The organism is Henriciella mobilis (assembly GCF_003576285.1).
In the GTDB taxonomy this organism is placed as follows: Bacteria; Pseudomonadota; Alphaproteobacteria; order Caulobacterales; family Hyphomonadaceae; genus Henriciella; species Henriciella mobilis.
In genome coordinates this window covers 284,126-514,025 of the sequence record NZ_QWFX01000005.1, presented here as the reverse complement: position 1 = coordinate 514,025, position 229,900 = coordinate 284,126, and the positions used below count along the sequence as shown (strand labels likewise).

General features: G+C 62.4%; 203 protein-coding genes and 1 pseudogene (2 of these 204 cut by a window edge). 85 read left to right on the top strand and 119 right to left on the bottom strand.

The features are described 5' to 3' along the window. A protein-coding gene (locus tag D1223_RS19240) for an enoyl-CoA hydratase/isomerase family protein (RefSeq protein ID WP_407646931.1) crosses the window boundary here: on the top strand, positions 1 to 233 show its final stretch. 310 nt of this gene lie to the left of the window's left edge; the window shows 233 of its 543 coding nt (coding positions 311-543); its start codon lies beyond the left edge, outside the window; it ends in the stop codon at positions 231 to 233. Between the two features lie 312 nt (positions 234 to 545). Here D1223_RS19240 and D1223_RS02390 read toward each other — a convergent pair whose 3' ends face one another. The 5 genes from D1223_RS02390 to paaG form a co-directional block, all read right to left on the bottom strand. Beyond that, positions 546 to 1,355, bottom strand: a complete 810-nt coding sequence (locus D1223_RS02390; RefSeq protein WP_119374801.1) for an N-acyl homoserine lactonase family protein — start codon at positions 1,353 to 1,355, stop codon at positions 546 to 548. A gap of 19 nt (positions 1,356 to 1,374) precedes the next feature. Then, positions 1,375 to 3,765: a TonB-dependent receptor gene (locus D1223_RS02385; protein WP_158588371.1), complete on the bottom strand. Its 2,391-nt coding sequence runs from the start codon at positions 3,763 to 3,765 to the stop codon at positions 1,375 to 1,377. A gap of 48 nt (positions 3,766 to 3,813) precedes the next feature. Continuing rightward, positions 3,814 to 5,844, bottom strand: a complete 2,031-nt coding sequence (gene paaZ, locus D1223_RS02380; RefSeq protein WP_119374799.1) for a phenylacetic acid degradation bifunctional protein PaaZ — start codon at positions 5,842 to 5,844, stop codon at positions 3,814 to 3,816. Positions 5,845 to 5,936: 92 nt separating this feature from the next. Beyond that, positions 5,937 to 6,236 carry an EthD family reductase gene (locus D1223_RS02375; RefSeq protein WP_119374798.1) on the bottom strand — a complete coding sequence of 100 codons (300 nt, stop codon included), beginning with the start codon at positions 6,234 to 6,236 and terminating at the stop codon, positions 5,937 to 5,939. A 27-nt stretch (positions 6,237 to 6,263) separates the two neighbouring features. Beyond that, entirely contained in the window at positions 6,264 to 7,052 is a 789-nt protein-coding gene (gene paaG / locus D1223_RS02370) for a 2-(1,2-epoxy-1,2-dihydrophenyl)acetyl-CoA isomerase PaaG (protein WP_119374797.1), read from the bottom strand. 339 nt (positions 7,053 to 7,391) lie between these two features. Between paaG and D1223_RS18975 the strand changes: the two genes are divergently transcribed. From D1223_RS18975 to D1223_RS02360, 3 genes and pseudogenes are all read left to right on the top strand, one after another. Then, a complete protein-coding gene (locus tag D1223_RS18975; protein ID WP_233353007.1) occupies positions 7,392 to 7,535 on the top strand; it encodes a hypothetical protein in 144 nt (47 codons plus the stop codon). A gap of 28 nt (positions 7,536 to 7,563) precedes the next feature. Continuing rightward, positions 7,564 to 8,508 (top strand): annotated as a pseudogene (locus D1223_RS02365) (dihydrolipoyl dehydrogenase family protein); the annotation flags it as partial. A gap of 89 nt (positions 8,509 to 8,597) precedes the next feature. Next, on the top strand, positions 8,598 to 9,200 hold the full coding sequence (locus D1223_RS02360) for a TetR/AcrR family transcriptional regulator (RefSeq protein ID WP_119374796.1): 603 nt from the start codon (positions 8,598 to 8,600) through the stop codon (positions 9,198 to 9,200). Positions 9,201 to 9,206: 6 nt separating this feature from the next. Here D1223_RS02360 and paaE read toward each other — a convergent pair whose 3' ends face one another. The 8 genes from paaE to paaK all read right to left on the bottom strand — a co-directional run bounded on the left by paaE (position 9,207) and on the right by paaK (position 15,939). Continuing rightward, positions 9,207 to 10,286, bottom strand: a complete 1,080-nt coding sequence (gene paaE, locus D1223_RS02355; RefSeq protein ID WP_119374795.1) for a 1,2-phenylacetyl-CoA epoxidase subunit PaaE — start codon at positions 10,284 to 10,286, stop codon at positions 9,207 to 9,209. Positions 10,287 to 10,296: 10 nt separating this feature from the next. Further along, positions 10,297 to 10,722, bottom strand: coding sequence for a 1,2-phenylacetyl-CoA epoxidase subunit PaaD (paaD, locus tag D1223_RS02350; RefSeq protein WP_119375252.1), 426 nt, complete (start codon positions 10,720 to 10,722; stop codon positions 10,297 to 10,299). A gap of 20 nt (positions 10,723 to 10,742) precedes the next feature. Next, complete coding sequence (gene paaC, locus D1223_RS02345) at positions 10,743 to 11,513, bottom strand: 1,2-phenylacetyl-CoA epoxidase subunit PaaC (protein ID WP_119374794.1); 771 nt, start codon at positions 11,511 to 11,513, stop codon at positions 10,743 to 10,745. Continuing rightward, positions 11,513 to 11,797 (bottom strand): 1,2-phenylacetyl-CoA epoxidase subunit PaaB, encoded by a 285-nt coding sequence (paaB, locus tag D1223_RS02340; RefSeq protein WP_119374793.1) that lies wholly within the window; start codon positions 11,795 to 11,797, stop codon positions 11,513 to 11,515. Before paaB ends, paaC begins: the two co-directional genes overlap by 1 nt. Continuing rightward, positions 11,797 to 12,792, bottom strand: coding sequence for a 1,2-phenylacetyl-CoA epoxidase subunit PaaA (gene paaA, locus D1223_RS02335; RefSeq protein ID WP_199288184.1), 996 nt, complete (start codon positions 12,790 to 12,792; stop codon positions 11,797 to 11,799). The genes paaB and paaA overlap by 1 nt, the downstream gene beginning before the upstream one ends. 56 nt (positions 12,793 to 12,848) lie before the next feature. Continuing rightward, positions 12,849 to 14,054 carry a 3-oxoadipyl-CoA thiolase gene (gene pcaF, locus D1223_RS02330; RefSeq protein WP_119374792.1) on the bottom strand — a complete coding sequence of 402 codons (1,206 nt, stop codon included), beginning with the start codon at positions 14,052 to 14,054 and terminating at the stop codon, positions 12,849 to 12,851. Beyond that, positions 14,051 to 14,509 (bottom strand): PaaI family thioesterase, encoded by a 459-nt coding sequence (locus D1223_RS02325; RefSeq protein ID WP_158588370.1) that lies wholly within the window; start codon positions 14,507 to 14,509, stop codon positions 14,051 to 14,053. The genes pcaF and D1223_RS02325 overlap by 4 nt, the downstream gene beginning before the upstream one ends. A 152-nt stretch (positions 14,510 to 14,661) precedes the next feature. Further along, positions 14,662 to 15,939: a phenylacetate--CoA ligase PaaK gene (paaK, locus tag D1223_RS02320; protein WP_119374790.1), complete on the bottom strand. Its 1,278-nt coding sequence runs from the start codon at positions 15,937 to 15,939 to the stop codon at positions 14,662 to 14,664. Between the two features lie 333 nt (positions 15,940 to 16,272). Between paaK and D1223_RS02315 the strand changes: the two genes are divergently transcribed. Next, positions 16,273 to 17,190, top strand: coding sequence for an SDR family NAD(P)-dependent oxidoreductase (locus D1223_RS02315; RefSeq protein ID WP_119374789.1), 918 nt, complete (start codon positions 16,273 to 16,275; stop codon positions 17,188 to 17,190). A gap of 407 nt (positions 17,191 to 17,597) precedes the next feature. Here D1223_RS02315 and D1223_RS02310 read toward each other — a convergent pair whose 3' ends face one another. Genes D1223_RS02310 through D1223_RS02290 form a run of 5 tightly spaced genes read right to left on the bottom strand, consistent with a single transcriptional unit; the run spans position 17,598 to position 22,863 of the window. After that, a complete protein-coding gene (locus D1223_RS02310; RefSeq protein ID WP_119374788.1) occupies positions 17,598 to 18,527 on the bottom strand; it encodes an alpha/beta hydrolase in 930 nt (309 codons plus the stop codon). Positions 18,528 to 18,532: 5 nt separating this feature from the next. Beyond that, the gene (locus D1223_RS02305; RefSeq protein WP_119374787.1) at positions 18,533 to 19,579 is read right to left on the bottom strand and encodes a glycoside hydrolase family 43 protein; all 1,047 of its coding nucleotides are present in this window, start codon (positions 19,577 to 19,579) and stop codon (positions 18,533 to 18,535) included. Between the two features lie 3 nt (positions 19,580 to 19,582). Then, positions 19,583 to 21,100, bottom strand: a complete 1,518-nt coding sequence (locus tag D1223_RS02300; RefSeq protein ID WP_119374786.1) for an alpha-N-arabinofuranosidase — start codon at positions 21,098 to 21,100, stop codon at positions 19,583 to 19,585. A 54-nt stretch (positions 21,101 to 21,154) separates the two neighbouring features. After that, positions 21,155 to 22,150, bottom strand: coding sequence for an AraD1 family protein (gene araD1, locus D1223_RS02295; protein ID WP_119374785.1), 996 nt, complete (start codon positions 22,148 to 22,150; stop codon positions 21,155 to 21,157). Next, the gene (locus D1223_RS02290; RefSeq protein ID WP_119374784.1) at positions 22,147 to 22,863 is read right to left on the bottom strand and encodes a FadR/GntR family transcriptional regulator; all 717 of its coding nucleotides are present in this window, start codon (positions 22,861 to 22,863) and stop codon (positions 22,147 to 22,149) included. The genes araD1 and D1223_RS02290 overlap by 4 nt, the downstream gene beginning before the upstream one ends. A 109-nt stretch (positions 22,864 to 22,972) precedes the next feature. On the opposite strand from D1223_RS02290, the gene D1223_RS02285 reads away from it, so the two are divergent. The 6 genes from D1223_RS02285 to yjfF are packed head-to-tail and all read left to right on the top strand — an operon-like array spanning position 22,973 to position 29,956. Next, a complete protein-coding gene (locus D1223_RS02285) occupies positions 22,973 to 24,706 on the top strand; it encodes an IlvD/Edd family dehydratase (protein ID WP_119374783.1) in 1,734 nt (577 codons plus the stop codon). 11 nt (positions 24,707 to 24,717) lie between these two features. After that, positions 24,718 to 25,479 (top strand): SDR family NAD(P)-dependent oxidoreductase, encoded by a 762-nt coding sequence (locus D1223_RS02280; RefSeq protein ID WP_119374782.1) that lies wholly within the window; start codon positions 24,718 to 24,720, stop codon positions 25,477 to 25,479. Between the two features lie 32 nt (positions 25,480 to 25,511). Continuing rightward, on the top strand, positions 25,512 to 26,471 hold the full coding sequence (locus D1223_RS02275; RefSeq protein ID WP_119374781.1) for an ABC transporter substrate-binding protein: 960 nt from the start codon (positions 25,512 to 25,514) through the stop codon (positions 26,469 to 26,471). Positions 26,472 to 26,475: 4 nt separating this feature from the next. Continuing rightward, positions 26,476 to 27,978: a sugar ABC transporter ATP-binding protein gene (locus D1223_RS02270; protein ID WP_119374780.1), complete on the top strand. Its 1,503-nt coding sequence runs from the start codon at positions 26,476 to 26,478 to the stop codon at positions 27,976 to 27,978. Further along, positions 27,975 to 28,988, top strand: coding sequence for an ABC transporter permease (locus tag D1223_RS02265; RefSeq protein ID WP_119374779.1), 1,014 nt, complete (start codon positions 27,975 to 27,977; stop codon positions 28,986 to 28,988). The genes D1223_RS02270 and D1223_RS02265 overlap by 4 nt, the downstream gene beginning before the upstream one ends. Beyond that, positions 28,985 to 29,956 (top strand): galactofuranose ABC transporter, permease protein YjfF, encoded by a 972-nt coding sequence (yjfF, locus tag D1223_RS02260; protein WP_119374778.1) that lies wholly within the window; start codon positions 28,985 to 28,987, stop codon positions 29,954 to 29,956. The genes D1223_RS02265 and yjfF overlap by 4 nt, the downstream gene beginning before the upstream one ends. A 7-nt stretch (positions 29,957 to 29,963) precedes the next feature. Here yjfF and D1223_RS02255 read toward each other — a convergent pair whose 3' ends face one another. Then, on the bottom strand, positions 29,964 to 30,833 hold the full coding sequence (locus tag D1223_RS02255) for an SMP-30/gluconolactonase/LRE family protein (protein WP_119374777.1): 870 nt from the start codon (positions 30,831 to 30,833) through the stop codon (positions 29,964 to 29,966). Positions 30,834 to 30,835: 2 nt separating this feature from the next. Next, positions 30,836 to 32,986 carry an alpha-glucuronidase family glycosyl hydrolase gene (locus D1223_RS02250; RefSeq protein ID WP_119374776.1) on the bottom strand — a complete coding sequence of 717 codons (2,151 nt, stop codon included), beginning with the start codon at positions 32,984 to 32,986 and terminating at the stop codon, positions 30,836 to 30,838. A gap of 174 nt (positions 32,987 to 33,160) precedes the next feature. Between D1223_RS02250 and D1223_RS02245 the strand changes: the two genes are divergently transcribed. Continuing rightward, a complete protein-coding gene (locus D1223_RS02245; protein ID WP_119374775.1) occupies positions 33,161 to 35,887 on the top strand; it encodes a glycoside hydrolase family 3 C-terminal domain-containing protein in 2,727 nt (908 codons plus the stop codon). Between the two features lie 55 nt (positions 35,888 to 35,942). Here D1223_RS02245 and D1223_RS02240 read toward each other — a convergent pair whose 3' ends face one another. The 6 genes from D1223_RS02240 to D1223_RS02215 all read right to left on the bottom strand — a co-directional run bounded on the left by D1223_RS02240 (position 35,943) and on the right by D1223_RS02215 (position 46,179). Then, positions 35,943 to 37,445, bottom strand: coding sequence for a tryptophan halogenase family protein (locus D1223_RS02240; RefSeq protein ID WP_119374774.1), 1,503 nt, complete (start codon positions 37,443 to 37,445; stop codon positions 35,943 to 35,945). A 7-nt stretch (positions 37,446 to 37,452) separates the two neighbouring features. Beyond that, positions 37,453 to 38,502, bottom strand: a complete 1,050-nt coding sequence (locus tag D1223_RS02235; protein ID WP_119374773.1) for a cupin-like domain-containing protein — start codon at positions 38,500 to 38,502, stop codon at positions 37,453 to 37,455. Beyond that, entirely contained in the window at positions 38,499 to 39,239 is a 741-nt protein-coding gene (locus tag D1223_RS02230) for a SapC family protein (protein ID WP_119374772.1), read from the bottom strand. Before D1223_RS02230 ends, D1223_RS02235 begins: the two co-directional genes overlap by 4 nt. A 178-nt stretch (positions 39,240 to 39,417) precedes the next feature. Continuing rightward, the gene (locus D1223_RS02225) at positions 39,418 to 42,432 is read right to left on the bottom strand and encodes a TonB-dependent receptor (protein WP_199288183.1); all 3,015 of its coding nucleotides are present in this window, start codon (positions 42,430 to 42,432) and stop codon (positions 39,418 to 39,420) included. A gap of 349 nt (positions 42,433 to 42,781) precedes the next feature. Further along, positions 42,782 to 43,798 (bottom strand): SMP-30/gluconolactonase/LRE family protein, encoded by a 1,017-nt coding sequence (locus tag D1223_RS02220; RefSeq protein WP_119374770.1) that lies wholly within the window; start codon positions 43,796 to 43,798, stop codon positions 42,782 to 42,784. Continuing rightward, positions 43,795 to 46,179, bottom strand: a complete 2,385-nt coding sequence (locus D1223_RS02215; protein WP_119374769.1) for a glycoside hydrolase family 3 N-terminal domain-containing protein — start codon at positions 46,177 to 46,179, stop codon at positions 43,795 to 43,797. The genes D1223_RS02220 and D1223_RS02215 overlap by 4 nt, the downstream gene beginning before the upstream one ends. Positions 46,180 to 46,422: 243 nt before the next feature. On the opposite strand from D1223_RS02215, the gene D1223_RS02210 reads away from it, so the two are divergent. From D1223_RS02210 to D1223_RS02195, 4 genes are all read left to right on the top strand, one after another. Further along, the gene (locus D1223_RS02210; RefSeq protein ID WP_119374768.1) at positions 46,423 to 47,790 is read left to right on the top strand and encodes a GntT/GntP/DsdX family permease; all 1,368 of its coding nucleotides are present in this window, start codon (positions 46,423 to 46,425) and stop codon (positions 47,788 to 47,790) included. Positions 47,791 to 47,853: 63 nt separating this feature from the next. Beyond that, on the top strand, positions 47,854 to 49,014 hold the full coding sequence (locus D1223_RS02205; protein ID WP_119374767.1) for a fumarylacetoacetate hydrolase family protein: 1,161 nt from the start codon (positions 47,854 to 47,856) through the stop codon (positions 49,012 to 49,014). Further along, positions 49,014 to 50,798 (top strand): IlvD/Edd family dehydratase, encoded by a 1,785-nt coding sequence (locus D1223_RS02200; protein WP_119374766.1) that lies wholly within the window; start codon positions 49,014 to 49,016, stop codon positions 50,796 to 50,798. Before D1223_RS02205 ends, D1223_RS02200 begins: the two co-directional genes overlap by 1 nt. 24 nt (positions 50,799 to 50,822) lie before the next feature. Continuing rightward, entirely contained in the window at positions 50,823 to 52,340 is a 1,518-nt protein-coding gene (locus D1223_RS02195; protein ID WP_119374765.1) for an aldehyde dehydrogenase (NADP(+)), read from the top strand. A gap of 50 nt (positions 52,341 to 52,390) precedes the next feature. Here D1223_RS02195 and D1223_RS02190 read toward each other — a convergent pair whose 3' ends face one another. From D1223_RS02190 to xylB, 4 genes are read right to left on the bottom strand one after another with little or no spacing between them, the layout of a single operon-like run. Next, positions 52,391 to 54,334, bottom strand: coding sequence for a sialate O-acetylesterase (locus D1223_RS02190; protein WP_119374764.1), 1,944 nt, complete (start codon positions 54,332 to 54,334; stop codon positions 52,391 to 52,393). Between the two features lie 15 nt (positions 54,335 to 54,349). Further along, the gene (gene fsa / locus D1223_RS02185) at positions 54,350 to 55,000 is read right to left on the bottom strand and encodes a fructose-6-phosphate aldolase (protein ID WP_119374763.1); all 651 of its coding nucleotides are present in this window, start codon (positions 54,998 to 55,000) and stop codon (positions 54,350 to 54,352) included. A gap of 10 nt (positions 55,001 to 55,010) precedes the next feature. Continuing rightward, positions 55,011 to 56,354, bottom strand: a complete 1,344-nt coding sequence (gene xylA / locus D1223_RS02180; protein WP_119374762.1) for a xylose isomerase — start codon at positions 56,352 to 56,354, stop codon at positions 55,011 to 55,013. Between the two features lies 1 nt (position 56,355). Continuing rightward, complete coding sequence (gene xylB / locus D1223_RS02175; RefSeq protein WP_119374761.1) at positions 56,356 to 57,810, bottom strand: xylulokinase; 1,455 nt, start codon at positions 57,808 to 57,810, stop codon at positions 56,356 to 56,358. A 337-nt stretch (positions 57,811 to 58,147) separates the two neighbouring features. On the opposite strand from xylB, the gene D1223_RS02170 reads away from it, so the two are divergent. Beyond that, positions 58,148 to 59,569 (top strand): sugar porter family MFS transporter, encoded by a 1,422-nt coding sequence (locus D1223_RS02170; protein WP_119374760.1) that lies wholly within the window; start codon positions 58,148 to 58,150, stop codon positions 59,567 to 59,569. Positions 59,570 to 59,782: 213 nt separating this feature from the next. On the opposite strand, the gene D1223_RS02165 is transcribed toward D1223_RS02170, so the two are convergent. The 3 genes from D1223_RS02165 to D1223_RS02155 form a co-directional block, all read right to left on the bottom strand. Then, positions 59,783 to 62,200 carry a glycoside hydrolase family 3 N-terminal domain-containing protein gene (locus D1223_RS02165; protein WP_119374759.1) on the bottom strand — a complete coding sequence of 806 codons (2,418 nt, stop codon included), beginning with the start codon at positions 62,198 to 62,200 and terminating at the stop codon, positions 59,783 to 59,785. Positions 62,201 to 62,278: 78 nt separating this feature from the next. Continuing rightward, positions 62,279 to 63,310: a LacI family DNA-binding transcriptional regulator gene (locus tag D1223_RS02160; protein ID WP_119374758.1), complete on the bottom strand. Its 1,032-nt coding sequence runs from the start codon at positions 63,308 to 63,310 to the stop codon at positions 62,279 to 62,281. Between the two features lie 160 nt (positions 63,311 to 63,470). Continuing rightward, positions 63,471 to 64,610 carry an endo-1,4-beta-xylanase gene (locus D1223_RS02155; RefSeq protein WP_233353005.1) on the bottom strand — a complete coding sequence of 380 codons (1,140 nt, stop codon included), beginning with the start codon at positions 64,608 to 64,610 and terminating at the stop codon, positions 63,471 to 63,473. A 139-nt stretch (positions 64,611 to 64,749) separates the two neighbouring features. Here D1223_RS02155 and D1223_RS02150 point away from each other — a divergent pair, with 139 nt between their 5' ends. The 5 genes from D1223_RS02150 to D1223_RS02130 all read left to right on the top strand — a co-directional run bounded on the left by D1223_RS02150 (position 64,750) and on the right by D1223_RS02130 (position 73,076). Further along, positions 64,750 to 66,465, top strand: a complete 1,716-nt coding sequence (locus tag D1223_RS02150) for a glycoside hydrolase family 43 protein (RefSeq protein ID WP_119374756.1) — start codon at positions 64,750 to 64,752, stop codon at positions 66,463 to 66,465. A gap of 215 nt (positions 66,466 to 66,680) precedes the next feature. Next, a complete protein-coding gene (locus tag D1223_RS02145) occupies positions 66,681 to 69,146 on the top strand; it encodes a glycoside hydrolase family 3 protein (RefSeq protein ID WP_119374755.1) in 2,466 nt (821 codons plus the stop codon). A gap of 7 nt (positions 69,147 to 69,153) precedes the next feature. Then, positions 69,154 to 70,080, top strand: coding sequence for an aldose 1-epimerase (locus tag D1223_RS02140; protein ID WP_119374754.1), 927 nt, complete (start codon positions 69,154 to 69,156; stop codon positions 70,078 to 70,080). Further along, a complete protein-coding gene (locus tag D1223_RS02135) occupies positions 70,077 to 71,294 on the top strand; it encodes a Gfo/Idh/MocA family protein (protein WP_119374753.1) in 1,218 nt (405 codons plus the stop codon). The genes D1223_RS02140 and D1223_RS02135 overlap by 4 nt, the downstream gene beginning before the upstream one ends. Before the next feature lie 192 nt (positions 71,295 to 71,486). Next, a complete protein-coding gene (locus tag D1223_RS02130) occupies positions 71,487 to 73,076 on the top strand; it encodes a sodium/sugar symporter (RefSeq protein WP_119374752.1) in 1,590 nt (529 codons plus the stop codon). Between the two features lie 49 nt (positions 73,077 to 73,125). On the opposite strand, the gene D1223_RS02125 is transcribed toward D1223_RS02130, so the two are convergent. Genes D1223_RS02125 through D1223_RS02110 form a run of 4 tightly spaced genes read right to left on the bottom strand, consistent with a single transcriptional unit; the run spans position 73,126 to position 78,080 of the window. Next, on the bottom strand, positions 73,126 to 73,470 hold the full coding sequence (locus D1223_RS02125) for an ArsR/SmtB family transcription factor (protein WP_119374751.1): 345 nt from the start codon (positions 73,468 to 73,470) through the stop codon (positions 73,126 to 73,128). Further along, a complete protein-coding gene (locus tag D1223_RS02120) occupies positions 73,467 to 76,733 on the bottom strand; it encodes an efflux RND transporter permease subunit (RefSeq protein ID WP_119374750.1) in 3,267 nt (1,088 codons plus the stop codon). The genes D1223_RS02125 and D1223_RS02120 overlap by 4 nt, the downstream gene beginning before the upstream one ends. Then, the gene (locus D1223_RS02115) at positions 76,730 to 77,719 is read right to left on the bottom strand and encodes an efflux RND transporter periplasmic adaptor subunit (protein WP_119374749.1); all 990 of its coding nucleotides are present in this window, start codon (positions 77,717 to 77,719) and stop codon (positions 76,730 to 76,732) included. The genes D1223_RS02120 and D1223_RS02115 overlap by 4 nt, the downstream gene beginning before the upstream one ends. A gap of 1 nt (position 77,720) precedes the next feature. Further along, positions 77,721 to 78,080 carry a rhodanese-like domain-containing protein gene (locus tag D1223_RS02110; RefSeq protein WP_119375250.1) on the bottom strand — a complete coding sequence of 120 codons (360 nt, stop codon included), beginning with the start codon at positions 78,078 to 78,080 and terminating at the stop codon, positions 77,721 to 77,723. 145 nt (positions 78,081 to 78,225) lie between these two features. Here D1223_RS02110 and D1223_RS02105 point away from each other — a divergent pair, with 145 nt between their 5' ends. From D1223_RS02105 to D1223_RS02090, 4 genes are read left to right on the top strand one after another with little or no spacing between them, the layout of a single operon-like run. Then, complete coding sequence (locus tag D1223_RS02105; protein ID WP_119374748.1) at positions 78,226 to 79,509, top strand: NAD(P)/FAD-dependent oxidoreductase; 1,284 nt, start codon at positions 78,226 to 78,228, stop codon at positions 79,507 to 79,509. Next, positions 79,506 to 79,967, top strand: coding sequence for a thioredoxin TrxC (gene trxC / locus D1223_RS02100; RefSeq protein WP_119374747.1), 462 nt, complete (start codon positions 79,506 to 79,508; stop codon positions 79,965 to 79,967). Before D1223_RS02105 ends, trxC begins: the two co-directional genes overlap by 4 nt. Before the next feature lie 20 nt (positions 79,968 to 79,987). Further along, the gene (locus D1223_RS02095) at positions 79,988 to 80,191 is read left to right on the top strand and encodes a YgaP family membrane protein (RefSeq protein ID WP_119374746.1); all 204 of its coding nucleotides are present in this window, start codon (positions 79,988 to 79,990) and stop codon (positions 80,189 to 80,191) included. Further along, positions 80,188 to 81,468 carry a TolC family protein gene (locus D1223_RS02090; RefSeq protein ID WP_119374745.1) on the top strand — a complete coding sequence of 427 codons (1,281 nt, stop codon included), beginning with the start codon at positions 80,188 to 80,190 and terminating at the stop codon, positions 81,466 to 81,468. Before D1223_RS02095 ends, D1223_RS02090 begins: the two co-directional genes overlap by 4 nt. A gap of 63 nt (positions 81,469 to 81,531) precedes the next feature. Here D1223_RS02090 and D1223_RS02085 read toward each other — a convergent pair whose 3' ends face one another. Beyond that, entirely contained in the window at positions 81,532 to 82,782 is a 1,251-nt protein-coding gene (locus D1223_RS02085) for an acetyl-CoA C-acetyltransferase (protein WP_119374744.1), read from the bottom strand. Between the two features lie 108 nt (positions 82,783 to 82,890). Further along, positions 82,891 to 83,700 (bottom strand): 4-hydroxy-tetrahydrodipicolinate reductase, encoded by an 810-nt coding sequence (gene dapB / locus D1223_RS02080; protein WP_119374743.1) that lies wholly within the window; start codon positions 83,698 to 83,700, stop codon positions 82,891 to 82,893. Between the two features lie 148 nt (positions 83,701 to 83,848). Between dapB and D1223_RS02075 the strand changes: the two genes are divergently transcribed. Further along, positions 83,849 to 84,478 (top strand): hypothetical protein, encoded by a 630-nt coding sequence (locus D1223_RS02075; RefSeq protein WP_119374742.1) that lies wholly within the window; start codon positions 83,849 to 83,851, stop codon positions 84,476 to 84,478. A gap of 93 nt (positions 84,479 to 84,571) precedes the next feature. Then, positions 84,572 to 85,246, top strand: a complete 675-nt coding sequence (locus D1223_RS02070) for a dienelactone hydrolase family protein (RefSeq protein WP_119374741.1) — start codon at positions 84,572 to 84,574, stop codon at positions 85,244 to 85,246. Between the two features lie 6 nt (positions 85,247 to 85,252). On the opposite strand, the gene D1223_RS02065 is transcribed toward D1223_RS02070, so the two are convergent. Further along, complete coding sequence (locus D1223_RS02065; RefSeq protein WP_233353004.1) at positions 85,253 to 86,128, bottom strand: peptidylprolyl isomerase; 876 nt, start codon at positions 86,126 to 86,128, stop codon at positions 85,253 to 85,255. A gap of 74 nt (positions 86,129 to 86,202) precedes the next feature. On the opposite strand from D1223_RS02065, the gene D1223_RS02060 reads away from it, so the two are divergent. Both D1223_RS02060 and D1223_RS02055 read left to right on the top strand, forming a co-directional pair. Further along, positions 86,203 to 87,063 (top strand): 50S ribosomal protein L11 methyltransferase, encoded by an 861-nt coding sequence (locus D1223_RS02060; protein ID WP_119375248.1) that lies wholly within the window; start codon positions 86,203 to 86,205, stop codon positions 87,061 to 87,063. Positions 87,064 to 87,108: 45 nt separating this feature from the next. Then, complete coding sequence (locus tag D1223_RS02055) at positions 87,109 to 88,920, top strand: aminopeptidase P family protein (RefSeq protein ID WP_119374740.1); 1,812 nt, start codon at positions 87,109 to 87,111, stop codon at positions 88,918 to 88,920. A 13-nt stretch (positions 88,921 to 88,933) separates the two neighbouring features. Here the strand turns inward: D1223_RS02055 and ligA are convergent, their stop codons facing one another. From ligA to D1223_RS02040, 3 genes are read right to left on the bottom strand one after another with little or no spacing between them, the layout of a single operon-like run. Beyond that, positions 88,934 to 91,036 carry an NAD-dependent DNA ligase LigA gene (ligA, locus tag D1223_RS02050; RefSeq protein WP_119374739.1) on the bottom strand — a complete coding sequence of 701 codons (2,103 nt, stop codon included), beginning with the start codon at positions 91,034 to 91,036 and terminating at the stop codon, positions 88,934 to 88,936. After that, positions 91,033 to 92,733, bottom strand: a complete 1,701-nt coding sequence (locus D1223_RS02045; protein WP_119374738.1) for a DNA repair protein RecN — start codon at positions 92,731 to 92,733, stop codon at positions 91,033 to 91,035. Before D1223_RS02045 ends, ligA begins: the two co-directional genes overlap by 4 nt. A 51-nt stretch (positions 92,734 to 92,784) precedes the next feature. Next, positions 92,785 to 93,591: an outer membrane protein assembly factor BamD gene (locus tag D1223_RS02040; RefSeq protein ID WP_119374737.1), complete on the bottom strand. Its 807-nt coding sequence runs from the start codon at positions 93,589 to 93,591 to the stop codon at positions 92,785 to 92,787. 189 nt (positions 93,592 to 93,780) lie between these two features. Here D1223_RS02040 and D1223_RS02035 point away from each other — a divergent pair, with 189 nt between their 5' ends. After that, positions 93,781 to 94,248 (top strand): helix-turn-helix domain-containing protein, encoded by a 468-nt coding sequence (locus D1223_RS02035; RefSeq protein ID WP_119374736.1) that lies wholly within the window; start codon positions 93,781 to 93,783, stop codon positions 94,246 to 94,248. A 58-nt stretch (positions 94,249 to 94,306) separates the two neighbouring features. Here the strand turns inward: D1223_RS02035 and lpxC are convergent, their stop codons facing one another. The 6 genes from lpxC to D1223_RS02005 all read right to left on the bottom strand — a co-directional run bounded on the left by lpxC (position 94,307) and on the right by D1223_RS02005 (position 100,591). Then, entirely contained in the window at positions 94,307 to 95,227 is a 921-nt protein-coding gene (gene lpxC, locus D1223_RS02030) for a UDP-3-O-acyl-N-acetylglucosamine deacetylase (protein ID WP_119374735.1), read from the bottom strand. 151 nt (positions 95,228 to 95,378) lie between these two features. Continuing rightward, positions 95,379 to 96,794 carry a cell division protein FtsZ gene (gene ftsZ / locus D1223_RS02025; RefSeq protein ID WP_119374734.1) on the bottom strand — a complete coding sequence of 472 codons (1,416 nt, stop codon included), beginning with the start codon at positions 96,792 to 96,794 and terminating at the stop codon, positions 95,379 to 95,381. 92 nt (positions 96,795 to 96,886) lie between these two features. Then, positions 96,887 to 98,182, bottom strand: coding sequence for a cell division protein FtsA (gene ftsA, locus D1223_RS02020; RefSeq protein WP_119375247.1), 1,296 nt, complete (start codon positions 98,180 to 98,182; stop codon positions 96,887 to 96,889). Positions 98,183 to 98,189: 7 nt separating this feature from the next. Beyond that, on the bottom strand, positions 98,190 to 99,059 hold the full coding sequence (locus D1223_RS02015; protein ID WP_119374733.1) for a cell division protein FtsQ/DivIB: 870 nt from the start codon (positions 99,057 to 99,059) through the stop codon (positions 98,190 to 98,192). Beyond that, entirely contained in the window at positions 99,047 to 99,955 is a 909-nt protein-coding gene (locus D1223_RS02010) for a D-alanine--D-alanine ligase (RefSeq protein WP_119374732.1), read from the bottom strand. The genes D1223_RS02015 and D1223_RS02010 overlap by 13 nt, the downstream gene beginning before the upstream one ends. A gap of 141 nt (positions 99,956 to 100,096) precedes the next feature. Next, the gene (locus D1223_RS02005; RefSeq protein ID WP_158588369.1) at positions 100,097 to 100,591 is read right to left on the bottom strand and encodes a YbjN domain-containing protein; all 495 of its coding nucleotides are present in this window, start codon (positions 100,589 to 100,591) and stop codon (positions 100,097 to 100,099) included. 240 nt (positions 100,592 to 100,831) lie between these two features. On the opposite strand from D1223_RS02005, the gene D1223_RS02000 reads away from it, so the two are divergent. After that, positions 100,832 to 102,889 carry a TonB-dependent receptor plug domain-containing protein gene (locus D1223_RS02000; RefSeq protein ID WP_119374730.1) on the top strand — a complete coding sequence of 686 codons (2,058 nt, stop codon included), beginning with the start codon at positions 100,832 to 100,834 and terminating at the stop codon, positions 102,887 to 102,889. A 51-nt stretch (positions 102,890 to 102,940) separates the two neighbouring features. On the opposite strand, the gene murB is transcribed toward D1223_RS02000, so the two are convergent. Then, entirely contained in the window at positions 102,941 to 103,894 is a 954-nt protein-coding gene (gene murB / locus D1223_RS01995; protein ID WP_407646930.1) for a UDP-N-acetylmuramate dehydrogenase, read from the bottom strand. Position 103,895: 1 nt separating this feature from the next. Next, positions 103,896 to 105,329, bottom strand: a complete 1,434-nt coding sequence (gene murC / locus D1223_RS01990) for a UDP-N-acetylmuramate--L-alanine ligase (RefSeq protein WP_199288182.1) — start codon at positions 105,327 to 105,329, stop codon at positions 103,896 to 103,898. Between the two features lie 155 nt (positions 105,330 to 105,484). Here murC and D1223_RS01985 point away from each other — a divergent pair, with 155 nt between their 5' ends. Further along, complete coding sequence (locus D1223_RS01985; protein WP_119374727.1) at positions 105,485 to 105,937, top strand: DUF3291 domain-containing protein; 453 nt, start codon at positions 105,485 to 105,487, stop codon at positions 105,935 to 105,937. On the opposite strand, the gene D1223_RS01980 is transcribed toward D1223_RS01985, so the two are convergent. The 10 genes from D1223_RS01980 to D1223_RS01935 are packed head-to-tail and all read right to left on the bottom strand — an operon-like array spanning position 105,934 to position 117,158. Next, on the bottom strand, positions 105,934 to 107,037 hold the full coding sequence (locus D1223_RS01980; RefSeq protein ID WP_119374726.1) for a UDP-N-acetylglucosamine--N-acetylmuramyl-(pentapeptide) pyrophosphoryl-undecaprenol N-acetylglucosamine transferase: 1,104 nt from the start codon (positions 107,035 to 107,037) through the stop codon (positions 105,934 to 105,936). The genes D1223_RS01985 and D1223_RS01980 overlap by 4 nt on opposite strands. Next, positions 107,030 to 108,184: an FtsW/RodA/SpoVE family cell cycle protein gene (locus D1223_RS01975; protein WP_119374725.1), complete on the bottom strand. Its 1,155-nt coding sequence runs from the start codon at positions 108,182 to 108,184 to the stop codon at positions 107,030 to 107,032. The genes D1223_RS01980 and D1223_RS01975 overlap by 8 nt, the downstream gene beginning before the upstream one ends. Further along, positions 108,181 to 109,605 carry a UDP-N-acetylmuramoyl-L-alanine--D-glutamate ligase gene (gene murD / locus D1223_RS01970; RefSeq protein ID WP_119374724.1) on the bottom strand — a complete coding sequence of 475 codons (1,425 nt, stop codon included), beginning with the start codon at positions 109,603 to 109,605 and terminating at the stop codon, positions 108,181 to 108,183. Before murD ends, D1223_RS01975 begins: the two co-directional genes overlap by 4 nt. Before the next feature lie 10 nt (positions 109,606 to 109,615). Further along, a complete protein-coding gene (mraY, locus tag D1223_RS01965; RefSeq protein WP_119374723.1) occupies positions 109,616 to 110,809 on the bottom strand; it encodes a phospho-N-acetylmuramoyl-pentapeptide-transferase in 1,194 nt (397 codons plus the stop codon). After that, positions 110,799 to 112,286, bottom strand: a complete 1,488-nt coding sequence (locus tag D1223_RS01960) for a UDP-N-acetylmuramoyl-tripeptide--D-alanyl-D-alanine ligase (RefSeq protein ID WP_119374722.1) — start codon at positions 112,284 to 112,286, stop codon at positions 110,799 to 110,801. Before D1223_RS01960 ends, mraY begins: the two co-directional genes overlap by 11 nt. Further along, entirely contained in the window at positions 112,283 to 113,716 is a 1,434-nt protein-coding gene (locus D1223_RS01955) for a UDP-N-acetylmuramoyl-L-alanyl-D-glutamate--2,6-diaminopimelate ligase (protein ID WP_119374721.1), read from the bottom strand. Before D1223_RS01955 ends, D1223_RS01960 begins: the two co-directional genes overlap by 4 nt. After that, a complete protein-coding gene (locus D1223_RS01950) occupies positions 113,713 to 115,365 on the bottom strand; it encodes a peptidoglycan D,D-transpeptidase FtsI family protein (RefSeq protein ID WP_119374720.1) in 1,653 nt (550 codons plus the stop codon). Before D1223_RS01950 ends, D1223_RS01955 begins: the two co-directional genes overlap by 4 nt. Continuing rightward, positions 115,358 to 115,675, bottom strand: coding sequence for a cell division protein FtsL (ftsL, locus tag D1223_RS01945; RefSeq protein WP_119374719.1), 318 nt, complete (start codon positions 115,673 to 115,675; stop codon positions 115,358 to 115,360). Before ftsL ends, D1223_RS01950 begins: the two co-directional genes overlap by 8 nt. Next, positions 115,672 to 116,664 (bottom strand): 16S rRNA (cytosine(1402)-N(4))-methyltransferase RsmH, encoded by a 993-nt coding sequence (rsmH, locus tag D1223_RS01940; RefSeq protein ID WP_119374718.1) that lies wholly within the window; start codon positions 116,662 to 116,664, stop codon positions 115,672 to 115,674. Before rsmH ends, ftsL begins: the two co-directional genes overlap by 4 nt. Beyond that, positions 116,664 to 117,158 carry a division/cell wall cluster transcriptional repressor MraZ gene (locus D1223_RS01935; protein WP_158588368.1) on the bottom strand — a complete coding sequence of 165 codons (495 nt, stop codon included), beginning with the start codon at positions 117,156 to 117,158 and terminating at the stop codon, positions 116,664 to 116,666. Before D1223_RS01935 ends, rsmH begins: the two co-directional genes overlap by 1 nt. A 50-nt stretch (positions 117,159 to 117,208) precedes the next feature. Between D1223_RS01935 and D1223_RS18695 the strand changes: the two genes are divergently transcribed. From D1223_RS18695 to D1223_RS01890, 10 genes are all read left to right on the top strand, one after another. Beyond that, a complete protein-coding gene (locus D1223_RS18695) occupies positions 117,209 to 117,472 on the top strand; it encodes a hypothetical protein (RefSeq protein ID WP_147372641.1) in 264 nt (87 codons plus the stop codon). 47 nt (positions 117,473 to 117,519) lie between these two features. After that, positions 117,520 to 118,974, top strand: coding sequence for a TrkH family potassium uptake protein (locus D1223_RS01930; RefSeq protein ID WP_233353002.1), 1,455 nt, complete (start codon positions 117,520 to 117,522; stop codon positions 118,972 to 118,974). A gap of 74 nt (positions 118,975 to 119,048) precedes the next feature. Then, entirely contained in the window at positions 119,049 to 120,335 is a 1,287-nt protein-coding gene (locus D1223_RS01925; RefSeq protein WP_233353001.1) for a glutamate-5-semialdehyde dehydrogenase, read from the top strand. A 15-nt stretch (positions 120,336 to 120,350) separates the two neighbouring features. After that, a complete protein-coding gene (nadD, locus tag D1223_RS01920) occupies positions 120,351 to 120,971 on the top strand; it encodes a nicotinate (nicotinamide) nucleotide adenylyltransferase (protein WP_233353000.1) in 621 nt (206 codons plus the stop codon). Positions 120,972 to 121,010: 39 nt separating this feature from the next. Further along, positions 121,011 to 121,418, top strand: coding sequence for a ribosome silencing factor (gene rsfS / locus D1223_RS01915; protein ID WP_119374715.1), 408 nt, complete (start codon positions 121,011 to 121,013; stop codon positions 121,416 to 121,418). 23 nt (positions 121,419 to 121,441) lie between these two features. Continuing rightward, on the top strand, positions 121,442 to 121,906 hold the full coding sequence (rlmH, locus tag D1223_RS01910) for a 23S rRNA (pseudouridine(1915)-N(3))-methyltransferase RlmH (RefSeq protein WP_119374714.1): 465 nt from the start codon (positions 121,442 to 121,444) through the stop codon (positions 121,904 to 121,906). Positions 121,907 to 121,912: 6 nt separating this feature from the next. Then, positions 121,913 to 122,953, top strand: coding sequence for a hypothetical protein (locus tag D1223_RS01905; protein ID WP_119374713.1), 1,041 nt, complete (start codon positions 121,913 to 121,915; stop codon positions 122,951 to 122,953). A gap of 74 nt (positions 122,954 to 123,027) precedes the next feature. Further along, positions 123,028 to 123,840, top strand: coding sequence for an SDR family NAD(P)-dependent oxidoreductase (locus tag D1223_RS01900; RefSeq protein ID WP_119374712.1), 813 nt, complete (start codon positions 123,028 to 123,030; stop codon positions 123,838 to 123,840). Between the two features lie 157 nt (positions 123,841 to 123,997). Beyond that, entirely contained in the window at positions 123,998 to 124,678 is a 681-nt protein-coding gene (locus tag D1223_RS01895; protein WP_233352999.1) for a TorF family putative porin, read from the top strand. Positions 124,679 to 124,813: 135 nt separating this feature from the next. Next, the gene (locus tag D1223_RS01890; protein ID WP_119374711.1) at positions 124,814 to 126,565 is read left to right on the top strand and encodes a cation:proton antiporter domain-containing protein; all 1,752 of its coding nucleotides are present in this window, start codon (positions 124,814 to 124,816) and stop codon (positions 126,563 to 126,565) included. Positions 126,566 to 126,634: 69 nt separating this feature from the next. Here D1223_RS01890 and D1223_RS01885 read toward each other — a convergent pair whose 3' ends face one another. After that, complete coding sequence (locus D1223_RS01885) at positions 126,635 to 127,159, bottom strand: GcrA family cell cycle regulator (RefSeq protein ID WP_119374710.1); 525 nt, start codon at positions 127,157 to 127,159, stop codon at positions 126,635 to 126,637. A 229-nt stretch (positions 127,160 to 127,388) separates the two neighbouring features. On the opposite strand from D1223_RS01885, the gene D1223_RS01880 reads away from it, so the two are divergent. The 3 genes from D1223_RS01880 (at position 127,389) to D1223_RS01870 (ending at position 130,878) form a co-directional block, all read left to right on the top strand. After that, on the top strand, positions 127,389 to 128,228 hold the full coding sequence (locus D1223_RS01880) for an ABC transporter permease (protein WP_119374709.1): 840 nt from the start codon (positions 127,389 to 127,391) through the stop codon (positions 128,226 to 128,228). A 47-nt stretch (positions 128,229 to 128,275) separates the two neighbouring features. Next, positions 128,276 to 130,093: an ABC-F family ATP-binding cassette domain-containing protein gene (locus tag D1223_RS01875; protein ID WP_119374708.1), complete on the top strand. Its 1,818-nt coding sequence runs from the start codon at positions 128,276 to 128,278 to the stop codon at positions 130,091 to 130,093. Between the two features lie 68 nt (positions 130,094 to 130,161). Continuing rightward, positions 130,162 to 130,878, top strand: coding sequence for a PAN/Apple domain-containing protein (locus D1223_RS01870; protein WP_119374707.1), 717 nt, complete (start codon positions 130,162 to 130,164; stop codon positions 130,876 to 130,878). A gap of 3 nt (positions 130,879 to 130,881) precedes the next feature. Here D1223_RS01870 and D1223_RS01865 read toward each other — a convergent pair whose 3' ends face one another. Beyond that, positions 130,882 to 131,115, bottom strand: coding sequence for a BolA family protein (locus D1223_RS01865; RefSeq protein ID WP_119374706.1), 234 nt, complete (start codon positions 131,113 to 131,115; stop codon positions 130,882 to 130,884). A gap of 74 nt (positions 131,116 to 131,189) precedes the next feature. On the opposite strand from D1223_RS01865, the gene D1223_RS01860 reads away from it, so the two are divergent. Beyond that, the gene (locus D1223_RS01860) at positions 131,190 to 132,158 is read left to right on the top strand and encodes a M20/M25/M40 family metallo-hydrolase (protein WP_158588367.1); all 969 of its coding nucleotides are present in this window, start codon (positions 131,190 to 131,192) and stop codon (positions 132,156 to 132,158) included. 86 nt (positions 132,159 to 132,244) lie between these two features. Then, a complete protein-coding gene (locus tag D1223_RS01855; RefSeq protein ID WP_119374704.1) occupies positions 132,245 to 132,748 on the top strand; it encodes a thermonuclease family protein in 504 nt (167 codons plus the stop codon). Positions 132,749 to 132,802: 54 nt separating this feature from the next. On the opposite strand, the gene D1223_RS01850 is transcribed toward D1223_RS01855, so the two are convergent. Both D1223_RS01850 and purL read right to left on the bottom strand, forming a co-directional pair. Continuing rightward, positions 132,803 to 134,671 carry a M2 family metallopeptidase gene (locus D1223_RS01850; protein ID WP_119374703.1) on the bottom strand — a complete coding sequence of 623 codons (1,869 nt, stop codon included), beginning with the start codon at positions 134,669 to 134,671 and terminating at the stop codon, positions 132,803 to 132,805. Positions 134,672 to 135,000: 329 nt separating this feature from the next. Then, complete coding sequence (gene purL / locus D1223_RS01845) at positions 135,001 to 137,250, bottom strand: phosphoribosylformylglycinamidine synthase subunit PurL (protein ID WP_119374702.1); 2,250 nt, start codon at positions 137,248 to 137,250, stop codon at positions 135,001 to 135,003. Positions 137,251 to 137,378: 128 nt separating this feature from the next. Here purL and D1223_RS01840 point away from each other — a divergent pair, with 128 nt between their 5' ends. Together D1223_RS01840 and D1223_RS01835 are read left to right on the top strand one after the other, a co-directional pair. Continuing rightward, positions 137,379 to 137,987 (top strand): hypothetical protein, encoded by a 609-nt coding sequence (locus tag D1223_RS01840; RefSeq protein WP_119374701.1) that lies wholly within the window; start codon positions 137,379 to 137,381, stop codon positions 137,985 to 137,987. A gap of 95 nt (positions 137,988 to 138,082) precedes the next feature. Further along, positions 138,083 to 139,204, top strand: a complete 1,122-nt coding sequence (locus D1223_RS01835; protein WP_119374700.1) for an FAD-dependent oxidoreductase — start codon at positions 138,083 to 138,085, stop codon at positions 139,202 to 139,204. Positions 139,205 to 139,224: 20 nt separating this feature from the next. Here the strand turns inward: D1223_RS01835 and D1223_RS01830 are convergent, their stop codons facing one another. After that, positions 139,225 to 140,460, bottom strand: coding sequence for a DUF3089 domain-containing protein (locus tag D1223_RS01830; RefSeq protein ID WP_119374699.1), 1,236 nt, complete (start codon positions 140,458 to 140,460; stop codon positions 139,225 to 139,227). 159 nt (positions 140,461 to 140,619) lie between these two features. On the opposite strand from D1223_RS01830, the gene D1223_RS01825 reads away from it, so the two are divergent. Next, positions 140,620 to 141,795, top strand: coding sequence for a hypothetical protein (locus D1223_RS01825; RefSeq protein WP_119374698.1), 1,176 nt, complete (start codon positions 140,620 to 140,622; stop codon positions 141,793 to 141,795). Here the strand turns inward: D1223_RS01825 and D1223_RS01820 are convergent. After that, complete coding sequence (locus D1223_RS01820) at positions 141,721 to 142,917, bottom strand: DUF418 domain-containing protein (RefSeq protein WP_119374697.1); 1,197 nt, start codon at positions 142,915 to 142,917, stop codon at positions 141,721 to 141,723. The genes D1223_RS01825 and D1223_RS01820 overlap by 75 nt on opposite strands. Positions 142,918 to 142,986: 69 nt before the next feature. After that, a complete protein-coding gene (gene purQ / locus D1223_RS01815; protein ID WP_119374696.1) occupies positions 142,987 to 143,649 on the bottom strand; it encodes a phosphoribosylformylglycinamidine synthase subunit PurQ in 663 nt (220 codons plus the stop codon). Positions 143,650 to 143,776: 127 nt separating this feature from the next. On the opposite strand from purQ, the gene D1223_RS01810 reads away from it, so the two are divergent. The 3 genes from D1223_RS01810 (at position 143,777) to D1223_RS01800 (ending at position 145,593) form a co-directional block, all read left to right on the top strand. Continuing rightward, entirely contained in the window at positions 143,777 to 143,926 is a 150-nt protein-coding gene (locus D1223_RS01810; protein ID WP_119374695.1) for an entericidin A/B family lipoprotein, read from the top strand. 75 nt (positions 143,927 to 144,001) lie between these two features. Then, positions 144,002 to 144,940, top strand: a complete 939-nt coding sequence (trhO, locus tag D1223_RS01805) for an oxygen-dependent tRNA uridine(34) hydroxylase TrhO (protein WP_119374694.1) — start codon at positions 144,002 to 144,004, stop codon at positions 144,938 to 144,940. After that, the gene (locus tag D1223_RS01800; protein ID WP_119374693.1) at positions 144,940 to 145,593 is read left to right on the top strand and encodes a glutathione S-transferase; all 654 of its coding nucleotides are present in this window, start codon (positions 144,940 to 144,942) and stop codon (positions 145,591 to 145,593) included. Before trhO ends, D1223_RS01800 begins: the two co-directional genes overlap by 1 nt. Positions 145,594 to 145,602: 9 nt before the next feature. Here D1223_RS01800 and alaS read toward each other — a convergent pair whose 3' ends face one another. Both alaS and recA read right to left on the bottom strand, forming a co-directional pair. Beyond that, positions 145,603 to 148,254 (bottom strand): alanine--tRNA ligase, encoded by a 2,652-nt coding sequence (alaS, locus tag D1223_RS01795; protein ID WP_119374692.1) that lies wholly within the window; start codon positions 148,252 to 148,254, stop codon positions 145,603 to 145,605. A gap of 172 nt (positions 148,255 to 148,426) precedes the next feature. Further along, positions 148,427 to 149,524, bottom strand: coding sequence for a recombinase RecA (gene recA / locus D1223_RS01790; RefSeq protein WP_119374691.1), 1,098 nt, complete (start codon positions 149,522 to 149,524; stop codon positions 148,427 to 148,429). Positions 149,525 to 149,705: 181 nt separating this feature from the next. Here recA and D1223_RS01785 point away from each other — a divergent pair, with 181 nt between their 5' ends. From D1223_RS01785 to D1223_RS01760, 6 genes are all read left to right on the top strand, one after another. Beyond that, positions 149,706 to 150,455, top strand: a complete 750-nt coding sequence (locus tag D1223_RS01785; protein ID WP_119374690.1) for a hypothetical protein — start codon at positions 149,706 to 149,708, stop codon at positions 150,453 to 150,455. A gap of 37 nt (positions 150,456 to 150,492) precedes the next feature. After that, positions 150,493 to 150,714, top strand: a complete 222-nt coding sequence (locus D1223_RS01780) for a DUF2093 domain-containing protein (RefSeq protein WP_119374689.1) — start codon at positions 150,493 to 150,495, stop codon at positions 150,712 to 150,714. Positions 150,715 to 150,729: 15 nt separating this feature from the next. Further along, on the top strand, positions 150,730 to 151,632 hold the full coding sequence (locus D1223_RS01775) for a M23 family metallopeptidase (RefSeq protein WP_119374688.1): 903 nt from the start codon (positions 150,730 to 150,732) through the stop codon (positions 151,630 to 151,632). A 114-nt stretch (positions 151,633 to 151,746) separates the two neighbouring features. Next, entirely contained in the window at positions 151,747 to 151,962 is a 216-nt protein-coding gene (locus tag D1223_RS01770) for a dodecin (RefSeq protein WP_119374687.1), read from the top strand. Between the two features lie 64 nt (positions 151,963 to 152,026). Then, a complete protein-coding gene (locus D1223_RS01765; protein ID WP_119374686.1) occupies positions 152,027 to 152,473 on the top strand; it encodes a cupin domain-containing protein in 447 nt (148 codons plus the stop codon). 91 nt (positions 152,474 to 152,564) lie between these two features. Continuing rightward, a complete protein-coding gene (locus D1223_RS01760) occupies positions 152,565 to 153,068 on the top strand; it encodes an MgtC/SapB family protein (protein ID WP_119374685.1) in 504 nt (167 codons plus the stop codon). Here D1223_RS01760 and D1223_RS01755 read toward each other — a convergent pair. Then, positions 153,058 to 154,029: a quinone oxidoreductase family protein gene (locus D1223_RS01755; protein WP_119374684.1), complete on the bottom strand. Its 972-nt coding sequence runs from the start codon at positions 154,027 to 154,029 to the stop codon at positions 153,058 to 153,060. The two genes, D1223_RS01760 and D1223_RS01755, sit on opposite strands and share 11 nt — an antisense overlap. 52 nt (positions 154,030 to 154,081) lie before the next feature. On the opposite strand from D1223_RS01755, the gene rnhB reads away from it, so the two are divergent. The 4 genes from rnhB (at position 154,082) to D1223_RS01735 (ending at position 158,830) form a co-directional block, all read left to right on the top strand. Then, positions 154,082 to 154,648: a ribonuclease HII gene (rnhB, locus tag D1223_RS01750; protein ID WP_119374683.1), complete on the top strand. Its 567-nt coding sequence runs from the start codon at positions 154,082 to 154,084 to the stop codon at positions 154,646 to 154,648. A gap of 107 nt (positions 154,649 to 154,755) precedes the next feature. Beyond that, positions 154,756 to 155,190: a GIY-YIG nuclease family protein gene (locus D1223_RS01745; RefSeq protein WP_119374682.1), complete on the top strand. Its 435-nt coding sequence runs from the start codon at positions 154,756 to 154,758 to the stop codon at positions 155,188 to 155,190. A gap of 91 nt (positions 155,191 to 155,281) precedes the next feature. Further along, positions 155,282 to 156,913, top strand: coding sequence for an acyl-CoA synthetase (locus D1223_RS01740; protein WP_119374681.1), 1,632 nt, complete (start codon positions 155,282 to 155,284; stop codon positions 156,911 to 156,913). Positions 156,914 to 157,111: 198 nt separating this feature from the next. Next, complete coding sequence (locus D1223_RS01735) at positions 157,112 to 158,830, top strand: alpha/beta hydrolase (RefSeq protein WP_158588366.1); 1,719 nt, start codon at positions 157,112 to 157,114, stop codon at positions 158,828 to 158,830. Between the two features lie 3 nt (positions 158,831 to 158,833). On the opposite strand, the gene D1223_RS01730 is transcribed toward D1223_RS01735, so the two are convergent. Further along, positions 158,834 to 159,631 (bottom strand): winged helix-turn-helix domain-containing protein, encoded by a 798-nt coding sequence (locus D1223_RS01730; RefSeq protein WP_119374679.1) that lies wholly within the window; start codon positions 159,629 to 159,631, stop codon positions 158,834 to 158,836. 135 nt (positions 159,632 to 159,766) lie between these two features. On the opposite strand from D1223_RS01730, the gene D1223_RS01725 reads away from it, so the two are divergent. Both D1223_RS01725 and ttcA read left to right on the top strand, forming a co-directional pair. Next, positions 159,767 to 160,900, top strand: a complete 1,134-nt coding sequence (locus tag D1223_RS01725) for a LamG domain-containing protein (protein WP_119374678.1) — start codon at positions 159,767 to 159,769, stop codon at positions 160,898 to 160,900. A gap of 111 nt (positions 160,901 to 161,011) precedes the next feature. Next, on the top strand, positions 161,012 to 161,890 hold the full coding sequence (ttcA, locus tag D1223_RS01720) for a tRNA 2-thiocytidine(32) synthetase TtcA (protein ID WP_119375243.1): 879 nt from the start codon (positions 161,012 to 161,014) through the stop codon (positions 161,888 to 161,890). 2 nt (positions 161,891 to 161,892) lie between these two features. Here the strand turns inward: ttcA and D1223_RS01715 are convergent, their stop codons facing one another. Together D1223_RS01715 and D1223_RS01710 are read right to left on the bottom strand one after the other, a co-directional pair. Then, a complete protein-coding gene (locus D1223_RS01715) occupies positions 161,893 to 162,924 on the bottom strand; it encodes a serine protease (protein ID WP_119374677.1) in 1,032 nt (343 codons plus the stop codon). Positions 162,925 to 162,935: 11 nt separating this feature from the next. Next, positions 162,936 to 163,472 (bottom strand): tetratricopeptide repeat protein, encoded by a 537-nt coding sequence (locus tag D1223_RS01710; protein WP_158586581.1) that lies wholly within the window; start codon positions 163,470 to 163,472, stop codon positions 162,936 to 162,938. Positions 163,473 to 163,616: 144 nt separating this feature from the next. On the opposite strand from D1223_RS01710, the gene D1223_RS01705 reads away from it, so the two are divergent. Beyond that, complete coding sequence (locus D1223_RS01705) at positions 163,617 to 164,834, top strand: permease (RefSeq protein ID WP_119375242.1); 1,218 nt, start codon at positions 163,617 to 163,619, stop codon at positions 164,832 to 164,834. Between the two features lie 3 nt (positions 164,835 to 164,837). On the opposite strand, the gene D1223_RS01700 is transcribed toward D1223_RS01705, so the two are convergent. The 4 genes from D1223_RS01700 to D1223_RS01685 form a co-directional block, all read right to left on the bottom strand. Beyond that, entirely contained in the window at positions 164,838 to 165,794 is a 957-nt protein-coding gene (locus tag D1223_RS01700) for a serine protease (protein WP_119374675.1), read from the bottom strand. A gap of 108 nt (positions 165,795 to 165,902) precedes the next feature. Then, positions 165,903 to 166,130: a helix-turn-helix transcriptional regulator gene (locus tag D1223_RS01695; RefSeq protein WP_119374674.1), complete on the bottom strand. Its 228-nt coding sequence runs from the start codon at positions 166,128 to 166,130 to the stop codon at positions 165,903 to 165,905. 3 nt (positions 166,131 to 166,133) lie between these two features. Continuing rightward, a complete protein-coding gene (locus tag D1223_RS01690) occupies positions 166,134 to 166,556 on the bottom strand; it encodes a hypothetical protein (RefSeq protein WP_119374673.1) in 423 nt (140 codons plus the stop codon). Between the two features lie 271 nt (positions 166,557 to 166,827). Then, positions 166,828 to 167,766 carry a serine protease gene (locus tag D1223_RS01685; protein WP_158588365.1) on the bottom strand — a complete coding sequence of 313 codons (939 nt, stop codon included), beginning with the start codon at positions 167,764 to 167,766 and terminating at the stop codon, positions 166,828 to 166,830. Positions 167,767 to 167,944: 178 nt separating this feature from the next. On the opposite strand from D1223_RS01685, the gene D1223_RS01680 reads away from it, so the two are divergent. From D1223_RS01680 to D1223_RS01670, 3 genes are read left to right on the top strand one after another with little or no spacing between them, the layout of a single operon-like run. Next, positions 167,945 to 170,032 (top strand): amidohydrolase family protein, encoded by a 2,088-nt coding sequence (locus D1223_RS01680; RefSeq protein ID WP_119374671.1) that lies wholly within the window; start codon positions 167,945 to 167,947, stop codon positions 170,030 to 170,032. Between the two features lie 2 nt (positions 170,033 to 170,034). Then, the gene (locus D1223_RS01675; protein ID WP_119374670.1) at positions 170,035 to 171,162 is read left to right on the top strand and encodes an FG-GAP repeat domain-containing protein; all 1,128 of its coding nucleotides are present in this window, start codon (positions 170,035 to 170,037) and stop codon (positions 171,160 to 171,162) included. 7 nt (positions 171,163 to 171,169) lie between these two features. Continuing rightward, complete coding sequence (locus D1223_RS01670) at positions 171,170 to 171,631, top strand: YaiI/YqxD family protein (protein WP_233352997.1); 462 nt, start codon at positions 171,170 to 171,172, stop codon at positions 171,629 to 171,631. 147 nt (positions 171,632 to 171,778) lie between these two features. Here the strand turns inward: D1223_RS01670 and D1223_RS01665 are convergent, their stop codons facing one another. Together D1223_RS01665 and D1223_RS01660 are read right to left on the bottom strand one after the other, a co-directional pair. Further along, the gene (locus tag D1223_RS01665) at positions 171,779 to 172,411 is read right to left on the bottom strand and encodes a class I SAM-dependent methyltransferase (protein WP_119374669.1); all 633 of its coding nucleotides are present in this window, start codon (positions 172,409 to 172,411) and stop codon (positions 171,779 to 171,781) included. Positions 172,412 to 172,483: 72 nt separating this feature from the next. Then, positions 172,484 to 173,635 carry an alpha-hydroxy acid oxidase gene (locus D1223_RS01660; protein WP_119374668.1) on the bottom strand — a complete coding sequence of 384 codons (1,152 nt, stop codon included), beginning with the start codon at positions 173,633 to 173,635 and terminating at the stop codon, positions 172,484 to 172,486. A gap of 104 nt (positions 173,636 to 173,739) precedes the next feature. Here D1223_RS01660 and D1223_RS01655 point away from each other — a divergent pair, with 104 nt between their 5' ends. Both D1223_RS01655 and D1223_RS01650 read left to right on the top strand, forming a co-directional pair. After that, complete coding sequence (locus tag D1223_RS01655; protein ID WP_119374667.1) at positions 173,740 to 174,177, top strand: VOC family protein; 438 nt, start codon at positions 173,740 to 173,742, stop codon at positions 174,175 to 174,177. A 70-nt stretch (positions 174,178 to 174,247) separates the two neighbouring features. Further along, positions 174,248 to 174,613 carry an SH3 domain-containing protein gene (locus D1223_RS01650; protein ID WP_119374666.1) on the top strand — a complete coding sequence of 122 codons (366 nt, stop codon included), beginning with the start codon at positions 174,248 to 174,250 and terminating at the stop codon, positions 174,611 to 174,613. Between the two features lie 160 nt (positions 174,614 to 174,773). Here the strand turns inward: D1223_RS01650 and mutL are convergent, their stop codons facing one another. Next, positions 174,774 to 176,672 carry a DNA mismatch repair endonuclease MutL gene (gene mutL, locus D1223_RS01645; protein WP_119374665.1) on the bottom strand — a complete coding sequence of 633 codons (1,899 nt, stop codon included), beginning with the start codon at positions 176,670 to 176,672 and terminating at the stop codon, positions 174,774 to 174,776. Between the two features lie 121 nt (positions 176,673 to 176,793). On the opposite strand from mutL, the gene D1223_RS01640 reads away from it, so the two are divergent. Continuing rightward, on the top strand, positions 176,794 to 177,339 hold the full coding sequence (locus tag D1223_RS01640; protein ID WP_119374664.1) for a GldM family protein: 546 nt from the start codon (positions 176,794 to 176,796) through the stop codon (positions 177,337 to 177,339). Positions 177,340 to 177,400: 61 nt separating this feature from the next. Here D1223_RS01640 and D1223_RS01635 read toward each other — a convergent pair whose 3' ends face one another. From D1223_RS01635 to D1223_RS01585, 11 genes are all read right to left on the bottom strand, one after another. Then, positions 177,401 to 178,927 (bottom strand): M16 family metallopeptidase, encoded by a 1,527-nt coding sequence (locus D1223_RS01635; protein ID WP_119374663.1) that lies wholly within the window; start codon positions 178,925 to 178,927, stop codon positions 177,401 to 177,403. After that, positions 178,924 to 180,291, bottom strand: a complete 1,368-nt coding sequence (locus tag D1223_RS01630) for a M16 family metallopeptidase (RefSeq protein WP_119375240.1) — start codon at positions 180,289 to 180,291, stop codon at positions 178,924 to 178,926. The genes D1223_RS01635 and D1223_RS01630 overlap by 4 nt, the downstream gene beginning before the upstream one ends. 52 nt (positions 180,292 to 180,343) lie before the next feature. Then, positions 180,344 to 180,811, bottom strand: a complete 468-nt coding sequence (locus D1223_RS01625) for a DUF3035 domain-containing protein (protein WP_119374662.1) — start codon at positions 180,809 to 180,811, stop codon at positions 180,344 to 180,346. Positions 180,812 to 180,837: 26 nt separating this feature from the next. After that, positions 180,838 to 181,395, bottom strand: coding sequence for a signal peptidase II (gene lspA / locus D1223_RS01620; RefSeq protein ID WP_119374661.1), 558 nt, complete (start codon positions 181,393 to 181,395; stop codon positions 180,838 to 180,840). After that, the gene (gene ileS, locus D1223_RS01615) at positions 181,395 to 184,448 is read right to left on the bottom strand and encodes an isoleucine--tRNA ligase (protein ID WP_119374660.1); all 3,054 of its coding nucleotides are present in this window, start codon (positions 184,446 to 184,448) and stop codon (positions 181,395 to 181,397) included. Before ileS ends, lspA begins: the two co-directional genes overlap by 1 nt. A gap of 215 nt (positions 184,449 to 184,663) precedes the next feature. Then, complete coding sequence (gene ribF / locus D1223_RS01610) at positions 184,664 to 185,584, bottom strand: riboflavin biosynthesis protein RibF (protein ID WP_119374659.1); 921 nt, start codon at positions 185,582 to 185,584, stop codon at positions 184,664 to 184,666. 8 nt (positions 185,585 to 185,592) lie between these two features. Further along, positions 185,593 to 186,024 (bottom strand): MaoC family dehydratase, encoded by a 432-nt coding sequence (locus D1223_RS01605; RefSeq protein ID WP_119374658.1) that lies wholly within the window; start codon positions 186,022 to 186,024, stop codon positions 185,593 to 185,595. 55 nt (positions 186,025 to 186,079) lie between these two features. Then, positions 186,080 to 186,934 (bottom strand): TIGR01459 family HAD-type hydrolase, encoded by an 855-nt coding sequence (locus D1223_RS01600; protein WP_119374657.1) that lies wholly within the window; start codon positions 186,932 to 186,934, stop codon positions 186,080 to 186,082. A 47-nt stretch (positions 186,935 to 186,981) separates the two neighbouring features. Next, complete coding sequence (locus D1223_RS01595) at positions 186,982 to 188,211, bottom strand: EAL domain-containing protein (RefSeq protein ID WP_119374656.1); 1,230 nt, start codon at positions 188,209 to 188,211, stop codon at positions 186,982 to 186,984. Positions 188,212 to 188,517: 306 nt separating this feature from the next. Further along, positions 188,518 to 189,288, bottom strand: a complete 771-nt coding sequence (locus D1223_RS01590) for a hypothetical protein (RefSeq protein WP_147372639.1) — start codon at positions 189,286 to 189,288, stop codon at positions 188,518 to 188,520. Beyond that, positions 189,281 to 190,135 (bottom strand): fumarylacetoacetate hydrolase family protein, encoded by an 855-nt coding sequence (locus tag D1223_RS01585; protein ID WP_119374654.1) that lies wholly within the window; start codon positions 190,133 to 190,135, stop codon positions 189,281 to 189,283. The genes D1223_RS01590 and D1223_RS01585 overlap by 8 nt, the downstream gene beginning before the upstream one ends. Positions 190,136 to 190,251: 116 nt before the next feature. On the opposite strand from D1223_RS01585, the gene D1223_RS01580 reads away from it, so the two are divergent. Continuing rightward, a complete protein-coding gene (locus D1223_RS01580) occupies positions 190,252 to 191,934 on the top strand; it encodes a DUF262 domain-containing protein (protein WP_119374653.1) in 1,683 nt (560 codons plus the stop codon). 24 nt (positions 191,935 to 191,958) lie between these two features. On the opposite strand, the gene D1223_RS01575 is transcribed toward D1223_RS01580, so the two are convergent. Continuing rightward, on the bottom strand, positions 191,959 to 192,522 hold the full coding sequence (locus tag D1223_RS01575) for a hypothetical protein (protein ID WP_119374652.1): 564 nt from the start codon (positions 192,520 to 192,522) through the stop codon (positions 191,959 to 191,961). Between the two features lie 189 nt (positions 192,523 to 192,711). Between D1223_RS01575 and pip the strand changes: the two genes are divergently transcribed. Next, positions 192,712 to 193,668 carry a prolyl aminopeptidase gene (gene pip / locus D1223_RS01570; RefSeq protein ID WP_119374651.1) on the top strand — a complete coding sequence of 319 codons (957 nt, stop codon included), beginning with the start codon at positions 192,712 to 192,714 and terminating at the stop codon, positions 193,666 to 193,668. 74 nt (positions 193,669 to 193,742) lie between these two features. On the opposite strand, the gene D1223_RS01565 is transcribed toward pip, so the two are convergent. The 10 genes from D1223_RS01565 to D1223_RS01520 form a co-directional block, all read right to left on the bottom strand. After that, entirely contained in the window at positions 193,743 to 195,158 is a 1,416-nt protein-coding gene (locus D1223_RS01565; RefSeq protein ID WP_119374650.1) for a sodium-dependent transporter, read from the bottom strand. A gap of 81 nt (positions 195,159 to 195,239) precedes the next feature. Beyond that, entirely contained in the window at positions 195,240 to 196,412 is a 1,173-nt protein-coding gene (rodA, locus tag D1223_RS01560; protein WP_119374649.1) for a rod shape-determining protein RodA, read from the bottom strand. Next, positions 196,412 to 198,334, bottom strand: coding sequence for a penicillin-binding protein 2 (gene mrdA / locus D1223_RS01555; RefSeq protein WP_119374648.1), 1,923 nt, complete (start codon positions 198,332 to 198,334; stop codon positions 196,412 to 196,414). The genes rodA and mrdA overlap by 1 nt, the downstream gene beginning before the upstream one ends. Continuing rightward, the gene (locus tag D1223_RS01550; protein ID WP_119374647.1) at positions 198,331 to 198,897 is read right to left on the bottom strand and encodes a hypothetical protein; all 567 of its coding nucleotides are present in this window, start codon (positions 198,895 to 198,897) and stop codon (positions 198,331 to 198,333) included. The genes mrdA and D1223_RS01550 overlap by 4 nt, the downstream gene beginning before the upstream one ends. After that, entirely contained in the window at positions 198,898 to 199,791 is an 894-nt protein-coding gene (gene mreC, locus D1223_RS01545; protein WP_119374646.1) for a rod shape-determining protein MreC, read from the bottom strand. An 87-nt stretch (positions 199,792 to 199,878) separates the two neighbouring features. Continuing rightward, positions 199,879 to 200,919, bottom strand: coding sequence for a rod shape-determining protein (locus tag D1223_RS01540; RefSeq protein ID WP_119374645.1), 1,041 nt, complete (start codon positions 200,917 to 200,919; stop codon positions 199,879 to 199,881). Between the two features lie 276 nt (positions 200,920 to 201,195). After that, entirely contained in the window at positions 201,196 to 201,549 is a 354-nt protein-coding gene (locus D1223_RS01535) for a hypothetical protein (protein ID WP_158588364.1), read from the bottom strand. Positions 201,550 to 201,680: 131 nt separating this feature from the next. Further along, complete coding sequence (locus D1223_RS01530; RefSeq protein WP_119374643.1) at positions 201,681 to 203,213, bottom strand: 2-isopropylmalate synthase; 1,533 nt, start codon at positions 203,211 to 203,213, stop codon at positions 201,681 to 201,683. Between the two features lie 164 nt (positions 203,214 to 203,377). Beyond that, a complete protein-coding gene (locus tag D1223_RS01525) occupies positions 203,378 to 204,121 on the bottom strand; it encodes a TVP38/TMEM64 family protein (RefSeq protein WP_119374642.1) in 744 nt (247 codons plus the stop codon). A gap of 79 nt (positions 204,122 to 204,200) precedes the next feature. Next, a complete protein-coding gene (locus D1223_RS01520) occupies positions 204,201 to 205,028 on the bottom strand; it encodes a class I SAM-dependent methyltransferase (protein WP_158588363.1) in 828 nt (275 codons plus the stop codon). Positions 205,029 to 205,213: 185 nt separating this feature from the next. On the opposite strand from D1223_RS01520, the gene D1223_RS01515 reads away from it, so the two are divergent. From D1223_RS01515 to D1223_RS01495, 5 genes are all read left to right on the top strand, one after another. After that, a complete protein-coding gene (locus D1223_RS01515; protein WP_119374640.1) occupies positions 205,214 to 205,810 on the top strand; it encodes a tetratricopeptide repeat protein in 597 nt (198 codons plus the stop codon). Between the two features lie 5 nt (positions 205,811 to 205,815). Further along, complete coding sequence (locus tag D1223_RS01510) at positions 205,816 to 206,193, top strand: VOC family protein (protein WP_119374639.1); 378 nt, start codon at positions 205,816 to 205,818, stop codon at positions 206,191 to 206,193. 76 nt (positions 206,194 to 206,269) lie between these two features. Then, a complete protein-coding gene (locus D1223_RS01505) occupies positions 206,270 to 207,058 on the top strand; it encodes a GGDEF domain-containing protein (RefSeq protein WP_119374638.1) in 789 nt (262 codons plus the stop codon). Between the two features lie 64 nt (positions 207,059 to 207,122). Continuing rightward, positions 207,123 to 208,142: an LLM class flavin-dependent oxidoreductase gene (locus D1223_RS01500; protein ID WP_119374637.1), complete on the top strand. Its 1,020-nt coding sequence runs from the start codon at positions 207,123 to 207,125 to the stop codon at positions 208,140 to 208,142. A gap of 71 nt (positions 208,143 to 208,213) precedes the next feature. After that, the gene (locus D1223_RS01495) at positions 208,214 to 209,134 is read left to right on the top strand and encodes a DMT family transporter (protein WP_119374636.1); all 921 of its coding nucleotides are present in this window, start codon (positions 208,214 to 208,216) and stop codon (positions 209,132 to 209,134) included. Here the strand turns inward: D1223_RS01495 and eda are convergent, their stop codons facing one another. The 5 genes from eda to D1223_RS01470 all read right to left on the bottom strand — a co-directional run bounded on the left by eda (position 209,135) and on the right by D1223_RS01470 (position 214,659). Further along, positions 209,135 to 209,776, bottom strand: a complete 642-nt coding sequence (gene eda / locus D1223_RS01490) for a bifunctional 4-hydroxy-2-oxoglutarate aldolase/2-dehydro-3-deoxy-phosphogluconate aldolase (RefSeq protein ID WP_119374635.1) — start codon at positions 209,774 to 209,776, stop codon at positions 209,135 to 209,137. Continuing rightward, on the bottom strand, positions 209,773 to 210,753 hold the full coding sequence (locus tag D1223_RS01485; protein ID WP_119374634.1) for a glucokinase: 981 nt from the start codon (positions 210,751 to 210,753) through the stop codon (positions 209,773 to 209,775). The genes eda and D1223_RS01485 overlap by 4 nt, the downstream gene beginning before the upstream one ends. Before the next feature lie 5 nt (positions 210,754 to 210,758). Next, on the bottom strand, positions 210,759 to 212,591 hold the full coding sequence (gene edd, locus D1223_RS01480) for a phosphogluconate dehydratase (protein WP_119374633.1): 1,833 nt from the start codon (positions 212,589 to 212,591) through the stop codon (positions 210,759 to 210,761). After that, positions 212,588 to 214,057 (bottom strand): glucose-6-phosphate dehydrogenase, encoded by a 1,470-nt coding sequence (zwf, locus tag D1223_RS01475; protein ID WP_119374632.1) that lies wholly within the window; start codon positions 214,055 to 214,057, stop codon positions 212,588 to 212,590. Before zwf ends, edd begins: the two co-directional genes overlap by 4 nt. 179 nt (positions 214,058 to 214,236) lie before the next feature. Beyond that, complete coding sequence (locus tag D1223_RS01470) at positions 214,237 to 214,659, bottom strand: DUF3617 domain-containing protein (protein ID WP_158588362.1); 423 nt, start codon at positions 214,657 to 214,659, stop codon at positions 214,237 to 214,239. Between the two features lie 180 nt (positions 214,660 to 214,839). Between D1223_RS01470 and D1223_RS01465 the strand changes: the two genes are divergently transcribed. The 3 genes from D1223_RS01465 (at position 214,840) to D1223_RS01455 (ending at position 216,916) form a co-directional block, all read left to right on the top strand. After that, positions 214,840 to 215,502 (top strand): hypothetical protein, encoded by a 663-nt coding sequence (locus tag D1223_RS01465; protein ID WP_119374630.1) that lies wholly within the window; start codon positions 214,840 to 214,842, stop codon positions 215,500 to 215,502. 138 nt (positions 215,503 to 215,640) lie between these two features. Next, positions 215,641 to 216,306 (top strand): hypothetical protein, encoded by a 666-nt coding sequence (locus D1223_RS01460; RefSeq protein WP_119374629.1) that lies wholly within the window; start codon positions 215,641 to 215,643, stop codon positions 216,304 to 216,306. Between the two features lie 115 nt (positions 216,307 to 216,421). Further along, on the top strand, positions 216,422 to 216,916 hold the full coding sequence (locus D1223_RS01455) for an Hsp20/alpha crystallin family protein (RefSeq protein WP_158588361.1): 495 nt from the start codon (positions 216,422 to 216,424) through the stop codon (positions 216,914 to 216,916). Between the two features lie 72 nt (positions 216,917 to 216,988). On the opposite strand, the gene D1223_RS01450 is transcribed toward D1223_RS01455, so the two are convergent. The 6 genes from D1223_RS01450 to miaA form a co-directional block, all read right to left on the bottom strand. Further along, complete coding sequence (locus tag D1223_RS01450; RefSeq protein WP_119374627.1) at positions 216,989 to 218,689, bottom strand: phosphatidylglycerol lysyltransferase domain-containing protein; 1,701 nt, start codon at positions 218,687 to 218,689, stop codon at positions 216,989 to 216,991. 16 nt (positions 218,690 to 218,705) lie between these two features. Further along, positions 218,706 to 219,725 (bottom strand): ketol-acid reductoisomerase, encoded by a 1,020-nt coding sequence (gene ilvC, locus D1223_RS01445; protein WP_119374626.1) that lies wholly within the window; start codon positions 219,723 to 219,725, stop codon positions 218,706 to 218,708. 47 nt (positions 219,726 to 219,772) lie between these two features. Further along, positions 219,773 to 220,324 (bottom strand): acetolactate synthase small subunit, encoded by a 552-nt coding sequence (gene ilvN / locus D1223_RS01440; RefSeq protein WP_119374625.1) that lies wholly within the window; start codon positions 220,322 to 220,324, stop codon positions 219,773 to 219,775. Beyond that, positions 220,321 to 221,013: a hypothetical protein gene (locus D1223_RS01435; protein ID WP_147372637.1), complete on the bottom strand. Its 693-nt coding sequence runs from the start codon at positions 221,011 to 221,013 to the stop codon at positions 220,321 to 220,323. Before D1223_RS01435 ends, ilvN begins: the two co-directional genes overlap by 4 nt. 25 nt (positions 221,014 to 221,038) lie before the next feature. Beyond that, positions 221,039 to 222,817, bottom strand: a complete 1,779-nt coding sequence (locus D1223_RS01430; RefSeq protein ID WP_119374623.1) for an acetolactate synthase 3 large subunit — start codon at positions 222,815 to 222,817, stop codon at positions 221,039 to 221,041. Positions 222,818 to 223,017: 200 nt separating this feature from the next. Next, positions 223,018 to 223,947: a tRNA (adenosine(37)-N6)-dimethylallyltransferase MiaA gene (gene miaA / locus D1223_RS01425; RefSeq protein WP_119374622.1), complete on the bottom strand. Its 930-nt coding sequence runs from the start codon at positions 223,945 to 223,947 to the stop codon at positions 223,018 to 223,020. Between the two features lie 51 nt (positions 223,948 to 223,998). Between miaA and serB the strand changes: the two genes are divergently transcribed. Then, positions 223,999 to 224,928 (top strand): phosphoserine phosphatase SerB, encoded by a 930-nt coding sequence (gene serB, locus D1223_RS01420; protein WP_119374621.1) that lies wholly within the window; start codon positions 223,999 to 224,001, stop codon positions 224,926 to 224,928. Positions 224,929 to 224,975: 47 nt separating this feature from the next. Here serB and D1223_RS01415 read toward each other — a convergent pair whose 3' ends face one another. Beyond that, complete coding sequence (locus tag D1223_RS01415) at positions 224,976 to 225,833, bottom strand: prephenate dehydratase (RefSeq protein WP_119375239.1); 858 nt, start codon at positions 225,831 to 225,833, stop codon at positions 224,976 to 224,978. 240 nt (positions 225,834 to 226,073) lie between these two features. On the opposite strand from D1223_RS01415, the gene D1223_RS01410 reads away from it, so the two are divergent. Further along, positions 226,074 to 226,868 carry a c-type cytochrome gene (locus D1223_RS01410; protein WP_158588360.1) on the top strand — a complete coding sequence of 265 codons (795 nt, stop codon included), beginning with the start codon at positions 226,074 to 226,076 and terminating at the stop codon, positions 226,866 to 226,868. Positions 226,869 to 226,874: 6 nt separating this feature from the next. On the opposite strand, the gene D1223_RS01405 is transcribed toward D1223_RS01410, so the two are convergent. From D1223_RS01405 to D1223_RS01390, 4 genes are all read right to left on the bottom strand, one after another. After that, the gene (locus D1223_RS01405; RefSeq protein WP_233352995.1) at positions 226,875 to 227,672 is read right to left on the bottom strand and encodes a C40 family peptidase; all 798 of its coding nucleotides are present in this window, start codon (positions 227,670 to 227,672) and stop codon (positions 226,875 to 226,877) included. 73 nt (positions 227,673 to 227,745) lie between these two features. Next, positions 227,746 to 228,120: a MarR family transcriptional regulator gene (locus D1223_RS01400; RefSeq protein ID WP_233349795.1), complete on the bottom strand. Its 375-nt coding sequence runs from the start codon at positions 228,118 to 228,120 to the stop codon at positions 227,746 to 227,748. A gap of 113 nt (positions 228,121 to 228,233) precedes the next feature. Continuing rightward, a complete protein-coding gene (locus D1223_RS01395; RefSeq protein WP_119374617.1) occupies positions 228,234 to 229,703 on the bottom strand; it encodes a Do family serine endopeptidase in 1,470 nt (489 codons plus the stop codon). A 75-nt stretch (positions 229,704 to 229,778) separates the two neighbouring features. Next, a protein-coding gene (locus tag D1223_RS01390; protein ID WP_119374616.1) for a DUF2065 domain-containing protein crosses the window boundary here: on the bottom strand, positions 229,779 to 229,900 show its 3' portion. Its footprint extends 76 nt past the window's final position; only the last 122 of its 198 coding nucleotides appear in the window; its start codon lies off the right edge, out of view; its stop codon occupies positions 229,779 to 229,781.

Genomic DNA, 229,900 nt, shown 5'->3' with positions numbered 1-229,900 from the left:
AGGTTGTGCCAGCTGCCGAGCTCAAGGAGCGGGTACGAGAAGCAGCAATCGCTTTGAGGGATGCAAGTCCCCGAGCGCTAGGGGCTGTGAGAGCATTGTTGCTCTCGAGCTTTTCAACAACGTTGGAGACTCAGCTTGAGCTTGAAGTCCGTGCGATTTCACCGCTAACCATATCGCCGGATGCAAAGCGGCTATCGGCGAATTTCGCAGCAAAGCGAACTCGGAAAAGCTGAAATTTCTTTCCCGCCGGTCGACTCTGGCGCCTCATCTATTTTTTGGGGATGTCACCGTCCAAAAGGTTGAAGTGGAACCTTAATCCGCAGACGCTGCGGAGGAGGAGTTATTTTGTCCTGGGTAGGCACGGCCGGTGTCGATATGTAACGAACTAAATAGCTAATGCTGGCGTCTCCTCTTATGAAGACGCTAGTGGTCTAACTTAGCTGTGTTGTGGTCGCGGATATCGGAAAGTGTGAGCTTACCCTATATCGCGTATGCTTATATCCGCGACCTTTTCTAAAGCGCTTGAGGCGCACATAAACATCAGACTAGGTGCGCTTGATCCGGGCATTCGGTGTTTTGGCCACATCGATTTCCTCAAGTGCCCCGTCTTTTCCGGCCCATTGCGATGGATCATGTCCAAATATGAGAGCGCCTCCGGATGCCTGAAAATCACGGAACCGATGCATGGTGCACAACATCTCATCCGGATCCTCGAGGAAGCCTGGTGGCAGGCGCATTTCGTCAAGCGACTGGCACAAATAACAGGCGTCACCCGTAAGCATGACCTCACCTTCGTCCAGTTTCAGTTTCAATGACTGATGCCCGGTCGTGTGCCCATATGTTGGAGTACAGACTACCGATCCGTCGCCGAAGACGTCATATTCACCATCTGGTTTGATCACATCGTGTCCGAGATCGAAGAGCCGCTTCCGATAGTAGTGCTTTTCATAACCCTCGTCCGCGAAGGCAGCCGTATGTTCACGCTGCTGCACAACCCACCGCGCATTTGGCAGCAATGCGTTGCCGCCGGCGTGGTCGAGGTGCAAGTGAGAATTGATCATGAAGTCGATTTTTGAGGGATCTCGTCCTGCGGCTTCGAGCCTGGCGGCGATATCCTCATTGGGTGTGAAGTCGACTGTTGTAACCGGAGCAAGCGGACCTAAGGCTTCTTCTCGATCGCAGTCGCTTTCATGAAGTTGCGGTTCTAGCCCAGTATCGAAAACAACCGTGCCTCTAGGATGTTCAATCAAATAGCTAAGTATGGGTGCGGTGATGTCTCCCTCGGCGCCATCTACCAGAAAGCCTTTTGGCATCGTCATGTATCCACACACCATGCCGTAAAGTTTGATACTCATATTGTATCCTCCTCCGGATCTAGAAATTATAGCTGAGCGTGAAGTCGATCGTGCGTGGCATTTCCGTGTAGGCATTCACTACGTTGCCAACGATCGTTGCAGATACGAAGCCATTCGTAATTTCGACCTCGTCTTCAATGTTCTTGATGTTAAGCGCGGCTGTCCAACGCTTATCAGCACTTTCAAAGACCGCCGACGCGTTGAAACGGGTGCGAGGTTGCGTAGCGGTTGAGTCAAGATTGTATGGAGTCCAATAGACTTCGCTCGTATAGGCGACTTCGCCTCGAAGGGTTAAATCTCCCTTTGGAGTGAAGAACGTGTAATTAGCCCCCAGCAATCCAGAAAGTTCGGGAGATTGCGGTAGTCTGTTGCCTTCCAGGTTAAAGGCAGGCGCTCCAAACTCGTCGAAAGTTACTCCGTCTCCTAGAGGCCGGGCATTGTCTGCGCTTACATATTCAGAGAATTCAGTGTTCAGATAGGAGCCACTAAAGTCTATTTGGATCGCATCCGTTGGCCTGAAGGCAGTTTCAACTTCGAGACCGTAGATCTCGGCCGTTGCCGCGTTCTCAAGGATAACGCTTTGGTCTTTGACCTTGTTCACCTGCAAGTCTTCGTAATCATAGAAGAAGCCCGACAGATTAAAGCGGAGATGGTCGTTGAAGAGCGTCGACTTCATCCCGGCCTCATAGTCCCATATCTTTTCTGGATTGACCGGTGGTTGGGCAGTTCCAAGGTTGTAGACGCCGCTCTTGAACCCCTTCGATGCAGACGCATAGACTAGTATCGAGGGCGTTACTTGGTAATCGAGGCCAATTTTCGGTGTGAAAGAATAGAAAGACTTCTCAGGCACGCAAGGAGTTGTGCCAAAGCCAATAGTGGGAAGTCCCTCTGCACACTGTAGATTGAATGTCGAGGGGTCGGGCATGTTCAGGAATGCCGTCTCGCTGAATGGATTAGCGAGATCGAAGGCGCCCTGATTGATCGCAGACTTGTCTTCGATGCTGTAACGCGCGCCAAGCGTAAGGCTCAATCTATCCGTCAGATCCTGTGTGTATTGTCCGAAAACGGCATAAGCGTCGGTTTCAACGATTGTGCCTGCGTAGTAGCCTTGCACTAGAGTACCTGGAGGTGCAATGGGCGCGAATCCAAGTGGATCCAGAATAAGCGTGTTCAGGCCAGCGGAATTATGCCCGCGATCTCGTTCATGGAAGTAGTATAGACCTGCAATCCAGTTGGAGTTATCGCCCTGGTGCGATATCTGAAACTCTTGGCTCAGCTGGCGGGAGCGGTCAGCGAGGACAACTGGCGCGAAGACTGCGCTGGTCTGATCCAGATCCCCAACGGCCAACGTATTCGAGCCTCTATAGGCCGATATTGACTTTAAGTCGATTGGGCCAAGAGCCCAATCGATTGTGATCGAAGTTCCCCAGAATTCATTGTCACGATAAGGCTCAAGATCGCTAGAGATATTACGAACGTCCGATGGCAGAATGCCCCCAACATCAACTGGGTCAAAGGGCGCGAAGCCGCTGGGCATTAGAACTCCCCATGGCGGCGTTCCAAGTGGTGTTCCCCCATAGTGCGGTGTCTGATGATCGTCGGCCTTGGCATAATCTGCCTCAAACATTACAGACAATGCATCGGTAGCATTCCACAGCAGCTTTGCGCGAACCGCGCGCTCCTGATTGTCGTCAATTTCTTGACCAGTGAATTCGTTTTTCCCCCAACCATCACGTTCGTCGGTACGAAAGGACAGTCGGAAAAGAAGTTTGTCTTCTATAATGGGGCCACTGATGGCGCCTTCAAACGCAACGTGGTCATAGTCTCCGTAGGTGAACTGACCATAGCCAGAGAATTCCGAAGTTGGATCGGCAGTAATCATATTGATTGAACCGCCTGTGGTATTGCGTCCGTAGAGCGTGCCCTGGGCCCCTCTGAGCACTTCCACCCGTTGCATATCGTAAAAACCGCTCAGCACAGCCGCCGGACGAGCAACAAATACACCGTCAATGTGAAAGGCGATTGGGTTCTCAGCACCGAAATTAACTGCGTTGAGACTGATGCCGCGCAACGAAATATTGGCAGAACCGTAGCTTTGTCCAATCTGGAGGCCAGGCACCAGTGTGGCCAGTGCATCGATGTTTGCAATCCCGGCGTTTCGCAGCGCATCTCCGCTGACGGCGGTGATAGCAAGCGGTGTATCTTGAAGTGATTCCGAACGCTTCTGGGCGGTGACGATAACTGTTTCGAACCGGGCCGTATCTGTTGCGTCCGGGTTAGTCTCCAGCTCAGAGAGCTCAGGCCTGTCACCTGCTAGAGGGATATCTGCCGATGTTTGAGCCAAAGCAGCGCCCGGTAGCAGTGCTGCAGATGCAAGAAGCGAAAGCAATTGATTGTTGCAATGTCCCATAAATTTCCTCCCCATTTAAGGAACTTGAATATGTCTCGCAATGTCCTACTACTTCGCATTCATGGTAAGTAGGGTGTATCTGGCAACCGGCGCATCTTCCTGATTTGTGACCAGAACATCCCACTCGACTTCGCCATAGTCAGCATTCCGGGATTTCTTGGATTTCGCAGTGAGACGTACCTTGATCGCATCGCCTGGCGAAACGGGCTTCTCAAAACGGAGCCCCTCCAGACCGTAGTTCGCAAGGACAGGACCAGGCTCGGGAGACACGAACAAGCCTGCAGCGAACGACAGAATGAGATATCCATGCGCGACCCGGCCTGGAAAGAACGGGTTCGCCTTCGCCGCTTCCTCATCCATGTGGGCGTAGAACGTGTCGCCCGTGAAGTGGGCGAAATGCTCGATATCCTCCAGCGTGATGGTACGCGCCTCGGTCTCGACCGTCTTACCGATCTCCAGCTCACCGAACTTCAGGCGGAACGGGTGGGGCGCCGCTGAATCGACAGGCGCGCCCGGCTGCCAGGTTCGCGTGACGGCAGACAGCATTTCCGGCGTCGCCTGAATCGCGGTGCGCTGCATGTAATGCTTCACGCTGCGAATACCGCCCAGTTCTTCGCCGCCCCCTGCCCGCCCAGGTCCACCATGCACAAGAACAGGCAGCGGGGATCCGTGTCCGGTCGATTCCGCTGCATTGTCCCGATTGATGAAGGCAATCCGACCGTGAAAGGCACCCGCATTCATGACGACATCAGCAGCGACTTCATTGGATGCTGTGAAGACGGACATGACGAGAGAGCCTTTGCCGAGTTTGCAGTACTCGATCGCCCCCTCCAAAGTGTCATAGGGCATCACGGTCGACACCGGACCGAAGGCTTCAACGTCATGAATGTACTTAGCTGTTGCCGGCGTTTCGCAGCGCAGGAGTATCGGCGACAAGAACGCGCCTTTTCCAAGGTCGGCACCGAGCACATCCACGGTTTCAAGGGAGCCATAAACCAGTTTGGCGTCCTGCATCAGCAGTTTCACCTTCTCACGGACATCCTCGCGCTGAGCGAGACTGACAAGCGCACCCATCCGAGTCTCTTTCTCGGACGGGTTTCCTACCTGGACTTTCGCGAGCGCGGTGGCAATGGCGGCTTGGACCGTATCCAGAAGTGCCGCTGGCACAAATGCCCGCCGGATAGCCGTGCACTTCTGCCCAGCTTTGACCGTCATTTCCCGAACGACTTCCTTCACGAAGAGATCGAATTCCGGGCTGTCAGGTGTCGCATCCGGCCCCAGAACGCAGGAGTTCAGCGAATCCTGCTCGGCAACGAAGCGCGTTCCTTCCGCGATCACACGGGGATGGGTTCTGAGCTTTCCTGCGGTCGATGCGGAGCCGGTAAAGGCAACCACATCCTGCCCAGTGACATGATCAAGAAGATCGCCGGCAGATCCGGCAATCAGCTGTACGGCCCCTTCCGGCAGAAGTCCCGTTTCAAGCATGATACGAACGGCCTTCTCGGCCAGATATGCCGTTGGCGTAGCCGGCTTGACGACAGCCGGCATACCCGCAAGCAGCGTCGGACCGAGCTTCTCAAGCATACCCCAGACTGGAAAATTGAACGCGTTGATGTGGATCGCCGCGCCCTGCAAGGGCGTGTAGACATGTTGTCCTACGAAAGTACCTTCTCGGGACAGGCGCTCTACCGGGCCATCAACGATCAGATGGCCTTCCGGCAACTCGATCTTGCCCTTGGAAGCCATTGCGAACAGCGTGCCAGCGCCGCCTTCGATATCACTCCAGCCATCACGCCGCGTTGCACCGCTCCAGCCATTGATCTCGTAGAGTTCTTCCTTGCGCTCCATGATTGCGGCGCCCAATGCCTTCAGCATCGCGGCACGTTCGCTGAAGGTCATTTTCCGGAGCGCTGGACCACCAACATTTCTTGCGTGATCCAGAACAGCCGCGAAGTTGATGCCCTTGGTGCTGGACTGCGCAACCACGCTCCCGTCAACGGCCGAAACAACATCTTCAGCCGGCGATGCCCCAGCCGTCCATTTGCCAGCTATGTAGTTTTCAATGAGCGCAACGGTCATGCTCGCTTTCCTTCATAGAATATTGGTGGTTTCTGCCTGGTGAGGGAATACCCGGGAACCGGTCAGCACCAGGAACAATATTGACGGACGCCTTACAGCGTTTCCCCGATCATTACGGTTACAATGCCCTCAGCGAAATTTGCGAGATCGGCACCGGTTGCAGCGTTCTCCGGACTCTTGAGTGCAGCCTTGAAGCTCGCTTCATCCTCGAAGTACATTTCCGCTATCAGGAAATTGCCCTGCTCGCCGATCAAGGTCCGGTCAATCCGAGTAAGTTCGGTTTTCACCAGTCCCGGAATTTTCTCGACCAGAGGCATGTGCGTTGTCTCGTAGTGCTTCATGAAAGCATCGGCGTCGCCGGGTGCCTTGTAGAGTGCAATCATCTTTTTCATATCTGGCCGCTCCAGTTCATGAGGTCTTCAGCTACCGGTAAATTCCGGCGTTCTCTTCTGCATGAAGGCAGAAACGCCTTCCTGATAATCGTGGGATTTTCCGAGGCGGCTCATGAGGTCGCGCTCATTGTCGAGCTCCGCGTCGAGAGAATTGAGCCAGGCACCGCGTATCGCGTGCCGCGTCGCCGCAAAGCCCAATGTCGGGCCGGAAGCAAACCTTGTTGCGAGCGCCAGAGCTTCCTTCATCAGGTCTTCGTCCTCGACACATTTCCATATCATCCCCCACTCCTCCGCCTTTTCAGCAGGAAGCGGCATGCCGGTAAGAGCCAGGCCCATAGCGCGCGCCTGTCCGACCAGGCGCGGCAGAACCCAAGTGCCACCGGTGTCGGGTATCAGACCGATATTTGCGAATGACTGGATGAATTTGGCGCTTCGGGCCGCCAATACGATATCACATGCGAGGGCGAGGTTCGCTCCAGCCCCGGCCGCAACACCGTTCACCGCGCAGATGACAGGTATGTCCAACCCCGCGAGGCACCGAATGAGCGGATTGTAATAGGCCTCAACCGAGTGACCGAGATCGACGGCCTCTCCAGGAGCAACTGCACGGTCTGACAGGTCCTGCCCCGCACAAAACCCGCGTCCCGCTCCCGTGATGAGCAATGCGCGGACTTGCTTGTCCGCCACCATACCATCCAGCGCTTTACGGACCTCTTCGTGCATCTGGACAGTAAAGCTGTTCAGCCGGTCCGGGCGCGCAAGCGTGAGCGTCGCAACGCCTTCAGCAACTTTGTATTCAATTGTTTCGAATGCCATCGTCCATCCACCCTCATTTCGCTTCTTTGACACTTTATAGACTGAACGATTGGACTATGAAAGAGGCGATATGATCCGATGTCAACCAAACTTGAGATGGTGTCGACTCTAGGAGCCCGCGCAATATTGGAAAATTAGTTTCATTTGCAACTTTACTATAGCCCTGAAATTCTGTAATTATCGCTTCGTTGATTGGGGTTTTCGTTGCGTTCCCGCAGATAAGGCCCTGAGTTTAGATTGCATTTCTTACTGAGAGCAGTGATCCTGAGAATGGACGTCAGGGCGACACGCCACTCTTTAATAGACTAACCGTTCGTATTTTTAATTTGGAGCGCCCCGATGGCTACAGCAAAGCAAAAGACGGTAAATGCTGGAAGAAACACGCCGGAACCCCAGTTTGACTGGGAGAACGTCGCCTATTTCCTCCATTTGTCTCGCGCACTCGAAGATTTGGAAGAGATCGAACTGGTTCCAGCGCGATAGGTTCTCTACCAATTCTCTGCGCGAGTATGTTGAAATCGATCACGAGACAATTCTCGATTCCACAGACGCCTTGGAGCTGAGTGCCGTTCCGGCCAGCCTGGCAATTATTGGTGGCGGCGTCATCGGGCTGGAAATGGGGTCGATCTGCAGCCGCCTCGGCGCCGAGGTTACCGTCATCGAGTATCTGGACGAGATCCTGCCCGGTATGGACGAGGACGTGCGCCGCGAAATGAACAAGACCCTTTTCGGTCAGGGGCTCCGCCTGAGAACCGGTACGGAAGTTCTCTCGGTCAAGCCGGCCGCAAAGTCGGGCGTGCAGCTCAGTGTGCGCGCCCGAAAGGACGGCAAGGACGAAACGATCAAGGCCGAGAATGTGCTGGTTGCGGTCGGCCGGGTACCGAATACGGCAGGCCTTGGTCTCGACAAGGCCGGCGTTGAGATCAATGCCCGCGGGCAGGTCGAGGTCGACCATGGCTTTCGGACTTCCGTCCCGCACATCTATGCTATCGGGGATGTCACGCCCGCCCTCATGCTCGCTCACAGGGCCGAGGATGAAGGCATAGCCGTCGCCGAACTGATTGCCGGAGAGCCCGGCATCGTCAATCACGACCTGGTTCCGTCCGTAGTGTACACCAATCCCGAAGTAGCAGGTGCCGGGCTTACGGAGGCTGATGCCAGGGCGCGCGGCAAGACCAGGGTCGGCAAGTTTCCGTTTGTCGGCAATTCGAGCGCCAAGGTGAACCATGAAGAGGGTGGCTTTGTAAAAATCATCGCCGACGCTAAAATAGATGAAGTCCTGGGCGCCTGGGTCGTATCCTCCATGGCAGGAACCATGAACGCTCAAGTGGTGTAGGCGATGGAGTTCGGGGCGACAGCGGAAGACATAGCTTATACTTGTCATGCGCATCCGACGCACTCGGAAGCAATAAAGGAGGCGTCACTGGGCGTGAAAGGCAAACCAATCCATATCTGAATGCACCGCAGAGTGGTACATGGACCCTTCCTGCTTCAGGTGTTACCCATCTTACGAATCGTGGAAAATTCCTTGATAAAGGAGTGCCAATGGCAAGAACTCGTGCGGCAGATTATGATGAACGGCGTGAAGCGATCGTAGAAAAGGCTGCTGAGCTATTTGCCGACAAGGGCTTTGAAGGCGCATCGATTTCCGGACTGGCCGCCGCCTGCAATACATCCAAATCTCTGATCTACCATTACTACGCTTCGAAGGAAGAATTGCTCTACGCGGTCATGTCGTCACACATCGACGACCTGCTGGACGCTGTGAACAATCTGGCCGTCGCCCAGGGGAAGCCCGCAGAGAGGATGTCGACCCTCATCCATGAATTCATGGACATCTATGTCGGCGCAGCGGCGCGCCAGAAAGTGCTCCTGAATGACCTGCGGAGCCTGCCGGATGAACGCCGCTCCGAAATTGTGCTGAAACAGCGCAGCGTGATTGCAGCGATGGACCGCCTGCTGGCTGGCGTTCAACCCGCTCTGGGCAAGGACAAGCACCGCCTGCGCGCGGCGACCATGCTCGTCTTTGGCATGATCAACTGGACGAGCAACTGGTACCGCCCCAAAGGACCCGTTTCTCCAGACGAACTGGCGAGCCTTGCAACCGCGCTCATTCTGGACGGCGCGAAAGGCTACAAGGGCCCCTAGCGACTGCTACCCGTCGAAATCCAGAACAACATCATCGCTCAGCGGTAGTGCCTGACACGTCAGAACGTATCCCTGCTGAACTTCTTCGGGCGACAGGCCGTAATTCACGGCCATGTCGACCTCGCCGGAGACAAGCTTTGCCCTGCATGTCGCACAGACACCGGCCTTGCAGGCAAATGGCGCAGGCATGCCGGCCGCATGGATATTCTCCAGGATGCTTCCTTGCGAAGGATCGTATGAAAGGCGTCGCCGGCGCCCATCCATGACGATCGATATCTTCCGTCCTTCGGCCGCCTTTCGGCTTTCCTCGATCCGCCGCGCCTCGTCGCCAGACGGCCGGTCTACAGTAAAGCGTTCAACGTGGATGGAGGCCTGAGGAACGCCAAGGGCCAGGAATGCGCTTTCTGCGGCATCCATCATGGGCCCCGGCCCGCAGATGAAGATTTCATCGATGCTCTCTGCATCGATCAGCGAGTCGGCAAGCGTGTCCAGCTTCTCGCGATCGAGCCGCCCGTTGAACAGGGGCACGTCTTCGTCTTCTTCGTCCTCCAGGAAGTGATACACTTCCAGCCGGTCCATGAACTTGTTCTTTAGCGCCGCAAGCGTTTCCAGGAACATTACGGAATCGCTGTCCCTGTTGCCATAAAGCAGCGTGAACCGGCTTGCAGGCTCAGAGAGCAAAGCTGTTTTCAGAAGCGAGAGAACTGGAGTTATGCCGGATCCGCCGGCGATACCGAGATACGATTTCTGAGCGTCCGGGGAGAATGCCGTGGTGAACGCTCCGTGTGGCGCCATGACTTCGATGGACTCCCCTTTCTTGAGCGTTTCATTCGCCCAATTGGAAAAGCGGCCATCAAGTATTCGTTTGATCGCGACACGGACTTCCCCCTCTTGAGGCGATACACAGAGCGAGTAATTCCTGCGGAGGTCTTCTCCGTTCACGTCCGCTTTCAACGTGATGTGCTGACCGGCCCGAAAGGCAAACGCCTCTGCAAGGTCTTCAGGAACGTCCAGGCAAACCGAAATGGAATCGCGCGTTTCCGGCCGGATGTCTTTTATGGTCAGGCGGTGAAATTCAGACGACATGAAACAGACCTCAGTGGCATTTGAAACGGTCGAAGGGCTCGAGGCACTCCAGACAACGCCATTGCGCCTTGCATGGTGTCGACCCGAAGCGGCTAACTTCTTCAGTATGTGTTGACCCGCATTGCGGGCATGCGACGGGCTTTCCGGGATCAGGAGGAGCGATGCCGTAGGCCCTGAGTTTTTGGCGACCTTCCGTGGTGATCCAATCCGTTGTCCAGGCCGGCGACAGCACGGTACGGATGCTGAATGACTCCAGTCCGTGATCATCCAGACATCGCCGTATGGCGGCCTCAATCGCCAGCGTCGCGGGGCACCCCGAATAAGTAGGTGTTATGTGAACTTCCGGTGGGTCGAGGTGGACAGCTCGTACGATCCCCAATTCGACGACAGAAAGCGCAGGTATTTCCGGATCAGGGACGCTGGATAGCAGCCCCATGATCTTGTCGGCTGTCGCATTCACCACACCGCCCCCGGATAGGTCCTTGGAATATGCTGCATGACGGCAAGCAGATGACCAAGATGTTCACTATGATGCCCTTCCCGACCCCCGGTAATCGATCTCGGCAGCTCAGGAATTTCCAGACCGGCGTCATTGAAGACTGCCTCAAGCCGTGAGTCGAACTCCGACTTGAGCGTCGACGGCAGGACGCCGATGTCTGCTGCGGCGACTGCTTCGCTTAGCGCATCGTCCTCGAACATCTCGCCCACAAAACGCCAGTGCCAGTCAAAGCCCGCGACAAGACGCTCGCGGCTCTCATCGGTCCCATCGCCCAAGCGCACAACCCAGTCTGAAGCGAGTTGGAGATGATACTCGGTTTCCTTGACCGCCTTGGCACAGATCTCTGCGACAGCTGTGTTGGAAGACGCGGTCAGATGGCGGAACAGCGCAAACTGATATGATGAGAACAGAAACTGGCGCGCAATTGTCTGGCCGAAGTCACCATTGGGTTGTTCGACCAGCAGGCAGTTTCTGAAGCTCATGACATCACGGCCAAACGCCAGAGCATCTGCGTCCCGGCCTTGACCCTCTGCTTCGCCGGCAGCGTTCAGCAATAGCGTTGCCTGCCCGATTAGATCAAGCGCGACGTTAGCCAAGCTCAGGTCGAGTTCAATACTCGGCGCATGCCCGCACCACTCGCTCAGACGCTGGCCAAGGACCAGCGAATCATCTCCAAGTCGCAACAAATACTGCGTAAGCTGATCAGTACTTAAGACAGCCTCAGTCATCACATATTCTCGATATTCTCGGGGATCTGGTAGAATGTCGGATGGCGATAGATCTTTGACTCTGCCGGCTCGAAAATCGGTCCTGATTTATCGGGATCGGATGCGATGATATCTGACGACTTCACGACCCAGAGGCTCACGCCTTCCATCCTGCGCGTATAGGTATCGCGGGCATGCAGCAGCGCGATCTTTTCGTCCGGCGCGTGGACCGATCCGGCATGCTTGTGGGACAGACCGCCGCGCGTTCGCACAAAAACTTCCCAGAGAGGCCAGTCCTTGCTCATTACGCAGCTTCCTTCCGGGCCGCGGCCTTCGCAGCATAGGCATTCGCGGCATCGCGAACCCATGCCCCTTCGTCCCAGGCCTTGCGCCGTGCCTGCATGCGCTCGCGCGCAACCGGCCCCTCTCCGCGGATGACCGAGTAGAACTCTTCCCAGTCAATTTCGCCGAAGTCGTAGTGGCCGCGTTCCTCATTCCAGGCGAGCGCATCGTCGGGGACACGCAGGTCGATGGCTTCCGCCTGCGGCACCGTCGCGTCGACAAAGCGCTGGCGAAGCTGGTCATTGGTCTCGCGCTTGATTCGCCACCGCATGGATTGCGCCGTATTGGGAGAATTGTCGTCCGGCGGACCAAACATCATCAGCGATGGCCACCACCACCGGTTCAGCGCGTCTTGCGCCATAGCCTTCTGCGCTTCGGTACCGTCCATCAGTGCCATCATGATCTCGTAGCCCTGGCGCTGGTGGAAGCTCTCTTCCTTGCAGACGCGGATCATCGCCCGCGCATAGGGCCCGTAGGACGTCCGCTGCAGCGGTACCTGGTTCATGATCGCGGCACCATCGACCAGCCAGCCGATTGCACCGATGTCGGCCCAGGTCAGCGTCGGATAGTTGAAAATGGTGGAGTACTTTGCCTTGCCCGAGTGCAGGTCCTCGATCAACTCGTCCCGTCCGACGCCCAGCGTCTCGGCGGCACAGTAGAGGTACAGGCCATGCCCCCCCTCATCCTGCACCTTGGCAAGAAGTACTGCCTTGCGCCGCAGTGACGGTGCACGCGTGATCCAGTTTCCTTCCGGCAGCATTCCGACAATCTCCGAATGCGCATGCTGTGAGATCTGGCGGATCAGGGTCTTGCGATACGCCTCCGGCATCCAATCCTTGGGCTCGATGAACTCGTCGGCAGCAACGCGCGCTTCAAACGCATCCACAAGGGCTGCATCCTCTACAGGACCGATTTTTTCGGACCCTTTCTGACCATTCCTCATATCCGTCGTGTACATCACCGTTCCTTTCTTTTCAGCGGACTATATAATAGACCGACCGACCGTTCAACTTATTATACCCGTTCCAAGCCGAGCGCAATCCCCTGCCCCACGCCGACGCACATTGTGCAAAGTGCCCTCTTGCCACCGGTCTCACCCAGCTCCAGAGCCGCCGTCAGTGCCAACCGCGCCCCCGACATGCCCAGCGGATGCCCAAGAGCGATCGCCCCCCCATTCGGGTTCACATGATCTGCATCATCGGGCAGCCCGAGCTGACGCAATACGGCCAATCCCTGAGACGCAAACGCTTCATTCAGCTCAATTACATCAAAGTCGGAGATGGAAAGCCCGTGTCGCTTCATCAATCTGGCTGAGGCTGGAGCAGGCCCGATACCCATGATTCGTGGCGGAACACCTGCTGCCGCCCCACCGATTACCCGCGCAATCGGAGTTAGTCCGTGCTCCTTTACCGCTTCCTCAGAGGCAATAATAAGCGCGGCAGCTCCATCGTTCACACCACTCGCATTGCCGGCCGTAATTGTCCCGCCCGGTTTGACAATCGGACGCAGCTTGCCGAGCACGTCGAGTGACGTGCTCCGGGGGTGTTCGTCATCCGAGACTATAATGGGATCTCCCTTTCTTTGGGGAATTTCGACCGGAACGATTTCCCGCTGAAAGCGCCCACGCGCTTGAGCCGCCGCTGTACGTTCCTGACTGCGAAGCGCAAAGGCATCCTGGTCCGCTCGTGAAATCTGAAAATCTTCAGCGACATTTTCTGCGGTTTCCGGCATTGAGTCGACGCCATACTTGGACTTCAGATTCGCATTGACGAAGCGCCAGCCAATCGTGGTGTCATAGATCTCAGCATTGCGCGAATAGGCGGAAGCAGCCTTCGGCATTACAAACGGCGCGCGTGACATGCTCTCTGAACCGCCCGCGATAATGAAGTCTGCATCACCGACAATGATCGCTCTTGCGGCCATGGCTATTGCGTCGAGGCCGGACCCGCAAAGCCGGTTGATCGTTGTCCCAGGCGCCGTATCGCCCAGCCCCGCCAGCAATCCCGCCATTCTGGCCAGATTGCGGTTATCTTCGCCCGCCTGATTGGCACATCCCAGGATCACGTCATCAAGCTTCGTCCAGTCAGCCGATGGATTTCGTTCGATAAGCGCCTTGATAGGCAACGCAGCGAGATCGTCCGCCCGAACAGCAGAGAGCGCTCCCCCAAACCGTCCGATAGGCGTGCGGACCCCATCACAAATAAAGGCATTCCTGGTCATTCTGGTCTTTCCATTGGCAAAGTGGGTTTTCCGAGGCGGCGGGACCGGGCTTGCGCAACGGCAACAGCTTCACCTTCTTCATTGGTCACGGAAATTCTGTAGACGGCGCTCCTGCCGTGATCGGCAATCATTTCCGCCGTCGCGATGAGTACCTCACCGATCCGAGCCGGCCGGATATATTCAATCGTCGCCGACTGTCCGACGGAAAGCTCGTTCTCGCTGTTCGCTGCATAGGCAAAGGCACTATCAGCAAGGGCAAATATGACGCCCCCGTGCACCATGCCAAAGCCGTTCGTCATTTCGTTCACCGTCCGAAGCGCAATGGTAACTCGCCCCAAACTGGCGGAGCGGACTTCCACGCCCCAAGACGGTCCGAGGCCCTCACTGCTGAGCATGGTTTGAGAGATTTCAAGCGGATCGAATTCCGATCGGCGGCATTCATCAGGACCGGACATCAGCAAAACCCCGAACATTCAAGAAAACGCTGCGTGGCTAGCAGCCACGCAGCGAGTGTTGGAGGAAACTGCCCGATCAACGGTCAGCCCCGATCAATATATTTAATACGAACGGTCGGTCAATGAATAATTGGCTTCCATTCGAATTTCCCTCATGCGTTCCTCTTATCCTTGACCCGCTGCGCCTTGCCCGCCGATCTGGCCAAGGTGCCCGGAGCGACAACTTCCACAGTTGTGGAAACGCCTATTTGGGTTTTTATCCGCGCGCGAAGGCTGTCCCGTGCCGCGTCGACAGCGCCGCTCTCCAAACCAGGTTGCGCCTCAATGCTGATCTTCACTTGGTCCAACCGTTCCGGCCTTGTTATCTCAATTTCATAGTGAGGAGACAGCCCTGCAACCCCGACGGCAATCTCCTCGATCTGGCTCGGAAACACGTTCACACCGCGGATGATCATCATGTCGTCGCTCCGTCCGCAGACGCGTTCCATCCTCCGCATAGGCCGGGCGGTTCCCGGCAACAGACGTGTCAGGTCCCGCGTCCGGTATCGGGTGATCGGCATCGCCTGCTTTGTCAGGGAGGTAAAAACAAGTTCCCCGAATTCACCGTCGGGAAGCACTTCCCCACTCTCCGGATCTATGATTTCGGGGAAAAAATGGTCTTCCCAAATCGTCAGACCATCACGAGTCTCCACACATTCATTGGCTACGCCCGGCCCAATGACTTCAGAAAGGCCGTAGATGTCGATGGCATCAATATCGAAGGCGGTCTCGATTTCCTGGCGCATCGGGTCGCTCCACGGCTCGGCACCGAATATTCCGATTTTCAGTGAGGTCGTCCTCGGATCGACGCCACGCCTACGAAACTCGTCGAGAAGCGCCAGCATGTAACTTGGTGTGACCATTATGATTTCCGGTTCAAAGTCGAGAATAAGCTGAACCTGCTTGTCTGTTTGCCCGCCGGACATCGGGATGACTGTACATCCTAGGGCTTCAGCGCCGTAGTGCGCCCCCAGCCCGCCGGTAAAAAGGCCATAACCATACGAGATATGCACCTTCATGCCTGGCCTGCCACCCGCCGCCCGAATCGAGCGGGCGACAACTTCGGACCACATGCGGATGTCATCCCTTGTATAGCCGACAACAGTGGGCTGCCCCGTTGTTCCAGACGAAGCGTGGACACGAACCACGTCCTCGATGGGCACTGCGAACATTCCGAAAGGGTAGTTCGCGCGCAGGTCCGCCTTGGTCGTGAATGGAAGACGCGACAAGTCCGCCAATGAGCCCAACGATGATGGCTCAAATCCCACGCGATCGAAGGCCTGCCTGTAATGCGGGGAATTCTGATAGGCGTGACTGAGACTCTGCTTCAGCCTGCCAAGCTGCAACTGACGCAGTTCCGATACGCTCAGCTGCTCGGCAGCGTCGAGCATGGGCACATAAGACTTCACCGGTATCCTCCCCGATTGTCACGGCTTTTCATAATTATGCGACCATACGGTCTATTATATATGGAGCTGGTCGCCTACCCTCTTTCGCGAAGCTGCCGGCTACTGCCTGTCGCACCACACTTGGCGCGCCGCAGATTTCCCGGATGTCGTACACCTCGGAAAAGTTTCCCCCGGTTCATCGCTATGCACGAAGTTCACGAGACCGGGCGTGAACCATATTTTTCAGCGGCCTGCAGCAATGCTTGACGACTCCCTTGCTCAATCCATTCAATGTGTTAGTCCGACCATTCGTTCTTTTTTATAATTGGGTCTGATATGGCATTGCTGGAAGGCAAAACTATTCTCGTCACGGGGGGCGGAAACGGCATTGGAAAAGCCTGCGCCCTCCTCGCCGCCGAACTGGGGGCCAAAGTCCTGGTGAATGACCTTGGCGGTGGCCTTGCCGGCGATGACACGGGCGCGGCAAGTCCGGCCGAAGCGATTGCCAATGAAATCAGGGCCAGGGGCGGCGAAGCCATTTCGAATTCCGAAAGCGTGGCCGAGTTTTCCTCGGTCAAGGCCATGGTCGAGCAGGCGATCGATGAGTTGGGCGGTCTAGATGCCGTCATAAATCCGGCCGGGATCCTCAGAGACGGCATGTTCCACAAGATGCCCGTGGAAGACTGGGACAGCGTGCTCAATGTTCACCTGAAGGGCGCTTTCAATGTCGCGCGCGCAAGTGTGGACCATTTCCGCGCAAAGGAATCGGGGTCTCTTGTTCTCTTCACGTCGACATCAGGGCTGATCGGAAATCTGGGACAGGCCAACTATGCGGCCGCAAAGATGGGCGTTGTCGGGCTCTCGCGAATTCTGGCGATGGAAGGTGCCAGACAGAATGTGCGCTCGAACGTGATTGCGCCTTTTGCCTGGACCCGGATGATCGCCTCCATACCGGTCAAGGATGAAGCGAGCGCCCAGCGCGTGGAGCGCATGCGCCTGGGGATGAGGCCGGAACAGGTCGCCCAGCTTGCCGTGACCCTCTGCGCCGATGCGGCAAAGGACGTTTCGGGGCAGATATTCTGTGTACGGGGCAATGAAATCCAACTGTTCAGCCAGCCGCGCCCTGTCAAATCGGTCGCGCGGATGGAAGGCTGGACACCAGAGACAATACTCGATCAGGCACTTCCAGCGATGTCAGGATCATTCACTGACCTCGCCCCTTCCGCAACGGTGTTTCCGTATGACCCGGTCTAGATAGTCACAACATCTACACAAGCAGTCCTGAGGGACCAAGACGAAATTCATAACGCTCAATATGAGGCAAGTGCAGCCGTGAACGTAGACCAGCTATATTCTTTGCCTAAGACAAGCCAAACTACATCAAGGGTGTGCTGCTACGTGTTAATGAAGGCATGCACGGCACTTAGTCGAAAACCCATAGGGTTCCGAAAATGTCGTGAGATCTTTTTAATGCACACGGAGCGCACACGAAGACCTGTAACTACCTGATATTTATGTCCTTTTTCTCCAATCCATCATCGGCGCGACGGAAAATCTGTAATCGAGCAAGATGTCCTTGACCATTCCGACCTGCATGGTGGCAATTGGGCCTCGTCCAAGCACACATTGCCTTACCAGTAAATCGGCGAGGTGTTCGCCCGCTACTCCTCGGAGCTGGCTTCAAGGAAACCGTTCACGCCCAGCCAGTGGATGAAGGCATCGAACCACTTGTTGCTGGTGCGGTCCGGATTGCCGAGGCCGAAGCCATGGCCGCCATTCTGGTAGAGATGGAACTCAACCGGGATACCGGCATCGAACCAGGACTGGATCAAGCCAAACTCGCCGCCGAACAGGAAATCGTCCGTCGCGATTGCTGCGAACATGGGCGGCGCACCCTCCGGCACGTCGACCGGGCCCATGCCGCCATAGATCGGGCCGATAAAGGCGAGGTCGACGGTCTCCGAATTGAGCGTGGTATGCATTGTCAGGCCAGCGCCGGCGGAAAAGCCGATCATGCCGATCCGTGCCGGATCGACGCCCCACTCTTCCTTGTTTTCAAGGATCATGGCGTAAGCGGCTTCGGCATCCTCCAGCTGGTTGGAGAGATCCCAGCGCGGCGGTCCGGCGGGTGTGTCATCATCCTCGTCCCGATTGCCCGCCTCGGCGAAGCGCCGTTCCATCTCTTCCTTGAAGCCGTCGAGTGTGTCTGCTGTCGGCTGTAGCCGGTATTTCAGGACGAACGCGTTGATGCCCTTGTCCTGAAGCGCCTCGGCGACTTCCCAGCCTTCATTGCCCATGGACAGCCACATGAAGCCCCCACCCGGCGCGACGATGACGCTGGCGCCAGTGGCTGTCTCCGGGTCCGCCAGGAAAGGCGTGAGCGTGGCTGCGGTAATGTTGCGCGCCATCGGATCGCCCCACTGGCGAAACCAGGATTCGCTGGCCGTCTGGCCTTCCACGCCGCCTGTATTCAACGGGATCGCTCCAGGCTCGGCAGGCGCCTCCATGGGATACATCGTCCCGTCCTGAGCAAGCGCCGGGCCGGCGAAAGTAACGGTACAGAAGGCCGCGATCATGGATCGGATCATCATGGCTTTTACCCTTCCTCGGTGGACTGGCTTGCGGGCGCAGGTTGCGGTGGAACGCTGATGCCCTCGAGTGTCTGTTCGACTGGCTGAAGCGTGCCGTCTTCATTGTGGTAGAGATATTCGACGCGGACGGAGCGCCGGCCGAGTGCCCCCGGCACGCCGTCGATCGTCTGTGACGCATCGTGGTAGAAGAGATACCACTGGCCTTCAAACTCGACCGTGCCGGGATGGATGGTGAAACTGTTCTCACCCGAACCGGTGAGCATTCCCTGTAGCGTCCACGGACCGGTGATGCTCGGCGCCGTCGCATAGTGGATCTGTTCATCCTCGCTGACGCTACGGTCGATCGCGGCGTAGAGGAGATAGTAGGTCCCGTTGTGTTTGTGGATCCAGGGGCCTTCCTCGTAGGGCGCAATGTCGAGCGTCTGGATCGGGCCGTCGAGTTCGATCATGTTCGGCGCAAGCTTCGCATAATAGAGGATCTGGTTGCCCCACCAGAGCCAGGCCGTGCCGTCATCGTCCTGGAACACGGTCGGATCAATGTCATCCCAGGAGTGCGCGGCCATCTTCGTCATGCTGTTGCTGATGAGAGCAGACCCGCGCGCATCGACGAAAGGCCCGGTCGGACTGTCGGACACGGCCACCCCGACCGCCTTGCCGGGATCGGTGTCGTCGTGCTCGACCGTTGTGTAGAAGTAGAATTTGCCGTCTTTCTCCTCGACCTCGGACGCCCATGCGTCGCGCTTGGCCCACGCAAAGTCGGTGGGCTTCATGACCGGGCCATGCGCCGTCCAGTTGCGCATGTCGTCGGAGGAATAGACCAGCCATTCGGTGATGTTGAACATCTGGTCTGGGCCGGCCTCGTCATGGCCGACATAGAGATAGACCCGCCCGTCATGGACCATGGGCGCGGGATCGGCTGTGAAGACATCCGAAAAGAGCGGGTTGGCCCCCGGCAGTCGGGGCTCATTTGCCGCCGGTGCGCCCTGCGATACGCAGGCTGAAAGGAGGACCGCAGCAAGGCCGGTCGTCAGCGATGATCGTTTGGCAGACATCACTCACTGCTCCTCTGTCAGGACAACGACCGAATGCGGCGGCAAGTTTGCCACGCCGCCTTCGACCTCGAACGGCGATGGCGTGACAGCCTCCGGTGCCTCGAACGTATTGTGCGCGTCCATGGCGTCCGCTGTCAGGATCCGTCCCGTGAAGGCACTCGCCCCGAACGCACTGATATCAACGGCGTGCGCGGCCTTCGCGTCGGAATTGATGAGGGCGACAACCAGCTTGCCGTCCGGCGTTTTCGCCGCCGAAAGGCTGATCGCGGGGATGGTGTAGTCACCATGGCTGTAATCCGGCGCATCGTAGCTTACCGGCAGCGCCGTCGCGCCCTGGAAGGGCTTGTACATCTCGAAGACGTGATAGGTCGGCGTCAGCACCATGTCGGGGCCATCCGTCAGGATCATGGCCTGCAGCACGTTCACCATCTGGGCGATGTTGGTCATGGCGACCCGGTCAGCATGGTCATGGAATATGTTGAGGCTGAGGGCCGCGACGACCGCGTCGCGCATAGTGTTCTGCTGGTAAAGCGCCGGCGTGTCCTCCGTGGCCGGGTCGTACCAGGTTCCCCATTCGTCAACATACAGGCCGAAGTCGTCACCCAGGTCTTCATGCTCTTCGAACATCGCGATCTGGTCCGTGATCACACCCTCCATGCGCAGTGCGCGTGACAGGGTGGAAATCCATTCCGCCTCCGGAAAGCCCACCGCTGCGCCCTTGGCGCCCCAGTCGCCGGTCGGCAGGGAGTAGACGTGCACGGAGATGCCTTCGGCCAGATCGGCGATGTAAGGATGGCTCAATACGGCGTCCGAGTATTCGATATTCTCGTCATGCGAGCCGGAGATGATGCGCTTGGGCTGCTCGCCCTCGGTCTTCGCGAAACTGGAATAGAGCGCGTACGTGTCCGCGTAGTATTCCGGCGTGATATGACCGCCACAGCCCCAGGTCTCATTGCCGATGGCGAGATAATCCACGGTCCATGGCTCGTCCCGGCCATTGGACCGGCGTTCCTCGGCGCGGTCGCCTCGGGTGGCCGTGATGTATTCCAGCCAGTCGGCGGCGTCCTTCGGCGTGCCGGTGCCGATATTGATGTTAAGATAGGTTTTCGCACCTAGCCGTTCGGCGAGGTTGAAGAATTCATGCGTCCCGAACGTGTTCGGCTCGAGCGTCCCACCCCAGGCGGCGTTGGTACGCAGTGCCCGTTCGCCGATGCCGTCACGCCAATAGTAGCGGTCCGAATAGCAGCCGCCCGGCCACCGGATCACGGGAATGTCCAGCTTGTCGAGCGCGGCGAAGACATCGTCGCGAATCCCATCCGTATTGGGGATATCGCTGTCTTCGCCGACCCAGATGCTGCCATAGGGCTGGGCCCCGAGATGCTCGAGGAACTGGCCGTACACTTCTGGTGCGATCGTGCCTATGGGCGAGGACGGATCAACTGTGGCACGCGTCTGCGCCTCGATCGTCGCACACGCCGATAGCGCTATCATGCTTGCCGCTAATAATGCAGACCGGATCATTCTTTTCTCCCTGATCTATTCTCGTTGTTTCGCCCCTGTCCGGGCGCCCCTGCCTTATAGCGGCAGTGGGTGGAAGTCGGATTGGGCTTGCCCTTCCACGATGCGGTTTCGCAGCGGAGCGCCGAAGCCCTCCGCGCTGATCTCAAAAACATCGCCCGGCTTGGCTTCGATACCATCCGCAAAACTCAACGTCGCCGTCCCGAAGAAATGGACGTGCACGTCGCCCGGCCGCCGGAAACCTTCATATTTGAAATGGTGCGCTTCGAGATTGGCGATGGAATGGCTCATATTGTCTTCGCCGCTGGCAAAGGGCTTTTCCCAGACTGTTTTTCCATCGCGCGAAATCATCGACCTGCCCCGTATGTCGGCAGGCAGCTCGCCGAGCCGCAGCTCTGGCCCGAAAGCGCAGGGGCGCAGCTTCGAATGGGCAAGATATAGATAGTTGATCTTCTCCATCGTGTGGTCGGAAAACTCATTGCCGAGGCAAAAGCCGAGACGACGCGGCCGGCCATCCGGCGCGATGATGTAGATGCCGGCGATCTCGGGCTCTTCGCCGCCGTCAAGCGCAAATCGGGGTAAGACAAGGTCTCCGCTAGGCCTGACGACCGACAGCCCGTCGCCCTTGTAGAACCATTCCGGCTGCACACCCTCCTGCCCGCTTTCCGGCTTGCCGCCTTCAAGCCCCATGCGGAACATCTTCATGGAATCGGTGAGGTTTTCCCCGCCCGCTTCGAGCTTCGCATGCATGGCGTCGCGGGTGTCGGCGCTGCCGAGATGGGTCAGGCCGGTCCCTGTCACCAGAAGGTGGGCCGGGTCGGGGTGGCTAATGGGCGACAGGATGCGCCCCTCGAGAAGCAGCGCTTCATAATTCAGACGCCCAGAACCCTGTGAAGCCTGGACAGCGTCAGACAGTCGAAGCCCCTGCTCCATCACTTTGAGAGCAAAGTCATACAGCGAAATCGCAGGCTCCAGCGGCGCCAGCGTTTCGCTGTCGAGAACACAGGCAACCCGCACGACGCCAGAATCGTCGAGATACTGAACGAGGTTCATTGGTGATCCGTCTCGTCAATGCCGGCAACATGAACGAAATCCCGGCGCGACTCTTCGAGGAGGATCTGCATCGTACGCGCCGCCCCTGCGCTGTCGCGCTTCAGGATCGCATCGCAGACCGCCTTGTGGCGCGGCAGGGACAGGTCATGGGTGTGCGGATGGCGGCTGGTAAGCTCGATGGAGTATTTGAGCGCATTGTAGAGCGTGCGCCCGATATGGGCGAGAAACGGGTTTTGCGTCGCATCGACAATGGCCTGGTGGAATTCAAGGTCCGGGTCCATGAGATCAGACGTGGTATCGGCCTCCTCCATCGCTTCATAGGCTGAGCGGATGCGCACCAGGTCCTCTTCACTTGCATTCCTCGCCGCCAGCGCCGCAGCGCCCGGCTCATAGACCATGCGCGTATCAAACAGGGAGTCGATGAAGTCCTGCTCGGGCAGCGACTGGATTGTCCAGCGCAGCACGTCCGGATCCAGCATCGACCAGTTCTCACGCGCCCTGACCGTCGTCCCGACCCGCGAACGCGACTCCACCAGCCCCTTGGCCATCAGGACCTTTGTCACTTCCCGCAGGATGGGCCGGCTAACGTCGAATTCCTCGCCGAAATACTGCTCGCTCGGCAAACGGTCACCGACCGGATAGTCGCCCGAGACAATTCGCAGACCGAGGGTCTCGACGAGTTGTTCGGTGAGGTTTCGAGGTTTCAGCGACATGAGGTAACCGATGTGTTGGCAGCGTCTTACTCATATTGTATGACCAGATGACGCAAATCAAGCCGCGTTCAGAAAGCGCCGCAAAAAACGGTTCAGGGAGAGGCATTGAATGTCTGACCAGAAGAGGAAACTCCGGTCTCAGGCCTGGTTCGGCACAGCCGACAAGAACGGCTTCATGTACCGGTCCTGGATGAAGAATCAGGGGTTTCCGGCACATCAGTTCGACGGCAAGCCCGTCATCGGCATCTGCAATACCTGGTCTGAACTCACCCCCTGCAACGCACATCTTCGCGGTGTTGCCGATCGGGTTAAGCAAGGCATCTACGAGGCGGGCGGTCTGCCGGTAGAGTTCCCTGTCTTCTCGAATGGCGAGTCGAACCTCCGCCCCACAGCCATGATGACCCGCAACCTTGCCAGCATGGACGTCGAGGAGGCGATCCGCGGCAATCCCGTCGATGGGGTCGTGCTGCTGGTCGGCTGCGACAAGACCACGCCGGCCTTGCTCATGGGCGCGGCAAGCTGCGATGTCCCGGCCATCGTCGTCAGCGGCGGGCCGATGCTGAACGGCTACCACAAGGGCAAGCCCGTCGGCTCCGGCACGCTCGTCTGGCGGATGAACGAGCAATACAATGCCGGCGAGATCAGCCTCGACGAGTTCATGGCCGCCGAGCAGTCCATGTCGCGCTCGGCTGGCTCCTGCAACACGATGGGCACGGCCTCCACCATGGCCTGCATGGCCGAATCCCTTGGTGTGACGCTGCCCGAGAACGCCGCCATTCCCGCCGTCGATTCCCGGCGCTATGGCCTTGCGCACCTTTCCGGCATGCGCGCCGTGGAGATGGTCAAGGAAGACCTTACCCTCTCCAAGCTCCTTACCCGCGAAGCCTTCGAGAACGCGATCCGCGCGAACGCCGCAATCGGCGGATCGACGAACGCCGTCATCCACCTGAAAGCCATCGCCCAGCGGATCGGCGTCGATCTCACGCTTGATGACTGGCAGACGCTGGGCGCGGACGTGCCGACCATTGTGGACCTGCAGCCCTCCGGCCGGTTCCTGATGGAGGAATTCTACTATGCCGGCGGCTTGCCTGTCGTCCTGCGCCGCCTCGGTGAACTCGGCCTCCTGCACCGCGGCGCGCTGACGGCGAACGGCAAGCTGATCTGGGAGAACGTCAAGGACGCGCCCTGCCACAATGACGAGGTCATCCGCCCGCTCGGCAATCCGCTGGTCGCAAGCGGCGGCATCTGCATCCTTCGCGGAAACCTCGCCCCGCGCGGCGCCGTGCTGAAGGTTTCGGCCGCTACGCCGGAGCTGCTGAAGCATCGCGGCCGCGCCGTCGTCTTCGAAGACTTCAAGGACTACAAGGCCCGCTTTGCCGATCCTGATCTCGACATAGACGAGACCTCTGTCATGGTGCTCAAGAATTGTGGACCGAAAGGCTATCCGGGCATGGCGGAAGTCGGGAATATGGGCCTGCCGCCGAAACTGCTGAAGCGCGGGATCACCGATCTCGTCCGCATTTCGGACGCGCGGATGAGCGGCACCGCCTTTGGCACCGTCGTCCTGCATGTGGCACCTGAAGCGGCAGAATTCGGTCCTCTCGCCGCCGTGCGCAATGGCGACATAATCGAACTCGATGCGCGCGCGGGCCGGTTGCATCTCGATATCCCGGATGAGGAGCTCGAGGCCCGCCTCGCTGAGCTTCGGGCCAGTACCGTCGCCCAACCTGCCGGAGGATATGAAGGCCTCTACCGCCGGCATGTGCTGCAGGCCGATGAAGGCTGCGATTTCGATTTTCTTGTTGGCTGCCGGGGCGCCGCCGTCCCGCCCCATTCCCATTGAGCAATACCGTCATGACCGCCCCTGCCCCACTTACAAACACCTATCCGAGCCTCGCCGGCCGGACTGTCTTCATTACGGGTGGTGCGACGGGGATCGGCGCCGAGCTGGTCAGTGCATTTGCAGCCCAGAAGGCAAAGGTCAGCTTTGTGGACCTGCAGAAGGATGCGGGCAAAAGCCTTGCAGACACAACCGGCGCCAGCTTCTTCGAATGTGATCTGCGCAACACCGGCAGGCTTGCCGACATCATGGCAAAGGTCGGCGAGGCGAACGGCCCGATCAGCGTTCTCGTCAACAATGCCGCCGACGATACGCGCCACGATTTTCGCGAGGTCACTGAAGCCTATTGGGATGACAGGATCGCGGTGAATCTCCGCCACGCCTTCTTCGCGATCAAGGCCGCGCATTCCCAGATGCTTGAGGCCGGCGGCGGCTCCATCGTCAATTTCGGTTCGATGAGCTGGTATGAATGCCAGGGCGGCATGACCGGCTACACCACGTCCAAGGCCGCCATCGAGGGCATGACGCGCGGCCTTGCCCGCGATCTCGGCGCCGACAATATCCGCATCAACACGCTGGTGCCGGGCTGGGTGATGACACCGAAGCAAAAGGAAATGTGGGTCGGCGAAGAGGTAAAGCGCGAGATCGAACGCGGTCAGTCGCTGAAGAGCGAGCTGTTGCCGCAGGACATCTGCGCCATGGCGCTGTTCCTCGCCTCGGACGATGCGCGGATGTGTACGGCCCAGTCGTTTATAGTCGACGGCGGCTGGATCTGAATTCTAGAATAGAAAGAAAAACGGGAGGCCAAATGAAACAGCTTATCACGCTAATTGTTAGCGCTATCGCTATCGCAGGGTGCGGTTCCGGAAGCTCGGAGGGCGCCGCCAACGACCAGCTCACCGTCGGGTTCTCTCAGGTTGGCTCCGAAAGCGGTTGGCGGACGTCGTTTACGCAGGCCGTGCAGGCCGAAGCGCGCGACCGGGGCATCGACCTGAAATTCTCCGACGCACAGCAGAAACAGGAAAACCAGATCCGCGCTGTGCGCAGTTTCATTGCCCAGGGCGTCGATGCCATTGTCATCGCGCCCGTCGTCGAAACCGGCTGGAAGCCCGTGCTGACGGAAGCCAAGCGCGCCGGTATCCCGGTCGTCATCGTCGACCGTAACATGGCGCTCAAAGATGACAGCCTGTACCTCACGCGCGTTGCGTCCGACTTCGTCGAGGAAGGCCGCAAGGCCGGCCGCTGGCTGATGGAAGAGACGGGCGGCGATTGCGACATCGTCGAGCTGCAGGGCACGGTCGGCGCCACGGCCGCCATCGACCGGATGACCGGCTTCAATGAGGTGATCGCCAACTACCCCGATGCCGAGATCGTCATGACACAGACGGCAGACTTCACCCGCGCCCGCGGCAAGGAAATCATGGAGACCTTCCTGCGCGCCATGGACCCTGCCGATATCTGCGCGGTCTGGGCGCATAATGACGAGATGGCGCTTGGCGCGGTGATCGCCATGAAGGAAGCCGGTATCGATCCAGGCGACGACATTCTCGTCGTCTCCGTCGATGCCGTGCCGGACATCTTCAAGGCCATGGCCGATGGCGACACCAACGCCACGGTCGAGCTAAGCCCGCATATGGGCGGCCCGGCCTTCGACGCCATCGAGGCGCATCTGCGCGGCGAGAGCGTGGACAAGCTGATCTCGGTGAATGGCGACCTCTTCACCCAGGAGACCGCCGCCGAGGAATACCAGAAGCGGACCGCCGGCTGAGCCAATGACTGCTGCCACGCCGCTCCTCTCCCTCCGCGGGGTCCGGAAGGAATTTCCGGGCGTCGTCGCACTGGACGATGTCGACTTCGAGGTGAGGCCCGGCGAGGTCCACGCGCTGCTCGGCGAAAACGGCGCGGGCAAATCGACACTGATCAAGGTGCTGACAGGCGTCTATCCGCGCGATGGCGGGGAAATGTCGCTGGGCGGCGGGACGCTGTCGCCGCAATCGGTTGGCGAAGCGCAGGCGGCGGGGATCAGTACGGTGTACCAGGAGGTCAATCTCCTGCCCAACCTGTCGGTCGCGCAGAACCTCCTGCTCGGGCGCGAGCCGCGGCGCTTCGGCCTGACCGACTGGAAACAGATGAATGCCAAGGCGCGCGAAACGCTGACGCGATTCCGTCTCGACATCGACGTGACCCGCCCGCTGGGTGCGTTCTCCGTCGCCATCCAGCAGCTTGTCGCGATTGCGCGAGGTGTCGACCAGCGGGCGAAAATCCTTGTCCTTGATGAGCCGACGGCAAGCCTGGATGCCAGCGAAGTCGAGGTGCTGTTCGACATCCTGCGCGACCTGCGGACCGCCGGGCTGGGCGTGGTCTTCGTCACCCACTTTCTCGACCAGGTCTACGCGCTATCGGACCGGATAACGGTGCTGCGTAATGGCAGGAAGATCGGGACGTTCGAGACAGCCGAGCTCCCTCGCCCGAAACTCGTCGAGCATATGCTGGGCTATGAGCTCCAGGGCACGGCCAGCAGCCACGCAAGCCGCGGAACAGTAACAGAGGGAAACGACGCGGCGCTGGAAATGGACAGTGCCTGCGTATCGGGTTCGGTGCAGGAGATCAGCCTGGCGGCGCAATCGGGCGAGGCGATCGGTCTTGCCGGCCTGCTCGGTTCCGGGCGCACCGAAGTCTGCCGCGCAATCTTCGGTCTCGACACGCTTTCCAGTGGCCGGATTCGCCGCAATGGCCGCGATGTGCACATCACATCGCCGCGCGGCGCCATTGCGAAAGGCATCGCGCTGTGCCCGGAGGACCGCAAGGCAAACGGCATCGTGGGCGAGCTTAGCGTGCGGGAGAATATTGCCCTCGCCTTGCAGGCCCGGCGCGGCTGGTGGCGGCCCATTCCGGCCCGTGAGAAGCGCGCCATGGCCGAGAAGGCGATTACCGATTTCAAGATTGCGACACCTGACGCCGACAAGCCCGTCCGCCTTCTCAGTGGCGGCAACCAGCAAAAGGTCATCCTCGCGCGCTGGCTCGCCATCGAGCCGGATGTGCTGCTCCTGGACGAGCCGACACGCGGCATTGATGTCGGCGCTCATGCCGAAATCCTGCGCCTCATCCACCAGCTCTGCGAGCGCGGAATGGCGCTGATTGTGACGTCTTCGGAACTGGAAGAACTCGTCGCCTTCAGCCACCGCGTCATCGTGCTGCGCGACTTTCGCCAGATCGCAATGATCGAAGGCGAGGACATCACAGAGGACGCCGTCTTGCAGGCGATTGCCTCATGACCGGGCCGAAGTCGATCATTTCCACGCTGCAACGCCACGGCGCGCTCTGGCCGCTGGTCGCGCTCGGCCTCATCTGGCTGGTCATCATCATCGTCAATCCGGGCTTCTTTGCTTTCACCATCCAGGACGGGCGGGTGTTCGGCGGCGTCATCGATATCTTCAATCGCGGCGCACCGGTCGCCCTGATCGCCATCGGCATGTCGCTCGTCATTGCTACTGGCGGGATCGACTTGTCGGTCGGAGCCGTGATGGCGATTGCGGGCGCCGTCGCCGCCAACCTCATTGTCGGGACGGACCTGCCCGTGCCGCTGATCATCCTCGCCGGCCTCGGCGCAGGCCTTGCCGCCGGGCTGTTGAACGGCACGCTCGTCGCCGGGTTTGGAATCCAGCCGATTGTCGCGACCCTCATCCTGCTCGTCGCCGGGCGCGGCGTCGCGCAGCTCCTGAACGATGGCCAGATCATCACCTTCCAGAACGAGGCCTTCGCCTTTGTCGGGGTCGGCACACTGCTCGGCCTGCCCATGCCGGTCTGGCTGGTCCTGTTCGTTCTCGCTGCCATGCTGTTGATCACCCGCCGGACAGCGCTCGGCCTGTTCATTGAGGCGGTTGGCGCAAATGCCTCGGCGAGCCACTATGCTGGCGTTCCCGTGCGCGCCATCAAGCTGACTGTCTACGCGATTGCCGGCCTCTGCGCGGCGCTCGCAGGCCTCGTCGCAACCGCCGACATCCAAGGCGCCGATGCGAACAATGTCGGCCTCTGGATCGAGCTCGACGCCATCCTCGCCGTCGTCATCGGCGGTACCAGCCTGATGGGCGGGCGGTATTCGCTGGTGCTCGCTGTTGTTGGCGCGCTTATCATCCAGTCGCTCAATACCGCCGTCGTGTTGTCGGGCATTCCGCCGAAGTTCAACCTGGTGATCAAGTCGGCCGTGATTGTCGCCGTTCTGATGCTGCAGTCGCCGGTCGCGCAGGCCCAACTTGCCTCGCTGCGCAGGAGGTTCACCGCATGATCCCGGCCCGCCACGCGCCCGTCCTCGTCACCGCAGGTCTCTTCGCAGCGCTCTTCATCCTCGGCGCGCTGCAGTATGACGGCTTCGGTACGCTGCGTGTCTTCCTCAACCTGTTCACCGACAATGCCTTTCTCGCGGTGACCGCCATCGGCATGACCTTCGTCATCCTGTCCGGCGGCATCGACCTGTCGGTTGGGGCGGTCATCGCCTTCACCGGCGTGCTGACCGCCGTCCTCGTCCAGGCGGGCTGGCCGCTATGGCTGGTATTTCCGCTCGTGCTGGTCATCGGCGGGACGTTCGGCGCCGGCATGGGATGCCTGATCCACTTTTACAGGCTGCAACCCTTCATCGTGACGCTTGCCGGCATGTTCCTGATGCGGGGGCTCGCCGTCGTGGTCAGCGAACGCTCCGTGCCCATCGAGCATTCTGTCTATGATGCGGTAAACGCGGCGGGCGTCATGCTGCCGGGCCGCGCCTTCATAAGCGCTCAGGCGATCATGCTCGTCATCGTGCTCGCCGGCGCTCTCATCCTTGCCCACTACAGGCGATTTGGAACCTATGTCTACGCCATGGGCGGCAATGCGGAATCGGCCCGGCTGATGGCTGTGCCTGTCGCGCGCACCACGATCGGCATCTATGCCCTCAGTTCCTTCCTCGCCGCTCTCGCCGGGATCATGTTTTCCTTCTACACCTCATCGGGCTACGCACTCGCCGCTGTCGGTCTTGAGCTGGATGCGATTGCCGCAGTGGTCATCGGCGGCACGCTGCTCACCGGGGGCTATGGCTACGTGATCGGCACGCTTGTCGGCGTGATGCTGATGGGTCTTGTGCAGACCTACATCGCCTTCAACGGTTCGCTGAACAGCTGGTGGACCAAGATCGTCATCGGCGTCCTGGTACTCATATTTGTCTGTCTCCAGAGGATCCGGATACCCACCAAGGCTGCGACAGGGTCCGCCCGCGAATGACGGTCTGCTACACCCGATAGCGATATCCAGGAAGTCCGCGCGCATTCGTTCGCAGTACGAACAGGCCACCAGATTTCGGAAACGCGCTCAGGCTTTGCCCATCAAGCCCCTCACGTGCGGACGTCACGAAGACGAGGTTCATGTCTGGACCGCCAAAGGCGGGACAAGTCGGTTGCGGCGCAGGCAATTCGAACGCGCTCAAAGCGTCGCCATCCGGCGAGAAGACGGCAAGCCTGCCACCGCCCCACAGCGCAGACCAGTACCGCCCTTCGCTGTCGACCGTTGCGCCATCCGGCGCCCCCTGCTGCGGCTTCGCGACGACAGATGATGCGCCTTTTTCATCGCGCCGGCGGATGACGCCTTCCATCGTATCGGCATAATACATTGCATCGCCGGATGGAGACCAGGCCAGGCCATTCGGTATGCCCAGTCCCGGTATCTCCAGCCTGGCGCCAGACGCCCCGGCCAGCTGGTAAAAGCCTGTCTCGCAAGGCGTTTCACCGCCCCCTTCATGCATGGATCCTGCCCAGTAACTCCCGTCCGGACCAACCTTTCCATCATTCAGCCGCACATTGTGCGCCTCAAGTTCGGGCGGCCGCGCAAGCCAGTCGATCTTGCCGGTTTCCGGCTCGAAAAGCGCAAACCCGCTCTCGAAGGCGCAGACAAACCGGCTGTCATCGCCTTCAACGAGGCCAAAGGATCCCAGGCGTTCAGGTAGGCCAAAAGACTGTACCGAGCCCACCGGCCAGGTCAGGCGAAACATCCGGCTTTCCTGAATATCGGTCCACCAGACCGTCTGGTCGCTCGCCCGCCAGACAACACCCTCGCCCAACGTATTGGCGACATCGATGATGTCGATCAGCTCAACTTCGATCATGCCTATTCGCCTTGGCCCGGCGCATTGGGGAATTCGAGTGCCTTGTAGTATCCCAGGTCGTGCGCGGGCGGTTCCGTCCCTGCAGGCAAATCAAGTCCGTTGACGCTCATCCAGTAAGCCAGTGAAGCGTCCCGCCACCAGCGGGCCTCCTTTGCCTGAATGTCGAGATAGGCCGAAACCTCCCGAAGCCGCTCGCGATCAATGGCGCCCTCGAGAGACTGCCAGTGCACCTTCAGCTCGCCCACTTGGGACACGCCACGATCATAGTGATCGACCAGCGCCTCCCAGAGCGTGCGCCCGGATTTCATCTCATGGTCCCATGGCACGCGGTGGAACCAAAGGAGCAGTTCGTCAGGGGTCGTGGCGATATCGGACCAATTCTCCCGCAACGGTTCGGCATATTGCGCGATGGCATTGGAGCCCGTCTGCGTCCGGTCGAACCCGATCGCGTCCTTTGTGGCGCGGTGATAGTAATAGGGCGTCCAGTCCGCCCGGCCGAGATCGTCCACCCAGGGTGCCGGCCCATAATGGTGCCCTGTGCCCATGAGATGGGTGAGCCCGAGCGGCGTCATGTAGTTCACCACCGCCTCGCGCGACGCCATCATCATGTCCACGATCACGTCACGCGCCTCTGGCCCCGTACTGAAGGTCAATGCCGCCCAGTCCCGCGCAATTCTTTCTGCGGACGCCTCCGGATTCCAGGCCAGGCGGCCGAAAGCATACCAGTTGGCCTGATCGAAATGCGAACCGGTCCAGTTCCGGTCACTGCCAATATTCGAAACGCCGGCGATGGCAGTCAGCGGTTCGCCCGTCAGCGCTCCATCGACGACTTTCGCGACCGTCGATCCCTGACCGTAAACGTAGGTGTCTGCCGACAGCACCTCCTCCCAAAGCGTGCCGAGATAGGCGAGATGCGTCGAGAAGCCGAGATACTCCTTGGTGACCTGCAGCTCGAGCGCCAGCGGTGTGTCTTCCATTGCGCCAAAAAGCGGATGGAAGGGCTCGCGTGGCTGGAAGTCGAGCGGTCCATTCTTCACCTGGACGATGACATTATCGCGGAAGGCCCCGTCCAAGGGTTTGAATTCCGTATAGGCCTGCTTGACCCGGTCCTCCGGCTCCTCGGCCGAATAGACGAAGGCGCGCCACATCACGACGCCGCCATGGGGCTCAAGCGCGTCGGCCAGCATGTTGGCGCCCTCGGCATGGCTGCGGCCATAGTCCTGCGGGCCGGGCTGGCCTTCCGAGTTCGCCTTGACGAGAAAGCCGCCGAAGTCGGGTATGCGGGCATAGATCTCGTCCGCCTTGGCCTGCCACCATTCTTGCACATCTTCGTTGACCGGGTCCGCCGTCGGCAGCCCGTCCAGCTCCATGGGCGCTGAGAAACGCGCGGTGAGATAAACCTTGATCCCATAGGGCCGGAATACATCGGCCAGCGCCGCGACTTTCTCCAGGTATGGCGGCGTCAGCACGGTCGCGTCGGCGTTCACATTGGTCAGGGACACACCATTGATCCCGATCGACGCGTTGGCGCGGGCATAGTCCTCATAGCGCCGGTCGAGAAAATCCGGCAGGAGGTGCCAGTTCCAGATCGATTGGCCCGCATAGCCGCGCTCGACATGACGGTCGAGATTATCCCAATGGTTCAACAGCCGGAGGTCGACAGAGGGCGCCTCCTCAACGGAGAGGCCGCGCACATCTTCACCGCGCGAGGTCCGCATCAGAAGATCGAAAACGCCATACATCAGGCCGGCGTCCGACTGGCCCGCGATCAGAACGGCATCACCGTCACCTGTGGCCAGCGTGCTGATGGTGTAGCCATCCTGCCCCAGACCCGAGACGTCCGGGCGATCGGTTTGCGCAAAGCCATCGTTGCAGGCTGCACTTGCCAGGACAAGCGCCCCCTGGCCAGGCGCTTCGCCGCGCGGCAGCTTGCTTCCGGTCAGGGACTCAAATGCGATATCCAGCTCATCCAGCGATTTCCGGATGGTGGGAGACGGATCATCGCAGCCCGTGACAATATTCGAAGGCGTAAAGGCAACACCGCTCGCAGGGGCCGTGTATCGCAGCCAGAGCCGGTATCCATCTTCCGCCTGCGCCAGCGGGACGATCAGTGCCGTCGCCAGCGCAGCAAGGGCCATAGCTCTGAAGCGCATCGCATTCCTCCCATTGTCATTTTTTATCTCCGGAACGGCCGGAATCGGCGGGTTGCGGGTTGTCGCCGGTAGAAATGTTAGCGTACAACATTTTCAGCAACAAGCACGCGCAAAATCCATGCGCCCATCGCGGGCTCCCTACGCCCCAACTCGTCCTCGGGAGGATAGAACTCAATGAAAAACGCAATTTCCAGAAGCAGCTGGCTGGCCACAACATGCGCCATCGCGATGCTGACGGCCTGTAACGCCAATGACGCGACAACGGCCGGACAAACCGGGGCAGCGCCAGCGGCGCAGGACACACAGGCCGCTGAGGCAGCCGCCGTTCTGCCTTACATGAACCCGGACCTGTCACCGGAAGAGCGCGCGAAAGATCTCGTCTCGCGCATGACGCTGGAAGAAAAAGCGTCCCAGATGTACGACAAGGCCGCCGCCATTCCGCGCCTTGGCATCCATGAATACAACTGGTGGAACGAAGCGCTGCACGGTGTGGCCCGCGCCGGTCATGCGACGGTCTTCCCGCAGGCCATCGGCCTTGCCGCAACCTGGGACGAGGACCTGATGCTTGAGGTGGCGACGACCATCTCCGACGAAGGCCGCGCCAAGCATCATTATTACGCCGCCGAAGACGTCTACGCCATGTATGGCGGCCTCACCTTCTGGTCGCCCAATATCAACATTTTCCGTGATCCCCGCTGGGGCCGCGGCCAGGAAACCTATGGCGAGGATCCGTTCCTGACGGGCCGTATGGCGGTCAATTTCGTCAATGGCATCCAGGGTGATGACGACAAATATCTGAAGGCCGTGGCGACCGTGAAACACTATGCCGTTCACTCCGGCCCGGAACCGTCCCGCCACCGGGACGACTATATCGCGACCGATGCCGACCTCTGGGAGACCTATCTGCCGGCCTTCAAGATGGCGATGGATGAAGCTGACGTAGAATCGGTCATGTGCGCCTACAATGCCGTCTGGGGCGCCCCGGCCTGTGCATCCGAGCGCCTGATGGTCGATCTCCTGCGCGGCGATCTCGGCTTTGATGGCTATGTCGTGTCGGACTGCGGCGCGATCGGCGACTTCTACTATGATGAGGAGAAAGTCGCAGCGGGCGAAGCGCCCTATGTCGCGCATGATTATGTCGACACGCGCGCCGAAGCAGCCGCCGTTGCCGTGAAGATGGGCACCGACCTCAATTGCGGTGACGGTGAAGGCAACAAGATGGACGCCCTGCCGGAAGCCGTGGCGCAGGGACTGATCGATGAAGAGACGATCGATCAATCGGTCATCCGTCTGTACACAGCGCTCTTCCGCCTGGGCATGTATGACAACCCATCCCTCGTTCCGTATGCAGATACTTCGATTGATATCGTCGCAAGCGATGAGAACATCGCGCTGTCAGAAGAGACAGCGCGCAAATCCCTCGTCCTGCTGAAGAATGACGGCATCCTGCCGCTCGCGGACGATACGAAAGTCGCCGTGATCGGGCCGAATGCCGACAATTGGTGGACGCTGGTCGCCAACTATTATGGCCGCCCCACCCAGCCGGTCACGGCGCTGGAAGGGATAAAGGCCAAGGTCGGCGAGGAAAATGTCACCTATGCGCTCGGCTCTACCATCGCTGGCGACATCTACTCCGACTACAAGCCGGTGCCGGCGAATGTGCTCTTCCATGAAGACGAGAGCGGCGAGCTCGTTTCCGGCGTTCAGGCTGCCTATTACGAGGACAAGTTCATCTCCGGCGAGCCATTGCTCGAACAGGTCGAGGACAACATCGACTTCTACTGGGAGCGCACGCCCGGAACGAACGGTCTCAACGATGAGTTCGGCGCCATCTGGCAAGGCGTGATCGTCCCTGAAGAAGATGGTGTCTACCGCTTCCAGCCGTCTCGCTGGTCAAAGGTCGAAATCGATGGCCGCGAAGTCGGCGAAACCGATGATGTCGAAATGAAAGCAGGTGAGCGCTATCCGTTCACGATGACGCTGAATTTCGATAGCGGCTGGCCGCGCGACCAACTCGACAAATACGCCTATCTCAACTGGACAAACGTCTCGCGTGACCTGGAGGCCGAAGCCCTCGCCGCCACCGAGGACGCTGATGTCATCCTCTATTTTGGCGGTATCGACGCCAATCTTGAAGGCGAGGAAATGGGGGTCGAGCTCGACGGCTTCCTTGGCGGGGACCGCACGCATCTGAAGCTGCCCGCGCCGCAGGAAGCGCTCGTCAAGAAGCTTCACGCAACGGGCAAACCGGTCGTGATGGTCAACTTCTCGGGCAGTGCGATGGCGCTCAACTGGGAAGATGAAAACCTGCCCGCCATCGTGCAGGCCTTCTATCCCGGTGAAAAGGCCGGCGAGGCGATCGCCGACCTGCTCTGGGGCGAATACAGCCCATCCGGGCGCCTGCCGGTGACCTTCTACAAGTCCGTCGAAGACCTTCCGGATTTCCTCGACTATTCGATGGAAAACAGGACCTACAAGTATTTCGAGGGCGAGCCGCTCTACCCGTTCGGGCATGGGCTGAGCTATACCGCGTTCAGCTATTCCGATGTCGGCGTCGCGGGCGATTACGTGCCGGGCGAAGACCTTACCGTCAGCGTCGACGTGACCAATTCCGGTGACATGGCCGGCCGGGAAGTCGTGCAGGTCTACCTCACGCGCACCGACCGCCCGAACCGGTCGGTTCCGAAGGTCGAACTCGTCGGATTTGACGTTGTCGATCTCCAGCCCGGTGAAACCGCCAGCGTTGAAGTGACGGTCCCGGCAAGCCAGGTCGGCTATCATGACGAGAACGGCAATCTCACCTTCCCGGAGGCAGGAAGCTTCACAGTCTCCGCAGGCGGTGGCCAGCCAGGCTTTACTGGGAATGTCTCATCGGTCGAAGTCGCGGTTGCCGGCGAGTAGCCGACGCACGTGCAAGATATGAAAGGCGGCGGGCGCGGGAGTGTCCGCCGTTTTTCTATGCGGGCGTCACGGGGCAGTATTGCCGGACGAAATCCTCATGCGCGGGCAATTGCTGCACGGCCCGCTCGATCTGCGCACGCTGCCCATCGAGCGCCCCTTTGAGTTTGTCATCGGGGAACATGTGTCCGACCGCATGCCACCCGGTCGGGTAAAGCCCCTGCCCCATCATGACCTGGACCCAGGAGTCGGTCAGGAACAGCTCGTCGCAATTGTGATAGGCATAGGCGCTCTCCCGGAACAGCGCGATCCGTTCGGCGAGCGTATCCGGGATATCCATCGCCTTGCGCCCGCGCCAGAAATCGGAATCCTCGCGCTCAGTCAGCTTGTAGTGAAGGATCAGGAAGTCGCGCACCTGTTCGAGTTCGCGGTTCATCTTGCGGCTGAAGAGGTTCGCAAGGTCCTCCGTCACGCCGTGATAGGGAAAGAGTGCGACGAGATCGGCGACACCGCGCTGGATGAGGTGGATGCTGGTCGATTCCAGCGGCTCCAGAAAGCCGCCCGACAGGCCGAGTGCGACACAGTTCTTGTTCCAGGCACGCTTGCGGCGCCCTGTCCGGAAGCGGATCAGACGCGGATCGGTGCGCAGCGGCCCGTCGATGGCGTCTCGCAGTTTCTTCTCGGCCTCATCCGGATCGAGGTAATTGCTGTCGAAAACGATGCCATTGCCAACACGGTGCTGAAGCGGAATCCGCCAGCGCCACCCGCCCTCATGGGCAATCGCGCGGGTATAGGGGATGGCCGGCCCGGTCGCCTCCGACTGCGCGGCCACCGCAGCATTCATCGGAAGCCAGTCGCTCCAGTCGTCGAACCCGGTCTTCAGCGCCTGCTCGATCAGCAATCCACGAAAGCCTGTGCAGTCGATGAAGAGATCGCCCTCGATGCGTTCGCCCGATTGCAGCTTCAGCGCTTCGATGAAGCCGGTCTCACTCGATTGCTCGACATGCTCGATCAGGCCTTCGACGCGCCGCACGCCCTTCTGCTCACTGAAGGCCCGCAGGAATCGCGCATAGGCCGTCGCGTCGAGGTGGTAGGCATAGTTGAGCACCGACTTGTCCGGCGCGGTGTAGAACTTGTCCGCCCGCGCGGCCTTGAGCTCGAGGCAATAGTCGTCGAGCGAGCCGCCAAACCCACGGCTCTTCGCATGCAGCCAGAGATGATGGAAAGGCGCCACCCAGGTGTGGCGGCCGAGCGTGCCAAACGAGTGGATGTAGCGATGGCCGGGCTTCAGCCAGCCTTCGAACTCGATACCAAGCTTGAAGGTCGCGCCGGTGGCCTTCATGAAATCGGCTTCGCGAAGGCCCAGATGCGCATGGAAAGTACGCTGCGTCGGGATGGTCGCTTCACCAACGCCGACCGTGCCGATCGTGTCGGATTCAATGAGCGTGATCTCAAGCGCCGGGCCGAGATGGTGCGACAGTCCTGCCGCCGCAATCCAGCCCGCCGTCCCACCACCGGCAATCACAACGCGCTTCACCAGATTTGTCTGCGTATCACTCATGAGGCTCTCAACGGTTCAGTTTGCGCAGCACCTCTGCGCGAAGGCGGCGCGCCATCATCTCATCGATTTCGCCCAGCGGACCGCGCGCAGCCGCTGGCAGGTGCGCCCCGGCCTGGCCGGCGTCACCGAACACGTAATAGTCGAACATCTCGCGCCAGGCGGCCTTCTCGGAAGCAGGCCGGTCGCGCAGGCTCAGCAGCCCGTGCAGCAAGGTGTTCATTGGCGAGTCCGCATAGGATGGTACCGCATTCCACCAGTAATTCAGGAGGATATTGAACGGCTCCCTGGCTTCAACCTGATGCCACCAGAGCGCGGGATACATCAGCAAGTCACCCGGTTCGAGATCGGCGATCTGCGCGGCTTGCGCAGCCTCCTCGAATTTTGGATGCGCATCGAGATCGGGATTGTGAATGTCGACCATGCTGATGACCTGCCCGCCAGGCGTCGGCGCCAGAGGTCCCGGATAGAGATTGTGAACCTGGTCGGGCGGAAACAGGATGAACCGCCGCCGCCCGGCCAGGCAGACGGCGATATTGTTCGACATGTCGTAATGCGCCCGGGCCGTCGTCTTGCCGCCGAGCCAGAGCGAAACGACGGGCGGCGCCTTGGCGAAGGGCGCGAGCGGCGCCAGATCGATACCGTTCTCGGCCTCGAAGCCAGGAAAGAACAGCATCTGATCCGTAGACTGAACATAGTAGCCGGGCGGGTTCGGCTGCCCGAAAGTTTGTCTGACAGCAGAGAAAAACGCCTCAAGCGAAACCTGCGACCGCTGAAAATTCATCGCGGTAACGGTCTCGTCGTAAAAGGGCTGGCCTTCGGCTTCCGGTGCAAGGGTGTAGAGGACAAGCGGCCGGGCACTGTAAAACTGGGCGAGGTAGTCCATCGCGGCGTCCGGCCCGTCGAGCCCCGCCTTCACGATCGGCCATTGCCGCCCGACACCGCGGACGATGACCGGCCTGTCAGCCTCTATAATTCTCGCAAACGGTATCCCGCCAGGGCCCGAAACCTCCAGGATTTCGGTGCGGCTTGCGTTTTCGAGAAAGCTGGCCGTGTTCAACCTGAGCCCCCACTCGACTGCGCGGCAACCTTCCTCGCCTTCATCTGGATGAGACGGCTGATATTGTTCAGCGAAGCGACCATCATGTAAGCCGCGTAGAGGTAGCCTGCCCGGTTCAGCTGATGCAGGGCCTCGGCATCCAGTTCATTCAGCCGTTCGATGCTGACCGCCGAAAACCCCGGTATGCTGAAGGTCATGCCCTCACCGAATTCGCCTTCGATATTGACCGGCTCGATGAGGTTGAATTTCTCAAGAGCCGCGAAGAGCGGCTTTCGGACTTCTACTCCGGCATGCAGTCGCCGGAGGATGCCTGCGACGTGCTCGAGATACGGAGAATTGCCGCCATGCTTGAGAAACAGGGGTACGCCAATCTCATCGCCGACCGCAGGATGATCGAGATCGATATTGATCATGGGCTCAGACTGCGCCTGATCCTCCTGGGAAGCCATCCTGATCGTGAAGGGCCCGCGCGCCAGAATGGCTGGAATGTATGATGACACCCAGCGGTCGCCGTCGAGATACAGGTTCTCCCCGCTGTCAAAGCCAAGCAACACGACGGCCTGATAGACGCCGGCCGGATCCTTCTTCAGCAGGATCGGGAATTCGCGCTGCAGCTCCAGAAACTCGGTCGGGACGACCACGGCCTGATTGACGCCATCCCCGAACGCTTCTCCACGCGCTGTGCTGACCTTCAGGTCGGCATGATCGACATTGTTCAGAAGGACGGTATTGGACACGCCTGGCTCCGTTCTTTGATGCCCGTCAGATTGGCCGGGTCCGCTTCGCGCTGACAGCCGCAAGCCCTGACACTCTGCACAAATGGCATGGAATTCAATAGCGGAAAGGCCGCCGGGGGAGGAAACCGGCGACCTTTCTTTTTGACCGCCATCGGACCTGGTGTCCGAGGCGACTTCTCTAGAATCTGTAGCGCGCTGACAGAATGTAACGCGGCGACAGTTCGTATGCGTAGTAGACCTGCTCAGGCACCCGGTGGTAGGTCCGCTGGTCTTCGCCGGTCAGGTTGATCGCCTCGAAGGACACGGCAATCTGGTCCGTGATGTCGTAGCTGACATTCATATCCCACTGGCCATAGTCCTCGACATAGATACCGGAACGGTCACCGGTCTGGTTCGTCTGCGCGAGGAAGGTGTCACGCCAGTTGTAGGCCAGACGCGCCGAGAAGCCGTACTTCTCGTAGATGCCGGTGATGTTGTAGGTATCCGACAGACCGGTCAGTGCGAACTGGTTCTCGGACGGGCTCGCGCCCGGATCGAGTTCCACGTCGCCATTCACGACCGTGTAGCTGCCGGCAATGCCGAAGCCGGTATCGCCGAAGAAGTGCTGACCGGCAAACTCGAAGCCGTCGATCTTGCCTTCCCGGTTGTTGATCGGCTGCTCCACCGCGAAGGAGAAGAGCGGGTCATCGCCATTTGCAACCACATCGTACTGGCCGAGAATGGCGTCGACATAGCTCTGCGGAAGCGCATTTGCGGCGGCGCCGTCCGTGCCCAGACGGGACTGGAACTCGGCCTGCGCGGCAGCAACATTGCCGCCATTGGCATCGATCAGGGCAACAAGGGTGAACAGGTTCGCTTCCGACTGGTCAACGCCGAGATCGGAAATGATGTCCAGCGCGTCGCCGGATCGGGAACCCGCTGCCCCCGCAGTGGGATCGCGAAGATCGAACAGGTTGCGGTCAACGACACCCGTACCGATGAAGTTCTTCACCCGCTTGTCGAAGTAACCGACCGACACATAGCTCGACTCGTCGAAGTACCATTCCAGCGAGAGATCGAAGTTGTCCGATTCCAGCGGCAGGAGGTTCGGGTTCTGCGATGCGCCCGTCACCTGGCCACCAAGGACCGTCGGACGGTTGGGCGCATTCGCCGTCGTCGATGCGAACAGGTTGGAGAAGGCCACACGGCCGATCGTCTTCGAGAAAGACGCCCGCGCGACGATGTCGTCCGTGAGATCCATCTGGAAGTCCAGGTTGGGCAACAGGAAGTCATAGCTGCCTGACCCGCTCACCGATTCGCGGTCGGTACCGTTCTGGATGACGAAATCATTGTCAGCCGTCCACACAATGGCCGTCGGAACGGTCTGGAGCGTATCAGAGCTGACCTCTGTTTCTTCATAACGCAGGCCGGCATTGATGCGGGCAGGACGATTGAAGAATTCGCTCTCCATCTCGAACTGAGCATAGAGCGATGTGATTTCTTCACTCACCGTGTCGTTCGAACCGCCCCGGATGATGTCGTTCTGCGAATAGGCATCCTGGAAGATCGGGAAGAGCTGGGTCGGGCTTGAGCGGAAGGCCGTATCCGCCTTGCCGACCGGCAGGTCGTCGAACACGCACTCAAGACAGTAGGTGGTCACAAGACCCGGTGCGAACTGCTCCACATCGCCAGGATTGCCGATGCCCCAGGAACCGAGGTCCTGCTGCGTCGTCGCCGTGGCGCGATCAAAGGTACTGTCGCGGTAGTTACCGCCCACGACGAGGCGGGAATTGTCGAGTTCCCATTCGAAGCGCAGATCGAGTTCGTCGATGCTGTTCTTCGCCGACGCGGTGCTGGAGCGCTGCACCTGGGTGCCGAGGTCGCCGGCATCGAGAATACCGTTGCCGTTGCCGCGCACGCTGTCATCGATGGTGTAATCCTGGACCGGATAGCCGGACCGGTAGTCGACCGAGTGGCTCAGGATCACCGGCGCACCGAACGTCACGAAGGTTGCGCTGTGTCCCAGCGGATTGTTGCCGCGGGACTTGGAAATCGAGCTGTGAGCGTCAAAAATGACCGACATATCGTCGTTCAGTTCCCAGTCGGCATTGAAGCCCAGTGAGCTCAGCGTATCGCGTGTCGCACGATCGGTTTGCTCAAAGCCGATATCCTTCGACCCGTTATTGTTCTCCTGCATGAAGGCAGCAGAGGCAACCGGACCGTTATTGTTGAAGATAATCTGATCGAACGGGGTCGCGAACCAGTTGGTCTGTTCGAAACGGAGCTCTTCGGAGTCGTTGCGGGCGAAGGTGTAGTCACCCGTCAGGGTGAGGTTGTCCATCGGCCGGAATTGCATGACCAGCTGACCGTTGATGCGCTCCCGCGAGAGTTCGGACAGGTCGTAGCGGCTGTCCTGCGGAATGGCATAGAGCTGCCCATCCTTCGGCGGATTCGTGATCTGCGTGCTGCCATCGCCGCGCACATAGCTGCTGTCTTCAAACGGCCCATCGACCGCTGGATCAAAGACAATCCAGTCATTGATCTGCTGCGTCGGCGCGCCGGAATCGCGCTTGGCGTAGGAGCCGAAGAGGCTGACGCCGATACGGTTCTCTGCATCCGACCAGCTCGCGATACCGGAGAGTTCCGGGGTCACATCGTCGCCGTTGACGACGCTGTCATCGATGACGCCCTTGATCTGGCCCGAGCCGACAAAGCCGGACTGACCATTGTCCAGCGGGCGCTGTGTCACGATGTTCACTGTGGCACCGATGCCGCCGGTTGGCAGGATGGCCTGACCCGTCTTGTAGACTTCGAGCGCGCTAACGCCCTCGGATGCGAGGTTGGAGAAGTCGAATGCCCGGTCGCCGCCGGCGCCGTAGTTGCCGCGTTGGCCGACCAGACGTGTTTCCGCGGTCGGCATGGTGCGCCCGTTCAGTGTGACGAGGTTAAAGTCCGGACCGAAACCGCGGACGGTGATTTCCGAGCCTTCGCCGTTCGTCCGGCTGATCGACACACCCGTGATGCGCTGAAGCGATTCAGCGAGGTTCGTGTCGGGAAACTTGCCGATGTCTTCGGCGGAAATCGCGTCGACAACGCCGTTGGCGTTGCGCTTGATGTCCATCGCCTCTTCGAGCGATGACCGGATGCCCGTTACAACGACGACGTCCTGCCGGGCCTCTGACTCGGCGTCGGCGTCCTGAGCGTGAGCAGGCATCGCCGCCGCGATGGATACGGCCGATACACCCCCCAAAAGGCTACGCCACGCGATAGCGCCTGTACGACGGGTATAGCTCCGCTGGTTGCTTGAAGTCACTTTTACCTCCCTTCGCCACCCTCTTTCCAATCGAGGATGATCATCCTTGTGGTGATGCGCCATAATGTTAGCGCTATCGTGCTCTAACAGAGCATTGTTTCGAGGGGCTGACAATCCCCTTCCCAAAATTTTTGATAGCGCTATCTTAAGCTCCTGAGTTTTCTACAAAAAACCTTGTGAAACCTGGACCCGCCATGGGGCAGGTGTGACCGAACAAACACAGCCCAAACAGGCTGTTTTCCGGACAACCCTAGATACCCATGGTCTTCGTCGGCAGTTCGTACAGCACGTCAGACGAAGTGATGAACAGACGCGAACCGTCGCCGCCAAAGGCACAGTTTGCTGTCGCTTTGGGCATTCTGATCCGTCCGAGGACCTGCCCCTGTGGCGCAACCACAAATATCCCGCCCGGGCCTGTTAGGAATATTCGACCGGCGGCATCGACGGCCATGCCGTCAGGCAGGCCTGGGCTGCCATCTTCAGCAAAAGGCGCGGCATCGAAAAGAATTCGATCCGACGCAATTGCACCATCCCCATCGAAGGAGAGTTCACGCAGGATCGGCGCGGCCGGATCTGACTGGCTCACATAGAGGCGGGTCTGGTCCGGCGACAGCGCAACGCCGTTGGGAAATGTCATGTCATCGAGGAGCAGCTCCACAGTGCCGCCGGGCCGGAGCCTGTATACACCATTGAACGTCAGGGCCTTCAGCGGCGAGTCGTTCATCCCCGCCAGACCGTAGGGCGGGTCGGTGAAGTAAATTGTACCATCGGAGGCTTCAATCACATCATTCGGACTGTTGAACGGTTTTCCGTCGAACTGGTCGGCGACGACAGACCGCTCGCGTGTCTCGATGTTCAGCCGCTCGACGCGCCTGAGCCCGTGATTGCAGACCAGGAGCGATCCGTCATTCGCATACAGCAAGCCATTGGAACCGGGCTCCCTGAACCCTTCGGCTTCCGCCGCGCCGGAGGGGTCGAGGAACAGTTCCTTGCCGCCCGCCTCGCTCCACATCCACGCCTTGTTCTGAGGGACATCGGAGAAGTAGAGCCGCGCGCGCACAGGGTCCCAGGCCGGCCCCTCGCTCCAGGTGAATCCCTCAGCCCGCTTGATCAGCTTCGCGCCCGGATCGACAATGTCGCGCAGGCCGTCATCGAACACATCGAGCGTGACGGTCGCACCCTCATCGCTCACCAACAGGGCCGGAGCCTGGCACGCCGCTGCGGCGCCCGCGAGGCCAATAAGAACTTGCCGCCTGTGAAACCTCATTGGACCGAAACCTCCGTTTCAATCGCAGCCGCCGGAACACGCGTCTGCGCGCCTTCGGTCACCTCGACCGAGACCTCGCCCGCAATATCATCCGACGACGACCCGATCATGAAATCGAGACGCCCCGGCTCAATCAGCCAGCCGCCATCACCGTCATAAGTCGCCGATTGCGCAGGCGAAAGCGAGAACGTGACCGTAACCGACTGTCCGGCCGGGATGCTGACCCGTTTGAAGCCACGTAGCTCCTTCTTGGGCCGTGCGGTGCGCGAAACGGTGTCGCGCATGTAAAGCTGCACAACCTCTTCCCCGTCGCGTTCACCGTTATTGGTGACATCCACCGAGATATAGAATGCGTCCATCGGCCCGACGGCGCGCTTGCTCAACTGCGGTTCGCCGTAGGTGAATGTCGTATAGGTCAGCCCGTGACCGAACGCGAATTGCGGCGTGATCGGCAGGTCCATATAGCGATTGGAATCGACCGACAGATCGGGATTGGCGGGCCGTCCGCTTGGTGGTTCGGAGTAAGTGAAGGGGAGCTGCCCCGTAGCCCTCGGAAAATCGACAGGCAGGCGGCCGGCAGGCATGCGGGCCCCGTAAACGACATCCGCAACAGCCGGTCCCGCCTCAACGCCCAGCATCCATGTCACCAAGACAGCGTCAGCCTTTTCCGCGACATCCGGAATGGCCATGGCCCGGCCCGTGACCAGAAGCACGGCCGCATCCGGCCTGGCCGCCAGCACGGCATCGGCCAGCGCCTTCTGTCCGGCTGGCAGCTCGACCGATGAGCGGCTGCGGGCCTCGCCCGACAGGTCAAAATCCTCTCCGATCACCAGTATGACGTCACCGGCTGCTCTCGCGGCCTCAACCGCCGCCGCAATTGCCGTCTCATCGACCGTCTGAATACCGCCGCCAGGCTCATAGCGCACATTGACGCCGTCCGGTGCGCCATCGGTCAGGCCATCGAGGATCGAAACAACATCATCCGCTTCGCCCCGCGCGCGCCATGAGCCGAGCTGGGTCATCCGGTCTTCGGCCAGGGTCCCGATGACCAGGATGTCGCCTGACGGCTCGTTCAGTGGCAGCGTCTGATTGTCATTCTTCAAAAGCACCATGCTGCGGACGGCGATCTCGCGCGCGGCGGCCCGGTGCTCAGGGGTCAGGAGGCTCGCCTGTTCGCGCGCGGTGTCGTGATAGGCCAGCGGATTGTCGAACAGGCCGAGCCGCTCCTTCACCGAAAGGATATGGCCGACCGCCAGGTCGAGATCGGCCTTAAGCGCCGGGTCACTTTCCAGCATCGCAGCCAGGTCTTCCCCGAACACGCCGCTCGTCATGTCCATGTCGACACCCGCCCGAAGCGCGAGCGCGCCTGCTTCGCCGCGGTTTGAAGCGACACCATGATTGAGAAGCTCGGCGATGGCATTCCAGTCGGACACGACAAGACCGTCAAATCCCCATTGATCGCGCAGGATGCCATCGACCAGCGCCTCGGTTCCGGTGACGGGCTCGCCGCCAATATCGTTGAACGCCGTCATGTAGGAACCAACGCCAGCCTTTTCGGCAGCATAGAATGGCGGCAGGTAAACCTCATGGAAGGTGCGCTCAGAAATGTCGGCAGAGCCATAGTCGCGCCCGCCCAGGGCCGCGCCGTAGGCACCGAGATGCTTGGCGGTCGCCAGTATCGTGTCGGGCTCGGCAAGCGAGGTCCCCTGATAGCCGCGCACCTGCGCAACCGCCATCTGGCTCGATAGATAGGGATCGGACCCGGCGCCCTCGACAATCCGGCCCCAACGCGGATCGCGGGCAATGTCGATCATCGGCGCGAATGTCCAATGCAAGCCGGCCGACGTGGCCTCTACAGCAGAAATGCGTGCGGCCTCTTCCCAGGCAGACGGGTCGAACGAACTGGCAATCGCGATCGGCACCGGGAAAATCGTGCGATATCCGTGCACGACATCCATGGCAAAAAGGAGCGGGATGCCGTGTTCGCTTTCCTCGACGGCGACCCGCTGAAGCGCGCCGAGCGGTTCGGCGCCCGCGACATGGAGATAGGATCCCACCTTGCCGGCGCGCACCCGGTCGAGCTCGGCATCGGTGAGCCGTGAATTCAGCGATTTGCTGCGCCCGCCAGCCGCCTGGACGAGTTGCCCGATTTTCTGGTCGACGGTCATTTCATCGAGGAGACTTTCGACCCGCGGACTGAAGTTGGACGCTGGTTCAGCCTCTGAAACAGGCGGCGCTGGTGCAGCGGTCTGCGCAGGCGGCGCAGCAACACAGGACGCCGCTGCAAACGCAACCGCCACAGCACTGGCAGCCCTGCCGCGCTGTCCGCGTTCGGCCCGTAAATGCTCGATAATTCGCGCGAAATTCTGCACCACAGCCATTTCGTCCTCCCTTGGTCTGGCGTCTTCGCCATTAATTATGTTAGCGTTCCCACTTCCAAAATTGTGAGGCACTGTCAAACTGCTTTTGGAATTCGAAGACCAAGACGCTGGATCAACCAGCCATTCGAAATGACCGAGGGACAAGGGAGGAATCGTCCGTGAAACGCTGCCCAGCGATCCAACGCGATCGCCAGACAAATCTTGAATCCAGCGCGCAGACACACGCCAGTTCGACGGTCTGTCATGGATAGTTCTCTTCTTGGCCTGCTGATCATCATCGGAGGCATCGCAGCACTGCTGGCGATGATCATCCTCGCACGTATCCCAGCCTTCATTGCGCTTCTTGTGACCTCGATTGGCGTTGCGCTGGCCGCTGGCATGCCGGCCGACGCCATCATGGGCTCGATCCGCGACGGCATGGGTGGGACGCTCGGCTTCGTTGCGGTGGTTGTCGGCCTCGGTGCGATGCTCGGCGCCATTCTCGAGCATTCCGGCGGCATCCAGTCTCTGTCCCGCGCAGCCCTTTCAACAGCCGGGCCACGCGGCGCTCAGTGGGCCCTGGCCGGCGTCGGCGTTGCCGTGTCCATTCCTGTCTTCTTCGACGTTGCCTTCATCATCCTCGCGCCAATGCTGTTCGGCCTGGCGCGACGCTCCGGCCGCCCGGTTCTCTGGTTTGCGATCCCCGCGCTTGCGGGCATGGGCATGGCGCACACATTCCTGCCGCCAACGCCCGGGCCGATAGCGGTCGCCGACCTCATCGGCGCCAATCTTGGCTGGGTCTTCCTGACCGGCCTGGCAACGGGCGTCCCGGCCGTCTTGCTGGGCGGCATCGTATTCGCCCCGATGGCATCGAGACTGGCGGGACCTGTACTGGATGCCGGACCGGCCTCCTTGCCTGAAGCGCTCGAAGAAGTGGCTCCCGAAACGGACGGCGCGAAACCGCCCTCGGCCCTTGCCGTCCTGCTGATCATTCTCGCTCCGCTTGCGCTCATCGTCCTTGGCGCCTTCGCAGGAATGTTGCCTGTGCCAGAGGCGGTCCAGGGTGTCCTGACCTTCGTCGGACATCCCTTTGCGGCCCTGCTGGTCGCCTGCGCCGTCGCCTATGTCGTGCTGGGCCTTGGCCATGATTTTGAACCGGAAGCCCTGAACAAGGTCATGGGAAAGTCGCTGGAGCCGGCAGGCGTTATCGTTCTTATCACGGGCGCGGGGGGCGCGTTCAAGCAGGTGCTGGTCGATTCCGAGCTCGGCAACCAGATCGCCGACCTCATGGTCTCCGCCAATCTCGCCCCCATCGTCATGGCCTTCGCGATTGCAGCCATATTGAGGGTCGCCCAAGGGTCTGCCACCGTCGCCATGATCACCAGCGGCACACTCGTCTCAGCCATGATCGACACGGCAAATGCCTCGCCCATAGGCCTCGCCCTGATCGTCTCCAGTATCGCATCCGGCGCCATTGTCTGCAGCCATGTGAACGACTCAGGCTTCTGGCTGGTGAGCCGCTATCTTGGCCTGACCGAAACGCAGACGCTCAAGACCTGGACGGTGATGACGACCATCATCGGCGTATCGGGCTTCCTCATCGCCTGCCTCATTGCGCTCATAGCGACCTGACGGCCAACCGCCTTTGCGACCGCGAATGTTTAATGTTAACGCTATCTTTCAGAAAGTAGCCCCATGGATTTGCCGCTCCGTTCAGATCAGATATTGCCAGATGACGCAGACGCGTTTCTGATTGGGCGGGTCTGGTCGCATGAGGAAGGTGGCCCCTGCCCCGTGCTGATCAGCGGCGGCCGTGTGATCAACCTGATCCCTGTCGCGCCGACCGTGTCTGCCCTGCTGGAATCGACGCTGCCTGACCGTGCCGAACTGTCCGGCCTGCCCGATCTCGGACCGCTCGACGCATTCCTGTTGCCGGACGATGATGAACGCTGCCTCGGCAGCCTGCTCGCGCCGTGCGACCTGCAGGCCATAAAGGCTGCGGGCGTGACCTTCGCTGCCAGCCTGCTTGAGCGTGTCGTGGAAGAACGCGCTGGCGGAGACCCGGCGCGCGCGGAAGAATTGCGCGCTGAACTGTCGGCGACCATCGCGGGCGACTTTGCGTCGATCAAGCCGGGGTCTGCCGAGGCAGACGCCCTGCGCACCCGCCTGAAGGCTGAAGGGCTGTGGTCGCAATACCTGGAGGTTGGCTTCGGCGAATATGCTGAGATCTTCACCAAGGCCCAGCCCATGTCCGCGGTGGGCTGCGGCGCGGAGATCGGCATCCTGTCGGCCTCCGACTGGAACAATCCTGAACCCGAAGTCGCCCTCGTCGTGACCTCGCGGGGTGACATTGTCGGCGCAACGCTCGCCAATGATGTGAACCTCCGGGACATGGAAGGCCGCTCGGCACTGCTGCTCGGCAAGGCGAAGGACAACAATGCATCCTGCGCCATCGGCCCTTTCATCCGGCTGTTCGATGGGGATTTCGGCCTGGCGGATGTCGCGCGCGCCGAGATCAGCCTGGAAGTGGTCGGCAAGGATGGCTTCCACCTGGAGGGCGCCAGCGACATGTCCATGATTTCCCGGCGGCCGGAGGACCTCGTCTCACAGGCAATCGGCAAGCATCATCAGTATCCAGACGGCCTGCTTGTCCTGCTCGGCACGATGTTCGCCCCGGTGGAAGACAGGCGCGCGCCAGGTCAGGGCTTCACACACGAAGCTGGCGATTGCGTAAAGATATCAACGCGCTCTCTCGGCACACTGATCAACTGGACGACCGCTTCGGAAACGGCTGCGCCATGGACATTCGGAACCGGCGCGCTGATGACCAACCTTGCAAAGCGAGGAGTGCTCTGATGACCGAGACCGGCAAGCGACAATTCAGGCTGCGCTCGCAGGACTGGTTCGACAATCTCGATCATGCGGACATGGCCGCGCTCTACCTCGAACGCTTCACCAATTACGGCCTGACGCTCGAGGAGCTGCGCGAAGGCCGTCCCATTATCGGCATCTCTCAGTCGGGCTCGGACCTTGCGCCCTGCAATCGCATTCATGTCGACCTTGTACAGCGCGTGAAGGACGGCGTGCGCGACGCTGGCGGCATCCCGATCGAATTCCCGATGCATCCGATCTTCGAGAACTGCCGCCGCCCGACCGCCGCCCTCGACCGTAACCTCGCCTTTCTCGGCCTTGTCGAGATCCTGCATGGCTATCCGCTCGACGGCGTCGTCCTCACCACGGGATGCGACAAGACCACACCGGCCGCGCTGATGGCCGCTGCGACAACCAACCTGCCGGCGATCATCCTCTCCGGCGGCCCGATGCTCGACGGCTGGTCCAATGGCGAGCGCGTCGGCTCGGGCACGGTTCTCTGGCGCGTGCGCAAGGAATATGCGGCCGGCAAGATCACGCGCGAGACGCTGATCGAACGCGTCGCCGCCTCGACGCCATCCGCCGGCCACTGCAACCCGATGGGCACGGCGCTGACGATGAACTCGCTCGCCGAAGCACTCGGCATGTCGCTCACCGGCTCGGCCACCATCCCGGCGCCTTACAAGGAACGTCCGCAGTGCGCCTATCAGACGGGCAAGCGCGCGGTTGGCCTGGTTGAGGAACAGCTGAAGCCGCTCGACGTGATGACGCGCGCGGCCTTCCTGAACGCCATCCGCGTGAACGCCGCGATTGGCGGTTCACCTAATGCCTATCCCCACCTCATGGCGATTGCGCGCCATGCCGGCGTCGAGCTTACAGCCGCCGACTGGAACGAGTTCGGTTACCACATTCCGCTGCTCGCAAATGTCCAGCCGGCCGGCGAATATCTCGGCGAACATTTCCATCGCGCAGGCGGTATTCCGGCGATCATGAAGGATCTTGCTGGCGCCGGGCATCTCGATGAGGACGCCAAGACCGTGACGGGCAAATCGGTTGGCGGCAACCTGCAGGGACTGCGCCCCACGGACCGCCAGGTCATCTATGCCTACGACACGCCCGTGCGCCAAAAGGCAGGCTTCAAGGTCCTCACCGGAAACCTCTTCGACAGCGCCATCATGAAGACGAGCGCCATATCGGACCACTTCCGGAAGACTTATCTCTCGGACCCCGGCAAGACAGACGTCTTCGAGGCCCGCGCCGTCGTGTTCGACGGATCGGAAGATTATCGCAGCCGGATCAACGACCCCGCGCTGAACATTGACGAGCGCTGCATCCTCGTCATGCGCGGCGCCGGACCGGTCGCCTGGCCAGGCTCGGCGGAGGTCGTGAACATGCAACCGCCTGACGCGCTGATCAAAAACGGCGTCGACAGCCTGCCGACCCTTGGCGATGGCCGCCAGTCCGGTACCTCGGGCAGCCCCTCCATCCTCAATGCCAGCCCCGAAGCGGCCGAAGGCGGCGGCCTCGCCTGGCTAAAGGATGGCGACGTCATTCGGATCGACCTCAATACAGGCCACTGCGACGCGCTCGTCGACGAGGAGGAGATCGCCCGCCGCAAGCAGGACCTCGCCTATGCCGTCCGGGGCAGCGAAACCCCGTGGCAGGCTATGTACCGCGCCTCCGTCACACAGCTCGGCGATGGCGCCGTCATCAAGGGCGCAGACGAATTTCGAAACGTTACCGCGCGGCTACCGCGCCACAATCACTGACCCAACGAATCCGAAAGGATAGACATGACCGACAAGCTCACCGGACAGCATCTCATCGCAGGCGAATGGCACGCATCTACGAAGACGTTCGAATCCACAGGCCTCGACGGAGAGAGCTTTGACGTCTCCAGCGGCGGCGCAGCCGAAGTCGATCGCGCCGCAAAGGCCGCCGACGAGGCCTACCGAACCTATGGCTGGACCTCGCGCGAAACGCGGGCCAATTTTCTCGACAAGATTGCAGACTGCATAGAGGCCCGCGGCGAAGCCATCACCAAGGCTGGCATGGCCGAAACCGGCCTCCCCGAGGGCCGCCTCAATGGCGAGCGTGGGCGCACGACCGGCCAGCTCCGCCTCTTCGCCGACCATATCCGCAAGGGCGAATACCTCGACCGGCGCCATGCCGAAGCGCAGCCCGACCGCCAACCTGCCCCGCGCCCGGACCTGCGCCTCATGCAGCGTCCCATGGGCCCGGTCGCCGTGTTCGGCGCATCCAATTTCCCGCTCGCATTCTCGACCGCTGGAGGCGATACCGCCGCCGCACTTGCTGCTGGTTGCCCCGTCATCGTCAAGGCACACCCGGCCCATCCGCGCACCGGCGAACTCGTCGCGCGCGCCATCGCAGAGGCCATTGATGCCTGCGGCATGCCAGCTGGTACGTTCGGCTTCATTCAGGGCGAAACCCATGAGCTTGGCCAGGCCATGGTCGACCATCCGCTCGTCAAGGCCGCCGCCTTTACCGGCTCTCTCGGTGCAGGGCGCGCCCTTTACGACCGCTGCGCCGCAAGGCCGGAGCCGATCCCGTTCTATGGAGAATTCGGCTCGATCAACCCGGTCTTCATTCTACCCGGCGCGCTGAAGGAAAGAGGCGTACAGATCGGCGAAGGCTGGGCCGGATCGCTGACACTCGGCGCCGGCCAGTTCTGCACCAATCCGGGCATTGTCTTCGCTCGCGAAGGCGAAGGTCTCGATGGCTTTGTGGACGCTGCGAGCAAGGCCATCGCCGCATCCGCGCCCCAGACCATGCTGACCGACTCCATCGCCGCCTCTTACCGCAAAGGCGCGTCGACCTTCAGGCAGAGCGACAATGTCAAAGAGCTGGCCTGTTCAGAGGCCGATGGCCGTCAGGGCGGTCCTGCTATCTTCAGGGCGTCGCTCGACACATGGCTCACAAACCCCGCCCTGTCGGAAGAAGTGTTCGGCCCCGCCGGCATCGTTGTTACCGTCCCCGATGACACCGCCTACAGCCGCGCAGCCGAGGCGCTTGCAGGCCAGCTGACTGCCACCGTGCAGATGGAGGCGGGCGACCGGGAAACGGCCCGTTCGCTGCTTCCGGCGCTCGAACGCACGGCGGGCCGGATCCTGTTCAATGGCTTCCCAACGGGGGTCGAAGTGTCGGACGCCATGGTCCATTCCGGCCCCTATCCGGCGACGACCAATTTCGGCGCGACGTCTGTCGGCACGATGGCGATCCGCCGCTTCCTGCGGCCGGTCTGCTATCAGGATATGCCCGACGCCCTGCTGGACGGCGACCTGCGCTTCTAGGCGCCGGGGCGCAAGGCCGGGAACCGCTCCCGGCCGGCGCAGCCCGTCTGCTACCTGACGTCCAGCTGAAACGGTGTGACCGGGATAATCCCGTCTGCGTAGAGATTGCAGATCGGCGCATCGCCCCAGCAGTGGCGGATGGTTGCTGGCTCAATGCCTTCCGGCACCGTGGCAACCAGTGTGCGGCCATCGAGACGGGCATCAGCCCAGTCGCATTGGCCAGCCGCGTTGCAGACGGAGACGCTGATCACCCGGTCGCTCGAGATCGAGGTGTAATCGCCCTCAGGCAGGTCGATCTTTATGGATCCGCCATCCCGAACGGCCGTCACCGGTGAGTAGCCTGTGGTGCTGGCGTCCGACGCCCCGGACAAGCCATCCAGCACATCGACCGCGCGCATGGCGACGGTGAGCTTGTCAGGCGGGTGGATATCCGTGCGGTGCCCGACATCCATCGTCGTGACAAGACCCGTTAGCGGGTCGGCCAGCGCGACACGGCGCTGGGCATCCTGCACACCCGCCCAGCCAGACTCCGACGGCAACTCAGGCATCGCGCCATAGCCCGGCAGCTGGACGACGAGGACTGGAAGGTCCGACCCGAAATTCGAGCGCCAGCCCGCAATCAGCTGATCCAGCAGGCCCTCATAGGCATCCGCCCGCCCGGTATTGCTTTCGCCCTGATACCAGATGGCGGCGCTCATCGGCGTGCCGTGCAGCGGCGCAATCATCGCGTTGCCAATCGTGGTGTAGCCAGTCACCGATTCCCAGGGCGGACGCGGACCGCCATCATCGGCCTGCATCACCGCCTTGTAGGACCAGCCCGACCCGAGCGGGACAGCCTCGCCAGCCTCCGGCTCAAGCTGCATCACCTCGCCCGGCCCCATCATGCCGCCCGGCCCGTAGCTGTTCAGCACGTTGATCAGGATCGTGTTTTCGCCCGCTTTGAGCACGCCGGGATCGACGGGATAGACGCGATGGTCTGTCCAGCTTGAGGTCGAGCCGATGAATTCGCCATTGATCCAGACCGCATCTGAATCATCGAACAGGCCGAGCGAGATTGTCGCCGGTCCGGCCGCCTGTTCCTCTGTCAGGTCAAAGCGGCGGGCAAACCAGAGCCGGCCGAGATGGGTCTCGATGTCAGCATCACCATAGGCTTTCCAGTCGGCGAACTGTTCGGGAACACGCTTCCAGCTGGAAAGGTCAAGCTTGGCCTCCCACGGCGCGCTTTCATGCTCGGCTGTCCACCACCGCTCCCAGACCGCACCATAGGCTTTCATCGCCGCGTCCGGGTCTTCGCGATAGAGGTCGAGCGTGGCAAGGCTTTCGTCAAATCCGCCGGCTGCCTCAAGGCGCGCCTGTGGCAGCCAGGCTTCGATCTGCGAACCGCCCCATGAGGAATCGATCAGGCCGATCGGTATGCCTCGCTCCGCACGCAGGCGCTCTCCCATGAAATAGCAGACGGCGGAAAAGTCCCGCACGTTTTCAGGCGATGCTGGCGCCCAGCTGGCCTCTTCCGGCAGCTGCGATTGCGGCGAAAGCGCCGTTTCCTGTGGCACGGTCAGAAGGCGCAGGCTATCATCGGCGCTCTCGGAAATTGCGGAATCCGGATTGAGCGCCCGGTAGACCGGGTATTCCATATTGGACTGTCCGGAACACAGCAGGACATCGCCAGCCAGGATATCTTCAGCCGTGTACCTCGTCGTGGCGTCGCTGATGGAGAGCTCATACGGCCCGCCTGCCTGCAGCGGATCAAAGCTGACAGACCAGGCCCCATCCGGACCGGCCCGTGTCTCCACAGTCTGGCCCGCGAGCGAGGCGGTGATGGCCGCGCCGGGATCCGCTTTGCCCGCAATCTGCAGGTTTGCCCCGCGCTGCACGACCGCATGGTCGGTATACGCCCCGTCGACCAGGAGCTGGGCCGCCGATGGACCAGCCCCCGCCGCCTGGCAGCCCCCCAGAAGTGCGAGTGCGGCGAGTGTCCTTGCGGCCTGTCTCATTGTCTTTCTCCCGGATCAGACCTTGATGCCGGCCTTCTCTGCGTCGGCGAGGAAGGCCTTGAGGCCCTTGTCGGTCAGGACATGGCCGGCAAGCGAGCGGATCACATCCGGCGGCGCGGTGACGACATCGGCGCCGATAAGCGCGCATTCTTTCACATGGTTGGCACTGCGGATCGAGGCGGCAAGCACTTCAGTCTCGAAGCCGTAATTGTCATAGATGGTGCGGATGTCCTGGATGAGCTCCATGCCATCGATGTTGATATCGTCCAGCCGGCCAATGAAAGGCGAGATGTAGCTTGCCCCGGCCTTGGCCGCGAGCAGCGCCTGATTGGCCGAGAAGCAGAGCGTCACATTGGTACGCGTGCCTTCCGACGTCAGCTTGCGGCAGGCTTTCAGCCCGTCGAGCGTGAGCGGCAGCTTCACGACGACATTGGGTGCCAGCGCGGCCAGCGCCCGGCCTTGCTCGAGCATGCCGGCCTCATCGGTCGCGATGACTTCAGCGCTCACCGGACCATCGGTGACTTCACAGATTTCCACGATGACTTCGCGGAAATCGCGGCCCGACTTTCCGACCAGGCTGGGATTGGTCGTGACGCCATCCACAAGACCGGTTGCATGCAGGTCGCGGATCGCCGCGACGTCTGCGGTATCGACGAAAAACTTCATGGCTCGCCTCCTATTTCAGGCTGCGGTTGACGAGGTTTTCCAGATATTCCTGACGGCCGGACGTGTGCTTGCCGTCGAGGCCTGCGCTTGCGGCGTGGTCGGCAATCGTTTCCAGTGACGCGTCCGGCGACAGCATGCGCTGGCCGAGCTCGCCTTTCCAGCCGGCATAGCGCTCATCCTTGAAGGCCTGGATTTCGCCGCGCTCGACAATGTCTGCCGCCGACAGGAGTGCCCGCGCCAGCGCATCCACGCCGCCGACATGCGCATAGACCAGATCGATCTCATCGGAGCTCTGGCGGCGCACCTTGGCGTCGAAGTTGAAGCCCCCAGTATCAAGTCCGCCGGATGGCAGCAGCTCGACCAGCGCCAGGGTGATGTCGCGGATGTCGAGATGAAACTGGTCGGTGTCCCAGCCATTCTGGTAGTTGCCGGTGTTGATGTCGATCGAGCCCATCATGCCGAGCGAGACCGCCGTTGCCACTTCGTGCGAGAAGCTGTGGCCCGACAGCGTCGAGTGGTTCGGCTCGATGTTCACATGCACCTCGCCAAGCAGGTCGAAGCGTTTCAGGAAGCCATAGATCGTCGCCACGTCGAAATCGTACTGGTGGTACATCGGCTCGTGCGGCTTCGGCTCGATCAGGATCTTGCCGTCAAAACCGAGCTTGTGCTTGTGCTCGACGACCATGGAAAGGAAGCGGCCGAAATTCTCCAGCTCGCGGGTGAGGTCGGTGTTGAGCAGCGTGTCATAGCCTTCGCGCCCGCCCCAGAGGACATAGTTTGCGCCCCCGAGCTTGTGGGTCGCCTCCAGGCAGTCGCGGATCTGGCGGATCGCGCAGGCGGCAACTTCCGGGTCCGGATTGGTCAGGCCGCCAGCGGCATAGCGCGGATGGCCAAACAGCTTCGCCGTACCCCAGAGCAGCTTGACGCCGGTCTCTTCCTGGTAGCCGGCCAGACGATCGGTCTGGCGCTTGAAATTGTTCGACAGCTCGTCGGGCGTGTCGGAGGCTTCGGTGATGTCCTCATCGTGGAAGCAGTAGAATGGCAGGCCGAGCACCTTGAAGAAATCGAAAGCGGCGGCCATGCGCGCATCGGCGGCGGCGCGGTCATTTCCGGTACGCTGCCAGGGGCGGTTGAAGGTGCCGGCGCCGAACACGTCGAAGCCGTCCCAGCAGAAGGTGTGCCAGTAGCAGACGGCCATGCGCAGGTGGTCTTCCATCCGCTTGCCGAGGACCATCTGGTCCTTGTCATAGTAGCGGTAGGCCAGCGGGTTGTCGCTGCTTACGCCCTCGAACTTGACCGGCGCCATGTCGGCGAAGGGTGACCGGCTCCCAAGACTTGCATTCGAATCTGCCATTTCAATCTCCTGTAAATTCGCCGACCAGCGCCTGGTAGAGACGGGTGAACTTCACGCGTTTCTCCTGCAGGCGGTCGATGTCGGGGTCGTGTGGTTCGATAACGTTGATCGCGCGGGGCGCGGCGAAGGCTTCGTCAAAAGTGCCCTTCAGCTGGGAGTAGCGGGCAAGCCTTGCTGCGCCGAGCGCGGGCCCGGTTGCCGCGCCGTCGCGATAGACGAGCGGACGCTCCAGGACGGCGGCAAGGATGCGGCCCCAATAGGCAGACTGGGAGCCGCCGCCAATCACGGAAATCGAATGAACATCGATGCCGGAATCGAGCAGCGCATCGAAGCCGTCCGCCATGCCGAAGGCGACGCCTTCCAGGACGGCCTGCGCAATCTGGCCCTTGGAGCTGTCATGGTCGAGACCGAACAGGACGCCGCTCGCATAGGGGTTATTATGCGGCGTGCGTTCACCTGAAAGGTAGGGGAGGAAAACCTCCTTGCAGGCTAGGCTTGCGTCCCGTTCGGCCAAGTTGATCATGTCTTCTGCTGATGGCGTACCGGTCGCCTGGCAGGCCCAGTCGACACAGCTCGCCGCGCTCAGCATGACAGACATGAGATGCCAGCGGCCCGGCAGGGCGTGGCAGAAAGCGTGGGCGGCCGAGTCCGGGTTCGAGCGGAACTCGCTACCTGCCACGAAGATTACACCGGAAGTGCCGAGCGAGAGCAGCGCATCGCCTTCATCGACGATTCCGGCGCCGACAGCGCCAGCGGCATTGTCACCGCCGCCCGCCACAACAGGCACGCGATCCATGCCCCAGGCTTCAGCAGCCTCCTGGCGGAGGATGCCGGTTTCCTCGACACCTTCATGCAGGCTCGGCATGTGATCGACGGTCAGCCCGCAGGCGTCCAGCAACGGCTCATGCCATTTGCGACCTGCAACATCCATCCAGAGCGTGCCGGCCGAATCCGACATGTCGGAGGCCAGCTCGCCGGTCATCCGCAGGCGGACATAATCCTTCGGCAGCAGGACCTTGGCGACCTTGGCGAAAATTTCCGGCTCATGCCGGCGCACCCATTCGAGCTTTGGCGCGGTAAAGCCGGGCATGACGAGATTACCGCCCTTCTCGACAAAGTCCGGCTCTTTTTCCTGGAGGGCCGAGGCCTCTTCCAGACTGCGGCCGTCATTCCAGAGGATGGCCGGTCTCAGCGGGTTCAAGGCCTTGTCGAGCAGCGTTGCGCCATGCATCTGGCCCGACAGGCCGACGGCCTTCACGGCATGACGATGATTCACGTTCAGGCCGGCAACCGCCATGTTTGTGGCCGTCCACCAGTCGGCGGGCTTCTGCTCTGACCAGAGCGGCCTGGGCCGCGAAATCGGAAGATCAGCGCTCGCCGTGTCCACGACACGGCCAGCCTCATCCATCAGAACGGCCTTTACGCTCGATGTCCCGATATCAATTCCCAGAAACACGTCTCTGGTTTCCTTCCCTCTCCTTGCGACATCCTGCAGCTGTCCTTGCGTGCGAACACCAGCAGCCATCGCGATTATATGATAACGCTAACATATTGCGCCTGCGTGGACAACACTGCTGTGTGCGGCTTTTTGTTCGATTGCAGTAAGCCGAGGCATGCGCCGCCGGTGAAGCTCGCTGTGCCGAGGGCATATCTTGTCCCCGAAACGACGAATCCGTGCCAAAACCACTTTAAACTTGCCAGAGTGTGAGTTAGCGTCGTTTATGGTAGCCCTAACATTTTGGGTTGGGTTCAAGAGAAAAGCAGTTCTCCATTGAAGGGGATTGGGAGGAAAAATGACTGATACGACAGCGGCCACCGGCCGGTTCGAAGGCGACTTTGCGTTCGTCCTTCTCATCAGCTGCGTCGCCACGATTGGCGGCTTCCTGTTCGGATTTGACAGCGGCGTGATCAATGGCACGGTCGACGGGCTGAGCGCGGCGTTCAATTCCGACGCAGCCGTCACCGGCTTCAATGTCGCGTCCATCCTGCTGGGCTGCGCGGCAGGCGCGGCAGCCGCGGGCAAGCTGTCCGACATGTTCGGGCGCCGCACGATGATGATCGTCGCCGCGATCTTCTTTATCGTCAGCGCGTGGGGCTCCGGCATTGCGGGTTCGTCCATGGAGTTCGTGATCTACCGGATCATCGGCGGCCTTGCCGTCGGTGCTGCCAGTGTCATGGCCCCTGCCTACATCTCCGAAGTCGCACCGGCCCATTTGCGCGGCCGCCTGTCTTCGATCCAGCAGGTCGCGATCATTGCGGGCCTGTTCGTTGCCTTTCTCAGCAACTTCCTGATTGCAGGCGCTGCAGGCTCTGCCACGAGCGTCTGGATGTGGGGCTTCGAAGCCTGGCGCTGGATGTTCTGGATCGAGCTCATCCCGGCGGCGATCTTCCTGATCGCGCTGCTCGCGATCCCGGAAAGCCCGCGCTATCTCGTCGTGAGCGGCAAGAAGGATGCAGCCCGCAGCGTGCTTGAGCGTATCACGGGCCAGCGCCGCGCAGCCGGCAAGGTCGCGGAAATCGAGGAATCCCTCGCGCGTGATCACAAGCCGCGTATCTCTGACATCTTCCGCGGTGGCACGGTGCTTCGTCCCATCATCTGGGTCGGCATCGGCCTTGCGGTGTTCCAGCAGCTCGTCGGTATCAACGTCGTCTTCTATTACGGCGCCGTGCTCTGGCAGGCGGCCGGCTTCACCGAAAGCGATGCGCTTCTGACCAACGTCCTGTCAGGCGGCCTCAGTATCGCAGCCGTGGCTTTGGGCCTCATGCTGATTGACCGTATCGGCCGCAAGCCGATGCTGATGATCGGCTCGATCGGCATGGCGGTTACGCTTGGCCTCGTCGCCTTCGCCTTCTCGACCGGCGCGCTGGTCGATGGCAGCCTGAAGCTCTCCAGCTCGATGGGCCTGCTCGCGCTCGTCGCAGCCAATATCTATGTGATGTTCTTCAACTTCTCCTGGGGCCCGGTCATGTGGGTGATGCTGGGTGAGATGTTCCCGAACCAGCTGCGTGGCTCCGGCCTCGCGGTTTCGGGCTTCTTCCAGTGGATCGCGAACTTCGCCATCACGCTGACCTTCCCGATCATGCTGGCCGCACCCGGCATCGGCCTGACGGGGGCTTATGGCGTCTACACCGTGTTTGCCATCATCTCGATCTTCTTCGTGATGTGGGCGGTGAAGGAAACCAAAGGCAAGGAACTGGAAGACATGCAGGGCTGATCTGCCCTCTTCCAAAGCAAAACGATATGCGGCGGGCCCTTCGAGGTCCGCCGCATTTTTTTGCGCGATCAGAATTAAAGCGGGGCGCCTGATTAGGGAGCGTCGCCCTTGTCGATGTCAGGCCCGGCACAGAGCGTGGCGCGCGGCCACACTCACCTTTCAGCCGCGTTCGCGCGCGAAAAGGAGCGTGGCCGCCAGAGCCTGGGGCTCGCCCTACTCCACGCTCAGCGTGACGCTTTGCGTGTCGGCAGAGCTTGAGCCCGTCATGATCTCGAACTCACCAGGTTCGACGATCCGCTCCATATCCTTGTTCCAGAAGCGGAAATCCTTTTCGCCAAGGGTGAAGCTCACGGTCTTCGTCTCGCCCGGCTGGAGCGTGACCCGCTCGAAGCCGCGCAGTTCCTTCACCGGCCGGGTGACCGAGGCGACGAGGTCGCGAATGTAAAGCTGCACCACTTCGTCGCCGGCCATATCGCCGGTATTGGTCACATCGACCGTCACGGTCACCTCGCCATCGACACCGATCGTGGCGGACGAAAGCGTCGGCGCGCTGATGTCGAATGTGGTGTAGGACAGCCCATAGCCGAACGGATAGAGCGGCTCGGTCGTATCGAAGAGATACCCGCGCAGCGCACTCGGCTTGTGATTGTAGACGAGCGGCAGCTGGCCGACCGAGCGGGCGATCGTCACCGGCAGCTTGCCGCCGGGATTGTAGTCGCCGAACAGGACGTCGGCCATCGCCGTGCCGCCCTCCTGGCCGAGATACCAGCCCTCGACCAGCGCATTGGTCTTCTCTGCGACCTCATCGACGCCAAGCGGCTTGCCATTGATCAGCACGGTGACGACAGGCTTGCCGAGCGCGAACATCGCGTCCGCCAGCTCCTGTTGCTCGCCGACAAGTTCGATGTCGGTGCGGTCGCCGAGGTGCTGGTTGTCCCAGCCCTCGCGGCTGGTCGCTTCCGTGCCGCCGATGACGAGGATGATCACATCCGCGCTTTCTGCGACCGATTTGGCCTCCTCGATCATGGCGAGGTTCGCCTCGCGGTCGGCGAGGATGATCTCATTCTCCCACCAGTCGCCCTGCGAGGTGATCTCGACGCCCGGATGATGAACGATTTCTGCGGCGTCGCCGACCTCAGCCTCGATCCCGTCAAGGACGGTGAGGACACGGGTCGGGACGTCAGAATAGCCGCCGAGACGCACCGCGTCTGCATTCGGTCCGATAACGGCGATCTTGCCAAACGCACCCTTGTCCAGCGGCAGGACACCGTCATTCTTCAAGAGGACGATCGACTTGCGCGCCGCCTCTTCAGCAAGCGCGCGGGCGTCTGCATTGTCGGTGATCTCTTCGGCATAGGTGGCGTCCGCATATGGATCCTCGAACATGCCGGAGAGGAATTTGATCTCGAGCATGCGCCGGACAGCGGTGTCGATTTCCTCTTCGGTGACGAGGCCTTTTTCCAGTGCATCAGGGAGCAGCTTGAACGCATTGCCATCCGGCAGGTCGAAGTCGACGCCGGCTTTCAGCGCGCGCACGGCGGCTGCTTCCATGTCCGGCTCGACGCCGTGCAGGCGGACGAGATCGTCAATTCCCCAATAGTCGCTGACAACACCACCCTTGAAGCCCCACTCGCCGCGCAGGACATCATTCAGCAGCCAGCCATTGGCATGCGAGGGCACGCCGTCGATTTCATTGTACGACGCCATCAGGCTGCGGATTTCCGAGTTCTCCACGATGTGTTCAAACGGCGGGAAGAAGACCTCGCGCAGGATACGTTCCGAGAGGTTGGACGGGCCGACATTTGTGCCGCTTTCAGGCTGTCCGTGGCCGGTCATGTGTTTCAGCGTCGCGAAAACCTTGTCGTCTGCCAGCGGCAGGGTGCGTCCCTGGAAGCCATAGACGGCGGCAAGGCCAATCTCCCCGGCGAGATAAGGGTCTTCGCCATAGGTCTCCTCGATGCGGCCCCAGCGCGGATCGCGCGCCACATCGACCACTGGCGAGAGCACCATGTGCGGCCCGCGCGCCCGGATCTCGCGGGCAACGACGGAATAGATGTCCTCGATCAGCTCAGGGTCCCAGGTCGAGGCAAGGCCGATCGCTTGCGGGAAGGAGGTCGCCCCGCGCGCGGCATAGCCGTGCAGGCCTTCTTCGTGGAACAGGACGGGGATGCCGAGACGCGTCTCCTCGACGGCATACTTCTGGATCGCATTGACCAGTTCGACCGTCTGCGCCTCATCCCTGAAGGGCTGCTCCAGCGGGCTCGACGGGCCCTGAAGGTCATTCGGCCGGGCAAAATGGCCAAAGCCCGAAGGATAGGCTGCCGCGGCCAGCGCGGGATCGAACTTGCCGTCTTCGTCGAATAGCTCGGTCTTGGTGGTCCAGATCGTTGTGATCTGGGCGATCTTCTCCTCGAGCGTCATGCGTGAGAGCAGGTCTTCCACGCGCGCATCAACGCTGAGGCTCGCATTCCTGTACGGTGCGTCGTCCGAGACTTGCTGCGCCTGAGATGTGGCCTGAAGACCGGCTGCGTTCTGGCAGGCAACCGCGAGACAAACCGCAGCCGTTGCTGCGCCAAGCCGCTTTAGCAAGCTGTGCTTGAATTGCCCTGTGCCGCTTCTAGAATCGCGCATCGACGTCACTCCCTGTCATTTTATGATAGGGCTAACATAATGAAGACAGACGCGACCTGTAAACTGTTTTCGACGCGCTCAGGCAGGCGGCGCGAGACTTTCTCGCTCAACGATGTGGATGCTGTCATTGACCAGGCGCACGGGCTCGCCATTCCAGCTTTCGGCCGTCACATCCGAGATAATGTCCACCGAGGCTTGCGCCATTTCGGCGATCGGCTGGCGAACCGTCGTCAGACGCGGCCAGATCGCGGCGGCAATGGCTGTATCGTCGAATCCGACGACGGACAGCTCCTTCGGGATCTGGATCGAACGGCGTTGAGCGGCCGCGATGACGCCCGCGGCCATGTCGTCATTGCTTGCGAAGATCGCAGTGGGACGGTCGGGCAGTTCCAGGAGGTCATCCCCGCGGTGCATCCCCGTGCGGAAGGTGAAATCGCCTTCCAGGATGAGCTTTTTGTCGATCTGGATGCCCTTGTCGATAAGCGCCTGCTCATACCCTTCCTGGCGCTTGCGGCTCCAGGGCAGTTCGTGCGGTCCTCGAATGAAGCCGATCTTCTTGTGTCCAAGGTCGATCAGATGACAGGTCATCGTGTAAGCAGCCGCCCTGTCGTCGAACACGACGCTCGACTGCTTGAACCGGTCATCGGTGCTGCCAAGCAGGACGGTCGGAATACCAATGTCCTGCATCAGCTCCAGCAGCTTGGTATTGCCGCTCAGGGGCGGGGCGAGGATGAGACCGTCCAGCTGGATGGAGCTCAGCCGCTTCAGGATCATGGTCGTGTCGAGACCGTCTTCGATATCCGAGAGGTCTTCGATGACGAGGTGATGCCCGAGATCGCGGCAGTGCTTGAGGGCGCTGACCACGAGGGCACTCAGATAACTCGGACTGGGGTTGTAATAGGCAAGCCCGATCAGTTTCGACCGGCCGCCGGCAAGCCCGCGCGCCATCAGATTCGGTTTGTAGTTCAGCGCTGCGATGGCCGCTTCGACGCGCTCACGTGTCGATGCCTTCACAAGCTTCTGCTTGTTGAGCACCCTTGAGACCGTCATTTGGGAGACGCCAGCCTTCTCGGCGACTTCCTTGATTGTAATCGGCTGACGCTTGTTCAATTTTCTTTCGTCCAGTCCATTTTTTTGCAGGCAAGGTCAGTATCGCCCTGCTTGCTGGAATGGCAAGAACCTTCAGTGTTAGCGCGAACTATTTGCGACAATTAGCCCGATTCTTGTGATTGAGCGGACCCTGCCGATAATCGACCCTGGCGCGATCGGATCAGATGGGCTGGCGATAGTCAGCCGCACGGAGCGCTTCGGCAATGGCGCTGCGCATGGACTTTGCCTTGTAGTTTTCATCGTAAACCGTCGGGCGTTTCAGGACCCCGTCAGTCCTGGGAAGGAAGCCCTGCAGCCAGTTCTGGTCATCCACCATTCCCCAGATCAGGACTTCCTTGAGCTGGGGATAGGTCAGCATCAGGTCGAAATACTCACGCGTATAGTCCGCGATCAGGCGGTCTCGATAAGCGATGTCGGGACGAAGATCGGTGTCGTTGACGTCAAACTCGGTGATGTAGAGCTCAAGCCCCATGCCCACGATCTCGTCGCAGAAGGCGATCCAGTTCTTCTGCTTCTGGCGGGTGAACTCGTCCGGCATCTCATAGTTCGAATGGCTCTGGAGGCCGACGCCATCGATGGGCACGCCCCGCTTGAGCATGCCTTCCAGCAGGCGCAGCACCCCTGCCCGGTGAAGCGTGCTGGTATCTTCCCAGCTCATGAAATCATTGTAGACAAGCTTTGCATCCGGCGCGTTTTCCTTGGCGACCGCAAAGCAGAAATCCATCAGCCGCTCGCCCATCCTTTTCGATAGAGACGTCTCCCGGAACTCGCCTGTTTCATCGCTGACGGCTTCGTTCACGACATCCCAGGAGTAGATGAAGGGGTGATAGCGCGAGGCCATCTGTGCGATGCGCGGGCCGACGAATTGCTCCGTCTCGGCAGCGCTCGCGAAGTCCAGCGCGTTCACCCAGTCGGGCGACCAGATGCTGCGATGCCAGAGCAGCGTATGGCCGCGCATGGTCAGGCCGTTTTCCTTCGCGAACGCCGCCAGCCGGTCGGCCGGCTCGAAGTTCACGACATCCGGCTCGGGATAGACCGTGTACCATTTGTGCTCATTTTCGGCGACGATGGTCGCACATTCGCGGCGGATGATGTCGAGATACCGGGGATCGTCCAGCTGGTGCGCCGCCATGGCAGAGCCGAAGCGGATACCTTTTTCCGCCGCAAGCTCATGCAGGCCCGGGCCTGTTGCCGCATTACCTGCGGCGCTTTCTCCGGCGGCAACGCAACCGCCAAGCCCTGCAAAGGCCGATGCGCCGGCCCCCATTTTCAACCAGTCACGCCGCGAAAGCCCGTTCATCATTGTCTCCCTCGAATAGGTCACCGGCCAGGTCTTGCCGTGGCTCTCCGAAACTTTATGATAACGCTAACAACAAATCGTGGCTGGCGTCCAGTCCGCGAGAAAAATATCCATCCGCCTCAAGGGAGGGGCTCTTCAGATGTCAAGAAATTCGATTGTTTCGGCGATGGTCCTTCTGGCCCTTTCGGCCTGTTCGTCTGCGCCGGCGACTGATGATGCGCCCGCCCCCTCCACCGCACTGTCGGCCTCATTCGACTGGTTCGAATACACCGGAAACGATCCGGCTTTCAGCGATCCGCCCGGCTCCGAAGGCTACCTCAATCCGGTCCTTGCGGGCTTCTACCCCGATCCAAGCGTGACCCGCGGCCCGGATGGCTATTACCTCGTCCATTCGACCTTTTCATACTTCCCCGGCATCCCGGTCTTCCACAGCAAGGACCTCGTCCACTGGGAGCAGATCGGCAATGTCATCGACAGGCCCGGCATGCTCGACTTTGACGGGCTCGGCCTGTCGCGCGGCGTGTTTGCGCCGACCATCGAGTATCATGACGGCGTCTTCTATGTCGCCAATACCTGCGTCGATTGCGGCGGCAACTTCATCGTCACCGCGACCGATCCGGCCGGCCCATGGTCAGATCCGGTCTGGCTGCCGGAGGTGGGCGGCATCGACCCATCGCTCTTCTTCGAGGAAGACGGCTCGGTCTGGATCATGAACAATGATGAGCCACCGGGCGGTTCGACCTATCCCGGGCACCGCGCCATCTGGTTCCGCCAGATCGATCCTGACACCTTCCAGTCCATCTCAGAACCGATCGTGCTGATCGATGGCGGCGTGCGCCCCGAGGAAAAGCCGATCTGGATCGAGGGCCCGCATATCTACCAGGTCGGCGACTGGTATTATCTGAGCGCAGCAGAAGGCGGCACCGCCGTCGATCATTCGCAGGTCGTGCTGCGCTCCAAAGCGCTGACGGGCCCCTACGAGCCGTATGAGAACAATCCGATCCTCACCCAGCGCCACCTGCCGGAAGACCGCCCCAACCCGATCACGTCTGTTGGCCATGCAGACCTTGTCCAGGACGCAGACGGCAACTGGTGGGCGACCTTCCTCGGCGTGCGGCCCTATGAGGGCGACCTCTACAACACAGGCCGCGAGACCTTCCTGATGCCTGTCGACTGGAAGGATGGCTGGCCGGTCATCCTCGAAGGCGAGGAAGAGGTGCACTACAAGATGGACACCCGCCCTGCCCCGCTCGGCACGATCGGCGAGCACGTGCCGATGTCCGGCAATTTCACGGTGCGTGAGGACTTCGATGGCGAGGCGCTGCCGTTCCACTGGATGACCTTGCGCGTGCCCCAGTCAGACTGGTGGGCGCTGGACGGCGGCGCCCTGGTATTGGACGCAAGGCCCGTCGAGCTCGGCTCCGGGACGCAGCCTTCCTATCTCGGCCGGCGCCAGCAGCACCAGAACGCGGTCGCCACGACGAAGGTCGCGTTCAGCCCCGAATCCCCGGGCGATGAAGCTGGGCTCGCCGTGCTGCAAAGCGATGAGTATTTCTACGCGCTCGGCCTGACGGTCTCGGATGCGGGTGAGCCTCAAATCGCCCTGCGCCAGCGCGCCGGCGCCGACCAGCCCGTCGAGGGAACAGTCGTGGCGACAGCGCCGTTTTCAGGCGAGGCGGCCGAACTCAGGATCACCGCCCGCAAGGATGCCTATGACTTCGCTTTCCGCGAACCGGGCAACGAGGATTGGACCGTCATCGCCACGGGCCTTGATGGCAAGATCCTCTCGACCCGGGTCGCAGGCGGCTTTGTCGGCGCAACCTTCGGGCTCTATGCAGGCGCCGCCCCGCGCTGACCAGACATGCGCCAGACCCTCGGCGCGGTGAGCGGCGGCCGTCGCCAGCAACCTTCCGTCCTGCGCTTTCGGCTTTTCCGTTGCGCTTGGATTTAATTTCGTCTAGCGAAAATGTTAACGCCAACATTCTCGGGTGGGACCCGAGAACCTCAACTGAAAGCGCCCCGCAGAGACATGCGGAGAACAGCGATACGGCGAAAAGGGGAGACACGATCATGCGCCACAAAACTTCATGGTATGCCCTCGCGGCGGCAGCCGGGCTCTTGCTTGCAGGCTGTGCCCGCTCAGCCCCGGATCCAGATAGCGCGACGAGCCCTGAGCCTGCTGCAGAGGAGTCAGTCTGGCCCGCCGTCGACAGCAATCTCATCGATCCGGCGATCGAGGCGCGCATTGACGAGATCATGGCCAAGATGACGCTGGAGCAGAAAGTCGGCCAGGTGATCCAGGCCGACAATGGCTCGGTCACCCCTGAGGATGTGAAGACCTACCGGCTCGGCTCGGTGCTCAGCGGCGGCAACTCGGCCCCGAATGGCAAGCCATACGCCAGCGTCGAGGAATGGGTGGCCGCCACCGATGCTTTCTACGCCGCCTCTGTTGATCCCGAAGGTGTCGAGATCGCGATCCCGATCATCTGGGGTATCGATGCTGTCCACGGCCACAACAACGTCATCGGCGGCACCGTTTTCCCGCACAATATCGGCCTTGGCGCCGCGCGTAATCCGGAGCTGATCGAGAAGATTGCGGAAGTGACCGCCACAGAGCTTCGCGTCACCGGCCATGACTGGACCTTCGCGCCCACCGTTGCCGTCCCGCGCGATGACCGCTGGGGCCGTACCTATGAAGGCTTCGCCGAGGACCCCGAAGTCGTCGCCTCCTATTCCGCAGCCATCGTCGAAGGCCTGCAGGGCGAATTCGGCGCGGATGACTTCCTGGACGAAACCCACGTCATCTCGACCGCCAAGCATTATCTCGGCGATGGCGGCACGCAGGGCGGCCAGGACCAGGGCGACACGAAAGTGTCCGAGGCCGAACTCGCACGCATCCATGGCGCCGGCTATCCGCCCGCCATCGAGGCAGGCGCACTGTCCATCATGGCGACCTTCTCAAGCTGGAACGGCACGAAGACGACAGGCGACAAGTACCTGCTGACAGATGTCCTGAAAGACAGGATGGGCTTTGACGGCTTTATCGTCAGCGACTGGAACGCGCATGGACAGATCGATGGCTGCACCAATGAGGACTGCCCGGAAGCGCTGATCGCCGGCATCGACATGTACATGGCACCCGACAGCTGGAAGGGCCTCTATGAGAACACACTCGCACAAGTGAAGAGCGGCGAGATTCCGATGGCGCGCCTCGACGATGCCGTCCGCCGCGTCCTCCGCGCCAAGCTCCATTACGGCCTATTCGATGAGGGGCGTCCATCTGAGCGCCCCCTGGCCGGGCGCACAGACCTGCTCGGCTCACCCGAACACCGCGCGGTCGCCCGTCAGGCGGTGCGCGAGTCGCTGGTCCTTCTAAAGAATGACGGCATCCTTCCAATCGCGCCAACCGCGAACATCATGGTCGCTGGCGACGGCGCTGACAGCATCTCCAAACAGTCCGGCGGCTGGACGCTGACCTGGCAGGGCGGCGGCATCGACAATGAAGAATTCCCGAACGGCGCCTCCATCCTCGATGGCCTGTCTGAAGCCGCGAACAACGTCACTCACAGCCCTGACGGCAGCTACGACGAGAAACCCGATGTCGCGATCATCGTGTTTGGCGAGGATCCCTATGCCGAGTTCCGCGGTGACGTCGATCATCTGGCCTATGATGCCGCCGGCTCGAAGGAAATCGAGCTTCTCCGCAAGCTGCAGGCAGACGGCATTCCGACCGTGAGCGTCTTCCTGTCCGGCCGCCCGATGTGGGTGAACCCGGAGCTCAACGCCTCTGATGCGTTTGTCGCCGCCTGGCTTCCCGGCAGCGAAGGAACAGGCGTTGCCGACGTTCTGGTCGCCGCCGAGGATGGCTCGCCACGTTATGACTTTACCGGCAAGCTCTCCTATTCCTGGCCAAAGCGCCCTGACCAGGGCCCGCTCAATGTCGGCGACGAGACCTACGATCCGCTCTTCGCCTATGGCTACGGCCTCTCCTATGCCGAACCTGGCGAGGTGGCCACGCTGGACGAAACCGTGCCCGACACCCTGCAGGCCAGCGGCAACACCAATGTCTATTTCGCCAATGGCAGCTACAGCGCGAACATGCGCATCTTCAAGTCTGGCACCGTCAGCGAGAGCCGCGTCGACCATCGCGCCCAGGAAGACGCCATCTCCCTGACCTTCGGAGACACCGGCGGCTGGGTGTCCTTCACAGACGGCTCCGTCAGCGACCTTGTCCGCGAATCCAATGCCGACATCGAACTCCTGCTGACATTGCGCTCGACGCTGACATCGCCCGTTTCGATCGGCATGGCGTGCGAAGGCGAAGACTGCCGCAGTTCGCGTGAGCTTTCCCCCGCCGACCTCGGCAATGGCGATTGGACCGATGTCCGCATCTCGCTGAGCTGCTTCAGCGATATCGATCTCACCTCCATCATTGCGCCCATCTACGTTGAGGCGAGTGGGCCCGGCGAGCTCGCCATCTCCGAGGCAAGACTCGTCGAGGACGCAGACGCCGCAGAGACCTGTCCTGGTGATTGATCCAGCAATGCCCGGGACGACCGAACTGTCGGACAAGGCGGCGCTTTGCTACCTGTCGGCTCACGGCTTCGACATGGCCGTCCAGCCCGGCGTGGGCGGCCGCATCGTCTCCCTCTCATTCGGGGGGGTGGACGTGTTCCAGCCCGATGCCCGGCCAGACGCCATGAGGGTGTTTGACGCCGGCTGCTTTCCGCTGGTGCCGTTCTCCAACCGGATCAGGGGCGGCACGTTCGAATTTGGGGGGTGCCCCCACACCTTGAAGCGCAACTGGGACGGCGATGAGCACGCCATCCACGGCGAGGGCTGGACGAGCGCCTGGACAGTGACCCATCAGGACGACGCTTCGATCCGGATGTGGATGGCCAGCGCAGGCTGGTGGCCCTGGACCTATGAGTGCAGCCAGCTCATCAGGCTGCTGCCGGGCCGGGTCAGCCTGTCCCTCAAAGTGACCAACCTCGACACCAGCGCCATGCCCGTCGGCCTCGGCTTTCACCCCTATTTTCCGAGGAACGACCAGACGCAACTGCAGTTCAACGCGGCCGGCATGATCCAGCCGATGAACCATGGCCCGCTGCAGGTTGAACCGCTGACCCCGACGACCGACTTTTCGCAGGACACAGCCATGCGCCTTCGCGATCTGGACCATGGCTATGCTGGCTGGGACGGCGTTGCGATAATACGCCAGCCGGAGGAGGGCCTCGAGATAACCGTCAGGACAAATGCTTCACCTGCCGGCGCAGTGGTCTATATCCCTCCGAGCGCGCCCTTTTTCTGTTTCGAACCTGTGTCCCAGATCAATGGCGCGTTCGAAATGGACCAGACCGTCGAGACGGGTCTGCACGCGCTGAAGCCCGGCGAAAGTCTCGATTTTTCCGTCGCGATCGACGTTGAGAAGCGTCCAGACGCGCCAGACAGAAAGGACAGTTCCGCATGACCCGCTTTGATCAGGACCGCAGACGTCTCCTCCAGCTTGCCGGCGTGACGGCCGCCGTGCCGCTCTTTGGCTGCGCTGGCGCGCAGACATCTGACGGGTCCGGCGTTCGCGCCATCGGCCAGCCCATGCCGGGCAATGTTCGCCTGCCTGATACCCCGCCCGAGAAAGGGGCCGCTGACAGCGTCGGCATCGCAGTCATCGGACTTGGCGGCTTCGCGCTGAATCAGATGATGCCCAACTTCGTGAACGCCCGGCGCGCCCATATCGCGGCGGTCGTCTCGGGCAATGCCGACAAGGCAAACCGGGTCGGGGACGCCTATGGCGTGGCGCCGGATGCGCGCTACTCCTATGACAATTTCGACGAGATCGCCTCCGATGACCGGGTCGATGCGGTCTATATCGTTCTGCCGAGCGGACTGCATGCCGAGTGGGCGGAGAAGGCCTTTGCGGCGGGCAAGCACGTCCTCTGCGAGAAACCCATGGCGCTCAACAGCGCCGAATGCGAACGCATGATCGCCGCGGCCCGTGCCGCCGACCGCAAGCTGATGATCGCCTATCGCTGCCACTTCGAGCCGTTCAACATGCGCGCGATGGCGCTGATGGATGAAGGCGCTGTCGGCGATATCCGGCTGATCCGGACCGGCCAGCATTACCGGATGGGGCCGACCACGCCGGCCGATAACTGGCGCGCCAATCGCGCCCTCGCCGGCGGCGGCCCGCTTGAGGATTACGGCCTCTACGGCCTGCAGTCCGCGCTTTATCTCTCGAATGAAATGCCAAGCACGATCAGCGCGCGGACCTTCCAGCCGGAAGGCGATCCGCGCTTTGCGGAAATCTTTGCCTCCGTGCAGACGCAGATGCAGTTCCCGTCCGGCGCCGTTGCCCAGCTGTCGACCTCCTATGACGCGTCCGGTTCGAACCGCGCGCTCGTGCGGGGCACGCGCGGCGTCCTCGAAATGGACCCGGCGACCAGCTATGGCGGCCTGCGCATGACGCTTCGCCGCGATCGCAGCTCGGAAGAGCTCAATCCGGGCGACCCCGCGATACAGTTCGCCGCCCAGCTCGACCACTTCGCGGACGCCATCCGCGACGATATCGAGATCCGCACGCCGGGCGCCATGGGCCTGCGCGATATCCGCCTCATCGAAGCGATCTACAAGGCTGCCGAAACCGGCCAGGCCGTCTCCCTGATGCCGGACGGCCGGATGAAGTGATGGCGTTGAAGACCGGTCTCCCGGGAGACCGGTCTTCCGCTTCAACGCATCAAGCAGCCGCTTTAACGCACGATACGCCGTCGCTATTGACGCCGGGCGGGATAAGGCCCGAAGGGTTTTTCTCGCACCGGCCAGCCAGACAACAAGAAACGCTGACCGGCACATATCGCTTTGTGCGGGGAGGCACACAGTATGGCACTAGAGACGATCGACCTTGTCATTGTCGGGGTTTACGCAATCGCGCTGTTCGCGATCGCAATCCTGGTATCGCGTGAGCCTGCGGGCCACCAGAAAGACACCGAAGACTATTTCCTTGCCGGCAAGGCGCTGCCCTGGTGGGCCATCGGCGCCTCGCTGATCGCGGCCAATATTTCCGCCGAGCAGATCATCGGACAGTCCGGACAGGGCTTCGTCGTCGGCCTCGCCATTGCCGCCTATGAGTGGCAGGCGGCCATCGTCCTGCTGATCGTCGCCAAATTCTTCCTGCCAATCTTCCTGGAGCGGAAGATCTTCACCATGCCGCAATTCCTCGAGACCCGCTTCGGGCCGGAGGTCAAATCGATCATGGCGGTATTCTGGATCATCCTCTACACGGCGGTGAACCTGACCTCGATCCTGTGGCTGGGCGGGCTGGCCATCTCGGCTGTTACCGGCTGGGCGGTCCTGCCGGCGATGCTCGGCCTTGCCGCATTTGCCGTTCTATACTCGCTTTATGGCGGGCTGAAAGCCGTCGCGATGACCGACATCATCCAGGTCGTCATCCTGATCCTTGGCGGCTTTGCGATCCTCTGGATTTCACTCGGCCTCGTTGGCGGTGAAGACGGCGCCATGGCCGGTCTCGCCACGCTGATGGGCGAGATCCCCGGCCACTTCAACATGATCCTCAAGCCGGACCATCCCAACTATGGCGACCTGCCGGGCATCTGGACCCTGCTGGGCGGGCTCTGGGTGCTGCACTTCTCCTATTGGGGCTTCAACCAGTACATCATCCAGCGTGCGCTCGGCGCAGAGAGCTTGCCGGAAGCCCAGAAGGGGCTTGCCTTCGCCGCCTTCCTGAAGCTGCTCATCCCGGTCATCGTCGTGATCCCGGGCATTGCCGCCTTGTGGCTGGCCCAGAATGGCCAGCTCGACATGGCCGAACTGTCGGCCCGGCCCGACAGCACCTATGGCGTGCTCATGACCCTCGTGCCCGGCGGCCTGCGCGGCCTCGTCTTCGCAGCGCTGATTGCCGCGATCGTCTCCTCGCTTGCCTCGATGATGAACTCGATCTCGACGATCTTCACCATGGACATCTATCGCGACTACATCGCCAAGGAGCGCACGGAAGGCCACTATGTGCTGGTCGGCCGGCTGACGGCGCTGACCGCCATGGTGATCGCGCTTATCCTGGCAAAGCCCTTCCTCGGAGGTATGGAAAGCGCCTTCCAGACCATCCAGGAATATACCGGCTTCATCGCGCCGGGCGTTGTCGCGGTCTTCCTGCTGGGCTTCTTCTGGAAGCGCGCCAACGAGGCGGGCGCCTTCGCCCTGCTGATCTCATCGGTCGTGCTCAGCGTCATCGCCTCGATTGCGCTGCCGGAGCTGCCCTTCGTCCTGCGGATCTGGATCGTATTCCTGACCTGCCTCGTCATCGGCGCCATCGTGTCGCTGATGACCATAGCGCCGAAACCCGAACAACCGGTCGACCTCGGCGGCATCGAGTTCCACACACGGACCGGCTTCAACATCGCCGCCGTGCTGATCGTGCTGATCCTCGCCGGGATCTACGTCGCCTACTGGTAAGCGGCCACGGCTGTCTTGATCGTCTTGTCGGGGAGGGAGCCCTGCCCCGTCAGGCGGACTTTGCCGCCTCGTCGCCGAAATAGCGGCACAGTGTTTCAATCACGGCCATGCCGACCCCGCCTGTCGCGCGATAGTAGATCGTCTGGGCATCGCGGCGGGTTTCAACCAGCCCCTCCGCCCGCAGCTTGGCAAGGTGCTGGGACACAGCAGACAGGGACTGGCCGACCGCCTCGGCGAGCTGGTTGACCGGCATTTCACCGGCTGCCAGCGAGCAGAGAATCTTCAGGCGCGTCTCATTGGCCATGGCCCGCAGCGTCCCGCAGGCTTCCTCGATCTGCGACGACAGGACGTCGAAGGCGTCCGGCGACGCAGGATGATTGGCTGGCTGGCTCATACAGGCGAAGCTTCCGTGGCTGGATGCGAACCGGTGTCGGTTTCCGCTTCAGGTGCGGGCAACCAATCCGGCCCTCTGAGGGCGACATAGATCGCCGGTATAACAAGCACAGTCAGCGCGGTTGAAGAAGCAAGCCCGAACAGTAGCGAGATCGCGAGGCCCTGGAAGATCGGGTCGCTCAGGATCACCGCTGCACCGATCATCGCGGCCAGCGCCGTCAGCAGGATCGGCTTGAAGCGGATGGCCCCGGCATCAAGCAGGACGTCCTTCAACGGCGTGGTCTCATCCTGGCGGTGTTTGACGAAGTCGACCAACAGGATGGAGTTGCGCACGATGATCCCGGCCAGCGCAATGAAGCCGATCATGGAGGTGGCCGTGAAGGCGGCCCCGAAGATCCAGTGCCCGATCATGATACCGATCAGCGTCAGCGGAACCGGCGTCAGGATCAGGAGCGGTGTGCGGAAGGTCCCGAACTGGGCGACCACCAGGATGTAGATCCCGATCAGCGCCACACCGAAGGCGAGCCCCATATCCCGGAAGGTCACATAGGTGATCTCCCATTCGCCATCCCAGAGCACGGACGGCGCCGTCTCGTCTTCCGGCTGGCCATAGAGGCGAACAGCGGGTTGCTCGAGACCGGCCCCGGCCCAGTCATAGGCCGCGATCCTGTCCTGGACTTCCATCATGCCGTAGATCGGCGCTTCGAACCGGCCGGCCAGTTCGCCCATGACCATGTCGGCGAAATAGCCGTCCCGGCGGAACACATTGGTCGAGCCGGCATCCATGGATGTCGTGATCAGGGTGCCCATTTCCGCCGGCATGCTTCCGGCAGGCGCGAACCGCCGGGCGACCGGGATCGTCGCGGTGGTTTCAGACCAGACACGCTCGGACTTCGGCAAGCGGATCGTCACCGGCAGCGGATCACGTCCGCCGCCGCGCGGGGCGACACCGACAGTGCGTCCCGAATAGACCAGCCCGACCGTGTCGAGCACATCCTGCTCGGCCACGCCCTGGTCATTGGCCACGACCTTGTCGACCGACAGGACGAGGCGCGGCTGGTGGCCACCGAAGGAATTATCCACATCGACGATGAACGGCGTTTCGCGGAAAAGCTGCTCCACCACATCGGCCGTACGCCGGCGCGTCTCGGCATCCGGGCCGTAGATCTCCGCAAGCAGCGTCGACAGGACGGGCGGGCCCGGCGGGACTTCGACCACCTTCGCGCTCGCGCCGTCCGGAAGCGGAATCGCCTTGATCCGCTCACGCAGGTCGAGCGCGATTTCATGGCTGGAGCGCTTGCGCTCGCCCTTCTCCAGGAGGTTCACCTGCAGGTCACCCAGTTCCGGCGACTTGCGCAGGAAATAGTGGCGCACCAGGCCGTTGAAATTGAACGGCGCGGCGGTGCCGGCATAGGCCTGGATCGACTCGACCTCTTCGACATCCTTCATGGCGTCGGCGAGCGCGAACAGGCTGCGTTCGGTGTCCTCCAGCGCGGCGCCCTCTGGCAGGTCAAGGACCAGCTGGATCTCCGACTTGTTGTCGAAGGGCAGCAGCTTGACCGTCACCGCCGTCGTCGCGAACAGGCCGAGCGATGCAATCGTCGCCACACCGACAACTGCGAGGAAGATCCAGGCATTGCGACGGCTTTCGACGATCGGGCCGGCGACGGTCCGGTAGAAGCGGCCAAGCCGGGTTTCACCATGTTCGGCGTGTTCAGCTGCGGGCGCCTTGCCGGCGATCTTCATGATCAGCCATGGCGCAATGCCGACCGCGACAAAGAAGGAAAACAGCATGGCTGCGGACGCATTGGCCGGGATCGGCGCCATGTAGGGCCCCATCAGGCCGGAAACGAACATCATCGGCAAGAGGGCCGCGATCACGGTCAGCGTCGCCACGATGGTCGGGTTGCCGACCTCGGAGACGGCATCGACCGCCGCCTTCACGCGCGAACGCCCGTCCCCCATCGCCCAGTGCCGGGCGATGTTCTCAATGATGACGATCGCATCGTCGACCAGGATGCCGATGGAAAAGATCAGAGCGAACAGGCTGACGCGGTTGATCGTGTAGCCCATCATCAGCGACGCAAAAAGCGTCAGCAGGATTGTTGTCGGGATGACGATCAGCGTCACCAGCGCCTCGCGCCAGCCAATCGCAAAAGCGATCAGCACCACGATGGACACGGTCGCAAGCCCCAGGTGGAAGAGGAGTTCGTTGGCCTTGTGATTGGCCGTCTCGCCATAGTTCCGGGTGACCGCAATGTGCACGCCTTCCGGCAGCATCTCGCGTTCCAGAAGCTCAAGCCGTTCGAGGATCTGGTCGGCAACGACAACGGCATTGGCGCCCGGCCGTTTGGCCAGCGACAGCGTCACCGCCGGCAGCGCTTCGAAGCCGTTCGCGCCTTCGCGCCGCTCCAGCGTCCAGGCGCGCGCTTCGGTCTCGACGCCGGTAACGCGCACAGTTGCGACATCCGACACATAGACCGTCCGCCCATCCGGCGCGCGCAGCTGCAGGCGCTGGATCGTGCCGATCCCGTCGACGCGGTCGCCGGCCTGCACAATGATCGAGTCGCCCTCGCCCCGGGCCATGCCGGCCGGACGCGCCTGAACGGCCTGGCCGACGGTCTCGACCAGCGACTGCAACGGAATGCCATAGGAGGAAAGCGCGGCAATATCAGGCTCGACCCTGAGCTCCATCGGCCGCCCTCCAATCACGCTGGTCAGGCCGACATCCTCGATCTTGACCAGTTCCTTGAGCAGCTCGTCAGCCAGCATGCGCAGGCTGGTGTCGTTCCAGACATCGCCCGTCCACGGCTCCGGCGACAGGGTCAGCGTGACAATCGCCACATCATCGATCCCGCGCCCGACAACCTGTGGCATCGGGACTTCGGGCGGAATGCGGTCGATATTCGCGCGGATCTTCTCATGGATCCGCAGGACAGCATCATCGGCGTCGGTGCCGACGACGAACCGGGCCGTGACCATGGTGCCATCGTCGCGGCTCTGGCTATAGACATGCTCGACATCCGGAATCGCCTTGACGATTTCCTCGAGCGGCTCGGTCACCTGTTCGACGACATCGGTCGCCTTCAGGCCTGGCGCCTGCACCATGATGTCGACCATGGGCACGGAAATCTGTGGCTCTTCCTCACGCGGAATGGTCAGCAGGGCAACGAGGCCGACGGCCAGCGCGGCAAGCAAAACGAGCGGCGTCAACGGCGACCCGATTGTGGCGCGCGTGATCGACCCGGAAATGTCGGGTTTCATGAGTTTTCCGCCTCCGGCAGCATGATGACATCACCGCGTTTGAGCCCGGACAGGACCTCGAACTCACCGGTCGTGACAAGCGGTTCGGCCAGCACGACCGGCGCTTCGACGAAACGGTCGCCGACGCTCACCTTCACGAAATCGATGCCGTAGCGGGTGGTGACGAATTCCGCCGGGATGACGATCGCCGTGCGTTCGCCAACCGGAACAAGCACGTCGGCCCGCTCACCGACGAGTGCGTTCAGGCCGCCTTCGACAACAGCGTCCGCAATCACGGCCCCATCACGCAGCGCCGGATAGACTTTCACGATCTGCGCCGACTGGGCCGCGCCGCTGCGGGCCGGCAGGCGCAAGGGCAACTCCTTGCCTTCGCCGATAAAGGCCAGGTGGCGCTCCGGCAGGGAGAGGCGCACAAGCCCTTCGAGCGTGACCAGCCGGGCGATCGTCTGTCCCGGCGAAACCACGCTGCCCTCTACGATGAGGACATCGGTCACCCGCCCGTCGGCCGGGGCGCGAATGTCGCCTTCGGAGCGGCGCGCCGACACGCTGCGGCGTTCGTCTTCAGCCGCTTTCAGATTGGATTTCAGGACGTTGAGCGCTGTCTGCTCGCGCTCATAGCGCGCTTTCGGATAGAAACCGTCTGCCAGCAATTTCTCGGCCCGCGCGAGGTCTTCGGTCTGCTGCTGGATCTGGGCCGACAGGCCCTCAATGCGCGAACTCAGTGCGGAAATCTGCGGGGCGATCGTTTCGTCGGTCACGACAGCGATGACATCGCCAGCCTTCACTTCCTGGCCTTCATCGATCCGCAGGCTGGTCACAACCCCCTGCAGGCGCGAGCGGGCTTCTGCCGAGTCGGTCGCCTCGATGCGGGCGACGACCGGCCGGTAATCGGTGATGACCGTATCGTCGATCGTGATCGTCTGGGCAGCGGCCGACAGGGCGGCAATACAGGCCGCAAGGCCGAGGGTAAGCGCGCGTATCATCATTTCAGTACTTCCCGCTATCGATGATCTGGCCCGTCGACGGGTCCAGCCGGATGCATGGCAGGCCAGCGGTTTTCCACGCGCCGATCCCGCCTGCGAGGTGGGCGGCGTCCGCGTCCGTGGCTTGCAGGTATTGCTCAAGCGCCATGCGTGAGCGCTTGCCCGATCCGCACTGGAAAATGACCTGGCGGCTGCCATCGGTCGGGATGGCTTTTGGCTCGAAGGTCGAGAGCGGATGCAGCAGGGCGCCGTGAATGCGCTCATTCGCAAACTCCGATGGCTCGCGCACATCGACAAGCAGGACTTTGCCGGCCTTCAGGTCTTCGAAAACACGTTCCGGTGCGAGGTCATATTTGTCGCTCATCTCATTCTCCGTTTCTTCGCCGACTTGCCTTGCAGGCGCATCAGGCGGTTCGTCTATCAAATCGTCTCAGGGCTGCATATAAGGTATATTGCGTAGTTGCTAAAGTTCTAAAATACACTATTTTTCGGCGTGGGAGGAGAGAACCATGTCTAAGATTGTCATTCTCGGTGCAGGCCTCGGCGGCATGATTGCCGCGTTCGAAACGCGCAAGACGCTGGGCAAGAAACACCAGGTCGCCATCATCAGTGAGACCGACTACTACCAGTTCCAGCCATCGAACCCTTGGGTGCTGGTTGGCTGGCGCGACCGCAAGGACATTACGCTCGATCTGGCGAAACCCATGAAGAAAAAGGGGATCGAGCTGATCGTTGGCCGGGCCGAAAAGGTCGATCCTGCCGGCAAATGCGTCCACATGCCGGACGGCTCAAAAGTCGATTACGACTATCTCATTATCGCAACCGGCCCCGAACTCGCCTTCGACGAGATCGAAGGCCTTGGGCCGCAGGGACACACGCAGTCCGTCTGCCATATCGACCACGCCGTCAAAGGCGCCAGCAATTTCGAGACCTTCTGCGACAATCCGGGCCCCGTCGTGATCGGCGCCACACAGGGCGCCTCCTGTTTCGGCCCCGCCTATGAAACGGCCATGATCATCGAGACCGAGCTGCGCAAGCGGAAGATCCGCGACCGTGTTCCGATGACGTTCATCACGCCGGAACCCTATATCGGCCATCTCGGCCTCGACGGCGTGGGCGACACCAAGAGCCTGCTCGAAAGCGAGATGCGCGACCGCCACATCAAGTGGATCACGAATGCCCGCATCGTTCGCGTGGAGGCTGACAAGGTGGTCGCCGAGGAGCTGAACGAGGACGGTTCGGTCAAGCAGACCCACGAAATCGCGTCGAACTACACGATGCTGATGCCGCCCTTCCGCGGCGTACCGGCCGTGCGCGACGTTGAGGGCCTGTCGAATCCGCGCGGCTTCATCATCACCGATGAGCACCAGCAGAACCCGACCTGGCCGGAGATTTTCGGGATCGGCGTGTGCATCGCCATCCCGCCTGTCGGCAAGACACCCGTGCCTGTCGGCGTGCCGAAAACCGGCTTCATGATCGAATCCATGGTCGAGGCGACAGCCCGCAACATCAAGCAGCTGATCGAGGGCGAAAAACCGACCCACCGCGCGACCTGGAATGCCGTCTGCCTGGCAGACTTCGGCGATGGCGGCGTCGCCTTCATTGCCCAGCCGCAGATCCCGCCGCGCAATGTCAACTGGTCGGCCTCGGGCGGCTGGGTCCACCTCGCGAAAGCCGGTTTCGAGAAATACTTCCTGCACAAGCTGCGCACCGGGCAGTCCGAGACCTTCTACGAGAACGTGGCCCTCAGCCTGCTCAAGACCCACAAGCTGAAAGGGGTTGAATCCGAATGACCTCAGACCGCCAGCATATTGTCTGTGCCTCCTGCGGCGCGGTGAACCGCGTGCCCGCCGGGGCGAACCTGTCAAAGGGAAAGTGCGGCACCTGCAGCACGGCCCTGGCGTCCAGCAAGCCCGTCGATGTCGATGACAAGGTGCTGGCCCGCATGCTGGCCAAGGACGAGGGCGGGTTCATTCTCGACGTCTGGGCGCCGTGGTGCGGCCCGTGCCGGATGATGGCGCCGGCCTATGCCGACGCCGCGCAGCATTTCGGCGGAACGGTCCGTTTCCTGAAACTGAATTCGGACGCCAATCCGCAATCCTCGGCGCGGCTGAACATTCGCGGCATTCCGGCCCTTTTCGCCTTCGACAAGGGCAAGATCGCCGATCAGCGCGCGGGCGCCATGCCGGCGAAGGATCTCGTCAACTGGGTGAAGAGCACCCGTATCGCATCACAAACCTCAACAAGCTGAGCCTTGAAAGGACCCTGAAAATGAACCTCGATCGTGCTGTTCTCGCTTTTGCCGGCCTCGTCGTGCTGGCTGGTCTCGCCCTTGGCTACTGGGTGACGCCCTGGTTCTACCTGCTGAGTGCCTTTGCCGGCCTCAACATGCTGCAGGCCGCCTTCACCGGATTCTGCCCGGCAGCGATGATTTTCAAGCTGCTTGGCGTGCGGCCGGGAAACGCGTTCAAATGAGCTGGAGACCGACCGCCTTCCTGACGGCCGTTTCAGTCCTCGCCCTGCCCGCCGCAGCCGATCCTGTCAGCCTGCCGGACGCCGTGCGCCAGGCGCTGACCGTGTCGCCCGGTATCGAGACCGCAGAAGCCGGCCTCGATGCGGCGCAGGCGGGCCTTGCGCAGGCAAAAGGCCAGCGCGGCGTCACCGTCGGCGCTCAGGCACAGCTTGGCGCATCGGCCACCGATTTCACGACAGGCAGCGTCAACCAGTATCCCCGTCAGGTCGCCCTGCAGGCAGAACTGCCGCTCTATGCATCCGGCAGCCTCGCCTCGGCGGAGTCCGCCGCCCGGTTCGGGCTCGACTCCGCGCGCCAGATGAAGCTGGGCACCGAGGAGTCCATCACGCTGCAGACCGTTCAGGCCTATGCCAATCTGTGGCTCTCGGCAGAGGCCGTAGCGGTCCGCAAGGCAGAGGTCGAAACCCTGCGCCTTCGCGAGGAAGAAACCCGCGCCAATGCCGAAGAGGGCCTTGCCACCCGGACCGATACCGCGCTGGCCGCCTCACGCCTTGCCTCCGCGCGCGCCCGGCTCGCGGGCGAAGAGGCCCAGTACGAAGCCGCGAAGCTGCGCTTCGAGCGCTTGACGGGCCAGCCTGATGCAACGCCGCTCGACATCGAGGCTATCAGTCTCGACCTGCCGGAAACGCGGGCGAGCAGCCTTTCGATTGCCCAGCAGAACAATACCGGCCTCGCCGCCGCGCGCGCAGCACTCTCTGCCGCCCGCTCGCGCGAGTCGCAAGTGCGCGGCGAGTTCGGCCCGAAAGTTTCGCTGAGAGCGCGGGCGTCGGCCGGTGAGGATGTCTACTTCTTCTTCGAGGACCCGATCTCCGACATCGGCGCCTTTGTCACGGTCGAGGTCCCGCTGTTCACCAACGGCGTGAAGCCTGCCGCCATCGACCAGGCCAGTGCCGGGCGGCGCATCGCCGATGCCACGCTGCGGGACCGGCAGATGGAACTGAATGAAAGTGTCCAGGCCGTCTGGTTCAGGATCATCGCTGCCGAACAGTCGCTGGAGGCCGCAATCGCCGCCGAGGAGGCCGCAGCGATTGCTGCCGAAGGCGCCCGGCGCGAGCATGATCTCGGCCTGCGGACGCTGACCGACCTTCTCGATGCCGAGGATGAGTATAGCCGCGCCGCGATCGCGCACCGCGCGGCCGCCGCCGACCTGCTGGTCACCCGCGCGAGCCTGCTGGCGCTCATGTCCGGGCTCAAGGACCAGCTCCTGCAAAACGGATGACGCGGCACAGGCCAAGGTCGTGCCGCGTCACATTTCAAGTCCGCCTGAGGACCGCGAAGCCGTTTAGGCGTCGAGGCGCTCGATGATGATGGCCGGGGCCATGCCGCCCGCCGCACACATGGTGACGAGGCCGTACTTGCCACCGGAGCGCTCAAGCTCGTCGAGGGCGGTGCCAATCAGGATCGAGCCCGTCGCGCCGATCGGGTGGCCGAGTGCCATGGCGCCGCCATTGATGTTGACCTTGTCACGGTTGAGGCCGAGGTCGCGGATGAACTTCTCTGCGACGACGGAGAAAGCCTCGTTGATCTCGTAGACGTCGATATCGTCGGTCGTCATGCCGGCTTTCTCGAGCACCTTCTTCGCCGCCGGAACCGGCGCATTGAGCATCAGCGTCGGGTCGTCGCCCATATTGGCGGTGGCCACGATCCGGGCGCGCGGCTTCAGGCCGTGCTTCTTCATGTAGCCTTCGGACGTCAGGAGAATGGCCGCGGCGCCATCGACAACACCGGAGGAGTTACCGGCATGGTGGACGTGCTGGATGTTGCCCTTCAGCTGCGGGTACTTCTTCTCGATCATGTTGCCATAGGTCGTGCCCTTGTCGTCGACCGGCACGTCCCAGAACATGTTGAAGACAGTCTTGAGGCCAGCCAGGCTTTCCATCGTGGTGCCCGGGCGCGGGAACTCGTCCTTGTCGAGGGCGAGCGATCCGTCGCGGTTGTAGACCGGGATGACGGACTTGTCGAAACGGCCTTCATCCATCGCCTTCTTCGCCCGCTCCTGCGAGACGACGGCCAGACGGTCGACCGCTTCCCGGTCGATGCCTTCCAGCGTTGCGATGGCGTCGGCACAGCAGCCCTGCTGCGACTGCGGGTGCATTTCGCGCAGGTGCAGGTTGCCGGCATCCATCATCGGCGGGTTTTTCGGGTCGGCGGTCGAAGAGGTGTAGCTCATCATCTCGCAGCCACCGGAGATGATGCAGTCTTCCATGCCGGACATGATCTGGGCAGCGCCGAGCGCAACCGAGGTGATGCCCGATCCGCAGAAGCGGTCCAGCGTCACGCCGGACGCCTTCACATCGAAACCGGCATCGAGTGCGGCCATGCGGCCCATGTCGGCACCCTGTGCGCCGCGCTGCGAGCTGGTGCCCCAGATCACGTCGTCAATCGTGGCGGTGTCGACCTTGTTGCGGTCGCGGATCGCGCCCAGCACCGTCGCGCTGAGATGCTGCGGGTGAAGGTGGGCGAGCGAACCCTTGCCGACCTTGCCAATGCCACGCGGCGTGCGCACCGCGTCAATAATGTATGCCTCTGCCATGGAAACCTCCCGAAACAACTCGTCCTATTGGCTTGTACCAGTCCGGTAGGCCCCTTCCCTTCGGGAATAGCAATCTCTGCCCTTGCGTCAGGGCTCCGCGCGCCGTGCTCAGAAGCCGAGAACGTCCCGCATGGCGTACAATCCGGCTGGCTGGCGCACCGCCCAGCGCGCGGCAGCGAGCGCCCCGTTCGCAAAGACGGCCCGGTCGAGCGCGGTATGGGCAAGGCTGACCACTTCCATGTCCGAGCCGAAGGTGACCTCATGCTCGCCAATGACGCCGCCGGAACGGCGCACGGCAAAGCCGATCGCGCCGGGTTCACGCTTCGCATCCGGCCCGTCATAGGGCGGGCGCCGAAGGGTCCTGAGGTCCGCGCCCCGGCCGGCGGCGGCAGCATCGCCGAGCATCAGTGCCGTTCCCGACGGGGCATCCACCTTGCGGCGGTGATGCGTCTCGAGGATTTCGATGTCCCAGTCCTCGCCGAGGCTTTCAGCCGCGCGCCGGGTCAGCTCGCAGAGCAGGTTCACGCCGAGCGAGAAATTGCCGGCCTTCACGATCGGCATCTCTTCGCCGGTCTCAGCGATCTCGGCTTCCTGGCCGCCATCAAACCCGGTCGTGCCGATCACAGCGGCTTTCACGCCCTGGCCTTTCAGGACGGCCAGCGCGGCGAGCGTGGCCTTCGGCGCGGTAAAGTCGATCCAGACATCGGCGCCTTTCGAGGCTTCGGCGGGGTCTTCCACCGCCAGCACGCCCATTTGCGATGTGTCGAGGATCGCGCCGATATCCTTGCCAAGGTTCGGCGAGCCCGGCGCTTCGCTCGCTCCGCTGATGCGATGACCTGCCGCCAGCGCCGTGCGCGCAATCTGCTGGCCCATTCGTCCGGCAACCCCGGCAATCGCGATGTTCAAAGACGTACTCATACGGCGTGTCTTAAACGGTTTTGAGAGAAGGCGCATAGGGGCAAGTGCGCCAAAATTTCGTTCAGGAGGCGAAGTGACTGCCCGGCCTCAGGCTTTCGTGTTAACGACTGGTTAGCCTTTGGAATCTCCGGGACGAGAGGAATACGTCATGCGCAAACTTATCCTGACAGGCGCCGGCCTGCTGGCCGCCGCGGCGCTGCCAGCCTTCGCGGATGGGTATCGCAATGCCCCGCCGCCCAATCCCGGCCCGGCGCCACTGTCCCCGCATGAAGCCCGGGTCCACCATCCCGACAAGGAGGTGCACGTCGTGCGCATCCGCCGCGAGGTGGAACCAGCCTATACTGTGTCGTCCAGCTGCGGCTGCTGCTGCGCACCGGCCTCATATTCGCGCAGCTACACAACCGAGCCCGTCGTCGTGCGCACCTATACGCGGACCTATACCCGCATGGCGCCGCCCAGCTGCGGCTACAGCCCGGCCTATCGTCATCACGATGGCGGCCACCAGCACGACCATCATGAGCATCACCGGGAGATGCATGGCGACATGCACCATCAGGAGCGCCATGGTGACGGCTATTACCATGAGAGCCGCTATCATGACGGGCGGTATGCTCACCAGTCCTGGCAAGACCAGCGCGACCGCTATGCCGGTCCGCACGGCGATGCGCCGGCCTATGGCGAAAACCGGATCATCTGGACCGATGACGGGGAGCGCAAGGAAAGCACCTACACCGCCCGGCGCGATGGCTATTCCTACTACCAGGCCTGGAGCAACTAGGCCCCGGCCCTCCTTCGCTATTTTTTGTCATCCCGTTCCGATTGGACCGGCCAGCCCCTATCTCCTTTCGGCAAGCCGGAGGGAGGAAGAGGCATGTTCAATGGAAAAATGATGCATTTGAAAGCGGCGGACGGCTTCGAGTTTGCCGCCTATGACGTTCACCCCAGCGGCCCGCACAAGGGCGGGCTTGTCATGGTGCAGGAAATCTTCGGGGTGAATGACGACATGAAGCGAGCCGCAGACCGGTTTGCCCGCCATGGCTATCACGTTATCGCCCCGTCCATGTACGACCGGCTCGACCCGGGTTTTTCACTCGACGATCACTCACCCGAGAGCATTCAGAAAGCCGGCGGCCTTGCCCGGCAGAATGGCCTCGAAAATGCGATGATGGATATCAAGGCCTGCTTCGAGGCGCTCGAACCGGAAGGATCGGTCTACGTGACGGGCTTCTGCTATGGCGGATCCATGTCCTGGCTGGCGGCCTGCAACATTCCGGGCTTCAAGGCGGCTTCAGCCTATTACGGGTCCCTGCTCGCCGGGACGAAGGATCAGACGCCGCATTGTCCCGTCATCGCCCATTTCGGCAAGCTCGACCCGCACATCCCGGTTGCCGACGGTGAAGCCTTCGCCGCCGCCAACCCAGACGTGCCAACCTATTTCTACGAGGCCGGACACGGCTTCGCGCGTGAAGGCTCGGATGACTATGACGCCGAAAGCGACAGGCTGGCCCTGGAGCGAACGCTCGCCCTGTTCGAGGCCAATCCCTGATATCTGCTAATCCGATCCAGCCGGCCGGACCGGGGCTGTAAAGCTGCAGATGTCGAGTACTTCCGGCGGCTTGCGGTAGAAGAACTCATTGTCGCGCACGCGCAGCGAGGTCTTGAAGGCCTCGAACGCATCGCTCCGAGTGTCCATCTTCTCCCAGGCCGGGCGTTCGTCTTCCGGAAGGTCCGAGGCGACGCGGAACCGCTCGATCAGGTCGCCCTTCTCGGGCGGCTGGATGACACCGTTCTCGATGGCGCGCTCGCCGCGCTTCAGCGCCTGGACATGCTCCATCCCGTCGATGACGCGGCCGAAAATGGTGAGGTTGCGGTCGAGATAGCGCTGCGCGTCGAGGACGATGTAGAACTCGGTCGAGCCTGAATCCGGATCGGTATCGCGCGCCATCGCCATCGCCCCCGGGCAATGCAGCAGCCACTCCTGTTCGAGATCGGCGTTCCGGCCGACCGGGAAGCCGTCGATATGGCCAACCTCCGGTGCGAACAGGTCCTCATTGCCCAGCGGCACGAAACGCTCACCGCCATAGGGCCGGTCATTTTCGTTCTCGAGCGTGGCCCAGTCCTCTATGGCCGCCTCGTCCTTGAGGCCGCCCTGGGCGACGAAACTCTCGATGACGCGGTAGAAGCGCTGCCCGTCCATCGTGCCCGACGCCGACAGGGCCCGCATGCGCGCGGCGTGCTCCGGCGCAAAAGCCGGATTGAGCTCGACAGTGACGGGGCCTTTCTCGGTGTCGATCAGGAGCAGGTTCTCCGCCGGGATCGGCACCCATTCCGGCGATGCGGCATCCTGCGTGACGCCGTCGGGCGCCGCCCCGCAGGCCGCCATGAGAAGGGCCGCTGCCGCGGCCGCCTGATTGATCCGAATACCCATCACCGACATCCTTTCGCCTCTCGATGCGGCTGACCCTATCCGGCTTTGAAGCGCTCTGCTATGGGCCTTTCCCCATGTACCAGATCACCGCCAAGGGCCCGCGCGAGGCCATCGAACCTGCCTGGGACGCGCTTGCCTGGGCCGACCCGTCACCGGCCGGCGCCGTCGACGCCAAGGAAGACGGCCGCCACGCCTGGCGCCTCGATGCCTATGCCGAAACCGCCGAGGAGGCCGACGCGTGCAAGGCGATGATCCTGGAGACCTCGCCTTCGCTCAATCCGGTGGTCGAGGCGCTGGAGGACCGTGACTGGGTCACCCTGTCGCTGGAAGGCCTGCCGCCGGTCGAGGCCGGGCGCTTCATCGTCGCAGGCAGCCATGCGCTGGCGAAGTCCGCACCCGGCAAGACGCCGATCCTGATCGAGGCCGGCCCCGCCTTCGGCACAGGCCATCACGGCACGACGCTCGGCTGCCTGCTCGGCTTCGAAGAGGTGCTGAAGCGCGCCCGCCCGCAAAAGGTGCTGGATGTCGGCACCGGCTCGGGCGTGCTCGCCATAGCTGCGATCAAGGCCGGGGCAAAGCGCGCCTGGGGCACGGAGATCGACGCCGACAGCGTGCGCGTCGCCAATGAGAACGCGGCCAAGAACCATGTCGCCAACGCCTTCCACACCTTCGAGACCGGTGGCGGCATGAACACGACGATCCGCGGCGACGGTCCGTACGACCTCGTCTTTGCGAACATCCTGTTCCGCCCGCTGGTCGGTCTCGCACCTACTATTGCCGGGCTCACCGCCCCGGGCGGGCATGTCATCCTGTCCGGCCTGCTGAGCCATCAGGAGCCGCTGGTCCGCGAAGCCTATGCCAGCCGCGGCCTCGGCCTCATCCACCGCGTGCGCAAGGATGGCTGGTCGAGCCTCGTTTTCGAACGGATGCGCTGACGGCCCGCCTTCCGCTGATGCCGCTTTCGCACTAGGTATGGCGGTATGAGACAGAATTTCGATGTGAAGGGCGGCCCGCAGCTTGGCCGCAACAACCTCCCCCGCCTTCGCGACGCCATGAAGGCCCAGGGCCTCGACGGCTTCTACATCCCGCATGAAGACGAATACCAGAACGAGTACCTGCCCGCCTGCAATGACCGGCTGGCCTGGGCGACCGGCTTCACCGGCTCGGCGGGCGCAGCGATGGTCTTCCAGGACATGGCCGCGATCTTCGCCGATGGCCGCTACACCCTGCAGGTGCGCGACCAGACCGACCCCGACCTGATCGAGGTGCACGGCCTGCCCGAGCCCGGCCCGTTCGGCTGGCTGGAGAAGCAGTCGCTGAAAGGCAAGACGCTCGGCTACGATCCGCGCCTGATGACGCCGAACGACCTCGCCACGCTGGAGGGCGCGGCAAAGAAGGCCGGCGCGGCGCTCAAGGCCGTCGACGACAATCCCATCGACCAGGCCTGGGACGACCGCCCGCCCGAGCCGATGGCGAAAACCGTGCCGCACAGTGTCGAGCATGCCGGTCAGGATGCCACCGACAAGCGCGCGAAGATCGCCGCAGCGCTCCGCGAGGATGGCGCCGACGCCGCTGTCATCACCTCGCCTGCCTCCATCGCCTGGGCGTTCAACATTCGCGGCGGTGACGTTGCCTGCTCGCCGCTGCCGCTGTCACGCGCCATCCTGAAATCGGACGGAACCGCCGATCTCTTCATCGATCCGCGCAAGACCTCCGACGCCCTGCGCACGCATCTCGGCAATCAGGTCCGCCTGCGACCGATGGAAGAGCTGGAGCCGGCGCTCGCAGAGCTTGGCAAACAATCGGTGAGCCTCGACCCGGCCCTTGCCTCGGCCTGGTTCTTCGGCAAGCTGGAAGCGGCCGGCGCGGAAATCATCCGCCAGCCGGACCCGGTCCTGCTGCCCAAGGCCTGCAAGAACGAGACGGAGATCAAGGGCACCGAAGCGGCCCATATCCGCGACGGCGCCGCCCTGACGCGCTTCCTGCACTGGCTCGACACCGAAGCCCAGTCCGGCGAGGTGACGGAGATCGATGCGGCGCTGAAGCTCGAAAGCTTCCGTGAGGATCTCGGCGGCCTCAACGACCTCTCCTTCGAGACGATTTCCGGCGCCGGCCCGCATGGCGCGCTGCCGCATTACCGGGTCTCCTCAGCCTCAAACCTGAAGCTGGACCGCGGCACGCTCTATCTGGTCGACAGTGGCGGGCAGTATCTCGACGGCACGACCGACGTGACCCGCACGGTCCCCATCGGCACGCCGTCGGCAGACATGAAGCGGCATTACACGCTTGTCCTGCAGGGTCATATCGCCCTTGCCACGGTGCGGTTTCCGGAAGGCACGACCGGCACCCATCTCGACAGCCTGGCGCGCTACCCGCTCTGGCAGGCCGGCCTCGATTATGACCATGGCACGGGCCATGGCGTCGGGGTCTATCTCGGCGTGCATGAGGGCCCGCAGCGCATCGCCAAGGCCTGGAACAGCATCGCCCTGCGCCCCGGCATGATCGTGTCGAACGAGCCCGGCTTCTATCGCGAAGGCCAGTACGGCATTCGCATCGAGAACCTGCAATATGTTACGCCGCCCACGAACATTCCGGGCGGGGAGCGCAAGATGCTGGGCTTCAGGAACCTCACCTGGGCGCCGCTCGCACGCGGGCTGATCGATCTGGATATTCTGTCTACGGACGAACGGGCCTGGGTCGACGCCTATCATGCCGAAGTGCTTGAGAAGATCGGACCGCTTGTTGAAGGCGAGGTGGCCGACTGGCTTGAGGCCCAGTGCGCGCCGCTTTGATCGCGGCGTCGCGCTAGAGCCCGGCCAGCTCCAGCCAGTCATCCTCGCTCATCACCTGGATGCCGAGCTCTTCGGCCTTCTTGAGCTTCGAGCCTGCGCCCGGGCCGGCCACGACAATATCGGTCTTCTTCGACACCGAGCCTGACACTTTCGCGCCGAGCGCGGTCGCACGGGATTTGGCCTCGTCACGGGTCATCTTCTCCAGCGTGCCGGTGAAGACGATGGTCTTTCCGGCGACCGGGCTGTCGCTGGCTGCCGCCTCGGCATCCTGCACCTCAACCTCATCGAGCAGGGCCGCCAGCATCTCCTGATTGTGCGGCTCGCCAGCGAAATCCTTGAGGCTGTTGACGGCCGTCTGGCCGACACCGTCGATGGACATGAGGTCGGCCTCCGCCGCCTCGTCGCCCTCCGAGGCCTTCTGCACCGTCTCCCAGAAGACGTCCCATTTGAGATAGCTGCGCGCGAACAGGCCGGACGTCGTTTCCCCGACATGGCGGATGCCGAGCCCGTTGAGGAAGCGCTGGAAGGGCGGATTGCGGCGCGCATCGATGGCGGCGAAGAGATTGTTGGCCGAGGTTTCGCCAAACCCTTCCCATTCGGCCAGCGGCGGCAGGCCGGCATCCGAAATCCGGTCGGCCAGACGGAAAATGTCCTGCGGGCCGCGCACAACGCCCTGGCTGTGGAACAGCTCGACCTGCTTGGCGCCAAGGCCATCAATGTCGAGCGCCTTGCGGGAGACGAAATGCTTCAGCCGTTCGACGGCCTGGGCCGGGCAGGTCAGGCCGCCCGTACAACGCCGGCGGACATCTTCCTCGCCCTTGTCATCGACCTCTCGAACCGCCGCCGATCCGCATTCCGGGCAGACATGCGGCATCTCGAAAGGCGGGGCGCGTTTTTCATCGGGATCGACGACGCCGAGCACCTGCGGGATGACATCACCGGCCCGCTGGATTTCGACCATGTCGCCGGGCCGGACATCAAGGCGCGCAATCTCATCCTCATTGTGCAGCGTGGCATTGGACACCACCACGCCGCCAACCGTGACCGGCTTGAGGCGGGCAACCGGCGTCAGCGTGCCGGTGCGCCCGACCTGGATTTCGATGGCTTCGAGCTTGGTGACCGCCCGCTCGGCCGGGAATTTGTGCGCAATCGCCCAGCGCGGGAAGCGGCTGACAAAGCCGAGACGTTCCTGCCAGTCGAGCCGGTCGACCTTGTAGACCACCCCGTCAATGTCATAGCCGAGCAGGGCGCGCCGTTCGGCCATGTCGCGATAGGCCTCCAGCAGCTCATCGACGCTGTCATGCGGCTTGAAGAGGTCATTGGTGACAAAGCCCCAGCGCCCAAGCTTCTCGACCGCTTCGGTCTGGGTATCGGCGAAGGGTTCGGAAATCTCGCCCCAGGCATAAGCGAAGAAGCGCAGCGGCCGCGAGCGCGTAATGGACACGTCGAGCTGGCGCAGGCTGCCGGCGGCCGCGTTGCGGGGATTGGCGAAGACCTTCTTTCCGGCCTCCTCCTGGGATGCGTTGAGGGCGTTGAAGGCCTCGCCGGTCATGTAAACCTCGCCCCGGATCTCGATGGTCGCGGGCCAGTCCTTGCCGGCAAGGGTCCGGGGAATGTCGCCAATCGTGCGGGCGTTTGCCGTGACATCCTCGCCGACCTGGCCATCGCCGCGGGTCGCCGCCCGGACAAATTCACCATCCCGGTAGGTCAGGCTGAGCGACAGGCCATCTATCTTCGGCTCAGCCGTGATGGTCAGGCGTTCACCGTCATCAAGCCCGAGATAGCGGCGGATGCGAGCGGCGAATTCGACGACATCCTCGTCCGAGAACGCATTGTCGAGCGAGAGCATGGGCACGCCATGGGCGACCTTGCTAAACGCCTCCGACACCTCCACGCCGACCCGGTCGCTCGGGCTGTCCTTGCGCTTGAGATGCGGGAAGGCCGCCTCAATGGCGCTGTTGCGGGCCCGCATCGCATCATATTCGGCGTCCGTGAGGTGCGGGTCGTCCTGCTTGTAATAGGCCGCATCCGCCAGCCTGATTTCCATGGCCAGCCTTGCCAGTTCCTGCCGGGCCTCTTTCTCGCTGAGCGCCTCGACGGGAACGGGCTGGTTCATACATCTTCCAAGAGCCTCGTCGCTGCGGCCCTTGCCTCTTCTGTCACGGTTGCACCAGACAGCATGCGGGCGATTTCCTCATGCCGTTCATGCTGATCTAGCCCTTTCAGCAAGGTCTCGCCAAGCCCGTTCGCGGCCGCACCTGTCTTGGAGACGAGCCATTGGCCGGACGCGGCTGCGGCAACCTGTGGACTGTGCGTGATCGCGAAGACCTGGCGGTTGCCCGCCAGCCGCGACAGCCGCTCGCCAATCGCCGCGGCCACCGCCCCGCCGACGCCCTGGTCGGCTTCGTCGAACACCATGACCGGGACGTTCGTCGTCTCGGCGAGGGCGCATTGCAAGGCCAGCGAGAAGCGGGCGAGTTCGCCGCCGGATGCGATCTGCCGCAACGGGCCGAAGCCGGCGCCGGGGTTGGTCTCGACCTCGAACTCGACCTTTTCGCGTCCGTTGAGGCCCGAGGCATCTTCGCCCACCGGGTCGAACCGGACCTGGACGCGCGTGCGCTCCAGCTTCAGCGGCTTGAGTTCGTCCTCGATGGCCGATTCCAGCCGGCCCGCCGCTGTCCGGCGCGCCTCGCTGAGCCGGTCGGCGGCCGTGCGCCAGCGCGCTGCGGCCGCCTTCTCTTCCGAGCGGGCCTTGTCGATAGCGCCCTGCGGAGCGTCGCTGAGCGCGATCTTGGCCGCGACATCATCGAGCAGCGCCGGCAGGCCATCCGGCTCGACACCGAACTTGCGGGCCGCGCCTTTCAGGGCATGCAGCCGCTGGTCGGCCTTCTCGAGCCGGTCCGGATCGTGCTCGGCCTCAACGCTCAGCGCATCCAGCGCGGCGCGCGCTTCGCCGGCCTCGATGAGGGCGCGCTCAAGCGCGTCGGCAGCGCTGCGGGCGGCCCGCGCCAGTGCGCCATCGCTTTCGGCGAGGCCTTCAAAGGACAGGATCCGCTCACTCGCCCGGCTGGCGCGCGCAAGCGCAGCTTCGACATCGCTGCCATCGAACGCCTCGACCGCCTCGCCGGCTGCCGCGGCGATCTTTTCCGACTGCATCAGGATCGACCGCTCGGACACCAGCGCCTCGACCTCGCCGGCCTCGGGCGCGAGCGCCTCGAGCGTCTCCAGTGTCTCGGCCAGCCAGGCGTGGCGGGCCTCGGCCTCTTTCAGGTCTGTCTCGATGCGTTCGCGCGCCGACCGCGCCGCCTGGTAGGCCTTCCAGCTCTCGCGGCAGGCCTGCAGCAGCGTTTCATTGCCGGCATAGGTGTCGAGCAGGTCGCCATGCCGGGCCGTTTTCATCAGGCCGGATGCCGAGTGCTGTCCGTGGATTTCGACCAGGCTCTCGCCAAGCTCGCCGAGCAGGCCGGCATTGACCGGCTGGTCATTGACGAAGGCCCGCGCCGGACCGTCCGCCGGGATGACCCGTTTCAAGGTCAGCGTCTCGAAGGGCGAGGCCTCGACACCGCGCTCGGACAACAGCGCCCAGGCCTCATGGTCGGGCGGCAGGCAGAACTCGACGAGGATACTGGCCTGGTCGGCATCCTTGCGGACGAATTTCCGGTTTCCTGCCGCGCCGAGGGCGAGGCCCAGCGCGTCAAGAATGATGGACTTGCCTGCACCGGTCTCGCCAGTGAGGGCGGTGAAGCCGCCAGCGGCCTCGATATCGAGCCGCTCGATCAGCAGGAATGAACGAATGGAGAGCGCAATGATCATGCGCCCTCATAACACTAGAACAAAACCGGAACAAGTCTGTTCTTCGCGACCTTATTCGACCGAGGCGCTGACCCTGGGCGGCGCGACGTCCAGCAGGCCCTGCCGGTCGAGCAGCCTGTAGCCGTCCTCATACCACTCGCTGTCGGGATAGTTGTATCCGAGCACCGATGCAGCGGCGACAGCCTGGTCCATCACGCCCAGCGAGATGTAGCACTCGATCAGCCGGTAAAGCGCTTCGGGCGCGTGGCTGGTGGTCTCATACTCGTCGACCACGGTCTTGAACCGGTTCACCGCCGCCAGGTGCTGGTTGCGGCGCAGGTACCAGCGGCCGATTTCCATGTCCTTGCCGGCCAGCTGGTCGCGGACCATGTCGATCTTGACCTGCGCATCGCGGGCATAGTCACTGCCCGGATAACGGCGGACCACGTCGGTCAGCGCATCGCGGGCCAGTTCGGTTGTCTTCTGGTCGCGGCCGACGTCGACAATCTGCTGGAAGTAGCTCAGCGCGATCAGGTAGTGCGCATAGGGCGCGCCCTGCCCGGCCGGGTTGAGCGCCAGGTAGCGCTGCGCCGTGGAGACGGCATCGTCATAACGCCGCGAGCGGTAGGAGGCATAGGCCGACATCAGCGTCGAGCGGCGGGCCCATTCCGAATAGGGGTGCTGGCGCTCGACCTCGTTGAACAGCTCGATCGCGCTGACATAGTCGCGCGCATCCATTTCATCGGCAGCCGCATTGTAGAGCGCCTCCACCGGCCGCTCGACATAGGCAAGGTCGCGTGCCCGCCGATTTGAGCTGCACGAGGTGACCAGGAGCGCGCCACATACGAGGAAAAGACAGGTTCGAGAGGAAAGCACCATCAATCTACTTCTTCCGGCTGCTGGAGATTGCGCCTGCACTTTGACTTTCAGGGCCGCGATGTAAAGGGCACGATACAGGAACTTCCTGCTACCTTGCTTGTTTTTAAGCAGCGATCATCTAGTTTAATTGACACACAACACGCCGATTCCGGGATCTACAGGCGCCCGGCCAGAAAGGCGAGGCGAGCAATGGATGACGAGGAATCGGGCGGGTTTACCGCATCGGAAATTGACACGATTGTCGGCGAGCGCATCCGGCGCCGCCGCATTCTGACTGGCCAGACACAGGACCAGCTCGGCGATGCGCTGGGCGTTTCCTACCAGCAGATCCAGAAATACGAGACAGGCGCCAATCGCGTCAGCGCCGGCCGCCTCTACCTGCTGGCGGAAAAGCTGGAAGTCGCTCCAGCCTGGTTTTTTGACGGCCTGGGCGAGACTGGCAAGGACGATATCGAGGACGAAATGGTCTCCTCCTCGCGGCTGGCGATCGAATGCGTACGCAACCTCGCCCGGATCAAGGACGAGAAAGTGCGTGCCGCCATCGCGACGATGATCCGGACGCTGGCCGATTCGGATGGCGAAGGGGCCGGTGAGGCCATGCTGGCAACCCAGCTGACAAATGGCCATGCGGCGCAGGCAGGCCGCGAGAAGAGCTGACCGATTTCAGGATTTGAAGGCGTTGCGCTGATGCGAAGCCTATACGGCGCCGTGCGCGCTACTGGCGGGCTGCGAGGCTGACCGGCTCCATGTCCGCAGCGACTTCATCGGTTTCCCAGCACCAGGCCGACGGCGTATCCAGCAAGGCACGGACTAGCTTGTTGTTCAGCGCATGCCCCGGCTGGCGGGCCTCGTAAATACCGGCAATCGGGGCGCCAGCGAGCATAAGGTCGCCAACGGCATCGAGGATCTTGTGGCGCACAAACTCGTCGCTGGCGCGAAGGCCTTCCGGATTGACGACCGTGTCGCCATCGAGAACCACCGCATTGTCGAGCGAGCCGCCGCGGGCCAGCCCCTTGGACTTCAGGAACTCCACCTCATGGGCAAAGCCGAAGGTGCGCGCGAAAGCGATATCGCGGGCGAACATGCCCGGTAGCAGCCGCAGTGACATCTGCTGCGTACCGATGGCCCGGCTCTCGAATTCGATCTTGGCGTGGATGGCGAGATAGTTGTCCGCCGAAGGCTTCAGGCGGGCGGTTTTCACCCCGTCTCCCACTTCCACTTCGTCAAGGATGCGGATCCGGCGGCGCAGCGCGCCCTGCTGGCGCAGGCCTGCCGAGAGCAGCAGCTCACAATAGACAGCCGAGGAGCCATCCATGATCGGCACTTCAGGGCCGTCGATCTCGATCAGGAGATTGTCGACACCGATACCGGCGCAGGCGGCGAGCAGATGCTCGACCGTGGCGACCGTCACGCCGTCTGCATTCTGCAGCGTTGTTCCGAGCTGGACCTCGCTGACATGGTCGCCGCGCGCCATCAGCAGATTGTCCCGGTCCTTGATGTCCGTACGGCGGAAGCGAATGCCCGTCCCGACAGGTGCCGGTTTCATCACCATGCGCGCGCGTGCGCCCGAATGCACGCCGACACCGGCGCAAACCACGGGACAACTGACGGTCTGCTGCACCTGAACGCTACTCATGAGGGACGCCCTTATTTCCTGACACTGCTAAGAAAAGGAGTCTCGCCCCTGGTTCAAAACAAGGAATGTTTCGCAATATGACAAACAGGGCCCCGGCATACGCCAAAACCCTGTTTTCAAATGGATAATCCTGTTACAAAACCGACTGCTGTCAGTGGTTTGCCGACCGCCTCAGGAAGGCCGGGATTTCGAGGTCCGCATCGTCGAACGGTGCGGCATCGGGATGGTCTTCCGGCGAGGAGACGATTTTCTCGTCGAAATCGACATCCTCCTGGTCATTGTCACCCTGGGCGGTGCCTTTGCGCCAGCCGAAGAGGTTGGCAAAGCCTGCGCCGCCATCATCCTCGCCCCGCTTGGACTTCTGCGCGGGCTGCGGCTGGGGTTGCGGGCGGTTGAAGACCTGATCGGCGGAAACCTGGTCGCCCCCTTCTGTGCCTTCCATGTGGGCGGCCGGCAGCGGACGGCCACGGAAGTCCGGGCGCGGATCAGTTTCGAACATGTCTTCCTGCTGCTGGTCGTGAACGACGACCTTGGGGCGTTCTTCAGCGGCGGGCGCCGGTTCATCGCGCTTTTCGGCAACGGCCTCGACCGTCTGCGCGGGCGTTTCCACGATGCCCATGCCGATGGCACTGTCGATACCGGCCGCGACAACCGAGACGCGCAGGCGTCCCTCAAGCTCGGGATCGAAGGTGGAGCCGAGAATGATATTGGCGTCCGGGTCGACTTCACGGCGGATTTCATTGGCCGCTTCGTCCAGCTCGAACAGGGTCATGTCGTAGCCGCCGGTGATATTGATCAGCACGCCCTTGGCGCCCGTCATCGACACATCGTCGAGCAGCGGGTTGTCGATCGCGGCGCGGGCAGCTTCAAGCGCGCGGCCTTCGCCCTCGCCCTCGCCCATGCCCATCATGGCAGAGCCCATGCCCTTCATGATCGTGCGGACGTCTGCAAAGTCGAGATTGATCAGGCCCGGCATCACCATCAGGTCGGTAATGCCGCGCACGCCGGAATAGAGCACGTCATCGGCCATGCGGAAGGCTTCGGCGAAGGTCGTGCGCTCATTGGCGACGCGGAAAAGGTTCTGGTTCGGGACGACAATCATCGTGTCGACCGACGCCTTCATGCGCTCAAGGCCGCCTTCAGCAATCTTCATGCGGCGCGCGCCTTCGAAGCTGAACGGCTTGGTGACGACACCGACAGTCAGGATACCCTTGTCGTGGGCCGCCTTTGCAATGATCGGCGCAGCACCCGTCCCCGTTCCGCCGCCAAGGCCAGCAGCGATGAAGACCATGTGGGCGCCTTCAAGGTATTCATTGATGTCTTCGATGGATTCTTCGGCCGCCGCAGCGCCGACCTCAGGCCGCGCACCCGCGCCGAGACCGGATGTGGTCTCAAGGCCAAGCTGGATACGGCTTTCGGTCTTCGAACGTTCAAGGGCCTGCGCGTCAGTATTGGCGACGACAAACTCCACGCCCTGCAGGTTGGCGTCGATCATGTTGTCGACGGCGTTTCCGCCGGCTCCACCAACACCGAATACGACGATCCTGGGCTTGAGTTCCTGAGTCATTCTATGCGCCTTTGCCAATCTACCGAAGGGGGTGTCCGAGGAACACTCTGGCCGCCCTGAACTAAAAGACGGTTAAGTGGAGGCTTCGCGGCTCAAAAATTTTCACTGAGCCAGCGAAACACCTTGTTCAGAAGTCCGTTCCCGCCTGGTCCTCCTGCGGCTTCAGACGTGCTGCCAGCCCTTGCCACGTCTACAAATCCCCTGAATTCGTACGATAGCAGACCTGCGGCTGTGGAAAAGACCGGATTGGCATGAGATTCACCCAAAATGTCGGCCTCGATCGGTTTTCCGAGGCGTACTGGCTGCTGCAGGACGCGTGAAGCGATGTCGCGCACCCCGGGGAGCTGGCTTGCGCCGCCTGTCAGTACGGTCCGTCTCGGCATGATTTTCTTCAGTTCGCTGCCGGCCAGCATCTTTGCGGCATATTCGAAGGTTTCCTCGATGCGCGGGGCGATGATGGCGGCGAGCTCGCCGCGCGCCATGCGGCTGGCATTGAGGCGGCCATCGTCGCCGAGGCGGGGAACCTCGATCCGTTCGGCAAGGCCCGGGCTGGCCGTGTCCGCCGTGCCGTGGACCGTCTTCATCCGCTCGGCTGCGGCGAAGGTGGTGCCGATGCCCTGCGCCAGGTCGCCCGTCACGTTCGAGCCGCCCGCCGGGACAAGGCCCAGCCAGGCCGGCGATCCGTTGATGAAGGCGCAGGCCGCCGTCACGCCGGAGCCCATGTCGATGCACAGCGCACCATTCTCGATCTCGTCATCGATCAGCGTGCCCGCGCCGCTCGCCACGGCCGACGGAATGATCCGGTCGACCTGCAGGTGGGCACGGCCCACGCATTCGACGAGATTGCGCACCAGCGACCTCGGCGCGGTGATGACCGACAGGAGTACGGACAGTTTGTCGCCGATCATGCCGGCGGCGTCCTTGATCCCTTCCTGATCGTCGAGCTTGTAGAGGACCGGATGCGCGCTGAGGATCTCGCGCTGCTTGGGATTGACCTTGCCGAGCGCCATGGCGTGCAGCTTCTTCATGTCCTTGCGGGTCACCTCGCGCCCGCCCAGGTCCATCGCCGCGGCCACGAACTCGCACGTCACCTTCGGACCGGTGATGCCGAGCACGACCTGTTCGATCCGCTCGCCGGCCTCACGCTCGGCATCCTCGACCGCCAGGCGGATCGAGCGTTCGAGCGCTTCCATGTCCTTGATCGAGCCACCGGTGAAGCCGCGGCTCTGCTGGCGCCCGCCCCCGAGGAAGGAAAAACCCGCCCGCGAGGACGGATCGAACCGGCCAATCAGGCAGGTGATCTTGGAGGACCCGATGTCGAGCGACGCTATGGCCTGCCCGATGCGGGCGGCTTTTGCCGGTTTCAGTTTCGCGTCAGCTCTGGCCATGATGTGATCAGCTTTCTGCGGGCGCGCTTCCCGGCCCGGCATTGCGTTTCGGTTTCAGGTAAGCACGCCCCGGCACACGCAGGTCGACGCGGGTAATCTCGCGGTCGGTCAGCTCCGCGCGGGCATCCAGGGCGGCAAGTTCAGCGGCGGCCCGGTCGATCTTCGCGTCGGCCGGCAGCTGGATCGTCAGCCCGCTGCGCAGCTTCACATCCCAGCGGCGCGCGGAGACGCGCTGGGCATAGGAAACCTCAGGGACAATGTCCTGGTTGCGCGACAGCGCCCGCAGCAGGGCCTGCACACCATCCGGCGCCTCCGCCCCCGACAGGCGCAGCAGCGAAGGGTGATCCTTCGGGTCGAGCCCTTCGACCGTCCGGCCGAGACTGTCGACCACTTTCCAGGCCTCGCCATTGTGCCACAGCGCCACCGGTTCGGCGGGCGAGGCGTGGATCAGGATCTGGTTCGGCCACAGGCGATAGACCCGCGCATTGGTCACCTGGCCCGTCTCAACGACACGCCGGCGGATGGCATGGGGGTCGGCCCGGAACATGTTCTCGCCGGGCTCGATCTCCGACATGCGCTTGACCATGCCCTGCAGTGTCGGATGGCCTTCCAGCCCGACAACCTTCACATCCTCAACGGCAAAGCCGGTCGCGCCCGCCATGCCGTCCAGCGCGGCATCGACGCGGTCCCCGACCTTGGCGAGCGACCCGCCGATCAGCGCGGCGCCGGCCACGATCACGGCCAGCACCATGACCAGGCCGAACACGACCGACGATGCATCGACGCGATCATACTCCGGCTCAGGCGGTGGCGGCGGCTGCTTGCGCCCGCGCGCGGCGGCCTTCTGCGGCTGTTTCCTGCCCTTTACCTGCGGCATGAAGAATCCTCGATCATCCAGCTGACGAGATCCTCGAACGGCATGCCGGTATAGGCCGCCTGCTCCGGGACCAGGGAGGTCGGTGTCATGCCTGGCTGGGTATTTGTTTCCAGTATCACGAGCCGGTCCTTGTCTTCGTCAAATCGAAAATCGGACCGCGTCACGCCTCGGCACCCGAGCGCCTGATGCGCCTTCAGAGCTGCTTCCAGAGCCTTTTGCGTTATGTGCTCAGGAACCTCCGCCGGCACGACATGGCGCGATCCACCAGCTGCGTATTTTGCATCAAAATCGTAAAACTCCCTTAACGTTGTGATCTCGGTGACAGCCAGTGGCTTGTCGCCCAGAACCGCTACGGTGAGCTCGCGTCCGGGGATGTATTCCTCGGCCATGAGGTTGTCGCCATACTTCCAATCGTCCGACAGCACGAATTGCGACGGGCCATTGTTCTGCTCGCGCACGAAGACCACGCCAAAGCTCGATCCTTCATTGACCGGCTTGATGACATAGGGCGGCTTCAGCGGGTGGGCGCGCGCAGCTTCTTCGCGGGTGACGGCCACGTCCTGCGCGACGTCCAGCCCGGCCTGCTGGTAGACCGCCTTGGACTTGCGCTTGTCCATCGCGATGGCAGACGCGGTCACGCCGGAATGGCTGTAGGGTATGTCGAGGATCTCGAAGAGCCCCTGCACGCAGCCATCCTCGCCCCAGGGGCCGTGCAGGCCGTTCAGGATGACGTCCGGGGCGGCCTCGGCGATCTGTCGGGCAAGATCGCGCGTGGCATCGATGCCGACAGCGTCATAACCGGCAGCCTTCGCCGCCCGCAGCATCTGGGTGCCCGAAGAGACGGACACCTCCCGCTCCGAAGACCAGCCCCCGTAAACCACTGCGACGCGCTTCATGCCATCCTCCGATTGTGTCAGCCGGGCCGGGCGGGCCCGGCGCCGAGACAATCATGGTGGCGGCGAGAAATTAAGGCAGTGCTACACTGCGTGCATCGGGCGCTGCGGAATTTTCCACGCGCCGGCCTGGGCCGACGGCGCCTATTCGGACGCTTCTGCGTCGCCTGAAAGCCGGTCGAACATGGTTTCCACGAGGTCGACATATATGCCGGTCAGCTCATTGATGTTCTGCTGTGTCACACCGCCATTCAGGATGACGTAATAGTTGATCATCCAGCTCTCATCGTCGAAGGACGCTGTCTTGACCGCGGCAAACATCTCGTTCGTGCTGGCAAGGAAAGCGGCCTTGTCTGTGACGTTGCTCGGGTAATTCTGGATGGAAATGAGACGCAGGCCCTGGCACTGCTGGTTCATCTCATCGCAGGCAACCCCCGACAGGTAGATGGTATAACCGTCAATCGTGCCGGCCCAGATCGGCTCGTCGCCGTCCGAGCTGAGCTTTTGCGCATCGCTCGAGCCGTTTTCGGTGAAGGCGGTCTGGACCACGTCATCGCTCAGATATTCAACGATGGTTTCCTGTGCGTGGGCTGACAGCGATAGCGCAAGCAGTCCAGCGGCGATGAGAAGTGATTTCATGGGTCGGGCCTCCATTACCGATTCGCGAAGTCTAGAAGTGCAGGCGCCGAGCGTCCAGACGCCAGCCAGCAGCGGCGCCCGGCAGCATCCGCACCATCAGGCCTTGCGCGCGCAGGCTTGCCTTGAAATGGTCACACTACATTACGGTTTGGTAAGTTGAACCATCCGCCGGATTCTTGTCGTTACATTTGTAACGGGCCTCGGGTCACAGAAGAGGCTTCGCAAGAAGGAAACGTCGGAATGTATATTAAAACCGCCCTCTTGGCGGGCACCCTTGCCTGCGCCCAGCATTTCACCGCCCTGCCTGCCGCGCATGCCGATAGCGCGGAGCTGGACACGCATGTTTTTCGTCCCGGTGATTTCGACCAGTATTCACCGAGAACAGCGTTCGACATGGTCAGCCGGATCCCCGGTTTCTCGATCCGCGAGGACAATTCCGGAGACCGTGGGCTGGGTCAGGCCGAAGGCAATGTCCTGATCAATGGACGGCGGATCTCCGGCAAGTCCGTCACCACCCGCGAAGCCCTTGAGCGTATACCCGCTACAAATGTAGAGCAAATTTCCGTCGTCGACGGCGCGACGCTGGACGTGCCGGGCCTCTCCGGCCAGGTCGCGAATGTCACCGCCCGGGTGAGCGGCGTGTCGGGCACCTGGGACTGGTCATTCCGCTTCCGCGAAAACCTGCCGCCCGCCTATGACAGGTTCACGGTCTCGGTGACCGGCCGGCAGGACGCCCTGACCTGGACGCTCGGCCTCACTGGCGACCCGATCCGCGGCGCAGCGAAGGGCAGCGAAAATGTCTTCGACGCCGATGGCGAGATCTTCGAATTCCGCAAGCTGGACGTCGCCAATCTTGGCCACCGGCCGGGCGTCTCCGGATCGCTGGAATGGACCCCGGCGAGCGGCCATGTCGCCAACCTCAATGCCGAGTACAATCTCTATGAATTCGACGGGCGCGAGTTTTCCCTTCGCTTTCCGCTGGATGGCCGGCCTGACAGCAAGCGCTTCTTCCGCAATTCGGAGGATGAGTGGAACGCGGAGATTGGCGGCGACTATGAGTTCCCGCTCGGCCCGGGAAAGCTGAAGACGATCGCGCTCTGGCGCTTCGAGCACAGCCCCTATCTGAACAGCGTGCGTACCACGCAGGCGGACGGAACGCTAAGCGAGCACACCATCTTCAAACAGACCATCGATGAAGGCGAGTCGATCCTGCGCGGCGAGTATGGCTGGCAGCCCGCCGACGGGCGCGACTGGCAGGTCTCGGCCGAAGGCGCGTTCAACTTCCTCGAAGCCGACGCCCTGCTCCGGCGCCTTGATGATGCCGGAGACCTTGTCGTCGTGCCGCTCGACAATGCCAATGCGCGGGTCGAGGAGACGCGCGCTGAAATCAACCTGACGCATGGCCGCCGGCTGTCCCCGGACATTTCGGTGCAGGCCTCGCTCGGCCTGGAGTATTCCGAGCTCTCGCAGTCGGGCGATGCCGCCCAGACGCGCGAATTCACGCGGCCGAAGGGGTTTGTCTCACTCGCCTGGGGCGCCACCGAGACGCTCACCGTGAACGCCCGGCTGGCGCGCGAAGTCGGCCAGCTCGATTTCGGCGACTTCATCTCCTCGGTGAACCTCAATGCGGGCAATGGCAGCCAGGGCAATCCCGACATCGTGCCGCAGCAGAGCTGGCTCGGCGAGATCGAACTGGAAAAGGATTATGGCGAGGCGGGCGCTCACACGCTGACCTTCGCTGTCGAGTCGATCGAGGACATCGTCGACCGGATTCCCTTCGGCCCGGACAGCGAAGGCCCCGGCAATCTCGACAAGGCGACGCGCTATTCCGTTTCGGCGAACGGGACGTTCAAGCTGGACCCGGTCGGCTTTCGCGGCGCGCAGCTCGATTACGATGTTGAGGCCGGCTATTCCGAAATCGACGATCCGCTGACGGGCGAGACGCGCCGCATCAGTGACGATGTCGTTATCGGCGGCCTGATCGAGGTTCGACACGATATTCCGGGTACCGACCTTGCCTGGGGCTTCGGCACCGAGCGCTATGACCGCGCCCCCTTTGTCCGGCTCGACCAGGAAAGCCTCTGGGAAGTGCGCCCGGCCTTCGCCTGGGCCTTCGTCCAGCACAAGGACATCTTCGGCATGACCGGCACGTTCACCTACGGCAACATGCTCGACACCGATGAGCAGTTTACCCGGAAGGTCTATGATGGGCGGCGCACGAACGGGCTCTTGTTCCGCGAGGACCGGACCTGGAATCTCGGCCCGATCATCACGATTGGCCTGGAGGGCAGCTTCTAGACTGCAATCAGACTGAAATTGTACCGGAAATGGACTGGAATCGTACGGAAATTATACCGTCTGCGGACGGCCGATCCGGCGGATTTCCCAGCGCAGGTCGACCCCCGTCACATCCAGCACACGCGCCCGCACAAGCTCGCCCAGCGCCTCGATATCGGCGGCGGTCGCATCGCCTGCATTGATCAGGAAATTGCAATGTTTTTCGCTCACTAGCGCCCCACCGACCCGCAATCCGCGGCATCCTGCCTGGTCGATCAGCTTCCAGCTGGAGCGCTGGTCTGGCGTGCCGGGCGGGTCGGGATTGGCAAAGGTCGATCCCCCCGTGCGCTCCTTGATCGGCTGCGTCTCCGCCCGGCGTTTCTGGTGCTCTGCAATCTCTTTTTCCAACACCTCCGGGTCCCCCGCACCCGAGCCGGTCAGCAGGAGTCCCGTGACGATAATGTCGTCCGGGAAATTGGTGTGGCGGTAGGAGAATTCGACTTTGGGGTCGCCGTATTGTGCAATGTCTGCTTCGAATCGCACCCGCTCGCCGGAGCGGGTAATGCCCTCGATCTGATTGGCGACATCCTTCAGCTCACGGCCATAGCAGCCGGCATTCGTACGAACCGCGCCGCCAATCGTTCCCGGAATTCCGGAGAAGAAAGACAGGCCCGCAAGTCCGGCTTTCGCCGCTGCCTTTGCGACTGAAAGATCCAGCGCACCGGCCCTTGCAAACAGCGAATTCGGCCCGGCCGGCTCCACCTTCCCCCAGTACCCGCCCATGAGCCGGATGGTGACCCCCTCGATCCCGCCATCGCGGACGATCATGTTCGAGCCGACCCCCATGAAGGTAACCGGTACCTCTTCCGGCAGGGCCTTCAGGAAGGCCGCCAGATCGTCTTCATCGGCCGGTATGAACAGCACATCCGCCGGCCCGCCAACACGAAACCAGGTGTAGGGCGCAAGCGGCTGATCATGCAGCAGCTTGCCGCGGACGGGGGGGAGATTGTCTCGCCAGTCGCCCAAGTCAGCCACCCAGCTTCCCGGCCAAGGCATTGGCATGATTGGTAATATCGCCCGCGCCGAGGCAAACGATCATGTCGCCGGGCTGCGCGATGTCGCGGATAATGTCGGGCAGCGTGTCCAGCGTCTCCAGCGCGCGGACATCCTTGTGGCCGTGGGCGCGGATACTGGAAACAAGCTCGGTATGCGAGGCCCCCTCGATCGGGTCCTCACCGGCGGCATAGACAGGCGCAATCAGGGCAATATCCGCCTCACGGAAGCAGGTCGAGAAGTCTGCGAAGAGATCATGCAGCCGCGAATAACGGTGCGGCTGGGCGACGGCGATAACGCGGTTTGCACCCTGCATCGCCCGCGCCGCCTTGAGTACGGCGGATATCTCGACTGGGTGGTGGCCATAATCATCGATGATGCGGATGCGCCCATCTTCCCCGGCCCCCTTCGGTGTCCATTCCCCGGCAGGCGTAAACCGCCGCTTCACACCGCCGAAATTCGCAAAGCTCTGCTTGATCTGCGCCTCGCTGGCGCCAAGCTCCAGGGCGACCGTGATCGACGCCAGTGCGTTGGAAACATTGTGGTCGCCCGCCATCGGCAGGCGCACGCCTTCCATCACCATGTCCGGCCGTCCAAGCCGCCCGCGCACCATGACGTCGAAGGTCACCCCATCCGGATCCGAGGCAAGGTTGACCGCCCGCACATCGGCCTGACGGTTGAAGCCATAGGTGATGATCCGCCGGTCCGAGACCCGACTCACCATGGCGGCCACTTCCGGATGGTCGGTACAAAGCACGCCGAAACCATAGAAGGGAATGTTGCCGACATAGGTGTCGAAGGCTTTGCGCAGCGCCTCCATGGAGCCGTAATGCTCCATGTGTTCAGGGTCCATGTTCGTGACGATGGCGATGGTGGCGCGCAGCTTTGTAAACGTGCCGTCGCTTTCATCGGCTTCGAGCACGATCCAGTCACCCGTGCCCGCCTTGGCGTTGGAGCCGTAGGCATTGATGATCCCACCATTGATCACGGTCGGGTCGATTCCCGCGCCATCCAGCAGCGCAGCAACCATCGTGGTCGTGGTCGTCTTGCCATGCGTGCCGGCGACGGCCACGGTCCACTTCATGCGGATGATTTCGGCCAGCATGTCAGCGCGTCGCACGACGGGGATGCCCTGCGCACGCGCCGCCTCGACCTCAGGGTTCCCGCCCTTGATGGCCGACGAGATGATGACCGCCCCGGCCCCGGCAACATTCTCAGCCGCGTGCCCGATATGCACTGTCGCGCCCTTCTCGCGAAGCCGCTCGACATTGGCCGAGTCCTTCACGTCGGAGCCTTGCACCTTGTAGCCGATGTTCATCATGATCTCGGCAATGCCGGACATGCCGATGCCACCGATCCCGACAAGGTGTGCCGGGCCGATATCGAAGGGAGAAGGTTTGAGCGTCATGGAAGCGGGCTCTTCAAAGGGCATGGGGAATGTTTCCTTGGCGTAGCGTGCGCTGGCACATCTAGGCAAGCACCCGGATGCGCAGCATGACGGCAGCGAGGCAATTTCAGGGCATTCGGGCTTGTGCAGGCCGCATTGCCAGGCAAACTGGTGCCATGACGATGCACCTTGCCCAGATGAATGTCGGACGGCTCCTCGCGCCCACCGACGACCCGCGCGTGAAGCCCTTCATGGATGCGCTCGACCTCATCAACGGCATCGGCAAGCGCATGCCGGGTTTTGTCTGGATGCTGGACGGGCTGAACGATCCCGGCTACGACCCTGACACACCAGCCTATCCAGAAGATCCCCTGCTCGTGCCCAATCTCACGGTCTGGGAGGATGCGGAATGCCTAGAGCGCTTCGTCTGGGGCACCGTGCACAGGAAGTTCTGGGAACGCCGCCATGAGTGGTTCGAGGTGCTGGACGAGATGTATCTTGTCATGTGGTGGGTCCCGGAGGGGCACCGCCCGACGCTGGAAGAGGCCAAGGCGAAGCTGGCCAAGCTGCGGGCTGACGGGGATAGCGACGAGGCGTTTGGCTGGGACTGGCTAAAAGCTGCCGTTTAGCGCCGCGCGGCCTGCTCTGCGAGATCAGCCAGATCGCGCGCTGCTGTTACTGTTCCGGTCACACGGGCAAGGCTCGCCCGGTTCTTGAGGTCGATCTCATCCTGCAGGCGCACGGTGATCAGCTCGCCGAGGAGGTTGGGATAGAGATTGTCCTCGACAATCATGTCCGCTGCACCCGCGTCGACCAGGGCTTCGGCATTGGCTTCCTGGTGATTGTCCATGGCGATCTTCAGCGGGATCAGGATGGACGGGCGGCCGACCGCTGCAATTTCGCTGACGGTACCGGCGCCGGACCGCGCGATAACCATATGCGCTGCCGCCAGCTGTTCCGGCATGTCAGAAAAGAAGGATTTGAGCTCATGGTCGAGGCCGGCCTTCTCATAGATGGCCCGAACCGCATCCATCTGCTCGTCACGCACCTGCTGAACGACCTTGAGACGGGCGCGCAGCGTCGCGGGTGTATGGTTCGCGATGGCCAGCGGGATGATGTCGCCAAGGATCTTCGCGCCCTGGCTGCCACCTGTGATGAAGACGGTCAGCTCACCATCCATCGGCGGGAACGGCACCTCCCGTTTGGCCGCAATGGGGGCACGGACGGGATTGCCGACCGGATGGTGCACAGCGCCGCCCGGTAGCCGGTCGAGCCGTTCGAAACCGGACGCGACAATGGCCGCCTTGCCCGAGAATCGGCGATTGACCCGGCCGAGAACCGCGTTCTGCTCGTGGATCAGGATCGGGACTTTGAGCCGGCTGGCCGCGCTCAGGGCCGGAAAGGCCGGATAGCCACCAAAGCCCGCGACAAGCGCCGGCTTCAGGCGCTTCATCGTGCGCGCTGCTGAATTGATGCCACCCCGGATTTTCAGTGCAGCGCCCGGCAGCGTCCAGGGCTTGCGCAGATTCGGGCTGGCCGCGCGGACCTCCTCCTTCCAGTCTGCCGGGAAGGTTTCAGCATAGCGCAGGCCCCGCGCATCGCTCATCAGGCCGACGTGCCAGCCGCGCGACCGCATCTCTTCGGCAAAGGCCGCAGCCGGGAACATATGCCCGCCTGTCCCGCCAGCACCAATGATAACAAGGGGTTTGCCGCTATCGGTCTCAGCCATGCTCTCTCCAGGCCGCTGCACTCTGGCGGCGGATTAGCGCCAGAGCGAGGCCCAGAGTCAACGCGATTCCAAGCATTGATGAGCCTCCGTAGGAAATGAAGGGCAAGGTCATGCCCTTCGGTGGAATAAGGCTCACATTGACGGCGATATTGATGGCAGCCTGAAGGCCGAAAAGTGCAAAGAGTCCGGCAGCGGCCGCCCTTGGAAAGGGGTCTCGCACACGCGACGCTGCGCGCAGGCCGCGCCAGCAGATGAAAGTGATAAGACCGATCAGCGCGATCGCTGCGACATAGCCGAATTCCTCACCGAGAACAGCGAATATGAAATCGGTGTGGGCGTCCGGGAGATGGGTTTTGACCGTCCCCTCGCCCGGACCGACACCCAGCAGACCGCCGCGCGCAATCGCCTCGGACGCCTTGTCGATCTGGTAGGTGTCATATTCGCTCGGATTGACGAAGCTGTTCACCCGGTAGCGCACATGCGGCAGCAGGGCATAAAGCGTCAGTGACAATGCAACCCCGCCACCAAAGAAAATAGATGCCCACTTCCAGGGCAGGCCCGACACAAAGAAGGTCACAATAAACGCTGCTGTCAGCAGCGCAGACTGGCCGACGTCCGGCTGCAGCAGCAAAAGGCCCAGGGTAACGACATAGAAGACCAGCGCGACCACGGCCCAGGGCCCGCCGGGAAAGAGCTGGCGCTGCGCCAGCAACCAGCCGGACAGAACGATCAGGGCCGGCTTTGCAAATTCCGAAGGCTGCAGCGTGAAGCCGCCAATCTCGATCCACCGGTGCGCGCCCTTCGCTTCATGACCGATGATCAGGATCGCGGTCAGCATCACGAAAGAGCCGCAGAATACGACAGCCGAGATACGCCGCGCCCAGACGGCGTCGAGCATGCTGGCGGCAACCAGTCCGACAGCCGCGGCGACCGCGAAGACGCTATGACGCTTGACGAAATAGAAGGCATCGTCGAGGCCAAGCCGCTCGGCTGCGGGCGGACCTGCAGCCAGCGACAGCATCAGCCCAAGCCCCAGCAGCGACAGGGCGGCAATCATGATCTGCCAATCGACGCTGCGGCGCCATTCAGTAAGATGAGACTCGTCGGAGCGCGGCAGGATCAGCGTATCGCCGAACTGGACGCTCATGCCGATTCCTTCACGCTGACGAGCGCATTGCCACCGAGGTCCTGAACGATATGGCGGAAGGCCTCGCCGCGCGCTTCGAAGTCCTTGAACTGGTCGAAACTCGCACAAGCTGGCGAGAGCAGGATGATCGGACAGTCCTCGCCGGATGCCTTGGCATCCTGATAGGCGTGCGACACCGCCTCATCGAGCGTACCAGAGATCTCATAGGCCGCCTTGCCCTGAAGCGTTCGCGAGAACGCCTCGGCAGCATCGCCGATAAGATAAGCCTTCGTGACCCGGTTGAAGAGCGGGGAAAGCGGGCCGATGCCTTCGGCTTTCGGCACACCGCCGGCAATCCAGTAAACCTTCGGATAGGCCCGTAGCGCCTGTTCGGCCGCCTGGGCGTTGGTCGCCTTGGAATCGTTGACGAAGCGCACGCCCTCGATTTCACCGACTTGCTCCATGCGATGAGCCAGTCCGGGGAACGAGCGGATGGCGTCGAAGATGCGGCCCGGTTCGAGACCAAGTGACCGGCAAGCGGCGTAGGCCGCCGCGGCATTTTGGAAATTGTGCCGCCCCGGCAGGGTCGGCGCTTCGCTGAGGTCGCCAACGCGAACAGCGTTGCCAAGCAGGCTGTCATAGAGCTTGCCATCGACCGCGCTAATACCGCGGCCAAGGGCAAACTCAGACGAAACCTGACTGACGCGAACCCCGCCGCGCGTGGCAAGGTCCATGGCAATGGTCTGGGTGATGGTGTCATCGACGGCAATCACGGCGGTATCGCCCGGCTGCTGGTTCAGGAAGATGCGGCGCTTGGCATCGATATAGCCTTTCATACCGCCATGGCGGTCGAGATGGTCAGGCGAGATATTGAGCAGCACCGCCACATCGCAGTGCAGGCTCTTTACAAGGTCGAGCTGGTAGGAGGACAGCTCCAGCACATAGACGGCATTGGCGTGCAGCGGCGCCATGTCGAGCACGCCGGTCCCGATATTGCCACCGACGCGGGCATCCATCCCGCATTCCTTGAGGATGTGTCCGATGAGTGCGGTGGTGGTCGATTTGCCATTTGTCCCGGTGATCCCAACCACTTTCGGGCGGGCCCGTTCCGGCAGCGATTGCACGGCCCGGGCGAAGAGTTCCATGTCGCCCACGACCGGCACATTGGTCATCTGGGCCAGGCGAACCAGCCGGTGCGGCTGCGGGAAACGGTAGGGAATGCCCGGCGACAGCACCAGGGCTGCGAAACTTTGCCAGTCCCGCTTGTTCAGGTCCGATAGCGGGATCCCGGCCGCCTCTGCCCGCGCACGGGTCTCTTCATTGTCATCCCAGGCATGCACACGTGCCTTGCCGGCTCTGAGCGCCTTGGCGGCGGCCAGACCGGTGCGGCCCAGTCCGAAGACTGCCACATCACGTCCTGCATACTCGGTAATCGGGATCATCTGGCCTGCCTCACCTCAGCTTCAGTGTTGCAAGGCCCGCGAGGGCGAACAGGACGGACAGTATCCAGAAGCGGACAACCACACGGGTTTCCGGCCAGTTCTGCTTCTGGAAATGATGATGCAGCGGTGCCATCAGGAAGATACGCTTGCCAGTGCCGGTCAGCTTGCGAGTGATCTTGAACCAGGACACCTGCATCATCACCGAAAGCGCCTCAATGACGAAGAGGCCGCCAATAATGGCAAGGGCAAATTCGTGTTTCACCGCGACAGCGACCACGCCAATGAGGCCGCCAAGACCAAGCGAGCCGGTGTCGCCCATGAAGACCTTTGCCGGATAGGCATTGTACCACAGGAACCCCATGCCAGCGCCGATCATGGCACCGAGCAGGACGCCCATTTCACCCGCGCCGGGCGTGAACTGGATGCCGAGATAGTCAGCGAAAACAAAGTTGCCGGTCAGGTAGGCGATCAGAGCGTAGGAGGCGGCGGCAAACATCATCGGCACGATGGCGAGCCCGTCGAGACCATCGGTAAAGTTCACGGCATTGGCTGCGCCGACAATCACGATCATTGCGAAGACAATGAACAGCCCGCCCAGCGGCACGAAATAATCGTTCACGAACGGCACGGCGACACCACCCGAAAAGCTCTGGTCGTTCGGCTCGACGGAGGTTTCCGGCGCCAGTGATGCAATCGCCTGCGCCAGGTCGTTCAGCGGTCCCCACTCAGCATGGCCGAGCGGCGTATGAGCGCCGTGAATCCCCATGATGAAAGCGCCTGCGAGCGCCGCGACAAGGAACTCGATCAGCAGGCGCACCTTCGCCGACACCCCCGCATCCGTCTGCTTGGTGACTTTCGCATAATCGTCGAAAAACCCGAGAAACGCATAGGACAGACTGACGAAAAGGACCGTCCAGATATACGGATTACCGAGGTCGGCCCAGAGAAGCGTACCGACGAGAATGCCGATCCAGATGAGGAAACCGCCCATGGTTGGCGTTCCGCGCTTGGACAGCTGGGCTTCCAGAGAGAGGTCACGAATCGGCTGGCCCTTGCCCTGGCGTGCGCGAAGCTGGTTGATGATCCAGTCGCCCGTCAGAACAGAAAAAAGAAACGCCGTGACGACCGCACCACCGGTCCGGAACGTCGTATAGTTGAACAGGCGGAAAAGCCCGTCATCGGCTGCTAGCAGCTCATACAGCATTCGCACCCCCTGCGGCCCGTTCTGGGCCACCATCCATCACCTGCCCGCCTGCAGCGCTCCATTGGCGCAGTCTTTCAGCGAGCCGGCCCATCCCGGATGCATTCGAGCCTTTGATCAAGAGGAGATCGCCGTTCGTTAAGGAGATTTTAACAAGCGAATCCAGCTCATTTGCCTTGACCGCCCAATGGGTCTCGATTCTCCCTTCAAGCGAATCTGCAAGCGGCCTCATCCCCTCTCCCGCGAGAAACGCAACAGTGGCGCCGGAGGCGAGGATCGGCTCCGCGAGCGAGCGATGCTCAGCTTCTGAAGTCGCGCCGACTTCGAGCATTTCCCCTAGCGCGACGACATGCCTTGCACCCTTGCGGGCTGCAAAGCTTGATAGCGCTGCGCGCATGGAGGCGGGGTTCGCATTGTACGCATCGTCTACGAGAATCACCTCGCCGCCGTCGGGCAGTGCAAGCGTCTCGGCCGTTCCGCGTCCGGGCGGCGGGGCATAGCCTGAAAGGTCGAGGGCGGCCTGATAGAGGTCGATCGAACTGTTGAGCCTAGCCGCGAGCAGCGCGCAGGCGACATTGTCGGCCCAGTGCTCGCCTACCGCATGGATTTCTACGTCGAGCTTGCAGGTCAGCGTATCGAGCGCGATGTGGCTCATGCCGCCAGCGGTCGAATAGGATTCCACCCAGGACCAGCCGTCGCGATTCTCTATCCAGTCCAGCTTCGCGCCATCTCCATCCTGGCCGAACACGGCGATGGCAGCGTCCGGCTTCAGCCCGCGGACGTGATCGACAAGACTGGGAAGCATCGCATCGCGCGCCGGCAGCACGACGACGCCATCCGGCTCAATGAGGCCTGCAGCGATATCAGACTTTTCGCGTGCCACCCCTTCAATGGAACCGACGCCCTCCAGATGAGCCGGCGCAATCTTCGTGATGACGGCCACGTGCGGCTTCACCATGTGCGAGCGAGGGGCGATCTCACCCGGCGTGGACATACCGATCTCGAACACGGCGAATTCCGTCTCGGCCGGCATGCGCGCCAGCGTCAGTGGGACACCCCAGTGATTGTTGAAACTCTTGACCGACCAGTGCGCCTTGCCCTGTCCGCGATGAATCCGAGCGATCATCTCCTTGACAGACGTCTTGCCAACGGAACCGGTGATCGCGATACGCACAGCGTTTTCGGCGCGCTCGCGTGCGAACACACCCATGGCGACAAGCGCCGTCAGCACGTCATCGACAATGACCAGCGGGCCGTCGACGCCCTCGAGCGGACGGCTGACAAGGGCTGCGCTTGCCCCCGCCTCGAATGCGTTGGAAACGAAGTCGTGGCCGTCGCGCACATCGGTCAGCGCGACGAACAGGTCACCCGGCTCGAGCGTGCGCGTATCGATAGAAACGCCTGTCACCTCAAACGGTGCGGTGACCTTGCCACCCGTTGCGGCAGCGATCTCATCGGAGGACCAGAGCGGGCGTGTCATGCGTTGACGCCCTCCAGCGCGGCCTTTGCAGCCTCCTGATCGGAAAACGGAATGACGGTCGAGCCGATGATCTGCCCGGTCTCATGGCCTTTGCCAGCGATCAGCAGCGTGTCGCCCTTGCTGAGCTCGGCGACAGCCTTGCGGATCGCTTCACCGCGATCGCCAATCTCGACACCGTTCGGAACCGCTTCCAGGATCGCCTTGCGGATGGAAGCCGGATCTTCAGAGCGCGGATTGTCATCGGTGACGATCACGACATCTGCATGCTTTGCTGCAATCTCACCCATGAGCGGGCGCTTCTTGCGATCGCGGTCGCCGCCACAGCCGAATATCACGACCAGCTTGCCGGCGGTGTGCGGGCGCGCCGCTCGGATCAGAACATCAAGGCCGTCCGGCGTGTGCGCATAGTCAACGAAGACACCCGCGCCATCCTTGGTCTCGCCAACAAACTCCAGGCGCCCCTTGACCGGCTCCAGTTGCGCCATGCCCTTGCAAACGTCAGCCACAGACGCGCCAAGGGAAAGTGCGAGGCCGGCTGCCGTCAGAGCGTTCAGGGCCTGGAACTCACCGATCAGCGGCAGCTCGACCTCCAAGGATTCGCCGCGCCATTTCAGGAACAGCTTCTGCCCGGTCGCGCGCGGCATCAGTTCCTCGATCTTCAGGTCGTCACCACGCCAGCCGACGGAGACCGGGCGCAACCCGGCCGCCTTTGCCGCCGCCTCAAAGGCGCCGCGCTCCGGGCTGTCGGCATTGACCACTGCCGGCGATCCGGGCGGTGTAAGCTCGGAGAAGAGCCGCAGCTTCGCTTCGCGGTACTCCTCCATCGTGTTGTGATAGTCGAGGTGGTCCTGCGTCAGGTTCGTGAAGGCGCAGGCCGCCAGCTTGACCGCGTCGAGACGGTACTGAACCAGGCCGTGGGAAGACGCCTCCATGGCGCAATGCGTTACCCCCTGATCGGCGAGCGTGGCGAGCGTTTCATGGATCGCGACAGGATCCGGCGTCGTATGCCCAAGATCGATCCGGCCCGACGGACCGATCGCACCAAGCGTGCCCATTGAAGCTGAAGTGAGGCCCGACGCTGCCCAGATCTGGCGCAGGAAATCGACAGTCGAACTTTTCCCATTCGTTCCCGTCACAGCAACGACCGTTTCCGGCTGGCGTCCATAGAACGCGGCCGACGCTTCAGCCAGAGTCAGGCGCGGTTCGTCCACATCGATTGCGACGGCATCGCCCAGCGCCGGCAGATCCTTGCCAATCACGGCAATCGCACCATTCGCAATCGCTTGCGGAACATAGTCCCGCCCATCGGCGGCGACACCCTGCAAGGCGGCAAAGATGAAGCCGGGCTTTACCTTCCGGCTATCCGCAGACAGGCCGGCCACCTCGATGGCGGGCAGGTCGCGCCCAGGAAACAGATCAGTCAGATTCATAGCGAACTCCTTCTCTCAGAGACGGAGCGAACCATCGGGCCTTCGACCGGATCCAGCTGCTCGAATTTAGGCTCGACACCCAGCATGGGCGCAATGCGTTCGATCACCCGGCCAGCCGTCGGCGCCGCATTCCATGCTGCTGTGCGTCCGCGACTCGCTCCTTCTTTGGGGTCATCGAGCACGATCAATACGACATAATCAGGGCTGTCTGCCGGAAAGATGGCAGCGAAGGAGGCCATGTTGGCCTCGTCGGAATAACCGCCCGCAACGGGCTTTTCCGCGGTGCCAGTCTTACCGGCCACCCGGTAGCCCGCCACTTCGGCATGTTCGCCCGTGCCGCTGAGGACAGCATCGCGCAGCATCGCGGTCACGAGAGCTGCTGTCGGCGCGGATATCACGCGGCGTGTGCGCCGGCGTTTGCCATCCATGATAATGGTCGGCTCGACCAGCTCCCCGCCATTCGCGAAGATCGAAAAGGCGCTGGCAAAAGCGATGGGCGACACGGCAATACCGTGGCCATAGCTGACGGTCGCAGCATGGATCTCATCGAATTGCTGCGGCAGGATCGGCGCCGCACTGCCTGCCAGCTCGATCGGCGAGCGCTCGAAAAGACCGAGATTGGCGAGCATTTCCTGCTGTCGGCGCGCACCAAGCATCACGGCAATCTTCACGGTGCCGATGTTCGAGCTTTCGGCCACGATCTTCGTTGGCGTCGCATGACCACCGATTGGGTGCGTGTCGTCGATCATGCGCCCGGCAATGACGAGCGGCTCACGAACATCGAACTGGTCGCTCGGCCGGATTGCGCCAGTATCGAGTCCGGCGGCGACTGTCAGCGGCTTGAAGACTGACCCGAGTTCAAACACGGCGCCGGAGGCCCGGTTAAGCCGCGCCGGATCGTCCATGGAAAGCTCGTGTGCACGGTTCGGATCAATCGGCGGCCAGCTGGCCAGTGCAAGCACTTCACCGTTGCGCGCATTGAGGACAACGCCTGCGCCGCCCTCAATATCATACTCCCCGGCAGCAGCCGAAAGCTCCGCCTCGAGCGCGAACTGGACGTTGGAGTCGATGGTCAGCTTGAGAGGGTCGCCACCATTGGCAAGATCGCCATCGCGCGCATATTCCACACCGGCCAGGCCCTGCCCGTCCGTGCCGGCATAGCCGAGAACGTGCCCGGCAAGCGTACCGCGCGGATAGGCCCGCCGGCTTTCCTCACGGAAGCCAAGCCCCTCCAGACCAAGCTCATAAACCGCCTGGCGCTGGCGCGGCGTCAGACCGCGACGCACCCAGACGAAGGCCCGGTCCCGATTACCGAGATCAGCCGTCAGCTCATCGACATCGAGATCCGGAAAAACCTTGGCGAGGCCAGTGGCAACATCGGCCGGATCCCAGATCGCGCGAGGATCGGCGAACAGCGAATAGACCGCAACGGATGTCGCCAGAAGCTCCCCGTCCCGGTCGACAATGTCTGCACGCTGGACGGGCTGCTCGAATGCACGGGCAACGCCAGCCTCGCCCTCCGGGCCGTTGATGGCAACCATGCCCGCCTTCACGGCTATAATTCCGAAGACAAGACACAGGGACATGGACACCAGCTTGGTGCGCAGTGAAGCGCCCTCAGCCGGACTGGCAAGCACGACATCACTCATCGCCCGCCTCCCCGTCCGTCTTTTCGGCGGGCCCAATGACCCGGTCGAGATCGTCAGCGCGCACGAACTGCTCTGCGCGGGCTGGGACCATGCCAAGCTCGTTGCGGGCGAATTCCTCGATCCACTCCTGGCGTGACAGGTGGCTCAGCTCACCGAGCAATACCTTGCGCTCCTCAATGGCGTCAGCGATTTCGGCTTCAACAGCCGCTATCTCTTCGGCGCTTTCGCGCGCGCCGTACTTTGCCCGGTACAGGCTGAAAATCAGCAACCCGATAACGGCCAGACCAATCAGGAATGCGCGCCGGCTCATGAGGAAGCCTCCACCAGCTCAAGCGACGGCAGATCGACGCCCGCACTCACCGGCCGCACCATGGCAGGCGCATCGGTCCGGACAGCGACCCTCAGCCTCGATGAGCGCGCCCGGGGATTGACCTCCAGCTCGGCGTCTGACGGCTCGATGGCCTTTTTCGACGGCATGTCGAAGCTTGGCTGCGCTGCGTCTTCCTTTTCAGGCAAATGGCGCGAGCCGCCGCCCTGAAGGCCGGAACGTTCGCGCATGAAGAGTTTCACCATCCTGTCCTCCAGCGAATGGAAGGTCACAATGACGAGCCGTCCGCCTTCGTTCAGAAGCAATTCCGACGCTTCAAGCGCCCGTGCGAGCTCGCCAAGTTCGTCATTCACGAACATCCTGATCGCTTGGAAGCTCCTTGTGGCCGGATGAGTGCGAGCCCCGCGCCGGCCGCCGAGAACCTCTTCGATCAGGTCGGCAAGATCGAGGGTTGTGGTGAAGGGAGCCTTAAGGCGGCGCTGCACAATCGCACGCGCGATGCGCCGCGACTGCTTTTCCTCGCCCAGACGGAAGAAGATGGTTGCGAGATCACGCTCATCCATCTGGTTGACGACGTCAGCCGCGCTTGGCCCGGACCGGCCCATACGCATGTCGAGCGGCCCGTCGCGCATGAAGGAAAAGCCGCGATGCGCCTGGTCGAGCTGGAAGGAGGACACGCCAAGATCGAGCGTGATGGCATCAACGGTTTCGAACCCTGCTTCGTTGACCAGCGAGCGCATATCGCCGAACCGGCCAAGGACAGGAATGAGACGATCTTCCGCCTCAGCCGCGGCGGAGGCACGCTCAATGGCGTCGAGATCGCGGTCGATACCGATCACGCGGCACTTGGCGGCGGCCAGCAGCGCGCGAGCATATCCCCCGCCGCCATAGGTCCCGTCGACTAGCACTTCGCCAGTCTTGGGCGCCATGGCAGCGACAACTTCATCCAGAAGAACCGGCTTGTGCCCCATCACTCGCCCCCTGCCTTGCCGAGCCCGGGCAGCCCACCCGCAGCCATCGCCTGCTGGAACGGCTCAGCCATCGCGTCCTGATTGTCGCGCGCCGTTTCGGCCATCTGCGCGTCAAATTCAGCGAAGCGGGACGGTTCCCAGATGTGAAAACGATCAAACGAACCGGCAAAGACCAGTTGCTTCTCGATTCCGGCCGCCTTCAGCAGTGCCGGCGGGATGGTGATACGGCCGGTATCATCCATTTTCAGATCCGCAGACCGGGTGAAGATGGTGTGCATGAAAGCGCGCCGGTTGGGATCGTTTGGTGCCATGCGCGCAAGGGTCTGGCGGTAGAGGGACATCAGCTCGTCACCGCCACCCTCAAGACAGCCGGACCCGTCAATGGCAGGCCACAGGAACACGCGGTTTCCGCCCGACAGGGCCGCGCGGAAGGGGGCGGGCACGGAAACCCGGCCCTTTGCATCGAGCGATGTTTCGTAGGTGGAAACAAACACCAACCGATTCCCTTGTGCCCCATTGCCCCACTTCTTGGGACAATCTCATCATGATTTGGGATAGCATGGGCTTACTTGGGAACCAATGGGCAAGCCTGACGATTCGCTTGCTCCACAAGAGATCAAAAAAAGAACATATTGCGAAAATATCGGAACGCACGCCGCAAACATTGGCGATTTGGCGCGTTAACCTTCTGAAAACTCTTGATTTACAGAGTGTTAAGGAAGCGAAAGAAAAGCACAGATTTTTTTGCAGGCGAAACGATACGCTGCGTGGCCGCCCATCAGCTTGCCCAGGCAATTGGCAAGGATGAAGAAATTGACGGCTTCTCAGGACTTTCAGTGGTAAGGGCTCGCCGACATGCAAGTTCGCGCCGTCATATTTGCCATCGGCCTGATGATTGCCCTGCTGGGCATTGCGATGATTCCGTCCGCGCTGCTCGACATCGCTGACGGGTCGGAAGACTGGCACATCTTCCTGATATCGTCGGCCATCAGCATCCTTATCGGCTCTGGTCTGGCTGTCCTGTCCGGCGGGGCGCCGCCATCGACCACGACCCGAGAAGCTTTCCTGCTGACAACCCTCATCTGGATTGTCCTGCCCGTCATCGCGACCTTCCCGTTCATGAGTTATGGCATGTCCTTCACCGATGCGATGTTCGAAGCCGTGTCCGGTCTGACCACGACCGGGGCGACCGTGATGACAGGCCTCGACACGACCGCCCGTGGAATCCTGCTCTGGCGCGCCATCCTCCAGTGGATCGGCGGCATCGGCATTATCGTGACGGCCATTGCCATCCTGCCCATGCTCCGCGTCGGGGGCATGCAGCTGTTCCAGATCGAAAGCTCCGACGTGTCCGGAAAGGTTCTGCCGCGCATCACGGAAATCACCGCGCAGACTGGCATTGTCTATGTGATCATTTCGATCGCCTGCGCGCTCAGCTACGCGGCATGTGGCATGTCCGCCTTCGACGCCATCGCGCATTCCATGACAACCATGTCCGCAGGTGGCTACTCCACCCATGATGCGTCCTTCGCCCATTTCTCCGACACCCCGGCCGCTTATGCCGCAACAGTCTTCATGTTCATTGCCGGGCTACCCTTCAGCTTGCTGACACTGCTGATCCTGCATGGCCGGTGGCGCCCCATGCTGAGCGACCCCCAGCCCCGCCTCTATGCCTTCCTGGCCCTGGGCTTCGCGACGGCCATCGTCGTTTGGCATGAGGCAGTCGTCGATCCGCCGATCTTCGACCATATCTTCCACGGCTTTCGGCAAGCCCTTTTCAACATCATCTCGATCATGACCGGGACAGGCTATGCCTCGGCGCCCTACGACACCTGGGGAGAGCCGGCGGTCGTGGTCTTCCTGATCGCAACCTTTCTTGGCGGGTGCGCGGGCTCAGCAGCGTGCGGGATCAAGATGTTCCGGCTGGAAATCAGCTTCAAGGCTGTGCTCGCCTATGCCGCCCAGATCGTCCGCCCCAACCGGGTGGTCCGTATCCGCTATGCCGGGCGCACCATTCCGTCAGACACGCTGCAATCGGTGATGGTGTTCGTCTTTCTCTACATGGCGACCTTCGTTGTTGCCGCGATCCTGATCTCTATGACGGGCGAAGACCTTCTGACGTCGATCTCGGCATCGGCGACATCGGTGTCCAATGTCGGCCCAGGCCTCGGCCCCAAGATCGGCCCGTCCGGCACATTCCAGCCGCTTTCCGACATGGCAAAATGGGTCTGCCTGACCGCGATGCTGCTCGGCCGGCTTGAATTCGTCGCCGTTTTCACTCTGCTGACCGCGCGCTTCTGGCGCGGCTGAACAGAGTTGGCTGCAGAAAAGCTTGCGCAATCGTATAGTTGCGGCACCCGCAGCTTTGCGGCAAAACGCTGCCCATGAGCCAGATTTCCCGTTCGCACGAGATGACACTTGAAGAATCCATGCTCGACATGGGCCACCGGGCGCGTACCGCATCGACCCGGCTTGCGACCCTGTCTCCCAAGCAGCGCACCGAAGGGCTTGAAGCCATGGCAAGCGCGCTCGAGGCGGCCGAGAGTCTGATCCTCGACGCAAACAAGCGGGATATGGCCGCTGCGCGGGAAAAGGGACTCACCCCCGCCATGCTGGACCGGCTGGCGCTGGATTCAGGGCGCGTGAAGTCAATTGCCAAGGCCGTCCGCGAAGTAGCTGCCCTGCCGGACCCGGTCGGTGCGGAAATCGCCCGCTGGACAGTCCCGTCCGGGCTGGACATCGCCCGCGTACGCACGCCGCTTGGAGTGATCGGCATCATCTATGAAGCCCGCCCGAACGTGACCGCTGACGCTGCCGCGCTCTGCTTGCGCTCTGGCAATGCCGCCATTCTCCGGGCCGGCAGTGAAAGCTTGCAGTCGGCCCTGGCCATCGCAACGGCCTTGCGCTCCGGCCTCAAGGGCGCTGGACTGCCGCAGGACGCAATCCAGCTGGTCAACACAACGGACCGCGATGCGGTCGGTTACATGCTGACGGGCCTGCAGGGACAGATCGACGTCATCGTTCCACGCGGCGGCAAAGGCCTGGTCTCACGCGTCCAGCAGGATGCTCGCGTGCCGGTCATCGGGCACCTTGAAGGCCTGTGCCACGCCTATGTCGACGCTGATGCCGATCCGGAAAAAACAGTCAATATTGTGCTCAATGCCAAAATGCGGCGAACCGGTGTGTGCGGCGCTCTTGAGACACTGCTGGTCAATCGCACTGTCGCCATGACCCTCCTGCCCGCGATCGCTGCACCCTTGCGCGACGCAGGTTGCGAACTGCGCGGAGACGATGCGGCTCGCGCGATCCTGCCGGATATGACACCGGCGACCGAAGAAGATTGGCGAACGGAGTACCTCGCCCCTATCCTCTCGGTACGAATTGTCGATGACCTCGATGCCGCACTCGATCACATCGCCTATTACGGCACCGGCCATACCGAACTGATCATAACCGAAAACGCATCAACAGCTGAACGTTTCCTCAACCAGGTCGATGCTGGCATCGTCATTCACAACGCATCGACCCAGTTTGCCGATGGCGGTGAATTTGGCATGGGGGCCGAGATCGGGATCGCAACCGGCCGCATCCATGCGCGCGGCCCTGTCGGAGCCGAACAGCTGACCATTTTCAAATACGTCGTTCGTGGCCATGGCGAGACACGTCCCTAGTATGGCCCCTGTCTGTTGAGTTCAGCCTTTCTTCCACCCGTGCGGACGTTGCCGCCATCCGGCACACGCCAGCGGATTGGCCTGCTTGGCGGTAGTTTCGACCCACCGCATTCAGGGCACATGCACGTCGCACAAACTGCGCTGAAGCGTCTGAAGCTGGACTGGATTTACTGGCTCCCTGCGCGCGGCAACCCGCTGAAACAGGCACCGGCCGATTTCTACGAACGTCTGCATGCCGTGCGCGAACTGATCGGTCATCACCCGAACATGTTTGTCAGCGATTTTGAACACTGGGCCGGCGTACGCTACACGGCTGATGTGCTCGGTCACTTTATCCAACACTGTCCGCATGCGAATTTTGTCTGGCTGATGGGCGCAGACAGCCTGATGAACTTTCATGACTGGTACCGTTGGCAGCAGGTTGCCGAAACACTGCCGATCTGCGTTGTATCGCGCCCCTCAGCTGGCCCGCGTGCCTTGCGCTCGCCCTTCGCGCACCGTTATGCATCCTGCCGCCTGCGCGAACGGGATGCGGCTCTATTGGCCGATTGCGAACCGCCTGCCTGGGTCTATCTGAAAGCCCCCTTCGACCGGACGTCCTCGACAGAACTGCGGACTGCCGCCCAAAAACGCTAGAGGGCAAGGGCAACGCGTGCTATAAATTAGTGACTCGAGATGAAAGGAACCGAAACCCTGCCTGCTACCCACACGCAGCCACTCAAGGCCGCCACTGTCAGCGTTGACGATATCCGCGCGCTTGCCGATACCGTCATAAGCTCGCTCGAGGATGACAAGGCTGAAGACATCACTGTCATCAATCTCGAAGGTAAATCTTCTCTAGCCGATATCATGATCATTGCGTCCGGACGTTCCGCCCGGCACGTGGCCGCTATTGCCGATCACCTGGCACAAACCGTCAAGGATGCCACCGGCCGTCCGATCAAGCTGGAAGGCCTTCCCAACGCAGACTGGGTCCTGCTGGATATCGGTGACATCATCGTTCACCTGTTCCGTCCGGAAGTTCGCGCCTTCTACAATCTTGAAAAGATCTGGTCTGACGACAGCGCCCACGGCCACGCCTGAGCGCCGTCGGCTGAACGGGATCCGTGCGTATTACCATTCTTGCCGTCGGACGTTTGAAATCCGGCCCTGAAGCTGAGCTTTGCGACGACTATCTCGACCGCTTCCGCAAAGCAGGACGTGCGCTCGGGTTTCGCTCGATCGACCTGATTGAGGTCGACAGCGGCGGGGGCATGGAGGCAGAAGCCGAACGGCTTCTCGCGAAACTGCCACAAGGTGCCCACACCATCCGTCTCGACGAACATGGCCGCGAACATCGGTCCGAAGCCTTCTCGACATATATAGCCACCCTACGCGACCGCGGCGTGCCCGACCTTTGTTTCCTGATCGGTGGGGCGGAGGGCTATGGCAAGGCCATTCAGTCGGCCGTGCCGGAAACCATGGCCTTTGGGAAACAGACCTGGCCTCACCGGATGGTGCGCGCCATGCTGGCCGAGCAGCTGTACCGGGCCGTCAGCATCGAAGCCGGCCTGCCCTATCACAAGGCCTGATCCGCCATGTCCGAAGCATCCGAAAAGACTCTCGCCGCCATCCGGGCACAGGCCGACCTGCACCACCAATACCTGCTTGGCCTGGAACTGATGGTCGCCACACGCGAAGGCCCGAAGATTGTCGGTGACTGGATGTTCCGGCTGTTTCGCGCCCAGCATGAAGAGAAGTTTCTCTCCAGCTTCCGGAAACTCGGCCTGGACGGTCTTCCCGACGCAGTGGCCTGCGCACGCTACCATGTCCTGTCCAACAATATGGGCGGGGTCGGCGTCGAATACATGGAAGAGAGCGACACCAAGGCTTGGGTGCGGTTTCGCTATCCGCGCTGGATGTATGCCGGCCCCGCGATCTGCGGCGTACCGGTTGAGGCGAGCCGCGGCTTTCTGAAAGGCTGGTACGCCCAGAACGGCGTCAGCCTAAGGAATCCGAGGCTCGGCTTTGTATGCGTTTCCGAAGACATGACAGGGCAGTTCGGCCTATGCGGCTATTTCCAGGAATTCGACCAAGATCTCACGCCGGATGAGCGCCTGCAGTTCCGTCCTGACGAATCGCCGCCGCCCTACGACCCTGATGCCCAGCCAGCTCCGCCACCTGGCGAATGGAACGAGGATCGCCTCGCCAAGGCCAATCGTAATTACGCAATGGAGTACATCCGCAACGGTGTGCGGGAATTGGGCGCGGTGCTCGGGCGAGAGCGTGCCCTGGAACTTGGAAAGCTTTCAGCGCGGCTGACCGGCCTGCAGCAATACCGCGCCATGGCCGCAAGCGTTGGCGCCGTCGATGGCGGTCCGGCGGAAGCGGCCGCGTTCCTGTCCGCCATGTTTGCCGGCATGGGCGACACCTGCCAGGTGATCCCGGACGGCGATCATGTCCGCATCGAACAGTCCGGCCTGCGAATCGTCCGAGGGCTGGACGAGGAGGCCCGCGAGACGGTGCTGGCCTGCTGGATCGAACTCTGGCGAGGGGCCGTGCACTCGCACCGGGCCTTCATGGATATCGAAGCACAGCTAGGTGACAACGCTCTAACCTGGTCGATTCGGGCGCGCTAAACCGAGGTTCTGTTTGACGCCCGCCGCTGCTGGCGCCAAAGCAATTGAAAACACGGAAAAAGGAGGACGCAGACATGGCTGAAAAGGATCTCGCAGGACGCAAGGCACTGGTGACGGGATCGGCGACAGGCCTAGGGCGGTCGATTGCCATCAAGCTCGCCGAACGCGGCGCCGACCTCATCGTCAATTGCACCCGCAGCATCAGCGAGGCTGAAGAGACGGTTGCAGCGTGCAACGAGCTTGGTGCCCAGACACAGCTCGTTCCCGCAGACGTATCGACCGAGGAAGGCTGCCGCAAACTCGCCGATGCCGCCGCCGGATGGGGCCAGCTCGACATTCTGGTCAACAATGCCGGGATAACGCGGCACGCACGGGATCACTCTGACCTCGACGCCCTCACCCGGCAGGACTTCATGGACACTTATGCCATCAATGTCGCCGGGCCGTTCCTGATGATGCAGGCCTGCAAGCCGCTGCTGGTCAAGGCGAGTGAAAATACGGGACGCGCCTCGGCTGTGCTCAATGTCTCATCAATTGCCGGCGTGACCGGAATCGGCTCTTCGGTCGCGTATGCTGCGACCAAGGGCGCACTTAACACCATGACACTGTCCCTGGCGCGCGCATTAGCGCCTCAGATACGGGTAAACGCGGTTTGCCCCGGCTTCATCGGAACGCGCTGGTTCAAGGATCGTCTTGATGAGGAACAGTACCAGCGCATGACCGAGGGAGTCGCCCGGACAACGCCGCTTGGCGTTGCGAGCGGACCCGATGACATCGCTGATTCTGCAGTGTTTTTTCTGACCGACAGCTCGCGCCACGTGACCGGTGAAACCCTGCTGGTCGATGCCGGAATGCACCTCGGATTCGCTCCCCTCAGCGCACGTTGAAACCCGAAACAGCACTTTTTACAGGCGGATTTTGCGCAGGCTGCCCGAATTTCGTGCTGCGGCGCAAAAATTACCGTCTGTACGCTGTCAAACGTAGATAAAGGCCTGCTCTCACCTCCAAATTCGCACCGTGATGAGGATGCAAAGGAGGTACTTTATGAGCAAATCATTCACACGCCTTGCTGTTATGGCAATCGCTGCAACCGTTGCTGCTGGCCCTGCACTGGCTGAGGGCGAATGGAGCGCAAACGTTGCACTGACGAGCGACTACAAGTTCCGTGGTATTTCGCAAACCGACGGCGCACCGATGGTTTCCGGTGGCTTCGACTGGGCTTCCGACTCCTTCTATGTCGGCACCTGGGCTTCGGGCGTGGACTTCGGCGACGGCACGTCGACCGAAATCGACATCTACGCCGGCTTCACACCGACCGTTGGCGTTTTCGACCTCGACATCGGTGCGATCTACTACCTTTATCCGGATGCTCCGGATGAGCCGGAACAGAACTTCGTCGAGCTTTACGCTGGCGGCAGCACCACGGTCGGCGAATTCCTCGACATTGGTGCGTCCATCGCCTACTCGCCGGAATTCTACTACGAAACCGGCCAGGCCTTCTATTACGCTCTCAGCGCTGGCGTTCCGCTGGGTGAGAGCTTCGGCCTCGACGCGACCCTCGGTTATTCCGCCGGTGACGAGGATGAAGGCTTTGTCGACTATACCGACTACTCGGTCGGCCTGACCACGTCTGCCGAAGGCTTCGATTTCGACCTTCGCTATGTCGGCACCGACCTCGACGACGATGATGGCTCCATCATCTTCACCATTGCTCGCGCAATGTAAGTCGACACCCATCTTCCCGACCGGCATTGCCCTCCTGTAATCGCCGGTCAGGAAAACAGGCCGCTGTCCGATCCGTCGGGCAGCGGTCTTTCTTTTGCCTCCAAGCTGCTCCATATCGAGTAGCAGGAGACTGGAATGGCTGATGCAGCAACAACCCCTGTAGACGCGCTGATCCCGGCGATGACGCTGCTGGCTGCCGGCGGCGCCGCTGCACTCGCGTCCAAAGCGCTGAAACTGTCTCCAATCGTTGGCTACCTCGCTGTCGGCATCCTGATCGGCCCGCACGCCTTCGGCCTGATCGAGGAAAGCGCGACAACGCACCTCCTCGCTGAACTCGGGGTTGTTTTCCTGCTGTTCGACATCGGCCTGCATGTGTCATTGCGCGAGATACGAGAGAGCGGCCGGGACCTTGTCGGTCTCGCACCTGCGCATCTCGTCTTTACCAGCGTGCCGTTCACAATCGCGCTTGCCCTGTTCGGACTGGAATGGCCGGTCGCCTTGGCCCTTGGCCTGTCATTCGGCCTGTCCTCGACCGCCGTTGTCTCACGCGTGATGGCAGAACGCGGCCTCGGCTCCTGTCCGCTTGGCCGCTCGACAACGCACGTCCTCATCTTCCAGGACATCGTCGCAATCTTCCTCCTGATTTTCGCGAACTCCCTGGGACAGGGCACTGATGGCATGGCGCTCGCCCTGGATCTCGCCATCGCAGCTGGCTACGCCATCATTGCCTTCGTCATAGCCTTCGCAGCTGGCCGCTACCTGATGGGGCCGATCTTCAAGGGCCTCGCCCAGACACGCAACCAGGAAGCGTTCACCGCCGTCACCCTGCTGCTTGTGCTCGGTGCCGCTTCGGCAACAGCACAGATCGGGCTGTCCCTGACGCTTGGGGCTTTCCTCGCCGGACTCGCCGTGTCGGGAACAGCGTTTCGCCACCAGGTTCAGATGGAAACGGGACCGTTCCGCGGCCTCCTCCTGTCCTTCTTCTTCATGTCGGTCGGGCTTAGCGTCGATCTCGGCGTTCTCGCATCTCATTGGCCGCTCGTCTTGGCGGGCGCTGCCGCCATTCTTGCTGTGAAGACCCTGTTCGGCTTTGCCGCCGCCCGTCTCAACAAGTGGAGCAATCCAGGGAGCGTCCAGCTGACCTTCCTGCTCGCGCAGGGATCGGAGTTTACGCTTGTTGTCCTTTCCATCCTAACCGCAACCAGCGACGCCGTCCCGCCACTGGTCGCAACGATTGCCGTCAGCGCCATCGCTCTCTCCCTTGCGGTTGCGCCTGTCTGGGCCTCCGCCGGCATGCGCCTGTCCAGGAAGGTCGCGTCAATCTTCAAGGGTCAGACGCGTCCGGTGAACGAAATCACGCCCGTCGCGCCAGACCGCCCGGTGATCATATTCGGTATGTCGCCGGCTGGGCGCCTGGCAGCCGACGCCCTGTCGGACTTTTCCATTCCGCATGTCTGCCTCGACGCCGAGCCGGAACGGTTCGTCTCGGCCATCGCGGACGGCTACAAGGTCTCCTTCGGGAATGCAGCCAATCTCCGCCTGGTCGAGGCCGTTGCCGGACCAAATCCGCGTGCGGTTGTGATTGGTGCACCGCGCTATGAGACGTCACGCGATCTCACACCTGCTGCACAGCGGGAGTTTCCCGATACGCCGCGCTTCGTTTCCGTCGACAATGAAGCCGACCGCCAGCGGTTCAGCCAGCTTGGCATGCGCGCCTGGTTGTCCATGGGCCTGCCGACCGGCATCGAGATGGCAACTGACGTGCTTCGGCAGCTCGGCGTCGACGAAGAAAAGGTCGTCGAATGGATGTCACGCGAGGCAGACCGCTTCGATGTCGACGCACCCGGCGATCAGACGGCCAGCTCAGTGGAAACCGAAGCGGCCTAGCAAAAACAAAGAAACCAGTCCCTGGGGACTGGCTTCTTCACGAAAACACCTGGTGAAATCTGCGCCGTCCTAGCCTGCGATGCGACGGGCGTAAGCTTCATCATCGTTGCGCTTGCGGTCACGCTTGCGTTGCGGCTGGAAGGCAACTTTCGCGTGCTCGGAACAGTACGGACCGCAATCCGACTTGCGTCCGCAGAAAGCGAATTTCGGATCGGCCGGATCGCCAATCGGCCATTTGCACATGGAGTCACGCAGCGTGAGAATGGTCGCCGCTTCCCCGTCAGCTACAGGAGCCGGCTGCAGTGCCGAGACAATCGCGTCCTGATCGGAACGGCGAATGCGGGTCTCATCGAGATTGGTCTCTGTTGCCGGCGAGACACCATCGGGCCGGATACGCGGCTTCGGACGCGCCAGGCGCGGCGGACGCTTGACCGGGCGGGATGGCGTTGCGCGGCCAGACAGGCCGAGCCTGTGAACCTTGCCGATCACTGCATTGCGGGTCACCCCGCCAAGCTGCTTTGCAATCTGGCTGGCCGAGTGACCTTCTGCCCAGAGTTTCTTCAAAACCTCGACGCGTTCTTCCGTCCAAGACATGTACTTGCCTCCTGGCGCTTTGCACCCCTAGATGTTGTAGCAGCTGATTTCAGCCACCCCCGTTAACACCTAGATATCGTATCAGCGGCGAAATGAAACACAATATCCTGATATCTCTTCTCCACAACCTTTCTATATCTAGTAGCAGTCTGTGGAAAGCTGAGAAAAATCATTCGATTCGCGTCACTTACCTATCGTCATTGTGCGATTGCGCCCCTAAATAGCGGCGATGACCGATGAGATTTCTGCAGCCGCCCGCCCACTTCCGAAGCCGCCAAGATCATATGGCGCGATCAACTGGATCGGCCTCTGGACACTCTACAAGCGCGAGGTGGGCCGTTTCCTGAAGGTCTGGATGCAGACGCTGTTTGCGCCCGTTATCACGACACTGCTCTTCATGACTGTCTTCAAGCTTGCCTTTGGCAATCGCGGTGAGCTGACAGGCGACTTTGCCGGCCTAGACTACAATTCTTTCCTCGCGCCCGGCTTGGTCATCATGTCGATGCTGCAGAACGCTTTCCAGAACACGTCTTCATCGCTGACCATCGCCAAAGTACAGGGCAGCCAGGTCGACTTCCTCATGCCGCCGCTTTCACCGCTCGAGCTCACGCTCGGCTTTATTTTCGGCGCTGTCACAAGAGGACTTATGGTTGGCATCATCGGTGCGCTTGCCATTCATTTCTCGGGTCTGGCCAGTCTCGACATCGCGAACATCTGGCCGGTGATCTGGTTCAGCCTGATGGCGACCATCTTCCTCGCAGCCCTTGGGGCCGTTGGCGGCATCTGGGCTGAGAAGTTCGACCACCTAGCTGCTGTTACCAATTTCGTCATCGTGCCGCTCACCTTCCTGTCCGGCACCTTCTACGACATCAAGGTGCTCGTCGAACCGTTCCAGTCAGCAGCCCATTTCGACCCGATTTTCTATCTGATCGACGGTTTCCGCGCCGGTTTCATTGGCGTGTCGAACTCAGACCTGATGGTAGGTGCGATCGCGTCCGGCGTGTTCACATTCCTCGCTGGTGTCTGGGTCTGGTGGCTGTTCCGCATCGGCTACAAGCTCAAGGCCTGACAGGACCGGCTTGACGAGCCGCGCCAAGCACGCGCACCACACACAATATGGCAGAACTTCCCATCCTCCGTCTGGCCGATGTCGAGCTGACCTTCGGCGGCACGCCGATCTTCACAGGTGTGACGTTTACCTTGGCGAAGGGCGAGCGCGCTGCACTTGTCGGACGCAACGGCGCGGGGAAGTCGACGCTGATGCGGCTCGTCACGGGCCGGCACGAGCCGGATGCCGGGGAGCTCTGGCTGCAGCCTGGTACGGTGGTCGCCACTGTCGAACAGGAGCCTGATCTCTCGGCGTTCGACACGGTGCTCGACTATGCTAGCGAAGGCGCCGATGAAACCTGGATGGCCGAGGCAGAGCTTGGCCTGTTCGGCATCGATCCGACGGCAAGTCCGAAAACGCTTTCAGGCGGCCAGATCCGCCGGGCAGCCCTCGCCCGCGCCTTTGCGAAGGACCCCGACATCCTTTTGCTCGATGAGCCGACAAACCATCTCGATGTGCCGATGATCGAGACGCTGGAAGAACGTCTCAAATCCTTTCCTGGCGCGGTCTTGCTGGTCAGTCACGACAGGCGCTTCTTGGAAAACGTCACGACGACCACGCTCTGGCTGCGGCAGGGCAAGGTCTGGAAGTCGCCGCGCGGCTATGCCGACTTCGACGACTGGGCAGCCGGCATCGAGGCCGAAGAGGAAAAGCAGCTGCAGCGCATGAAGACGCAGCTGAAGGAGGAGCAGCACTGGCTCGCCCGCGGCGTGACCGCACGGCGCAAGCGGAACATGGGCCGGCTGGCCCGGCTGCATGAGCTGCGGTCCCAGCACGCAAAACAGAAGTCGTTGCTAAACGAGAGCAAGTCCACGGCCGGCCTCTCGGCCGAAAGCGGCGACAGCCAGAGCCGCAAGGTGCTGGAAGCCTTCGGCCTGTCAAAGGCGTTCGGCGACACAATCATCGTTGATGACCTGTCACTGCGTATCCTGAAGGGCGACCGCATCGGCATTGTCGGACCCAATGGTGTCGGCAAGACGACGTTGCTCAAGCTCCTGCTAGGGGAAATCGCGCCGGACAAGGGCTCGGTAAAACTCTCCCAGGCCCTCACAGTGACCTATCTGGACCAGACGCGGGAAACCCTGAAACCAAGCGATACGCTGTGGGAGGCGCTCGCGCCTGCTGGCGGCGACGCGATCATGGTGCAAGGCAAGTCGAAGCATGTCGCCGCCTACGCCAAGGACTTCCTGTTCTCGCCTGAACAGCTGCGCCAGCCCGTCTCGGCCCTGTCCGGCGGTGAGCGCAACCGGCTGACCCTCGCCATCGCGCTTGCAAAACCCGCTGACGTTCTGGTCCTCGACGAACCGACCAATGATCTGGACATGCAGACGCTCGACCTTCTGGAGGAGATGCTTAGCGAGTTTGACGGCACGCTGATCCTGGTCAGCCACGACCGCGCCTTCCTCGATGCGATTGTCACCTCCTGCCTGGTGCCGATGGGCAAGGGAAAATGGGTCGAAACGGCAGGCGGGTGGAGCGATGCCGCGCAGCAGGTGCCATCACTGACCTCCCGCAAGGCCGCCGCGCCACCGCCGCAGGACAAACCCAAGGCCCAGGCGCCCGCTCACACCCCCAAACGTGAAGCCAAACTCTCTTTCAAGGACCAGCACCGGCTCAAGGAAGTCGAAGCCGCTCTGCCTCGCCTGGAAGCGGAAATTGCAGACCTCGAGAAACAACTGGGCGATCCCGACTTGTTCAGCGCGGACCCGAAAAAGTTCGAGCAACTGACCGGGCGCCTGAATAAAGCGCGGGCAGACCTTGATAAGGCTGAGGAAGACTGGCTGGAGATCGAGGCGCTGAAAGAAGAGATCGCCGCCAAGGGCTGACGCCTAACCCATCCTTAAGGGCTGGACTGATAAATCAGGAGACCGGTTTGGTCTGAAAGCGCGCGTGAATGTCCCTGAAGATCCGTACCCTTGCATCCTTTTCGATGCTGGCCTTGGCAATCCTGCCAGCAGTAGCGGACGGTAACGGGCCGGCCCGTGAGAGAGATACATACCGCCCGGCTGGAACCTATGCGACCTTGCGAGGCTCGACGCCTGACGCCTGCGCGGCGACCTGCGAAAGTGATGCGCAATGCCGTGCCTGGTCACTGACGCCGCCGACCTTCCGGGCCGGGCCGAAGTGTGAACTGAAGTCGGTCGACGGCCCGCCTGTCGAACGCGTCGCCGCCATCTCAGGCATTGTGAAGCGATCGAGCGCCCCAGTCAGCGTGGCCTACACGCCCCCGCCCCCCTCACAGCCGCAAGCGGCCGAAGCCCGCCCGCCTGTCGCACAGCCTGCCGCGCCAAGACCCGCGCCGACGGGTAGTATCCAGCAGCAACGAATGGATGAACCGGATCGCCGGCCACTGCCCGCTCAGCCGGCTTCGATCGGTGATGCCGACCGGCCTTGGCCTGGCTTGCGCCGCAGCGAGGAGTCGGGAACCTACACGCTGCCGCCGGAAGGCACGCGGCCACTGCCAAGGCGCCGCCAGGACGGCATTCCGGTGTATTCGGTCCAGCACCTGGAAACGCTTCCAGCCGACTACAAGGACAATGCGGGGCTGCAGGGCCGCCTGCCATCCGGTCAGCTTCCCGAAGAGGCCGAAACCGAAGATTCTGAAAATTGAGGCCTAGGCGGGCGCGCTTGTCTTGAGAGCAAGGGCGTGCAGCTCGCCGCCCATCTTTCCCTTCAGCGCGGCATAGACCATCTGGTGCTGCTTGACGCGCGAGACGCCTTTGAACTGCTCCGACACGATTTCCGCCTGCCAGTGATCATTGTCTCCAGCAAGGTCGGTGAGCGTGATCTCTGCGTCCGGGAACGCTTCCTTGAGATGCGTTTCAAGTGTTGCACGATCCATGGCCATGGGCTGTCTCCTTCGGCTGGCACATGGCGTTCAATCTCTCTAGGGTCAAGCCAGTTCCTGTGGAGGCCTTCCCGATGATCCGATCCCTCTTCGCTGCTATGCTCTTGCTGGCTGCCTGTTCGAATGCGCCAGCGGCAGAGCAGGCCCCTGCCGCGCCGGTCGAACCGGCCGGATACCAGGCGGCGTATCATGATGCCGGACGCGCCATCGCCAATCTCGAAACGCTCTCATCGGACGAATTCGAGGGACGCCGTACAGGCGAGCCCGGCAACCTGAAAGCGCAGGCCCTGATCGTGGAGCAATTGCAGGCACTGGGCGTCGACCCGTACTTCGATAATGGCTACCAAGCGCCCTTCGCCGCAGGCCGGTTCGACCAGCCGAACCTGGAAGTGCGCGGCACAAACCTGATCGCCTCCATTGAAGGCAACCTCGGCGCGGATGCGCCGGTCATTGTGATGTCCGCCCACTACGATCATCTCGGCATGGATGGCGGCGAAATCTACAACGGCGCCGACGACAACGCGTCCGGCGTGGCCGCCCTGCTGGAGACGGCCGCCTGGTTCAAGGCCAATCCGCCCGAAAGCACAATTGTCTTCGTCTTTTTTGATGCCGAGGAGCGAGGCATTACCGGATCGGCCTATTTCGTCCAGGCCATGCCGGAAACACTGAAGGACCGTCTGGCCCTGAACCTCAACCTCGACATGGTCGCGCGCGCCGACAAGGGCGAGCTTTATGCCGTGGGCGGCTATCACTATCCTGACCTCGTCCCGCTGATCGACAGTGTCGCGGAAGGCGCGCCAATCACGCTGAAGCGCGGCCATGACAGTCCGGAATGGGGCGAGCAGGACTGGTCGCTACAGTCCGATCACGCCCCCTTTCTGCGCGCCGGTATCCCGATCATCTATCTCGGTGTCGAGGATCATCCCGACTATCACCAACCAAGCGACACTTTCGACAAGATCGACCCGGTCACGTTTGCGCGCTGTGTCGATACCGTGATCCTGATGGCCGAGGCCGCCGACCAGTGGATGGCCGAGCAATAGGGACGAGCTGCGATAGAAGGAAACCGGAAAGGTTTTCGTAACCTTTTGGAAAGACTTTTGCGGGGTCTCAGCCGGGAGCCCGCATCATGGTTCGCCTCGTCAGGTCCTTTTTCTTTGGACGCTGGTTACGCGTCCAGGGTGGCGACGTATCGCTCATCCCGCTTCTCATCCTGCTCGCCGTCGCGCTCGCCATCTCCTATTTCGGTCGCGAGAAGGCCAACGTGACGCCGCTGCCCGGCCCAATCAGCTTTGCCGAATGCGGCAACGGGCTTCGCATGAACTGCGTTGTTGATGGCGACACGATCTGGGCAACGGGTGAGAAGATCCGCCTTGCCGATATTGACGCTCCCGAAGTGTTCTCGCCTGGATGCGACTGGGAACGCGTCCTCGGTGAGCGCGCCACGCACCGGCTGACCGAACTTCTGAACGAGGGCGAGGTCGCGCTTCAGACCTCTTCGTCACGCGATCGCGACAAGTATGGCCGCCTGCTGCGCGTTGCGACCGTCAATGGCCGCTCGGTTGGCGACAGGCTGGTCGATGAGGGGCTTGCCCACCGCTGGGGCCAGCATCAGCGCGGCTGGTGCTCATAAGAAAACCCCGGACCAAACGGCCCGGGGCACTCGTTTCTGCGCCAGGTTGCCAGCCTAGTTCCAGCCGCAGCTGCGGCCTTCATTCTCGTCTTCAAGCCAGGTGATCAGCGGGTCGAAATACTCGACAATCGCCGATCCATCCATCTCGCGCGTGCCCGTGAAGGTCTCCAGCACATCCGGCCAGGGCTCCGACGCACCCATGGCGAGCATCGCCTCAAAGCGCTTGCCGACCTCTTCGTTTCCATAGATCGAGCAGCGGTGCAGCGGGCCATCCCATCCGGCCTGCTCACAGGCCGCCTTATGGAACTGGAACTGCATGATGTAGCTCAGGAAATAGCGAAGGTAGGGCGTGTTGCCGGGAATGTGGTACTTCGCCCCGGGGTCGAAGGCGTTCTCCGGGCGCGGGCCAGGCGGAACGATCCCCTGATACTTCGTGCGCAGTGCCCACCAGTGCCGATTGTAGTCCTCAGGCTCGGTCGTGCCATCGAGTACGTCCCAGCGCCAGCTATCCACCGTCAGCGCGAAAGGCAGGAAGGCGATCTTGTCGAGCGACGTGTTGAGCAGAAGCGCGATGTCTGCGTCCTCGCCCGGAATCTGGGCGTCCGAGATGAGGCCGATTTTCTCGAGGTATACCGGTGTTATCGACAGGGCGATGAAATCGCCCACCGCTTCATGGAAGCCGTCATGGGCGCCGGTCTTGTAGAGGTAATCAGCGTCCTTGTAGGCGCGCTGGTAGAAATTGTGACCGAGTTCGTGGTGAACGGTGTAGAAGTCCTCCGCATTGACCTCCGTACACATCTTGATGCGCACATCCTCCTCATCATCGAGGTTCCAGGCCGAAGCATGGCAGACAACCTCACGGTCCTCGGGGCGCACGATCATGCTGCGCTCCCAGAAGGTCTCCGGCAGCGGGTCAAAGCCGAGTGAGGTAAAGAAGGCCTCTCCGGTCTCAACCATCCTGATCGGGTCATAGCCGGCGTCGACCAGCTCCTCTGAGAGATTGTAGCCCTGACCTGGCAGGCCCTCGGGCTCGACGAGCGGATAGATGTTCGACCAGCTCTGCGACCACATATTGCCGAGAAGGTCAGCCCGGATCGGCCCCGTCGCGGGCTGGATCTCGTCGCCATAATAGTCGTTCAGCTCACCGCGGACATAGCAGTGCAATTCCTCGTAGAGCGGCGAGACCTGCTGCCAAAGCCGGTCAACCTCATCGGCCATCTCTTCCGGCGGCATGTCATAGGTCGATAGCCACATCGTCTTGAGATTGTCGTAGCCAAGCTCATTGGCGCCCTCATTCGCAATCGCGACCATGCGGGCGTAGTCCACCAGCATCGGTGGGGAGATGGTGCGCCAGCCTTCCCAGACGGCCTTCAGCTCGTCCGGGTCGCGGCTGGTCTCGATGATGGTGGAGAGCTGGTCGAGGTTCAGCTCCTCGCCCTTATAGGTGAAGGAGCCGGTGCCATAGGTGGCTTCCAGACCTGTCGTGATCTCCGACAACTCCTCAGCGGCCCCTTCGGCGGAGGGCGCCGGAATGGTTATGCCGGACTGGAGACGCTGCATCTTGCGCGCGAGCTCGGCCGGAAGATCGACTTCGTTGAACGTTTTCGACTGGTTCGCCAGCGACACCGAAAGCTTGGTTGCGCGCGCGCCGGCCTCCGCTGCGGCGGCGTTGGTCTCATCGGTAATATTGGTCGCCTGCTCCCAGAAGATGGGGCTGATTTCCTTCGACATGGCCGCAAGTTCGGCTTCAGCGCGTTCGATGAAAGCCTCGGCCTCGGCGACCGTCGGGCCGTCATCCGCATCGGCAATTGGCGGGGGCGGCGGCGCCTCGGCGGGCGGCAGGTCTTCAGCCTTGTTCACGCAGCCGGACAGGAGCGCGAGGCCAAGAACGGACGCACTCACCTGGGTCAGTCTGATTTTCATTCGGGGAACCTCCATACTGGCTGCAGCCAAGCGCCAAGCCAGCAGAAGGTCAATCAGCGCCCGGCAGATTCTTCCGCGTTTTGACGGACAGCCCGGATGACTGTTCCTGTTTGCCGCCAGTTCTCAGAAAAATATGCGCGCTGACCCTGTTGGTTCGGAGAGGGAGGGGAACCGGACCGGTCAGCGCGCTCAGCGAGGAGAGATGAGACGCAGGCGACGAACACTGCGCGGGACAATCTCCTCTAAACACGCTTACGGCGAGTGATCTCAGCTGGATCACCCGGATGCCGATTTTTTTGAAATCCGTCTTAAAAGACCAGACCGGGTCGCTATTCGCCCTTCATGTAACGCGGCAGCCAGCCTTCATGCGCTTCGCGCAGGGTGGCGAGGGAAAGCGATTGAGGGGCTGAATCGACAAGAACAAAGTTTATCGAGTCCGTAGTGATCGTACCGACCTGGACAAAACTCAGACCAAGTGACTTGAGCCTCTGGTGCATTGCATCGGCACCAGCCGCCGCGACGGCAACAACGTAGCGGTTCTGATCTTCACCGAACAGGAAACCGGCGCGGCCTGCGCCCGGCCCGTATATGTCCGCACCAAGGCCCGCGGACAGAGCCAATTCCGCCACAGCGCAGGCCAATCCGCCATCGCTGATATCATGAATCGCATGAACGGCTCCCTCGCGGACAAGCTTGCGAATGCCCGCAGCGACGTGGACGGCTTCATCCAGATTCACAGGCGGTGGCGGGCCGAGGTCGTCACCTTTCAGACCAAGCCATTCACGCGCATAAAGTGAAGCACCCAGATGTCCCGCATCAGGTCCGATGACAAACAACGCGTCGCCGGACTGCGCGCCTTTCAGCGTTGCGACCTTCGAGACGTCCTCGATCAGCCCCACGCCGCCAACCACTGGCGTGGGCGGGATCGCCTTGCCATCGGTCTCGTTGTAGAGGCTGACATTGCCGGAAACGACGGGGAAATCGAGCACGCGGCAGGCCTCGGCCATGCCTTCGATGGCCTTGACGATATAGCCCATGGTGGCGGGCTTTTCCGGATTGCCGAAATTGAGATTGTCGGTGATCGCAATCGGCGTTGCGCCAACGGCTGAGAGGTTACGGTAGGCCTCGGCGACCACGGCCTTGCCGCCCTCATACGGGTCAGCGGCGACATAGTGCGGGTTGCAGTCGGAACAGATCGCCAACGCCTTGTTGGTGCCGTGGATACGCACGATGGCGGCGTCGCCCATGGACTGCGAGCTGTCGATCGTGTCGCCCATGACGTGGCGGTCATATTGCTCCCAGATCCAGCGCTTGGACGCCATGTCAGGCGAGGACATGAGCTTCAGCAGAACCTCGCCATAATCCTCAGGCTCTGGATACTTCGAGATGTCGAAGGGCTGGCGAGTGCGCGGCTCGACCCATGGCCGGTCATAATTCGGTGCGTCTTCGGCCAGCGGCGGCACGGGAATATCGCAGACCACCTCGCCGAACTGCTTGAGCACCATATGGCCGGTATCGGTGGTCACGCCGATCACTTCGGCGTCGAGATCGTACTTGTCGAAGATCGCCTTCGCGACGTCTTCCTTGCCGGGCTTGAGCACCATGAGCATCCGCTCCTGGCTTTCGCTCAGCATGATCTCATAGGCGGTCATGCCCTCTTCGCGCTGGGGCACTTTGTCGAGGTCCATCTCGATGCCGATGCCGCCCTTGTCGGCCATCTCGACCGATGAGGACGTCAGCCCCGCTGCCCCCATATCCTGGATCGCCTGGATGGCATCGGTTGCCATCAGTTCAAGGCACGCCTCGATCAGCAGCTTTTCAGTAAACGGATCGCCCACCTGCACGGTCGGGCGCTTTTCCTCGTCGCCTTCGGAGAATTCAGCCGACGCCATGGTCGCGCCATGGATGCCATCGCGGCCGGTCTTCGAGCCGACATAGAAGATCGGGTTTCCGGGCGTTGCGCCGCGCGCATAGAAAATCTTGTCCTGGTCCGCGAGGCCGACGGCCATCGCGTTGACGAGGATGTTGCCATTGTAGCCCTCGTCGAACTGCGTCTCGCCGGCCACGGTCGGCACGCCCACGCAATTGCCATAGCCACCAATGCCGGAAACAACGCCAGCCACAAGCGAGCGCGTCTTCGGGTGATCCGGCGAGCCGAAGCGCAGCGCATTGACCAGCGCAATCGGACGCGCGCCCATGGTGAAGACATCGCGCAGGATACCGCCAACGCCCGTCGCAGCGCCCTGGTATGGCTCGATGTATGAAGGGTGGTTGTGGCTCTCCATCTTGAAGATGGCCGCCTGCCCGTCACCAATATCGATCACGCCCGCATTTTCGCCCGGCCCCTGGATGACGCGGTCATTCTTGGTCGGGAACTTGGAGAGATGGCGCCGTGAGGACTTGTAGGAGCAGTGCTCCGACCACATCACCGAATAGATGCCGAGCTCGACAAGATTTGGATTGCGGCCAAGCCGGGTGACGAGGCGGTCCCATTCCTCGGCATTGATGCCATGGCCGGCTGCGTCGGTCTCGGTCTGCTCGGCCTTGAGGTGGGCCAGGATGGCGGATGTGTCTGTCATGCGCGCTCCATAACCACAACTGCTGCGAGTCGCCAGATTAGAAGGTGGAAATTCCTGTCAGGGTTGCTTAAACCGAAACTTGTGAACAGTTTTCGAGTTACGAATCCGATTGGATTGGAGGAATTTCCATGCGCCATCTCCCATTGAGCCTCGCAGCCCTCGCCCTCGCAGCCTGTGGCGGCGGCAGCGTCGACCCGGACGCGCGGATGCCTACCCCGCACCCGGAAGGCAGCGACGGCAGCGTCACGTCGATCCAGCTCGCCGATTTCGAATACGCCGTGACATCGACCGAAGCAACGGACGACGCGATGGAAGGCGAGTGGGAAACCACCACGATCAGCCGTGCGCCGGCCGCCGTATTCTCAGATATCGACGGTGAGGCCCAACTCGCCGTGGTCTGCCAGTCCGGCGAGGAAGGCCAGGCCAACTCGGTCTCCATGCTGCGCTACCTGCCCGACGATTATGAACTGTCGGAACAGTCCTCCATCGCGATCTACACCTCGGCGGGCTCGAAGGCCTATGTCGCGGCCGATAATCCGGTGAACATCACCACCTCGATCAACGACTATTTCGCAACGATGATGGGTTCGGCCAAAGGCGTAATCCGCGTCGTGATCGATGACTCGGACGTTGCCACCATTCCGGCAAGCGAAGCGGCCCGCCAGATCGTGGCCGACTGCCGTCCCGACATCAGCTATCAGCGCCCGGAAAGCGAAGAAGAAGAAGACGGCGAATAAACCGGCGCCAGCAATTCAGACCTGATGGAAGGCCGGGCGACTCTTGGTGTCCGGCCTTTCCTGTATCTGGCGGAGCGCAAAAAGCGAGGGATGCGATGAGACGACGGGACATGCTATCGGGCCTCGGCCTCTCCTCGCTGGGTGCATGCACATCCATGCCGGTACCCTCGCTGAAGACCTACCAGCCTGGACGGACCTACCCTCCTGTCCAGTCATCCATGCAGCGGGTGACACGCACTGTGGTCGGCTTGCGCCCGTATCGGCCGCAGGGCTACAGGCTGGAGGCAGAGGCGCTGGGTGGAAAAACCATTATCCATAATTATGGCCACGGCGGCTGCGGTGTCACGATGAGCTGGGGCACCAGCCCGGTCGCCGCCGAACTGGCCGCCCATGCAGCAGAGGGCGGCCCCATCGCTGTTCTGGGCGCGGGCGTGATGGGGCTGACGACGGCCCTCATTCTCGCCCGGCGCGGCCATGCCGTTACCGTCTATGCCGAGCATCTTCCACCGCATACCACATCCAACATCGCAGGCGTTCTCTGGTTTCCAACAGGCTATTTCGACCGTAACGTAGCCACGCCTGACTTTCTCCGCCGCAACCACTTGCTGATCCGCGCAGCCCATCGCGGCTTCCTGCCCTACGTCAATCGTCCCGGCTATGGCGTCTATTGGGCAGACCACCATGCCCTCTCGAGACGCACGCCGGTCGCATACGACTCGCTGCCGGGCGGCGACGATATCTATCCCGAGCTGCAGCGGGCGCATGAGAACACGCTGTTCGGCTACGCCTTCATGGAGCGGTTCAGGGCCATGATCATCGATCCTGATTTTTACCTCGACGAGATCATGCAGGATGCCCAGATCGCCGGTGCGCACTTCATCGGCACGCGCCTTTCAGGCCTCTCCGACGTGGAAGCCCTCCCCGAGCCGGTCATCGTCAACTGCACCGGCCTCGGCGCGCGAGACCTGTTTGGCGATGAGAGCCTGGTGCCCATACGCGGCCAGCTCTCGCACCTGCTGCCCCAGCCGGAGATCGATTATTCCTATGTCGCGCCGACCGCAGAGGGCGTGCTCTACATGTTTCCGCGAAAGACCGGTATCGTCCTCGGTGGCACGCACGAAATGGGCGAGACGGCGATGGAGCCGGATCCCGCCCAGATCAAGCGCATGGTCGAGGGGCACGCTGAACTCGCTAACCGGCTGTCTGCCAGCAGCTGACCGGCGGCACAGGTCCCGACCTAGTCACCCGCCTGTTCGGCAACCCAAGTCTCGGCCTGCGCCTTCACGATGTCGACAAGGTTGCCCATGGCGACATTCATGTCGATCAGGTGGAGCCCCCAGTCTGCAAGCACTTCGCCTCCGACCACAACATCCCCGATGATGTCGTCGGCGCGCGGGTCGGCGGGATCACCGGACACTTCAATCGCCAGATAGGTGTGGCCATCGGTTTCCACACACTGCGCCGACAGCATGCCGGGCATGGCTGCATAAGGCGTCTCGATGGAAGCACCCTCCACGAAGGAGGCATTGTCCAGTCCGAAGAAACCGGCCTTGGCAAGGCGTGCATCCATGACACCATCGTCACCAGACAGCTTGCCGGGATTGATGCAGAGCGCGCGTTGCCCATCTGGTCCGGCGGTGCCGAAGCGGCTTTCAGCCGGGGGCGGCCCGTCAGAGCGGAAAGAGACATAAGCCACAACACATTGCGTCTGGCCCTTTGTGACGCATGGTTCGAATGGGCCAACATTGCCTGTCTCAGCGTCGCCATAGACATTGTAGCCAATCGGCATCGCGGACACGACCAGGTCTTCCGCAGGTGTTCCGAAAACATCCCGGCGGAGCAACTGGTCTATGACGCGCGCGCCCTGTGAGTGACCGACAAGAACGACACCGCGGCCATTGTTCTCCGTCTCCAGGTAGCGGTCCCAGGCTGCCTTCACATCGCCATAGGCAAGTTCGGCGTCGGCTTTGAACTCACCGCCAGCCATCATCGATTGAAGATGCGTGAGCGTGACCTGCCGGTAGACCGGGGCGAACAGCCGGCATGTTTCAGCAAAGGCGCCAAACTGGGTCGCGGCAACGCGCTTCTCCTCAGCACCGGCGACAAGGTCACTATTGGGCGTCGTGTCAAAGGATATGGTCGGATAGACGTAGAAGCAGTCGACTGGCGGGTTCTCGGCGGCCTCGAATGGCACGACATCTAGCGCCCCATCGCCATTCACGACCGTGTACGACAAGTCTTTCTCGCAGGCACTGTCGGCCTTGTTGGGATGGCAGAGCCAATTGTCCATACTGGCATAATCGGCCGCTTCAGGACCTGCAGGGGTCTGTGCATCCTCATTTCCAGCATCGGCGCTCTCATCCGAAGAAGCGGCCGCGTCGGGCGTGTCCGCGATCTCTGTGTTTTCCGCCGATTGTCCGCACGCCGCCAGCAACGCGCCGAGCGCGGCAAATCCCGCAAGTCTGAGTGTCATCCCGTTTCCTCCAGCCCTTTTGTCATTTCCCGAAAGATAAACAGCTTCTCGTACATCGCGCAAAAACTGTTTTTCGAAAGCGTGAAATCTCACGGCACCGATTAAACATGTCTGAGGCTTATGCTGCTAACCTCCTGAGATCGGGAGGAAAAAAACGACATGATTTCGATCCGCGCAGTCAGGCCAGGTGATGTCAGCGCCATAGCCAAGCTGGTCAAGAGCGCCGGCTTTCCGGTGCGAAGCGCGGAAAGCTGGCACTGGGCGCTGTTCGAGAATCCCGAGCAGGGCGACATAGCGCCGGCCCTCGTGGCCGAGCGCAGAAATACGCTCGTGGCCATGATCGGGCTCCAGGCCCGCCGGTTTCACGTCAATGGCCGTCTCCAGACAGCGATTTGCGGTCACACCTTCATTTCCGGACCAGATGGCCGCGGCGCTGGCTTTGCGCTTGCCCGGCGCGCCCTGCAGACGCATGGCGGGTCGGCGATCTACACACTGAACAACAATGCCATTGCCGGTGACTTCCACAAGCGCATCGGGCTCACCGCCTGGCTGGGCCCGCAGGGCCGCGAGCGGATCGAATGGCCGATTCACTCGATGACCATGGTGGCCGGTCACGTCATGACCCGCCTGGCCCGGGATGAAGTGCTTTATGACTGGCTGTCGCGCCGTGAATTCTTTGGCGGGGCCCCGCGCACGCTCGAACGGGCCCTGCCCGGACGCGGCAATATCCTGCCGCTTGATCCGCTGCGCCGGGGTGACGGCGAATTGATCGAGGAGTTCAACACCGCGGCCCATATGGGCTCGCGCGCCGTGCCCGACCGCTCCGCCAGCGTTTACGCCTACCAGATGGCTGACCCTGACGCGCCGGGCCGCATCGCGCTGCTTGGTCTGGAAGGCAAGGATGGTCTCGACGGACTTATCCAGCTGGCCATTACCAAGCCGAACTCGTTTGAGCCGGCGGAGCTGGAGATCATCGACCTCGCCGTTCGTCCGGGGGTTGATCCGGCTATTGCATTGCCGCCCATGATCAATGCAGCCAAAGCCGTTGCCCGCAATGCCCGGCTGTCTCGCCTGAAGCTGCCGTTTTCAAGCCGTTTCGAAGAGGTCTGCTATTCGGGGACCGGCCTGCGCTTTGTCCGCAACAGCAATTATGACCCGGCACATGCCGCCTTTGAGCCATCCTCTGCCGGGCTGCAGGCCGACTGGTCGCCATCCGGTTTCGAAGGAGACCTGTTCTTCGCCCTTCGCATTCCACCGGCCTCAACGCGCTCCAAGATACGTCCAGCGGCGGAGGAGAAATTCCATGGGGCCGCGTGGGAACGCCAGGCGCCATAGGCTCGTAGAGGCAATCGAACCGAAGCCGACAGCAAGCGCCAGCAGGATGGTCACAGCAGCGCCCATCTCGCCGAAATAGCCAAGCCCGTAATTGTTGAAGACCAGCGAGAAGATCACGCTCTGCAGCAGGTAGGCCGTCAGGGATGCCGTCCCGCCGCGCGCAAGGAAGATCTTGAACGCGCCCTGCGGTTTCTCCGCCCATTTCGCGATCAGGCCGAGATAGCCCGCCGTCGAGAAGGGGCTGAACGCGACGATAAACATCATGCCGATCATCGCGCCGGTCGACATCATGCCGCCTTCCGCATTGACCATGAACCAGGCCCCCACGGCGCTGCCGGTCACACCGATGGGCAGGAAGACATGCCGGCAGCGTTTCCAGAACGGGCGGGCGGGATCGGCAATCGACCCCATCCGGACCGCCGCCAGGCCGAAGACGAAGAAGGCCATCGCGCCGATACCCTGCATCATCATGCCGAAGGTGATCACCTGGCCCCACTCGGTAAACCGCTGCGCGATGGAATCGGCAAAGGTTCCGCTGCCATAGGCTTCATTAGCCGAGACGATCAGCTCGTCATTCATGGCGATCTGTTCCTGCATCGCCTCGGGCGCGAACGCCATGCCGGCGATGAAAGAACCGGAGGCGAGGACGACGACTAGAATCTGCACCGCATAGAGCGCGATGGCCCAGCGGATCAGGCCCGATTCACCCATGTTCCGGAACAGGAAGAGCAGGCAGCCGAGGATGGCATAGATCACCAGGATATCGCCTTGGAAAAGCAAGGCGACATGCAGCAGGCCGAGGACCAGAAGACCGATGCTTCGCCGCCAGTACCGCCCGGCAAAGCCGACGCCCCGGCGCTCGGCAGACTTCATCTGGTAGGCGAAGCCGACCCCGAACATGAAGGAGAACAGCGTGTACGACTTCATCAGGAAGAAGGCGTTGACGATGAAATAGGACCATTTGTCGGCCCCTTCGAGTGCGCCCTCAGCCGAATAACCGCCCATCATCGGATGCGAAAACACCGCAACATTGACGAGCGCGATCCCGATCAGCGCGCAGGCACGCGCAAGATCGGGAAACACTTCCCGGCCCGCATCGCGGGTTTCCTGGAGATAGGACACGAGGCCCTCCCTGTCCTGTTCCTGGCGGGAGACTAGCCGAACTTTCCGGTCCGGCCTAGGACGAACCGGTCAGATAGCCGCGAGCAGACTCTCGAACATGCCACGGCCATCTTCGCCGCCCTCATGGCCGCCAATGGCGCGCTCGGGATGGGGCATCAGCCCCAGGACCCGTCCATTCTCTGACAGGATACCTGCAATATCGCGGGCTGACCCATTCGGGTTGCCGGCATAGCGGAACGCCACGCGGCCTTCCCCTTCCAGCCGGTCCAACGTTTCCTCGTCCGCGACATAATTGCCGTCATGATGGGCGATCGGAACGCTGATTTCGTCCTTGCCCGCATAGGCGCTTGTGAAGGCCGTATTTGAGTTTTCGACCTTCAGCGCCTGCGGCTTGCAGACAAAGTCGAGGCCGGCATTCCGCAAGAGCGCACCAGGCAGCAGACGCGTCTCCGTCAGGACCTGGAAGCCGTTGCAGACGCCCAGCACATAGCCGCCACGCTCGGCATGACGCTTCAACGCAGAAATGACTGGTGAGTTGGCTGCCATAGCGCCGCAGCGCAGATAGTCGCCATAGGAGAACCCGCCAGGCACCATGATCAGGTCGGTCCCGTCAGGGATCTGCCCGTCCTTGTGCCAGACCATGACCGGCTCCTCGCCGGTCAGGCTCGCCAGTGCGACCTGAGCGTCTCGATCACAATTCGAACCGGGGAAAACGATGACAGCGCTTTTCATGGCGCTCCATTAGCAGGGAGTCGGGGCCGAAGGGAACAAGCGATATCTGAAGCTTGTGCCGAATTTTCCGATTGCCATATTCGCCTGACCAGAGAATATGCTGGCCATTGGTTAAGGAGCGAAGCTCATGAAAAAGCTGATTCTGGTTTTTACCGCCCTGTTTGCCCTCCCGGTTCTGTCGGCCTGCAACACGATCAGCGGCATCGGCAAGGATGTCTCCGCCGCTGGCGATGTGGTCAGTGACACCGCGGAATCCACCAAGGACAAGATGGACTAGGCGCGCAGCCTGCCGGGCAGCCGCTCTGCCCGTCCAATCTGGCCTCTGGACCGCACCTCTGGCATAAGCCCGGGGATGAGTATCCGCGTTTCCGCCTTCTACAAGTTTACCCCGTTCGCCGATCCGGGTGCCATCCGCGGACAGGTTGAAGCCGCGCTCATGGCCGCCGGTGCGAAAGGCACGGTTCTGGTCGCCCGTGAGGGGATCAACGGCACCATTGCCGCAGAAGGCTCTGGCCTGGACAGCGCCATGACAGCCCTCTGCGCCCTGCCGGGCTGCGCCGACCTCGAGTGGAAGGAAAGCCATGCCGAGGCCATGCCATTCTGGCGGCTGAAAGTCCGGCAAAAGCGCGAGATTGTCACGATGGGCGTGCCAGACACCGACCCGAACCAGCTGGTCGGAACTTATGTGGCGCCGGAAGACTGGAATGCCCTGATCAGCGATCCCGATACGGTGCTAATCGATACACGCAACGATTACGAATATGCGATCGGCACCTTCGACGGCGCCATCGACCCGGAAACCGAGACCTTCCGGGACTTTCCGGAGTGGTTTCGCAATTTTCGTCAACAGCTTGAAGAACAGGGCCGTACGCCAAAGATCGCCATGTTCTGTACCGGCGGCATCCGCTGCGAAAAGGCGACGAGTTTTGTGAAGGCCGAAGGGATTGATGAGGTCTACCATCTCAAGGGCGGCATCCTGAAATACCTGGAAACCATTCCAGAGCCCGAAAGCAAATGGCGCGGCGAGTGCTTCGTCTTCGACCAGCGCGTCTCGGTCGGCCATGGCCTGGAACTCGGCAGCTACGATCTCTGCCATGGTTGCAAGCGGCCCGTCAGCCAAGCCGACCGGTCAGATCCGCGTTTTGAGGAAGGCATCTGCTGCCCGGCCTGTCATGACCAGCTGACCGACGCGCAGCGCATCCGTTTCGCCGAGCGGCAGAAGCAGGTCGATCTCGCCCGGCAGCGCGGACAGGCGCATATCGGCCGGGCACCAGCCAAATCATCGAGCTGATGAGCCGCCCGGTTCTCTATTCCTTTCGCCGGTGCCCCTATGCCATGCGTGCCCGCCTCGCCATTGCCTCGGCGGGGCTGGAATGCCGTCTGCGCGAGGTGGTGCTGAGGGACAAGCCGACTGCAATGCTCGAGGCCTCACCTAAGGGCACGGTTCCCGTGCTTGTCCTGCCTGACGGGACGGTGATTGATGAGAGCCTTGACGTCATGCTCCACGCCCTGCGCGCGAACGATCCTGAAAACTGGCTCAGTCCAGACATGGGCACGCTCGAGGACATGCTCTCCCTGATTTCGGACAATGATTCCGGCTTCAAGCACCATCTCGACCGCTACAAATATGCAGCGCGCTATGAGGGCGCAGACTTCGAACACCACCGCGCAGAAGGCGGCGAATTCCTTGAAGCGCTTGATGCGCGGCTGTCTGGCAAGCCGCAGCTTTTTGGCGCCCAGGTTTCGCTCGCCGACATGGCGATCGTGCCCTTCGTCCGGCAGTTCGCGAATACCGACAGGGGCTGGTTCGACGCCCAGCCGTGGCCACACCTGCAGCGCTGGCTCTCAACCCACCTGGAGAGCCAGCGCTTCAAGGCGATCATGCCGAAATTTCCTCAATGGAAACCGGGCGATGAGGAGCCTCTGTTCCCGAAAGCTGCCTGAATTCCGGCCTTAGCCTGCCAGCGCCTTGCGTACCGCATCCAGCGCGGCTTCGGCCTTGGCGCCGTCCGGGCCACCAGCCTGGGCCATGTCTGGCCGGCCGCCGCCACCCTTGCCGCCGACTTCCGCAGCAGCCACGCGTACCAGGTCGACCGCCGACACCTTATCGGTCAGGTCTTCTGTCACGCCGACAGCCACAGCGGCCTTGCCGTCATTGACGCCGATAAACACGGCAATGCCGGACCCCATCTTTGCCTTGGCCTCATCGATGAGCCCGCGAAGATCCTTACCGCCTACGCCTTCAGCCACGCGCGCGATAAGCTTGTAGCCGCCGACCTCTTCAGGACCAGCGGGCGCGGACGATCCGCCGCCGCCCATGGCGAGCTTGCGCTTGGCATCGGCCAGCTCCCGCTCCAGGGTACGGCGCTCTTCGTTGAGCTGCGCGACCTTGCGGCCAACATCTTTCAGGGGAACCTTGAGCTGGTCAGCAAGGTCGAGCGCGACCTGCGCACGCGCCTTCAGGAAGTCGAGCGCTTCGGCGCCCGTCGCCGCTTCGATCCGGCGGACACCAGCCGAGACACCGCCTTCAGACGTGATCACGAAAGCGGCAATATCGCCGGTCCGGGCGACGTGTGTGCCACCGCAGAGTTCGACAGAATATGGACGTGAACCGTCTTCAAGCGGGCGCCCCATGGAAAGCACACGAACTTCGTCGCCATATTTCTCGCCGAACAGCGCCAGCGCCCCGGCCTCGATCGCCTCGTCCGGTGCCATCACCTCAATGCGGGCTTCGTCATTCTGACGGATCACGGCGTTGACCTGGTTTTCAATCGCCTCAAGTTCGGCCGGCGTGACCGGGCCACCATGAGAGAAGTCGAAACGCAGCCGGTCCTCCTCGACGAGCGAGCCCTTCTGGGTAACGTGAGGACCGAGCACGCTACGTAGCGCGGCATGCAGCAGGTGCGTGGCCGAGTGGTTGGCGCGGATGCGCTGCCGGCGCTGTGCGGCGGCCTGCAAGGTTGCGCGGTCGCCGGGAGCAATCGAACCATCGGTCAGTTCGCCAATATGGACGTGCAGGTCGCCAGCGCGCTTCTGCACATCGCGGACAATGAAGCGGGCGCCGTTCTCAAAGTGGATTTCGCCATGGTCACCGGCCTGACCGCCACTTTCAGCATAGAAGGGGGTTCGGTCGAAGACGAGTTCGCATTCGCCGCCGCTGCAGGTATCCTGCATGGCGCCAGCGCTGACGATGGCTTTCAGCGTACCCTGGCCTTCCGTGCCGGCATAGCCAAGGAATTCGGTCGGACCGGTCTTGTCACGCACGCGGAACCAGACGGCCTCGGACGCTTTGTCGCCGGATCCGGACCAGGCTTCGCGTGCCGCCTTTTTCTGCTCGGCCATGGCGGCATCGAAGCCGGACTGGTCTACGCCCATGCCACGGCCGCGCAGGATATCCTGCGTCAGGTCGAGCGGAAAACCGAACGTATCGTACAGCTTGAAGGCGGTTTCACCGGGCAGTTCGCTGCCTTCGCCAAGCCCCTCGGTCGCCTCTTCCAGCAGCGCCAGTCCGCGGCCGAGCGTGCGTTGAAAGCGGGCTTCTTCCTGTTCAAGAGCGGCTTCGATAGCCGGCTGGGCGCGGTGCAGCTCAGGATAGGCATCGCCCATTTCGTCGGCCAGGGTCTGGACCAGCTTGTACATGGCCGGCTCGCGAGCGCCGAGAATGTGCCCGTGGCGCATGGCCCGGCGCATGATCCGGCGGAGCACATAGCCGCGGCCCTCATTCGATGGCGTCACGCCATCGGCGATCAGGAAGGCGGAGGTGCGAAGATGATCAGCGATGACCCGGAAAGAGGCCAGGTGATCGCCTGCCGCCTTGGCCTTGTAGACATCCTCTTCCGCCGCAATCAGCTTCATGAAGAGGTCTGTCTCGTAATTGTTGTGCTTGCCCTGCAGGACGGCGGCCATCCGCTCCAGCCCCATACCGGTATCGATCGAGGGCTTGGGCAGGTCGACCCGCGAACCGCCTTGTTGCTGGTCGAACTGCATGAAGACCAGGTTCCATATCTCGATGAAACGGTCGCCATCCTCATCCGGCGATCCGGGCGGACCGCCGGGCACGCCGGGGCCGTGATCGAAAAAGATTTCCGAACAGGGCCCGCAAGGACCGGTATCTCCCATCGACCAGAAATTATCCGAGGTGGGAATGCGGATGATGCGGTCGTCCGAGAGGCCGGCAACTTTCTTCCAGATCGCCGCAGCTTCATCGTCCTCAGCATAGACCGTGACGAGCAGCCGGTCTTTTGCCAGGCCGAATTCCTTCGTCACCAGCTCCCAGGCGAAATCAATGGCGTCATCCTTGAAATAGTCACCGAAGGAGAAATTGCCGAGCATCTCGAAGAAAGTGTGATGGCGGGCGGTGTAACCGACATTGTCGAGATCGTTGTGCTTGCCGCCGGCTCGCACGCATTTCTGGGAACTGGTCGCACGCGGCGCGAACGGCGTTTCGGCGCCGGTGAAAATATTCTTGAACGGCACCATGCCGGCATTCACGAAAAGCAGGGTCGGATCATTGTCCGGCACGAGCGGCGCCGACGCCTTGCGCGTGTGGCCCTTGCTTTCGAAAAAGGAGAGGAAGGTTTCCCGAAGCTCGTTGACGCTTGTCATCCGTGTACCGTCTTTATCCGCCAGCGGGCCTGATTGCCCATGGGGCCTGCCATATCGTGGATGGCCAGCCCCCGCCTAAGGGCGATATAAAGGGTCACCTGCGGCGCGCCAAGCGTCTGGCCCGCCGCAAGGTCTGATCTACTGCAATTGATAAGAGAGCGGAAACGGGTTCTCAGCCTGTTTCGGCTTCGCCCGCATCGCCGTCGTCATCCTCATGTGCACCGTCCTCATTGAGAAGCACTTCGGACAACAGACCGGACTGCTTGCGGATCGCCGTTTCGATTTCGTCGGCAATATCGGGATTGTCCTTCAGGAACTGCCGTGTCTTCTCGCGACCCTGGCCGATCCGGTCATCCTTGTAGGAATACCAGGAACCGGATTTCTCTATGACCTCACACTTCACACCGAGATCGATGAGTTCGCCGGTCTTCGAAATGCCCTCACCGTAGATGATGTCGAACTCGACCTGCCGGAAAGGCGGAGCGACCTTGTTCTTGACCACCTTGACGCGCGTCTGGTTGCCGATCACTTCGTCACGATCCTTGATCGCGCCGATACGGCGGATATCTAGGCGGACCGAGGCATAGAATTTCAGCGCATTACCGCCGGTCGTGGTTTCCGGGCTGCCGAACATGACACCGATCTTCATGCGAATCTGGTTGATGAAGATCACCATGCATTTCGACTTTGAGATCGAGCCGGTCAGCTTGCGCAGCGCCTGGCTCATCAGGCGGGCCTGCAGACCAGGCAGAGAATCGCCCATCTCGCCTTCAATCTCGGCCCGCGGCGTCAGGGCCGCCACGGAGTCGATGACCAGCAGGTCGACAGCGCCCGAGCGCACCAGCGTGTCGGCGATCTCCAGCGCCTGCTCGCCAGTATCAGGCTGGGAAACGAGCAGATCGTCCAGGTCGACGCCGAGCTTGGCGGCATAGCTCGGATCAAGCGCGTGTTCTGCGTCAACGAAGGCGCAGACGCCGCCATCTTTCTGGGCTTCGGCAACCGCATGCAGCGACAGCGTCGTCTTGCCAGAGCTTTCAGGCCCGTAAATCTCGATGATGCGCCCGCGCGGCAGGCCGCCAATACCGAGCGCGATATCGAGCCCGAGCGATCCGGTCGACACCGACTCGATATCGGAGACTTTCTTGTCGCCGAGCCGCATGACCGATCCCTTGCCAAAGGAGCGTTCTATGTTCGACAGAGCGGTTTCGAGTGCTTTCTGCTTGTCCAAGCCGGACTCCTTGTCCACGAGTTGCAGTGCAGGTTTCGCCATGAGTCGTCTCCTTAGGTCCATATCTGACCCTGCAATGCAAGGCCGGCGTCACATCTGAGGAAAGGTCTGTACCACAAATGTTCTCAAGAACAAAACAAAAACTTTTGCCCGTTCCTGCTGGCTTGCCCACAGCGTTGGCGAGGGCGTAGACTCCGGCTTCGAACCGCAGCAAGGAAACAAGATGATTGCGCCTGTCCGCTTCCCGTTTCTCGCAGCAGCAATGGCGATTGGCCAATTGCCAGCCCTTCCAGCCCTCGCGCAGGCAGCCCCGACCGACGAACAGGAAGCGCCGCCGACGACGCTCCCCTTCAGCCCGACAGTCCAGTCCGCACCACCCGAACGTCCGACCTATCCGCAAGTACGGCAGCCCGCCCCGCCAGCAGACCCGCTATGCACAGAAATCGGGCAGATCATTCGCGCCGGCGTTGTTGCAAGCCGCTTTGCGTCGCTTTCGGCGGGCACCGCGCAAGGCAGCGTCATCGGCACTTATCCAGCCGGCAACGCGCTGCAATCGCTCGGCGCGGATTATTGCACCGTCGTGGTCCCGGCGGCCGATCCCGCAACGGCCAGCTCCGCTTACAACCAGGTCACCTGCCAGCTCGGCTTGGCCCATAGCGAAGTGCCCTATCTCAACGACTACCGTGACCAGCGGTCCGAAATCGCCGCTCGGCTCGGAGAGTGCCCAGCCATGGCACAGTGGACCGCGTCAGACCCTGGGGCGAGCCCTCTGGGCGCAGGCGCAGTCGATGAATCGCTGGTGTTCAGCCATCCGGACGTCGCTGTCGAGATCGTACTGCGTGCCACCCATCGCCAGCGTGTTGGCGAATGGCCGATGGACTACATGCGCAGCCTGTCACTGATTTTCCGCACGCCCAATCCCGACCGCCCGGCTGACGGCACGGCGCCAACCGCACCGGGGCCCCGGCCCTGAGTCTGGCCTCTTCCAATAGCGGCGATTTGGACCCATTATGAGCCTCATGCTTACGCGTACCGGAAAAACCTCAGGCGAAGCCAAGATTCGCTATCTCGACGCCGATCTCGAAGTGATCAGCCCTGGCGATTACGTCACCTGTGCGGTCACGGGCCGAAAGATTCCGCTGCAGGCGCTACGTTACTGGAGCGTGGATCACCAGGAAGCCTATGTCGACGCAGCGGCTGCCGCCAGCCGGATGATACCCGGCCAGAAATAGGCGGTGACCAGGCCGATGCCTTTTCCGCGCCTCTTGACCCTTCTTGCCCTGCTGCTGGCTACAGCTGCGCCTGCCGCCAATGGCGAGCCGATCACCGCCGAAAGCCTGTCATGTTCGGGCATTACCAAGCAGAGTGGCCTCATCCGATGCAAGGGCCCTGCTGACCTGGAAATCGAGATTTCCGGACCGGACGGCGAACACCTTCGCACCGTGCAGACCGACGAAACCGGAGCTGTTCTGATCGGCCTGCGTCAGGATGAACCCTCGCCGCTGCGCCTCAAGCCGCTGGCGAGCGACATCCCCCCAATCAGCCTGACGATTGCCCCGCGCCAGGATGATTTCCGGCTGATCAATGGGTTCAATTGCGACAAGGTCGACGCACGCACAGACGCTCAGAAACAGCATGCCGCCGAAAGCTGGGTAAAGAAGCAGGCCGCCTTTGCAAGCTTCAACCCGGGCCCGCAATTGCGCGACGGCTTCGTCGAGCCGGTCGACGGTCCGGCCTCCTCGCCGTTCGGGCCGACGCGCAAATATATCGGCACCGGCGCCAATGGCGAGGCCTGTGAGAAGATCTCGGTGCATGAAGGGTACGACTTCGCCGTGCCAACCGGAACGCCGGTCTATGCACCAGCCGGCGGGCGTGTCGTGCTGGCCGATCCCGATCTCTATTATGAAGGCGGCACCGTCTTTCTGGACCATGGCGGCGGCCTTGTTTCGGTCTTCCTGCACCTCTCCGAAGTCACGGTGGAAGAAGGCCACGTGATCTCGCAGGGCGAACCGCTGGGGAAGACAGGCAATACCGGACGCACAACCGGGCCGCACCTCCACTGGGCCGTGAAGTGGCGCAATTCTGCCAGCGACAGCCGCGATGGAGACTTCTACATCGACCCGGCCCTGCTCCTGAACTGGGGACGGTAATCCGCCTCGCGGGCGACCGGCCCGGCAGACCCGATTCAGGTGACAGCGGGAACTTTCGGCCTAGTTCCCGGATTGAATGGGGTAATCCCTACCCCGCAAGACTGGAGGCAATTCATGTCCGCTGATACTTTCGCTGTAACCAAGATCGTCGGCACGTCGCCCACCTCGATCGAGGACGCCATTGACGGCGCGTTGACCACCGCCCGCAAGACGCTGCGCAATCTCGACTGGTTCGAAGTCGTCTCGACGCGCGGCTACATCAATGACGGCAAGGTGGCCTACTACCAGGTAACACTGGAGATCGGCTTCAAATACGAAGCGGCCAGCTAAGCGATCTCTTGCCCGCTGGGCCAGACGAGCGCAGTGTTCTGCCTCCTTGAGGAGGGAGAACACAATGAAAAACGTGATTGTCGGCCTGGGCGCCATCCTGGCGGCCGCCTGCGCTACAGCGCCCAGCCAGCAGGCTGAGACCACACCACCGCCCGGCTCCAACGAAATGCTCCGTGCGGGCATTTCAGGTCTGGACGGCTATGAGCTGATCATTTCCGATGTCGTCATCCCCGCTGGCGCTACGGTGCCACGCCACTACCACCCCGGCGAAGAGTTCGTGTATGTCATCTCAGGCTCGGCAATCCATGTCCAACAGGGCAAGCCGGACGTAGAGCTGAAGTCCGGTGATGCCTTCGTGATTGAACCCGAAGCCATTCACGCGCCGCGCGGCGGGCCAGACGGGGCGCGGGCCATCGTCTTTCGGCTCCATGTCGCTGACCAGCCAGAACGTATCCTTGTCGATGAAGCCGAGGCCCACCATCACGGCGAGGGTGCCGACCATCAGCACTGAACGAGGCTGACGACCCGCGCTGCAACCGGCAAGCAACAAGGCAAGCGCATGGACGTTGGTTCAGATACGTAGCTTGCTAGGTGACTTCACCATGGGCAGTATCGATTTCAGTATAGATATGGCAGCGGCCGACATGCTGCTGCGCCTTGGGCTCGCGGCATTCTGTGGCCTGCTCATTGGCTTCGAGCGTGAGGCCCGAGACCGTCCGGCCGGGATGCGCACGCACATGCTGACCAGTCTGGCCGCTGCCCTTTTTGCCGTCATTGCGATTGAGATGATCGCGCGTTTCGGATCGGACTCCGCTGCAACGCAGCTTGATCCGATCCGCGTGGTCGAAGCGGTGACGGCAGGCGTGGCCTTTCTCGCCGCCGGGACAATCATCCAGTCGCGCGGGTCCGTCAAAGGTCTGACGACGGGTGCCGGCATGTGGCTGGCGGGTGCCGTCGGACTTGCCAGCGGCGCGGGTTTCTACCTCGTCGCCGCGAGCGGGACTGTTCTCGCCCTGCTCATCCTGCTGCCCTTCAAATTCATGGAAGACCGGCTGTTTGATGAAGGGTCCGCAGACGACAGGAAACAGGACCGCCCTAAGGCTTGAGCAGCGTCGCGCCGACGGTCTTGCCACTTTCGATTGCCCGGTGCGCGTCGGCTGCACTCGCAAGATCGAAGGTCTGGCCGACCTGCGCCTTGATCGTTCCGGCGCGAAGGGCGCCAAACAAGGCCGCGGCCCCTTTTTTCAGGCCCTCCTCGGTATTGACGAAATGGAACAGTCCGGGCCGGGTCATCACAAGAGACCCCCGCCTTGACAGTTCACCCGGCGCGATCGGATCGACGGCACCGGACGCGTTTCCGAAGGTCACGTACCAGCCGCGCGGCTTCAAACTGTCGAGAGACGCCTTGGCGGAGTCCTTGCCGACGCTGTCATAGCTGACATCAACGCCCTTGCCGCCGGTCAAGGCTCTCGCCCGGCCGGCAACATCCTCATGGGCGTATATAACATCCATCGCTCCGATTTCGCGGGCCTTTCCGGCCTTCTCTTCGGATGACGTCACGGCGATCACTCTCACCCCCAGAGACGTCGCCCAGGGTACCAGGATAGACCCCACGCCGCCGACGGGCGCCCAGACCAGCGCCGTTTCGCCCGGCTCGGGCCGGTAGACCTCGAACAGGAGCATCCACGCCGTGAGCCCCTTCAGGATCACCGCAGCGCCTTCTTCTTCGCTGACCCCGTCAGGCAGGACCAGCAGACGCGAGGCAGGACCGGTAAAGTGTGTCGCATAGGTGCCAGAACCAAGATAGGCGACCCTGTCGCCCGGCTTGACGTTTTCCACGCCCTCCCCGACGGCCTCGACCGTGCCGGCGGCTTCTGAACCGAGCGTGAATGGCATCTTCACCGGATAGAGGCCGGAGCGATGATACGTGTCGATGAAGTTGAGGCCGATCGCGCTCTGGCGTATCAGCGCCTCGCCCGGTCCGGGCTGGCGCGGCTCCATGGCAACCTTGGTCAAGACATCGGGGCCACCGGTCTCGTTAATCTGAATGCAATATGCGTCGCTCATGGTTAATCACTCCCGGAATCATGATCTTGTAGCTGTGATGAGGAACATAGGGATGATCTGCGGAATAGACGAGGCCGGAAGAGGGCCGTGGGCCGGGCCGGTAACGGCCGCGGCGGTCATTCTTGATCCCGCGCAACCAGTTACAGGCCTTACAGATTCCAAGAAGCTGACCGAAGCGCGCCGTGAGGCACTCTATCCCGAAATCAAGGCCAAGGCCCTCGGCTATGGCATCGGCTGGGCAAGCCCTGACGAGATCGATGCCTTTAACATTCGCGAGGCGACTTTCCTCGCCATGCGCCGTGCCGTCGCCATTATGGGCCTGGTCCCTGAACTGATTCTTGTGGATGGAAACGCGCTGCCAGCGACACTGCCCTGCCCTGCCAAGGCCATCGTAAAGGGCGACCTCACGGAGCCGTCCATCTCTGCCGCCTCTATCCTGGCCAAGGTTGCGCGCGATCGCGCAATGGAAGAACTGGCAAACCGCTTTCCCGGCTACGGCCTTCGCCGCCACAAGGGATATGGCACCGCCGAGCATGCCGAAGCGCTGGAATCGCTCGGCCCCTGCAGCTGTCACCGCAAGAGCTTTGCGCCGGTGCAGAGAGTTCTGAAGGCCGCGTAGGCCTTGAATTGCCCCAGAAAATTCCGCGATTTCAACGAACGGCGTTAACGACTCATTAACCAAGTCAGCCGGACTCTCCGCCGATTGCCGGGAGGAGTTTGTCCGCAATGATCGTTTTCGGGGCCCACCCCTGGTTCGGAGAGACCGGACGCAAGTACAAGTTCAATGTGACGCTGACCGACAGAGGCATTCCGAACGGCGGCGGCATCTATATCTTTGTGCGCCGGCGTTTCGTCTTCTTCCTGGAGCCGCTCTATATTGGCAAGGCCACCAATCTGAAGAGCCGCATCATCGGACACGAACGCTGGGCCGAAGCCTGGTGGGACCGCGGCGCAACCGAGCGCCATATCCTAAAAATTTCCAATGCCCGTGAGCGGGCTCGTATAGAAGAAGACCTGATCCGCCACTACCAGCCGGTGATGAACGAAATGCTTGTCCCCCGAGGGCTCCATGACGCCCCGAATAACAAGCGCCTGGCAAAGGCGTGGCGGCGCAAGCGCTTCTGGAACAAATTCTGGTGGGGCAAGCCGCATATCGGCTAAATCAGGGGCGCCGGACGCCACGTAACCCCTCCACGGACGGTCTGTTTCTGCATAGACTGCAAGAAACAGAACAATCCGGAGGAAGCTCAATATGGGCGACAGCATCTTCAATCTTGGAGACCTGCTCGATGCAGTCGGCGCAGTGCTCGGTCCAGACGATCCGGCGCTGATTCATGGTGACCGTGTGATCAGCTGGCCGCAGATGACGGCCCGCTCGAACAATGTCGCACGGAACCTGCGCGAACGCGGTGCCGAAACAGGCGACAAGGCCGGCTTCTACCTGCGCAACCAGCCCGAATACATGGAAGCGCTGGCCGCCTGCTTCAAAGGCCGTTTCACCCATGTGAACGTCAATTACCGCTATCTCGACGATGAGCTGCACTACATTTTCGACAATTCGGACGCAGCCATTGTCTTTTTCGACCGCGAGTTCCGCGAGAATGTCGAACGCGTGAAGGATCGCCTGCCGAAGGTAAAGTTCTGGGTCGAGATTGGCGGCGACGGGACCGACACACCAGACTTCGCAATCACCTACGAAACACTGGCGACAGAGGGCGATGGCGCGCCGCTCGAGATCGAGCGCTCCGATGACGACCTGATTTTCCTCTATACCGGCGGGACGACCGGCATGCCCAAGGGTGTCATGTGGTCCCACCGCATCTGGCGGGAATCTTCCCTTGAATCAATGCTCAAGATCTACGGATTCGCACCTGAATCTATGGAGCAGCACCTTGTTCTTGTCGATCAGATGGGCAAGCTGTCTCGCCAGCTTCCTGCCTGTCCGCTCATGCATGGGACCGGACTTTTCACGGCAATGGGCGCGATGATCGGCGGCGGCGCCATTGTGACCCTAGAAAACACAAAGCATTTCGACCCGGTCGAACTCTGGGAGACGGTTGACCGGCGCGGCGTCACCGCCATGGCGATTGTTGGCGATGCTTTCGCCAAGCCGATGTTACGCGTGCTCGACGAAGCCCCTGGAAAATATGATCTTTCTTCGGTCCAGACCATCACCAGCTCAGGCGTGATGTGGTCGATGGAAGTCAAGCGCGGCCTCATCCGGCACATGCCACAGGTCGCGCTGATGGACAGTTTCGGCGCCTCCGAGGCCGTCGGATTCGGTATGTCGGTGACAACGGCGGACGGTGTCCAGCAGACCGCAAAGTTCGAGCTTGGCCAGAACTGCAAGGTTTTCACCGAAGACCGCAGAGAGGTGAAGCCCGGCTCCGGCGAGCCCGGTTTCATTGCACGAGGCGGGGCGGTACCGCTCGGCTACTACAAGGATCCGGAGAAGACCGCGAAGACTTTCTGGGAGGTCGATGGCGTGCGCTATGCGGTGCCCGGCGATTGGTGCACGGTTGAGGAAGACGGCACGATCACCCTGCTTGGACGCGGCTCGAACTGTATCAATTCCGCCGGCGAGAAGATCTATCCGGAAGAGGTCGAGGAAGCGCTGAAGGGCCATGACGCGGTGCGCGACGCGCTTGTGGTGGGCCTGCCGGACGAGAAATGGGGCCAGGCGGTCACAGCCGTTGTGGAGCTGAATGAAGGTGCCGCGACCGATGAGGACACGCTGCGCGCCTTCGTGCAGACACAGCTTGCCCGTTACAAGGCGCCCAAGCGGATCCTGTTCAAGGACAGTCTCGGACGCGCGCCGAACGGCAAGGCGGACTACAAGGCGATCAAGGCCTATGCCGAAGAAAAGCTTGGTGTGTCCGCCTGAGCACGGGACGGATGTCTTTCCTCCGCAGGACGTCTGCGCACCGATCGAGACGGATCCGGTATGATTTCCGTACAAAAACAGTACGAAAACAGTATGATTCCGGGCTGATTGCGGGCTGGCGCGCGCATGCTGGCCGAACCGCCTTGCAATCGCCCGGACGCTCGGCCAAAAAAAGCATCAGTTGCGAGGGGATGCAGAATGCGCCGTTTCCTTTTCTGGTTTCTGCTGCTTGTCCTGGTCGGCGGGACCGTCGGCAGCATCTTGTTCATGCTCCAGCCGCGACCGTCGCTGCACCATCCGCAATTCGGCAATGACTGTCTCGACCTGCTGACCGACGAGACGGAATCGGCGGTCGATTGCGTGCGCGTCTTCTATGGCACCAATCGCGATGTCCGCTTCGATGGCGAAGGCCCGGCGCCGGATGGCGAGATCGATACGACAGACGTCGTCGCCGCGGATTCACAGCAGCTGCATGTCGGGCGAGCCGATGTCTGGCTGCCCAAGCTGATCGAGGAAGGCGGCACGCGCGAGCGCGGCGAGACCCCGTTCCTGAAAGGCGAGCCGCCAGAGGAACAGGACGAGCTGGTCAAATATGTCTTCCTGACCCGGATCACCAAGGCCGGCGAGCAACGCTTCCTGATGGAGCTCGACGAGGCGCTGATCGACCAGAACTCCTATGCCGCCCTGCTCTTCGTTCACGGCTTCAACACGCCCTTCGAGGATGCGCTGATCCGCTCGGCGCAGCTCTCGGTCGACCTGTCCCAGCGCGGGCTGTTCGATGTCGGCGTGCCGCTGCTCTTCTCGTGGCCCTCGGCCGGCCAGGTCTCGCTCGGCCACTATAAGGGCGACCAGGACCGCTCGATCGCGGCGGCGCCCTACCTGGAACAGTTCCTCGACCTGATCATCGAGAACAGTGATATCGACCGCATCAACATCGTCGCGCATTCGATGGGCAACCGCATCCTGACCAAGGCGCTTGAGGACTATGCCGCCGACTATCTCCAGCGTCATGGCGAGGCCGAAATCGAGTTCCGCATCATCCTCGTGGCCGCCGATGTCGACCGCGAAATCTTCGACCAGGTCACCGGCGTGCTCGACAATCTGCAAGCCAATGTCACGATCTACACCTCCGATGCCGACCGCGCGCTGCATGTCTCCGAGATCGTCAACAAGGGCAAGCTGCGGCTTGGCGATACGGACGGCAACAAGCCCTATATCCGCCTCAACGAGTTTTACGAGACGGTCGATGCGACCGGCGTTGCAACCGAGCTGTTCGGCCTCGGCCACAACTATTATTCCGATAATCCCTTCATCCTGGGCGACATGCTGTGCGCCATGGCCGAGGCCAATCCCGAAGAGCGCGCCCTGGAGCGCCTGCGCTATGCCGACCTGGAAGATGGCGATGAGTACTACCGCGTCAACGCCGCCATCGAGCCTGGCTATGAGGAATGCTCCCTGTTCCGGAATGCCTTCCCGCTCAACAATATCAGCCAGGCGCCGGAAGAACCGCGCTTCGAGCCCATGGCGCTGCCGCCGCCGCCTGAAATGGCACCGATGGAGCGCGAGATCGCCCCGGCCGCGATCCCGCCGCTGGACCTGACGCTCTACGTTGCCGACCGGGACAATTTCGACCCGCAGGCCCTCGCCCCGCAATTCATGCCACAGCTGAACCGCGCGCCTGTCGCCTCGGTCCGGATCCAGGCGCATACCGACACGGTCGGCACGCCTGAAGAAAACCAGGCCCGGACCGAGCAATGGGCCGCAGCGATGCAGGCCTATATCGTCAACGCCACCGGCCTCGACCCGTCACAGGTCACCACCGAAGCCTATGGCGACACACGGCCTGTCGTGGCCACGGATGACGAAGTCGACGAGCCGCGCAACCGCCGCATCGAGCTGACGATCCAGTACCAGTAGGTGTCAGGGCGCCTCTGCCTGCTGGGCAAGCGCCACATCGAGCTTGCGGATTTCGCGCGCAACCTGGCGGGGCAGCCGCTCTGCCGGGCCGGGCGCGATGCCTTTCCAAAGGCTTTCACCTTCCGGTGACACTGCGTCGAGGGACAGCGATTCCTGGCCGTTCCAAAGGATCAGCCGACTGGAAAGCTCGATACCCGCCTCGCCACTGCCTACAAGCATGAGACCCTTACGGCGGCTGACTTCATACAGGACCACCTCGGTCAGTGCCGTGGCGAGCGCATCATGTCCCTCATCCTCGGTCGCGTTTTCCGTGGGCAACACGGAGACAGGCTGCAGAGGGACAGTCATGCCCTTGCGCCCCGAATTCCCTGGCAGGATGAGGATAAGGGAAATGACAGCGGCGGCGACAAGCCCGCCCAGAAGGAGCGTCTTGCGGCGGCTGAGCGCACCGCTTGCCGTTAGCGTGGTTTTCCCGGCAGGCGCGCCTGTCTGGCTGACCGGCGCGATGACCCGGTAGCCGCGCTTTGGCAGCGTCTCTATGTATTGCGGCCGGCGCGCATCATCGCCCAGCGCCTTCCTGATATCGGCGATAACAACGGCGACGCTGTTGGGGCTGACTGAACGCCCATCCCACACCCGATCAATGATCTCGGCGAGCGAAACGGGCTTGCCCGCTTGCGCGCACAGCACATCCAGCAGCGAGGCCGCACGCACTTCCAGCCTGACCGTCTCGTCCTCTCTGGAGAGACTGCCGGTGGACGGCGAAAAGCGCCAGCTGCCCAGTTGGATGTCATCGCTCATCTACGGCCTCCGGTGCTCCTGATAGCCCATAATCGGGTGGCCGCAATCCAGCCTGTAGTTTCAGCATACTTTCTTTATTTGCCCTGTCTCCGCGAAGGCACCTTGTTGAGGGTCCACTCTTACGGAGACCCATCCATGCACATCCTGACCAGAACCATCCTCACCATCACCGCGCTCAGCCTGCTGCAGGGCGCCGCCATGTCGCAGGAGGCGAGCACGCTCAGCTTTGCCGGTCATGACTGGCGCGTGACCGCACAGGCGGCTGAGGTGACCACCCATGATGGCCGCGATGCCCTGGCGCTGACCGGTGGACGGGTCTGGACCGATGACCTGACCTTCACGGACGGCGTGATCAGCTTCGACGTCGCCTACCAGGAAGAAACGATATTCGTCGGTGCCAGCTGGCGTACCGATGCGGCAGGCGAATTCATGGAAGACGTCTATTTTCGCGGTCACCTCAATGAGAAGCCGGACGCGATGCAGTACACGCCCGAGGTCAACGGACTTTCAGCCTGGCAGATTTTCTCTGATGACAACGCTGGAGGTCCGGTCAGCCAGCAATTCGGTGCGTGGAACACGGTACGGATCGTCGTTGAGGGCGACATGGCGGACATTTATTTCAACAGCGACACGCCGGTGCTCCATGTTCCGGACCTGAAGACGGACAGGGATGCGGGAGGCATTGCGCTGCGGTCCACAGGCGTCAATTCAGGCACAGCCTATTATTCGAACCTGGTGGTACGCCCGCTGGCCGCTGGAGAGGGTGTGACAGGAACCCCGAAGGCGGACGCCAAACCGCCGGCAGGCGCGATAGAAAGCTGGCAGGTTTCTTCCACCGCCATCGACGAAGCACTTGTCGCTGGCGCGACCGAGCTTCCAACCGAATTGATCAAGGACCTTGGTTTCGCAGCGGTGGCGACGGAGACCAATGGCATTGCCAACCTGGCCCGCGTCACGGGACCGGCGAGCGGGGCCGACACCTTGCTGGTGCGGCTGAAACTGACCTCCGATACCGACCAGATGAAGCAGCTTGTCTTCGGCTATTCCGACCGGGTGCGGCTCTATCTCAACGGCAAGCTCGTCTATGGCGGCGATGCGAGCTGGAAGGCGCGCGACTATCGTTTTCTTGGCACGGTCGGCTTCTTCGACGCGGTGGGGCTGGACCTCAAAGCAGGTGAAAACGAGCTGATCGCAGCCGTCTCGGAGACGTTTGGCGGCTGGGCATGGGCCGGCGCCATGGCCGATCGCGACGGCGTGAAGCTCGACTAGCGCCTATGTCGGCCTTGTATCTCCTGCGGCATAGCAGGAGGGCCAAGGGGCGGTGGGTTGTGCATGAACCCCGCACTTCCCGCCGCTTGCCTGCCATGCCATACGGCCATCATGGCTGACGACATGATGACGGGCATGGTCCCGCCGCTCTTTGCCGACGTGCCGAAGAGCGTGACCTTCAAGAAACTGCGCAAGCGGATCGTGCGAAACGCGCTGCAGGCGATCGACCAGTTCGGCATGGTCGACCGCTCGCGCACGGGCCCGCCGCCGAAATGGCTGGTCTGCCTGTCGGGCGGCAAGGATTCCTATGGCCTGCTCGCTGCGCTCATCGACCTGAAATGGCAGGGCGCGCTGCCGGTCGATCTCATCGCCTGCAATCTCGACCAGGGCCAGCCGGGCTTTCCGAAACACGTCCTGCCGGAATGGCTGGACAGGGTGGGCGTCAAATACCGGATCGAGACCGAAGACACCTATTCCATCGTGACGGAGAAGGTGCCCGAGGGGCGCACCTTCTGTTCCATGTGCTCGCGCCTGCGCCGGGGCATTCTCTACCGCATCGCGCGCGAGGAAGGTTGCGAGGCCATCGTGCTCGGCCATCACCGCGACGACGCGCTCGAAACCTTCATGATGAACCTCGTGCATGGCGGGCGGCTGGCGGCGATGCCGCCAAAGCTGCTCAACGATGCCGGCGACATGTTCGTGCTGCGCCCGCTGATCAGCTGCGCGGAAGACGACCTCGCCAAGTTCGCCGAGGCGATGGAATTCCCCATCATTCCGTGCAATCTCTGCGGCAGCCAGGATGGCCTGCAACGCCAGGCGATGAAGGCGATGCTGGACGAGTGGGAGCAGAAAAAGCCCGGCGTGCGGCAGGTCATGGCGCATGCGCTGGCAACCGTCCGGCCAAGCCATTTGCATGACCCGCGCGTCTTCGACTTTCTCGGCCTTGCCCTTGGCGGACAGGGCGAGGACGATCCGAACGTTCCGTTCTAAGCCTACTCGGGCCCAGCCTCGGCCGGTGTTTCCGCCGTCCCGCCAATGACGCTGGCGACCCAGTCACCATAGGCGCGGGTGCGGACGTAGACGCCGGGGCTCTCATTGCGCGCGCAACCGAGCCCCCAACTGATGATGCCGACCTGGACCGGGCCATCGTCGCCGCGATAGGCCATGGGCCCGCCACTGTCGCCCTGGCAGGCATCGACCTCGCCAATGCCCGCGCAGATCTGTGTCTCGTGATTGATCTCGAGGCCGGGATCCATGTCGATCTCCCATTCCTCGATCCGGGACTGGATGAAGTCAGTGCATTGCTGGGTATCGACGATTGGCACGAGCCCATCCTGCAGGATCATGCTCGGCGCGCTGACGAGGTGGCCGGTGCGCGAGATTTCCGCTTCGTCCTCAGCGGTCTCGCCCAGCTTGCCGAAGCCCGCTGCCCAGACGCGGTAGGCGCGCGCATCGCCCGGCCGCGCCGGCCAGAGATTGTCCGGGGACACATCGGCGTTCAGCCCGTCCACCGGCATCACAGGCCCGAACCAGGGCCGGTCGAGCTTCAACAGGGCGATGTCATTCCCGTTCTCGGTGCGCCCGGATTCATAGCCTGGATGCACGATCACATCCTCAATGCCGTAGACCGCATCCGGCGGGACATCACCCAGAAAGGGCTGGTTTACGGCCAGCTGCAACGGCCCGAAGCGGACCATGCTGCGCCCGGCTTCGTCGGGGAAGTATTGCACGGCCCGCGCCCCGTCCCCCTCCTCGATATAGACCCCTTCAGCGCAATGCGCCGCTGTCAGCGCCCATCGCGGCGAAATCATGGTCGCGCCGCAGGAATGGTAGACATTGCGGCCCTGATAGGCCTGCAGCGAGGACATTCCGGGCCAGTCCTCGATCCAGGCATCATTGCCCATCACCATCATCTGCGGCTGATTTTCTTCGAAGTCGTCCGGGTAGTGTGCTTCAGGCGCCTGTGCCCAACCGCTTGCTGCTACGAGCGCCAGCACGCAGGACGCTATGCTCAACAGTTTCATACTCAGTCCCCTCAGGCCGCGCCGTTGAGGCGTCGGTTACATTCCCGGATACCGGAGCGCACATGGGCGGTTTCGTACAGCTCCAGCGCCTCGCGCCAGTATTCAACCGCTTCGGCATGTTCGTCGAGGACGTCGTAAAGGCGCGCCAGCGGGCGGATGGCATTGGCGAGGGTCGCCGGCGGCAGGTTCTCGATGTCGCGATAGAGGTCCAGCGCCTCTTCATAATGCGTCTTGGCGAGACCGAACCGGCCAAGCTCGGCGGTCACATCACCGAGATGCCGGATAACATGAGCGACGACGAGCGGATCGATCTCCTCGCGCCGGCAGAGATTGGCCGCTTCGACATAGAGCCGCTCAGCGTCTTCAAAGTCGCCTTCGTCGCGATGGCATTGTCCCTTGGCCATGAGGGCGCGCACCAGGAGTTCGGGATCATGCGCACCGCGGGCAAGTTCGAGGGCGTCGGTGGCAAGCGCGTGGGCCTCGTCGGGGCTGTCGTCCCGGCGCGCTGCATAGACCCGGTCCACAAGCGCTCTGACATCCTGTTGCATGGCCTCCCGTGCATAGCAGATTTCCACCGGGCTGGCGACTGAAACCGGGTTAAGGACTGGTCGATTCCAGCTGCCAGCCCTGACAGGCTCGGAACGCATCGGCCCCCTTGGGCATTGCCTCTTCAGGCAACCAGGAGCGCGCACATTACCGTGAACGATTTTCTCAACACCTGGCACGAAGCCGCGATGACCACGGCCGGCCTGTTCTGGATGGCCCTCTGGGCGTTTGGTTTCGGCTATCTCATCTCGTCCATGATCCAGGTCTTTGTCACCCGCGAGCGGATGAAGCGGACGATGGGACAGGGCGGCCCCAAATCGGTCGGCCTCGGCACCTTTTTCGGTTTCATCTCAAGCTCCTGCTCCTTCGCCGCGCTCGCGACGACACGCTCGCTCTTTGCCAAGGGGGCGGGTTTTATGGCCTCGCTCGCCTTCCTGCTGGCCTCGACCAACCTCGTCATCGAGCTCGGCATCATCATCGCCGTCTTCCTCGGCTGGCAGTTCGTCGTGGGCGAATATGCCGGCGGCGTCCTGCTCATCCTGATCACCTGGGCGCTGGTGCGCCTGACCGGCGGCTTCGGCCTGATCGACAAGGCTCGCGCGCGCGCCCGCGAAGCCGAAGGGGCCGACGAGGACGGCGACGTGCCTGACTGGAAGGACCGCATGACCAGCCGCGAGGGCTGGCGCAAGGTCGCCCAGCGCTATGTCATGGAATGGGGCATGGTGTGGAAGGATGTGACGGTCGGTTTCACCGTCGCGGGCATCATCGCCGCCTTCGTGCCGCGCGCCTTTTTCGAGACGCTGTTCATTGGTGCAGGCGAGCAGGACCCGGCCTTCTGGCAGGTGCTGTTGCAGGCGATTGTCGGGCCCGTCGCGGCCTTCTTCACCTTCATCGGCTCGATGGGGAACATCCCGCTGGCGGCCGTGCTCTATTCGAACGGCGTCGCCTTTGCGGGCATCATGGCCTTCATCTTTTCCGACCTTGTCGTGCTGCCCGTGCTGCGCATCCAGGCGAAGTATTATGGCTGGCCGATGGCTCTCTTCATTGCCGGGGTCTTCCTCGTCGCGCTCGTCGCGACGGCCCTGATCATGCACTACGCCTTTGCCGGGTTCGGCCTCTTGCCGGATGCCTCCGCCGTCCAGAGCGTCACCGACAGGGAGTTCTTCGCCGTTGATTACACGCTGTTCCTGAACCTCGCCTTCCTCGCCCTGTCAGCTGTCTTCCTGATCTGGAAAGCGAAGACGGCAGGCTTTGGCGACCCGGTCGGCAACGGCGCGACCGAGAAAGTGCTCTTCGGCCTTGCTTCCGCCGCCTATGCCTGGCTTGCAGGCGGGCTCATCATGGCACCGCTGCTGACGGGCTAGGCGTCAGCCGGTCACGGATTCGATCCAGTCGGCATAGGCAGAAATGCGCGTATAAACGCCCGGCATGTTCGGGCGGGCGCAGCCAATGCCCCAGCTGACGATACCGACCTGCATGGGCGCAAGACTGGTCGAGAAAAGTCCGACCAGCGGCCCGCCACTATCCCCCTGACAGCTATCGACAACGCCCCTCCCGGCGCAAATCTGCGTTTCTGCGTCTATGCTGAGATCTTCGGGCAGCCAGTCGATCTCCCATTGCCGGACCGCCCGGCGCAGCTGGCGCTGGCAATCGTCGGCATCCACCAGTGGCAAGTATCCCGATTGAAGCGTCATGCTCGGTGAAAACATGGTTTCGCCACTCCCCAGCAGCGCGCTGGCAAGGGCCCCTCTTTCCATCAATTGGCCGTACCCGGCCGTCATCACCAGACTCGCCTGTTCGGCATCCCAGCCGGCATTTTCAGCGTGCGCCAATCTCGTCGTCTCGCCGGCATAACGACCGTCTATTTTGACAAGCGCGATATCAGCGCCTCTTTCAGCAAAGCCCGGCTGATAGTCAGGATGCATCTCGATCCGCTCGATATGGACAGAGAGAGGCGTGTATAAATTCGACAGATCGGGACTGCCCGCAGCAAGGCGCAGCGCCCCGAATTGCTCGAAGTCACCCGCGGCAGTCTCCTGGAAGTAAACGGCCTTGCCATCGATGATCTGAGAGGAATCCACGCAGTGTGCGGCGGTAATCGCCCAGCGGTCTGATATCAGCGTTGCACCGCAGACATGATGGTTCTCGCTGCCGCGGTTCACGAAAAGGGTCGCCATGCCCTTGAAGTACAATGAATTCGCATCCCGCCCGCCAACGATGCCGCGGGTCTCTTCATTGCCGATGACGGTCTCGGTGGTGCAGGCCGATAATGCAGAAACGCTCAACAGCGCCGCCATTGAAATAGCTTTGCGCAATCGTTTCATTTGTCCCCCTCCCGCCCCGTCCTTCCAGGCCTTCGCAAGGTTGCTCAGGATCGAGCCGGGTTGCAAGAAGGGATTTGGCGGACGGATCGCGGCATCGCTGATGACGGGCTAGGTATCGGCGTCCTCCTCCCAGCCGAAGACATCCTCCACGCCGACGCCGAACAGGCGGGCGATGCGGAAGGCGCTTTCGAGCGAGGGCGAATAGCGCCCCTGCTCGATGGCGATGACGGTCTGGCGGGTGACCCCGATGGCCTTGCCGAGCGCGGCCTGGGACATGTTGCCATGCGCCTCGCGCAACTCCTTCACGCGATTGGTAATGGGCGGGCGTTTGGCCATGGCTCAGACGCCCCGCCGGTACATCACGATACGGGCGGCATACTCACCCAGCTGGGCCAGCATCAGCGCACCGAGCGCCATGTGGAACAGGAGGTTGCCGTCATAATAGAACAGGTAGTGGCCAAGCGACGTGATGACGCCGATGCCCAGCAGGATACCGCTGAACGCGCCGGCGCGGCTGGAGATGATCCGGTCGCGCTCATCCATCGTGTCGTCCGCCTCTGACGGTTTCGAGACCGCGACGAGGATATGGCCGAAGATGGACAGGAGGACGATCGCAACGACATAGACGATCACCACCGGCAGGACGGGCGGCGCGACGGCGCCAAGCTCGGCCGACATGGACGCAACCGTCCGGAAGTAGAAGCCGGCCCCGGCCAGCAGCACGGTCGCCATAACCCAGGCGGATTTTTCATGGAAGGACATTGTTCTGGTTTCCTTGTGTCAAAAATATCTGACACACCAGATAGTCAAAGATTTTTGACTGTCAAGAATTTTTGACAATACTTTTTCGCACGCCGTCATGTTGCCCCTCTCCCTGGGGAGAGGGGTTGGGGTGAGGGGGCGCGAGGGTTTGAATTGCGCAGCACCAGCGATTTCGCGCATTGGAAAAATCTCTGACGGAGGATGGCGCGGTAAGCTGGCGTCCCCTCATCCCCGCCCCTTCTCCCCCAGGGAGAAGGGAGAAGCGGCTGCCCTACCCTTCAGCCTGCAACGGGCCGACCGTGTCCCTGATCCAGCCGGAATAAGCGCTGATGCGGGTATAGACGCCCGGGCTGCCAGCGCGCCCGCAGCCAAGCCCCCAGCTGACCACGCCAACCTGCATCGGCTCGCCCACGCCGCCGCCATAGGACACCAGCGGTCCACCGCTGTCGCCATAGCAGGAATCCTGTTCACCCGTGCCCGCGCAAAGCGTCCGGTCTCCGACCTGGAAGTCGCCATACTCGGCCTCGAAGCCATAATCCTCGATCAGGCCTTCCAGCATGGCCCGGCAGGCAGACGCCTCGACGATGGGAAGCTCGGCCTCCTGCAGGCGCAGGCTTGGCGCATAGACCGCGCGTCCCCGCGCATTCAGCGCGCCGCGCGCGGCATCGGTTTCGGTGGTGTTCCCATAGCCGGCCACGTAGACATACTGGGTCTCGTCCAGGAGCGGCTCATCGCCCGCCAGCCCGGCCTGCGGCATGACCGGGCCGTCATAGCCGCCCTGGATGCGGACCAGCGCGATGTCGGCGCCGCGGTCGAACTGGCCGAGACGATAGTCGGGATGAATCTGGATTTCGGTCACCGCATAGGTGCGGGTTTCCGCGTCGTCCGACAGGTGGGTGCGATTGGCCGCAACCCGCAGCGGGCCGAGCCGGCGCATGATGCCATCCTCGCCGCGCTGGAACTGGGCCGCCCGGCCGTCACGCTCTATCCGCGCCTCGTCGACACAGTGAGCCGCCGTCACCAGCCACTCCTTCGTGATCATCGCCCCGCCGCAGACATGCCAGGTATTGCGCCCCTGGCTGATCTGCAGCGACACGATGCCCGGCCAGTCCTCGGCATCGGCATCCTCGCCCGCGACCACGCATCCGCCGACCGCGAGCGCCAATGCGGCCCCGGCCGCCATGGCAGATTGAAGCCTGGTGTATCTCATCTCCGTTTCCCTCCAACGAAGCCGTTCAATACCATGCCCAATAATTCTGGTGCTGGGAATCACCACTGAGAGGGAAATCGTCGCAGCTCTGCAGCTGAGCATTTGCCGTCACCGTGCCGATCATTGCAGGATAGCGCTATCTCACCGCCAACGGGCGTCGCGATGGGGAGGCAAGATAATGAGACAGTTCCTGGCAGCAGGGCTTGGTGCAGTCATGCTGGCGGCGTGTGCCGCCAATCCACCGGCAGGCGAGCAGCTTGCCGAAACACAGCCGGACACCGAGCCGGCAGGCATCACAAAGAGCGAAACCCGCTACACGATCATGGTCAGCGGAACCGAGATCGGCGCGATGGACGTGCTGCGCTACGGCCCGGCCATTACCGTCGACTATGAGTACCGCAACAATGGCCGCGGGCCGACCCTGGAAGAAGCCATCGTCCTCGACGAGGACAATCTGCCAATCGCCTGGTCCATCTCGGGCAATACGACGTTCGGCAATGACGTGGACGAGGCGTTCGCCATCTCCGGCGACACAGCGACGTGGATGGACTCCACCGGCGAAGGCTCGGCAGATGTCAGCGAACCGGCCATGTACATCACCCAGTCCGGCACGCCCTATGACCTTGGCATCTATGCCCGCGCGCTGCTGGCCGACGAGGACCGGTCGCTGCCGGCCTTTCCGGCAGGCTCGCTGACGCTTCAGGACCTGGAGAGCTTCAAGATCCCCGGCCCGGAAAACCCGGAACTGGTGTCGACCTATGCCCTGATCGGGCCGGAACTCGACCCGACCTATTTCGTGCTCGACGCCGATGACGAATTCTTCGCGCTGATCTCGCCGGAATTCCTCGTCATCCGCGAAGGCTATGAAGATCTCGACGAGACGATGCGCGATCTTGCCGTGCGCTACTCGACCGAGCGCTTCGAACAGCTGCAGGCCGACACCGCGCATGAATTCGACGCGCCGGTCCGCATCACCAATGTCCGCATCTTCGACCCCGAGACCATGGCGCTGAGCGGCCTCTCATCGGTCCTCGTCGAAGGTGACACGATCACCGCCATCGAGCCGGGCGAGGCGGCCCGCGCAGAGGACGAATACGTCATTGACGGCGAAGGCGGCACACTGGTGCCGGGCCTTGCCGACATGCACGGCCATATGGGCCAGGACGACGCCATGCTGAACATCGCGGCGGGGGTGACCTTCGTGCGCGACATGGGCAATGACAATGAGGTCCTCTCGGAGCTGATCTCGAAGATCGAAGCCGGAACGCTGGCCGGCCCGCGCATCGTCAAGTCCGGCTTCATCGAGGGCAAGAGCCCCTTCAATTCCAATAACGGGATCATCGTCACCAGCCAGGAAGAGGCCAATGAGGCCGTGCGAACCTATTGCGAGATGGGCGACTTCTTCCAGATCAAGATCTACAATTCGATGAAGGGCGAATGGGTGCCGGAAATGGTCGACCTGGCGCATGAATGCGGTCTGCGCGTTTCCGGACACGTGCCCGCCTTTTCGCGCGCCGACGCGATGATCGAGGCCGGCTATGACGAGATGACCCATATCAACCAGGTGATGCTGGGCTGGGTGCTCGACGCCGACGAGGATACGCGCACCCTCCTGCGCCTGACCGCCCTGATGCGGCTGCCCCGGCTCGACCTGACGGCGGCGCCGGTGCAGCACACGCTGGACCTGATGGTCGAGAACGGTGTCGCCATCGACCCGACCTATGCCATCCACGAAGCCCTGCTGCTCGGCCGCAATGGCGAATTCCGCCCCGGCGTGGAGGATTATATCGACCATATGCCCGTCGGCGTGCAGCGCTCGGCCAAGCAGGCCTGGTCGAAGGTCGAGACGCCCGAGGATGATGCAGCCTATCGCGGCGCCTTCGACCAGATCACGGACGTCCTCGCCATGATGCGCGAGCGTGGCATCCTGATCCTGTTCGGCACCGATATGGGCGGGTCCTTCAACCTGCACCGGGAGCTGGAGCTCTACCAGAATATCGGCTTCACCCCCGGCGAGATCCTCAAGCGGGCAACGCTCGACTCGGCGGAATACCTCGGCATGGGCGAGGAAATCGGCTCCATCGAGGAAGGCAAGCTCGCCGACTTCTTCCTTGTGCCGGGCAATCCGGTCGAGGACCTGAAGGCGATCAAGACGATCCGCATGGTGATGAGCGACGGCGTCGCCTATTTCCCGAGCGAGATCTACCCCGCCTTCGGGATCGAGCCGTTCACCGACGCACCCGCCATCCTGCCGCCGGGAGAGTGAGCATGCCCATCCGCTCAAGCGTCGCCGCGCTTGCCCTGCTGGCGGTGACGCAGCACGCAGTCCCGCAGACGCTCGATTTCGAGGCCTCGCAATTCCAGCTCTTCGACCTGGAAGAACGCCTCAGCGCAGGTGTCGACCTCGCCGATGCCGATGGCGATGGCGATCTCGACGTCTTCCTCGCCAATGGCCGCCACTGGGCCCAGCCGGACTTCCTCTACCTCAATGTCGAGGATGGCTGGCTGCCGGTCTCGCGCCAGATCGGCAAGGATAACGGACCGAGCTACATCATTCGCGCGGGCGACCTCGATGGCGACGGCGATGCTGACGCGGTGGTGGTTCGCGATTCCGTACCCGCGCAGGTCTTCCTGAATGATGGCACGGCGCACTTCACCCTGGCTGGCAATGTCGAGGGCAGTGACGGGCCGGCCCGCAACGCGCTGCTCACGGACCTGACCGGCGATGGCGTTCCCGATCTTGTCACCGTCCAGCGGCGCGGCGGGGTTCGCCTGTTTGCCGGGCTCGGCGATGGCAGCTTCGTCACGCCCATCAGCCTGCCCGGAGACCTCAATGGGTCGACCGGCATCGACATGGCAGATTTCAACCGCGATGGCCGGCCAGACCTTGCCATTGCCTGCCGCGATGGCGGGCCGAGCTATGTCCTGTTCAATATGGGGCCAGATGGCTGGGCCGCAGAACCCCTGCCGGAAAGCGCGGGCGACCACCGCCAGACCGTCGCCGGAGACTTCAACCGCGACGGCAATGCCGACATCGTCCTGGGCTCCACCGGCGGTACGATGAAGATGAAGCTTGGCGATGGCGGTGGTAATTTCACGCCGGGCCGCACACTCGGGGAAGAAGGCCGGGCGATCCAGTCGCTCGCCGCGGACGATTTCGACGGCGATGGCGACCTCGACATTGTCGAGGGCACGCGCGAGCAGACCAACCGTGTCTATGTCAATGATGGCCATGCCCGCTTTGCGCCCATCGAACTCGATGACCTGGAAGCCGACACCTATGGCATAGCGACCGGCGACATGGACGGCGACGGCCTGCCGGACCTCGTCTTCGCCAATTCCGGTGCCCCAAACCTCGTCATGCTGTCGCGGGTCTCGCCCGCCACGGAAGGCTGAGCGTCCCGTGCCGGGCGAGTTGCACATCTATGTCGATGCCGATGCCTGCCCGGTAAAGGATGAGGTCTACAAGGTGGCGATGCGCCATGAGGTGCCGGTGCATGTCGTGGCCAACAGCTTCATGCGCGTGCCGGCACACCGCCTCCTCACCCGCATTACCGTCCCCGAAGGCCCGGACGTCGCCGATGACTGGATCGCGGAGCGGGCCGATGCACAGTCCATCGTGATCACCTCGGACATCCTGCTCGCCCAGCGCTGTATCGAGAAAGGCGCGCGCGTGCTCTCGCCCAAGGGCAAGGCTTTCACCGAGAATTCGATCGGCCAGCAGGTCGCCACGCGCGCCATCATGGAAGACCTGCGCGGCATGGGCGAACAGACCAGCGGTCCAGCCGCCTTCAAGCCGGCGGACCGGTCGAATTTCCTCTCGGCGCTGGAGGTCGAGCTGCAGAAGCTGAAGCGCGGGCGCTGAGGGACGGTTGCCTTCAGGCGCCTCACCACGGCTTGACCGTGGTACCCATCGCCTGCCGCCTGAATGCTACCAGGATCTGGAGATGGGCCCTGCGGTCAAGCCGCAGGGAAGCTATCGAATTCATTCGACGTCTTGCCCGGTCTCGATTCAGGCTCTCTTTGCGACGATAAATTCTGCGGCGAGCTTCTTCTCCGGCCTGAACCGTTCGACCACCTCGAAGCCCGCCGCCTCGATCATCCCGTCCAAGTCGGCGCGCTTCATGATAGTCACGTGCGGCGCCTTGCCGGCAAACTGCATGATGGGAATGATGAAAGGCGCGATCGGCATCGCATCCTTCAGGCAGGCCGTGCTCTGAATGAAGTACCCGCCCGGCTTCAACAGCGCGTGGACCTTCTGCATCACTGCCAGCGGGTCGCGGCAGAGATGGATGATGTTGAGGCCGAGCACCACGTCGAACCGGCGCCCTTGAGGCTCGAAATTCTCGATGTCGGTGCACTCGAAACTGACATTGGTGACACCGGCCTCGGCGGCCCGTTCACGCCCGACGGCCAGCATCTTTTCAGCGACGTCAGTGGCGAGAATATGCTTCGCATAAGGAGCGTGCAGGATGGCGGTCGAGCCGGTGCCGCAGCCGAACTCGAAGACCTCCGATTCAGGCGTCAGGTATTTGCGCGTGATGGCGAGCTTCTTCTCATACGTCTCCTCATCGGAAATCGGCTGCCGGGCATACTTGCCGGCAATCCGGTTCCAGAAACGCGTGTCTTTCGTGGTCGCCGTCATCGGCCCCTCCAAATGCTGTTGGAGGCAGTTCTTATTGAAATTCGATAAAAAGTAAAGCGATTTTGTCCGGCCCTAGGCGTGCGGCGCCCGCATCAGGTCCGGGTCGAGTTCGGAGATCTTCCGCGCGCCGAGAAGCGCCATGGTGCGCACCAGCTCATCCTCCATGATCTGCAGCGCCCGGCGTACGCCCTGCTCACCGCCCGCGCCAAGACCGAAGAGCGAGGCCCGGCCCAGCGCGACACCCGTCGCCCCGCGCATCAGCAGCTTGGCGACATGACTGCCCCGGCGCACCCCGCCATCGGCGATGATCTCGGCGCGCCCGCGCACCGCCTCGGCGATCTCCGGCAGGAGGTCGATGGTCGGAACGGAGGTGTCGAGCTGGCGTCCGCCATGGTTCGACACCCAGACCGCATCGGCGCCGAGTTCCACGGCCCGCTTTGCGTCCTCGGCGCGCGAGATACCCTTGATGGCAAAGCCCGGCCCCCAGAAATCACGCATCCATTCGACATCCTCCCAGGTCACCGCGCGGGAGAACTGGGCGTTCACGAAACCGATCAGCCCGCCCTGGTCGTTTTGTCCCTGCAGGTGGGTGAAATTGGCCGGAGCGATCTTCGGGCTCCGGATCAGGTCCCACAGCCAGCCCGGCCGCGCCAGCACCTGCGAGGCGACCTTGAGGTTCGGTGTTGGCGGGATGGCGAAATGGTTGCGCGGGTCGCGCTCGCGATTGCCCGCCACGGGCAGGTCGACCGTCAGGATGCAGCCGGTGAAGCCCGCCGCCTTCGCCCGCTCGAGGAAGCCCTTCACGACGTCCTTGTCGCGCCAGACATAGAGCTGCACCCATTTCGGGCCGGCGGTCGCCTTGGCGATATCCTCCACGGTCTGCGAGGCAAGCGTCGAGCAGGCATAGATCACCCCGGCCCTGTCGGCTGCCCGCGCCATGGCCAGCTCGCCCTCGGCGGGATGAAACAGCCGGGTCGTCGCCGTCGGGGAGATAAAGAAAGGCAGGCGTGTCTCCTGCCCCATGATGCGCGTCGAGGTGTCGATCTCGGTGACATCGCGCAGGGCGCGCCAGGTCAGCTCGTAATCGTCGTAGCGGCTCACCGAGCGCGACAGCGTCACCTCATCATCGGCCCCGCCATCGATATAATCGAATATCATCCGCGGCAGCCTGCGCTTCGCCATACTGCGAAGGTCATCGATATTATGGGCCTGCATGAGCCTCATGACGCGCCCTCCTCCCGGCTCCGTCGTTTTCTCCTAGCCTTATCGGCTTGACTGACCGACCGTCAATTTGCGCGTCGTGACCCAGGACCATGAGGAGGGAGACCATGGACATCAGCGGCATGGCACATGTCATCATCACGGCGGGCGATTTTGAAAAGTCCACCGCCTTCTATCGCGGCCTGCTACCGGCCATGGGGCTCGGCATCATCCAGGACGACGAGGACATCCTGTACTGCGTCGGTGCGCGCACCGCGCTCGGCATACGCCGTCCTCCGCCGGACAAGGCCGGCACGCGGGCCGACCAGTGGCGCTGCGGCCTGCACCATTACTGCTTCCGCGCAAAGAACCGCGAGACGGTCGATGAGGTCCATGCGCTGGTGAAATCGCTTGGCGGGACGATTGTCCACGCCCCGGAGGATGGCCCCTGGGCGCCCGGCTATTATTCGGTCCTGTTCGAGGATCCGGACGGCATTCGCGGCGAGGTGAACCATGTGCCCGGCAAGGGCGTGCTGGCCGAGGGCGCCGAATTCCGCAAGACGTGAGCCAGCTGGCGGCAGATTGCGCTGGCGCTGCAACCGTGTAGGCTTCGCTGCCCAGCCCGGAGACAGCCCCATGCGCCTTGCCATCCTTCCTGCCCTTGCCCTGTTCCTCGCCGCGTGCGGCGGCAGCGAGCCAGACCTGCCCGGCGAGGACACGGTTGCCCCCAATCCGCCGGCAGAAGACGCGCGCGTCGACTATGAGGCCGAGGGCGGCATGATCGTCGGCGGGCCGTGCAGCTATGAGACCGACATCATTGAGGTCACGGTCATCGAGTCCGATGAGGACGGCGCCATGGTCGAAGGACCGGGCGGCGAGGAGATGTACGTTCCGTCCGAATATGTCAGCCCGGTTCCAGCTACCGGCGAGACGCTGACGCTGAAGGTCGAACGGATCACCGAGGGCACCTGCACGCCGCTGATCTTCTCCCGGGTGGAATAAGGCGAAGGGCCCCGCCCCGACCCTCCCAAGAGGGGAGGGGGCGCTCACATCACCGTTCCTGAGCCCGCCCATGGTTCGACTTCGCTCACCATGCGGGCTACGCGATGTTTCACCTGAATGCGACACAACTCCCCCCCTCTGGAGAGAGTCGGGGCAGGACCTAGCGCCGCCCGAAAAGCTTTTCGATGTCGGCGAGTTTCAGCTCGACATAGGTCGGGCGGCCATGATTGCACTGGCCGGAATAGGGCGTGGCTTCCATCTGGCGCAGCAGGGCATTCATCTCGTCTGCATTGAGACGCCGGCCCGCGCGCACCGCTCCGCCGCGGCAGGCCATGTTGCCCATGACATCCTCGAACCGCTCCTTCAGGGCGAGGCCTTCCTCATATTCCGCGAAATCGTCGGCCAGGTCCTTGATGAGGCCGGCGGCATCCATGTTGCCGAACAGGGCCGGGGTCGCCCGCACGCAGACAGCCCCTGCCCCGAACGCCTCGATCTCGAGCCCCATTTCGGCGAGCTCGTCGGCGCGCTCCAGCACGCGATTGGCTTCATCCTCGGCCAGCTCAACCACTTCCGGGATCAGCAGTGCCTGGCGCTTCACGCCATCGGCGGCCATCTGCGCCTTCATCTGCTCATAGACGAGCCGCTCATGCGCGGCGTGCTGGTCGACAATGACGATGCCGTCCTTCGTCTGGGTGACGATATAGGTCGCGTGCAGCTGCGCGCGCGCAACGCCGAGCGGGAAATCGCCCTGCGGTGCCTCCGGTTCGGCCTCGACCCGCGCCGAGGGCGCATCGTAGCGCTCACCCTGTTCGGCAAAACCGGGCGCCGGCGGAGCAGGCTGCCAGTCGGCTGAGGGCTGCGGGCGCGGCGGCGCGGCACCATAGCTCTCCCGGAACAGGCTGGACCGGTCCCAGACCGATGGCTGGGGCAGCGGCTGATCCTTTGGGCGGGCCTCCTCGCCCTGCATCTTGCCGAGCGCATAGCCCGCAACCGTCGTACTGGCGCGGTGTCCGGCCGCGGCCAGCGAATGGCGTAGCGCCCCGATGATCAGCCCGCGCACATTGCCGGCATCGCGAAAGCGCACCTCGGTCTTGGCCGGGTGGACGTTCACATCGACGAGTTCCGGGTCACAATCGACAAACAGCGCGGCCATAGGATGGCGATCGCGGGCCAGGAAGTCCTGATAGGCCGCGCGGATCACACCCGTCAGCATACGGTCTTTTACAGGCCGTCCGTTCACGAACAGAAACTGGTACTGCGCATTGCCGCGGTTGAGCGTCGGCAGGCCGGCAAACCCCGACAAGGTCACGCCATCGCGCTCAGCCTCGATGGCCAGCGCATTCTCACGGAACTCCCGGCCCATGATCGCGCCGAGACGTTCGAGATGACCCTCTGCTGTCGGCGCATGAGCGGCATAGCGGAAGACGGTGCGGCCATTGCTCTCAAGCGAGATGCTGACGTTCGCATTCGCCATGGCGAGGCGCTTGACGGCGTCGGTCACGGCCATGCTCTCGGCGCGCTCGGACTTCATGAATTTCAGCCGCGCGGGCGTGGCGTGGAAGAGGTCTCGCACTTCGATGCGCGTGCCGCTATCGCTGCGTCCGGTCCAGGCGGCCGGTTTCGGCCCTTCAATACGGCCCGCCTCGACGAACACGTCAGAAGCATCCTCGCCGTCCGGCTTCGAGGTCAGCGTCATGCGCGAGACACTGGCGATGGAGGGCAGCGCCTCCCCGCGAAAGCCCATCGTGTGAATGTTGAGGAGGTCGATGCGGCCATCCTCGCCCGGCGCCAGCTTTGACGTGGCATGGCGTTCGAGCGCCATGAGCATGTCATCGGCGCTCATTCCACAGCCATCATCCTCGACCAGGATGCGTTTCAGGCCGCCATCCTCGATGGTGACCGCAATCCGGGTCGCCCCGGCGTCGAGCGCATTTTCGACCAGCTCCTTCACGGCGGCCGCCGGGCGCTCGACGACTTCGCCAGCCGCGATGCGGTTGACGGCGTCAGGCGGCAGCTGGCGGATCACAGGCCGGGAAGGAAGACGGGCAGAATCAGGCATGGACGTCCAGTCTATCAGGCTTGGCCGGGCATTGGCACTGCCTGAACCATCCGGCGCCTGCCCTTGCTGTGTATAGCTATAAGGTCCACGCTGGAGGTCGCATCATTGGGAGGAGGTTGTCATGAAAACATTCCTTGTCGTTGTCGTACTGCTGCTCGCGGCATTCCTTGCCGGCCACATGTTCGGAGACCGTGTCCTGTCCATGGCAGGGATGACCGCATCCGGGCCGGACTCCGGGGAGGCCGGGACCGACGGCCCTGTCGACCTGAGGCCGCCCGCAGAGGCAGATGAACCCGCCGACGCTGAGCCAGCCCCGCCGGAAGCCGATGAAGGCCCCTACACCGGCGATGTCATCGCCACCCTCTCCCGCTCACTCGGCGGATCCATGGGAAATGGCGAGTTCAAGGCGCAGGGCGGGCTGATCGCGACGCCCGCCAATGACGCCGAGGCGAGCTGTGACGTCGTGGGCTTCAACCTGGTCTACGTGCCAAGGCGCCAGGACCCGGTCGAGGTGCAGAACCCCGGCGCGCGCTATACCTCGCAAGCCAGCCAACTGGTCCAGCGGGCCAAGCCTGGCGACATCTATTACTTCGACAATGTGAGAGTGCGCTGCGAGGGCGATGATGTAAGCCGCCAGGCCAATACGCTGGTGTTCAAGATCAGGTAAGCCGGAACAAAAAAGGGCAGCCATATGGGGCTGCCCTTTTGAAGTTTCAGCCGTGAGCCGGTCAGCCGTGATCGGGGTCCGGGAAGGCTTCGGTCTCTTCGGAATTGTGCTCTTCCTGGTCACCCGCATCGTCGAGCGAGATTTCCTCATCCTCCGGGTCCGGCAGGCTCGCCGTTTCCTCGATGCCTTCGGGCTGTCCGACCACGATGTAGGTGAAGTTGTCCGGCTGCAGATATTCCGCCGCAATCCGGTTCACATCCTCAAGCGTGACGGCCTCGACCAGCGCATTGCGGCGGTCGAGATAGTCGATGCCGAGGTCTTCCAGGCGCACGCTCATCAGATTGCCCGCGATCTTGGAATTGCTGTCGAAGGAAAGCGGATAGGAGCCGGTGAGATAGGCCTTCGCGTCTTCAAGCTCCTGCTCGGTGACGCCGTTCTCGGCAATGTCGGTCATCTCGGTCCTCAGGCCCTCGATGAAGGCGCCGGCGCTCTCATTCTTGGTCGAGCCGCCGCCCTGCCAGAAATTGAGATGGTCGCCCGTGTCGAGCCCGGTATAGACGCCGTAGGTCAGGCCCTTTTCGACGCGCAGATCCTTCATCAGACGGCTTTCGAAACCGCCGCCGCCAAAGGTGTAGTTCAGCACATAGGCGGGGAAGAAGTCCGGATCGTCTCGCGCCGGGCCCTTGCCGACGAAGATGACGAGGCTTTGCGGCTGCGGCAGATCAACGACCAGCGGCGCCTCCAGCGGGTCGCGCAGGTCGACATCCTCGATCGGCGTTTCATCGGAAGTGGCCGGCAGGCCGGCGACCGCCTCGTCGATCAGCGGGGCGAGCTCCTGCGGAGACATCGCGCCGACCGCCGTGACGCACATGCCGTCCTTGACCATGACCTCGTCCTTGCGGGCGAGCGCCAGCTCAGGGGTGAGGGCATTGATGCTCTCTTCGGAGGTCTCGCGGGCGAAGGGATGGTCCGGCATAAGCGCCTGTTCCAGCGCACGGCGGGCCAGGTATTGCTGGCTTGTCTCACGCGTCTTGAGCGAGATCAGCTGCTCACGGCGGAAGCGTTCGAACGGGCCTTCATCCATGCGCGGCTCATTCATGGCCAGCGCGACGAGGTCCATCGCCTCATCGGCATTGTCGGTGAGCATGCTGGCCGAGCAGTAAACGGTCTCGCTGTCGGAGCCGCAGCCGAAGCTCATGTTCAGCTCTTCCATGCGGGTCGCGAAGGCGAGCGAATCGAGATCGCCGGCGCCTTCGTTCATCTGGTAGACGAGCGCCGACGTCAGCCCCTCCAGGCCTTCCGGATCGCTCGCCTCGCCCTGTTCCCAGGCCATGCGCAGCGACAGGATCGGGATGGACGGCTCCTCGACCAGCCATACCGACACACCGCCTGGCGTGACGAATTGCTGGATCGTGGCGAAGTCGCCTTCGTGAACCTCAACAACCATTTCGGCCGGTTCAGCAGGTGCGGCCTCGGCGGCGCCTGTGTCATCCAGGGCCGTATCGGTGGCCGGGACGGTCTCGCAGGCGGCCAGCAGCAGGGCCGCCGCAGCGGCTGCGCCGAAAAGCGGTTTCACAGTGATTCTCATTGATCACCCTCCTCTTCGGCCGGCAGCAAGTGGGCCTCGATATAGTTCCTGTCCTCGCCGAGCACGGTGCGCAGCGCGGCAATCGCGTCTTCGGCTGTCACCGCGCGAATGTCGTCCGGATAGGACAGGACATCCTCGACCGTGCCGCCAATCGCGAGCGTGCTGCCATAGGTGTTGGCCATGCTTTGCTGGCTGTCACGCTGGTAGATGGAGCTCGCCGCGAGCGAGTTGCGCGAACGCTCGACCTCTTCCTCGGTGAAGCCATTTTCCAGCACATCGGCGACGACCGCCATATAGGCGGTTTCCAGATCGTCCAGGCTGACGCCATCGGACGGCGACGCCGACAGGATGGCCGGGGCGGTGTCATGCAGCGATAGCCAGGCCCCAGCGGAGGCGCTGACAGCGATCTTCTGGTCCTCGACCAGCGCCTGATAAAGCCGGCTGGTGCGCCCGCCGCCCAGCACGTCGAGTGCGACGTCCAGCGCGTAGGCCATCTCCTTGTCTTCCTGATAGGAGGTGGAGAGATACCAGCGCTGCCAGTTCGGCTGGCGGACCTTCGGGTCGCTATGGGTCAGCAGCTGCGTCTCGGCGAGCGGCTCGACCGGCCGCCAGCCGCGCGTGGGGGTTTCAGTCTCGGTAACCTCGATCTGGCCATAGGTGTTCTCGGCCATGATGCGCACGTCTTCCGGCGTCACATCGCCAGCGACGACCAGCACGGCTTCGGACGGGGTGTACCATTTGCGATAGAAGTTGAGGCCATCCTCCGGGGTCAGCGCGCTGACCTCTTCCATCTTGCCGATCACGGTGATGTTGTAGGGGTGGTCCTGATAGAGCGCGCTCATCACCTGCTCCTGCAGGATTACGCCTGGATTGTTGTCGATGCGCTGGCGGCGCTCTTCCTTGACCACGTCGCGCTCGGAGATGAACGGGCCTTCCGGATCATCATTAATGATGAGGTCGGTCATCCGTTCGGCCTCAAGCTCCATCATCTTCTCGAGATGCTGCTTGGCGACCCGCTCGTAATAGGCGGTGTAGTCCCAGGAGGTGAAGGCATTGTTCTGCCCGCCCAGGCGCGAGACGATATTGTCGAACTCGCCAGGGCCGAGATCGTCGGTTTCCTTGAACATGATGTGTTCGAAAAGGTGCGCGATGCCGGACTTGCCCGGATCTTCATCGACGGCGCCGACCTTGTACCAGACCATGTGCGTGACAACCGGCGCGCGATGATCCGGCAGGACCACGACTTCCATCCCGTTGTCGAGTTCAAACGTGGCTGGCGCCCATTCGGCTTCAGCCGTATCCGCAAAGGCGGGGCTGGCCGTGAAGGCGACCGCCGCCAGACCCCCCGCAAGATATGCTCTCATCATCATTCTCCGGTTTTCAGTCTGGTCAATGTCAGTGCGTGGTGCCTCGGCCTCAGGTCCCTGGCAGTTTCACTCGGTCCGGATTGCCGCTGCTGATCGAGACCTCGCCATCGCCTGTGGCACTGTCTGCCACGGGGCCGTCGCCGCTATAGGAAAGGATCTGGTCGGCATCCTCACGCGACTTGCGAACGGTACCGGCCTCCTCATAGTCGACCATCGCGCGGATGGTCGGGCTGACGGCATTGGCTCCGGCCGCCGAGACAAGGGCGCGCTCGGCGGCGCTGGCATTCTGGCCGATGCTCGTCCCGAAGGCTGCGGCAACGGGTGCGCGGCTCGGATCGGCCTCGGCGGGAACGGAGGTCCCGGCGGCTGGCGGACGCAGGCTGTATTCAGGCGGAATCGAAAGCGGGGCCTTGGTGACCACGCGGAACTCGTCAGGGCCAGTCGTGCCGCCACCGACACAACCGACCGCTGCAAGGATCGCCCCCATCGCCGACATCGTCACAAAAGCTCGTCTCATTGGCGTCCTCACTTAAAACCAGGCACTCAGGCCCCTTCTTTACCATCGGGGCTGTGCCGCGACATTAAAAACTGATCGAGAAACAGCAAGACCGCGCCGACAGTTATTGCCGCATCCGCGATATTGAAAACCCATGGAAATCCGACCGGCCAGCTGGCGATATGCGCCCCGAACCACGGGCCGGAGAAATCCAGGAAATCGACCACGGCACCGAAGCGCACGCGGTCAATGAGATTGCCGATCGCCCCGCCGACGACCAGGGCCAGCGACAGCGCCGTCAGCCAGCGCTCGGCCCGCAGCAGCCAGTAAATGAAGGCGCTGGCAATGCCGCTCGTCGCGAGGACGAGCACCCAGCGCATCAGGCCGTCAGACTGGAACGTCCCGAAACTGATGCCCCGGTTCCAGAGCATGGTCAGGTCGAACACCGATGACAGTTCGATCTGCCCGCACGGCACCGTGACATCGAGGCAGTCGATCGCATTGAAGGCGGGCGTCGAGAGGATCGCCAGCTTGGTCAGCTGGTCGGCGACGATCACGAAGACGATCAGCGCCAGCCAGAGCTTCCGGTCACCCGGCCCCGCCATCAGGCAGCCCCTCTCAGCTCGCGCACGGCGGCTGCATCCCGCGGTGTGATGTCCGGGAAGTCCGGATCGGCTGTCGCCGGGTCGAAATACTTCCAGCTGCGCGCACATTTCACGCCGCTGGCCTTGGCCGGGACCACAGCAACACCGGGCGTATCCTCGAGCCGGTAGGCATCCGCCGGGCCTTCGCCATGGACCAGCTTCGCGCCGGACGTGATGAAGAGGTCAGCCGGGCTCTCGCCTTCGAAGGCGTCGATCAGCGTCTTGTCCTCGATATAGACCTCCGGGGAGGCCTCCAGCGAGGCGCCGATCCGCTTCTCGCGGCGCTCGACTTCCAGTGCGCCGGTGACGACGCGGCGGACCTTGAAGATCTTCTCCCAGCGCGCGGCATGGGCGCTGTCCAGCCAGCTCTTCGGCGTGTCCGGGAAGGTCAGCAGGTGGACGCTGTCGGCCCGGCCGGCAAACTGGCTCATCAGGAAGGCTTCCTCCGTGGTGAACGGCATGATGGGCGCGAGCCATGTGACCAGCCGCTCGAGCACGAGGCTCATCACCGTGCGGGCTGCCTTGCGGCGATTGTCCGACGGCGCGTCGCAATAGAGGCTGTCCTTGCGGATGTCGAAATAGATCGCCGACAGGTCCACGCCGCAGAAGTTGAGCATGGCGGACATGATGCGCTTGTAGTCGAACGTCTCGTAAGACTTGCGCACCAGCGCGTCGCTCTCGGCCAGCCGGTGCAGCACCCAGCGCTCAAGGCCCGGCATGTCCGCCGGATCGACCGCTTCGGCCTCGCTATAACCATCCAGCGCGCCGAGCAGGTAGCGCAGCGTGTTGCGCAGGCGGCGATAGCTTTCGGCATTCGTCTTCAGGATATCATCGGAGATGCGCAGGTCTTCGGTGAAGTCCGAGCTCGCCGTCCACAGGCGCAGGATCTCGATGCCGAACTGGTTGGCGACCTGTTCGGGCTCGACCGTATTGCCGAGCGACTTCGACATCTTCTTGCCCTCGGAATCGACGATGAAGCCGTGGGTGACGACCTGCTTGTAGGGCGCCATGCCGCGCGTCGCGCAGCATTCGAGCAGCGAGGACTGGAACCAGCCGCGATGCTGGTCGGAGCCTTCGAGATAGACATCTGCCTGGCCGGAATTCTCATCGATGATGCCGCGGTCGCGCAGGGTGAAGGCATGCGTCGTACCGCTATCGAACCAGACGTCGAGTACATCGGTGACCTTCTCCCAGCCGGCCGGGTCGGCGATACCATCGAGGAATGTCGCGGCATCGGCAGAGAACCACGCCTCAACGCCTTCGGCGGCGATCGCATCGAGGATGCGCTTGTTGACCTCGTTCGCCTTGTCTTCAGGCAGCGCATAGGTGTGCGGCTGGCCGTCCGGGCTGACGAGCAGCGTGATCGGTACGCCCCAGTTGCGCTGGCGCGAGATCAGCCAGTCGGGCCGGTCGGCGACCATGGAGGTGATCCGGTTGCGCCCGGATGGCGGCGTGAAGCCCGTGTCCTCAAGCGCCTTCAGGGCAAGCTCGCGCAGCGGCGCGGAGCCGTTGGCGCCCGGCTTGTCCATGCTGATGAACCATTGCGGCGTCGCCCGGCGGATGACCGGGGCTTTCGAGCGCCAGGAATGGGCGTCGCGGATGGTGGTCACACCGCGCGAGAGGAGATTGCCCGCCTCTGTCAGCAGGCGCATGACTTCGGGGTTCGCCTTGCCCTGCTCACCGCGCTTCTTGCCCGAGGTGCGGATGATGTCGAGGCCCTGCAGCGCGTCCGGCAGGTCCGGATGCTCATAGACGCCGTCCTCATTGACGATGTCACGGATGTCGCTGGCGGTGTGACCGCTGGCGATCCAGACGAGGAAGTCGTCCTCGCCATGCGCGGGCGCCGTGTGCACAAAACCGGTACCGGCATCGTCGGTGACATGGTCGCCGGCGAGCATCGGGATGTCGTGTTTGTAGAAGTTGGACAGGCTGGCGAGCGGATGCTGAAGCGTGAACGTCTGCAAGAACTCTGGCGGCACATCGGCCAGCCGCCGAAAGCCGGCAATTTTCGCCGAATCCATAACACTCTCTGCCAGAGCGTCAGCAAGGATGAGCCGTTCCCCCACAGTCGCAAACGGCTTGAACCCGAGTTCCTCTTCACTCATCACCGCCTCGACTTCATACAGTCCATATGAAATCGCCGGATTAAAACAGACGGCCTGGTTGGCCGGAATTGTCCATGGGGTCGTCGTCCAGATGACAACGGAAGCAGCTTTGATTTTGGGCGGATTAGAACCGTCCACCAGCTCTGCGTACACGTTTAGAAACTCTTTGATCTTGGCCCTTTGCTCAGCAGTCCAGTCTTCGCTGTGTCCGAAACCGACAGCCGGAAACTTCACCCAGATCACCGGCACCTTGCGGTCGTGATATTCCACTTCCGCCTCCGCCAGCGCGGTGCGCTCCACCGGCGACCACATGATCGGCTTGGAGCCGCGCACGAGCCGGCCGGACATGGCGACGCGCAGGAATTCGCGCACCGTGGCGGCTTCGGACTCGTAATTCATTGTCAGGTAGGGATGGTCCCAGTCGCCCTCGACGCCGCAGCGGCGGAAGCCCTGCTTCTGGACCTCGATCCACTTTTCGGCATAGGCGCGGCAGGCGCGGCGGAACTCGTCGCCCGGCACATCGTCCTTGGTGCGGCCCTTGGCGCGGAACTCCTCTTCCACCTTCCATTCGATCGGCAGGCCGTGGCAATCCCAGCCGGGGATGTAGGAGGCGTCATAGCCCAGCATCTGGTGGCCCCGCACGACAAGGTCCTTGAGGATCTTGTTCATCGCGGTGCCAAGGTGGATCGGGCCGTTCGCATAGGGCGGGCCGTCATGCAGGATGAAGGGCTTGGCGCCGCGCTTCTTGGCATCCTCGCGCATGCGATCATACAGGCGCATCTCGTCCCAGCGGGCGATCCATTTCGGCTCCGCCTTGGGCAGGCCGCCGCGCATGGGAAATTCGGTTTTCGGCAGGAACAGCGTATCGCGATAGTCGTTGCCCGTGGCCGTCTTGGTGTCGTCGTTCATGGTGTGATCAGTCTCGAACCAGCAATGTCATCTAAAGGTGCAATGGGGTTTATCCCGGCTCCGCGTGACGGCTCGTGACCCGAGACCGCTCACCGCCAAGCCGGGCGGCTAATTCGAATGATGCAGATGCTTGCCTGATTCGTCATGGCGTGAGGCTCTAGCAGAGGGCTTTGCGCCTGTCATCCTTCCGGCGCAAGCTGTCGCAGGCGCGAGGCTCAACCCGCGAGCAGGCGCTTTGCGTCCGCGCTATCCTTCTTCATCTGTTCGACCATCTCTTCAAGCGAAGGGAAATGCAGCTCCGGGCGCAGGAAATGGTGCAGCTCGACTTCCATGAAGTGGCCGTAGATATCGCGCTCGAAATCGAAGATGAACGTCTCCAGCAGCGGATCGCGAATGCCGGTGGTCGGCGTGCGGCCGAAATTGGCGACCCCGGGCAGCCAGTCGCCCGTCCGGTCGATCCGCGCGCGCACCGCATAGACGCCATGGCGCGGATGGATCAGCTCACCGAGATGCAGATTGGCTGTCGGAAAGCCGATGGTGCGGCCGCGCTGTTCGCCGCGCTCGACCGTGCCGTCCGCGATCCAGGCATGACCCAGCATGGCCGCGGCCTTTTGCGGATCGCCGGCAATCAGCGCTTCTCGGATGCCGGTCGACGACGCCTTCGCGGCATCCGGGCCTTCGACCTTCTCGACAATGGTGACGTCGAAGCCCAGCGACCGGCCGAGCGATGACAGGCGCGCTGCATCGCCCATGCGCCCGCGGCCGAAACGGAAATCGAAGCCGACCGCGACATGCGCCACGCCTAGCCCCTCATGCAGGACACGGCGGCAGAATTCCTCATCCGTCATGCCCGCCATGTCGCTATTGAAGGGCAGCTCGAACACCGCATCGGCGCCGAGCTCGATCAGGCGCGCATTGCGCCGGGCCGGGCGATAAATCCGGAAAGGCGGGTCGTTCGGGCGGAAATAGGCGCGGGGCGGCGGTTCGAAGGTCGCCACACCCAGCGGATGCGCATCGATCCGGGCGGCATCGATGACGGCGCGGTGGCCCGGATGCACCCCATCGAAATTGCCGAGCGCGACCGAATAGCCGCGCGCGCTTTCAGGCATGTCCGAATAACCGGCGTGAACCGCCATCAGCGCTCCTAATCTTCCCGGCTCGGCACCATGACCTTGGCCTCGCCGCCGACGACGACCTTGTCATCCACCGAGCAGGTGATCTTCAGCGTCACGCGATTGCCCCGCTCGATCATTTCGGTGATCTCGGCGCGCGCGATGACCGTGCTGCCGATGAAGACCGGCCGGCGAAAGCGCATTTCCAGATGGGTGAAGATCGAGCCCGGGCCCGGCAGGTCATTGCCAAGAATGCCCGAAATGTAGGACGCGGTCAGCGCGCCATGCGCAATACGCTGGCCGAAGGGCGTCTTCTTTGCGAACTCTTCGTCCATGTGGATCGGATTGTGGTCGCCCGAGACCTTCGCGAAGAGGACGACGTCCTCCTCTGTGATCGTATGGGTCGTCTCATGCGCCATCCCGACGCTCAGATCCTCGAATTTGTAGCCGTCCTTGGCACTCATCTGCCCGTCTCCGAATCAAAAAGCCGCTGTCTGTTACAATGCCACAGCCGCTGCGTCACCACCTCAAGGCGGGCAATGCGTATCGCGCACTGGTTTCATATTGGTCAAGCAGGGTGGCGAGTTCTTCCTCGAAATCATCACCATGTTCGGCCAGCCCCGTCCCCACATAGAGCGCATCATAGCCTTGCCGGGCGGCGCCTCTCATGTCTGTGCCAGGACTGTCGCCGATGCACAGGACCCGTGCCGGTTTCTCGCCGCGTATCTCCGACGCGCGCTCGATGGCGAGGTTGTAGATCGTCGGATGCGGCTTGCCCGGATAGATGACGCGCCCGCCCTCTTCCTCATAGATCGCCGCGAGCGCGCCGGCGCACCAGACAAGCTGGTCCCCGATGCGCACCTTGATGTCGGGATTGGCGCAGATCATCGGCAGGTCCCGGTCGACACCCTGCTTTAGCAGCGCGCGATAGTCTTCCGGATCGTCATTCACCTGGTCGCGCAGGCCGATACAGAGCAGCGTGTCGGCTTCATCCGGCTCGACGAAATCGAGGTCGAGGCCCTTGTAGAGAAACTGGTCGCGTTCCCAGCCGGCATCGACGCCAAGGCGCCAGATCTTTTCGTGGCGGCGCCGCGAGAGCTCCGCCCGCGTCGCATCGCCGGAAGAGACGCAGTCGTCGAAGCAGTCGTCCGGCACACCGATGGGTTTGAAGTAGGAGACGACCTGCGCCTTGGGCACCGGCGCGTTGGTGATCAGAACGACCGTGCCGCCCCCCGCCCGGAATTTCGCCAGGGCCTCGCAGGCGTCGTCAAAGGCGCGCCGGCCATTGTGGATCACGCCCCAGACATCACAGAGGATCGTGTCGTAATCATGCGCGATGGCGGCGAGGCCGGCGGGATGCTCAGGTCGTGTCATGGCCGCTCAGTACTGGGGCGCACCGGTGCGGTCAAACACCGCCTGCATCAGCCGAAAGCCCCCAGCTTGGCGATGAACTCGGCCGGCGGGGCTGTGGCTTCCATCAGGGAGGACTTGATCGGCTTGGGCGCGCCGAAGACATGTCCCTGACCATAGGGGACATCGAATTCAAGGATTTCGACGACGCTGACCTCTTCTTCCAGCTTCTCGGCGATGAGCGTTACGCCAAAGCGCGAGCACACAGCTGAGACCTCCTCGCCATCGACCGAGCGCTGCACGTTGGAGATTGGGCGCGGGCCGGACGGGTTACGCAGCTGGTCGATCAGCTCGCCGCCATTCATCTTGACGAAGCGGACCCCGGCATCCTGCAGGCGTGGCAGGTCGAGACCGAGATCGGAGGCATGATCGATCGAGAAGCGGAATCCGAGCGCGGTCAGCTTTTCCATGCCCTCGCGCATTTCCCGCGAGCGATTCTCGAAGCGGTCCGCCGGGATTTCGAAGATCAGCGCCCCGGCCAGGTCGCGGTTTTCCCGCATGAATTCGAGGAATTGCGGGAAGAAATGCGGGTCCGTCAGCGAGTTCGCCGAAATGTTGCAGAACACACCGACGCGGCGGTCCCGCTCCGACAGGCGGCGCACGATCTGCACGCAGCGGAAGAGGAGCATGTTGTCGATGACGCCCATCAGGCGGGCCCGGCGGGCCGCATCGAGGAATTCGGCTGGCAGGATCAGTGAGCCGTCCGGGCGGCGCAGGCGCGTGAAGCCTTCATAGAAGGCAACCCGGCGCTGGGGCAGCGACACGATGGGCTGCAGGTGCAGGTCGACGCGGCCATCCTGGAGGGCGGCTTTCACCGTGCGCAGCACCGCATCTTCCTGCGGGCGCATCTCGCTCTTGTCGACGGTTTCGTCGAGCTTCGATTCGAAACTCTTCGACAGGCGGTCGATCAGCCCTTCCAGCTGGCGCATCTCGCTGACCAGCGCATCGCGGCGCTCGGTCAGTTCATGCTTCAGGGTCGATTCGACGCTTTCGGTGCGCGCCTCGACCATGTCCATGCGCTCACGCGTGGCGGCATTGGCGCGCTCGATCCGTTCCAGCTTCTCATCAGTTTCCGCAGTCTTGGAGACGTGCGCGATCAGCAGGTGCAGCTGGCCGAGGACGACGGTCAGGACGGCGCCAAGGCCGACGGCCAGCGGGATCCCGACACCCAGATAGGTGTACAGTCCCAGGCCGAGCGCCGTACCAAGCGCCATATAGAAGATGAACAGTACGCCAATCATAATTCAGTCAGCCCCGTCATTCGCTGAACCTTAACAAATGCCTGCCAAGAGTTAACGAATTCGTAGCATTAGGCCTGATTTGGGCTCGTTGCCAATGTTGCAGGCAGTTGCATCCACAGCGTGACTTACATGACACACTTTCGCGAACGGGCGCAGATTGCCGGTACAACCCGTTTGACTTGGGCCTGATCACCGATAGAAATAGCGCAAGACCCGCCGCCTGGAAGTCCGCGGCCTACTTGGCCGGACGGGGGCGTCTCGGGGGAGACCGGGGTTCCGCTTCATTGCGGGACCCCGTTGCTTTTTTCAGCGGTCTGATCTTGTCGCAAAGATAACGCGATCCAGCGGCCAGGCATGGTCTGGCGCGCCGGCGTCTTCGCCTGCACATCCAATCAAGAGGCTATCCTGAACGCGCGCGCCACCGGCATCCTCGCCAGCCGGGCCGCCGCCGCACGGGCGCAGCACGACATCGTGCCAGGCCTCATCGAGGTCGCGATAGCGGATGCGGTAGGTGATCTGTCCGGTCATGCCGGCTGCCGCGCGCACCTTCAGGTCTCCGCTGTCATAGATGAGCGCGTCCTGCGTGACGTCACCGCCATGCGACAGCAGCGCGGCGTCGAAACCGCCAGCCGGTGCACCATCCTCGATGAAACTGATGGCATCGGGCTGCTCATAGGCTGCGTTGAGGCCATCAACCAGCGCGCCGGCACCCTCCGGCCCGGCGACGGCGAGCGCGTCTGCCCGCCCGGCCCGCCAGCCCCGATTACGGATCTCGTCGACGCCTTCAATATCGAGCGGGTGGACGGAAAACAGGAACAGCGCGTCGAGGCCAGCAAGGTCATCCGGTTCAGCCTGGCTGCCTGCACCGGCCGGCGCGCCAAACATCAGGCGCTTGCCGCCCGCAAGGACCAGCGCGCAGGGGCGCCCACTCCCTGTACCGCAGGGTAGAAGCGCAAAATCTGCCGGCGATATGGCCGGGCGCGGCGGCGGTTCGGACTCCTGCGGGTCCGGCCCAGTGCTGCCCGAGCAGGCCGCCAGCCAAAGCGCTACGGCCAGACCGGCCACGCCCCTAACCAAGACGTGCGGTCTCCGGTTCATCGACTACGGTGTTCTCAAGTATGCCGACATTTTCGATGTCCACGCGCAGCCGGTCCCCGGCCTTCAGCCATTTTGGCGGTGTATGCCCGGCGCCGACGCCCGCCGGCGTCCCGGTGAAGATCACATCGCCTGGCTCCAGTGTGAACGCCGTGGTCAGGTGGGCGATCTGCTCAGGCACCGAAGCGATCATGTCGCCGAGAACACCCTCCTGGCGAAGCTCGTCATTGACGTAGCCGCGAATGGCGAGCCCGGCGAGGTCACCAACTTCATCGGGAGTGACAAGACACGGGCCGAACGGGGCATGCGTGTCAAACCCCTTGCCCATCATCATGGTCTGGCTGGCGCGTTGCCAGTCCCGCACCGAGATATCGTTGCCGCAGGCGAACCCGGCGACGATCTCCATGGCCCGCTCCGCCGGGACATGCCGGCCGGTCTTGCCGATGATGACGACGAGTTCGGCCTCGTAATCGAGCTGTTCCGAAACGCGCGGCAGATGGATCGCCCCGCCCGGCCGGTTCGCCGCCGTCGACTGCTTGTTGAACCAGATCTGGGCTTTCTGTTGGTCGCGGCGGATGATGCTGACGCTCTCGGCGGCATGCGCGGCGTAGTTGAGACCGATCCCGAGAATCTTGCCGGGCCGGATGACCGGCTGGCGAAGCGTCACATCCGAAATGGCAATGGCGTCGTCCTTGCGGACTGCTGTTTTTTTGCTGTCCAGGTCCGGTAGAACCTGGCTCAGGCAGCCCTGCTGCAGAGGTGCAACCTGCCCGTTTTCCAACGCACCACAATGCAATACGCCGTCAATTTCAAAGTTCAGCCACTTCATGTTTGCGTTGCCCTCCTGACACACCTGCCTGAAATCATCCGAACAAAGAGTGTATTCGGCCGGTCAGCAGGTCTAGTGAATGGCGCATACGTCTAGAAAGTCCAACGAGGAATTCAATGGGATCGGAAACGCCAAGGTCGGACTCGGGTATCCGGGCGCGAGAATGCGCCCTGTCCGACATTCTCTCGCCCGGCAGCCAGCTGAAGATGCCGCCTTACCAGCGCAGCTATTCCTGGGAAGAGAATGAAGTCCGCGAACTGCTGGACGATCTTCTCAACGCGACCGAGAATGGCCGCTATCACTTCATTGGCGCGATCGTGCTGGTGCGCATGGAAGACAACACCTACCAGGTCGTCGACGGCCAGCAGCGCCTCACCACGCTGACCATGATCCTCGCCATGATGCGCGACCTGGAAACCGATCCCGTCCGCAAGGCCGAAATCCACGCCCTGATCGGCGATTCCGACCGCACCATGCTGGGCGAAGGCGCCGCCTGGCGCCTGACGCTGAATGATGTCGACAACCCCTTCTTCCGTGAAGCCATTCAGGCCGAGGGCGCGACGCTGCGCCGCGACCTCATCGCCTCCGACGAGTCCAACCATGAGGTGATGCAGAAGAACCTCGCCTTCCTTCACGAGGAGCTGGAGGAGTTGGGCGAGGCCACCCGGCGGACGCTGTTCGAGACCATTCGCGACCGGGTCGTGCTGGTCCGCGTCGGCGTGCCGGACTGGGATGGCGGCTATGAGGTGTTCCGCGTGCTCAATACGCGCGGCAAGGCCCCCAACAGCCATGACATCGTGAAGACGGAAATCCTGCAGCACGCCAATTTCGACCAGGCCGAAGCGAGCCGCTATGCGCGCGAATGGCTGGAGCATGAAGCCAAGCTCGGCGGCGGCGGCCTGGACGACCTGCTCAACATCATCCGCCAGCTCTATGGCCGCAACACCAAGGGCAAGACGGCCAATGTCTTCGCCAAGGTCGTGCTGTCGAAGGTCGACTCACGAACTTTTGTCGATGACGAGCTGCCGCGCTATGTCGAGGCGTATCGCATCGTCCTGAAAGGCGATCCGGATTTCGGACCGCTCACTGAAGCCATCCGGGCGCCGCTCAACCATTTGCGGCTGCTCGACCACCGCCTGTGGCAGGTCCCGGCGGTCGCCTATCTCTACAAGCATCCCGACGATGGCGAGCAGGCGCTTAAATTCTTCCAGATGCTGGAGCGGCTGGCCTATGCGATGATGCTGCACTTCACCACCGCCAGTGCGCGCCAGAAGCGCTACCAGAAGCTCACCCAGCTGATCCAGGGCGACAAGCCGCTCTTCGACCGGAGCAGCCCGCTGCGCTTTGCCAAGGATGAGCAGAAAAAGGTCCGCGAGCGCATGACCGGCCGCTTCGCCACTTTCGGGCAGCGCCGCGCCATGGCGCTCAGGACAAACGCCGCCCTTGAGAATGGCGAGATGATCACGCTGGAGGACGATGCGACCGTCGAGCACGTGCTCCCGCGCTCGGTGCCGGAAGAGTCCTACTGGCATGCCACTTGGCCGCGCACCCAGGTCCAGCGCGAGCTGTGCGAGACGCTCGGCAATTTCGTGATCGTGCCCCAGCGCATCAATCACCAGGCCGACCGGCTGGATTTCCGGGAAAAGAAACGGATTTTCTTCGAAAGCGGCGCCCGGGTCTTCGCGCTGACCGAAGACCTGCGCCATCGCAATACCTGGACGCCGGAAGACGTGCGGGCACGCACCGAGCAACTCGTCGACATCCTGATGGATGAATGGTTCTCAGCGCTGGATGACTAGGCCGCGGCGCGGCGGCCTTCCTGGCTAGCTGGCGGCAGCGTCCTCGGTTGGCTCGCTGTCGCTGGCATAGGCATCGGCCAGCTTGTCGGCCGTCTTGCGCGCAGTGTCGATTTCGGCCGCAAAGGCACTCAGCGCCGTCTCGGTCTCATCCAGGCCGCTGCGGTCGCGTGCGGCCACGAGACCGACGGCTTCGGAAAAGCCGCGATAGCATTTCTGCGCTGTAACCAGCGCGGTTTCGAAATTGATCAGGTCACTGCGCGTCACATCACCCTCATCAAGCAGGGTCTGCGCGAGATCGCCGACTTCGGTGAAAGCCCGGCGCGCGGATGCGGTATCCGACGAAATCGTTTCGTACACTTCGGCCGGCTCACCTTCGGATGCGGAAATCCGGTCGGCATAGGTGCCGGACTTGGTATCGGTATCGCCATTCTCGCCGCCAAACAGGACCTTGGCAAAATCCATCAGGCCGCGTGGCTCGCCAATCCAGCCCTGCGCTTCGGCGCGCGTGTTGAACGCCTTTGCCGATTCGGCCAGCGCTGAGCTCTCGACTGTCTGCTCACTTTCGACCAGGGCATCCTGGGAAACCATCGATACGGTCGCGCACCCGGAAAGAGTGAGCATTGCTGCGCATGCGAGTGTTTTCATCATATGCGGTCGACTTGCCCCGTTTCGCTCCACCCTGTGGGTAGAAGGTTTACAGTAACTCACTAGCACGTTCATGACTATGACGGATATAGGAGCTGCAGAAAGTGAAGACGACATGAATAAGGTTAGTGAATGTTGAAGCTTTATCCGCCTTTGGAAGCCCGGAAAACAGGCAGAATGCGTGTTTCTGATATACATGAAATATATTGGGAGGAATCAGGCAATCCCAATGGTTTGCCTGTAATTGCCGTTCATGGCGGCCCTGGCGGCGGGTCTAGCCCGGAAATGCGGCGCTTCTTCGATCCCGACATTTACCGGATCATCCTGTTCGACCAGCGCGGCTGCGGCCGGTCGACCCCGCATTCGGAACTCGAGGAAAACGACACGTGGGCGCTGGTCAGCGACATGGAAGCGATCCGGGAGATGCTCGGCATCGACAAGTGGGTTGTCTTCGGCGGCTCCTGGGGCTCGACGCTGGCCCTGTCCTATGCCGTCGAACACACAGACCGCGTCCACGGCCTGATCCTGCGCGGGATCTTCCTGATCACCGAAGCCGAGATCCAGTGGTTCTACCAGGACGGGGCCAGCCGCCTCTTCCCGGATGCCTATGACCGCTACATCGCCCCCATCCCCGAGGAAGAGCGCGGCGACCTGCTGCACGCCTTCCACCGCCGCCTGACCGGTGAGGACCGCAAGGCCCGCACCGAAGCCGCCAAGGCCTGGGCCTGCTGGGAAGGTGAGACGATCTCGATCCAGGGGCCGTCCTCACGCCCGGCGCGTTTTGAGGAAGACAGTTTTGCCGACGCCTTTGCGCGCATCGAATGCCACTACTTCGTCAACAAGGGTTTCTTCCCGGAAGATGGCTGGCTGTTGAAGAAGGCAAAGGAGAAGCTGAAAGGCGTGCCCGGCATCATCGTGCATGGGCGCTATGACGTGGTCACCCCGCTGGCGACGGCCTGGGCGCTGACCAAGGTCTGGCCCGACGCCAGTTTGCACATCGTGCCCGATGCCGGCCATTCCAGCCTCGACAGCAGCATCGTCGACCAGCTCATCCGCGCGACGCGGACGTTCGGCAAGCTGTTCGGGTAAGGCCGGCGCACCAGACGCAATCAAAAAGGGCGCCTCTCTGGGCGCCCTTTTTCATTTCTGCAAGACGGCCTCGCCTATTCCGCCGGCAGCTCATTGTTCGGGCCCAGCAGCGCTGTCATGAAGCCCGGCAGCTGGACATTGTATTGCTGCTGGATCTTGTCGAAAAAGCCGAAGAACAGGATGAAGGCGAGGAAGAGCGGCACGGGCCAGCGCAGCAGGAAGCGCCAGACATTCATGATCGTGCCTTCGCCGATCTCGCTCGTCATCATGTCGCGCGACAGGATCCAGCCGGCAAAGATAACCGCGAGCAGTCCGCCAAGCGGCAGCAGGAGGTTGCCGGTCAGGAAGTCGACAAAGTCGAGATAGTCGAGCGAGAAGACATAGGCTGCACCGACGACGAAGAGGATCACGCCCATGCCGAGCGCCGCGCCAAACCGGGTGACGCCCTGACGCTCCTCGAGCCATGACACCGAAACCTCCATCAGGGAAATGGACGAGGTGAATGCCGCAAACAGGGCGAGGCCGAAGAAGACGACCGCCATGAGCTCACCCCCCGGGATCGAGCCGAAGGCAACCGGCATCGAGACGAAGAACAGGCTCGGCCCGCCCGCCGGGTCGAGACCGGCGGCAAACACGATCGGGAAGATCGCAAAGCCTGCAATCAGCGCGACCGTCGTGTCAGATCCCGCCACGATGCCGGAGGCGCGCGGAATGTTCGTGTCGCGAGAGAGATAGGCGCCATAGGTGATCATCAGGCCGACACCGATACCGATGGAGAAGAAGGCCTGGCCGATAGCTTCGAGGAAGGTGTTGAAGCCGACATCTTCCCATTTCGGCGTCAGAAGGAATTCAGCCGCCGCAGCTGCATCACCATTCGCGATTGCGAAGCCGACCACCACGACCAGCATGATGAAGAAGGCGGGCATGAGGACAGTCGCTGCGCGCTCGATCCCGCCTTTGACACCTCTGCCGACGATCCAGACATTGGCGGCAAGGAACAGGGCGAGCAGCGCAAGGATGTACCATTTGGACGCCATCGGGTGGGCCCCGATGCCGATTAGATCTTCAAAATTCTGGCCAGACGCCTCAGCGTTCATGCCGGTAAATTTGCCCTGCACCGCCTGCAGCGTGAAAGCGATCAACCAGGATGAAATCACCACGTAGAAACTGAGGATGAAAGTCGCTGTGATCGTGCCGACCCAGCCGACAATGCCCCAGTTCAGCGACTTGCCTTCAGCGCGCGCCAGCGACTGGACACCTTCGATCGCGGACATGCCGGATTTCCGGCCCATCGAATACTCCGCCATCAGGAGCGGCAGGCCGATAAAGGCGACGCAGAGAAGATAGATAACGATGAACGCCCCGCCGCCATTCTCGCCAGCGGTATAGGGAAAGCGCCAGAAATTGCCGAGCCCCACCGAGGAGCCGACGGCCGCCATGATGAAGCCAAACTTCGAGCCCCAGGTCTCAGTCTTGCGGCCAATTTCCATACTTTGCTCCCCTTATGGAATGATTTTCGCGGGACAGTAGCTTTCGCGGGACAAAGGTCAACGTCGGCACCGCTGCAGAGGTCAAATCACCCCCTGCGAACTCAGCCGCTCATCGCGGCCGAGATGCACGGACATGATGATTCCGAAACAGGCCATCGTCGTGAACATCACCGTACCGCCATAGGAAATGAGCGGCAGCGGAACGCCCACCACGGGGACCAGCCCGAGTACCATGGCGACGTTGAAAAGGATGAAGAAGGCCACCGTCGCAACACAGCCGGCCGCCGCAAACCGGCCGAACAGGCTGGCGGAACTGCGCGCGATAATCAGCCCCCAGACCAGGATGATCACCCAGAGCAGCAGCAGCCCCGTCGCGCCGAGAAAGCCGAACTCCTCGGCGATCACGGTCAGGATAAAGTCGGTATGCTGTTCGGGGATGTAGTCGAGCTGCGCCTGGATGCCCTCCATGAAGCCGCGTCCCTGCCAGCCGCCAGAGCCGATGGCGATCTTGGCCTGCTCGATCTGGTAGCCATCGTCGAGCGTGTTGACCGCCTGCCCTGTCAGCTGGGCCAGGAAGGTGTCGACGCGCTCGCGCTGATAATCCTCCAGCACGAACTGGTAGACCGGCCAGATGCTGGCGAGCGCCGTCACGGCGACGGCGGCAATCACGCGATAGTAGAGGCCGGCAAGATAGATCAGCACGCCACCGGAGGCGAACAGGGCGAGCGTGGTGCCGAAATCCGGCTGCTTGAAGATCAGCGCCGCCGGGATGCAGATCATCAGGAGCGGCATGAGATGGATGAAGAACCGCCCGTTCGAATTGGGCAAATTGTTGTGATAGTAGCGCGCCAGCGCCAGCGTCAGGGCGAGCTTCATGAACTCTGAGGGCTGCACATTGATCGGCCCCAGCGGCAGCCAGCGCGTTGCGCCGCCGCCAGTTACGCCGAAAAACTCGACCCCGAAGAGCATGGCCAATGTCACGAAATAGGCGGGCCAGGCCGCCTGCAGCCAGACCTTGAGCGGTACCAGCGCGATGACGAACATCAGGGCCAGTGCAACCGAGAAGCGGAAGGCGTGGCGCGCTGGAAGGGCGGCTTCTGCGGGGTTGGTATAGGTCGAGCTGTAGAGCGCCGCCGTGCCGATCAGCGCCATGCTGATCAGCATCAGGATCAGCCCCCAGGGCAGCGCACCGAGCGTCTGGGCCAGCGTGCGGTCCTCAAACCGGATCCCTGAAGCACGCGCGGCCCGGGCCACTACTGGTTCCCCCGGCTGGTAATGATGGATGGCGCGCTGGCCGTCTGCCAGCGGGCGGCCCGGCGGGAGTCGCGGCGGATGGCCGTCGCCATGATATCGCGCGCGACCGGTGCTGCCGCACTCGAGCCGCCTTCGCCGTGCTCGACCACGACGGCGGCGGCATATTTCGGATCATCGGCCGGGGCGTAGCAGACAAACAGGGCATGGTCGCGCAGCTTGCGCGCGATCTGGTCGCCCTTGAGCACGCCGGTGCGGCGCTCTTCCTCGGTGATGCGGCGCACCTGGGCCGTCCCGGTCTTGCCGGCAAGGCGCGGTCCGCCCAGGCCGAGATCGCCGGAACTCCAGGCCGTCCCGCCCGCTTCGGATGTCACGCCGTACATGCCGGCCTTCATCCGGTCCATCATCTCCGGGTCCAGCGGGGCGGCGTCAGGGATCGGCTTGTCGGGGCGTGGCCCCTCGCCAATGATGTAAGGCTCGATCAGCCGGCCGCGCGCGGCGATCCGGGCCGACATCAGCGCCAGCTGCAGCGGGCTTGTGGAAAGGTAACCCTGGCCGATGCCGTAGTTCAGCGTCTCGCCTTCATACCAGGGCTCGCCAAGCGCGCGGCGTTTCCACTCATCATTCGGCACCGTGCCCGAGCGCCCGCCTGTCATGCCCAGTTCCCAGGTCTGGCCGAAGCCGAACCGCTTGGACACGTCAGCGAGGTGCTCGACGCCAACGCGGCGCGCGATTTCGTAGAAATAGACGTCGCAGGAGCCCTTGATCGCCCAGTGCATGTTGACCGAGCCATGCCCGCCCTTCTTCCAGCAGTGCCAGGTGCGGTTGCCGAAGTGGTAGTAGCGGTTGCAGTGCACCCGCATCTCCGGATTGATCCCGGCTTCGAGCGCGGCGGTTGCCACCACCATCTTGAAGGTCGAGCCCGGCGGATAGGTGCCGTCATAGGCCTTGTGGTAGAGCGGCGAGCGGTCATTCTCGCGCAGGGCATTATAGTCGGCGTGCGAGATGCCGTTCACGAAATCGTTCGGATCGAAGGCCGGCGTCGAGACGAAGGCGAGGATGGCACCAGTCTCGATGTCGAGCACGACAGCCGCGCCGCTCTCATCGCCGAAGCGTTCGATCGCTGCGCGCTGGAGTTCGGCATCGATGGTCAGGCCGATATCCTTGCCCGGCGTGGGCGCGAGATCATCACTGTCGAGTTCGCGGATAACCCGGCCCGCCGCATTGGTCTCCAGCCGGCGGAAGCCCGGTTCGCCGCGCAGCCACTCCTCGGCATAGCGCTCGACGCCGGAACGCCCGGTCCGCATGTCCGGGTGGCGGAAAAGCTTGCGCAGGAGCTCCGCTTCCTCCGGCGTTGCCCCCTCTGTCAGCCGCGACAGATCATCGGCGCTCGCCTTGGCGACATAGCCCAGCACATGCGCGAGATCGCGCCCGCGCGGATAGGACCGCGTCGTTGCCATATCGACCTGGACACCGGGGATCTCGGCCGCCAGCAACGACATGCGCGCGAAGTCCTCATAGGACAGCTCATTCTTGACGATGGTCGACTGGAAGGAGGCCTGCTGGCGCGCCTGACGGGCGATGCGGGCCTGCTGCTCGGGCGGCAGGTCGATATGACGGGCCACCTCACGCAGCGAAGCATCGAGATCGGGGGTCTGCTCGCGGACGATGGATACGCGCCCGGCTTGCCGGTGTGAGGCCAGCGGCTGGCCGAACCGGTCGACGATATTGCCACGCAGCGGCGGGGCCAGCTCCAGCTTGACGCCGTTCTCATCGGCAATCTTCTGGTATTTCTGCCCCTCCAGAAGCTGCAGCTGCGCCAGCCGTGCAATCAGGCCGGAGAACAGCACGCCGCCGGCAACACCTGCCGTGACGATCCGCCGGCTGAGGCGGACATCGGTATCGTGTTCTGACGGGAGGCTCATGCCCTGCTCCCCGGAATTGGACTCGCGCGGCGGCCGAGATCGAAGACCGGCGCGATGATGATATGAAGGATATAGGTTATGACAAAGGTCTGCATGATCGGCGCGATCTGGACGATGTGATTGCTGTTGAAGCTGGCAAACAGCCAGACCTGCGCAAACCCGATGGCATAGATCACGATCGGCGACAGCGTGGTGATGACGGGCGAGCGCTCCCTGTCAAAGGAACGGTGCACCAGTGCGCTGAGCCCGAATGTCGTCAGGTTGATGAAACCGAAGCAGCCGAGCGGCGCATAAGCACTGACATCCTGTGCGAAGCCGACGATGACGAGAATGATCATCGGGCGGAAAGCAAGCCCGCTACGGCCCCAGCCGAAGGCTGCTACAAGCGCGGCATAAGGCCAGGTCAGCTCGGTGCCGAAGACGCTCTTGGGAGTCAGGCCGATCAGGCCGATGGCCAGCACAAGCAGGGTCCCGGCGGTCAGGCGCGTCGTCGGTCCGGCTTCCCGCCAGAGCCGGCCAATCCCGGCGAAACGGCTGTCAGGGGCGTTACGCGTCTTGGCCACCTACGGCGCTCCCGGATTGCTCGCGCCACTTTCAGTCTCATCCGAAGCGGCCGTTTCGGTCTCGTCAGCCGGTTCTTCCACGGGGAAGTCTTCCGGCCGGGGAATTTTCATCGACGGCATAAGACGGACGAACCCGCCGGGCGCGCGGTTCATGCTGAAGATGACGCGCTGGTCGCCGCCGCGGCGGACCACTTCGCCCACCACGATCCCACGCGGGAAAATGCCGCCCTCGCCGGAGGTCAGGACCCGCTCGCCGAGGATGAAGTCACCCTTTTCCGGCAGGTCCGTCAGCGAGCCGAGATCGTCACGGTCACCATAGAGGATGGCGCGCATGCCACTCGCCTCACCCATGACCGGAACCCGGGAGTTGAAGTCCGTCACCAGCAGGACGCGGGCCGAGCGTTCGCCGAGCTGCACGACGCGGCCGACCAGGCCGCCCTCATTCTCCGCATAAGCGCCCTCTTCCACACCCTGCATCGCGCCGGCATTGACGAGGATGGCTTCGCGGAAGGGACCGTTTGTTTCCGAGGTGATGCGCGCCGTCACGCCGCGCACGGGCGGCTCGCCCATGATGTTGAGCATGTCCTCATAGGCTTCGAGGCGGGCTGCCATCGAAATCGCGACCTGACGGTAGCGGGTGAGCTCGCGCACCTCGGCTTCGAGTTCGCGGATCCGCGCCTCACGGGCCGATGTGCCGGTAATCCTGTCCCAGAGGCCCGGCCGGGCGGAGCTTGCCAGCTGGTCGGCCGCAACGGTGCGGGCCGGATCGATCATGGATCTGAGTCGCGGAGAGGTCTGCAGCAGCAGGATGCCGAACAGGCCGGCGAGGGCAACAAAAAGGGCGTAGCGCCGCAGAGGGCGCCCCTTCAGTCGTTTTCCTCGCATACGGGCCATGGACGTCCCTTCTGGCCTCCGACCACTCTCCTAAGATTGAGGTGAACCGCCTGTTTCCGCAACTGCCATTTCAGTCAGGCTGCGGTGTCACACTTCCGGTGACAGCACGTTCTTCATGCGCACGAGGTTCTCGAGCACATAACCACACCCGTTTGCGACGCATTTCAGCGGATCGTCTGCGATCATGACAGGCAGCTGGGCCTGCTCGCGGATCACCACGTCCAGGTTGCGCAACAGGGCACCACCACCTGTGAGCACGATGCCACGGTCGACAATGTCGGCCGCCAGTTCCGGCGCCATGGCTTCCAGCGCCAGCTTGATGGCCTCGACGATCTCGCCAACCGGATCGGCCAGCGCTTCGGCCATCATCGCTTCGGTGACTTCAACCTCGTTCGGCACGCCGTCCGTCGAACCCCGTCCGCGAACCGTCACGGTCAGCCCGTCGCCACTGTCTGGCGCCTTGGCCGAGCCGATTTCCTTCTTGATGCGTTCGGCCGACATCTCGCCGATCATGATCTGCTTGGCCTTGCGCAGATAGTTCATGATGGCGTGGTCCATCTTGTCGCCGCCCACACGGACCGAACGCGAATAGACGATACCGCCCAGCGACAGCACGGCGACCTCGGTCGTGCCGCCACCGATATCGACGACCATCGAACCGGCCGGCTCCTCGATCGGCAGGCCGGCCCCGATGGCGGCCGCCATCGGCTCTTCGATCAGCTGTACCTCGCGGGCACCGGCGGCCAGCGCGGACTGGTGGATCGCGCGGCGCTCGACGTTGGTGGCCGAACTCGGCACGCAGATGATGATCAGCGGAGAAACGAAGGCGCGGCGATTGTGCACTTTCCGGATGAAGTGCTTGATCATCTCCTCGGCGACTTCGAAGTCCGCGATCACACCATCGCGCATGGGCCGGATGGCTTCCATGTTCAGCGGCGTCTTGCCGAGCATCTGCTTGGCCTGGTTGCCGACCGCATAGACGACCTTGCGGCCGCCCTGGTTCATGTAGGCAACCACGGAGGGTTCATCGAGCTTGATGCCCTGGCCCTTGACGTAGACGAGCGTGTTCGCTGTCCCGAGGTCAATGGCCATGTCCGTGGAAAGCATGCCGAGAAGGCTACCGATCATGTTTATGCCGCTTTTTTGTCTGGTGCGGCGAGCCATCTCGCCACACGCATGTGTCCGATCATGATCAGCCCCTATACACCAATGCCGTTTCCACACTCTTAACGCAAGAGAAAGACTGTTGACAGAAGGAACGCTTCGTTCCTTTTCTCAAAACCATAGCAATGACGGGCGATCCGGGGCCGACCGTCCTGCAAGCCATTTTCATTTCGCAAACGAAACGTTTTCCCTGATTCGGGTGTTTTCACGCTTCGTAAAGAGATTGCCCGGCCGCGGGCCCTAATTGTCGGCGGATCCTGTCACGCCGGTTTTGCGCAGTTCGTCACCCAGATCGACCCGCGCCTTGTCGAGTGCCTTCTTCGCCTGCTGGACTTTCGTCTCCGCCTTGGTGACGTCGCCCTTGGCCTCAGCCAGGCGGTTCTCTGCCTTCTTCACGCGCTCGCGCGCTTCATCGACGTCCTTGCGTGCGGCAACGAGGTCTTTCTCCGCCTTCATCAGGCGCGCCTCCAACTCATTCACCTTGAGTTCGGCGCGCTCGACAGGATCGGCCGGCACGACCGGCTCCGGCGCGCTTGCACACGCAGCCGACATTGCAAGCAGCGTTGCGAAGGCGGTGATACGAAGTGGGGTCATTTCAAATCCTTTCTTCAAGCCAGCAAAAGGCCTGAGGCACGGGGGACATGCATCACCCCGCGCCATATTCACTGTTCGTCACTCTGATATGAGCCATCAGCCCCGCATTGCGAACCGGACGGCCCGCGCTGTCAGGCGGCGAGCCGCTTCAGCCGGCGCGCTTCAAGCTTGTTCAGCGCATGGATATAGGCCTTGGCGCTGGCGACCAGCGTATCGGGATCGGAGGCCCGCCCGACAGCCATCACGCCCTCGCCATTCAGCCGGACGCTGACTTCCGCCTGCGCATCGGTACCGCCGGTCACGGCGTGAACCTGGAACAGGTCGAGCTTGGCCTTGTGATCCACAATCGCGCGGATGGCGTTGAAGACCGCGTCCACCGGGCCATTGCCCTGGCAGCTGGCGGTTTTTTCCTCGCCATCGACCAGCACCTTGAGATCGGCGGTCTGCGGGCCTTCGGAGCCAGCGATCACACGCAGGCTGCGGAAAGCAACTCGCTCACCCATGGCCGAGAGCTGGTCATCAACCAGGGCCAGGATATCGTCGTCGAAGACGTGCTTCTTCTTGTCGGCAAGGTCCTTGAACCGGCGGAAAGCCTCGTTCAGCGAATCCGGGTCGAGCTCATAGCCCAGCATCTTCAGCTTGTCGCGGAAGGCATTGCGGCCCGACAGCTTGCCCATGACCAGCGAGGACTTCGAGACGCCGACATCTTCCGGCTTCATGATCTCGTAGGTCTCGGTGTTCTTCAGCATGCCATCCTGGTGGATGCCGCTTTCATGGGCGAAGGCGTTCTTGCCGACGATGGCCTTGTTGTACTGGACCGGGAAACCGGTGATGCGGCTGACCATCTGGCTGGCCCGGGCCAGGCGCGTCGTGTCGATGCCGGTCTCGAAGGGCAACGAGTCGCCGCGCACCTTGAACGCCATGACGACTTCCTCGAGCGCAGCATTGCCGGCCCGTTCGCCAAGGCCGTTTATCGTGCACTCGATCTGGCGCGCGCCATTCTGCGCCCCGGCAATCGAGTTGGCGACAGCCAGGCCAAGGTCATTGTGGCAGTGGGTCGACCAGATGACCTTGTCGGAATTCGGGATCGTTTCACGCAGGCTGCGGATCAGGGCGCCATATTCTTCCGGGTGCATGTAGCCGACCGTGTCAGGCACGTTGATCGTCGTCGCGCCTGATGTGATGGCAGCGTCGATGCACTTGCACAGAAAGTCGAATTCGGTGCGCGTGGCATCCTCGGGCGACCATTCGACATCATCGACAAGGTTGCGGGCAAAGGAGACCGAATGGCCGACTGCTTCGAGGACGGCATTCGGGCCCATCTGGAGCTTGTGCTTCATGTGGACCGGGCTGGTCGAAATGAAGGTATGGATACGCGGACGCGCGGCATGGCGCACGGCATCGCCGCACCGCTGGATATCCTTTTCCGTCGCACGGGAGAGACCGCAGATCGTTGCGGACTTCGAGCGCCGCGCAATCTCGCTGACAGCCTCGAAATCACCCTGTGAGGAGTTCGGAAAGCCGGCCTCTATAATGTCGACGCCCATCGCCTCGAGAATTTCGGCGAGGTCGAGCTTTTCCTTGTGGGTCATGGACGCGCCGGGCGACTGCTCGCCGTCGCGCATGGTTGTATCGAAAATCAGGATCCGGTCTTTATCACTCATCGGTCTGGCCTGTTGGAAACGCTTTGAACGGGTACGTGAGTACGTGGCTTGATGGGTTCCCCTGGCCAGGCGCCGGACATCAATCTCCGGCGGCAACCGGCCAGGGGCCGGTAAGCAGAAGGCTTGTTAGCCTGATGAGGGGCAAGTTCTTGCGCATAAGGGGACTAATCAGTCTTCTCCGCGCCGCTGTCAACCGGTTCAGACTGCGTTGCAGCAATAAAATTCCCATTCTGGCGCCGCCGGCGCGCATACAGCCAAAGCCCGCCAAAAACCGCCACCGCCGCCAGGGCGAGGGCCGCTGCGATCAGCGGAGAACCGCGCATGGCCGCCATCAAGCTCTGGCCGGCAAAAGTCACGAGCAGGATCTTCGGAATGATCCCCACCGCCATGCCCGCGAGGTAACCGAGGAAATTGGCCCGCACGGCACCGAACGCCATGTTCACGATCAGGAACGGACCGGTCGGCACGTTGCGCACAATGGCGCTGGCAGCAAAGGCATTCCGGCTGACGAACTGGGTAAACCGCTTCGCCCGGTCGCCAGAGAACCGCGCCACAGCCGCCTGTCCGCTGAACCGGCCCAGCCAGAAGGTGACCGTGCCGGATGCCAGCGTCGCAATCCATGAATAAAGAGCGCCATTGACGGGGCCGAACGCGACCACGGCGGCGCCGATCAGTCCGAATTGCGGCATGCCAATGAAAGCCGCGCCGATAAATAGTGCAATCACAGCCGGCAGCGCCCAGGGCGTATCGGCCAGCTGCTGCATCTCGGCGATGAAGGCTTCCAGCGAGCCGATCACTCCGGTCTTGCCGAGGATGAACAGGGCGATGACGGCCCCGCCAAAGGCGAGACCGAGCCAGAGCGCCTTGCGTGACCGCGTGGCAGGGATCTGTTCGACCGGTGTATTCATCGCCGTTCGTCTCCTCCAGCGCGCATGGGCCGTCAAGCGGAGACGGTCACTTGGCGCTGCCGGTAGGGCCGGGCGTGTGTTATTCCGGCGCCGCTTCCGGCTTCTCGAACTTCAGCAGGAACTGGTCGGTCATGCCGCGCACCTTGGGGTCGAAGACGTTGGCGTCGAGGTCATCGGCCGGGTTCACGAAGAGATCGCTTTCGGCCACAAACACGAAACCAGCCTCCTCGGCCATGTCCTTGACGACCTGCGGGTCGATCCGGTGCGTGTCGCCGCCGGAGGTCGCTGGAGTCCCGGCCGAGGCACGGTGATCGAGAACGACAAAACTTCCGCCCGGCTTCAGCACGCGCAGGATTTCCGGGAAGGTCGCATCGATATTGCCGACCAGCGCCTCGCCGCTTTCCGGCGTGTACCAGAGCTCATGCGGCCCCTGGAACCAGGTCACGACATCCACGGCGCCATCGTCGAGCGGCAGCTCGTCGAAATCCGACTTCATATATTCGACATTCGAAAGCCGGTCGGCGCGCATGGTCGCGGAATCGCCGAGGAAGGTGTCGAAGGCGGCCGGATTCTGCATGTAGAGCTTGCCGTCGGCGCCGAGGTAGCCGGACAGGATTTCCGTGAAATAGCCGCCACCCGCTTCCATTTCGAGGACGGTCTCGCCGGGCTGCAGTGCCATGAATTCGATCACTTCGGCCGGCTTGCGCATCTCGTCGCGCTCGACATCGGTCTCCGGCCGGTCGGGACTGGCAATGGCGGCGTCGATCGCGGCCGTATCGGCCCCGCTCACGGCGGCCATCGGCGGCGGCGGCGCGACAGCAGGCGGCAGGCCTTCTGTCTTCTGGTTGGCACAGGCCGTCAGCAGCAACGCAGCTGTTCCAGCCGCAAGCCAATCGAACGTCTTCATGGAATCCTCCTGCATTCTCGATGCGTCCTGACGCATTCTGCGGCCTCTTGTTGCGCATTTTCCGCAACGTGTCAGCCATGGCGGAAAAAGTTTTGCGTCGCTGAACCTGCAGCCTTTCCATGCGTCTCGTCAGAATGCAGCCTCATTTTTATGTGTTATTGTGTTGCATTATGCGGAGACAAAACATGACCCCACGACTTCTCATCCTCCTGTTGACGGTCATTGCTGCGATCTCGCTTGCCCCAGCCGCGTCTGCCCAGTTCGGGCGTGAACAGGTTGCCAGCCCGGATGCCGACGAGCTCTATGCCGACAGGGCGGTCAAGCGAGGCTGGTATGACGATGCCCGCGAACGCTACAAGGCCGCGTGCGAAGACGAGAGCCGCCAGACCGCCGTCTGGGCGCGCAACTGCCGCAAGCTGGCCGACCTGGATCGCAAGGGCCTTGGCGCCCAACAGGATTATGACGCTGCCCAGGCCCTTTACGACCGGGCCTGTTTCGAGGGCCGCGATGCCGACAGCTGCATGCAGCAGGCCTATACGAGCTTCAAGGGCCTCGATGGCAATGAAGACCTGCCTTATACCCGCAAGCTGTACAAGCAGGCCTGCGACCTCGATCACGCACGCGGCTGCGCAGGCTATGGGTCTATGCTGTATCGCGGACAGGGTGGCGACATGCGCCGCGATGAAGGCAAGCAGCTGATCCAGCAGGCCTGTGCCGATGGCGACACCTGGGCCTGCGAACGCGCCCGCGGTTACGGTTTCCCGGAACGCCGGGGGCTTTAGCCCCGATGACCTCGTCTGAAGTCCATCGCGGCATCAGCGCCTTGACCCTGTCGACGCGCGACATGGCCCGGGCTGTCGCGTTCTACCAGACGCTTGGCTTCAGGCTCGATTATGGCGGGCCGGAAGCCAGTTTCTCGACGCTCTGGGCCGGCCCGACCGCGCTGAACCTGACCACCGAAACCGGCCATGCACCGCCCGGATTCTGGGGCCGCGCCATTTTCGAAGTAGCTGATGTCGACGCCTTCCATGCCGCGATTACGGAAGCGGGCATCGAGACCGATTTCACCCCGCGCGATGCGCCATGGATGGAGCGCTACTTCCACCTCAAGGACCCGGACGGCCACGAACTGAGTTTCATGACGCCCATCGGCGCCAAAGCCTGAAGGCGCTGTTCAAATTAGATGAAATTTTCGAAACTGCCTTACGCAGATTTTCGCATTCGACTGCTAGAAAGGGCGTATGGAACGGGAATACAAACTTCTCGAAGCGGGGTCCGGCGCGATGGTTCGCGCCATCACCTTTTTCGTGTTTGTGCTGACGGCAGCGCTGTCGCTGGCGACGATTTTCGCTGTTCTCATCGCTGAATACGGGCACGTCCCTTCGGACAATCACGAGTTCATCTCCACGACCGTCCTGATCGCGACCTGCGTCGCCGGACCGATGGGCGCGCTGGCAGCGCAAAACCAGTTCCGGTCCGACCGCTACCAGATGACGCTTCGGGCCATGGCGTCTACAGATCCGCTGACCGGGCTTCTCAATCGCCGCTCCTTTGAAAAGCTGGCGCATGAAGAGCTGGCCCGCATGGAGCGCACCAAACACACTGCAGCCATCGCGCTGTTCGACCTCGACCACTTCAAGCAGTTCAACGACATGTACGGCCATGCGTTCGGCGACAAGGTTCTGACCGAGATCGCCAGCATCAGCCATACCGAACTGCGCGGGCCCTTCGACAGGCTTGGCCGATGGGGCGGCGAGGAGTTCGTGATCCTGTTGAGCAACCTGACCCTCGAGCAGGCCGAATCTGTCTGCGACAGGCTGCGCCGCCGCATCGAAAAGACGAAGATGTCCTATAAGGACCGTTCGGCCATTGTCACGGCAAGCTTCGGCGTCGCACCGCTGCAGGCCAATCGCAGCCTTGAAGCGTGCCTGGAAGAGGCTGATGCCATGCTGTACCAGGCGAAAAATACGGGCCGTAACAAGGTTGCCAGCGCCCGGAAGCCGAAGACCACCACAAAGAGCGCAGCCTGAAGTTTCGCCCACCCGGCCAGTTTCATGATTGAGAACCGGCCCGCGCGTGCATAGATAGACGCGCATGATACCCTTCTCCATTCTCGACCTCGCCCCCATTGTCGAAGGCAGTGATGCCCAGGACGCGCTCGCCCGCGCCCGCCGGCTTGCCACGCATGCAGACCGGACCGGCTACAATCGCTACTGGCTCGCTGAACACCACAACATGCCCGGCATCGCCAGTGCGGCGACGGCCGTGATGATCGCGCATGCCGGACAGGACACCGAGCGCATCCGCCTCGGCGCTGGCGGGATCATGCTGCCCAACCACGCGCCGATCATGGTGGCCGAACAGTTCGGGACCCTTGAAGCCATCTATCCGGGGCGCATCGATCTCGGGCTCGGACGCGCGCCGGGCGGGGACCAGGCCGTTGCGCACGCCCTGCGCCGCACACTGGTCGGCGGCGAGGACCGGTTCCCCAAGGAGGTTGTCGAGCTGCAGGCCTGGCTCGACGATGTCCAGCCCGGCCAGCGCGTAAAGGCTGTTCCCGGCGCCGGTACGAAAATCCCGCTCTGGATTCTCGGCTCGTCGACCTTTGGCGCCCAGCTCGCTGCGCATCTTGGCCTGCCCTATGCTTTTGCCTCGCACTTTGCGCCCGGCATGATGAAGCAGGCCATCTCGATCTACCGGCAGACCTTCCAGCCATCAGAGCAGCTCAAGCAGCCCTATGTCATGCTCGGCTACAACATGATCGCCGCTGAAACGGACGCCGAGGCCGACCATATCGCCTCATCCCTGCGGCGGACTTTCGTAAACCTGCGGCGCGGCACGCCAACCCGGCTGGCCCCGCCCGATCCGTCTTTCGATGCAGAGATCCAGCCGCATGAGCGCGTGATGCTCAATCAGGTTCTGAGCTGCTCGGCCATCGGGTCGCCCGAGACGGTGAAGCGGAAGGTCCAGGCCTTCATCGACGAGACGGGTGCTGACGAGCTGATCCTTGCCTCCCACATCTTTGATGAGGACAAGCGTATGCGATCCTATGAGATTGCCGCTGAGGTCCGCGAAGGCCTGACGCCGGCCAAGGCTGCCAGCATCACCTCCTGAGGTTCGCGATAGGCGGGCCGTGCCGCTGATCGGCTCTTCCGCCCGTCCGGACTCGGCGCTATGTCCGCCGGATGTTCGCCCGCCTTCTCTCCGCGCCGCTCCTGATCGCCGTCATCGCCATTGCCATGGGCAGTGGCATCGACGCGCTGGTGAAGGGCGTCGCGCCGGGCGCAGGCCTGCACCATCTGCTGGCCTGGCGCTTCCTGTTCGGCGGCATTCTCGCCTTCGCCGTGTTCCGCGCCAAGCGCCGCCCGGCGCCATCGGGCGAGGCCATCCGGTTTCACACGATGCGGGGCCTCCTGCAGCTGTTCTGCGCCTTCACCTTCTTCTACGCGCTGACCCAGCTGAGACTGGCGGAAGCAACCGCGCTCGGCTTTACCGCTGCCCTGCTGGTCGCGCCTGTCGCGCGGGTCATGATCGGGGAGAAGATCAGCCTGATCACTGTCGGTGCCACACTGCTCGGCTTTGGCGGGGTGGCGCTCGCCGTCTGGGAGCCGGGCGGACTGGGCGTAACGCCGGGCGAGACCAATCGTACGCTTGGCCTTGTCGCGCTGTTCTCATCCACCGTCGGCTATGCTTTCGTCCTCGTCCTGCTGCGCATGCGCGCCACGAAGGAAGACGCGACCACGATCGCCATGTTCACCAATGTCGTGCCCGCCATTGCAATGCTTCCGGTGACGGTCGGTCTGTTCGGATTCCCGGCGCTCGCTTCGATCCCGCTTTTCCTGGTGCTTGGCGTGCTCGGCTACTCGGTCTGGTTCCTGATGACGCTGGCCTATGCCCGCGCGCCGGCCCAGCAGCTCGCCCCTCTGGAATACACGGCCCTCATCTGGAGTGCGATTTTCGGCCTCGCCTTTTTCGACGAATGGCCGGGCTGGACGCTCTGGGTAGGCGCGGCGATCATCATTGCCAGCTGCCTGATTGTCGCGTTTCAGGGGCGGTTCCGCACGCGGCGGGAAACCGGACTGCCCGCCAGCGACCTTCCGGAATGATCAGGCCCCGCGGCCAATCCTGACGGCGTCTTTCGCCTTTTCAACGATCGCCGCCCAGTCGCCTTTCGCCATCTCGTCCTTGGTCGCAAGCCATGAACCGCCGACCGCGATGACATTGGGAAGCGAGAGATAGTCGCCAGCGTTCTGGGGCGTGATACCGCCGGTCGGCATGAAATCCATATGTGGCAGCGGGCCAGACAGCGACTTCAGGAAATTCGCGCCGCCAGCCGCTTCGGCCGGGAAGAATTTCATCACGCCATAGCCTTCATCGAACCGGGCCATGGCCTCACTGGTGGTGGAGACACCCGGCAGGATGACACCGTCATGATTGCCAAGCGCATCCAGAAGGAGGGGCGAGGTGCCCGGCGTGACGAGGAAGTCCGAGCCGGCTTTAAGCGCCGCATCGACATCGCCTTCGGAAATGATCGTACCGGCGCCGACCAGCAAGTCCGGCTGGGCCTCGCCCATGATCCGGATGACGTCCAGCGCGGCCGGCGTGCGCAACGTGACCTCGACAGCGGTCAGGCCGCCTTTGGCGAGGGCTTCGGCCAGCGGTTCGGCATGGTCGGCTTCGTACACGGTGAGAACCGGCACAATAGGAGCCTTCTCGATCGCGGCGCGAAAGGCGGTCATCGTTTTCATCCTGCAGCCCCTTCGTCGAAATGCAGCGCTGCTGCCCCCACTAACGCGGCCTCGCCAGAGAGCAAGAGCCGGATGGGTATGGGTGTCATGTATTTGCTCATCGGCCCGCGCGTGTTGAAGCGCTCGAGCGCTTCGGGCGCGGCGATCCAGTCGGCGAGGCGCTCGGCGACGCCGCCGGTGATCACGACCCCGCCGCGCGTGCCGTTCATCAGCGCCGCATCGCCAACGAAATACAGCGTGCCGCGTGCGCGGATTTCGCAGATGTCGCGGCAGATGCGGTCGCCCTTCAGCGCGCGGTCCATGATCTCTTGCGGCGGAAGCTCTTCCCAGGCCACGCCGTCAATCTCGCACAGGGCCTTGTGAACCGCATTGAGCCCCGATCCTGACAGGACGAGCTCGCGCGAGACATAGCCATGCGTTTCGTGCAGCTTCTTCGCAAGCGCCCATTCACGGTCGTCATAAGGGGCAAACGCTGCATGCCCGCCTTCGCCGGTCAGCACTTTCCAGCCCTGGTTGCCGACCGGGATCAGCGTGGCCATGCCGACGCCCGTTCCGGGGCCACAGACGAGGATCGGGTCGCGGTCCTCTTCGTCGCAGTCGCCTTTCTGGAGCAGCCGGAAGTCACTTTCGGGCAATTCCGGGATCGCACGGGCCATGGCCGCATAGTCATTGACCAGCCGCACGCGCTTCAGCCCGGTATTGGCCTCAAGCCGCCTGGCATCGACAATCCAGTCGCGATTGGTCAGCTGCACCTTGCCTTCATCGACCGGCCCAGCCAGCGCAATCAGCGCCTGTGGCGGCGTACGCGATCCAAGTTGCCGAATGTAGACATTCAGCGCCTCGTCGAAAGTCTCGAAATCATCACCCGGCATGACGGAGATATCCGAGACAGTGCAGTGTCCGGCAAAGCCGCGGCGCGCGAGCGCAAAGCGGACATTGGTGCCGCCGATATCGCCGACCAGTACGGGTTCAGACATGAGCCTCAGCCCCCGGCTGGCATGAAAAAGTCAAACAGGCTGCCACCCGACTCCGGGCGACCGGCATTATCCCGGAAGGCCGCGAACATCTCCCGGCCCAGCCCCTGCCCGAGGATGTTCGGCCGGTAGACAGCAGGTTCACGCGCGTTGAATTCGTCTTCAGGCACCTGAATGTCGAGACGGCCGGTTTCGGCATCGAGGCGGATGACATCACCATCCTGCACCCGCGCCAGCGCCCCGCCACGGGCCGCTTCCGGGCCGACGTGGATCGCCGCCGGGATCTTGCCGCTGGCGCCCGACATCCGCCCGTCGGTGACGAGTGCGACGCGGAAACCCTTGTCCTGCAGGGCGCCGAGCGCTGGCGACAGGGCGTGCAGTTCCGGCATGCCATTGGCGGCCGGTCCCTGGAAGCGGACGACGGCGACAACATCCCGGTCCAGCTCGCCATTCTTGAACGCTTCCTTCAGGGCCTCCTGCGTGTCGAAGACGCGGGCCGGGGCTTCGATCACCATCCGGTCCGGCTTGACCGAGGAGACCTTGATAACGCCGCGTCCGAGCGGGCCGTCCAGCATGCGCAGGCCGCCTTCGGGCTGGAACGGGTCCGAGGCCGGGCGGACGATGTCGAGATCGCCGCTCTTCTCAGGCGCTTTACGGAAAGCCAGTTCGCCATCCTTCAGCCAGGGCTCTTTCGCATGTTCGGAAAGCGGGCCCATGACGCCCTTCGCCTCCCCGTTGAGCAGGCCGGCCTCGAGCAGCTCCTTCATCACGAAGCTCATCCCGCCAGCGGCCTGGAAGTGGTTCACATCGGCCGGACCATTGGGATAGATGCGGCAAAGCAGCGGGGTCACCGCGCTGACATCCTCGAAATCCTCAAGCGTGATCTGGTAGCCCGAGGCCGCTGCCATGGCAGGAATGTGCAGGGCATGATTGGTCGACCCGCCGGTCGCCATCAGGCCGACCATGGCATTGACCCAGCTGCGGGCGTCGATCATCTCACCCATCGGCGTGTAGTCACGCTTGACAGTCAGCTCGACAACACGGCGAACCGCGGCGCGGGTCAACGCTTCGCGCAGCGGCGTGCCCGGATTCTCGAAGGCGGCCCCCGGAATGTGCAGGCCCATCACTTCCATCAGCATCTGATTGGAATTGGCCGTCCCGTAGAAGGTGCAGGTGCCGGGGCTGTGATAGCTCTCGGACTCGGCCTTGAGCAGCGCATCGCGGCCAACCTTGCCGAGCGCATATTCCTGACGGATGCGCTGCTTTTCCGGGTTTGGCAGGCCGGACGGCATCGGTCCGCCGGGCACGAAGACATGCGGCAGCCAACCAAAGCGCAGCGCGGCGATCATCAGGCCCGGTACGATCTTGTCACAGATGCCGAGATGCAGCGCGCCATCGAACATGTCGTGGCTGAGCGACACACCGGAGGCGAGCGCGATCACGTCACGCGAGAAGAGCGACAGCTCCATGCCCTGCTGGCCCTGGGTCACACCATCGCACATAGCCGGCACGCCGCCCGCGACCTGCGCGGTCGCATTCACCTTGCGGGCCTCGTCACGCAAAATCTCGGGATAGTGCTCATACGGCGCATGCGCCGAGAGCATGTCATTATAGGCGGTGATGACCCCGATATTCGGCCAGCTCGCGCCAAGCAGCTGCGTCTTGTCCATCACCGCGCAGCCAGCCGAAGCGTGGGCAAGGTTGCCATCGGCAAGCTTCTGGCGGGCAAACCCGTCCGGTTTACGGCCCCGGATCAGCTCCAGATAGGCAGCGCGGGTCTCCTTCGAGCGCGCCTCGATCCGCTCGGTGACCTCTTTCAGTTTCGGGTGCAGTGTTGTCATTTTCCGTTGCTCCACCAGTCGCGGTCATCTTCCCTGAGCAGCATGCGGGCTTCGACCGGGCCATCTTCAAGACCGGCCGAATAGGTGTACATCGGCACCTTCGCATCGGCCCAGGCGTCCAGCAGGCCATCGACCCACTCCCACGCCTCCTCGACTTCCTCGCGGCGCATGAAGAGCGCGAGGTTGCCGCGCACCACATCCATGAGCAGGCGCTCATAGGCGTCAGGATACCTGACCTGGAAGGATTCAGCGAAGGAGAGGTTCAGGGGCAGCGACTGGACGCGCAGACCGCCGGGGCCGGGCTCCTTGATCTGGACGTAGAGCTGCACGCCTTCGTCTGGCTGCAGGCGGATGATCAGCCGGTTGGAATGGGCCTGCTCCTCCCCGAACATGGCGTGCGGCGCTTCGCGGAACTGGACGACGATCTCCGAATGGCGCGAGCGCATCCGTTTGCCGGTGCGCAGGTAGAACGGCACGCGCGCCCAGCGCCAATTGTCGACCCAGGCCTTGACGGCCACGAAGGTCTCGGTCTGGCTTTCGCCGCTTTCGAGCTCTTCCAGATAGCCCTTCACCTGTTTGCCATCGATCGTGCCGGGCCCGTACTGCGCGCGCACCGTATCGCGGCCAACGCATTTGGCGTCCATGGGGCGCAGCGCGTTCAGCACCTTGATCTTCTCGGTGCGGATCTCGTCGGCCTCGATCGAGTTTGGCGGCTCCATCGCGATCAGGCAGAGGAGCTGCAGGAGGTGGTTCTGCACCATGTCGCGGATGGCGCCGGCCGTATCGTAATAGCCAGCCCGGTCACCGACGCCGACGCTTTCGGACACCGTGATCTGGATGTGGTCGATTGCCGTGCGGTTCCAGAGCGGCTCGAACAGTGTATTGCCGAAGCGCAGGACGAGCAGGTTCTGGACGGTCTCCTTGCCGAGATAATGGTCGATCCGGTAGATGCGGTCCTCGCTGAAGACCGCGCCGACACCGGCATTGATCGCCTTGGCCGATTCAAGGTCGGTCCCGATCGGCTTTTCCAGGACGACGCGGGCATCGCCGCCCGCCAGGCCGGCCTTGCCGATGGATTCGCAGATCGCGACATAGATTTTCGGCGTCACGGCAAGATAGAAGATCGACGGGCGCCCATCCTGGCCGAGCGCCGCCTTCAGCGTATCCCAGTCCGCGTCCGGGTCGGTGGCATCCATCGCGACGTACTTCAGCAGCTTTTCAAACGCCTTCCACTGCTCGCTGTCGAAGTCCTTGCCGGTCGATTCCTGGCAGGCATCCTTTGCGAAGGCGCGGAATTCCTTGTCGCTCATTTCCGAGCGCGAGACACCGACGAGCCGGGAATCTTCCGGGATCTGACCATCGACGAAACGGTGGTAGAGCGCCGGGAGCAGCTTGCGCCGGGACAGGTCACCGGTGCCGCCGAAGATGATGATGTCGAACGTATCGACGGGAATAAATTTCGCCATGAGCCCCGATTGTGTATGGGCCGGGCTGAAAGCTGTCAAAGCCGCTGGCGCCCGACTTTCCGAAATGGTTGCGCAACCATCCCTTAAAGACCGGAGACCGAATCGTCCACCTCAGAGATTGGAAAATCTTGCGTTATTTTTGCAAATTTTTGCACTCGCTCGCATCAGGCAGGGCTTGTCTAACCGCAGGACGGCGCAAGCTTTCTTGCAGAGGCTGACAGGAAGACTGGCACACGGCTGCCGCGGGCGCCTGTCCAGCCGGTCGCGTTGAGTGTGGCATCATCGGCATTGACGATAAGCCGGCCTTTCAGTTCCCCATCCGGTCCGCCCGAGCAGGCCAGGGTGAAGTGGTACCCGTCCGCAGCTTCGCGCCCGTTCGTAATCTGGCAATTGGGATTGATGTCGTTGAAGAGGCTCTCATAGGAGGCTTCCGACATGTCCGGATCAACGCAATGCGTACCCTGGTCCCGCATCGGGATCGGACCGAGCGCAGCCGACGCATCATAGGCCCAGAGGCCGGGCGCCACATTGGTCTCCGCCACAGCACCGAAGGCCAGGGCAGCAGACAGGCCGGCAAGGGCCGCAAGGGTTGGGAATTTCATATCGTCGGTCTCCTCTGGCGATGATGCGCCTGCTGGCAGCCCCGGCCCCATTGGCTTCAGCCTGCTTGTCACCCGCAAATGCGGCAGCAATGCAGCTGTCGCTGATCAAGGTAACCTTCCAGTCACGAAAGGCCGCCACATTGCGGCCGGGACACTTGTCAGAATGAGGAGCCCGTCATCATGATCATCCAGAAGTTTGGCTGGACAGCCGCAACACTTGCCCTTTTCGCAGCCGCCCCTTCCAGCGCCGATGTGGCTATCGGGCTTGGCGGCGGGACAACCGGCGGCACTGCAGAAGTGCAGGTCGAGGTGACGAGCTGGCTCGGCCTGCGCGGCAATGTGAACTATCTCTCCTTCGGCGTCGACGAGACCTATGACGATATCGACTACGACGCCGACCTCGATTTCAACAATGCCGGCGCCTTTGTCGACCTGCGTCCCTTCTCGAACAGCTTCGTGATTACGGGCGGCGCCTATTTCGGTGACAAGCAGCTTGAAGGCACCGCCATGCCGACCGGCACCGTGGAGGTTGGCAACGGAACCTTCACAGGTGCCGAGACCGGCACGCTCAATCTCGGTGCGGACGCTGACGATGTCGCGCCGTTCGCCGGCCTTGGCTTCGACACGACGTTCCAGGGCGATGGCCGCTGGGGCTTCAAGATCCTGGCCGGCGCGATGATGTCCGGCTCGCCGGAGATCACGCTCACATCGACCGGCGGCACGCTGTCCGACGACCCGGACTTCCAGGCCGCCCTGGAGGAAGAGCGCCAGAACCTTCAGGACGAAGTCGATGATTTCGAGCTTTATCCGGTGGTGCAGGTCGGCCTGACCTACCGGTTCTGATCAGATCACTCGCCCATAAAGGGCACCAGGCGAACAAAAATTCGCGCCTGAGGGGAAATCCCCCTCAGGCGCTAACGTCTTGTTCACGAATTGCCCACAGGCTTCCCCAAGGACATGTTGTTATGTCGGGGAACAGTCATGACCGCGCTTGTCAGAAGACTCGCAGTGATCGCAGGCCTAGCGTGCACCGCCATCGGACAGGTTTCGGCGCAGTCTTCGGGAAGCGCGCCGCTGGCCCTGGTTCCGCAAGCGCTCGAAACCCAGGTCGAGATCAACGACTATGTCGAACTGCGCGCCACCGCGCAGGTCATCCGCCTCGAGCCGCAGCGCCCCGCCGCCGAACCGGACCCGGAAAGCCACGACCTCGAGTTCAAGAATCTCGGCACCTTTGTCGATGTCCGCCCCTTCAGGAACAGCTTCGTGATCTCCGGCGGGCTTTACACCGGCGACAAGACGCGCGGCGATCTCGCCTACTCTCACAATGCACCAGTTGTGACCCGCGAGAGTGCGGCGAGCCCGACCGGGACCCTGCAACTCGCCGTGAAGGGCGAGAAACTTGCTCCCTTTGTCGGCTTCGGATTTGATTCCACGCACCGCCAGGATCGCAGAGTCGGCATGAAGGTCATGGCTGGCGCCATTTTCTCCGGCACCCCGGACGTCACCATGATGTCGCCCGGCGGCCCACTTTCAGGCGATGCCATCGTCCTCGAGCAGCTCGAACGCGAACGCCAGCGCTTCGAGGAAGGGATCGATACCGGCGATGTCCACCCGGTCGTCCAGCTGGGCCTGACCTACCGGTTCTAGCCCCCGGCCCTCCGTAGTTCACCGTATTCAAATTTTGCCACCACTGCCTAGCTTGGCGGTGGCGGCTGATATGTACGCCGCCCTTTGGACAACACTGAGCAAAGGGAGTGAAATCATGAGTTCTCGTTCATTGACAACGTCCAGGAATGGCGGCCAGCCGGCCACCAGCAGGAAAGGGATGCTCGATCCCTTCCGCACCCTTCGAATGGACTTCGACCAGTTGTGGGACGAGTTCTTCGACATGGGGCGCCCCGCCTTCTCGAAAGTGGCCGCGTTCAATCCGAGCGTGGATGTGACCGAAACCGGCAAGCAGATCGTCATCAAGGCTGATCTGCCCGGCATGGAAGACAAGGACATCGACCTCGAAATCGACGGAGACCTTCTGACCCTGCGCGGCGAACGCAGCGAAGAGAAGGAAGAAGGTGACGACCAGCACCGCCGGGTCGTCGAGCGCAGCTACGGCCGTTTCGAACGGTCCATGCGCCTGCCCTTCGCGCCGGGCGACAAGGATGTCGATACCAGCTTCCGGAAGGGCGTCCTGACCGTGAAGATCAAGAAGCCGAAAGAGCTGGAATCGAAAGCCCGCAAGATCGCCATCAACGGCGAGTAGACTCGGCTCTCCCCAGGAAAGCAAAGGGGCAGCGAGACCGCTCGCCGCCCCTTTCGTATGAACACGCCGAACTCAGCGCGTCTGGCGCGAGAATATGCCCCTGAGGCCGCCACTCGTCAGGATGGCGACATCGGCCAGCGCAAAGGCGAGGTTGAGCCGCTCGGGCCCGCAAAGATAAAGCGGCGCCCAATCGGGGCTGAATTTCTCCTTGTACCGGCGCAGCCCTTCAAACCCGTAGACGTCCTCGCCGTGGGAATAGATGAAATGGCCCAGCCGGCTGAGCGCATTCGCCTCGCGCTGCGATGACAGGCCGGACAATGGCGCCATGCCGAGATCAAGTGTCATCGCCCCCTGCTCGCGCCCCCATAGCGCGAGTTCGGTGAACAGGGCATCCATGGTCATGGCTGGCGCGTCCGGCAGGCTGCGCATCAGGTCGATGGACAGGGCCCGGCCATCGCCCGACCGCCAGACATTCGCGAAAGCCGCAAGCCTCTCCTCATACCAGACTGTCGCGATGGACTGGCGGTCCAGATAGGCCGGATCGAACATGCCCATCGTGAATCGCTTTTCACGGCCTGAATGATGCGCGAGCCAGGCATCAGAGACCGCTTTCAGCGCATCGCCATGCTGACTGATGCTTCCCGGCGGGAGCACCTCGAAGCGGCCATTCTCACGCTGCATCCGGCTGACGGCGTGGCGAAGCTTTGCGCGCGCCGGCCCTGCCAGCGTGAACGTCTCCAAAGGGATGATCGCGGTCTCGCCAATCTTGCGCGCCGCCAGGCCAAGGTCGAGCGCAACCGGCAGGAAGTCTGTCGGCACGGCATAGAAAACCAGATTGGCATGCATGCTGTCAGCGCGCCTCATCAGGTCGAAGGCAAGGTCCCGCGCGGCCTGGCGCGGTCCGATGGGCGGGCCCATGACGATCCAGTTGCGCCCGCGGAGGCCGAACATGGCGAAGGCGCGCCCATCGGCTGAAAAGTGGAAGCGCTTGTCGGGCAGGAAGGCAAGCGCGGCTTCGGGTTGGGATGTCTGCGTATCGCCGGCGATGGTTTCCAGCCTGCGATCCAGCTCTTCCGTGCGCTCTGGCAAGGGCGGCGGGCTTGTTGCCTGCAGGAAGCGCCAGAACAGGAACAGGACGGCCGTCGCCACAATAATGACCAGCGCGCGCAGGAACCGCGAGGCATCGGCGTCGGTGGCGAAGGTCCACCACAGATCATTGCGGTATTCGACATTGCGGTAGGCGAAGAAGCCGAGCCAGGCGATCCCGGAGAGGATCAGTCCCAGCACCAGGAAGCTGCCCAGCGAAAAGCCTGTCCCGCCCAGCGCCCCCTTCCTGTAGAAGGCCTTGCGCGAGGCCAGTAGTCCCAGACCCGCCAGAACGAGCAGGCTGGCGAGTACGAAATGCTGGCCGGCCAGCAGGCTGGTCGCCGCGAGCAGGCCATAGACAACGACCGCAATCAGCCAGGCCGCATGCCGGCGCTGGCGGATACCGAGGGAGAGGAGAAGCAGGAGCGTTGAGGCAAAAGACGCAAGGAAATGCGACGCCTCGAGCAGCGGCAGCGGCACCCCGCCAGGGATCCGCATCGCCGCGGCCGGCATGATCAGGGCAACCATCACAAGCACGGCCGCGAGCGCGGTAATCAGAAAAAAGACCCTGGGCGCGAAAACGAAAAGGAGTTCGTCCAGCAAGCTAAAGAAGGCGGACGGGCGCGAAGACGCCCCGCCCTTGCCTGTGTCTGTCTTGTCCGGTCCGTTCCCGCTTTCAGCGCCCATCGGCCTGAAAGTGGGCCTAGTTCCGCGACTTGTCCACCAGGCGGTCGTTCTGGGCCCAATGCATCATGCCGCGCAGTTTCTCGCCGACTTCCTCGATGAGGTGGTCGTTCATGCGGGCACGCTTGGCGTGGAATCCGGGGGCACCGGCCTGATTCTCGAGAACCCAGTTGCGCGCGAAGGTACCGTCCTGGATATCGGTCAGGATCTTCTTCATCTCGGCTTTGGTCTTGCCGGTGATGACGCGCGGGCCGGAGACATACTCGCCGAACTCGGCCGTGTTCGAGATCGAGTAGTTCATGTTCGCGATGCCGCCCTCATAGATGAGGTCGACGATGAGCTTGGTCTCGTGCAGGCATTCGAAATAGGCCATTTCCGGCGCATAGCCGGCCTCGACCAGCGTCTCGAAGCCCGCCTTGATCAGCTCGACAATACCGCCGCAGAGAACGGCCTGCTCGCCGAAAAGATCGGTCTCGGTCTCTTCGCGGAAGGAGGTTTCGATCACGCCGGCGCGGGTATTGCCGATCGCCTTGGAATAGGAGAGCGCGACATCCTTGGCGCTGCCAGTCGCGTCCTGATGGATGGCGACGAGGCCCGGCAGGCCGAAGCCCATCTGGTATTGCGCGCGCAGCGTGTGACCGGGGCCTTTCGGCGCCGACAGCGACACGTCGACATTCGCGGACGGGCGGATCAGGTTGTAGTGGATATTGAAGCCGTGGCCGAACATGATGTGCTGGCCGTCGCGGACATTCGGTTCGATCTCATTGGCCCAGAGAACGGCCTGCTTCTCGTCCGGGATGAGGATCATCACGACATCAGCCCATTTGGTCGCTTCGGCCGGCGTCATGACCTTGAGGCCCTCGGCCTCGGCCTTCTTGCGCGAGCCGGAGCCCTCCTGCAGGCCGACAACAACCTCCTTCACGCCGCTGTCGCGCATGTTCAGCACATGCGCATGGCCCTGGCTGCCATAGCCGATGACGGCGACTTTCTTCTTCTGGATGAGGCTGAGGTCCGCATCCTGTTCGTAATAGACTTTCACTTCCTGCTACTCCTTGGAATGTCTGATGTTTTCTGGTCTCTGAGCGGCTAGCCCGCATCCTTCCCGCGGCGGATGGAGAGGACGCCCGTCCGGCTCACCTCGACGAGGCCGAGCGGCTCCATCAGTTCGGTGAACTGGTCGATCTTGTCCGACGCGCCGGTGATCTCGAAGATGAAGCTCTCATTCGTCGTATCGATGACGCGCGCGCGGAAGATTTCCGCAATGCGCAGCGCCTCGACGCGCTTCTCGCCCTTGCCGGCCACCTTGACCAGGGCGAGCTCCCGCTCGATACCGCGCTTCGATTTGGTGATGTCGATGACGGCGGCGACCGGCACAAGCCGCAGGAGCTGCGCCTCGATCTGTTCGAGCATGTGCGGCGTGCCGGTCGTCACGATGGTGATGCGCGAGCGGTGCTTGCCGCGATCCACTTCGGCGACGGTCAGGCTCTCGATATTGTAACCGCGCGCGGAGAAAAGGCCGACGACCCTGCCTAGAACGCCTGGTTCATTGTCGACGAGAACAGCCAGGGTCCGGCGCTCTTCGGCCGACTCGACGTGGTCCATGTCATAGGCGCTTGCGGGGATCGGCTCCTGGCTCATGCGGCTTCCTGTTCGGGGTCTTCTTGCTGGGCTTCGATTTCGAGGTGCGGGCGGCGCGCCTTCAGGCGGTTCTTGATGGAGGCGGCGTGGCCGAGCGCTTCCTCGCGGTGGCTGCGGCGCTGCTTGTCATAGCGGCCGAGGATCATGTCGCGCCGGCGCGGATCGGTATGGGCCTGCAGTTCGGAGACCAGCAGGCGGCGGCACTCCTCTATGAAGGCAGCGGAGTTTTCGCCCGTCGGGCCGTCGTCCCGGGTCATCGCTTCCAGCTCGTAATACGCAAAGACGAGCGCATCGAGGATGGGCGGCCGCGAGCCGCGATAGGCCCCATGCTTCTCGGCGCCCTTCTTTTCCGGATCGATGTTCGGGAAGAACATCCGGCCCCGCTCGATCAGCGAGGAAAGCTGCATCATCAGGTTGACCTTGTTGGTCTGGAAGGACTGCTCATTGGTCTGCTGTCGCCGCGTCTTGGCGAACATCACCATGCGACCGAGCACGTCTATGGCGGCTGAGCCCCAGTCGAGGCTCGCCCCGTCGACATGCATGCGCAGCGTCTCAACGCGGATCTTCTCCTGACGCCGCGTCTCGAGATGCGAGGCAATCGCCCCGATAATCGCAAATATCGCCGAAACAACGGTCACGACGAGTGACCAGTTGTTCTGCATCGTATCCATCACGCTACTTGCTTCCATGGCCTGAATTCCTAGTGCTGGAGGGTCAGACCAGCTTACGGCCTTCTTCGTCAATTTCATCCCCGGAAATGCTGCCGAGCAGCATCTCGTTATGGGCTGCACCGGAAGGGATCATCGGGAAGCAGTTTTCCGCCTTTGTGACCAGGCAGTCGAAGATCACCGGCCCGTCATGGTCGATCATCTCGTGGATCTTCTGGTCAAGCTCGTTCGGATCGGAGCACTGGATGCCATGCGCGCCATAGGCCTCGGCCAGCTTCACGAAGTCCGGCAGGCTTTCCGAATAGGAATGGGAGTAGCGCTCACCGTGCAGCAGCTCCTGCCACTGGCGGACCATGCCCATCCACTCATTGTTGAGGATGAAGACCTTGATCGGCAGCCTGTGCTGCACCGCTGTCGAGACTTCCTGCATCACCATCTGCACGGAGGCTTCGCCCGCAATATCGATCACCAGGCTATCGGGGTGCGCGGCCTGGATGCCGACCGCTGCCGGCAGGCCATAGCCCATCGTGCCGAGCCCGCCCGAGGTCATCCAGCGGTTCGGCTCCTCGAAATGGTAGTGCTGGGCCGCCCACATCTGGTGCTGGCCAACCTCGGTCGAGATGTAGGTGTCGCGATCCTTGGTCAGCTCATAGAGGCGCTCGACCGCATATTGCGGGCGGATCGAGCCGTCATTGGCCGGATAGGAGAAGCAGTCGACTTCGCGCCAGCGCTCGATCTGGTCCTTCCACTCGGAGATATCAGGCGCTTTCGTGCGCGACTTCTTCCAGCCGTCGAGCAGCGCCTGCAGCGCCGCCTTGCAATCGGCCACGATCGGCACGTCGACGCGGATGATCTTGTTGATCGAGGACGGGTCGATATCGATGTGGATCTTCTTCGAGCCCGGCGAGAAAGCCGAAATCTTGCCCGTCACGCGGTCATCGAAGCGCGCGCCGACGCAGATCATCAGGTCGCAGTCATGCATGGCATGGTTGGCTTCATAGGCTCCGTGCATGCCGACCATGCCAAGCCAGTCCTTGTGGCTGGCCGGGAAGGCGCCGAGGCCCATCAGGGTCGAGGTGAGCGGGAAGCCGGTCGCCGCCTGCAGTTCGCGCAGCAGCTTCGAGGCTTCGGGGCCGGAATTGATCACACCGCCGCCGGTATAAAAGACAGGCCGGCGCGCCGCTTTCATCAGCGCCAGCGCATCGCGTATGGCGTGCTTGGACGGCTCGGTCTTCGGCTGGTAGGTCGGCTTGAAGACGCCTTCCTTGCCGATATAGGTGCCCGTCGAGAACTGCACATCCTTCGGAATGTCGATAACCACAGGGCCTGGACGGCCGGATGTGGCGATCAGGAAGGCCTCGTGGATCGTACGGGCGAGATCCTCGACATCGGTGACGAGGTAGTTGTGCTTGGCGCAGCAGCGCGTGATGCCCACCGTATCGCACTCCTGGAAAGCATCAGTGCCGATCAGGTGGGTCGGCACCTGGCCGGTGATCACCACCATGGGGATGGAGTCCATCATCGCGTCGGCAATCGGGGTGACCATGTTGGTCGCGCCCGGGCCGGAGGTCACCAGCGCGACGCCAGGCTTGCCGGTCGAGCGCGCATAGCCCTCGGCCGCGTGGCCGGCACCCTGCTCATGGCGCACCAGAACGTGCCGGATCTCGTCCTGCGAGTAGAGCGCATCATAGATCGGAAGGACAGCGCCACCCGGATAGCCGAACATCGTGTCGACCCCCTGCTCTCTCAGCGCAGCAATGACGATCTCGGCACCCGTCATCTTGCGGGTCTTCGTCGCTTTCTCCGTGAGTGTCTGGGTATCCATGGTCTCTGCTCTTCTAAAATGTCCTGTCCGTTTGGACGTTTTCTGCGCCCTGAAATGAAAAAGGGCCTCAAGTGAGACCCTTCCATACGCACCCGCGCCAGCATGTGATGATGCCGGTCACGGGTGACTAAGTACGACGACCTTCTGCTTACGCAAGGCTGTTTCCTCCAAATCGCGATTGGGGCATAACCTGCCTCAGCCTAGCGGTCAACCTCCTTGTAAAGGGCAGAAACAACCCTTAGCCGCGTTGCCGGGTCTGGTGACGGAATTCTGGGCCAGAAGGGAAATTGCCGCCCGATCCAGGTGAACTGGCGCTTGGCATAGCGGCGCGTATCACGCTTGGCATTGTCTGCGGCTGTCGCAGCGTCAATTTCACCCCGGATGAAGGCGGACAGCCAGGGCATGCCGTGGGCTTTCATCGCCGGCAGTTCAGGATCGATGCCGAGGCTGACAAGCGCGCGGGCCTCTTCCATCGCGCCTTCCATGAGCATGCCTTCGAAGCGGCGGTCGATACGGGCATAGAGCTTCGCGCGCGGCGGCGTCAGCGCGATCCCGAGCCATTCATCGGGGTTCAGCACCGGATTGGAACGCCGGTTCTGGAACCGCGAGAGCGGCGTACCTGTCGCCAGCCATACCTCATAGGCCCGGCCAAGCCGCTGGCGGTCATTATCGTCGATGCGCGCCGCCGCTTCAGGATCGACGACCTGCAAGCGGGTCTTCAGGCCGCGCACCCCGTCTGCCTTGGCAATTTCGAGCACTTCGTGGCGCACATCTTCCGGAACAGGCGGGATTTCCGACAGGCCTTCGGTCAGCGCGAGCAGGTAAAGCCCCGTTCCACCGACCACGACAGCGGTCTTCCCCCGCTTCTGGATATCCTCGATGACAGGCCGGGCCTGCTCCAGCCACTGACCGGTCGAATAGCGCTCACCCGCCGGGACGTGGCCGAACAGGTGATGCGGAATACCATCCATCTCGGCCTCGTCGGGCCGCGCGGAAATCACCTTCAATTCCTGATAGACCTGCATGGAGTCGGCGTTGACGATCTCACCATCCAGCTTGCGGGCAACGTCGATGGACAGTTGCGTCTTTCCGCTGGCAGTTGGTCCATGGATCAGGATTGCAGGGCGCATCTCTTAGCAAGTAAGAGGTTTGAGCCCGAAGGTTAAGTGAGGACCGCCCGGATGGATGAAAAAACGTCAGATTACAGCCATGTCGCGACAGTTGTGGCACCTGGCGGGGAAAGCCTGCAGCTGGTCGCCGACCGCCTGGAGACCACGCTGCGGGAGGCGGGCGTCACGGACTTTGGGCCGGTCCGCATGCTGAGCGGCGATGGCGCCTTCACCGCGATCGAGCAGGCGGTCAGCCCGGCCGACGCGCCGGCGCTGCGCAAGTCGCTCGAAGCGAGTTTCGCCGGCAAGGCCGATGTCTGCATCCTGCCCAGCACAGGCCGGCGCAAGAAGCTGCTTATCTCCGACATGGACTCGACCATCATCGAGCAGGAATGCCTCGACGAGCTGGCAGACTTTGCGGGCCTGAAAGCCGAGATCTCCGCCATCACCGAACGCGCCATGGCCGGCGAGCTGAATTTCGAGGAAGCCCTGCGCGAGCGCGTCGGCATGCTGGAAGGCCTTAGCATTGCCACGCTGGAGACCTGCTACCGCGAGCGGATCACGCTGATGCCGGGTGCGGAGACACTGGTTGCCACGATGAAGGCCGGCGGCGCGCGCTGCGTGCTGGTCTCGGGCGGCTTTACCTATTTCACCTCGCGCATTGCCGAGGCCGCCGGGTTCCATACCCATCAGGGCAATACGCTGCTCGATGACGGCAAGGCGCTGACCGGCAAGGTGCGCGAGCCCATTCTCGGGCGCGAAGCCAAGCTTGCCGCGCTGGAAAGCGAGCGCAAAGCGCTTGGTGTGGCGGCGGATGCGACGCTCGCCATGGGCGACGGCGCCAATGACCTTGCCATGATCGAAGCCTCAGGCCTCGGCGTTGCCTACCGCGCCAAGCCGGTTGTGGCGGCGGCGGCCGATTGCGGCGTGTCGGTCACCGATCTGACGGCGGTGCTGTATTTCCAGGGCTATTCCGACAGTGAGATTGTCTGGGCGGAGTAACCGCGTCCGGTCCGGCGGCTCTCTCCCCCCAGGCCGACACGCAGGGCCTACCGCGCTGAGCGATACCGCTCCGGATGCGCCGGGAAGACACCGATGATCTTCAGCGAGGTCGAGAAGAAGCCGAGTTCTTCCAGCGCCAGCTGCACATGCCGGTCATCGGGGTGGCCCTCGATCTCGGCATAGAACTGGGTCGCGGTGAAAGAGCCGTCGATCTGGTAGCTTTCCAGCTTGGTCATGTTGACGCCATTGGTCGCAAACCCGCCCATCGCCTTGTAAAGCGCGGCCGGGATGTTGCGCACCTGGAACAGGAAGGCCGTCACCGTGGGTCCGTCTTCAGCATCGTGTTCGACCGGCTCGCGCGCCATGATCACGAATCGCGTCGTATTGTGCTCGGCATCCTCGATATTGCGCGCAAGGATGTCGAGGCCGTAGACCTCTGCGGCCAGCTCCGGCGCAATGGCCGCGACAGAGGGGTCACCGGTCTCGGCAACGATGCGCGCAGCCCCGGCTGTATCGGCAGCGATTACGGCCTGGATACCATGCTGGCGCAGGAAGTCCCGGCACTGGCCAAGCGCCATGATGTGCGAATGCGCCGTCTTCACCTGTTTGAGGGGCGTACCGGGCAGCGCCATCAGCTGAAAGCGAATCGGCATGAAGTGCTCAGCGATCATGTGCAGGCTGGTGCCTGGCAGCAGGTGGTGAATGTCGCCCACACGACCGGCAATCGTGTTTTCCACCGGAATCATGGCGAGGTCGGCATCGCCGCGCTCGACCATGGACATGACGTCCTCAAACGTCTTGCAGGCGACGGGCTCAAGGTCGGGATAGGTGTCATTGCAGGCGATATGCGAGTTGGCGCCCGGTTCGCCCTGATAGGCGATCTTGCCTGTTTTGGTGTCGCTCATGGTCGTGCCGTCCTGCTGGAAGGGGCTTTGCGCCCGCAAATCAGCGCCTGCCATGCGCGAGGGCGCGGCGCATTTCAAGGGCCCATTCACCGAATCGGCTTTCCGGGCGATGTCAGGAAGTGCGCCGTTTCGCCGCTATATGCCCCCGCGCATCCTGTGTCGCATGCCGTTATATTGCCAGCGACTCGATAGCGTGCCAGAAGGCGCGCGTTGCAAGATAATCAAACAAGGATGATCCCGATGGGCGATCTCTTCTGGAACAAGGTCTTCGGCGCACTGCTCGCCGTCTTCCTCATCATCATGGGGCTCCAGACGCTGTCTGGCTCGCTTTTCTCGATGGGCGGCGAAGGCGGCCATCATGGCGATGAAGAGCAATCACTCAATGACTGGGCCCATAGCCGGTTTGCCTACTATACCGAGATCGCCGACAGCGGTGGATCCGGACCGGTCGAGGAAGAGGTCTATGACCTTGGCGCCCTTCTCGCGAGTGCCGATGCCAGCAGCGGTGAGCGTGCCTTCAAGGCGAAATGCTCGACCTGCCACACCATTGAGCAAGGCGGCTCGAACGGTACCGGCCCGAACCTGTTCGGCATCATGACAAGCACGCATGCTCACAAGGAAGACTTCGGTTACTCCTCCGCCATGATGGCAACGGCTGGCGAGCCGTGGAACTACGAGAATATCGACCACTGGCTGGAAAATCCGAGCTCCTATATCCGCGGCACGTCGATGGCCTTTGCAGGCCTGCGCCGTGACGACGAGCGTGCTGACGTGATCGCCTATCTGGCCTCCATGACGCCGAACGCACCGGCCTTCCCGGAGCCGCTTCCGGAAGAAGAGCCCGCTGCCGATGAAGGCGAAGCCGTCGAAACGTCGCTGGACGCAGAAACCGTCGAGACCTCGCCAGCCGAAGCGACGGGCGTGATCGAAACGGTCGATTCTGTCGACGGTGCCGAAGGCGACGATGGCAATACCGGAGAAGTCGAACTCGCGCCGGAAGAAACCGTTCCAGCTGAAACGGATGGCGAGGAGTAAGCGCGCCTAGGCCGGCGGCTTTAGCCAGTCCGGCTCGACGCCTCTCATTGCAGACACATCGATACGGCGGGCTCCTATGGGCTCGCCGTATATTTTTGCGATCCGCTCGACCGCACCAGCCAGCGGCTCTTTCTCGGCGGCCATGTGATAGGCGTTGTCGTGCAGCAGCGTCTCGCCATCGAGCATGATGCCGACATGGCCTTTCCAGAACACAAGGTCGCCGCGCTTCAGGGCGCCAGGCATCTTCCAGTCGTCAATCGCCGTGCCGCACCAGGCAAACTGCATGTCGCTGTCGCGCGGCAGGATCACGCCGCAGGCCAGGAAGGCGGCCCGCGTCAGGCCGGTACAATCAAGACCAAGGCTCTCGCAGCCACCCCAAAGGTAGGGTGTATGAAGGAAACGCTCGGCAACACCGGCCGGGTCGTCCTCATAGACGTCGATGGGCGAGACATGCTGCACCGGCACCCAGCCGGCCCGGTCGACCCGGACGAACTTGCCTTCCTGTCCGGTGACAGGCAAGCGGCTGCCCATGGAAACGAGGAAACGCGGCGCCGATTTCAGGTCGGGCTCCGAATAGACATAGGTGCGCACTACCGACACCTTGTGCGTGGCTTTCAGGACGGGCGCCGAGATCGCCTCGCTGAGCACCCAGCCGACATAGCGGTCGCGGTCCAACTGGACGAGCGCAAAGTCTCCCTCTTCATGGAAGACCCGCAGTGTTTCACCATGCAGGGCCTGCGTCGTCATCTCCGCGTCGGCGCGCGCTTCGGCCCGTACGGCCGCGACGCCGGCGCTCACCTGCATGGGCGTACCGCTTTCCCCCGCTGGGGGCGTCAGTCTTGAATCGTCATAGTCTGGCATGATGGCCGCGAGATAATCACGCAGCGGCAGACTTGGCCACAGGCGCAGGCTGGCCGATATCCTTGCCGGCAGCGGCCGCGGCGATCAGGCCGGCAAAATCGCGCAGCCAGTCGAGACCATCCGGCGTACGCTCGATGAAAACGCTGCGAAGATCATTCTCGTCGCGGCGGCGGCGGACAAAGCCCGCCTTCTCCAGCGTATCGATGGCGCGCGTGACGGCCGGTTTGGCGAGGTTGAGGTCAGCGGCCAGACCGCGGACTGTGTGCGGACCAGCCTGCAGCGCGACCGTCATGAAGATAGCCTGCTGGCGGGCCGACAGGTCGAGTTCACAGGTGCGCACATAGGAGGATACGGCGCGACGCCAGAGGTCGAGGGACTGTCTCTCACTCATCGCCATTCGAGATTCTCCTGTCTTTGCGCAGATTCTGTTTGACTCAAGCGAATCAGAATCTGATTTGCGCAAAGCGTAAAGAGTCCCTTAATGCCAGCGATGTGGATAAGTTTTTAGCGCTTTGTTTCGATGGTGAAAAACATTGTCTGACCACCGCGCCAGACGCGTATGAGCAGATTTTCGCCGGGCGGTGTGGAGTCCGGTCCGAGGATTTCATAGGCGTCTTCGAGAGACGAAATCCGCTCAAAAGCCATCTCCGTGATGACATCCCCCTTGCGCAGTTTTCCAAAGCTCGGCCCGTTCGCGGCAACCGAGTTGACGAGCACCCCGGCGACATCGCGCGCTATGCCATAGCGCCGGCGCGCATCGTCATCGATCTCGCGAAGTTCGGCGCCAATCGGGTTCTGCGCCAGCGCATTCTCGGGCAGCGGCTCGCGCGCTTCCTCGGCCGTGTTCGACTCTAGCTCGCCAACGGTGAAGCTCACGGTTCGGCGCTTGCGGTCGCGGACGATGTCGACGCTGACCTCGCTGCCAATTTCCGTCTCGGCGACGACGCGTGACAGGCCGCGCACATTCTCGACCATCTTGCCATCGAAGCTCAGGACAAGGTCACCGACTTCGAAGTCGGCCTTCGCAGCCGGACCGCCATCATCGATCGAGGTGATAATGACGCCCTTGGGCTCCTTCACACCATAGGCGTCGGCAATGCCCTGGTCGATGCCCTGGACGTTGACGCCGAACCAGCCGCGCCGCGGATGGCCATATTCGAGAATCTGGCCGGCAACGGAGCTGACCAGATTTGACGGGATCGAGAAGCCGAGACCGACCGATCCGCCCGTCGGCGAAATGATCGCAGTGTTCACGCCGATAACCTCACCATTCAGGTTGAACAGCGGACCGCCGGAATTACCCCGATTGATCGCCGCGTCGGTCTGGATGAAATCGTCATAGCGGCCGGACTGGATGTCCCGGTTGCGCGCTGAAATGATACCGGCCGAGACCGACCCGCCGAAGCCGAACGGGTTGCCGATGGCCATCACCCAGTCGCCGACCTCGGCCGCATCGCTGTCAGCGAAATCGACAAAGGGCAGCGGGTCATCGCTGGTCACCTTGAGCACGGCGACATCGGTTTCAGGATCGGTACCGACCAGTTCAGCCTTCAGCGTGCGGCCAGAATTGAAGACCACATTGATCTCGTCGGCATCCTCGATGACGTGATTGTTGGTGATGACTGTGCCATCGGCGGAAATAACGAAGCCAGAGCCAAGCGAACCTTCACGGCGGAACCCTTCCGGATCGCGCCCGAAAAACTCGTTGAAGCGCTCCAGCGGGGAGCCGTCCGGAAATTCCGGCAGACCTTCTGGCGCAACAGTCTGGCTGGTCGTGATATTCACAACGGCCGGCATCAGGCGCTTGGCAAGCCTTGAGAAGGATTCCGGCGCCTGCTTCTGGTCGATGACCGAGGAGGTATCCGACAGCGAGCTATCGGCCTGCGACAGGCGTTCGGACTGGGCGCTCGCTGGCAACCCCATCAGGAGACACCCTGCAGCACCTGCCAGAATGCTTGCCGCGTAGCGTTTCATTATCGCTCTCCGATTGTCGATCACGGATGAAGGTTCACACACAACTATGGCGCTTCGCGGGCAAAGCGCAACGCGTCAGAAAAGGCGGATTGCAGCATAGAAAAGGACAAGGCCGAGAATGGCCGACCAGATGCCCCCGCTTCTTACGCTTTCCGTCGGAAGGCGTGACAACCACTCTGCCATGCGCCGCATCGTTT

Coding starts and splice junctions, on each gene's coding strand:
- D1223_RS02390 (WP_119374801.1), bottom strand. CDS start 1,355: ATGAGTATCAAACTTTACGGCATGGTGTGTGGATACATGACGATGCCA.
- D1223_RS02385 (WP_158588371.1), bottom strand. CDS start 3,765: ATGGGACATTGCAACAATCAATTGCTTTCGCTTCTTGCATCTGCAGCA.
- paaZ (WP_119374799.1), bottom strand. CDS start 5,844: ATGACCGTTGCGCTCATTGAAAACTACATAGCTGGCAAATGGACGGCT.
- D1223_RS02375 (WP_119374798.1), bottom strand. CDS start 6,236: ATGAAAAAGATGATTGCACTCTACAAGGCACCCGGCGACGCCGATGCT.
- paaG (WP_119374797.1), bottom strand. CDS start 7,052: ATGGCATTCGAAACAATTGAATACAAAGTTGCTGAAGGCGTTGCGACG.
- D1223_RS18975 (WP_233353007.1), top strand. CDS start 7,392: ATGGCTACAGCAAAGCAAAAGACGGTAAATGCTGGAAGAAACACGCCG.
- D1223_RS02360 (WP_119374796.1), top strand. CDS start 8,598: ATGGCAAGAACTCGTGCGGCAGATTATGATGAACGGCGTGAAGCGATC.
- paaE (WP_119374795.1), bottom strand. CDS start 10,286: ATGTCGTCTGAATTTCACCGCCTGACCATAAAAGACATCCGGCCGGAA.
- paaD (WP_119375252.1), bottom strand. CDS start 10,722: ATGGGGCTGCTATCCAGCGTCCCTGATCCGGAAATACCTGCGCTTTCT.
- paaC (WP_119374794.1), bottom strand. CDS start 11,513: ATGACTGAGGCTGTCTTAAGTACTGATCAGCTTACGCAGTATTTGTTG.
- paaB (WP_119374793.1), bottom strand. CDS start 11,797: ATGAGCAAGGACTGGCCTCTCTGGGAAGTTTTTGTGCGAACGCGCGGC.
- paaA (WP_199288184.1), bottom strand. CDS start 12,792: ATGTACACGACGGATATGAGGAATGGTCAGAAAGGGTCCGAAAAAATC.
- pcaF (WP_119374792.1), bottom strand. CDS start 14,054: ATGACCAGGAATGCCTTTATTTGTGATGGGGTCCGCACGCCTATCGGA.
- D1223_RS02325 (WP_158588370.1), bottom strand. CDS start 14,509: ATGTCCGGTCCTGATGAATGCCGCCGATCGGAATTCGATCCGCTTGAA.
- paaK (WP_119374790.1), bottom strand. CDS start 15,939: ATGCTCGACGCTGCCGAGCAGCTGAGCGTATCGGAACTGCGTCAGTTG.
- D1223_RS02315 (WP_119374789.1), top strand. CDS start 16,273: ATGGCATTGCTGGAAGGCAAAACTATTCTCGTCACGGGGGGCGGAAAC.
- D1223_RS02310 (WP_119374788.1), bottom strand. CDS start 18,527: ATGATGATCCGATCCATGATCGCGGCCTTCTGTACCGTTACTTTCGCC.
- D1223_RS02305 (WP_119374787.1), bottom strand. CDS start 19,579: ATGTCTGCCAAACGATCATCGCTGACGACCGGCCTTGCTGCGGTCCTC.
- D1223_RS02300 (WP_119374786.1), bottom strand. CDS start 21,100: ATGATCCGGTCTGCATTATTAGCGGCAAGCATGATAGCGCTATCGGCG.
- araD1 (WP_119374785.1), bottom strand. CDS start 22,150: ATGAACCTCGTTCAGTATCTCGACGATTCTGGCGTCGTGCGGGTTGCC.
- D1223_RS02290 (WP_119374784.1), bottom strand. CDS start 22,863: ATGTCGCTGAAACCTCGAAACCTCACCGAACAACTCGTCGAGACCCTC.
- D1223_RS02285 (WP_119374783.1), top strand. CDS start 22,973: ATGTCTGACCAGAAGAGGAAACTCCGGTCTCAGGCCTGGTTCGGCACA.
- D1223_RS02280 (WP_119374782.1), top strand. CDS start 24,718: ATGACCGCCCCTGCCCCACTTACAAACACCTATCCGAGCCTCGCCGGC.
- D1223_RS02275 (WP_119374781.1), top strand. CDS start 25,512: ATGAAACAGCTTATCACGCTAATTGTTAGCGCTATCGCTATCGCAGGG.
- D1223_RS02270 (WP_119374780.1), top strand. CDS start 26,476: ATGACTGCTGCCACGCCGCTCCTCTCCCTCCGCGGGGTCCGGAAGGAA.
- D1223_RS02265 (WP_119374779.1), top strand. CDS start 27,975: ATGACCGGGCCGAAGTCGATCATTTCCACGCTGCAACGCCACGGCGCG.
- yjfF (WP_119374778.1), top strand. CDS start 28,985: ATGATCCCGGCCCGCCACGCGCCCGTCCTCGTCACCGCAGGTCTCTTC.
- D1223_RS02255 (WP_119374777.1), bottom strand. CDS start 30,833: ATGATCGAAGTTGAGCTGATCGACATCATCGATGTCGCCAATACGTTG.
- D1223_RS02250 (WP_119374776.1), bottom strand. CDS start 32,986: ATGCGCTTCAGAGCTATGGCCCTTGCTGCGCTGGCGACGGCACTGATC.
- D1223_RS02245 (WP_119374775.1), top strand. CDS start 33,161: ATGAAAAACGCAATTTCCAGAAGCAGCTGGCTGGCCACAACATGCGCC.
- D1223_RS02240 (WP_119374774.1), bottom strand. CDS start 37,445: ATGAGTGATACGCAGACAAATCTGGTGAAGCGCGTTGTGATTGCCGGT.
- D1223_RS02225 (WP_199288183.1), bottom strand. CDS start 42,432: ATGCCTGCTCACGCTCAGGACGCCGACGCCGAGTCAGAGGCCCGGCAG.
- D1223_RS02220 (WP_119374770.1), bottom strand. CDS start 43,798: ATGAGGTTTCACAGGCGGCAAGTTCTTATTGGCCTCGCGGGCGCCGCA.
- D1223_RS02215 (WP_119374769.1), bottom strand. CDS start 46,179: ATGGCTGTGGTGCAGAATTTCGCGCGAATTATCGAGCATTTACGGGCC.
- D1223_RS02210 (WP_119374768.1), top strand. CDS start 46,423: ATGGATAGTTCTCTTCTTGGCCTGCTGATCATCATCGGAGGCATCGCA.
- D1223_RS02205 (WP_119374767.1), top strand. CDS start 47,854: ATGGATTTGCCGCTCCGTTCAGATCAGATATTGCCAGATGACGCAGAC.
- D1223_RS02200 (WP_119374766.1), top strand. CDS start 49,014: ATGACCGAGACCGGCAAGCGACAATTCAGGCTGCGCTCGCAGGACTGG.
- D1223_RS02195 (WP_119374765.1), top strand. CDS start 50,823: ATGACCGACAAGCTCACCGGACAGCATCTCATCGCAGGCGAATGGCAC.
- D1223_RS02190 (WP_119374764.1), bottom strand. CDS start 54,334: ATGAGACAGGCCGCAAGGACACTCGCCGCACTCGCACTTCTGGGGGGC.
- fsa (WP_119374763.1), bottom strand. CDS start 55,000: ATGAAGTTTTTCGTCGATACCGCAGACGTCGCGGCGATCCGCGACCTG.
- xylA (WP_119374762.1), bottom strand. CDS start 56,354: ATGGCAGATTCGAATGCAAGTCTTGGGAGCCGGTCACCCTTCGCCGAC.
- D1223_RS02170 (WP_119374760.1), top strand. CDS start 58,148: ATGACTGATACGACAGCGGCCACCGGCCGGTTCGAAGGCGACTTTGCG.
- D1223_RS02165 (WP_119374759.1), bottom strand. CDS start 62,200: ATGCGCGATTCTAGAAGCGGCACAGGGCAATTCAAGCACAGCTTGCTA.
- D1223_RS02155 (WP_233353005.1), bottom strand. CDS start 64,610: ATGAACGGGCTTTCGCGGCGTGACTGGTTGAAAATGGGGGCCGGCGCA.
- D1223_RS02150 (WP_119374756.1), top strand. CDS start 64,750: ATGTCAAGAAATTCGATTGTTTCGGCGATGGTCCTTCTGGCCCTTTCG.
- D1223_RS02145 (WP_119374755.1), top strand. CDS start 66,681: ATGCGCCACAAAACTTCATGGTATGCCCTCGCGGCGGCAGCCGGGCTC.
- D1223_RS02140 (WP_119374754.1), top strand. CDS start 69,154: ATGCCCGGGACGACCGAACTGTCGGACAAGGCGGCGCTTTGCTACCTG.
- D1223_RS02135 (WP_119374753.1), top strand. CDS start 70,077: ATGACCCGCTTTGATCAGGACCGCAGACGTCTCCTCCAGCTTGCCGGC.
- D1223_RS02130 (WP_119374752.1), top strand. CDS start 71,487: ATGGCACTAGAGACGATCGACCTTGTCATTGTCGGGGTTTACGCAATC.
- D1223_RS02125 (WP_119374751.1), bottom strand. CDS start 73,470: ATGAGCCAGCCAGCCAATCATCCTGCGTCGCCGGACGCCTTCGACGTC.
- D1223_RS02120 (WP_119374750.1), bottom strand. CDS start 76,733: ATGAAACCCGACATTTCCGGGTCGATCACGCGCGCCACAATCGGGTCG.
- D1223_RS02115 (WP_119374749.1), bottom strand. CDS start 77,719: ATGATGATACGCGCGCTTACCCTCGGCCTTGCGGCCTGTATTGCCGCC.
- D1223_RS02110 (WP_119375250.1), bottom strand. CDS start 78,080: ATGAGCGACAAATATGACCTCGCACCGGAACGTGTTTTCGAAGACCTG.
- D1223_RS02105 (WP_119374748.1), top strand. CDS start 78,226: ATGTCTAAGATTGTCATTCTCGGTGCAGGCCTCGGCGGCATGATTGCC.
- trxC (WP_119374747.1), top strand. CDS start 79,506: ATGACCTCAGACCGCCAGCATATTGTCTGTGCCTCCTGCGGCGCGGTG.
- D1223_RS02095 (WP_119374746.1), top strand. CDS start 79,988: ATGAACCTCGATCGTGCTGTTCTCGCTTTTGCCGGCCTCGTCGTGCTG.
- D1223_RS02090 (WP_119374745.1), top strand. CDS start 80,188: ATGAGCTGGAGACCGACCGCCTTCCTGACGGCCGTTTCAGTCCTCGCC.
- D1223_RS02085 (WP_119374744.1), bottom strand. CDS start 82,782: ATGGCAGAGGCATACATTATTGACGCGGTGCGCACGCCGCGTGGCATT.
- dapB (WP_119374743.1), bottom strand. CDS start 83,700: ATGAGTACGTCTTTGAACATCGCGATTGCCGGGGTTGCCGGACGAATG.
- D1223_RS02075 (WP_119374742.1), top strand. CDS start 83,849: ATGCGCAAACTTATCCTGACAGGCGCCGGCCTGCTGGCCGCCGCGGCG.
- D1223_RS02070 (WP_119374741.1), top strand. CDS start 84,572: ATGTTCAATGGAAAAATGATGCATTTGAAAGCGGCGGACGGCTTCGAG.
- D1223_RS02065 (WP_233353004.1), bottom strand. CDS start 86,128: ATGGGTATTCGGATCAATCAGGCGGCCGCGGCAGCGGCCCTTCTCATG.
- D1223_RS02060 (WP_119375248.1), top strand. CDS start 86,203: ATGTACCAGATCACCGCCAAGGGCCCGCGCGAGGCCATCGAACCTGCC.
- D1223_RS02055 (WP_119374740.1), top strand. CDS start 87,109: ATGAGACAGAATTTCGATGTGAAGGGCGGCCCGCAGCTTGGCCGCAAC.
- ligA (WP_119374739.1), bottom strand. CDS start 91,036: ATGAACCAGCCCGTTCCCGTCGAGGCGCTCAGCGAGAAAGAGGCCCGG.
- D1223_RS02045 (WP_119374738.1), bottom strand. CDS start 92,733: ATGATCATTGCGCTCTCCATTCGTTCATTCCTGCTGATCGAGCGGCTC.
- D1223_RS02040 (WP_119374737.1), bottom strand. CDS start 93,591: ATGGTGCTTTCCTCTCGAACCTGTCTTTTCCTCGTATGTGGCGCGCTC.
- D1223_RS02035 (WP_119374736.1), top strand. CDS start 93,781: ATGGATGACGAGGAATCGGGCGGGTTTACCGCATCGGAAATTGACACG.
- lpxC (WP_119374735.1), bottom strand. CDS start 95,227: ATGAGTAGCGTTCAGGTGCAGCAGACCGTCAGTTGTCCCGTGGTTTGC.
- ftsZ (WP_119374734.1), bottom strand. CDS start 96,794: ATGACTCAGGAACTCAAGCCCAGGATCGTCGTATTCGGTGTTGGTGGA.
- ftsA (WP_119375247.1), bottom strand. CDS start 98,182: ATGGCCAGAGCTGACGCGAAACTGAAACCGGCAAAAGCCGCCCGCATC.
- D1223_RS02015 (WP_119374733.1), bottom strand. CDS start 99,059: ATGCCGCAGGTAAAGGGCAGGAAACAGCCGCAGAAGGCCGCCGCGCGC.
- D1223_RS02010 (WP_119374732.1), bottom strand. CDS start 99,955: ATGAAGCGCGTCGCAGTGGTTTACGGGGGCTGGTCTTCGGAGCGGGAG.
- D1223_RS02005 (WP_158588369.1), bottom strand. CDS start 100,591: ATGAAATCACTTCTCATCGCCGCTGGACTGCTTGCGCTATCGCTGTCA.
- D1223_RS02000 (WP_119374730.1), top strand. CDS start 100,832: ATGTATATTAAAACCGCCCTCTTGGCGGGCACCCTTGCCTGCGCCCAG.
- murC (WP_199288182.1), bottom strand. CDS start 105,329: ATGACGCTCAAACCTTCTCCCTTCGATATCGGCCCGGCACACCTTGTC.
- D1223_RS01985 (WP_119374727.1), top strand. CDS start 105,485: ATGACGATGCACCTTGCCCAGATGAATGTCGGACGGCTCCTCGCGCCC.
- D1223_RS01980 (WP_119374726.1), bottom strand. CDS start 107,037: ATGGCTGAGACCGATAGCGGCAAACCCCTTGTTATCATTGGTGCTGGC.
- D1223_RS01975 (WP_119374725.1), bottom strand. CDS start 108,184: ATGAGCGTCCAGTTCGGCGATACGCTGATCCTGCCGCGCTCCGACGAG.
- murD (WP_119374724.1), bottom strand. CDS start 109,605: ATGATCCCGATTACCGAGTATGCAGGACGTGATGTGGCAGTCTTCGGA.
- mraY (WP_119374723.1), bottom strand. CDS start 110,809: ATGCTGTATGAGCTGCTAGCAGCCGATGACGGGCTTTTCCGCCTGTTC.
- D1223_RS01960 (WP_119374722.1), bottom strand. CDS start 112,286: ATGACACGCCCGCTCTGGTCCTCCGATGAGATCGCTGCCGCAACGGGT.
- D1223_RS01955 (WP_119374721.1), bottom strand. CDS start 113,716: ATGAATCTGACTGATCTGTTTCCTGGGCGCGACCTGCCCGCCATCGAG.
- D1223_RS01950 (WP_119374720.1), bottom strand. CDS start 115,365: ATGAGTGATGTCGTGCTTGCCAGTCCGGCTGAGGGCGCTTCACTGCGC.
- ftsL (WP_119374719.1), bottom strand. CDS start 115,675: ATGAGCCGGCGCGCATTCCTGATTGGTCTGGCCGTTATCGGGTTGCTG.
- rsmH (WP_119374718.1), bottom strand. CDS start 116,664: ATGGGGCACAAGCCGGTTCTTCTGGATGAAGTTGTCGCTGCCATGGCG.
- D1223_RS18695 (WP_147372641.1), top strand. CDS start 117,209: ATGATTTGGGATAGCATGGGCTTACTTGGGAACCAATGGGCAAGCCTG.
- D1223_RS01930 (WP_233353002.1), top strand. CDS start 117,520: ATGCAAGTTCGCGCCGTCATATTTGCCATCGGCCTGATGATTGCCCTG.
- D1223_RS01925 (WP_233353001.1), top strand. CDS start 119,049: ATGAGCCAGATTTCCCGTTCGCACGAGATGACACTTGAAGAATCCATG.
- rsfS (WP_119374715.1), top strand. CDS start 121,011: ATGAAAGGAACCGAAACCCTGCCTGCTACCCACACGCAGCCACTCAAG.
- D1223_RS01905 (WP_119374713.1), top strand. CDS start 121,913: ATGTCCGAAGCATCCGAAAAGACTCTCGCCGCCATCCGGGCACAGGCC.
- D1223_RS01900 (WP_119374712.1), top strand. CDS start 123,028: ATGGCTGAAAAGGATCTCGCAGGACGCAAGGCACTGGTGACGGGATCG.
- D1223_RS01895 (WP_233352999.1), top strand. CDS start 123,998: ATGAGCAAATCATTCACACGCCTTGCTGTTATGGCAATCGCTGCAACC.
- D1223_RS01890 (WP_119374711.1), top strand. CDS start 124,814: ATGGCTGATGCAGCAACAACCCCTGTAGACGCGCTGATCCCGGCGATG.
- D1223_RS01885 (WP_119374710.1), bottom strand. CDS start 127,159: ATGTCTTGGACGGAAGAACGCGTCGAGGTTTTGAAGAAACTCTGGGCA.
- D1223_RS01880 (WP_119374709.1), top strand. CDS start 127,389: ATGACCGATGAGATTTCTGCAGCCGCCCGCCCACTTCCGAAGCCGCCA.
- D1223_RS01875 (WP_119374708.1), top strand. CDS start 128,276: ATGGCAGAACTTCCCATCCTCCGTCTGGCCGATGTCGAGCTGACCTTC.
- D1223_RS01870 (WP_119374707.1), top strand. CDS start 130,162: ATGTCCCTGAAGATCCGTACCCTTGCATCCTTTTCGATGCTGGCCTTG.
- D1223_RS01865 (WP_119374706.1), bottom strand. CDS start 131,115: ATGGCCATGGATCGTGCAACACTTGAAACGCATCTCAAGGAAGCGTTC.
- D1223_RS01860 (WP_158588367.1), top strand. CDS start 131,190: ATGATCCGATCCCTCTTCGCTGCTATGCTCTTGCTGGCTGCCTGTTCG.
- D1223_RS01855 (WP_119374704.1), top strand. CDS start 132,245: ATGGTTCGCCTCGTCAGGTCCTTTTTCTTTGGACGCTGGTTACGCGTC.
- D1223_RS01850 (WP_119374703.1), bottom strand. CDS start 134,671: ATGAAAATCAGACTGACCCAGGTGAGTGCGTCCGTTCTTGGCCTCGCG.
- purL (WP_119374702.1), bottom strand. CDS start 137,250: ATGACAGACACATCCGCCATCCTGGCCCACCTCAAGGCCGAGCAGACC.
- D1223_RS01840 (WP_119374701.1), top strand. CDS start 137,379: ATGCGCCATCTCCCATTGAGCCTCGCAGCCCTCGCCCTCGCAGCCTGT.
- D1223_RS01835 (WP_119374700.1), top strand. CDS start 138,083: ATGAGACGACGGGACATGCTATCGGGCCTCGGCCTCTCCTCGCTGGGT.
- D1223_RS01830 (WP_119374699.1), bottom strand. CDS start 140,460: ATGACACTCAGACTTGCGGGATTTGCCGCGCTCGGCGCGTTGCTGGCG.
- D1223_RS01825 (WP_119374698.1), top strand. CDS start 140,620: ATGATTTCGATCCGCGCAGTCAGGCCAGGTGATGTCAGCGCCATAGCC.
- purQ (WP_119374696.1), bottom strand. CDS start 143,649: ATGAAAAGCGCTGTCATCGTTTTCCCCGGTTCGAATTGTGATCGAGAC.
- D1223_RS01810 (WP_119374695.1), top strand. CDS start 143,777: ATGAAAAAGCTGATTCTGGTTTTTACCGCCCTGTTTGCCCTCCCGGTT.
- trhO (WP_119374694.1), top strand. CDS start 144,002: ATGAGTATCCGCGTTTCCGCCTTCTACAAGTTTACCCCGTTCGCCGAT.
- D1223_RS01800 (WP_119374693.1), top strand. CDS start 144,940: ATGAGCCGCCCGGTTCTCTATTCCTTTCGCCGGTGCCCCTATGCCATG.
- alaS (WP_119374692.1), bottom strand. CDS start 148,254: ATGACAAGCGTCAACGAGCTTCGGGAAACCTTCCTCTCCTTTTTCGAA.
- recA (WP_119374691.1), bottom strand. CDS start 149,524: ATGGCGAAACCTGCACTGCAACTCGTGGACAAGGAGTCCGGCTTGGAC.
- D1223_RS01785 (WP_119374690.1), top strand. CDS start 149,706: ATGATTGCGCCTGTCCGCTTCCCGTTTCTCGCAGCAGCAATGGCGATT.
- D1223_RS01780 (WP_119374689.1), top strand. CDS start 150,493: ATGAGCCTCATGCTTACGCGTACCGGAAAAACCTCAGGCGAAGCCAAG.
- D1223_RS01775 (WP_119374688.1), top strand. CDS start 150,730: ATGCCTTTTCCGCGCCTCTTGACCCTTCTTGCCCTGCTGCTGGCTACA.
- D1223_RS01770 (WP_119374687.1), top strand. CDS start 151,747: ATGTCCGCTGATACTTTCGCTGTAACCAAGATCGTCGGCACGTCGCCC.
- D1223_RS01765 (WP_119374686.1), top strand. CDS start 152,027: ATGAAAAACGTGATTGTCGGCCTGGGCGCCATCCTGGCGGCCGCCTGC.
- D1223_RS01760 (WP_119374685.1), top strand. CDS start 152,565: ATGGGCAGTATCGATTTCAGTATAGATATGGCAGCGGCCGACATGCTG.
- D1223_RS01755 (WP_119374684.1), bottom strand. CDS start 154,029: ATGAGCGACGCATATTGCATTCAGATTAACGAGACCGGTGGCCCCGAT.
- rnhB (WP_119374683.1), top strand. CDS start 154,082: ATGATCTGCGGAATAGACGAGGCCGGAAGAGGGCCGTGGGCCGGGCCG.
- D1223_RS01745 (WP_119374682.1), top strand. CDS start 154,756: ATGATCGTTTTCGGGGCCCACCCCTGGTTCGGAGAGACCGGACGCAAG.
- D1223_RS01740 (WP_119374681.1), top strand. CDS start 155,282: ATGGGCGACAGCATCTTCAATCTTGGAGACCTGCTCGATGCAGTCGGC.
- D1223_RS01735 (WP_158588366.1), top strand. CDS start 157,112: ATGCGCCGTTTCCTTTTCTGGTTTCTGCTGCTTGTCCTGGTCGGCGGG.
- D1223_RS01730 (WP_119374679.1), bottom strand. CDS start 159,631: ATGAGCGATGACATCCAACTGGGCAGCTGGCGCTTTTCGCCGTCCACC.
- D1223_RS01725 (WP_119374678.1), top strand. CDS start 159,767: ATGCACATCCTGACCAGAACCATCCTCACCATCACCGCGCTCAGCCTG.
- ttcA (WP_119375243.1), top strand. CDS start 161,012: ATGGCTGACGACATGATGACGGGCATGGTCCCGCCGCTCTTTGCCGAC.
- D1223_RS01715 (WP_119374677.1), bottom strand. CDS start 162,924: ATGAAACTGTTGAGCATAGCGTCCTGCGTGCTGGCGCTCGTAGCAGCA.
- D1223_RS01710 (WP_158586581.1), bottom strand. CDS start 163,472: ATGCAACAGGATGTCAGAGCGCTTGTGGACCGGGTCTATGCAGCGCGC.
- D1223_RS01700 (WP_119374675.1), bottom strand. CDS start 165,794: ATGAAACGATTGCGCAAAGCTATTTCAATGGCGGCGCTGTTGAGCGTT.
- D1223_RS01695 (WP_119374674.1), bottom strand. CDS start 166,130: ATGGCCAAACGCCCGCCCATTACCAATCGCGTGAAGGAGTTGCGCGAG.
- D1223_RS01690 (WP_119374673.1), bottom strand. CDS start 166,556: ATGTCCTTCCATGAAAAATCCGCCTGGGTTATGGCGACCGTGCTGCTG.
- D1223_RS01685 (WP_158588365.1), bottom strand. CDS start 167,766: ATGAGATACACCAGGCTTCAATCTGCCATGGCGGCCGGGGCCGCATTG.
- D1223_RS01680 (WP_119374671.1), top strand. CDS start 167,945: ATGAGACAGTTCCTGGCAGCAGGGCTTGGTGCAGTCATGCTGGCGGCG.
- D1223_RS01675 (WP_119374670.1), top strand. CDS start 170,035: ATGCCCATCCGCTCAAGCGTCGCCGCGCTTGCCCTGCTGGCGGTGACG.
- D1223_RS01665 (WP_119374669.1), bottom strand. CDS start 172,411: ATGACGGCGACCACGAAAGACACGCGTTTCTGGAACCGGATTGCCGGC.
- D1223_RS01660 (WP_119374668.1), bottom strand. CDS start 173,635: ATGAGGCTCATGCAGGCCCATAATATCGATGACCTTCGCAGTATGGCG.
- D1223_RS01655 (WP_119374667.1), top strand. CDS start 173,740: ATGGACATCAGCGGCATGGCACATGTCATCATCACGGCGGGCGATTTT.
- D1223_RS01650 (WP_119374666.1), top strand. CDS start 174,248: ATGCGCCTTGCCATCCTTCCTGCCCTTGCCCTGTTCCTCGCCGCGTGC.
- mutL (WP_119374665.1), bottom strand. CDS start 176,672: ATGCCTGATTCTGCCCGTCTTCCTTCCCGGCCTGTGATCCGCCAGCTG.
- D1223_RS01640 (WP_119374664.1), top strand. CDS start 176,794: ATGAAAACATTCCTTGTCGTTGTCGTACTGCTGCTCGCGGCATTCCTT.
- D1223_RS01635 (WP_119374663.1), bottom strand. CDS start 178,927: ATGAGAATCACTGTGAAACCGCTTTTCGGCGCAGCCGCTGCGGCGGCC.
- D1223_RS01630 (WP_119375240.1), bottom strand. CDS start 180,291: ATGAGAGCATATCTTGCGGGGGGTCTGGCGGCGGTCGCCTTCACGGCC.
- D1223_RS01625 (WP_119374662.1), bottom strand. CDS start 180,811: ATGAGACGAGCTTTTGTGACGATGTCGGCGATGGGGGCGATCCTTGCA.
- lspA (WP_119374661.1), bottom strand. CDS start 181,395: ATGGCGGGGCCGGGTGACCGGAAGCTCTGGCTGGCGCTGATCGTCTTC.
- ileS (WP_119374660.1), bottom strand. CDS start 184,448: ATGAACGACGACACCAAGACGGCCACGGGCAACGACTATCGCGATACG.
- ribF (WP_119374659.1), bottom strand. CDS start 185,584: ATGGCGGTTCACGCCGGTTATTCGGACATGCCTGAAAGCGCGCGCGGC.
- D1223_RS01605 (WP_119374658.1), bottom strand. CDS start 186,024: ATGAGTGCCAAGGACGGCTACAAATTCGAGGATCTGAGCGTCGGGATG.
- D1223_RS01600 (WP_119374657.1), bottom strand. CDS start 186,934: ATGACACGACCTGAGCATCCCGCCGGCCTCGCCGCCATCGCGCATGAT.
- D1223_RS01595 (WP_119374656.1), bottom strand. CDS start 188,211: ATGATTGGCGTACTGTTCATCTTCTATATGGCGCTTGGTACGGCGCTC.
- D1223_RS01585 (WP_119374654.1), bottom strand. CDS start 190,135: ATGAAGTGGCTGAACTTTGAAATTGACGGCGTATTGCATTGTGGTGCG.
- D1223_RS01580 (WP_119374653.1), top strand. CDS start 190,252: ATGGGATCGGAAACGCCAAGGTCGGACTCGGGTATCCGGGCGCGAGAA.
- D1223_RS01575 (WP_119374652.1), bottom strand. CDS start 192,522: ATGGTTTCCCAGGATGCCCTGGTCGAAAGTGAGCAGACAGTCGAGAGC.
- pip (WP_119374651.1), top strand. CDS start 192,712: ATGTTGAAGCTTTATCCGCCTTTGGAAGCCCGGAAAACAGGCAGAATG.
- D1223_RS01565 (WP_119374650.1), bottom strand. CDS start 195,158: ATGGAAATTGGCCGCAAGACTGAGACCTGGGGCTCGAAGTTTGGCTTC.
- mrdA (WP_119374648.1), bottom strand. CDS start 198,334: ATGAGCCTCCCGTCAGAACACGATACCGATGTCCGCCTCAGCCGGCGG.
- mreC (WP_119374646.1), bottom strand. CDS start 199,791: ATGGCCCGTATGCGAGGAAAACGACTGAAGGGGCGCCCTCTGCGGCGC.
- D1223_RS01540 (WP_119374645.1), bottom strand. CDS start 200,919: ATGATCGGTAGCCTTCTCGGCATGCTTTCCACGGACATGGCCATTGAC.
- D1223_RS01535 (WP_158588364.1), bottom strand. CDS start 201,549: ATGACCCCACTTCGTATCACCGCCTTCGCAACGCTGCTTGCAATGTCG.
- D1223_RS01530 (WP_119374643.1), bottom strand. CDS start 203,213: ATGAGTGATAAAGACCGGATCCTGATTTTCGATACAACCATGCGCGAC.
- D1223_RS01525 (WP_119374642.1), bottom strand. CDS start 204,121: ATGAATACACCGGTCGAACAGATCCCTGCCACGCGGTCACGCAAGGCG.
- D1223_RS01520 (WP_158588363.1), bottom strand. CDS start 205,028: ATGAAGACGTTCGATTGGCTTGCGGCTGGAACAGCTGCGTTGCTGCTG.
- D1223_RS01515 (WP_119374640.1), top strand. CDS start 205,214: ATGACCCCACGACTTCTCATCCTCCTGTTGACGGTCATTGCTGCGATC.
- D1223_RS01510 (WP_119374639.1), top strand. CDS start 205,816: ATGACCTCGTCTGAAGTCCATCGCGGCATCAGCGCCTTGACCCTGTCG.
- D1223_RS01505 (WP_119374638.1), top strand. CDS start 206,270: ATGGAACGGGAATACAAACTTCTCGAAGCGGGGTCCGGCGCGATGGTT.
- D1223_RS01500 (WP_119374637.1), top strand. CDS start 207,123: ATGATACCCTTCTCCATTCTCGACCTCGCCCCCATTGTCGAAGGCAGT.
- D1223_RS01495 (WP_119374636.1), top strand. CDS start 208,214: ATGTTCGCCCGCCTTCTCTCCGCGCCGCTCCTGATCGCCGTCATCGCC.
- eda (WP_119374635.1), bottom strand. CDS start 209,776: ATGAAAACGATGACCGCCTTTCGCGCCGCGATCGAGAAGGCTCCTATT.
- D1223_RS01485 (WP_119374634.1), bottom strand. CDS start 210,753: ATGTCTGAACCCGTACTGGTCGGCGATATCGGCGGCACCAATGTCCGC.
- edd (WP_119374633.1), bottom strand. CDS start 212,591: ATGACAACACTGCACCCGAAACTGAAAGAGGTCACCGAGCGGATCGAG.
- zwf (WP_119374632.1), bottom strand. CDS start 214,057: ATGGCGAAATTTATTCCCGTCGATACGTTCGACATCATCATCTTCGGC.
- D1223_RS01470 (WP_158588362.1), bottom strand. CDS start 214,659: ATGAAATTCCCAACCCTTGCGGCCCTTGCCGGCCTGTCTGCTGCCCTG.
- D1223_RS01465 (WP_119374630.1), top strand. CDS start 214,840: ATGATCATCCAGAAGTTTGGCTGGACAGCCGCAACACTTGCCCTTTTC.
- D1223_RS01460 (WP_119374629.1), top strand. CDS start 215,641: ATGACCGCGCTTGTCAGAAGACTCGCAGTGATCGCAGGCCTAGCGTGC.
- D1223_RS01455 (WP_158588361.1), top strand. CDS start 216,422: ATGAGTTCTCGTTCATTGACAACGTCCAGGAATGGCGGCCAGCCGGCC.
- D1223_RS01450 (WP_119374627.1), bottom strand. CDS start 218,689: ATGGGCGCTGAAAGCGGGAACGGACCGGACAAGACAGACACAGGCAAG.
- ilvN (WP_119374625.1), bottom strand. CDS start 220,324: ATGAGCCAGGAGCCGATCCCCGCAAGCGCCTATGACATGGACCACGTC.
- D1223_RS01435 (WP_147372637.1), bottom strand. CDS start 221,013: ATGGAAGCAAGTAGCGTGATGGATACGATGCAGAACAACTGGTCACTC.
- D1223_RS01430 (WP_119374623.1), bottom strand. CDS start 222,817: ATGGATACCCAGACACTCACGGAGAAAGCGACGAAGACCCGCAAGATG.
- miaA (WP_119374622.1), bottom strand. CDS start 223,947: ATGCGCCCTGCAATCCTGATCCATGGACCAACTGCCAGCGGAAAGACG.
- serB (WP_119374621.1), top strand. CDS start 223,999: ATGGATGAAAAAACGTCAGATTACAGCCATGTCGCGACAGTTGTGGCA.
- D1223_RS01415 (WP_119375239.1), bottom strand. CDS start 225,833: ATGAGCGACACCAAAACAGGCAAGATCGCCTATCAGGGCGAACCGGGC.
- D1223_RS01410 (WP_158588360.1), top strand. CDS start 226,074: ATGGGCGATCTCTTCTGGAACAAGGTCTTCGGCGCACTGCTCGCCGTC.
- D1223_RS01405 (WP_233352995.1), bottom strand. CDS start 227,672: ATGCAGGTGAGCGCCGGCGTCGCGGCCGTACGGGCCGAAGCGCGCGCC.
- D1223_RS01400 (WP_233349795.1), bottom strand. CDS start 228,120: ATGAGTGAGAGACAGTCCCTCGACCTCTGGCGTCGCGCCGTATCCTCC.
- D1223_RS01395 (WP_119374617.1), bottom strand. CDS start 229,703: ATGAAACGCTACGCGGCAAGCATTCTGGCAGGTGCTGCAGGGTGTCTC.